Raw genomic sequence first — 220856 nt, forward strand, 5'->3', positions numbered from 1 at the left:
AAACGCGAGACCGGCATGAGCTTCGGCCGCTGGCGCCAGCAACTGCACATCCTCATTGCGCTGCAGCGCCTTGATCAGGGGGCGTCGGTCCAGACCGTGGCGCTCGATCTCGGCTATGAGGGCGCGAGCGCCTTCGTCACCATGTTCCGCAAGGCTTTGGGCAAGCCACCTGCCCGTTATCTGGCAGAACGCCGCGTCGGCGCGTGATCGTGGTTCGCCATCGCGCGAACGTCGAAGCCCAATTGACCGGAAATCGCAATATTTTGTCTCGTTTGCGGAATACGGTCAGCCGGGCGATTTCGTATCCTGGCGCCAACGCTGACACCCTCGCGTGTCCGCGGGCGAATTTCCAACGGAGACGGAAACGTGGACTCACTCAGCAGCGGCCCGGTCGCAGAAGTTCTCAGACGCCTCCATCAGGAAGCCGAAGCCGCCGACGCAGCGCTGATGCAATCCCTTGCGAGCGAGACGAGCAGTGTCGAGCAGGCGATGAGACAGGTTGTTGAAGCTGAGGCCAAGGATCTGACGGGGCTGTATCACGGTTACGCCGATAATTTTCTGAGCGTCTCCCCGACGTTTGGGCGCTTTCTCTACATGTGTGCTCGAAGCTGCAAGGCCAGGCGTATCGTCGAGTTCGGCTCTTCGATGGGAATTTCCGCCATCTATATGGCGGCGGCGCTGCGCGACATGGGTGGCGGCCGCCTGATCGGCACCGATCTCGAGCCCAGCAAGGCCGAACGCGCGCGTGCGAACGTGACGGCCGCCGGGTTGGGCGATCTCGTCGAGTTTCGGGTCGGCGACGCACGTCAGACCCTCCAATCCGACATGGGCGGTGACGTCGACATGGTGATGCTCGACGGCGCCTTCACTCTCTATCTTCCCATCCTCAAGCTGCTGGAGCCGTATCTGAAACCGGGTGCGATCATCATCGGCGAGAATGCGTTCGCGCAAGCCGGCGGTTACATCCAGTACGTCCGCGATTATCAGAACGGTTATCTCTCATTGCCGCTGTCGTTCGATCCGGAGCGCGGTAACGAACTCACCGTCAGGACGAAATGATCCGCGCCGCGGCGCTGGCGAAATTTAAGGTGAAGGAAGCGAAGTTTGACGGAAGCCGCCAACCGGCCACATGATTCTGCGCCGCCGTTCGCCCCGCCGGGCCGCATCATGCGGACGTTGCTGCAATGGCTGATGCGTCCCGCGCGCGTTGCCGCGGTCGAGACGCTCTCGCCGCACTTTCGGCTGGTCCACCTGGAAGGCGAAGCGCTCAGGAGCGTCGCCTGGACGGCTGGCCAAAAGGTCCAGGTATCGATGGGCTCGGGCCTGACTGCGCGAACCTACACGCCGCTGTCGTGGGACGCCGGCAGCGGCAGGACACGAATGCTCACCTTCGCACATGGCGACGGTCCTGGCAGCCGATGGGCAAGCGGCTTGCGCGAAGGCGACAGCTGCCAGTTCTTCGGTCCGCGCCGCTCCCTCGATCTATCCGGTCTCGAATCGCCGGTGGCGCTGTTCGGCGATGAGACTTCGTTTGCCCTGGCGGCGGCACTTCGCGATTCGCCGCAGATTGACGGCGCAATCCACGTGTTTGAGGTCTCCGATGTCGCGGAGTCCCGGCCGGTGCTGGAGGCGATCGGCGTGCGCGAGGCGACATTGGCCGAGCGCACCGCCGGCGACGCCCATCTCGCCGCGGCCGAAGCCGAACTGTTGCGCCTTGCCGACAGCGGCGCGCATTTCGTTCTGACAGGCAAGGCATCGTCGATCCAGCGCCTCAGCCGCGCCTTGAAAGCAGCCGGCGTCGCGTCTCGGCGTTTGCAGACCAAGGCCTATTGGGCCAAGGGCAAGACCGGGTTGGACTAGGTTGATTGACATGCCACGCAGCGGGATCATCGCGGCGGCAAAGTGAGCTGAGTGAAAGACGTCAAATCAAAAACCCGAAGCCGATTTCATCGGAACCGGCCATGCTAATCCCGCGGCGTTGCCGCCTCGATCGCGCGGGCAGCTGCCACCAGAACGTCCGCAACCTCGATCGCGCGACGCGGGCTCAGCCGGCTTCGGATGGCCGAGAGCGTGATCGCGGCGGCCGGCACACCGTCTGGCTTCCGGATCCAGGCCGAAAGCGACTTGGTTCCCTGCACCAGCCCGACATCGCGCAGATTGTAGCCACGGCGGCGCGCGAGCTGGACCTGGTCGAGCACCGTCGCCGTGTCGGTCCGATAGGCGCCAAACCGTGGTTCGTTGGCGAGCACGATCTTGCGCGCCTCCGCCGCCGGCATCGCGGCGAGTATCGCGACGCCGGCACTGCTGACGCCCAGCGGCCTTCGCACGCCGACCTCGATCGAGAGCACCTGGATCGGATAGAAGCCGATACGGCGGGCCACGCATAGGGTGTCGAGGCCGGTGCGCACCGTCAGGAACAGCGTATCGCCGAGTTGCGCCGACGCTGCCGCGAGATGCGGCTCGGCTGCAATCAGCAGCGGCGTTCGCGAGGGCCGCGCGAGCGCCAGTTCGGACACCTGGCGACCGACGACGTAGTTCCCCGTCCGCTCGCTGCGCTCGACGATTCCCTCCTCGATCAGCACGTGCACGATGCGGTGGACCGTAGGTCGCGCGAGTGACGTCGCCTGCACAACCTCGGCCAGCGGCACGCCTTTTTCTCCGCCGACCGCGAGCGTTCGCAGCACGGACAGGGCGCGGCGGATCGCCTGCCCGCCCTGCTGCGGACCTCGTCCTCGCGCCCTTAACCGACCGTTTGTCATCGCAGGGCTCCCTGTCCATAATGTGGACAGAAACACCACAATTTCGTCGACAGCGAAAGGGCAGCGCGCAAGATCGGGGCAGACAACAGACGCGCCTGCCGCCCGGGGACGGGGCTTGCGCATAAAAAATGCTGCGGCGGATCCGCCGCTTTTCGGGAGAATGCGATGAAATTTTTCGCGATCGCAGGCGTTGCTCTATCGACAATGCTGACGGTGGTTTCGAGCCTTCCGGCCGTTGCCCAGCAATGGCCAACGCGGCAGGTCAAGCTGATCGTGCCCTATCCGGCTGGCGGCAATGTCGACAGCGCGGCGCGCGTCATCGCCGACAGGCTGCAGGCCAAGCTGGGCCAGACGTTCATCGTCGAGAACAAGGCCGGCGCCGGCGGTCTCATCGCCGGCGAAGCATTCGCCAAGATGCCGCCCGACGGCTATGCGCTGTTCGTAGGCGCCAACGGCCCGGTGCTGTTCGCGCCCGAGATCGCCAAGCGCGACGCCTACAACTGGAAGCGGGATTTTGTCCCGATCAGCTCGATCACGATGACGCCGCTGGTGCTCGAAGTGCATCCATCGCTGCCGGCCAAAGATCTGAAGGAGTTCATCGAACTCGCCCGCAAGGATCCCGGCAAGCTGACCATGGCGTCCCCCGGCCAGGGCACCACCAACCACCTGCTCAGCGAGTTGATGCAATCGACGCTCGGCGTGGAATGGCTGACGGTGCATTACCGCGGTAACGCACCGGCGCTCAACGATTTGATCGGCGGTCAGGTGCAGTTCGCGCTCGACCAGATCTCGGTCGGGCTGCCTTCCATCAAGAGCGGCATGCTGCGCGCGCTTGCCGTCACCGGAACTCACCGCGCCTCCTGGCTGCCGGATGTCCCGACCTTCACCGAACTCGGCTACAAGGAATTCGACGGCCAGACCTTTACCGGCCTGTTCGCGCCGGCGCGCACGCCGGCCGAGGTCGTGACGAAACTGCACGAGACGCTGGCGGAAATCCTGAAGGATCCCGCCGTCATCGCGAAATTCAACGCGCTCGGCGCCGAGGCCGTATCGATGAAGCCACAGGAGTTCACGGGCTATCTCGAACGCGAGGACGCCAAGTGGATCCCGGTGGTCCGCAAGGCCAACATCAAGGCGGACTGATCCATGCAGATCGATCCCGGCGATCTCGGCGCGGAGCGGATTTACCGGCTGATGACCGGCATCGTGGTGCCGCGCCCGATCGCCTGGGTGACGAGCCTGTCGCGCACGGGCGTGCTCAACCTCGCCCCGTTCAGCGCCTTCACCTTCGTCTCGCAGAAGCCGCCGATGCTGGCCATCAGCGTCGGCCGCAAGGGGCCCGACTACAAGGATACGGCGCACAACATCCTCGACACCCAGGAGTACGTCATCCACATCGCCGACACGCCGTTGATGGGTGCGGTGCATGACAGTTCGGTCGAGCATCCGCCCGAAGTCAGCGAGGTCGAAGAGCTCAAGCTCGAAACGCTTCCCAGCGAGCGCATCAAGGTGCGCCGGCTTGCCGCTGCGCCGGTCGCGATGGAATGCGTGTTTCGGCAATGTCTCGAATTCGGCGAGGCGCGCAGCCGGCTCATCGTCGGCGAGGTCGTGATGTTCCACATCCGCGACGGCCTCGTGAACAACGGCAAGGTCGAGACCGCAGCGCTCGACCCGATCGCCCGCATCGGTGGGCCGCGCTACGCCCGGCTCGGCGAGATCGTGACGCTGGGCGCCGTCTTCCAAACCCCGAAATCGACCGATTAGTGGTGGCAGCCATCCGTAGCGAGCTTGCTGACGTCGGACGCAGATCGAAGCAGGATTCTCGAAGGGGACGACAATGCGACTTGTGAGCTATATGATGGAAGGAGAGCCGCGCTACGGCGCGGCCGTCGACGATGGCGTCGTCGATCTGACGAAGCGGATCGGCCCGAAATGTCCGGACCTTCGGAGCCTGATCGCCAGGGACGGCCTGGAAGTCGCGCGCCAGATGGTCGCCGGCCTCAAGCCGAGCCATGCACTCGACGATCTCGTGCTGCTGCCGCCGATTCCGAACCCGGAAAAACTCTGGTGCATCGGCGTCAACTACAAGGACCGCAACGCCGAGTACAAGGACAATTCGGACCTGCCGAAATATCCGAGCCTGTTCGTCCGCAATCCCTCCTCCGTGGTCGGCTCCGGTCAACCGATCGAAAAGCCGAAGATTTCCGAACAGCTCGACTATGAGGGCGAGCTTGTAATCGTGATCGGCAAGGAAGGCCGCCACATTCCCCGCGAGCGCGCCTTTGAGCACATCGTGGGCATGACGCTGTGCAACGAGGGCAGCGTGCGCGACTGGCTGCACCACGGCAAGTTCAACGTCACACAGGGCAAGAATTTCGATCGCTCCGGCAGCATCGGGCCGTGGATCGTCACCGCTGACGAATGCGATCCGCGCGGGCCGCACGACATCATCACCCGCGTCAATGGCGAGGTGCGCCAGAGCGACAGCACCGAACGGCTGATGTTTCCGTTCGATTTCCTGATCGCCTACCTCTCCACCTTTGCCACCCTGAAGCCCGGCGACATGATCGCCACCGGCACGCCGACCGGCGCCGGCGCAAGGTTCACCCCGCCGCGCTGGCTCAAGCCCGGCGACGTCGTCGAGGTGGAATCCGCTGGGATCGGTATCCTGCGCAACACCGTGGCGGAGGAGCAGTAAACCGATGCTCGACCAAGCAATCGTCGAACGGCTGGCGCAGCGCCTGGATGAAGCCGAACGCAGCAAGTCGCTGATCACGGCCTTCACGCGCGACTACCCGGATCTCACGATCGAGGATGCCTATGCCATCCAGCGCGCCTGGACAAAACTGCAACTCTCCCGGGGGCGCGTCGTCAAGGGCCACAAGATCGGCCTGACCTCGAAGGCGATGCAAAACGCCGTCGGCATTTCCGAGCCGGACTATGGTGTGCTGTTCGCCGACATGTTCTATCCCGACGCCTCGCCGATCCCGTTCGACCGCTTCCACGCGCCGCGCATCGAGGTCGAGCTGGCATTCGTGCTGAAGGCGCCCTTGAAGGGCCCCGGCTGCACGCTGTTCGACGTGCTCAACGCCACCGACTATGTCACGCCCGCACTCGAAATCCTGGAAACGCGGATGCACCGCGTCGACCCAGAGACCAAGGCCCCGCGCAAGGTGATGGACACGATATCGGACAACGCCGCCAATGCCGCGCTGGTGGTCGGCGGCCGTCCGATTCGTCCGCTGGACTTCGACCTGCGCTGGATCGGCGCGCTGCTGTTCCGCAACGGCCAGATCGAGGAGACCGGCATCGCCGCCGGCGTCCTCAACCATCCCGCCAACGGCGTGGCCTGGCTCGCCGACCGGCTGGCCGCCCAGGGTGAGACGCTCGAAGCCGGCGAAGTGGTGCTGGCCGGATCATTTACCCGGCCGGTCGACATATCAAAGGGCGATACGTTCCATGCCGACTACGGCCCGTTCGGATCGGTGTCCTGCCAGTTCGTCTGAACCACAAAACGTCCCAGGGAGAGCCGCGATGACAAGGCGCAAGAGCATCCACATCGGCGAGTTCAAACACGCCAATCCGATTCCGAACGCCTGCCGGATCGGCCATCTGCTGATGTCCGGCGTCATCCTCGGCCGCGACGCGGATGGCAGGATGCCGGAAAAGATCGAAGACCAGTGCGCCAACATGTTCGGCCACATGAAGGCGATCGTTGAAGCCGGCGGCGGCACGACCGACGACATCATCAAGATGACGGTGTGGCTGCAGGATCGCAGCCAGCGCGCGCCGGTCAATGTCGAATGGCTGAAAATGTTTCCCGACGAACATTCCCGCCCGGCCCGCCACGCGCTGCAGATGGACATGGAGAACGGCGCGCTCGTGCAATGCGACTTTACGGCCGTGATCGGCTGATGCGATCGAAGGAGTAACAGAACATGCCGACCTATCTCCCATTCGATCCGAACCCGCGCCGCCCTTCAAAATTGCCGCCGCCGAAGAGCATCGACAGCCAGTTTCACGTGCTGGGCCCGCTGGAAAAATATCCGGTGCGGCCCGGCGCCGCCTACCAGATGCCATCAGCGACCTGGGAAGCCGCGCTGCGCGTCCACAAGACGCTGGGCATCGAGCGCGGCATCATCGTGCAGACCACGACCTACGGCGCCGATCACGCCGTCGTGCTCGATGCGCTCGCGGCGATGGGCCCGAACTACCGCGCCTGCGCCAACGCGCTGGTGTTTGCCGAGGCCAGCGACGCGTATCTCGCCAAACTCAATGACGCCGGCGTGCGCGGCGCGCGTTTCAGCTTCCGCCAGGAACTCGGCGCGGTGCTCTCGGACAAGGATTTTGCGCGTGCGATCGCGCGGATGCGCGAACTCGGCTGGTACGCAAAGATCCAGCCGGAGAAGGACGGCATCGTCTCCAGCGTCGCCAAGTACGAAAACCTCGATTTGCCCGTGCTGATCGACCACATGGCCCGCCCCGATCCCGCGCGCGGCAAGGACGATCCCAATCTGCAGAAGATGCTGGAGCTGCTGTCAAAGGGAAACTTCTGGGTGATGCTGTCGCTCGGCGAAAAGACCTCCAAGAAGGGCAAGCCGTGGGACGACGTCATCCCGATCGCGCGTGCCTATCTCGAAGCCGCCCCCAACCGCTGCGTCTGGGCGAGCGACTGGCCGCATCCGGTCTCGGTGGTGCAGCCACCGAACGACGCCGACCTGCTCGAACTGCTCTACAGCTACGTCGCTGACGAGGCGGAATTGGAGAAAATACTCGTGACCAACCCGGCAAAGCTGTTCGGGTACGAGGATTAGGGCGTGCCGTTCATAAGCGCGTAGCCAGATACGAGACGGCTTCCGCTTTCGACGGACATGTCCTGCATCGCTGCTGGCTACCCGATCGCGAATGCCCCAAACCAGACGCCGAAGGATTCCGTCCACGCGTCCGTACCAAATTCAGAAGCTCCGCCGCACACCATAGACAGGTATGCGTTCGAACTCGTCGAGATCAACCCTTTTCGCGCCAGTCAGCGCGACGTCACCATGGGTGAAAAAGCTGATGCGGTCGTCCTTGTGAGAGGTCCCCACGCCTAATCTGAGGTCGGCTGGACAGTCTTCGGGAGTGTCGACGTTCAACGCGAATGGAATGGGGAGCGTCGTTATCGTATTGGGAACTGTGAAGGTCTGAAAGTCTTTCAGGTTCTCTCCTGCCTTCGCTTCGCTGCCCCGCACAATCTCCGAGAGTGTAAACCGCAGAAATTTGTCAGGAGAAGCGAGGGGGCGGCCTGGCGATTGCACCAGTTCTCCGCGCAGCATCTTCTTGCATGCGCCTGACGCGCTTGTCGGTGTCACTACCGCAAGCAACGTCACCACGGCCGCTATCATGTAACCCATGGCAAGTACCTCGAAATCGACATTAGCAACGCGAACACCGGAACGACGATCAGGACTGCGTTCATAGTGCCTCATCCACCCTCGATCGGGCCGCGCCGTCACGGTTGCGGAACGTAGCATTCGCCCCGCCGGTCCTGCTATCATGCGCGCATGACATCGCGCGATCCAGCCGCCTCCGAAATCACGCCCGAGGTGCTGCTGCGGGCCTATGCCTGCGGCATCTTCCCGATGGCCGAGAGCGCCGACGACCCGACGCTGTTCTGGGTCGAGCCGGAAATGCGCGGGGTGATTCCGCTGGACGGTTTTCGCATCGCCTCGCGGCTGGCCCGCACCGTACGATCGGACACCTTCAGCGTCACCGTCGATACCGCCTTCAAGGCGGTTATCGCCGGCTGCGCGGCGCCGCAGCCCGGCCGCGACGACACCTGGATCAACAAACGGATCCGCGATCTCTATCTGGGGCTCTACGAGCTCGGTCATTGCCACAGCGTCGAGGTCTGGCAGGACGGCGACCTCGTTGGGGGCCTCTACGGGGTCAGCCTCGGGCGGGCGTTCTTCGGCGAGAGCATGTTCCACCGCACCCGTGACGCGTCGAAGGTGGCGCTGGTGCATCTGGTGGCGCGGCTGATCGCCGGCGGCTTCGAACTGCTCGACACCCAATATGTCACCGAACATCTGCGCAGCTTCGGCGCGGTCGAAGTACCGCGGCGCCGCTACCGTGCCCTGCTCGACAAGGCGATCACTGGCGAACCTGCGGATTTCATGCGGGTGCGAGCCGGCATCAGCGGCGAGGAAGCGCTCGCGATTGTTTCGGAGCGCGGCTGAGTTGCTTGTCCCGGTTCTGCTGCGCACTTCGTGCGGCACTGCGCCCGGGACCCCAGTTCAATTCCCGAACAGCCCGCCGAACAATCCGCCGGGGCGCTGCTGCGGCGGAGGCGGTGGCGGCGGCGCCTGTTGCGGCTGCGGCTGGAACTGCGGCTGCGGCGGCTGTCCCGGCGGACGCGGCGCGGCCTGCTTTGGCTGTGGCGGACGTTTGGCGGCGGCCGCCGGCGGCGCGGCCGTCTTCGGATCGGGCTGCGCGCTGACGATGGTCTGGTCGGGACCTTTGCAGTCGGTCAGCCAGATGTCGTAGACCGGATGCTCGACACCATGCAGGCCGGGGCTTGCCGCGTACATCCAGCCGGAGAAAATCCGCTTCACCTCGCCCTGCAGCGTGATCTCGTCGACCTCGACAAAGGCGTCGGTGTTGGCGGCTTCCGTCGACGGCCGCGTATAGCAGGCGCTGGTCTTCACGCGCAGCGCGCCGAACTGCACGGTCTCGCCGATGTCCTCGTCGAAATTGATGATGCGGCCGGTGATCTTGTCGAGGCCGGAAAAGCTCGCCTTCTTGTTGGTGATCTTGGTGGCCGGCGGCTCGGACACGACCTCGTCACCCGGCTGCAGCGTGGCCGGCGATGCCGGCGCGCCTTTGGCTGGCGGTTGGCGCTGGCCCGGCGGGGCGGTGGCGACGCCCGGCTGGCCCGGCTGCGGTGGCTGGACGGCAACGCCCGGCTGGGTGCCCTGAGGCGCGACCGTCGTTCCCGGCGGCGGCGCCAGCGGCTGCGACTGGAAGCTGCCCGGCGGGGGGAGGCCCTGCCCCGGCGGCGGACGGTTCGGGGTTGGCAACAGGCGGCCGCGCGGCAGCTCCGGCACTTCCTCGTCGTCGTCAGGGTACGGCTGCGGCTGCTGGTTGCCGCGCGGAATCGCACCCGGCGGCCGCAGCGGCGGGTCGGAAAAGATATTGCCGATCTGCGCCTGCGCCGGCGGCACGAGCGACGTCATGGTGGCGGCGATCAGGGCCGCAAGACCGGTCAGGGCAATGGTTCGAAGCATCTCGCGGCTTTTACAGGCGAATCGGGCTCGCGACATAGTACAGACTTGTCCGCCGCTCGCGTCACTCCCGGTTAACACGCCGAATACGGCGCGGAAAGGGCGGCCTGCCCCCGTCCCGCCGTACTCGATCCCGGCCCGGACGGTGCGCCATGATCTAGCCACGCCCCGCTTCAGATGAAATAGTCGCTTTGGTTCGCGCCTGGCTGCCCACGCCCGGCGCGAAAACCACCAAAATCCGGAACAACCGGAGCAGCGAGAGGAACCCCCAGGACATGTCAGACCGCATGACCGATCGAATTCGACTCGATGGCCGGGTTGCCGTCGTCACCGGCGCGGCCGGCGTCATTGGAACCGCAACCATCCGCCTGCTGGCCGAACGCGGCGCCCGTATCGTCGCCGTCGACCGCCGGGAGGACGACCTCAAGGCCGCCATCAAGGGCCTGCCCGCCTCGGCCGAAGCGCTCGCGGTGACAGCCGATGTCACGCACGAGGACGAGGTCGCGGACTATGTCCGCGCCACGGTCGACAGGTTCGGCACGATCGACGCGTTCTACAACAACGCCGGCATCGAGGGCGACATCAAGCCGATCCCGGAATATTCGCTGGAGAGCTTTCGGCGCGTGCTCGACGTCAATGTCGTCGGCGTCTTTCTCGGCATGAAGCACGTGCTGCCGGTAATGCTGAAGCAGAACAAGGGCAGCATCATCAACACCGCCTCCATCGCCGGCCTGATGGGGTCGCCGATGATCGCGGTCTACAGCGCCAGCAAGCACGCGGTGATCGGGCTGACCAAGAGCGCGGCCTGGGAATGCACCGGCACCGGGGTGCGCGTGAATTGCGTGTGCCCCGGCCTGATCGACAGCCGCATGCTGAGCACGATTTTGCAGGGCCGCAATCCCGGCAACGAGCCGCCGCCGAACGACAAGATCGTCGACCGGATTCCGGCGCGCCGGCTTGGCCAGGCGTCCGAGGTCGCCTCCATCGTGGCGTTCCTCGCCTCCGACGAGGCGAGCTACGTTTCCGGCTCCGCCTACACCGTCGACGGCGGCCGCACCGCCGCCTGAGCTTTATTCACACAACGAGGTCTTTGTCAGTATGCCCGTCACTCTCGATCCCGATGCCGCCGCCATCTTCCAGGCTTTCCAGGATGCCGGCCGTCCCGCCTACGAGACGCTGCCGCCATCGGAAGCGCGCGAATATTACCGGATCGGCCGCGTGGTCATGAACCCCGAGCCGCCCGCGATCGAATCGAATGAGCCGCTGTCGATCCCCGCGCCGCACGGCGCGATCCCGGCGCGCATCTACACGCCGACGACGCTGCGCAGGCACAACGGCCTCGCGCCATGCCTGGTGTTCTTTCACGGCGGCGGCTGGGTGATCGGCGATCTCGATACCCATGAAGTGGTTTGCCAGCAGCTCGCTCATGAGGGCGAACTGATCGTGATCTCAGTCGACTACCGTCTCGCGCCGGAACACAAATTCCCCGCCGCCGCCGATGACGCCGTCACCGCCACCAAATGGGTGGCGGACAACGCCAGACAACTCGGCATTGACGCCGCGCAGCTTCTGGTCGGCGGCGACAGCGCCGGCGGCAATCTCGCCGCCGTGGTGGCACTGGCCGCGCGCGACAACGGCCCAAAGCTCGCCGGCCAGGTACTGGTCTATCCCGCCACCGATTTTGCGATGAAGCATCCCTCGCACAGCGAGCCCGAGACCAGCGTTCTGCTGACGCACTCCGTGATCAAATGGTTCAGCAACCACTATCTCAACAGCGCGGCCGACATCGATCACTGGAAGGCCTCGCCCGCGCGCGCCAAAACGCTGGCCGGCCTGCCGCCGGCCTATGTGCTGACCGCGGGCGCCGATCCCCTGCGCGACGAGGGCGCCGAATATGCCGCGCGGCTGAAGGAGGCCGGCGTGCCGGTGACCTACCGCCACTTCCCCGGCCAGTTCCACGGCTTCTTCACCATGGGCAAGCTGCTGCAGCAGGCCAATGTCGCCGTCAGCGAAATCGCGAGCTGGATGAAGGCGCTGAAATGAAAGGTTCAGGTTATACAAGTTCCGAGAAGCAGCTAGCTCTTGGGTACATTCACGGATGAAGTTCCTCGCCTCCATTGCCACCCACCCGGCGCGACATCCCGGCGGCCCCAAGCTTCGTCTTCTTGCTGTTCTGGCGGGAGCCGGACTTGCGGCGATCGTCCCGTCTGAAGCCATGGCGGCCGACCTGGACGGAACGAAGCTGGGCCTGACATGGTGTCTGCCGTTCGTCGGCATATTGCTCTCAATTGCACTCTTTCCTCTTTTCGCGCCGCATTTCTGGGAACATCATCACGGCAAGGTCGCCCTGTTCTGGGCGGTACTCATCTCCGTTCCCATGGCGCTATCGCTCGGTACTGCAACCACGGCGAATGCGCTCGTTCATACCGCCCTGCTGGAATACATTCCCTTCATTCTGCTCCTGCTGGCATTGTTCACAGTCGCCAGCGGCATCGTGGTTTCCGGCAATCTGCATGGGGCGCCGATGACCAATACGGTGCTTCTCGGCATCGGGACCATTCTCGCCAGCCTGATCGGTACCACAGGCGCATCCATGGTGATGATACGTCCCGTTCTTCGCGCCAACGACGACCGGAAGCACAATGTGCACGTCGTCGTGTTCTTTATTTTTCTGGTTTCAAACATCGGCGGCTCGCTCACGCCGCTCGGCGATCCACCCCTGTTTCTCGGTTTTCTCCGAGGGGTGGACTTCTTTTGGACCACGCGACACCTGTTCTCCGAAACGCTGTTCGTGTCCGCCGTGCTCCTGGCGGCTTTCTTTGTGATGGACACGATTATCTACCGACGCGAAGGCCACGTGCCGTCGGATCCGACACCTGATCAACCGATCCGGCTGCACGGCGGCCTCAACATGCTGCTGGGCGGCGTCATCATTATTGCCATCCTGCTCAGTGCCAAGCTGCAGCTCGGCACCCTTTCGATACTGGGGACGGAGGTATCGATTCAGAATCTGCTGCGCGACGCCGCCATGGTCGTCGTGACGCTGGTGTCGATTCTCATCACACCCAAGCGGAATCACGAGGCAAACGGTTTCTCGTGGTCGCCGATCGCGGAAGTAGCCGCGCTGTTCGCGGGCATCTTCGTGTCAATTGTTCCGGTGTTGGCAATGTTGCGGGCCGGAAGTGCCGGGGCCTTCGCGCCCCTCGTCGCCATGGTCACGAACGCGGACGGCAGCGCCAACGTCGCAGCCTATTTCTGGCTGACAGGCGCGCTCTCGTCCTTTCTGGACAACGCGCCGACCTATCTGGTTTTCTTCGAACTTGCGGGCGGCAACGCCGAGTGGTTGATGCGCCAGGGTGCCTTGACGCTCGCGGCAATCTCGTCGGGCGCGGTATTCATGGGGGCCAACACCTATATCGGGAATGCTCCGAACTTCATGGTCTACGCCATCGCCCGCCAGAAGGGCGTCAAGATGCCAAGCTTCTTCGGCTACATGCTTTGGTCCGGATGCGTGCTGCTGCCGGTCTTCGCATTAACAACCCTGATTTTTTTCCGAACCTAGCCGTGTCCCGGGCAGACGGCCCGGCGCGGACCGCGCCTCTACCTGAAACGGCACAATGAGCGGCGGCTCGAATCAGCGCTGCCTTGAGACGGGTGGCCGGCGCCTCTCCGCCATGATCCAACGGCCCTCGCTGTCCAACAGACTTAAGCCGCAATGTCATCCAAGTTTCAGGCTAGTTTTCGCATGCAGCGAATCGGCGGGATGATTCGGCGGATGATTTTGACGCGCGGGGGTATTGCCATGGCTTTTTTCAAGCGCGAACTCGGCCCGATCGAGCGTTTCGAGAACGCGCTGAAGGAGAAGCAGACGGCGCGGCAGAAGCTGGCGGACCGGCTGGCGGCGGCCGAATCGGAACTGGCGGAAAAGCGCACCGCCGCCGAAAAGCTGGCGGTGGCCGGCGCCGCCAATGCCCGGCTCGATCGCGCCGAAGCCGCCATGCGCGCGGTCGAGGACCGCGCCAAGACGTGGCGCGCCGAACTGGCAGAATTCGATGAGCAGGTCGCCTCGGCCGAACGCGCGCTGACGGACGCCAAGGCACAGCGCGACCGCGACACCATGGCGGACCAGATCGAAGCCATGGCTTCAGCGATCGAACGCGCCGTGCCGGGATTCGACGGCGGCGCCAACGCGCTGGTCGAAGCCGTGACCAAGGCCGCCATGTCGATCCCCGACGCGACGCGGTTCTCGGGCAACGTGGACGCGGTGCGCCGCGAGGTTCTCGCCGCCGCGGATCTGATCTGCTGGGAGCTGCGATCCGCCGCGGTGCGTACGCGCGCCGGCAACGCCAATCTCGCCAGTCTCGCACCGTCAGAAGCGGAAAATCCGCTATCGCCGGAGATTGACCGGCAGTTGATCTACACCCTCCATCCCCTGCGCTGGCGTGAGGGTGACGAGGTGCGCCGGGTTCCGGCCTTTGCGCTGGTCGGGTTGCCGAAAACGCTGCTGGCGGCGGCGCTGCAGCATCAGCACGTCGACCATCTCAACGCCCGCCGCGTGCAGACACTGATGCATCTCCATGGCAGCGCGGGGCTCGGCGAACCCGAGGCGGACGATCCGCAGTTGGTCGATCTCGACGCCTTGCTCATCGCGGAGGAAGCGCCGAGCCCGCAAGCCGACGTGGCCTGAGCGCGGCGAACCCCGCGCCTGCCCGATAAGTCCCTATCCCGCCCGCGCCGCGCGGCGCAGCGATTGCGGCGGCTGGCCGAAGGCGCGGATGAAGGCGCGGCGCATCCGTTCCGGATCGCGAAAGCCGGTGGACTGCGCGACGTGCTCGATCGCCTCGCTGGAAGACTGCACGCGCTGCCGCGCCACCTCGATGCGCAACCGCTCGACCGCCTTTGACGGCGTGGTGCCGGTTTCGGCCACGAAGGCGCGGGTGAAATGCCGCGCGCTCATGCCGGCCTGTTCAGCGAGATCTTCCACCGTGAGCGGCGCATCGAGATTTTCGCGCGCCCAGGCCAGCAGCGTCCCGAAGCGGCCGTTCGGCGCCTTCAATTCCAGCAGCGAGGAGAATTGTGACTGGCCGCCGCTGCGGCGGTGATAGAGCACCAGTTGCCTGGCGGTCTGCTGCGCGATCTCGTCGCCATAGTCCTCCGCGATCATCGCCAGCGACAGGTCGATGCCGGCCGATATCCCGGCCGAGGTCCAGACGTTGCCGTCGCGCACGAAGATGCGGTCGGGCTCCAGCTTCACCTGCGGATAGGCTTTGACAAAATGCGGCGTGCGCTGCCAGTGCGTGGTGGCGCGGCGGCCGTCGAGCAGGCCGGCCTCGGCGAGGACATAGGCGCCGGAGCAGACGCTGGCGATGCGGACGCCACGCCTGGCGCTCGCGCGCACGAAATGGAGCGTCTTCTCGCAGGCCGCCGCCTGCCGTACCCCTTCGCCGCCCGCGACGATCAGCGTCGTGATCGCGGATGCGGATTTCAATCGCCGCGCGACGATCTCGATGCCCGACGACGAACGCACCGGTCCCGGCGTCACCGCCAGCGTGCGGATCGCCGGCGCGCCTTCCGCAAAGCGTGCCGCGATCTCGAAGGCCGAAATCGGCCCGGCGGCGTCGAGCAACTGGAAATCCGGAAAGATGAGAACGCCGATCATGGTACCGCTCGCTTTTGATGCATGTCTTGAAACGAGGGAAAAATGCCATTTCGGACGTGAGGCCACCATGTCAGTATGCCGTCCGTCAAGCCCATTTTTCCGGAGGTCACGATGTCCGCGCCGTCCCCCACGCCTACCCCGCTGCAAATCGGTCTCGTGCTGTTCCCAAGAGTCACCCAGCTCGATTTCACCGGTCCGCTGCAGGTGTTCTCCAGCCTGCCCGACGCCAAGGTGCACCTGATCTGGAAGCGGATCGAACCGGTCACCAGCGATTCCGTGCTGCTGCTGACGCCGACCACGACCTTTGCGGACTGTCCGCAGCTCGACGTCATCTGCGTGCCCGGCGGCTTCGGCACAGACGACATGATCAATGACGAGGAGATGCTGGCCTTCCTGCGCAAGCAGGCGCCGGGCGCCAAATACATCACCTCGGTCTGCACGGGTTCATTGGTGCTCGGCGCCGCCGGCCTGCTGAAAGGTTATCGCGCGGCGACGCACTGGACGGCGATGGATTTCCTTTCGGCGTTCGGCGCGATTCCGACCAAAACGCGGGTCTGCGTCGACCGCAACCGCGTCACCGGCGGCGGCGTCACGGCGGGCATCGATTTCGCGCTGACGCTGGTCTCGCTGCTGCACGACCGCAAGACCGCGGAGACCATCCAGCTCCGTCTCGAATACAATCCCGCGCCGCCGTTCAATTCCGGTTCACCCGATACCGCGCCGCCGGAAGTGCTCGCCATCATGAAAGACCGGATCGCAGCGGGGCAAATCCGCCGCGGCGAGATGATCGAGCGCGCCGCCGCGCGGATGGGCTGAAGAGCGGTCGCGTCCGGGACGCGTCGCACGAGAAAAAGGCCGCCTGGTTTCCCAGACGGCCTTTCCTGTCCTACGGCAGCCACACATGAGCGGGGCGATTTCAGAATCTCTGCACCGGGGGCCTATTTCCCGGCCGTGTCCTGATCGGTGGCCGCTGCAAATCGGGGCAGTCGCGACTGGAGCCCGACACCGACGCGATGGTTTCCCATCTCCGTAAGATGTCCCCATTGAGCCGTACGTCCGCGCACAGCACAAGACGGCGCCAGCGGATGTCCCCGCTGATCCCGTAATTCACAGGGAATGGCTGTGGTCAGAAGTGCGTGCAGCCGCCATGCGATCGATGACGCATGGCGATGAGATGTCTCTCAGTTTCCTGGCGTCCACGCCTGATAGTCGCCGGTCGCCTTGGGACGGCGGCCAGAGGCCAGCGTCGAGCCGGAAGGACGATAGGCCGCGGGCGTGCCGGTCATGTTCGGGACATGCGGCTTTTCCCATTCCCGCGGCGTGTAATTCTCTTCGGTCGGCGCGACATCGACGGTGTGATGCAGCCAGCCATGCCAGGATGGCGGCACGCGGGTCGCCTCGGCATAGCCATTATAAATCACCCAGCGCCGCTCGAAGCCGAGCGTCGGATCGATCTTGCGGCCCTTGGTGCGATAGTAGCGGTTGCCCTGCTCGTCCTCGCCGACCAGCTCGCCGAATCGCCACGTCCACAATTGCGTCCCGAACGTCTGGCCGCTCCACCAGGTGAAAAATTTCAGCAGAAACAGCTTCATGAGGGCTCGGCCGGTTCGAGATGTCGTGCCGCTCTGATGCCACCGGCGGGCCGGATTGTCCAGCCAAAGGCTGATCTGCGGCCCTTCCGAGACGATGCTTTGCACGGACTTTGAACGCTCGCGTCCGGCCTCAGAGCGGGCGCAATCCGTTCATCCCGCGTACAGTTCCGACCTGACAGGCTGAGATTAAGCGCGATCCATGGCCGGGTTCGGGAACGTCCTCCTGTTGAACGGGTTAGGACCCATATCGCGCAAATGGAGCCAACAATGATCAATCTTAAAGTTTTGAGTACTGTGGCGGCAATCGCCCTGGTGGTGCCGATGCTCGGCGCCGCGCAGGCGCAGGAAGGCCGCGGCGGCGGGATGGGAAGTGGCGGCGGCGGTGGCGCGGCTATGGGCGGCGGCATGAGGGCCGGCGGCGGCGGCGGTGGCGGTGGCGGTGCAGCCATGGGCGGCGGCATGAGGGCCGGCGGCGGCGGTGGCGGTCCAGCCATGGGCGGCGGTATGAGGGCCGGCGGCGGCGGTGGCGGTCCAGCTATGGGCGGCGGCATGAGGGCCGGCGGTGGCGGGGCGGCTATGGCCCCAGGCGCGGGCGGCGGATTTAGAGGCGACCAGATGGGCGCTGCACCCGGCGGTGGCGGCTTCCGGGGTGGCGTTGCGGCTGGTGGCGGTGACCGAGGCTTCAGGGCTGAAGGCATTCGACCCGGCGTCGGTGGCGGTCGCTTTGCGGGTGGTGGCTACCAAGGTGGCGGCTGGCAAGGCGGCGGTCGACATGTCCATCGTCACGGCTACCGTCACGGCGGCTTCTGGCCGGGCGTAGGGATCGGGGTCGGCCTTGGGACGACCTACGGATATTACGGCAGCCCGTCGTATTACGACGACTCCTACGGCTATTATGACGATGGCGTAGTCGCGGTGGCCCCCCAGACCGGCGGCGATGATGTGGCGTACTGCATGCAGCGCTACAAATCGTACGATCCCGCGTCAGGGACTTATTTGGGCTATGACGGCCAGCGTCATCCCTGCCCGGCGCAGTAATACCCTGGTGTGAGTTGGAAGGGCGGTGCACCCCGGTGCGCCGCCCTTTCGTTTGAAGAATCACGCGCGCAACGCCACGGCCACGCCACCCAGCGTAATCACCAATGCCGCGATCTCGCGCAAGCCGAGCGGCTCATGCAGCATTGCTGCGGCCGACAGGACGCCGACGACGGGAACCAGCAAGGTACCAATCGAGGCTGTCGCCGCCGGTAGCCGTTCCAGCGCGGCGAACCAGCAGACGTAGCAAAAGCAGAACTGGATCAGCGTCATATAAAGCAGCGACAGCCAGCCGACATAAGACAGAGCGGCCAGATGCGGCTGTTCGATCGCAAGCCCGACGATCGCGATCGGCAGGCATCCGAGCCCGATCTGCCAGGCGGCCAACGACAATGGCGGCATCGCCAGCGGAAAATGCTTGGTCAGCACGGTGCCGAGGCCAACGCAAACCGCGCCGGCCAGCGCGCATGCCAGCCCCGGCCATTTCTCGACGCTGGCATCAATGCCGTTGCCGCCGATCAAAACGACGATACCGGCCAGCGCGACCGTCAGCGCGACGGCGCGCAGCGGCGACAGCCGCTCGCCGAGAATCGGCCACGCCAGAAACGCCACCCACACCGGAATCGAGATACCGAGCACCGCGGCCTCGCTGGCATTGAGCCACAACAACGCCAGTCCCATGAACGCGACCCACCCGCCGATGGTCAGCATCGACACCAGCAACAACCGCAGCCATATCGGCCGCGGCACGCTCAGTTTTTGCCGCCGCGCGAGCGCAACCAGCGCCAGGGCCGCGGCACCGGCAATGCCGCTCAGGCCGCGCGACGACAATGGCGGCCATTCCGTCAGCAGATGTTTCATGATCGGAAAGTTGAGGCCCCATCCGACCGACGTGACGGCGAGCAAGATGAGCCCGAGCGACGACAGCCGCCCCGCGCGATCGATCGGAGACATGGCGGGCTTAGATCCGGAATCGGAGGTACATGTGTTCTTGTTCTGGCACAGCGAAACGGAATTGCCTCAAGTAACTTTTATATGCACTGTAGCATACAGACGACTTGTCGGCGCTTCGACTTAATCGCCGCATGGGATGCGCGATTCACCCGATCGCCGCCCGAGGAAGAAGGAATCATCGTGCCGCGGATTCTCGTGGTCGATGACGACCCGATGGTGTGCGTCGCCATCGAGGTCTGTCTGGCGAGGAAGGGCTTCGAGGTCACCGTCGCCGACGGTGGTGAAGCGGGAATGCGCGCACTGGAAACCGCCGATTTCGACGTCATGCTGATCGACGTGTTCATGCCGCACATGCGCGGTTTCGAAGCGATCCGGATGTTCCACGAGCGCAGGCCGGACATACCCGTCGTCGCGATGTCCGGCTATGCCTTCGCCAATACCGAGCGCGCCCCCGATTTTCTGCGGATTACCATCGAACTCGGCGCGGTATGCTGCCTGCGCAAGCCCTTCACGCCGGATGCGCTGCTGGCCTCTGTCAACCAATGCATCGCCATGCCGAAGGCTTCCGTAAACCAACTGAAATCGTGAAGTAAGCAACGGTCAATGCCCTCGCAGCGCATCATCCTTGGAATCGGCCTTGCCATCCTTCTGATGACCGGCGCCGCCTCGATCGGATTAGACCTCACGTCGCGGTCCGACAGCGCATCGTCCGACCGCGCGTCCGGCATACTCGCGAAAATCTCGGACATGCGGCCGATGCTGCGCCGTGCGGAAAGCGCGGCGCGCGCGTTCGCGATCACCGGCGATCCGCAATTCGCCAGGGAATACCGCGACGCCAGCGATACGATCCTGCCGGCGTTCGCCGCACTGATCGAAGCCGTCAAGGACAATCCGACCGAAAGGCAGCTGATCGAGCAGGCCAATGCGCTCGTGGAGCGCCAGATCGCGCTCAACGGCGAACTGATCCGGTTCAAGATTGCGGGAGACGACGCCGCGGTCGCCGCGCTGGTCGGCCAGGAAGATCGCGCGATCACCGCCGCCATCGCCGGCAACCTGGAAAAGGCGGTCGCGGAAGAGCGCCGCCTGCTGGCCGCCGGGCGCGCCCGATCCGAAGCCGAAGCGAAGTTCCTGCTGGCGATCGACCTCGCCGGCGTCGCGCTGATCCTGTTGCTCGCCACCGCTCTGACGGTGTCGACGCGTCGCTCCCGCCAGGCGCTGCAGGATTCGCTGAGCGCCAGCCAGGCTACCAATGAGGCGCTGGAGGCGGCGGTCGCCGAGCGTACCGAACATCTGGTCGCCGCCCATAACGAACTCAGGCTTTCGGCCGCCGTTTTGCGCAGCACCTTTCAAAGCATGGCGGAGGCGGTCCTCGTCATAGACCCCACGGGCGAGGTCCTGCTCTCCAACCCCGCCGCCGAGAAAACGCTTCGCTTCCGACCGGGAATGACGGTGGAACTGATGCGGTCGCTCAGCACGGTTTTTCATGCCGACGGCGTTACCCCACTGCTGAGCCAGGATATGCCCGCGTCGCGCGCGCTCCGCGGCGAGGCGTTCGACGCCACCGAAATGGTGGTCCGACCTGTCAGCGGCAACCCGCCGCTCCATCTCATCGTCAGCGGCCGGCCGCTGCGTGACGCCGCTGGCGCCATCAGCGGTGCGGCGCTGGTCTATCACGACGCCACCGCCTCGCGCGAAACCGAACGCAAACTGCTGCAATCGCAGAAACTCGACGCCATCGGCAAGCTCACCGGCGGCGTCGCGCACGACTTCAACAACATGCTGACGGTGATCACAGGCACCACCGAAATGCTGGTGGAGGACCTGGCGCGTCAGCCGGAACTGCAGAAGACGGCCCAACTGATCGACCAGGCGGCGGAACGCTGCCGCGAGCTTGTCCAGCACCTGCTCGCCTTCGCCCGCCGCCAGCCGCTGCAGCCGCGCGATGTCGACGTCAACGCGACCGTGATGGACATGGCCAAACTGCTGCGCCCGACGCTTGGCGAACAGATCGAGATCGACTCGATTCTCGAGCAGGAAACCGCGAACGCCCATATCGACGCCTCGCAGCTCGCCAATTCCCTGCTCAACATGGCGATCAACGCCCGCGACGCGATGCCAAACGGCGGCAAGCTGCTGCTGGAGACGCGCAACGTCGTGCTCGACGAGGCCTATGCACAGGCCAATCCGGACGCCAGGCCCGGTCCCTATGTGATGCTCGCCGTCAGCGACACCGGCGGTGGCATGTCGCGGGAAGTGCTGGACAAGGTGTTCGAGCCGTTCTTCACCACCAAGGATGTCGGCAAGGGCTCGGGCCTCGGGCTGAGCATGGTCTACGGCTTCGTCAAGCAATCGGGAGGCCACATCCGGATCTACAGCGAGGTCGGCCACGGCACCACGATCAAGCTCTATTTGCCGCCGGGCCGGGGCCAGTTCGAGGCCGCGCCGGCCGCGGCGGCGGCGCTGCCGATGGGCCATGAAACCATCATGGTGGTGGAAGACGATGCAATGGTGCGCAATTTCGTCGTCACCCAATTGCAGAGTCTGGGATACCGCACGGTGGCGGCCGCCAACGGCCCGGCGGCGCTGAGCCTGGTCGAGGACGGACAGGCGTTCGATCTCCTGTTCACCGACGTCATCATGCCCGGCGGCATGTCCGGCCGCGACCTCGCCGAGAAAGTCCGCAAGCTGCGTCCCGGCATCAAGGTGCTCTACACGTCGGGCTATACCGACAATGCGATCGCACATCAGGGCCGCCTCGATCCCGGCGTGCTGCTGCTGACCAAGCCGTACCGCAAGTCCCAGCTCGCCACCATGATCCGCCGCGCGCTGACGGAGTGAGGCGCGCTCTATCGCGTTCTCACGGCTGATCTCCGCGCTTCCACGATGACAGATATTGAAGACCCGCTCTCCATCCGGGAATGGTGTGCGGACAGGTTTTCACCGGGCTATCATCTGGTCACCGCTGGCAAAAACTCGTTCTATGACGCCCCCGACCGCTCGCTGCGCGGCGGCTCGTTACTCTGCCACGAGGATGCAGAAGTTGACGTTTGCTATGCACGATAGCGTGCACTCCCGGTTGAAAAACGTAAAAAATGCACGCTTTGCCCAAATTGCGACGCGTGACGATGCGAAGAGGTATGCGCTCTCCGCCAAGCTTGGACGTCAACCGGAACCAAAGGATTCAAGAAAGCGGAAACGCGATCCGACGCGCCGCGTCGCGGGTATGCAATCAAATGTAGGAGTTGCCCGATGCAAAGATTGATCGGATCACGCCCCCTGCTTTCTCTCGCCGCATGGGGTGCGCTCTTCCTGGCCATTCAGCCGTCCCTGGTGGACGCACAAACGACAAATGCGCTCGGCCCAAACGCCCGCCCGCAGCGGACCAATCCGCCACCCAAACCGCAAGAAACCGCGAAGGCGAAGCCGAAGGAGTCCATCAACGCCTGGACGGTCGGCCTTGCCGGAGGCCTCCTGGAGGGGGCGCCGATCCGCTTTGCCTCAGAGATGGCCCGCGTGGTCGATGACGGCGACAATCTGCATGTTTTGCCGGTCGTGACACGGGGGCCGACGGAGAACGTCAATTCCCTGCTTTATCTGCGCGGTATTGATGCTGCGATCATCAATTCCGACTCGCTCGACGAGTACAAGAACCAGGTGCCGGATATTCAGCGCAAGATCACCTACGTGCTCAATCTGTTCCCGTCGGAATTGCATGTCTTCGTCCGGCCCGAGATCCAGAGCCTCAACGACCTCGCCGGCAAGAAGGTCAATTTCAACACGCAGGGCACAGCCGCGGCTTACTCGGGGCCGCTGATCTTCAGCCGTGTCGGTCTCGACGTCGAGAAGACGTTCATTCCGCATCAGGTCGCGCTGGAACAGATGCGCAAAGGCGAAGGCGGGATGGCCGCGGTGGTTTTCATCACATCGAAGCCGATCGATGCTTTTGTGCGCGGACGCTTTGAGCCGGGATTCAAGTTCGTGGCTGTCCCGTACAACAGAAAGCTGGAGGACTACTATCTTCCGTCGAACCTCACGGCGGCCGACTATCCCAACCTGATCAATCAGGGTGAGCGCGTGGAGACGATCGCGGTGCCCACCGCGCTGGTCGCCTTCAACTGGCCGACCACGTCGAACCGCTATGATCGCGTCGCGCGCTTTGTCGATCATCTTTTCTCGCGGCTGGATCGGTTGCAGGGGCCCGGCTTCGATCCGAAATGGAAATCGATCAATCTTGCCGCGTCGGTTCCGGGTCTCACCCGTTTCCCCGCGGCACAGGCCTGGCTCGATCGCCACCCGCGCGGCAGCCAGGCATCGAAATGAAAGCGGTCATCGCGAAGAAGGGCCTGGCCACTCCGTTGCCGGTTGTCCTTGCCGTCATGAGCGGGATTGCATCGGTGCGAGCTGCGAACGATCCGGCGGCTCAGCCTCGTGCTTGCTCCATGGTGGACAAAGCGGGTCAGTTGCAATGTCTCGACAGGCGATCGCGTGCCCCCGCGCCGCCGCTCCAACTCGCGCTCGCGGGTGATGGCTGGATCGTCAGCGAGACGACGTCACCTGTGGACTATTCGCCGATTGCCACGGCCACGACGTCATCGCGCAAGGTTGCGGACGCCTCGGAGATGCGGCTGACCATTCGCTGCCGCGGCGAACGTACCGAACTCGTGGTTGAGGGGCCCGCCATTACCGACCGCGGCGATAACTACTTCATTTCCTATCGCGTGAATGGCGGTCCGTCAGTGCAACTCGCAGGCGCCGCACCGGCATTTGGAGACGGCGTTGCGTTCAAAGGCGATGTTGTCGCGTTGCTGCAGTCGCTTCCGAACGATGGGGAACTCGTTGTGCGGCTGTTTCCGCTGTCGGGAAGCGCGCTTGACGGAATTTTCGCGCTCGAAGGGCTTGAAGCGTTACGGGGAAGGATCGGCGCGACATGCAAATGGCCACGCGCCATCGCCAAGCCCAACAACCGACAATCAAGGTGAAGCTTTCTTCAAGAGAGGTGGACGATGAGTATGCTTGGGTATATCGCGAGGGCCGCCATCGCGGGCGCGATCGCGCTGTTGGTCACCACGGTCTTGTCGGCGGCACAGGATGCCCAACGGCCGCTGACGCGGACACCAAAAGCCGATGCCGCCGCGCAGAAACGCATGGCGATCACTCCCGCAAAATCCTCGGCCAAGGCGCAGACGAAAAAGTCGTCTGCCTTTGCGCTCGCAGCCGAGGATCCCGCAGGGAAGAAGGAGCACCACCTGATCCTTCAGGTTAATAGCAACGATCCCGCAGCGATGAATCTCGCGCTCAACAACGCCACGAATGTCGTCGACTATTACAAGGAAACCGGCGAGACCGTAAAAATCGAAGTGGTCACCTTCGGACCGGGCCTTCACATGCTGCGCGACGACACCTCGCCCGTCAAAGCGCGGATCGAGACGATGTCGCTGAGCAACCCGGAGATTTCGTTCAAGGCCTGTGGCAACACGCAAGCGAACATGCACAAGGCCGAGAACAAGGACATACCGCTCATCCGCGCGGCGGAAGTGGTGAAGTCCGGCGTCATCCGCATCATGGAGCTGCAGGAGAAAGGCTGGGCCTATGTCAAGCCGTGAGCCATTTGCAGTTTGGCTCTTTCGTTCGACGCACCGGCTAGACCACCGACGCCGAACGCTACGGCTGGAGATTTGAGCGAAACCCGCGTTACGGGACCCCCGCCCCCACCGATCCTCTGCCACGAATCCTATTGCAATCGGCACCGTGTCCCTGCACGCAGCTCGAGGACATGGTATGGTTTGGCGAGTAATATGGGGTTTCGAGTGGCGCGCGAGGACTAGCTAGGATGCGGACTCATAAAGCGCAGCCGCTTTCGCGCTGGAGCGGACATTGACCTGCCGATAATCCCGGATCAAACCGCCGATGATGACCCGAAACAGACTCCAGGTCAGATTCCCGGCTCGCTACGTAGCGTGTGTATGATTTCCGTTGCGGCTGACTGGAGATCGCCCAGACAGTCCCTGACCATCTCTTCGACACTGCGGGCAGACTTTGGCCAGATCACGTTGATCGCGCCATGGACTCGCCCTCGATCGAGGAGCGGAACGGCCATGCCGGCCAACCCATCTGGCAATTGCGCGCCGTAAGGTCCGCCGACGAATGCCTGATCACGCAAGCCATAACCTCTCTTCCGGGTCTCGGATAAAATCTCACCGATACGCTTTGGATCGCGCGCCAGCCAATCTTCCGGCTTATCCGACTTGCGGAGCAAATTGATTATCTTCTGACGTTCGGCTTCGGGACAATGGGCCAGGTACGCCCGTCCAACTGCAGACAACAACCAGCTCACCGGCATGCCCACTCTGTCCTTGCTGTAGAAGGTCATGAAGGGACTTTGGGTCCGGCTCGACTCCCGGTTCTCCATGTGGTCGCCCGCGGGAACCATCAGGTCCGATGGCCACGACACCTTCTGGCACAATCGGTCGAGCACTGGCGCGGCCGCCTCGGCGACGCGATCGTAGCGGTCGCGCTTCCGCCCGAGGCGGGTCAGACTAGTGCTGATGCGATAGCGCCCGTCAGCTAGCCGGCGCGAAACCATGCCGGACTGTTCAAGCGTGTGCAGAATTCGCAGCAATGTCGGCTTCGGAATTCGGGTAAGGCGATAGACATCCTGCAGCGAGGAAATCGGCGTCGCGTTCAGCGCCTTGAGTACCTGAAGGCCGCGCTCAATGCTCCTGATCGTCTTCGTCATGAAGCGAACCCTCGCCACGCGCTGAAATGACGGCAGTGCAACCCGAAGTTATCTCGGATTTATCGTTCCACGTAGTGAAATCAATGGTTTCACCTAGTGAAATCAGCGCGTTTTTTGATTTGCGGAAGCACGATCCGGCCGCATTCTCCAGCGCGCGAAGTACCAGACGATGCGTAAGCGCTCGCCAAACTCGATACCGAACACGGAGAACGAGGACATGTTGGCCCCGGACACCGCAGACGCTATCAGCTTCGCCTTCGGATTATTCAACCTGCTTCGGCTGGTCTCTTACATTCCTCAGATCGCTGCGGTCGCGCGCGACCACCAGGGTGCCCATGCCATCTCGCTGACGTGCTGGATAGTGTGGATTGGTGCGAACGCAACGACTGCGCTCTATTGCTGGGTCAAACTCGCGGACTTCGCACTCGCATCCGTAAGCGCCCTCAACACAATGTGTTGCCTGCTTGCTTTCGTTGTCGCTGGCTACAAGCGCTTCATCTTTTCTCGGCCCCGGATCGTTCGGCGGCTGGTTCCCATGAAGAGGTTGCCGGCAGCCGTGAGTGTTTCCTGCAACTGAGCAAATTTCAACCCTACCTGAACAAGGAGGACGCAATGAACGTGGTTCGAAATTTTCGGGCAGTGATGTTCACGATGCTCCCGTTGACAGCAGCAACCTTTGCCAACATTGCGCAGGTCACCGCACAGCAATTTCCTTACAGGACCATCACCATCGTGGTGCCGGGTGCTCCGGCCACGCCGCCGGACGTCATCAGCCGGGTGATCGCAACCGAACTATCGGAAAGTGAAGGCTGGCGCGTCACCGTCGAGAACAAGGCCGGCGCCGTTCAGACGCTCGGCGGCGCCGAGGTTCTCAAACACCCAGCCGACGGACATACCATCTTCGCGATGGCGGTGCCGGTGAGCGCCGCGCCGGCGTTCCTGCCGAACATGCCATTCCGATTGGAAACCGACTTCGCGCCGGTGATCAAGCTATCGACATCGTACAACGTGCTGGTGGTGAATCCAGCGGTGCCGGCGAAGTCGGTTTCCGAACTGGTCGCACTCGTGAAGGGTCAACCCGACAAGCTCACCTTCTCATCCGGCGGGTTCGGGACACCCGCTCATCTGATTGGCGAGATGTTCAAGCTGCAGACCGGCACCCGCGCCACCCATGTCCCCTATAACCAGTTCCCGCAGGCGATCGGCGATCTGCTCAACGGCACCAATCATTTCATGTTCATCACGACGCTTCCGGTGGTCGACCTGATCGCGGCCGGCAAGCTGCGGGCGCTGGCGGTCACCGGGCCCAAACGCATCGCGGCACTCCCCGACGTTCCCACCATTGTGGAGCAAGGTTTTCCCAACCTGGTGGTGGAGGATTGGGTCGGGTTCGCCGTAAAGAGCGGGACACCGAACGACGTCATCGGCCGGCTGAACGAAGCGATCAACAAGGCGCTGGGCAAGCCGAAAGTCCGTGAGGCCTTCGCGCGGGTCGGAGCGGAACCGGCAGGCGGCACCTCGCTCGCATACGGCGAACTGATCAAATCGCAGATGGCCCATTGGGCAAAGGTCGTCAAGGATTCCGGCATCAAGATGGGGCAATAATGGGTGGGGATGATTTCAAGGTAACGCTGTTGGGCACCGGGACACCGATCCCGGTGCCCGACCGCTTCGGTCCAAGCACACTCGTCGAGGCAGGCGATCAAAAACTGCTGTTCGATGCCGGCCGCGGCGCATCGATCAGACTCAATCAACTCGGCGTGCCGCTCGGCCGCATCGATGCGCTTCTGCTCACGCATTTTCACTCCGATCACACCGTCGGTATTCCGGATCTGTGGTTGACCGGTTGGCTCCAATCGTACTTCGGAACGCGAAAGACGCCGCTGCGGGTTATTGGGCCGGAGGGCGCAAAGACCCTGATGACCCACCTTGAGCAGGCGTACGCGCTCGATATCAGTATTCGCATCGAGGATGAAAAGCTTCCGCCGCAAGGCGCTAGCATCGAGGTGAGTGAATTTATTGCGGATGGGGTGGTTTACGAAAAAAGTGGTGTGAAGGTCACCGCCTTTGAAGTCGACCACGGTGCGGCAATCAAACCGGCGTACGGATACCGCATCGAATATGCCGGTCGTAGCGTCTTGATCTCAGGCGATACGCGCTACAATCAGAACGTCATCAAATACGGGGCCAACACCGATCTGCTCATTCATGAGGTAGCGATTGTCAGACCTGAACTGCTCTCACAACCGTTCATCCAGCGCATCATGGCCCATCATACGACCGCGACCGAAGCCGGTAAGTTGTTCGCGATTACCCAACCAAAGCTTGCCGCCTACACACACCTGGTTTTTCTCGCGAGCGAAGCGGTACCGCCAGCCACCGTTGCCGACCTCATCGCGGAAACGCGACGAACTTTTGACGGTCCATTGGAAGTCGGAGAGGATTTGATGACGTTCAAGATCGGGACGTCAGTGTCAGTGCATCGATTTACGTCGTCGAAGTGAGGCTTAGTCGTTCCACCGGCGTGACCAGGCGAACCGCATGTGCGTTGTTGGCCCTTAGCCGACACGTCAAGCTCGACTACTGCGCCGGTCGGTTTGTGACCGTGAGCGGACTTCGGCGGCCGTCTGCGTTATTGGCCCGGCGGCTAAAGACCGATCGGTGCGCATATTGCTGCCTGATCAGTCGTTCACGCTAATATCCGTAAGCAGGAATCCCGCCGGCGTCTTGGTAAAGACGAATATGTCCTCGCCGCAGAAGACGTAGTAACTGTCAGTCTTGTCTTCCTCGCGCGCGTAGAGGGCCTTGCCGCGCTGGAGACACGCGCGATTTTTCGCCTTGAATGAGGTCGCATAGGTCTTGGCGCGAAATTGCGCGGCGTCGCGAATGTCACTGTCGTTCATGAACGGCAATCGCGCCATACCGGCGATGGCGGCGGAATCGTTTGCTTTCAGCGCCGCGCGAAATTTCTCGATGAAGCCATCAAATTCCTTCTGCAAGGCAGGCGACGCGACGGCTTCTTTCGGCGCCTTGGCGACGGCTGGCGCAAGGTTCACGAGTGCGGTCGCAAGCATAATTCTCAGCAAAAATTTCACGGGTCGGCCCAGTCCATCCACCAATCGAAGGTCTTCCAAATCCATAGTGTTTCGTCGCGTCAAAGCCCTTTCTGGTTCACCGGCGCAGCGTTGACTCCGGCCAATCGTGGACCGACGGCATTGGGCGGAGCATGCGCTGGCATGTTTCGCCGCGCCTGCTGCAAAGCAGAAATTGGCCCATCGCGACCTTGGCTGCGATTGCCCAAGGGCGGTCGGCACTGGAGGAACGCGAAATGCAGCAATGCCGATCCGAGCCGCTGATCGCAAGGCGTTCAGCTTAGCCGCATCGCAGCGCTCAGCGCTACCTCAAATCCCGAAATCGATCCCCTACTCCGACCCCGATCCCCCCGCCACGATCTTCTCGTTCAGTTTCTGATCGACCGTCTGCACCGTGCGGTCGATCTCGGCAGAGGGGGCGCCAAGCTGGTCGGACACCAGCTTCACCAGCAGGTCGACCCGCTCAATGAAAGGCGCGCCGCTGGCGACCGCCCTCGCCGCCGATGACGGCTTGAGCAGGCTTTCCGCCGCCTTGGCGTATTTTTCGAACGGCACCTGGTCCGCGGGGTCTGCGCCCAAACGCCGGGCGATGCTGTCGACATGATCATAGATCGACCGCGAGAGTTTCAGGTCGCCATGCACGGCGTCGCGGATCGACTGCGGCTCGTGCGGGGTGATGCAGCGGTAATTGCCGGTCAGCAGCATCGACCATTTTGCCAGCGGCACGAACAGCGAGTCGAACACTTTCAGCTTCACCGGCACGTCCTTGCCGTCGAGCGTCACCGCGTCGATGCCGGCTTCGAGCTCGCGCAGCAATTCGTTGTGCTTCGCATCCTCGAAGGCGGCGGCCTTGAAGTTGGTCGGCAGGCCGACATGAAGCACGTTGGCCGCCTCTTCCGGCGGGCGAAACGCCTGCGGATCGGGCGAGCACAGCGTCACCAGTCCCGGCTTGAAGCGCTCCCACACCGACGCATTGGTGTAGGCCTCCTCGAGGTCCATCTCCGCCAGCGCCGGGATGCGCTTGAGATAAGGCAGCGGCGGCATGTTCATGATCGACAGGCACGGTAGCCCTGCGGAAGCGATCTTGATCATCAGCACGCGGATGGTGTGGTTGGTATATTGCGGCTCTTGCATCGCCAGGCCGACCAGATCGTAGCGCGACAGATCCACGTCCTGCGGCGTGGTCGCATCCAGTTTGCCCGGCAGGTCGCGCGAAAAGATCGCGCGATGCACGGCCTCGTCGCGCAGCTTGATGCGCACTTCAGTGCCATCGCGGTTGATGAGGTCCGCCGTCTTGCGGCGGCAAACAAGGGTCACGTTGTGGCCGGCCATCAACAGCTTGGTCGCCAGCAGCGAGCCGTAAGAGGCCCCGAGGATCAGAATGTTGCGCGCCATGTTTCTCCCTCTCTGTTAATTATACCAAACACAGTATACCAGAATTGTTCCGCGCCGACGGCTACCGCAAACCGGCAGGCATTACAATCGGACAGGGAAATTTCCCTGGGCCAGGAGCTTGGCCACCAGAGACTTCACGATCTTGTCGCCAGCACGACCCCGCCCAGCGTGAACACCAGCGCCACGATCTGGATCAGCCCGAGCGGCTCTCCCAGCGCGATCGCCGACGCCACCACGCCGATGACCGGAACCGCCATGGTGCCGATCGCCGCCACCGAGGCCGGCAGCCGCGCCAGCGCGGCGAACCAGCTGACATAGGCGATGCAGAACTGGATCACGGTGGAATAGACCAGCAGCCACCAGCCGAGCGCCGTGACCTTTTCGATATGCGTGGTCTCGAAGGCGAGGCCGAGGATGACGATCGGAAAACATCCCAGCCCGATCTGCCACGCCGCAGCCGGGATCGGCGGCAGCGGCAGCGGCAGCCGTTTCGCCAGCACGGTGCCGAGCGCAAAACCCATCGCGCCGGTCAGCGCCATCAGGATGCCCGGCAGCTTTTCTGTCGCCGCCGAGATGCCATTGCCGCCCATGATCGTGGCCAGTCCCGCGAACGCCATCACCAGCGCCACCGTGCGCAGCCATGTCGGCCGCTCGCCGAGCACCGGCCAGGCGATCAGCGAGGCCCATACCGGCATGGTGTAGGCGATCAGCGCCGCCTCGCTCGCCGGCAGCCACAACAGCGCCAGCCCCATCAGCACCATCCAGCCGGTGACGTTGAGCAGCGCCGCCATCATCAGCCGCGGCCACAAATGCCGCTCGACCCGCAGGCTGTCCGACCGCGCCAGCGCCAGGCCGGCCAGCAGCGCCGCCCCGATCACGCCGGTGGCGCCGCGCAGGGTGAGCGGCGGCAGTTCGCTGAGCAGATATTTCGTGACCGGCCAGTTGAAGCCCCAGCCCACCGAGGTGATGGCGAGGAACATCAGGCCGGCGGGCGCGATCCGCCCCGGCGCGGCGGGTTTTGATTCTGTCATGGCGCCCGGCAAGGCAACGAGATGGGATGGAAAAGCGATGGAATCGGCCATCACCTTGCCGCTTATCGGCGGCGGCCACCACGGGGGCGCGGACATGCCAGACCTCCCGCACCGTAGCCTCACCTGAGTCTCTGCAGCGCAACCCTCGGGCTCGAAAAAATACCTGCCCTGTGAACAGCGGGACGAAGCCGATTTCCACACGCCCGAACAAATTTTTTGTGTTGGGAATCCCTGAGGACTCACCGATACTTGGCGGCATCACGGGGGCGAGACGCCCCCTGTTTTCCCAAGCTTTCCACCATATTTAGTGTTTGATTCAGGAACTCGTACTAGTCCTTGACGGGTCGGACGGGTTTGGCCTAGCGTTAGCTCTGGACGGCGCGAGTTGAGTTTTGGGTCCCGCCGGACGCTCCCAAACGGGTTCCAAACAAGCGCTGCGCCGGCCGGTCGAGGCACGGATCGCGGGCTTGTCTGTCTCGAAACGGAGGTGGCCGGCGCACCGGATAACGAGCCGAATGGCTCAGGTGCTGTGTTGCGTTTGAGGGATTGGTCCTGCCTCCCGGCGGGGCCTTGGGGTGGCGAAGACAGAAACAGGGCCGGATCCACCGGTCGAACTGGCTGACGGCAACGCCGGGGATTGGCGACAATCCCGGTGCAGGCCGTCGGCTCACTGATAACATCCGGGCCAACCGCAGTGGGCGGACCCGGGCAAAGACGGGGCACTACCAATGCGAATCGAGCGGCGCAACACCACTTCCGGCCAGTCTCCTTACACGGGGATTGATTTCAGGCTGACGACATCGGAGATCCGCAACCCCGATGGTTCGATCGTGTTCCGGCTCGAAAATGTCGAAGTGCCGCAGTTCTGGTCGCAGGTCGCCTCCGACGTGCTGGCGCAGAAGTATTTCCGCAAGGCCGGCGTCGCCGCGCGTCTGAAGAAGGTCGAGGAAGAGACCGTGCCGTCGTGGCTGTGGCGCTCGGTGCCCGACACCGAGGCGCTGGCCCTCCTCCCGGAATCCGAACGTTTCGTCAGCGAGCTCAGCGCAAAGCAGGTGTTCGACCGCCTCGCCGGCTGCTGGACCTATTGGGGCTGGAAGGGCAAGTATTTCTCGTCGGAAGAAGACGCGCAGGCGTTCTTCGACGAATTGCGCTTCATGCTCGCCAAGCAAATGGTCGCGCCGAACTCGCCGCAGTGGTTCAACACCGGCCTGCACTGGGCCTATGGCGTCGACGGCCCCGGCCAGGGCCATTATTACGTCGATCCCTTCAGCGGCAAGCTGACCAAATCGAAGTCGTCCTACGAGCATCCGCAGCCGCACGCCTGCTTCATCCAGGGCGTCGGTGACGACCTCGTCAACGAGGGCGGCATCATGGATTTGTGGGTGCGCGAGGCGCGCCTGTTCAAATACGGCTCCGGCACCGGCTCCAACTTCTCGCGTTTGCGCGGCGAAGGCGAAAAGCTGTCCGGCGGCGGCCGCTCCTCCGGCCTGATGTCCTTCCTCAAGATCGGCGACCGCGCGGCGGGCGCGATCAAGAGCGGCGGCACCACGCGCCGCGCGGCCAAGATGGTCGTGGTCGACGCCGACCACCCCGATATCGAGACCTATATCGACTGGAAGGTGAAGGAGGAGCAGAAGGTTGCCGCACTCGTCACCGGCTCCAAGATCAACCAGAAGCACCTGAAAGCCGTGCTGAAGGCCTGCGTGAACTGCGAAGGCTCCGGCGACGACTGTTTTGACCCGGAAAAGAACCCTGCCCTGCGCCGCGAGATCAAGCTCGCGCGCCGCGCGCTGGTGTCCGACAACGTCATCAAGCGCGTGATCCAGTTTGCAAAACAGGGCTACAAGGACATCGACTTCCCGACCTACGACACCGACTGGGATTCGGAAGCCTATCTCACCGTCTCCGGCCAGAACTCCAACAACTCGGTCTCGCTGAAGGACGATTTCCTCCGCGCCGTGGAAACCGACGGCGACTGGAACCTGATCGGCCGCACCAACAAGAAGGTGACCAAGACGCTGAAGGCCCGCGAGCTCTGGGAAAAGATCGGCCACGCCGCCTGGGCCTCGGCCGATCCCGGCCTGCACTTCAACACCACCATGAACGACTGGCACACCTGCAAGGCGTCCGGCGACATCCGCGCGTCGAACCCGTGCTCGGAATACATGTTCCTGGACGACACCGCGTGCAACCTCGCCTCGGCGAACCTGATCACGTTCTATTCGACCACGACCAAGCGGTTCGACATCGAATCCTACGAGCATCTCTGCCGCCTGTGGACCATCGTGCTGGAAATCTCCGTCATGATGGCGCAGTTCCCGTCAAAGGCGATCGCCGAACTCTCCTACGAGTTCCGCACGCTGGGCCTCGGCTTTGCCAACATCGGCGGCCTGCTGATGACCATGGGCCTGCCGTACGACTCCAAGGAAGGCCGCGCGCTGTGCGGCGCGCTGACCGCCGTGATGACCGGCGTCGCCTATGCCACCTCGGCCGAGATGGCCAAGGAGCTCGGCCCCTTCCCCGGCTACAAGAAGAACGCCGCGCACATGCTGCGCGTGATCCGCAACCATCGCCGCGCGGCGCACGGCGAATCCCGCGGCTATGAGGCGCTGGCGGTGAGCCCCGTGCCGCTCGATCACGCTTCCTGCCCGCAAGCCGACATCGTCGACCGCGCCAAGGCGGCCTGGGACCAGGCGCTCGAGCTCGGCGAACTCAACGGCTACCGCAACGCGCAGACCACGGTGGTGGCGCCGACCGGCACCATCGGCCTCGTCATGGATTGCGACACCACCGGCATCGAGCCAGACTTTGCGCTGGTGAAATTCAAGAAGCTCGCCGGCGGCGGCTACTGGAAGATCATCAACCAGGCGGTGCCGGTGGCGCTGCGGACGCTCGGCTACAGCGAGGCCGACATCGCGGAGATCGAGGCCTACGCCGTCGGCCACGGCTCGCTCTCCAACGCCCCCGGCATCAACGTCTCGACGCTGAAGGCCAAGGGCTTCACCGACGAAGCACTTGCAAAAGTCGAGAAGGCGCTGCCGACCGCGTTCGACATCAAGTTCGCCTTCAACAAGTGGACCTTTGGCGAGGATTTTCTGCGCGAGACGCTGAAGATCGCAGCCGAGACGATCGCGGCCCCCGGCTTCGACCTGCTCGCCGCCCTCGGCTTCACCAAGCGCGAGATCGAGGCCGCCAACGTCCACATCTGCGGCGCGATGACGGTCGAAGGCGCGCCGCATCTGAAGGCCGAGCACTATCCGGTGTTCGACTGCGCCAACCCGTGCGGCAAAATTGGAAAACGCTATCTGTCGGTCGAGAGCCACATCCGCATGATGGCGGCGTCGCAGCCGTTCATCTCGGGCGCGATCTCCAAGACGATCAACATGCCGAACGACGCCACCGTCGAGGATTGCAAGCAGGCTTACCTGCTGTCCTGGAAGCTCGCGCTGAAGGCCAACGCGCTCTACCGCGACGGCTCGAAGCTGAGCCAGCCCCTGAACTCGCAGCTCATCAGCGACGATGACGACGAGGATGACGGCATCGACACCTACTACGACAAGCCGATGGCGGCGCGCACCGCGCAGGTGTCGGAAAAGATCGTCGAAAAGCTGGTCGAGCGCATCGTGGTGATGCGCGAGCGCGAAAAGATGCCGGACCGCCGCAAGGGCTACACCCAGAAGGCGGTCGTCGGCGGCCACAAGGTCTATCTGCGGACCGGCGAATATGACGACGGCCGCATCGGCGAGATCTTCATCGACATGCACAAGGAAGGCGCGGCGCTGCGCTCCTTCATCAACAACTTCGCCATCGCGGTGTCGCTCGGCCTGCAATACGGCGTGCCGCTGGAGGAGTATGTCGACGCCTTCACCTTCACCCGCTTCGAGCCGGCCGGCCCCGTGCAGGGCAACGACTCGATCAAGTACGCGACCTCGATCCTCGACTATGTGTTCCGCGAACTCGCGGTCAGCTACATGTCGCGCTTCGATCTCGCGCACGTCGATCCGACCGAGTCGAATTTCGACGCGCTCGGCAAGGGCGTCGAGGAAGGCAAGGAGCCGCACGACGGCCACCAGGCCAACAAGTATCTGTCCAAGGGCCTGACCCGCTCGCGCACGGATAATCTGGTGGTGATGCGCGGCGTCGACGTCGACGCCCGCGGTTCCGGCAACGTCACCGCGATCGGCGGCCACGGCCCCAGCGCCCGCCTCGCCGACACAATGGAAGGCGCCGTCGCGCTGAAGCAGGAAGCGGCCCACGACCTGTCGCCGACGGAACGGCTGGAAGCCGTGCAGTGGAGCAAGGCCGGCAGTGCGGCGGTGGCGGTGGCGCCGAGCAAGGCCGAACGCCGGGCGGAAGCCAAGGCCAAGGGCTACGAGGGCGAGATGTGCTCGGAGTGCGGCAACTTCACGCTGGTGCGGAACGGGACGTGTATGAAGTGCGATACGTGTGGAAGTACCACGGGGTGTAGCTGAGTCAGTTTTAGAACTAACTGTAACTCGGAGATAATGTCATGTCGGGAGACGACGAAATCGAGTCGGCCGCGCGCAACCTGCGGATCAAGCTTGGAATCGACGACCAACTTCGCCCCGACATGCCGACGGTGGTATTCAAGCTAAAAGATCACGGAATGATCAGGGATTACGTTCGCGTCCCTGATCATGAAATGCCAGATGATGAGGCCAGATACGACTCGTTTCAAAAACTTCTCTACATTCGCGAAAGCACATTTTGCGCCGCGAACTCCATGTTTACGTATTCAGTGGTAGAGCGGCGAAGGGCCAGGTTTACTATTGCTCACGAAGTAGGTCACGTCGCTTTGGGCCACGATGGCGTTCGTTTTCGCGGAAGTACCGCAGCTCCAGCAGAACAGATCGTCCAAAAGATTCGACGGCAAGAAAACGAAGCTAATCGATTTGCAGCAGCCTTCCTTGCACCAGCACATCTAGCCTAGATGACATCACAAATGACACCAGAAGAAATTGCGGAGCGTTTCGATATCAGTATCAGTGCCGCAAAGATCCGCGGTCCGGAACTGGAGAGGCTTCGCCGAATATCAAAAGGCATTAAACGTCCGCTCCCAAAGAGCATCGTTGAGTTCTTACAAGACGCCAAGAAAAAGGGACACAGAGTAACAAGCCTAGACGATTAGCGATGTCCGATGACGGCCAAAGGTAGGCGCATTAGAACTCGTAGGTGGTTTACGCCCTTAGCTAATCCGGCCTAGACTTGATCGATTACGCGATTACGGCGATTACGGTGATAGTGCACTTAACTCTAAAGCCCAGCCTGGCAACCACCGCATAAGACCAAGCAATAGTTGAGTGCACTGTCACCGTAATTCCGAGGCTTGGCGAGAGCTCGCCATGAGAAATGCCGCCGATACATTGCTCAGGTTCCTATTGACGTTCACTGAAATGGATTTTCGCTAACGGCGTCGTCTGGTCTAGCTAACTCACCCTCCTCGCTCAAGTAACGTGAGAAACTGAGATTACGGTGCACTGTCACCGTAATTCCAACTACAAGGGCGATCACCCTCAGAGCGGTGATCTCGCTGCATGATCGGCAGCGGCGACAGAGAGATTGGCGGGCCGTAAAGCTCGCAGGTGGATAGCGGAGCGCAACCGCGCTGCGGATGGAATTTGAAAATTAAAGGGCCGCCAAAATGGCGGCCCTTTGTCACGGCTGCCGCTGGCTAAGCAGCCGACTTGCTGAACCTTACGCTATAGATCGCCGCCACGGTGCTCTCGGCAAACTCGTAGGCGCTAATGTTCTTGCCTACCTTTTGAGGGTCCCACAGGGCCATCTCGATCACGAGCCGGTAGTTCCTCATTACTTCAACAAGATGCTTGCTAAGAAAGGTTTGCGGATTTGTCTTCCATACCAGAAGACCGTCCTTGTCCACATCGAGCAATGCCCGCAAACCGTAGAGCAGCGGCACAATGAAGCCGTCTGGACATGTGTAATTTACCGGACGCTGAAAGAACGGCGTTGTCGGCTTGGCCCTGAGATATTTAGGGTTCTTGTCCGCAGCCTTTTCGGGATCGTAGATCCTCACCGCAGAGATCTTTCCGAAGCTGCCACCAGCCTTGTTATACGCCAGCGGAATCTCCTCGAAGAGAATATCGTACAAGTCAGGAAAGACTCCAGCGATCTTCATCGCACACTTCACAGCCTCGTTGTGAACCTGAACAGCATAACCGCCTTCCGTCGGGTTCGACACATCACTGTGCTCCAAGAGCTTGTTAAAGACTGAAACACAGACTGCTTTGTTGCGATAGATCTGGTTCGGATTAACGCGCAGGCCGCCGGGCAACTTCAGCTTTGACAAAGCCACCCAACTGAGCGCGATTACATCGCGAACCTTGATGCGGCCACCATCATTGGTCTTCCATTCCACTTCCGGCACCAACGACGTCGGGAGATGCTCTTTAAAAATGTCGTAGAAGCCTTTCTTGTTGGCCTTCGTTTCTTCGCTCAATTGGACGTTATTATTGCGAGCCGCTCCGATCTCAAGAAGCGAGCTACGGAACGTCTCAACAGTTTCTTCATCGTGCATGTCGGCCGGAACGAGAATTTCGATCGGCATCTCAAATTCAAGCGCTTCGACAATTTCTGAAATCGCCGTCCTGTTCTCGGCCCACGCTTTCCGGAACGCATCCCAATCTTTGATCCGATTGAGTTCACGATCGCTCATCCCAGCCTCACGCAGGATATGCCGTCCAGCCGCCAGCGCATTGTGGCCGCCGTCAAGGATGCCCTCCGTCTCCGGCTCGACAAAGCTAAGCTGATACCTATCGCGATCAAGAATCTTATAGGACGAAGACGCGAGCAGAATCCCCTTTGTCTTCGCCGGAAACAACTCTGCCGGCTGGCGAAGGCTGTCTTCGATGTCAGCCGTTACCGAGCCTTTCTTTGCCGATCGCGGATTTGCGGCAAGATCATCGGTATCCAACAACTGCACTACCGATTTGGGCGGTAGCAAGCCGTAAAACTTCCGAACAGGGCCGACGACCTGTTCAGTGCACTGGTTAATCTTGATAGTGAGAGATTTGTTCATTTTGGTCCTCTGCATAGGCTAGAGGACCGATCCCGGATGGATCGCGACGGCAACAAATGTGGCCGTTATAGCGTCAATTCCGAAACCAGTCCTGGTTTCCATTTCCGGCCCCTATCCAGGAGCCAGTTCCCAAATACAGATGTCGGCGCGCATCCGCAAGTGGTTATCAACGAAGTTTTCTCGTAATCCGCAGCTCTCGCGATTAAGTCGGTGGGAATTACGGTGCCAGCGCACTCAACTCCGGAAAGCCAGCAGCGCATGGCATTACCCATCGGCCAACTTCCAGCCTGACGTCTCCCGCCGCCTTCTTTGCTTGATTTACCCGGACATGACCCTACGGTGCTCGCCAACAGGGGAACGAGGTCGACGATGGACGACGCCATGAAATGCCCGGCATGCCAATCCGAGCATGCCTATCAGGATCGCGGCCTGTGGGTTTGTCCCGAATGCGCGCATGAATGGAGCGCCGAGGCGGCCGCTGCCGTGGAGGCCTCGCCCGAGCCGGGCGTCCGCGACAGCAACGGCAATGTGCTGGCCGATGGCGACAGCGTCATCGTCATCAAGGATCTCAAGGTCAAGGGATCGTCATCGGTCGTCAAGGGCGGCACCAAGGTCAGGAACATCCGCCTCACCGAGGCGAGCGATGGCCACAACATCGCCTGCAAGATCGACGGCATCGGCGCGATGAACCTGAAATCGGAGTTCGTGAAGAAGGCGTAGCCGGCGCGGCCGCAGAATTGTCGACGTAGCCCGGATGAGCGGAGCGATATCCGGGACACCTCCAACATCGCCCCCGGATATCGCTGCGCTCATCCGGGCTACGCTTAACTTTCCGGAAGCACCGCAATGAACGAAAATCGATCTTACGGGGTTCGCGTCGAGGGCGCGAAATACGGCGTCGGCTTCGGCTCGGCGCTGGCCATCGCGATCTCCTACACCAACAACCATTCGATCCTGTGGGCGATCATCCACGGCCTCCTGGGCTGGCTCTACGTGATCTATTTCGCGCTGTTCAAGTAAGCGAGTAGCCCGGACGAGCCCACGGGTCGCGCAAATGCGCGCCCGATGACAGGCTCCGCAATATCCGGGACAACTCTGACATCGCCCCGGATATCGCGCAGCTCATCCGGGCTACGCTCGCTGCGCGCTATTTGGTGCTTTTCCAACCCTCGTCAGTCCACTTCAACGTCGTCGCCGTCTTTCCCTCGACGACGTGAACGATGGCACCCTCCAGACGCCCCGCTTCAGACAATGCACGCTGAATGGACGGCAGGTCGTTGCGGGTCGGGAAGCCCGTAGAGCCCGAGGTCTTCGTGACCATCGCGCTCCCCTTGCCTCCCTCGATACCAAAGCGCCTTTCCCCGATTTGCACTCGGCCAAACTGGCCGTTCATCAAGTCCTGGTGAGAAGGGTATCCACCCGGGCGGGTACTCGTCGTCACATGAACGTCTCCGCTCTGCTTGATGGTGATGCCTCCGTAAGGTTCAGTGCCGGTACCTTTTGGCTGCGTGTACGTTACCCCCGGCGGCAACGACTTTTGCGGGCTGGCCGCCGCAGTAGCGCCGCCCGCTACCACCTGGAAGTCGGCACCCTGCCCGTCGCTCGCACCCGCGACCACCCGGGTCTTCGATGGATCCAGTCCGAGCGCCTTCGACATGCCCGCCTGGCCGGGCTCCACCATGTAGGCGCTGCGGTCGACGATCACCTTCGGCTCCGCGGGCGCGTGCGGCGCGGCATCCGGCAGTTTTCGATTGATGATCTCGCCCGAGACGGAAGAGTCTACTTGTGGACTCTTGCTCGGCGCGCCTGATTTTAACGCGTAGACGTCGGTTGCGACAGCAATGCCGGCGTGCGTCGCCGCGGCAAGACATTCCGTCGTGGGTCCGTTCTTGCAGGCATTGTAGGCGTCACCGACCGATTTGCCGGTTTGGATGCCGGCGTAGGCCGCAAACACGGGACCGCCAAGTGCCCCAAATGCAAGCGGCTGGAGGACGGCTGCCGGAGAACGAATCCGGTCGAACCCATTCTTCACCTGTGCGTCCCGCGCGATCTGAACGCGTGTCAGTTCTCTTTCGTTGGCTTCTTTTTGTTCCTGCTGGGCCCACTGCTGCTTGGATTTTTGATCTTCGTAGACGACCTTTTTTTCACCTTCGGTAAAAAACGGAAGTTCTCGCCCCTGGTCGTCCTTCCACGTATTGTTCCGGCCGTAGTTCCAGACCATATCGCCGGTCATCTTGGTGGCGTTGTACTTCGGGGTAGCCCAGGTATCCATACCATCAGACACACGGTTCCGAGCATGCTGAAGTCGCTTCTCATAAGGCTTCTTCGAGATCGCGCGGTCCTCCGCGATCTGCGCGTCGATCCTCTTCAAGGCCGCATCGGTCTCGCCATAGATTTGTTCGTCGGTAAACTGCGGGATCGTGACAAGAGACCCTGTTGTCGGCCAGCCCCCGATGGCTTTGCGCTGCGGCGCGTTTTCCGCCGGCGCGGCATCATCGTCGGGAGCCGCTTTGGCCTGATCGACTTCCCTGTTGAATTGTTTTGCCTGCTTCTTCTTGTCGGCATGATCATCGCCAAGCCTCATGCTCATCCTTGGCTCGCCGGTTGGTTCAACACCCATCTGCGTTTACCTTTCTGTTTCTTGTCTATCCCGATCGTATCGGGCGACTCTGCTGAGGCGTGCATAGCCTTCGACGCTTCCTCACGGAGCGATGAGCTGAAGACGTAATCCGCCAGTCCACGTGACCAAGTCGGCGGGTTACGCTTCGCTAACCCGCCCTACTCGCTCGACAGCCTGGCCGGAGCGACTCGTCGTCCCCCGGCCAGGTCGCCATGACGTTCGGCCCGATGCGGGCGCGCCATTCCGTCAGGCTCAGATCGGGATTTTAATCCCCCAGACGTGCGTCCCACTCGGTGTCGTGTCGTGGGTGGGGCGGATGTCTGGGAGCTTAATGTCGGGGGAGGAATCGGGCTTCTTGCGAATGGGCGTCGTGAGGTCAGGTCCGTCGGAGCGGGGGCCGCTCATGGGGCCCTTGCCAGCATCGCCGTGGGGAGTGAGGTCTGGTTTCTTCTCCGGCTGGCCCGGCGGACGCAGGTAATTGCAGCCCTCCTGCGGCCGGCGGCTCAGTCCTGGAGGGCACGATTCCTGGCTGAGCGCCTGGTCGAATTTGGCCTTGGTCGCCATGTCGTCAGCCAGATTGGTGCCGCTGCGATGGATCGGCTGATGGGCGGGGGCGTTCCCCGCGCCGCTTATTCCGTCTCCCATTATCGTCTCCTCTGCTGCGTGGTGCGTGTGTCGGATGCCCGCGCCGGCGGCATGCCGGTGCCCGGGCGCCTGTGACGGCGCGTGCATAAAGACACGAGCGCGCCCCGCCTTCTGTGATATGCCGCATGCCCCTGCTCGCTTCGCGCGAACAAGCCAACCGAAAGGCAAACCCGAGATGAGACGGCTTGTCCTTGCTTCGCTCGCCCTCCTCGCCTGGAGCCTGCTGCAGGCCGCGCCCGTCTCCGCCCAGCTCAAGGACAATCCCGACAACGCGTGCCGCAACGGATATTTTCCGCGCGAGAGCACGAACTACCGGCTGGCGAAAATCACAGGCACGGCCGGCGACAAAATCCATTTCCACGGCGATGACAGCGCGCGCTGCCCGGACGATGCGGCCTGCCGCCTGAAGACCTATGTCATCCCCGGCGATGAAGTCCTTGCCTCGCGGACGCTCGGCAAGTTCGCCTGCAGCTGGTTTCAACCGCGCAAGGGCACCGAGACGGTCGGCTGGATCGAGACCGACCGGCTGGCGTGGCAGGCGAACACACGACCGCCGGCGATGCGGGATTGGCGCGGCGAATGGCGCGCCTACGACAATGTCATCCGCATCACACCATCGAAAGCGCCCGGCACGCTCGCCATCAAGGGCGAGGCCATCTGGGGCTCGGGCGCCCGCACCCACAGCGGCGAACTCGATTACGACGCCAAGCCTGATGCCGACAAAATGAAATTCGGCGACGGCACCGACGAAAACGACTGCCAGGTCACCATGCAGCTCGTCGGCAAGCTGCTGGTCGTCGGCGACAACCTGCACTGCGGCGGCGCCAACGTGTCGTTTTCAGGGGTGTATCGACGGAAGCGATAGCGCAGGGACCGTAGCCCGGATGAGCGAAGCGACATCCGGGAGCCGCTCTATCGCTGGCTCCCGCATATCGCGTTGCTCATGCGGGCTACTACTCACGCCAATCCGCCCCGCAACGCTGCGGCGCCGACACAACTTCGATAGGCCGACATGTGAACGGCGCCACACGTCACGCGCGCATTGCGGTAGTAATGTCACCTGGCTTTGGCACGGCAGGCAACATAGGAGGCGACAATGCGATTGCTTCATGTGACGTTGGTCGGGGCGCTGGTGGCGGTACCCTTGGCAATCATCGGGAGTAAACCGGCGACCGCTGCGCAGCATTGCAAATGCACCCACTTCAATCCTTCCAGCGGGATTTGCACGGACTTCGGGTTCTGCGAGCAACTACTGCTAGGCGCCGACAGCTTCATGCCATTCCGCAACACCAAAGCTTGTCGCCGTACACAAGCGATCCTGTGCGAATTCAACTCGTGCAAGGTCGTCTGCGGCCCGAGAAAGGCGTAACGTCGGGACACATCGTGGAGCGCGCATTTGCGCGACCCCGTTGGCTGGAAGCGTAGCCCGCATGAGCAACGCGACATGCGGGACTGCTCTATCAACTTGCTCCCGCATATCGCGCTGCTCATGCGGGCTACTCGCTCGCTTTGGCGTGTCGGCGTCAGCACGTCTTCGCCGCAAGCGATGTGAGAAAGATCACTGAACCGATCTCGCCTTTCCTTCATGCCAGCGACCACCCCCGGGGCGTCGGCATGAAGGAAAGACCGCGATGGGACTGCTCGACAGCGTTGGTGGATTCGCCAGGGAAGCCAAAGACAGCATCGCGCACGCCGCGGAGAAAACCGCGCACGCGGCCGGCGATGCCTTCAGCACCGCGGTCGAGGAAGCCAAGGCGGGGGCCAACGCCGTCGCCACCGTGGTCCGCGACGTCGATGCGACCAAGCAGCAGGTCGGCGCGTGGATCGATGCGAAGGAGCAGCAGCTCGAGCAGAAGGTCGACGAAGGCCGCGCCTGGCTGCGCGACAAGGGTGGCGTCGCGGGGCAAGTGGCCTCCGCCCAGATCGGGCTCGTCGAAGGCGTCGCGACATCCGTCTACGGCGCCGGCAAGGGCATCGTGCAGCTCGCGGACGGCGCATCATCGCTGGCCAATCCGCTGGAATGGGCGGCCAATCCCGACGCCAATATCGCGCGCCTCAAATCCGCCGGTCAGACCGTCGAGACGCTGGGCAAGATCGCCGGCATGGTTCAGCCCACCAGCTGGCTCACCGATCCGAAAGGCAATGCGCAGCTGGCCGGCGCGCTGTGGGACAGCGCCGCCACCAGCTTCACCAAGGACCCGGCCAAGTTCGTCGGCAACGCCGTCGGCACCGTCGGCATGTTCTTCATCCCGGGCGGGCAAGGCGGCGCCGGCGCTGCTGCGGTCGCCGACACCGGCCGGGCCGCGACGGTCTTGAACGACGTCGGCAAGGTCGCCGAGATCGCCAAGCTCGCCGATGCCGGCAAGGCCGCCGAGACCGTCAACGCCGCGGGCAAGCTCGTCGGAGTGGCCGAGGATGCCGGCGCTCTCACCCGCGTCGCGGCGCGCGGCATCGACGACGTTGCCGGCGGCGCCATCGCGCGCGGCGAGCCGTTTGCGTTCGGGGTCGGCGATCGCAGCGTCCGGGCCACGGCCATCATCGACCGGTCGGCGCAGGCACTCGGCCGCAACGCGGCCAGCCTGGTCGACAATGTGGTTTATGATGCGGCTGCACAGTCACCCTATTTCACGGTCGATCGCGCCACCGGCCTGCGTTCGATCACGCTCGACGCCGCCACCTTCGGCAAGACCGAGGCCGGGCAATTGGTCGCCGGAACCCATGAGCTCGTCCATGCCGAGCAGTGGGAGGCGGTGCTGAGTTCACATGCCGGCAATCTCACCACGGCCCATTCGGCGATGTTCAGGACTTCGCGCCTGGACTATGCGATCCGTGAAGTCGTCACCGAGCGCCGCGCGCTGCAAGCCGTGGACAGCCTGTTGGGCGGCATCACGCCGCAACAGGTTGGACACTCGAGCCGATATATTGAATTCTGGCAGCAGCGCGTGATGGCGCTCGGCGGCAGCCGGGTTCCGTGAGGTGGAGACAACGTCATGACGATACGCGGTTACGGGAGGGCGACGCCCTTGCAGATGGACATGCTCGAGCTGGGCGGCGAGATCCTGTCATCGGGCGGCAGCGAGCCGGCGAGCGACGACGAGCGCCTCAGCGCCATGAAGGAGGCACGCCAGGCGCTGACCAACCAGACCGGACGCGATTTTGGATTCGATCTGGCGGCGTGGCATCAATTCCTGCTCAACGACGCCAGGCTCTCGGAAGAATACACCTTCGATTACGCCTGGAAGGCGGTCAAGAAACGGATCGACGAACTGCTCGACGATCCCGACCGATTGCGGCTTGAGAAGCTGCTCAACGGGCATTCGTAGGCTGACCGAAGTCCTCCCGAAAATTTCTATTGAACATTGTTCATTTTCAGGCTACCCATTCTTGAGCAACGCTCACAAATGAGGAGCCGACCATGCACCCCGCCCCCGGCATCGACCTCGCGATCGGCCAGCGCCGCCGCTCGGCTGCGTGGATCAGGCACGCGCCGACGGTCATCACCGTCGGCCTGATCGCGCTGCTGGCGCTGCACGGGCGCATCGCGCATCCGGCGCACTACCATGATTTTGCCGATCACTCGTCCGCCTTCGGCATTCCCCATGCGGGCGACGTGCTGTCCAACGCAGGCTTCGCGCTGGTCGCGATCTGGGGCTGGCTGAGCTTGCGGCCGCACCGCGCCAGCGCGCCATTGCGCGCGGGATGGCCGGGCTACCGGCTGTTCCTGATCGGACTGCTGCTGACCGCGTTCGGCTCCGCGTTCTATCATCTGGCCCCCGACAATATCAGCCTGATCTGGGACATGCTGGCGATCGCGCTGGTGTGCGCCGGCCTGATCGCCGGCGTCCGCGGCGACACCCTGGGATCGAACAGCGGGCCGGAGGTGATCGCGCTCGCCCTCTATGCCGTCGCCAGCGTCGCATGGTGGGCCATCACCGACGTGAACGGCGCAGCCGACCTGCGGCCGTATCTGCTGCTGCAAGGCCTCGCGCTGATCCTGATCCCGCTCTGGCAGGCCATCCATCGCGCGCCCCGCGCCGATCGCATCGCCTTCGGCACGGCCATGGCGCTGTACATCCTGGCCAAGCTCGCCGAAATGTTCGACCACGAGATCGCGGCCGCGCTCGGCGTCGTCACCGGCCACACCCTGAAGCACCTGATCGCGACGGCCGCGACGGCCGCGGTGGTCTGGGGATTGAACCGGCGATTGTCGCGGGACGCGCCCGCGCCGCGCCGGGAGGCGTAAGCCCGGATGCTATTGGTGCGTCCCGTCGATGCGCATCAGGTGCTCCCGTGAAAGTGGGCCAGGCTGCGCCTATGCACCCGGCTGCATGTAGCCGGTCTGGTGGACTTCCAAGATCGTGCCGTCCGGGTCCTGCAGAAAGATCTGGTACCAGCCGCCGATCGCCCAGACCCCATAGTCGGCGAACGGGATGTTCTTCGCCCGCAGCATGGCCTTGAACGCCTCGATATCGTGCGGAACGCGACGCCGAGATCCTGCGGGGCGATGTCAAACTCGGTGGTGCCGTCGGTCAGAAACGCGACCGTGCCGTCGTAGCCCTGCGACGTGATCCGCGCATCGTCGTAGCCCGGCGCCGGTTTCATGTTGAAGAGGGATTGGTAGAAATCCGCAACGGCGCCAACGTCCTTGGTGGAATAGTTCACATGGTGGAGCTTCAGTTCCATGGCCTTGCCTTTCGTTCGTTGACGCGCATCGGGCCGACCAGCGGAAGCGGTCCTCCGCCGCGCTCAAAAGCGACGGAGAACCAGCGGGTTACGCGGAATTTATCATCGCGCGAGATCGCCCTTGCCGCTACTTTGCATGGGGTTGTTTTCGCTGTTTTTGTTTCCGCCCCTCACTTCGCCAGCCCGAGCGACTTCAGCGCCTTGCCGTTGTCCTCGTCGTCCGCCTTCATGAACGCGCCATACTTCGCCGCGTCCAGATAGATCATGTCGAAGCCGCGGCGGGTCATGAATTCCTTGAACTCGTCGCTGTCCCAGGCCTTCTTGATCGCGGTCTCGTAGGTCTTCGCGATCTCCGGCGGCAGGCCCTTGGGCGCCGCGAAGCCGCGCCATACGCCCTTGTGCCATTTGTGGCCGGTCGCCTCCTCGGTGGTCGGCACGTCGGCAAAGTTCGGCGCGCGCTTCGGCGAGAAGAACACCAGGCTGCGGATGCGCCCGGCCTTGATCAGCGCCTCGGCCTCCGGCATCGAACATGCGACGAAGTCGACGCCGCCGGCGGCGAGATCGGTCAGCGCGGTCGCCGCCCCCGTGGACGGCACCCAGCGGATCGAGGTCGGCGAAAGGCCCTCGGCCTGCATCAGGCCGGCGAGCGCGACATGCCAGCTGCCGCCCTGCCCGGTGCCGGACGCGACCACCTTGTTCGGGTTCGCCTTGATGTGCGCGAACAGCTCCTTGACGTTCTTGTAAGGGCTGTCCGCCTTGACGTGGATCGCGGCAAAGTCCTGGTTGACCAGCCCGAGCGGCGTGAATTTTTCGAAGGTCAGATCGGTGAGCCCGGCCCAGTGCATCAGGGTGATCTCGAGCGTGATCAGCCCGAACGTGTAGCCGTCGGGTGCGGCGGTCGCGATCGCCTGGTGGCCGACCACGCCGGAGCCGCCGGTGCGGTTCACGACGTTCACCGGCTGCTTGAGATCGCGCTCCAGCATGATGGCGATCTGCCGCGCCACCGCATCGGTGCCGCCGCCGGCGGCCCACGGCACGATCAGCGTGATCGGCCGATCCGGGAACGCGGCCTGCGCGCTGCCGAAACTGAGGAGACTTGCGGCCGCAAGCACGGCAAGCGCAAGCCTTCTGGCATGGCGGATTATCTGGCGAAACATTCGCAACCCCTCCCCATTGTTTTTGATGCGCCTGGTGTGACGCCGCGCTTATTGCGCTGTCCGCATTCCGGCGGCGGGGCGCGGTATTGTCAAGGGGAGCAGGCAGGGCGGATCAGCGCAGCGGGTTCACCCGCAATTCCACACCGGGCCTATCGGCGTCCGCGTCCAGCACGGGCCAAAACCACCGCCATTGTAGCGGCCGCCGTAGAAGCCGGGCCGGCCGAAATAGCGCGGATTGCCGTTCCAGTCGTAATAGCCGGGCGTCGGGTCGATGTACCAGGGCCGCCGGTTCTGGCGCGCCAGACGGCGCAGCGCGTCCTTCTGCTTGTACAGCGGAGCGCTGTTGTTCAGCGGCTGCTGGTAGCCCGGCAGAAAACCATAGCCATGCCAGCGCGCCGTCGCCCGCTTCTTCGCCGGCTCGGCAGAAGCCACAGCCGATCCGAGCGCCAGCGCGACAGCAATGAACAGACATAAAAGCCGTGACATTCCCTCAGCATAGACAAACAACCGCTGCTGCGCCATTCAATTCCGGCTGCAAGGCGCGCATGAAAGATCGTCCACTCGCGCGACCGGCTCGATTACTCCCAACGACACGCCCCCAAGTTGCATGTTGTAGCCGGCGGCACACACTCCCAGCCTGATGCACCTTGTCACGCGCGAAAGCGCGGCCCTGATCACAGACTTGCCGCAAATGCGTGTGGAGCTTTCACGGGGCCCACATCAGCTGAGTATCATTCCATGCGTTTGTCAGTTCTTTCGACCGCCGCCGCGCGCGCCGGCGTCCTTTGTTGCGTCTTGTTGATGACGACCGGCGGGCAAGCGCTCGCGCAGACATCGGCGACCGATGCTCCGGCACCGGCCGCCGCGCAGCCAGCAGCACCTTCGGAAGAAAAGCCTGCAGCCGCCGCGGAAGAAAAACCGGTCGTCGCCCAGGACAAGCCGGCAGCCGCCGAGGAGAAGCCGGCCGTCGTCGAACAGAAGCCCGCACCGGCGGAAGAAAAGCCTGCGGTCGCCGAGCAGAAACCCGCAGCCACGGAGGAAAAACCCGCCGTCGTCGAGCAGAAGCCCGCAGCCGCGGAGGAAAAGCCCGCCGTCGTCGAACAAAAGCCCGCGCCCGTCGAGGAAAAACCCGCCGTCGCGCAGGACAAGCCGGCAGCCGTCGAAGTCAAGCCGGTCGCCGCCGAAACCAAGCCAGCCCCCGTCGAAGAAAAGCCGGCAGCCGCGATCGAAAAGCCAGCCGCCGTGGAGCGAACCTCGGCCATCCCGGCAAAGCCTGCGGTTGTCGAGCAGAAGCCGGCGCCTGCCGGCAAAGCAGCCGTCGCTTACGACAAGCCCGTCCTGAAGAAGAAGCCTGTCGCCAAGCCATCAAGAATAGCTGCCCGCAGCACGGGCGTGGAGCACGGCAAGCCGGCGTCCCCAGCCAGGGCAACCCACAAGCCGCGCAAGCGAACCATGGTGATGCTCTGCGCCCGCTTCCGCACCTACAATGCATCGTCGGGAACGTATCGCGGCTACGACGGCAAACTGCATTCGTGCCGGTGAGCGAAGGCGGATAACGACAGATCGGTCCGGCGCGTCGTTCTGATGAGCGGAGCATGATCCGCTCATCAGCTTTGTTCTATGTCCGACTCCATTTTGTTCTCAAAGAACGAATCGGAATCGTTCAAATCGACGCGAAGCGATTCTTAACAACGCGTTCACTTCGCAGGGCGTGATGTCTGCTTTACACAGCAGCATCATTATCTCTGCCGCTGCGCCAGATAGAATCCGAACAGCACCGTCGCGAGCCCCGCCGCCTGCAGCGCAGTTGGCGTCTCGCCGAGCAGCAACCATCCACTGAGAATCGTCAGCGCCGGCACGGTCGCGGGAAACACCGCGGCGCGGGCGACGCCAATCGTTTGAATCGAGAACGCGAACAGATAAAGCGCTGCAGGGCCGGCCAGGATTCCCTGCGCCAGTGCCTGCAGTCCATTTTCCCACCAGCCAAGCGCCGTCACGCGCGCGAAGCCGACAAACATCGCATACAGCGGCAGCAGTGCGAGCGACAGCACGCTGATCACGGTCGCCGCCGAGAATGCGTTGACACGCCAGTGCCGCAGCAGCGTGCCGAATACCGCGAACATCAACCCGGTTGCAACAAAGAGCAGATCACCGAGCACGCCATGCGCGCCGATATGGCCGATCGACTCCACGCCGATCACCACGAGCCCGCCGACGATGACGATCGCGCCCGCGACGCGCGAGGGCGGTACCCGCTCGCGCAAGAACAGCGCGGCCAGCAGCAATCCGCCGAGCGTCGCGCTCGACGGCTGGATCACGCTGCCATGGCCGAGCGGCACGAACAGAAAGCCGGTATAGCTGATGAGCGACATCACCGGCCCGCCCAGCACCATCAGCACCAGGCCGCGGCCCCAGCCGATGCCGCCGAGATCGCCGATGCCCGCGCGCAGCACCAGCGGCAGGAACGCAACGCCCGACCACAGAAATCGGTGCATCAGCAGATCGGGCGGCGTGAACCCGATCTTCAACCCGTGCCGCGTCGCCACAAAACCGAGCGCCCAGCACAATGCCGCGCCGGCGCCGCACGCCATCCCGACCAGCGCCGCCTTCGCTTGCAATTGTCGCGCCGAGATCTTACCGCCACCATCCGGCTCGTTCATCGCGGGCGGCTTAACGCGCCCCGCAGACGCGTTCAACCCACGCGGCTGCAGGTCTGGCGAGCGCGGTGGCCTGCCAACGCCATCACTGGCCCTTCATGGCCGGGACGAGCCCGGCCATGACGTAGGTGGCCCGTAGCTGGACTTAGCTCAGGCCGCCTTCGCGACCTTCTCCTCCGACGCGCTTTCCATCGCGCGCATGTAGAGATCGAGCAGGCTCTCATGCTCGTCGCGCTCGTCCTGGTCCTGCTTGCGCAGCTTGATGATCTCCTTGAGGATCTTCACATCAAACCCTTCGCCCTTGGCCTCCGCGAACACTTCCTTCTTCTGCTCGTTCAGCTCGGCCAGCTCGCCGTCGATGTTCTCGACCCGCTCGACGAAAGAACGGATCTTGCCGCCGGGAATGGTGACGTCAGACATGGTGCCTCCCTGTTGAATGAGGTTGTGAAAATGCCCGCAAACAAATAACCAATGTGTTAACCTCGGCGGGTTCCCGCTCCGGGAAAAATAGTTAATCCAAAAGTCTGATCATGAACGTGATTTCGATCCAGTCGCAGGTCGCCTTCGGCCATGTCGGCAACAGCGCCGCGGTGTTTCCGATGCAGATGCACGGCATCGACGTGGTCGCCGTGCCGACCACGCTGCTGAGCAACCGGCCGGGCTATCCGACGATCCGCGGCCGCGCGGTCGAGGCGGAACTGCTGGCCGATCTCCTGCTCGGGATCGAGGAGCGCGGCGCAATCGATGCCGCGCAGATGATCGTGACCGGCTATCTCGGCTCGGCCGCAAACGCCACGGTCGTCGCGGATTTCGTTGCGCGCGCCAAGGCGAGAAATTCGTCGCTACTGTACTGCTGCGATCCCGTGATCGGCGATCGCGATCGCGGCCTGTTCGTCCACGCCGATATTCCGCCGCTGGTGCGCGATCTGCTGTGTCCGCTTGCCGACATCGTCACGCCCAATCATTTCGAGTTCGAATGGCTCAGCGGCGCGAAGGCGGCCACGATCGATCAACTCATCAAGGCTGCGCGGGCGTTCATGGCACGCGGCACCGTCGTCGTCACCAGCGCCGAACTGGCCGATACGCCCGGCGGCGAGATCGAGAGCGTCGCCATCGAGCGCGCTAACGCCTGGCGCGTGCGCACCCCAAAGCTGCCGATCAGCCCGAACGGCACCGGCGATTTGTTCGCAGCACTGCTCGCCGCGGCACGTGTCGGCGGCTCGAGCACACCAGATGCGCTGAGCCACGCGGCCTCCGCGATCTTTGCCGTTCTGGAAAATACCGTGGCCCGTGGCACGGAAGAGATGCGTATCGTCGAAAGCGCGGCGCAGCTCGTCCACCCCGAGCGGACCTTCGAATGTATCGCCATTACCTTGTAGCCCGGACGAGCGCAGGAGAGACAAATGAGCCGCTTCTGGAGCCGCCTGACGCACGAACTCAAGCCTTATGTGCCGGGTGAACAGCCGCGCATCGCCGAGCTTGTGAAACTCAACACCAATGAAAGCCCGTTCGGACCCTCGCCGCGCGCGCTCGAAGCCATCAGCGCCGAGGCGGCCGATTCGCTGCGCCTCTATCCGGATCCGCAGGCGTCAGCCTTGCGCGCCGCCTTGGCCACCTATCACAGGGTGCGCCCCGAGCAGGTGTTCGTCGGCAACGGCTCGGACGAGGTGCTGGCGCACAGCTTCAACGCGCTGCTGAAGCATGACGCGCCGCTGCTGTTTCCCGATATCACCTATAGTTTCTACCCGGTCTATTGCCGCCTGTTCGGCATCGCGCATGAAGCCGTGCCGCTCGATCGGACCATGCGGATACAAGTCTCAGATTATCGCCGGTCGGCCGGCGCGATCATCATCCCCAATCCGAACGCGCCGACCGGCGTTGCGCTCTCACGGGCCGAAATCGCCAAGCTGCTCGAGGATCATCCCGATGCGCCAGTCGTGATCGACGAGGCTTATGTCGATTTCGGCGCCCAGACCGCGATCCCGCTGGTCGCCACCCACAAAAATCTTCTTGTGGTTCAGACCATGTCGAAGTCGCGCGCGCTGGCGGGCCTGCGGGTCGGCTACGCAATCGGCGATGCCGACCTGATCGAGGCTCTCACCCGCGTGAAAGACAGTTTCAACTCCTATCCGTTGGGCCGCCCCGCCCAGGCCGGCGCGATCGCCTCGATCGAGGACGAATCGTATTTCCAGCAAAGCCGGGCGCGCGTGATCGAAGCGCGAGAGGGACTGACGCGAGGTTTGAGCGGACTCGGCTTTGACGTGCTGCCCTCTTCCGCCAACTTCGTCTTCGCCCGACATGCCGCGCATGAGGGCGCGGCACTTGCCGCCGCGCTGCGCCAGCGTGCGGTGATCGTCCGTCATTTTGCCGTTCCGCGTATCGCCGATTACCTGCGGATCACGGTCGGCACCGATGCGCAGACCGAGCGGCTGTTGTCGGCGCTGTCGGAAATACTCGGTAGCAACACGTAGGAGAGAACCGATGCAAGTCGCAGTCATCGGCGCCGGGGCCGTCGGATGTTATTATGGGGGGCTGCTGCTGCGTGCCGGGCATGACGTGACGTTCGTCGGCCGGCCCGTGCATGTCGACGCGATTAACACCAACGGCCTGCTGCTGGATCTCAAGACGTTCAAAGGTCATCTCCCCGCCAGGGCCGCGATCGATACGACCTCGCTGGACTCTCCAGATCTGGTATTGGTGTGCGTGAAATCGGCCGACACCGAGCAAGCCGGCCGCGCGCTCGCTGGACGCCTGCGGCCGGATGCATCCGTGCTCAGCCTGCAGAACGGCGTCGACAATGCGCAGCGTCTTTCGGCCGTCATCGGCCAGGCCGTCATTCCCGCCGTCGTTTATGTCGGCAGCGAGATGGCCGGGCCCGGCCACATCCGGCATCATGGCGGCGGCGACCTCGCCATCGGCCGCTCTCTTGCGAGCGAAGCACTGGCGCAGGCGCTTGAAGCCGCCGGCGTCCACACCACGATATCGCACGATATCGAGGTGACGCTATGGAGCAAGCTCGTGATCAATTGCGCATTCAACGCGCTGTCCGCGGTTGCGGATATTTCCTACGGGCCGATGCTCGAAGTGGACGGCGCCAAGGATGTCGTTACGCGCGCCGTGCAGGAAGGGATCGCCGTTGCCCGCGCGAGCGGTGTATCGCTGCCCGACGATCTGCTCGCCAATATCCTGAACATCCCGAACATGATGCCGCGGCAGAAGTCGTCCACCGCGCAGGATCTCGCGCGCGGAAAACCCAGCGAGATCGACTTTCTCAACGGCCATGTGGTGCGCAAGGGCGCCGAGCTCGGCATTCCCACCCCCACCAATCACGCCCTGCAGGTGATGGTGAAACTGGCCGAACGGAGCAAGGCGCTGCCTGCGTGAACAGTCCAGTCGCTTAAGCGACCAGCCGCTTTTCGAGAATTTTCCGGAAATCGGTGGCCAAGCTGCCATAGTAGCCGGCCAGCACTTCGTAAAACGATTGCTCGGCCTTGTCGGTTGCTTCCCGCGCCTGCCGCTCGCAGCGCGAGGCCTTGGTTTCGTACTTTTCCACCTTGGTCTTGAGCTCAGCCACCACCATCTTCGTTACTCCCCGCCACGCACACGCCCAAGATGCTAGGCCGTGAAAGGTCGAAAAGATGGCAGGCTTGCGGAAATTTCGCAGCAAGCCAGTGGGCAAGCCGTGAGTGTTGCTTTAGCGCACCGGCACCGGCGCTGGCGGTCGCAACAGGCGCGACCGCGAAGCCCCTGTCTTGGCAGCGGATTTCGTCGAGACACGCTTTCCGCTGTCGACCGATTCCAGATAGGAGGTCAGCGCCCAGGACGAGCTCGAACCGCTGGAATAGTGTTGTTGCAGAAACAGATAGAGCGTGAGGTGAAAGCGTCCTTTCGAAAGCCCGCGCGGGCTGCGATGGCAGGACGCGCAGCTTTCGGCAAACAATTTTGTCGCCGGCTTGCCTCGATCAAGGTTCTGCGCCAGGGCCACCGATCCGCCGAGCGCGGCCGTGACCGCGAGAACCAGCAGACCGCATCGCATTTTCAAGGGCAACATTGATTTTTCCGTACGGACGGGCCGTTTGTGACAGCTGGAAAATGGCAAGTGCACGCAATCTGCTGTCGGGGCATGGCGAAAACTGGGAGTGCTTTTGCCATTATTGCGTTGCAAACGCGGCAACGAACCGTTCGCGGCGACGGTTCGTGCGTGCTCAATATGGCGGCTTCTTCCTCTCCCGCTGCGCGCTCGCCGCTTCCATCCACCATGAAAGATCGTCGGCAAAGCGCGGGAATGCATGCGACAATGCCTTGCCGCCCTCGCCCGTCGGCTTGCCGTCCTCGTTCAATGTCTGCGCGATCGGCCCGACGGCGATCGTGCTTGAGATCACCACCATGCCCATTTCCGAAAGCGTGCCGTGCCACGCGAGCGCTGCGCGCGCCCCCGAGAAGCGACCGGCGGAATAGCTCGCGATCGCGGCCGGGCGCCAGAACCATTCCTCCAGAAAATGATCCGTGAGATTTTTCAGCCCCGGCTGGATGCCCCAATTATATTCGCCGGTGACGAACACAAAGCCGTCGGCGCTACGGATCTTTTCGGCGAGTTGTTCGAGCGCGGCCGGCGCGCCGCCTTTCGGATGTTCCTTGTACATCCGGTCGAGCATCGGCAGGCCGATCGCCTTGGCGTCAATCAGTTCGGCGTCGTCGCCACGCGCGGCAAATCCCTCGATGATGAAGTTCGCGAGCCGGATGCCCATACGGTCGGAACGGTAGGAGCCGTAGAGAACGAGAATTCGATTTCCCATGAAGCCTTCCCCTCAAGATCCTGCCCCTTAAAATAGTGGAGGATGCAGTCGAACCACGCGGCCCCTCGCCGTGCAAGGCCCCATGCCTGCATGGAATGACCATCGAATGCCGCTCTCGCGCGCAACACGAAACGCCAACAAAAAAGCGGCCTTGCGGCCGCTTCCTCGCAGTTGCGCTTCCGGACCAATCAATAAGGCCCTTCGTAGTAGCCGTAGGAATCGTAATACGGCGCGCCGGCGATGGCAGCCGCCGTTCCCGCAACAATGCCCGCCGCGACGCCGGCAGCATTCGGCCCGTAATAGGCGCGCGGCCCGTAGCCGCCATGGTAGTAGCTGTGGTCATGGCGGCTCGGCGTACGCACGCCATACCCGCCACGCAGGTAGTTCGAGTTCGGGTAGTAGAACCCGATCATCCCGGGCTCCTGGGTAGCTTCCTGCGACGTCGCAGGCGTCGCCAGCGCTGTCGCGATAATCGCGGCCGCGCCAAGCAGGGTCCATTTCGTCATCGTCCGTCCTCCATGCAAATATGAGGACGAACGGACAAGATGAGTTGCTGGTTCCCGAACCCGATGTCACGGCGCCGTGAATTCCCAGCACTTGCGACAAGAGAAAAGGCCGGCGGGCATTACGCCGCCGGCCTCTCTTGCAACTGCCGGCTCAGAAGGTCCGGTTCCGCTGCGATTCCATGCCTAAAAGTTCACCATCGCACCCTTAAGAAAATCCTAACGATCGACTGTGAGATGCATCACGGAGAGGCAGAACCTTCTGCGATTAGCTTCGTACCCATAGGAGCAGCTCGCTTTGAGCGCAGGAGGCCGAAATGACCCAGGTTTATTTCCACTGCTCGAACTCCCGCGAAGTCCGCATCGATCGGTCCGGTGAATCGGTGAGCGATCTCGCAGAAGCGCGCGACCGCGCAGCCGGCCTCGTCCGGTCGCTGATCATGGGACGCGACGCGGAAGACTGGCGCGACTGGGTCGTTCATGTCAGCGACGATTTCGACGACGAGATCTTCGTTCTGCCGTTCGCCTTCGTCCTCGGCAAACCGCACTGAGAGAGACGTCCATGCTGCCGGTGCGCCCTTTCATGCTGCGGCTTCGTCGCCTCGATGCCATCCTGGCGCGCTTTCAGCGCCTGATCGAGCGTGCCTTCGACCCCTATCGTCCCGAGCGCCATTACATGCGCGGCCCCGGCCCGAAATGGCACGCCAGACATCGCGCCGGCGTCGCTGGCGTGGCCCTGTAGCGCCAATCACGCCTGCGCGGGCTCGCCCCACCCCACCGCAAAGAACGCGTTCCTGGCTCGCCATTCCCTTCGTAGGTTCCGCCGCCGGAACCCAGAGCCGCAACCTCTTCACGAGATCGCCTTGCTTTGGTCAAACCTCGCTGGCCGTGTGGCGGCTTGGACAAGGCTTTCGCGCCGAATTTGAAGCCGCGAAGCATGCTCGCCGCCCCGATGCGGGGTGACATTGGACTGAGCAAGGGACCGCCAATGCAATCGACGCCGATGAAAGATACCGATCGACCGGACGTGCTCGCGATCGAAACACTGCTCGCCGCGCATGCCGAGAAGTCCCCTCCGCCGGCGCACGATCCGCCCAGCACATCAGCCGCGCCGCATGTGCATGTCGCGCCGCCGATATCGGTAGCCGCATCCATTCCGCCAGTCGAACCGCCGCTCGGTGCGCCGGACACACGCGATATTCCGGTCGGGAATGGGCGATCGAGCGAGATCAAGATCGACGCTCTCAAGCCTCCCGCCGCGCAGCCGACATCGAAATGGGGCAAGCGCTTGGCGATAGCGGCGCTCGCGCTGTTCGGCGCCACGGCAGCCGCCGCCTACCAGCAATACAGCGATCAGGCGAAGGCCATGGCCGCCGAGTGGACCCCGCCCTTCGTACTGGCGGCCCTGCATTCGTCGGCCGCCCCCGCCGCAGAGCAGTCGAACGCTTCGGCCGTTCAGGCCAACGCTGCAGAAAGAGTACCCGCGCAACAGCCGGCGGCAGCCGCCGCCGCAGATCAATCCGCCCCCGCCGTCATCACCGCCACGACCCCAGCCGCGGAGCCGAACCAGTTGCAATCGATGGCGCAGGATCTCGCCGCGATGGGCCAGCAGGTCGAGGAATTGAAAGCCACCATCGCACAACTCAAGGCGAGCCAGACACAGATGGCGCGCGAACTTGCCAAGGCTTCGGATACAAAGGCTTCGGAGGCAAAGGCTTCGGAGGCAAAGGCGGCTGAAACCAGGCCCGTGGAGCCGACCGTTCGACCGAAAATTTCGGCGCTGACGGCGCCGCCTGCGCAGCGCCCCGCATCCCCGCCGCCCGTGCGCAAGCCCAAACCAGTCGTTTCCACCTATTCGCCGGCCTACGCGCCCGCGCCGGTGGCCGCCGCGCCTATCGCACCGCCACCGCCTCAGGCAGCAGCGGCATTGCCGCCGCCTCCGCCCGCACAAGCGATGGCCGATGACGGACAGCCGGTGGTGCGCCCGCCGATGCCGCTGCGTTAACGGCCGTCAAGACATAGCCGCCGGTCACGCATGCGCGTGACCGGCGCAGCTTCCGCAAAGCTCAGCTCTGATGCGGTCCCCGCATCATCTTCATGGCGTCCTCGACATGACGCCATTCTTTGGCTTCCTCGGTATTGCCCTTGCTCTCGCAGGCCTGCGCGTTGCGGGCCGCCTGCGCGATGGCGGTGAGGCCGTGCTGCTCCATCATCTGGCGTGCAATCGTGTGGATCTGCATTTCCGACATCATGTCGCTCTCCCAGGGTTCCACTGGTCCAGACCGCAGCATTTTGGATGCGGCGGCTTCGTAAAACGGCCGAACCGAAAGCCTCGTTCCTACCGTGGACAATGATAATTTTCGAAAAATTTGCCGGCGTGCGATTCCGCGCGGCTCAGGATGCAGTCCCGTAGAATTCCGTACGCAATCACCCCGAATATCGAGCCGACCCTGCGCCTGCTATTTCAGCGCGAATAGCAATCGAGGGAGTCGGACATGGCAAAGGTCTATTTCCATTACTCCAATTCTGACGGCGTATGCGTCGATCAACGCGGCACCGCCGTCGGCAGCCTCTCCGAGTTGCGTGACCACGCCGCCCGCGTCGTGACATCGCTGATCCTGGGGCAAGGCCCCGAAGACTGGCGCGATTGGACGCTGCATATCAGCGACGACCTCAACAATGAGATCCTGGTCGTGCCGTTTTCATCGATGCTCGGCAAGCTGCATTGAGAGGTCGCCATGCTGCTCATTCAGCTGATGCACCGGCCCGTCATGGGACTCTTGATTCACTGGCGTCGGTTCGTCGACCTCGCCCGTGATCCCTACCGACCCGAACTGCACTACATGCGCGGCCCGGGCCCGAAATGGCGCGCGAAACATCAGCGCATCCGGTAACCCGCCAGCTACACATCCCCCAATTCCGGCGGCGCGAACCAGTTCGTCAGCGACAGGCCGCCGTCGATCACGATCGCCGCACCGGTGACATAGGCCGAGATCCGGTTCGACAGCACCGCAAGCGCCAGCGGTGCAAGGTCGTTGGCCTCGCCGAGCCGGCCGAGCGGAATATGTTTGGCGAGCGCAGGGTCGGCGACGAAGCCGCCGGCGGCAATCGCGCCGGGCACCAGCGCGTTGACGCGGACGCCAAAACGACCGAACGTCTTCGCCAGTTCCTTCACCAGCATCGCAAGCCCCGCCTTCGATGTCGAATAATGCGGCAGATTGCGCGGAGTGCCGGCGTGCAACGAGGTCAGCAGCAGAAACGATCCAGGCAGCTTGGCGGCAATCAGTTTTCGCGCCAATTCGCGCGAGAGATGGAATCCAGCCTCGAGATTCACCGCATGCATCCGCGCCCATGTCTCCGTCGTGACACCAAGCGCATGATCGGCTTCACGGCGCGGCGGCGATGCGCTGTGCACGAAATGCGTTATTGTTCCGAGCGCGCCAGCGGCGTGCGCCAGCAACCGATCGCGCGCCGCGGCATCGGCGAGATCGCCGACCCAGGGCACTGCAAGGTCCGGCCGGGCTGAGGCCTTGATCGCTGCCGTCACCGTCTCCGGATTCATATCGGCAAACACCGTACGCACGCCCTCGCCGACCAGGGCCAGCGCGATCGCGCGGCCGATCCCGTTGCCGGCACCGGTGACGAGCGCCGTCTCGCGCGCGGGATCGAAGGGATTGTGGAGCAGACCCATGTTCACATCTCCTGGAAAGGATACGCAATTCTATCGGCGTCCATCGAATTGGCGAACCGTAATCCGCCGGCTTGTCCTGCTGCCCGGTAGCACCTCCCGCTCTACCCATCAGGTGCGCTGCCTGCATCTTCAGGTTGCTATCGCCTTGCCGGAAACAGTCCTAGTCTTCGCTCCTTCACCGGCGGGCAGCGCCCATGCAAACCCGTGTTCGAAAAGTCGCCCATATTCTGGAACGCCTTGGCCTTGCCATGGCGGGCGCTGCGGGCGGATTGTTTGTGGCGGCCCTGGTGGGAACGAGCCACGCCGCGCTCACCAATCAGGCCTTTCTGCTTGCCATGATGATCGGCGGCGCGGTCGGCTTCTATCTCGGCATCGATACGCCGCCACTTCCCTTCGACGCACCGGGCCGATCCGTCGACGGCACCTGGATCGGCAAGATCGACACGCCGGAACTGCTCAGCGCGATAGGCACCTTCCTCGCGGCCTTCTCGGCCTTCGCATGCGTCGGCGTGATCGTGCTGCGCCATGATCCGCATCTGGCCTGGGTATCGATGATCATGGTGGGATGGGTCGTCGGCGTCACCATGCAGATCGTCGCGGGCACGATCGCCCGTCTGCGCCGCTAGGTCAGCCGCGCTCGCGGGTCACCCGCCTCTTCCAGCGTCATTACAAGGCCCGTTCCGCCACGCCACGACGGAATTCGTCCTGCTGCCAGGGCGGCGGCGCCGCTCGTTTACGAAGCATTAAGCAAGCCTTGCTGACGCCTACCGTCATTTCCAACAATTTCCACAATCTCGCTTAGTAAAAAGAAAGCATACGCTATCGAGACAGGGAGAATTCTGATGCGGTTAGGACAAGCGATCTTCTTCGGTTCGGCGGCCGCACTGCTTACGTTGGCCGCACCGACACTCGCCAGGAATTCCGGCACGACACCGCATGTGGCAAGGGCAACCGAGGCGCCCGCGTCTTCCTGCCATGCCTACCAGCAGGCTGCCGACGAATCCTGGACGCAACTGTCCTGCCAGGAAATGGGTTCCAAGACGGCGGTTCACTCCCGCTCCGGTGCAGAGGGCACGGCCGAAGCAACGCGCTAGACGGCGGTCCGCAGCGGCCTACGCTGTCTTGTTGAGCCAACGGTCGAACCGCGTCGCATGATGCGCGCCGTTGGCGGGTATCTGCGAGCGAGACTCAAGCGGCGCGACGAAATACGGCACCTCGGCGCCCGCCACGGGCCGTCATCGCGGGAGCCAGTGGCCGACGAAGCCTGCTAGCGGCGCCCCCTCGGGGCCTGCGACGTCGCGGATGCCGTTGGCGGGTGCAGGGCCGCATCGGCGCCCGCCAAGGCGGCACGCCCCCCGTAAACCACGGATTAATTAGCACCACTTATACTGGTGGCCCGCATGCCCGCACCAGCGCAATGGTCAAACCACATGAAAATCGGCACTCTCCTCACGGCTTCGATCGTCTCGTTTTCCGCCGTCGGCGGCGGGCTCGCCATCTATGTGGCGGCTTCCAAATATCAGACCATGGAAAAGGTCTCGGTGGCGCAGAGCCGGCTGGAAGTGGTGCGGGCGGTCGGCGAAATTCCACGCTACCTGAATCCCGAGCGCGGCTTTGCCACCAACATCCTCTACGGGCCGCCCGCGGTGGACCCGAAAATGCGAACCGAGCTCCACGACAAGTATCGCAAGAACACCGACGGCGCGCGCGACAAGATGAACGCGGTCCGCAAGAACCTGTCCGGCGGTCTCGACGATGCCGCAGCCCTCGGCGCCGGCATCGACGCGCTGAACGTCAAGTTCGCCGCCCTTCGCGAGGCCATGGACAAGGCCATCGACGGCCCGGCCGAATCCCGCAAAGACGCAGCCAGGAAGATCGTCGCCGACAACGCGGCCTTCAATGTCGCCGTCACGACGCTGCTCGACGAACAGGTCCGGCGCATGGCGCAGCTCGACGGCGACGCCTACCGGCAAGCCGTCTATGCCAACATCGCCTGGACCCTGCGCGACGTCGGCGGCTACAACGCCAGCGTTCACAAGAACCTCGTCGGCAACAACCGCGTCGCCACCGAGGCCGAGAAGATGGAACATAGCCGCTCTCAGGGCCGCGCCGACCAAATCCTGATGTCGCTGCAGGAGTTGCGCGGCAATCCTGCCACGCCCGCCAATGTCGCGGCGGCGCTGGACAAGATGAACGAGGCCTACGTCAAGCGTTTCGGCAATGAATTGAAACTCGTCAAGGAAGGCGCAGCCTCCGGCAAATTTGCGACCGACGTCGATAAGTACTTCGCGGAATCCCAGCTCGGCCTCGGCTCCGTCGTCGATGTTCGTAACGCTTTCTACGACAACGCCGAGTACGTTCTCGGGCTTGCCTATTCGTCCGCACGCCTGAGCTTCCTGATCGCGCTCGCCGTTCTCATCGCAGTCACCGCCGCCAGCGCCGGCCTGATCGTGATGGTGCGCCGCCGCGTCTGCAGTCCGATCGTCGACCTCACTTCCACGATGACGCGGCTGGCCGGTGGTGACGTATCCGGCGAAATCGCGGGCACCGGCCGCGATGATGAGATCGGCGCGATGGCTGCCGCCGTCGGCGTCTTCAAGGACAGCATGATCCAGGCCGAACGGCTTGCCGCCGAAAAGGCCTCCGAGAGCGACGGCAAGATGCGCCGCGCGCAGGTGCTCGACGAACTGACCCGCGTGTTCGAAGCCAAGGTCACCGAACTCGTCGGCGGGCTGTCGTCGGCGTCGTCCGTCATGGAAGACACCGCCCAGTCGATGTCGTCGACGGCAACGCTCACCAATCGTCAGGCGGCCATCGTCGCCGCCGCCTCCGAACAGACCTCCGCCAACGTCCAGACGGTGGCGAGCGCCACTGAGGAACTCGCCTCCTCGATTTCGGAGATCGGCCGCCAGGTGGCACAGTCGACCGAGATCGCCGCCCGCGCCGTCGACAATGCGCGGCGCACCGGCGACACGGCCCGCTCGCTCGCCGAGGGGGCGCAGAAAATCGGCGACGTCGTGACGCTGATCCAGAGCATTGCCGCGCAGACCAACCTGCTGGCGCTGAACGCGACCATCGAAGCCGCGCGCGCCGGCGATGCCGGCCGCGGCTTTGCCGTGGTCGCTTCCGAAGTCAAATCGCTGGCCGGCCAGACCGCAAAGGCGACCACCGAAATCTCCGAACAGATCGCAGCCATCCAGGCGGCGAGCGACCAGACGGTGACGGCGATCCAGAACGTCGCCAACGTGATCGCCGAGATCGACCAGATCGGTACCGCGATTGCCGCCGCGATCGAGGAACAAGGCTCCGCGACCAAGGAAATCTCGCGCAGCGTGCAGGAAGCAGCGCGCGGCACCCAGGAGGTCAACTCCAACATCACGGGCGTCCAGAAGGCCGCCGACGACACCGGTTCCGCGGCCAGCCAGGTGCTCGGCGCGGCCGAACAACTGTCCTCGCAGTCCAAGGACCTTGCCGGCCAGGTCAACCGCTTCCTCACGGAGGTGCGGGCGGCATAGGCCGGTTCCACGGCATCGCGGCCGGGCTTTTGCCCGTGCCGACAAGCGTGCTAAAAGCGGGCACTTCCTGTTCCCGCTTAGCCTGATGTTGCCAGCGTGCTGAAATCATCCTCCAAACGACCGTCGTTTCGGCGGTTGCCCTCGGGCGGGTAACCGTGACGGTTGATATCGAACAGTTGCATCGCCGGATTACGGCACTCGAAACCGAGAACGCGCAGCTCAAGGCCCTCGCGGCCGCCGACAACAGCGAGCTGGTGCGCGCCGAGACCGCGCTGGCCGACAGCGAGCAGCGGTACCGCACCCTCTTCAATTCCATCGACGAAGGCTTTTGCATCATCGAATTCTTCGACGGCCCCCACGGCCCGTTGAGCGACTACGTTCATATCGAAGCCAACCCGGCCTACGAGCTGCATGCCGGCATTCCCAATGTCGTCGGCCAGAAGTTGCGCGAGATGGTGCCCGACGAGGCCGACGGCTGGGCCGAACTCTACGGCGGCGTGCTTCGGACCGGGGTACCGATCCGCTTCGAGCGTGAACTGGTCGCCACCGGACGCCATCTCGAACTGGCCGCGTTTCGCATCGAGCCCGCCAGCGCCGCCAGGTCGCGGTGCTGTTCCAGGACATCACGGCGCGCAAGCGCGCCGAAACCGCTATACAAAATCTCAACGAAACGCTGGAGATCCGCATTGCGGAGGCGATCGCCGAACGCAAGCAGGCCGAAGAGGCGTTGCGCCAGTCGCAGAAGATGGAGGCGGTCGGCCAGCTCACCGGCGGCATCGCGCATGACTTCAACAACCTGCTGACCGGCATCATCGGCTCGCTGGAATTGCTCGAGACGCGTCTGCAGCAGGGACGCACCTCCGAACTCAACCGTTATGTCGCCGTTGCCCAGGGAGCGTCGAAGCGCGCCGCCGCGCTCACCCACCGCCTGCTGGCGTTCTCGCGCCGGCAGACGCTGGATGCCAAGCCCACCGACGTGAACCGGCTCGTCATGGGCATCGAGGAACTGATCCGACGCACCGTCGGACCGCAGATCACGCTGGAGGTGGTGACGGCCGCCGGTTTATGGCCGACGCTGATCGATGCCTCCCAGCTCGAAAGCGCGCTGCTCAACCTCTGCATCAATGCGCGCGACGCGATGCCGGAGGGCGGCCGTATCACGATCGAGACCGCCAACAAATGGCTGGATGAGCGCACCGCCAAGGAACGCGATCTGCCGCCCGGGCAATATCTGTCGGTGTGCGTGACCGACACCGGCACCGGCATGACCCCCGACGTGATCGCACGTGCGTTCGATCCTTTCTTCACGACCAAGCCGCTCGGCCAGGGCACCGGCCTCGGGCTGTCGATGGTCTATGGCTTCGTCCGCCAGTCCGGCGGGCAGGTGCGGATCTATTCAGAAGTGGGAAGCGGCACCACGATGTGCCTGTATTTTCCGCGGCATTATGGCGATTCAGAAGAATCCGCCGCAAGCGCGACGACTGCCAAGCATGCCGGGGAACGTACCGGCAAGACGGTGCTGGTGGTGGATGACGAGCCGAGCGTCCGCATGCTGGTCACGGAAGTGCTGGAAGAGCACGGCTATTCCGGGATTGAGGCGTCGGACGGCCCGTCCGGGCTGCGGATCCTGGAGTCGGACACGCCGATCGACCTCTTGATCACGGATGTCGGCCTGCCCGGCGGCCTCAATGGCCGTCAGCTCGCCGACGCCGCGCGCGTGTCGCGTCCGGATCTCAAGGTGCTCTTCATCACCGGTTATGCCGAAAATGCCATTATCGGCAACGGCCAGCTGGCGCCCGGCATGCGGGTGCTGACAAAACCGTTCCTGATGACGACGCTGGCCGAGCGTATTGCCGAAATGACCGCCGGCGTCGCCAAAAAATAGGGCGCAGGCCGCCGTCTGCCTATCCCCGCAATCCCAGTACGCGGCGTGCGATCGCCTGCCGATGGACCTCGCTCGGCCCTTCATACATCCGCATCAGGCGCGCCTTCTGGGAGAGCGCGTTGAGCGGAATTTCCAGCGTCATGCCGAGCGCGCCGAGCGTTTGCATCGCGTGGTCACAGGCCTCATAGGCCATTTCGGTCGCGAACACCTTGATCATCGAGGCTTCGCGCTTGACGTCCTCGCCGCGGTCGGTCTTGTCGGCGGCATCGCGCACCATCAGACGGCAGGCATGGATGCGCGTCGAGATATCGGCGACCCACCACTGGATCGCCTGCCGCTCGGCCAGCTTGACGCCAAATGTTTCGCGTTGCGTGGCGTGTTCGCACAGCATGTCGAGCGCGCGCCGTGCGATGCCGATGCAGGTCGATCCCATTTCGAGCCGGCGCGTGCGCAGCCGCAGCTGCATCGGCGCATAGCCCTTGCCGACCTCGCCGAGCACGGAGTCCTTCGGGATGCGGCAATCCTCGAACACGATCTCGTAGGTCGACTCGCCGCCCAGCATCGGGATCTCGCGCTCGATGATGAAGCCCGGCGTGCCCTTCTCGACGATGAAGGAGGTGATGCCGCCCTGCCGGGCGTCGTTGCCGACGCGGGCCATGACGATAATGAAATCGGCGGCTCGCGCGTTGGTGATCCAGATCTTGCGGCCGTTGAGCATCCACTGGTCGCCCTCCAGCACCGCGCGGGTCTTCATGCCCGCGGGATCGCCGCCGGCGCCCGGCTCGGAGATCGCGATCGCCGAGACCATGCGTCCCTCGATATAGGGCTGCATGTATTTTCGCTTCTGTCCCTCGGTCCCGACCGCTTGCAGCATCCGCAGGTTGGGCGAGTCCGGCGGCAGGATGAACGGCACGCAGGTCCGGCCAAGCTCTTCGTGGACCGCGGCCATGGTGCGGGTCGGCAGGTCATGACCGCCGAGGTCCTCGGGTGCGTCGAGGCCCCAAAGACCCAGATCCTTCGACACGGTTCGCAGCCGCTCTTTTTGCTCGACGGTCAGGTGCGGGTGATCGGAGCCGGGCAGTTTGGACTTCAAATAATGCGGTTCGAGCGGGATTAGCTCGCGGTCGACGAATTTCGCGACCGTCTCGCGGATCATCGTGGTTTCTTCATCGGTACTCATCAATAAGCCTTTCAGTCGGCGAAGCCGACATAGCGAACGAAATCGCCGTTCGCCGCGCGATCGGAGCGAACGGCGTTGGCGGGAAAACTGTCGTCGGGATAGCCCATCGCGACGCAGGTCATGATCACTTCTTCTTCCGGGATTTTGGCAATCTCGCGCACGATATCCGAGCGCATGATGCCCTGCCCGTTGATGACGCTGCCGAGGCCGCGGTCCCACGCCGCCAGTACCAGTCCGTAGCACAGCGCGCCGAGGTCGAAGTGGCAGACCGCGCCGGGATCGAGCACCCGGTCGTAGGTCAGGACCAGCGAGATCGGCGCGTCGAACTGCCGAAAACCGCGCAGCACCCAGTCCTGCCGCATCGGCTTGTCATCGCGCGCAATGCCCATCACGGCGAATAGCTTTTTGGCGATGTCGACCTGCCGGCCGCGATGAACGCCCTGGTACTCGCCATGGCTGATGATGTCGCGCTTCACCTTGGCGCCGCTTGCCATCTCCTCCATGTTGCGCCGGCGCAGCTGCTCCAGCGGCTCGCCGGTCAGGACATGGATATGCCAGGGCTGCGTGTTCATCGACGACGGCGCGCGCTTGGCAACCTCGATGATGTCCTCAATCACGGCGCGGGGGACCGACTCCTTCTTGAACCCGCGCACGCTCTTGCGGGTCTGAACCAGCGTCTCGAAATCCATTCGTTGCATTCCCCCTGCCTCTCCCATCCCTATCTGCTACGCGGCAGCTTTGCGGCCCGCAGCCGAAGTCAGCACCATCTCGGCGCACTTCTCGCCGATCATGATCGCCGGGGCATTGGTGTTGCCGCTGGTCAGCGTCGGCATGATCGAGGCATCGGCCACGCGCACGCCCTCGATGCCGTGCACCCGCAGTTCGCGGTCGACCACGGCTAGCGGATCCGATCCCATCTTGCAGGTCCCGACCGGGTGATAGGTGGTCTCGGCGTTGTTGCGCACCCATTCGAGCAACTCCGCGTCGCTCTGCAGTTTGGCGCCGGGCGCAATCTCCTCGCCGGTGATCTCCTTCAAGGGCGACGTCGCCATCAGCTCGCGCCCCTTGCGGATGACAGCCACGATGCCGACGCGGTCATGCTCGGCGGACAGGAAATTGAAGCGGATCGCAGGCGCCACTTCGGGATCGGGTGACTTGATGTGGATCGACCCGGTACTTTCCGAACGTAATACGTTCGCGTTCATCGTGATGCCCTGCCGCTTGGCGACGCGGCGCTGGCGCCCGGCCATTTCGTAGAGGAAAGGCAGGATGGAGATGGTCGCGTCCGGCGTCTCCAACCCCTCGCGGGTGCGAAAATACATCCGGACCGGCACGGCGGTCGAAGCCAGGAATCCAGTGCCGAACAGCGCGTATTTCACCGCCTCGCGCGCCAGCCGCCAGCCCCGCGCATTGTCGTTAAAAGTCATGTTGCGGGCGGCAATCGCAAACTTCAGCCGCGGCGAGTAGTGATCGCGCAAATTCTCGCCGACGCCGCGCAGCTCATGCACCGGCGTGACGCCGACCGAGCGCAGCAACTCGGACTGGCCGATGCCGGAAAGCTCCAGCAGTTTTGGCGAATTTATCGATCCGCCGGACACGATCACCTCGCGCGATGCCCTCGCCTCGCGACGCATGCCACCAACCGAGTAGCGCACGCCGACGCAGCGCTTGCCTTCCAGGGTCAGCGCCTCCGCCATCGCGCCCTGCTCGATGACGAGGTTTTGCCGTCCCCGCGCCGGATCGAGATAACACACCGCGGTGCTCTGGCGCTTCCCACCGGCAATCGTCACCTGCGACATGCCGATGCCTTCCTGGGTCTCGCCGTTCTGGTCCGGGTTGAACGGAAGCCCTATTCGCTCGGCAGCCTCGATGATCTTTTCGAGCAGCGGCACCTTGTTGCGCGGCGTGTCGTTGACGCGCAGCAATCCGTCGCGGCCGCGAAACTTGTCGGAGCCGCCTTCATAGCGCTCCATGCGCTGGAAGATCGGCAGCACGTCCTGGTAGCTCCAGCCGCGATTGCCGAGCTGGGCCCAATGGTCGTAGTCCTGCGCCTGGCCGCGCATATAGACCATGCCGTTGATCGAACTCGAGCCGCCCATCATCTTGCCACGCGGCACATCGATGCGCCGCCCGCCCGAGCCTTCGTCGGGCTCGGACTTGTAGCACCAGTTCACCGTGGGATCGTCGATCATCTTGGAGGTTCCGACCGGCACGCGCGCCCAGAAATGGCTGGATCCCCTGGTGCCGGCCTCCAGCAGCAGCACGCGATAGAGACCGTTCTCGCTCAAGCGGCTCGCCACCACCGCGCCGGCCGAGCCGGCGCCGACGACGATGAAGTCATAGACGGTGCTGTCGGACATGTCAGCTAGTCCCGCTTGAACCGGTAATCAAACCGATCGCCGTCAGCCGTAATCAGGCCGACCGTCGGCGCCGGAAAATGCACCGGGAGGATCAGCGTGTCGGTGCCGGCCACGGACGCAAAGAATTTTCGCCGCGAGACCGCCGATTGCTTCGGGTCCCAGTCGGGCTTGGCCGACCATTCCGGCTCGCGGCACTGGATGGCGTGATGCATGAGATCGCCGGCCACCACTGCGCGCTTGCCCTTCGAGAAGATGTTGACGCAGCAGTGACAGGGCGAATGCCCCGGCGTAGGCGTCAGGGTCACGGTATCGTCGAGCGCATAATCATCGTCAACCAACACGGCCTGCCCGGCCTCGACGATCGGCAGGCAATTGTCGCGGAAGACTGTCCCTGGCGGGTTGGCGCCCTTGGCGTTCTCGGCTTCCCACGCGGCATATTCCCTCTTGTGAAATATGTATTTGGCGTTGGGAAACGTCGGCACCCATCGCCCGTCGCGCAGCGTGGTATTCCAGCCGGTATGGTCGATGTGCAGATGGGTGCAGAACACGTAGTCGACCTGCTCGTAGGCGATGCCGAGCGCGAACAGCTCGTTGCGCCAGCGCTCCTTGCCGGGGAAATCGAACGGCGGCGGATGGCCCTTGTCCTCCCCGGTGCAGGTGTCGACCAGGATGGTGTAGCGCGGCGTGCGGACCACAAAGGTCTGGTAGGTGATCACCATCATGCCGAGCGCGCTGTCATACACCTCGGGCTCCATGCCGGGCAGATGATGCTTGAACACGGCGTCGTCATAGGCCGGGAAGAAATCCTGCGGCCGGCGCCATGGCCCCTCCCGTTCGATGACCGCGTCGATGGTGATATCGCCGATCCTGAGCTGCTTCATGGCCGTTACGCTCCCCTTTTTCAAAGTAGCGTAAAGGGCGGACCCAGCGCCGACAAGCCGCGCTCATGTTGTGGCGCCATGCGTTTCGGCACGCGCTGCGCTCCGCCGCAAATCGACCAGAAAGGCCGACTAGCGAGGGCGTCCTTGACGCGGAGCCGGGCCTTGAAGAAAAAGTTCAAATACGCCGCGGTGGCCGCCGTCGTCCTCGCCGCCATCTATGCCAACAACACCAACCGTCTCGCCGCGCATCGCGAGGGCGCGCCCGTCCTGCTCGCGCATCGCGGCATCGCCCAGCGCTTCGACGAACGCGACCTGAAGAATGACACTTGCACGGCCGCGAGGATGCTGCCGTCCGGCCACGACTATCTGGAGAACACGATTGCGTCGATGCGAGCCGGCTTTGCCGCCGGCGCCGATATCGTCGAGCTCGATGTGCATCCGACCACCGACGGCGAATTCGCGGTGTTTCACGACTGGGCGCTGGATTGCCGCACCGATGGCCACGGCGTGACGCGCGAACACCCGATGGCCTATCTGAAGAAACTCGACATCGGCTACGGCTACACTTCCGATGGCGGCAAGACCTTCCCGTTTCGCGGCAAGGGTATCGGCCTGATGCCGACGCTCGTCGAGGTGCTGGAAGCTTTTCCAAGAGAGCGGCTCCTGATCAATGTAAAGAGCCGCGACGCGTCCGAGGGCGAGAAGCTCGCGTCCGTACTGACCAAGCTTCCCGCCGAACGCCGGGCGCAGATCATGGTGTATGGCGGCGATGAGCCGGTCGAGATCGTGCGCCGGCTCATGCCCGACGTCCGCACGATCTCGCGCGCGGCCATCAAGAGCTGCCTGCTCGGCTATATCGGCTATGGCTGGAGCGGCGTGGTTCCGAAAGCGTGCCGCAACGCCATGGTCATGCTGCCGGTCAACGTCGCCCCGTGGCTATGGGGTTGGCCGGACCGCTTCCTCAACCGCATGCAGACGGCCGGCAGCGAGGTCTTCGTGCTCGGCCCCTATCGCGGTGGCGGGTTCTCGACCGGCATCGATACATCGGAGCAACTGGCGCAGCTGCCGCCAAACTATTCCGGCGGTATCTGGACCAACGAGATCGAGACGATTGCTCCGCTGGTGCGGAAATAGTTGCCCAGTCCGCCACGGTATTCGACCCCTCATGGTTCGAGACGCTCGCTCCGCGAGTTCCTCAGGGTGAGGGTTAAAGAGTTGAGCTGCGAGCTAGCTCCGCAATCCCGGCGCTTCCTGTCCGGTGCGTGCGACATATTCGGTGTAACCCCCGCCAAACAGATGCGGGCCATCCGGCGTCAGCTCCAGCACGCGGTTGGAGAGCGCGGCCAGAAAATGCCGGTCGTGGGAAACGAACAGCATCGTGCCCTCGAACTCCGAGAGCGCGTTGATCAGCATTTCCTTGGTCGCGAGATCAAGATGGTTGGTCGGCTCGTCCAGCACCAAAAAATTCGGCGGGTCGAACAGCATATGCGCCATCACCAGCCGCGCCTTCTCGCCGCCGGAGAGCACCCGGCATTTCTTCTCGACGTCGTCGCCGGAGAATCCGAAGCAGCCGGCGAGCGCGCGCAGACTGCCCTGGCCTGCTTGCGGAAATGAATCTTCCAGCCACTGGAACACGGTCCGTTCGCCGTCGAGCAGGTCCATGGCGTGCTGGGCAAAATAGCCCATCTTGACGCTGCCGCCGATCGCCACTGTGCCGTCGTCGGGCTCGGTCGAGCCTGCCACCAGCTTCAACAGCGTCGACTTGCCGGCCCCGTTGATGCCCATCACGCACCACCGCTCCTTGCGGCGGATCATGAAATCGAGCCCCTGATAGATGGGGCGGCTGCCATAGCCCTTGTGAACGTTCTTCAGGCTGACGACGTCCTCGCCCGAGCGCGGCGCCGGCAGGAATTCGAACGCCACCGACTGGCGGCGTTTCGGCGGCTCGACGCGCTCGATCTTGTCAAGCTTCTTGACCCGGCTCTGCACCTGGGCGGCGTGCGAGGCGCGCGCCTTGAAGCGCTCGATGAACTTGATTTCCTTGGCCAGCATCGCCTGCTGGCGCTCGAATTGCGCCTGCTGCTGCTTTTCGTTCAGCGCCCGCTGCGCCTCGTAGAATTCGTAATTGCCGGAATAGGTGGTCAGGGTACCGCCGTCGATCTCGACCACCTTGTTGATGATGCGGTTGATGAACTCGCGGTCATGCGAGGTCATCAAGAGCGCGCCCTCGTATCCCCTCAAAAACTGCTCCAGCCAGATCAGGCTTTCCAGATCGAGATGGTTGCTCGGCTCGTCCAGCAGCATGACGTCGGGTCGCATCAGGAGGATGCGCGCCAGCGCCACCCGCATCTTCCAGCCGCCCGACAGCGCGCCGACATCGCCTTCCATCATTTCCTGGCTGAAGCCGAGGCCCGACAACGCCTCCCGCGCGCGGCCATCGAGCGCATAGCCATCAAGCTCCTCGAAACGATGCTGGACCTCGCCATAGCGCGCGATGATCTCATCCATGTCATCGGCACGATCCGGATCGGCCATCGCCGCCTCCAGTTCCCTCAACTCGGCCGCCACGACGCTGACGGGCCCCGCCCCGTCCATGACCTCGGCCACGGCGCTGCGGCCCGACATCTCGCCGACGTCCTGGCTGAAATAGCCGATGGTAATGCCGCGATCGAGCGAGACCTGGCCCTCGTCGGGCAGTTCCTGGCCCGAAATCATCCGGAACAATGTGGTCTTGCCGGCCCCGTTCGGCCCGACCAGGCCGATCTTTTCGCCCTTCTGCAGGGCGGCGGAGGCTTCGATGAAGAGGATCTGGTGACCGACTTGCTTGCTGACGTTATCGAGACGGATCATGGGGGCCTGACAGGAGGAAAACCGCTGCGCGCCGCTGCTTAGGACATCTGGTCCGCGGGTGGAAGCGGCCAGTTCATCAACCTGGACGGCATGCGATCGTCTCAAGACAACCAGGCCACGGCCCACTCGGACAGGTGAAGTCGCGCACCGAAAATAGCTCTATGCCGGCCGCATCCGTTTCAGCGTCGCCGACAGCCTCAGGCTGCGCTTGCCCGCCAGCGCGATGGCTTCGTATTCAGCGGCCTCCTCAGGTGGGCTCTGGTTAGCGAGCAGGATCACGGATCCAGCCCGCTCGCACGCAAGGTCGGCGCGACCGCGCCCGAGGCCAGAAATCGCAGCAGCCGGTCGGCTTCATCCGGCCTCGACGTCGTCGCCATGCGCCCGGCGGAAAACACCGCAGGCGTTTGCAATTCGTGCGGAATGGGGCCGACCACCTCGATGCCTTCGATCTGCTTCAACTCGCTGATCTGCTGGACCGCGAGATCGGCCTTGCCGGTCACGAGCTTTTCCGCGGTAAAACCCTGCTGGATGATCGTTGCCTTTGCATTGACGTCGGAGGCGATGCCGAGTTGCTCGATCAGCTTCGCGAACAGGATGCCGCTGGCGCCCAGCCGCGAATAGGTCACCGACCGTGCGCCGAGCAAGGCTGCGCGCAGCGCCGCTTCCGTCGCGATATCGGGATGTGGCGCGCCCGCTTTGACGGCGATGCCGACCCAGGAGCGCGCCAGGTCGACGCAACTGCTGGCAGCCACCCGCCCCTCGCGCGAGACCTCGTCCAGCCCCTCGCGGGTCAGGATCACGACGTCGGCTCCCTCGCCGGCGCGCAGCCGGTCCAGCAGCGCCAGGGTCGGCGCGAAATCGGCGTCGATATGCCCGCCGCCGCCGGCGCGATACTGGCCCGCCAATGCGAGGACGGCGTCCTTCAGCGCCAGCGTCGACAGCACGCGGATGGTGTGGCTCATGACAGCTAGACCCGGTGCATCAGCTTGAGTACGGCGGTCATGCGCAGGCTGCGCTTGCCGGCGAGCGCGGTCGCCTCCAGCAGCGCGCCTTCGGCGTCGCAGGTGCCGGAAAAGCCGATGCCGACTTCATGGCCGCCGAAGATCGGGTTCTCGCCCATGGCCGCCGTGTGCTCCTGATTCAGGATCTGCCCCTTCCAGCGGCCGTTCTCCGACGTGTAGGAGCCGACATAATAGAACGAGGCGTCGCCGCCGAGGATGCGGCCTTCATTGAGCAGCATGACGCCGGTCAGGCCGCCCTCGACGCCGTCAAGCAGACGGATGTGAATTGAATAGAGGCCATTGACGACGCCCCCCTCGCCCACGCCCCCGGCGATTGGAATGGCGTCCTGCTCGATCGGCGTCATCACGGAATGGAACGCTACGCCGGGCAGTTCCTTCAGGCCGCCTTCGAAACGGTAGAGAGCGCCGTCGGCCCTGCCCTTCGCCAGTAGCGTGGCATCGTCGGTGCCGGCCATCGCGCCGTAGTTCGGGTCGGGATTATGGCGGACGGTCCGGATCACGATATCGACGCTGTCGTCATGCTTCTCGTAGGTACCGATGTGGGCAAACGCCGAATTGCCGCCCAGCATCCTGCCGTCGCGCGCATACATGACGCTGCGGCCGACCGCAGCGCCAAGCTGAAACCTGACTTTGTAGAAACCCTCAAACAATGCCGCGTCCCCGGCAAGCCCGGAGCTTCGGTTCTGATCGAGAACCGAAGCTCTGGATTCTTGTTTCGACGCGTTTTCTTCACGCGAACCGGCAGCCAATTCGCTCGAAAACGCTGTGAAGGGCGTTGTCTAGCGCGGTTCACACCCCGTGGAAACGGCCTTGAACCCGCGCAATTGAATCAAACCGCAAGTAGCATCATCGGTTGTCATCAAAATACAATGATCCGCCAGGGTGGTTTCGCCCTGGCGGATCAATGGTGCAACCGGTGGAGGTCCTATCGCAGGTCGCTTAGGCCGCGGCCGCCTTGGCGGTCGGGACTTCCGCGATGGTCTTCAGGATCTGGGACGCGATCTGGTAGGGGTCGCCTTGCGAGTTCGGACGGCGGTCTTCCAGATAGCCCTTGTAGTCGTTCTTGATGAACGAGTGAGGCACGCGGATCGAGGCGCCGCGGTCCGCCACGCCATAGCTGAACTTGTTCCAGGGCGCGGTCTCGTGCTTGCCGGTCAGGCGCTTGTCGTTGTCAGGCCCGTAGACGGCAATGTGGTCCATCAGGTTCTTGTCGAAGGCCGCCATCAGCTTCTCGAAGTAATCCTTGCCGCCGACTTCGCGCATGAACTTGGTCGAGAAATTGGCGTGCATGCCGGAGCCGTTCCAGTCGGTGTCGCCGAGCGGCTTGCAGTGGAATTCGATGTCGATGCCGTAGGATTCGGTCAGGCGCAGCATCAAATAGCGGGCCATCCACATCTGGTCGGCCGCGGTCTTGGAGCCCTTGCCGAAGATCTGGAATTCCCACTGGCCCTTCGCCACTTCGGCATTGATGCCCTCGTGGTTGATGCCGGCGGCGAGACAGAGGTTGAGGTGCTCTTCGACGATCTTGCGGGCAACCGAACCGACATTCGAGTAGCCCACGCCGGTATAGTACGGGCCCTGCGGCGCCGGATAACCGTCGGCCGGGAAGCCGAGCGGGCGGCCGTCTTTGTAGAAGAAGTATTCCTGCTCGAAGCCGAACCAGGCGCCTTCATCGTCGAGAATCGTCGCGCGCTTGTTGGAAGCGTGCGGGGTCACGCCATCGGGCATCATGACTTCGCACATGACAAGCGCGCCGTTTTCGCGGGCGGCGTCGGGATAGACCGCAACCGGCTTCAGCACGCAATCGGAGCTGTGGCCTTCGGCCTGCATGGTGGACGAACCATCGAAGCCCCAGAGCGGGAGCTGTTCCAGCGTCGGGAACTTGTCGAATTCCTTGATCTGCGTTTTGCCGCGCAAACTCGGCGTCGGCGTATAGCCGTCGAGCCAAATATACTCGAGCTTGTACTTGGTCATTGAGCCTCTCTTAAGTTGCTAGTGGAATGCGGAAGACCCAAGCCCCAAAATCTGGAGCCCCTGAAATCTGGATTTTGACGCCCAGCCCCCTGGAAGTCTCCGCATACGTGTACCCGGCCACGTCAGGCCACCTCTTACTAAGCATTTAACGTGCCAGTCGCTGCACTGCGGGACAGGCTTTCCACACGGCGTCCGGACGTGGGACGAAAATAAAAGCTGCGACATAGGAGCGCGGCCGGCCTGCAAACCGGGCAACGCGGGGGTGGCCGCGCCGTCCGAATCCAGCCCATTTCTCCGGCATTTCTGCTTCAGGGGCGCACCCCGATTAAAGCAGCGGCATGCCTCCAGAGCGCCTTAGGTGCTCGCCTGCCCGCCCAAGCAACCATGTGGCCGGTTCGCGCGTTGCGCATGTTCCCGCTGCCTTGCAGGAAGCAAAGCCAAAAAATGCCTACGAACTAGACAGATGATGACGATCTCTTGGTCACCTTGCACCCACTCCGGGCACCGACAATATCGAGTTACGTAACCGCTAGAAAACGAGTCGGGCGCACCATGGGGTGCGGCTTTGGCAAAAGGAGAGACTGTGATGATGAATACGGGTGCAAATCAGGGATCCGCAAGGATCTATCAATTCCCCACCGGGGGCCGTGCGGCGCTCGGCGGACGCCGCTATGGCGAAGCCAAGACCGGGTTTGCGGCCGCGCCGGCCAACCTCGCCGCTTGCAGCGATAGCTGGTACCACGCCGCCGCCATCGAGGAAGAAAAGAGCGGACGGGACCACTAATGTCTCGGCGGTGTTTGACAGGGACGCGCCCAATCAGAAGGGCGCGAACGGCGAACTAAACAAGGGTCGAAACAACGCCGTTTCGGCCCTTTTTCATATCTGCTCGCACGTCGTGACAGGTCGCTTGGCGTGCTTGAGCATCGTGACCCCAGCCTTGGTGATCTTGAGGGTGACGCCCCCGCCCTGGTAGCGCGATCCCGACAGCGCCACGCGCTTGGGCAGTGTCAGCGACTTGCCGTCGAGTTGCAGATGGGCGCGGGAATCGTATTGGAAAAACCCGACGATGAATTGCGCCCCGTCGGCGCAGCGATAGTTCCGAAAGCCCGACTGCGCCGATGCGGCCAACGGTACCGCCGCCGTCACCACAAGGCACAGCGCGGCGCCAAAAATCGAGTTCCCAGCGCGATTCATGTTTGGTCCCCCATGGGGTACAGTATAGACGAAAGACGCCAACACACGATGGCCCGCTCCCATCAGCCACTCAAGATCACCGGAAGCAGCCGATGTCAGCCCCCCTCGACCGTCATCTCAACCTCTCCGGCGCCAGCAATTTCCGCGATCTCGGCGGCTATCCGACCGCCGACGGCCGGGCCGTGCGCTGGCGGCAGATCTTTCGCTCCAACCATCTCGGCCATCTCACCGAGGAAGACGCCGCCGTGCTGCGACAGCTCGGCGTCCGCAGCGCTTTCGACTTTCGCGGCACCGAGGAGCGGGCCGCGGCGGTGTGCGGCATGCCTGAAATAACCGTGCATTCGCTGCCGGTCGAACCGACGGTGGTGGCGGCGCTGCGGGCGATCGTGGCGTCCGGCACGCCGCTGTCGACGGACCATGCCATCGAGGTGATGCGCGATTCCTACAGCGGGTACGTACAGAAAAACACGCCGCACTTTCGCACGCTGTTTGCGCATCTATTGGAAGACCGGGCGCCGCTGGTGATCCACTGCACCGCTGGCAAGGACCGCACCGGTTTTGCCTGCGCACTGATCCTGCACACGCTGGGCGTTTCCCGGGACACCATTTCGGAAGATTATCTTTTGACCAACCGCTTCTACCGCAGGGATCCCAACCACAGCACCGACCTGCCCGACGAGATCAGAGAGGTGCTCGGTTCGGTGCGGGAAGCGTTTCTTGCCGCCGCGTTCGAGGCGATCGACGCCGATTACGGCGATCTCGAAACCTATCTTCGCGACGGTCTCGGTCTCGGCAAGGCCGAGCGTGCCCATCTCGAAGCGCGCTATCTTCAGGGCTGATCTGACTTCACTTGCCGCACCCGCCTTCGAAGGTTTGGCAGTCCGGCGAGGCTGCCGGCTCAGGCTGCCGCTTCCATCTCCATTTCGGCATCGAGATCGGCGATGACATCCTCAAACGCCGAGATCGCCTGCTGGATCGCCGCGATCTGCATCAATTCCCAGCTTGAAACCGGACCGCTGCGATTCTGCAACGCGACGACGAGATCGCGGCGCTGCTCCTTAAGCTGAACAAGCGGTAAACCATGATCCGGCAAACCCATAACAAATTCCCCTGCCTGTGATTGGTAGCCGGTTGTAGCGGGCGGATTCTGAAAACGGCTTACAAAACTCAGGCAAATTTTAGCGATTCTGACACTCCGTAGCCTCACGTGAAGCCCGCTGCCCGCACCATCTTCTTGATCTGGTTGAACAGCGCCTCCGTGACATTCCGCGTCGCCCAGTCGCTCAGATGCAGCACGTCCCTGTCGGCCGGATCGATAAATTCCCGCATCGGGATGGTCTTCAGCCAATGCTCCATCAGGGCGTAGCGAGAAAAGACATCGACCCCGGCAGCCTCCGCCAGTTCGGATATGCGTTTCACCATCTTGTCGGAGAGTTCTTTCTTCTCGGGCTTCTCGACGACGGCGGTGGTATATTGCGAATCCATCAGGATGACATCGGCCGGTATCTTGGCCAGCCGCTCCAGTCCATCCTCGATGGCGGTCACGACCTCTTCGAATACGAATTCGGTATTGCGGTAGACGGCGTTGGTGCCGACCTGCCAGATCACCAGCGCCGGCGCCTCGTCGATCACGTCGGACTTCATGCGTGGCAGTTGGGTCGTCGCCTCCTCGCCACCGACCCCCCGGTTGATCACGTTGATCATCCGCTTGCCGAATCCATCCATCATCTGGTTGCCAAACTCAGCTCTCAGCATAAGCTCGAGATAGGATGGATAGGGTACGATGGCGCCCGCGCCCGCCGTCGACGAGGAACCCAAGGCAACGATTTTGGTGTTTCGCTGCTTCAGGCACCGCGCCAGATTTGGCAGCGGGTATTTGAAGCCCGCGATATCGTGCTGCAACTCGCCAGGCGGGGAAGTTTCTGCCATATGCCCTCCCTGTTGTCGGAGCGATCAATGATCCGGCATAGTGGCACGGAATTTGACCGAGCAATGCAACTCGTTTTCACCAAAACTCGCCGTTTGCCGGGAGGTCCATCATGGACGGAAAAGTGATAGTCGTCACGGGCGCGCTCGGCGCGCTTGGCCGGGTGGTCGTCGCGGAAGCGCGATCGCGCGGCGCGCGCCTGGCGTGCGTCGACCATGCGCCGACGCAAGTCCCGGCAACGTCAGAACTTCTGGAACTCGGCGGCGTCGACCTCACCGATGCCGCCCAGGCCGGCAAGGCGGTCAACGCCGCCGCCTCGCATTTCGGCAGGCTCGATGCGCTGGTCAACATCGCCGGCGGTTTTGCCTTCGAGACGGTGGCGGATGGCGATCCCGGAACGTGGCAGCGGATGTACGCGCTCAACGTCATGACGGCGCTGAACGCATCGCGCGCGGCCATCCCGCATCTCGCCGCCTCGGGCACCGGGCGCATCGTCAATGTCGGGGCAATGGGCGCGCTTCAGGCGGGTAGCGGCATGGGCGCCTATGCCGCTTCGAAAGCCGGCGTGCACCGCCTCACCGAGGCGCTCGCAGCCGAACTCAAGGGCAGGATCACGGTCAACGCCGTGCTGCCCTCGATCATCGACACCGCGGCCAACCGCGACAGCATGCCGAAATCCGATTTTGCAAAATGGGTGCGCCCGAAGGAACTGGCCGACGTGATCCTGTTCCTGGCCAGCGACGCCGCCAGCGCCGTCACCGGCGTCTTGCTGCCGGTGAACGGGCGGGTTTAGTCCGGCATGTGGCTGCCCTGGTACGGCTTTTCGATGAGCTCGCAGCGTGTTATGTTACTTCAATGACCACAGAAGATATCGAAAAGGCCGTTGAGCAATTGCCGCCGCGAGAACTGGCCAGGTTTCGTGCCTGGTTTGAAGCATTTGACGCCGATCGCTTTGACGCGGCGATCGAACGTGATGCGCATGCGGGCAAGCTCGACGCATTTGCAGAGGAAGCCGTCGCAGCCTATCGCGCTGGCAAATCCACCGACTTGTGAGACATTCTGCATCGCCAGGTTTTGGGACGCCTACCGATCATTGCCTTCCTCGATCCAAAAGCTGGCTGATGCCAACTTTGCTTTACTGAAACGTGACCCGCGCCATCCCTCGCTTCGATTCAAACGAGTGGGTCGGTATTGGTCTGCCCGTGTTGGCCTGCGCTATCGTGCCTTGGCCATTGAAGTCGATGACGTCTGCGTTTGGTTCTGGATCGGTCTCACGCGGACTACGATCGATTGATCGATTAGTCCTCCACAGCTACCAGCTTTCGCAGCACGGCCTTGAAGCGGATGCTGCGCTTGCCGGCGAGCGCGGTGGCTTCGCCTTCCGCTCCCTCGCTGTCATAGGTGCCGGAAAAGCCGATGCCGACCTCATGGCCGCCGAACAGCAGCCGGTCGCCCTTCGACTGCGTGTGCTCGCGGTTGACGAGTTCGCCCTTCCACTTGCCGTTCGCCGCCGTATAGGCTCCGATGTAATCGAAGAACGCGTCGCCGCCCCGGATGCGTCCGTCATGCAGCAGCATGACGCCGCTGTTGCCGGCATCGATGCCGTCGAGCATGCGGATGTGGATGGAATAGAGCCCGTTGCCGATTCCGTCCGGGCCGACTGCGCCGGGCGGCGGCGCATCATCGTCGTTGATCGGCGTGAGCACGGTATTGAACCGCAAGCCCGGCAAGGCCGCGCTGCCGCCTTCGAAATGAATTTCGTCCCCGCGGCGCGCGCCGGTGTAGTTCAGCGCGATGTTATCGATATCGAACATCGGGACATAGCCGGGGTCGTAGTAATGGCGCGACATCAGGCATTCCGCGGAGATGACGCCATCGGCCTCCGTGAAATGGCCTACGAACGACGAGCCGGTATCGCCGCCATAGAGTCTGCCGCTTTCGGTGGCGAAAATCACGCCGGAACCTGCCCCGCTCTCCGCCGTGAAACGGAATTTGTACAATCCTCGCACGCTCTGCTCACTCCGGAACCGGCAACCACGACGGCCCCGCGACCGATCGGTCACGAGGTTTCCATGCTTGCCGTTGGCCTTGTCCCCGCGCCGACTTTACCTCCTGCCGCCATCCGATCAAACGCTTTGCCCGATTTCGGCTAAACTCTGTGCGATTGAGTCGCGGCCACACCGCCGCCGGAGCGAATTTTTGGAAACCGCGCTTTACCTTCCCGTCAAACGCTTCCTCGAAAAGCTTGGCTTCACCGTCAAGGGCGAGGTCGGCGGCTGCGATCTGGTGGCGCTGAGCGGCGACGATCCGCCGATCGTGGTGATCGGCGAACTGAAGCTCGCCTTCAACCTGGAACTGATCCTGCAGGCGGTGGATCGCGCCGGCGCCGCCGACGAGGTCTGGGTCGCGGCAAAACTATCCGCCCGCGGCAAGGGCCGCGAGGGCGACGCGCGCTACCGCAACCTTTGCCGCCGGCTCGGGTTCGGCATGCTGGCGGTGACCGGCTCAGGCGAAGTCGAAGTGATCGTGCAGCCAGCAACGACAGCCCCTCGCCGCAATCCGAAAAAGCGCTCGCGGCTGGTCGCCGAGCATCAAAAGCGCAGGGGCGATCCGGCGATGGGCGGATCGACCCGGGCGCCAATCATGACGGCCTATCGGCAGCAGGCGCTGGCCTGCGCCTCGGCGCTGTCAGGCGGGCCACGGCGCGTGAAGGATTTGCGAGCGGACATCCCGGATGCCGGAAAAATCCTGCTGCACAACGTCTACGGATGGTTCGACCGCGCCGAACGCGGCATTTATGGGCTCACCGATTCCGGGCATGCCGCGCTGAAACGATGGCCGCAGCAGCCGCTGGAGAGCGGCGCCGCCGGTAATTCGGCGCCATGATGCCGGTAAACGGGACAAAGACGTTAAGGCTGGAGCAATTGCAGGTGCATGGCTGTATTGCCGCACGAAATGCATATTGCAATGCAGCATAAGGACCCCTAGGTATCTCCGCAATCAGATACGAGGCCCCTATGAGCGAAGACTGGAACACGAAATACGGCACACGGCGCGTCCGGCGGGATCCGCCGACGCTGGAAGAGGCAATCTTCGCCGCGGTCGGGATCACCGATGATCAGCAGCAGCAGGCGGAAATCGCCGCCGCGCTGATGGGGTTGCCTTACGAGGACGTGCTGGTGGAAGTGAAAAAGACCGGCCGCGCGGTCGCGCGATCGGCCACCCGCATCATCGCGGGCGAGCAAGGCGCTCAGCGCGCGGTGGTGGTCGAGCGCCGAGTCATCAGGCGTTTTGGCAACGACAAGCGTACCGGCACCTGAAGCCGGTGCGCTCAATCGAATCGGACAGCGGTTCGCGGGGCGAAAATCGGAACACATCATACAAAAGGAGCCCGGTTCTGGTTCAGCCAGAACCGGGCTCTAGCATTTTCGGGGACCGGACGTCGGCCCTCATCGCGCCCGCAGCTCAGGCGGCCCGGCTCCAGCCGGACATCCGCAGCCACATCCGCCAATAGGCACGGTTGAGGTTCGCGACCGCGCGGGCGGCGTTCAGCGCGATGTCCGCCCAAGTGGGCGCAAGCTCGGTGTGATCCTGTTTGGTCAGGTCGATGGTGCCGGTAGATTCCCCGTGCCGGAACACGAGCTGCGCACCGAACTTGTTGGCGAGCGCGCGCATTGCCTGGTTCTGTGCGCCGGTCGTGATCCGCAAGTTGGTGTAGCCTTTGGCGCGCGCCTCGGTGATCACCTTGCGGAACAGGATGCTGCCGACGCCCCTTCGCCGCACTGAAGCTTCGACGCTGAACGCGATCTCGGGAAGCGAATCCGCGGACTGGTCCGGCGGATGCAGTTCCGCCGCGCCGCGAACCACGCCGTTCTCAAAAAAGGCGACGATGGTCGTGCCGTCATCGGCGCATTTTTGGGCGTAGCGCTCGATAAAGCTGTCATCCATGAAGCCATGGAAACGGTCGCGGCGGCTGTCGCGGTCGAGCCGCAACAGATGATCGCGCAACAGCGGCAATTCTTCCTGCTGGCTCAGCGTGCGCACGCTGCTGTTGGCAAGCGCAGCCGCGATAACGGTGAGGTACATTTTCTAACTCCTCTGAGAGAAGCCCTCGAGGAGGCGTCGAATCCCTAGGGCACTAATATTGTGCATCGCAACATTAAATTCAAGCCTCTGGAATGCCTCATAAAATGTCATATTCCGTTAACTAAATAGTAGGCAATGACGGTCGTATCACAGCACCATCTGTGTCTGCGTCACGACCGCCACCAGCTTGCCGTCTTCCGTCTCCAGCCGGGTCTGCCAGACCTGGGTGCGGCGGCCCCGATGAACCGGCGTGGCGGTGGCAATCACGGTCGCGCCCTCCTTGGCGCCGCCGATGAAATTGGTCTTGCTCTCGATCGTGGTGGTGCCTTTGGCATCCGCCGGCAGGTTGATGACGGTTGCCGCGGCGCCGACCGAATCCGCGAACGCCATCACCGCGCCACCGTGAATCGTGTTGCGTAGCGTGCACAGATCCGGCCGCACCAGCATCTTCGCCACCACCCGGTCCATTCCGGCTTCCGTGAAGGTCACGCCCTTCAGTTCGGCAAACGGCATCTTCATCGATTGGATTTTCTCGAGCGGCGTCATTTCTTCCTCCGGCTTCTGTAATCTGTCATACGCGGGCTTGACCCGCGTATCCATCCATCTTCCAACGAGATGTTTTTGAGAGGATGGATTGCCGGGTCAAGCCCGGCAATGACGTTGCAGGTAATGTCTGCCGTGACATGGCTTGCGGGATTCGGCATATGGTCACCATGCGCCAGTTCCCGCCCCGCCGGATCGTCTGCCTGACCGAAGAGACCGTCGAGACATTGTATCTGCTCGGCGAGCAGGACCGCATCGTCGGCGTCTCCGGCTACGCCGTGCGGCCGCCCGGCGTCCGCCGCGAGAAGCCCCGGGTTTCCGCCTTCATCTCCGCGGACATTCCGAAGATCCTCGCGCTGCAGCCTGACCTCGTGCTGGCCTTCTCCGACCTTCAGGCGGCCATCGTCGCCGATCTGGTCCGCGCCGGCGTCGCCGTCCACGTCTTCAACCACCGCGACATCGCCGGCATCTTTGCGATGATCCGCATGCTCGGTGCCCTCGTCGGGGCGGCGGAACGCGCCGACCAACTGGCGAGTGATCTTGCAGCGCGCCTCGCGCGCATCGCCGCAACGCCCCGTCCCTTGCCGAAACCAAAGGTCTATTTCGAGGAATGGGACGATCCCTTGATCTCCGGTATCGGCTGGGTATCCGAACTGATCGAGATCGCCGGCGGCGAGGACGCGCTGCCCGGGTTGCGGCTGCAGCAGGCCGCGAAGGACCGGATCATTTCGCCCGATGCGGTGCGCGACGCCGCGCCTGACGTGATCCTCGCGTCATGGTGCGGCAAGAGGGTTGTGCCGGAGCGGATTCGACAGCGCCCGGGCTGGAGCGAGATCCCGGCGGTGCGCAACAACCGCATCGTCGAGATCAAGTCGCCGATCATTTTGCAGCCTGGACCGGCGGCGCTGACCGACGGGCTGGATGCGATCGTGCAGGCGTTGTGGGGATAGGAAAAACTCGTAGGGTGGGCAAAGGAGCGCAGCGACGTGCCCACCCTTCTAGTGTTGAGCCAACAATGGTGGGCACGCTTCGCTCTGCCCACCCTACGGCAGCGTGGCTACCCTGCGTTCGCAGGGACGACGAGAGAGCGAACTACGCCTTCTCCACCCCGCACCATTCCGCGATGAACAGCGCGGTCGCCTTGGTCGACTTCCGCAGCGACTCTAACTCGACATATTCGTTGAAGCCGTGCATCGCCGCGCCCTTGGCGCCGAAGCAGAGGCTCGGGATGTCGTAGTTCAATCCATAGAACCGTGTGTCGGTCAGCGCGGTGAAGGCGCGATCCGGCACGGTGCCGCCAATGACGGCGCCGAACGCCTTGGCGAACGCGGCTTCCGGTTCGGCCGAATTCACCAGTTCATAGCCTTCCGACAGGAAACCCGACCATTCCACCTGCGGCGGGTTGTTGGAGAGAAAGCGGTGGTCACGCGCGGCGGCCGAGACGCAGGCCAGAATCTCCTTCTGGCATTCGGCGATCGACCAGCCCGGCAAGACCGCGATCCGGCAGTCGACGTCGCACCAGGCCGGCACGCTGGAGGCCCAGTCGCCGCCCTTGATGATCCCCGGGTTGAAATTGAGCGGTTGCGCGACCGCGTTGAAATGGCGATCCGCCTTGGCGCGCTCGTTCCAGTCGGCCTCGAGCTTCTGCAGCGCGTGGATCAGATCATACGCCGCCAGGATCGCGTTGGCGCCGGCGCCGGCCTCGAACACATGCACCGGAAAGCCGCGCACTTTCAGGCGGAACCAGATCACGCCGACCTGCGAGCGGATCATGGTCTCGCCGGTCGGCTCCGGGATGAAGCAGGCGTCCGCGCGGTAGCCGCGCTGCAGGGTCGAGAGCGCGCCGACGCCGGTGCTCTCTTCCTCGATCACGGACTGGAAGTGGATGCGCGCCGTTGGCTTCAGCCCCGCAGCCTTGATGGCATCGAGCGCATAGAGCGCGCCAATGGTGCCCGACTTCATGTCACAGGCGCCGCGGCCATACATTTTGCCGTCCTTGATGACCGGCGCGAACGGCGGCGTCTCCCACATGTCGAGGGGCCCGGTCGGAACGACATCGCAGTGGCCCTGCAGGATCAGCGATCGGCCGGCATTGTTCGCCGGCCGGTAGGTGCCGACCACGCTCCGCGCCTTCGAGAAATCATGCTCGATCGGACCAAACCCGCGCAGATCCTTCAGATCCCCGACATCGATATGCCAGTCGTCGACCTCATAGCCGCGCTGGCGCAGGAGATCGCCGATCATGTCCTGGCACGGCCCTTCGGCGCCACGGGTCGAGGGGATCGCAACGAAATCCCTGGTCGTCGCCAATTGGGCGTCGAAGCCCGCATCGACGGCGTCGAGGATTCTCTGTTGCGTATCGGCGTTCATGCGGCGACTCCAATGGCGTATTCGGGAGCGCGCACCCTAGCCCGATCTCAGCCGCCGGCGTAATATGCAATATGCGCATCCCGCAATGCATCTTCGAGCAGGCGGCCTTCCGAATAGCCACTTAACGTCGCCGGCCGCTTGACGCCATCCAGCAGCCGCGGGCACGGCTCGGGCGCACCCAGCACGGTGCGTACCGGAATGCGCTCGGCATAGATCGGCAACGCATAGTCCTCTTCGTCGTCGCCGACGCCCTTGGCGCGAACTTTGGCGGAAGCCTCTTCGATCTCCATCGCGATGACCGACGTCGCCTTGATCTCCTGTGCGGTGCTTTGCCTCAAGCCGGCGGTGCGATCGGGAAAGAAGCGGTCGACCATGGCGACCAGCGCGCGCTCCTTCTCGGCGGGATCGTCGACGAGACGGGCGGTGCCGAACGCCATCACGGCGCGATAGTCGGCCGAGTGATTGAAGCCGCATCGCGCCAGCACCAGGCTGTCGAGATGGGCGACGGTGAGACAGGCGCGCTGGCCGTCGGACTGGTTGCGCAGCATGCGGCTCGCGCTGCTGCCGTGCCAGTACAGCGTCTCCCCTTCCCGCCAGAAGAAGGTCGGCGTGCAGTAGGGCTGGCCGTCGATCACATAGGAAACGTGGCACAGCATCGAGGCGTCGAGCAGCGCGTGAATTTTGGCCCGGTCATAGGAGCCGCGCTCGTGCAGGCGCTTGACCCGGTTGCGCGGCGTTACGGGATAGGAACTGGTGGTCTCGCCTTCGATCGTCACGGTGGCCCCCTCGGAATTTGGTCCGGCCAGCCAAGTTGTAGCGGTCGATTTGGTCTGCGATAGTGCCAATTCCATGCGAAAAATTCCGACCAATTCTGCCGCCAAATCTGTTGCCACGTCGCGCAAGGCCGAGCTGACGCTCGACCTCGACGGGCCGCACGTCACCAAAAGCGCCTCCTCGCCCAACCGGCTGTATCAGGCGCTGTGCCACGCCATCACCGGCGGGATCGCAAAACCCGGCGAGCCGCTGCCGCCGCAGCGCGCGCTGGCGAAACAGACCGGATTTCGCCGCAACGCCGTCACCTCGGCCTATGAACGGCTGATCGCGGACGGCTTTGCGGTCGCCACGGTCGGCTCCGGCACCTTCGTGGCCGCGCGCATCCCCGCGCGCGCCAGCGATGCCGGCACGACAACCATCGCGGTCGAGCCGCCGCAGCAAGGCCCGCTGGCGCTCGGCTGCACCCATATCGATGCGCGGGCGCTGCAGCGCTTCCGCGCGTTCGCCGGCCGCCGCATGCGCGCCTTCGGCGCTGAGCACCTGCACTACGGCGACCCGCGCGGCAGCCGCGAACTGCGCGCCGCGATTGCCGATCACCTGCTGTCGGCGCGCGGGCTGCGCTGCGATCCCGACCAGATCATGCTGACATCCGGCACGCAGCACGCGCTGCGCATCGTGCTCGGCGCGATCCTGAAACCCGGCGATCACATCTGGTGCGAGGATCCCGGCTATCCCGCCGCACGACGCGCGATCGGACATTGCGGCCTGCGGCCCGTCTCGGTGCCGGTCGACGCCTCAGGCATGATCGTCGCCAAGGGCCGCGCGCTGGCGCCGACGGCGGGCGCGGCCTACGTCACGCCCTCGCACCAGTTTCCACTCGGCGTGCAGATGTCGATGACGCGGCGGCTGGAGCTGCTCGATTGGACGCGGAAGGCGAACGCCTTCGTCATCGAGGACGATTACGACAGCGAGTTTCGCTACGACGGCGCGCCGTTGCTGTCGCTCGCCGGGATCGATCACCTCTCGCGCGTCATCTACATGGGCACCTTTGCCAAGACGCTGTTTCCGGGATTGCGCATCGGCTATTGCGCCCTCCCCGAGCGGCTCGTAGGGCCAGTGACATCAGCCCGCGCCGCGTTCGATCGCTTTCCGGCCACGCTGATGGAAGGCGCGGTGGCAGACATGCTCAATTCCGGCGCGTTCGCGGCAAACCTGCGCAAGGTGCGCGGGATCTATCGCGAGGCGCGCGATATGCTGGCGTCGACGCTGTCGGCAGTCTCGGACGGGCGGTTATCGGTGCCGGTGCCATCGCAGGGCCTGCATCTGGTCGCACGGTTCGATCCCGCGACCGATCCACACGTCGCCGCCGCGGCGAAGGCCGAGGCCGGCGTCGGCGGCTGGCTGCTGGCTGAAACCTATTTTCGCGCCCGCCCGCTGCCGGGCTTCGTGCTTGGATTCGCCGGCCACCCGATGCCGCACCTGATCGCATCCGCCGAACGGCTGGCGAAATCATCGCTGGCCGCCTTGCGGACGCGCCGCAAGGCGAAGGGCGCGCCAAGATGAACCAAGCCAGTCAGCGCATCACGAACGGATTGGCCGGAACGTCCTTGGCGGTCGAAATCCATACGCTCTTGGTTTCCAGATATTCGCGCACCGCATCGATGCCGCTCTCGCGTCCGAGCCCGGAATGCTTCATGCCGCCGAACGGCATCATGTAGCTGATGGCGCGGTAGGTGTTGACCCACACTGTTCCGGCCCGCAGCAGTTTCGGCACCCGCACGGCGCGTCCGAGATCCCTGGTCCAGATCCCGGCGGCTAGACCGTAGATGGTGTCGTTGGCGATGCGGACGGCATCCTCCTCGGTATCGAAGCCGATGATGGAGAGCACCGGGCCGAACACTTCCTCGCGCGCGATCCGCATCGAATTGTCGACGTCGGTGAAGATGGTCGGCTCGACGAACTGGCCGCCCTTGATGCCGGCGCCGGAAGCCGGCTTGCCGCCGAGCAGGCAGCGCGCGCCTTCCGCCTTCGCGATGTCGATGTAGTCGAGAATCTTCTTGTACTGCGCCGGCGTGGTGACCGGCCCGATATTGGTGTCCGGTTGCATGGGATCGCCGATCTTGGCGGATTTTCCGAGTTCCAGCAGGCGCTCGACGAATTTGTCCTTGATCGAGTTCTGCACCAGCAGCCGCGATCCGGCGATACAGGTCTGGCCGGTCGCCGCGAAGATGCCCGAGATGACGCCTGAGGCGGCGGCGGAAAGATCGGCATCCTCGAAGACGATGTTGGGCGATTTGCCGCCGAGCTCCAGCGACACCCGCTTCAGGCTGCGCGCCGCGGTCTCGTAGACCTTTGCACCCGTCGTATCCGATCCGGTGAACGTGATTTTTGCGACGCCGGGGTGAGAGACCAGTTCGGTTCCGATCTCGGGGCCGAAGCCGGTCACCACGTTGAACATGCCATCGGGAATCCCGGCCTCCTTCGTCAGCGCTGCAAATTCCAGCGTGCTGGCGGACGTGAATTCCGACGGCTTGACGATGACAGCGCAGCCGGCCGCCAGCGCCGCGGCGCACTTCCAGGCAACAAACAGCAGCGGTGAATTCCAGGCCGTCAGCGCCGCAACGACGCCAACAGGCTCATGCGTGGTGTAGGCAAACGTGTCCGGCTTGTCGATCGGGACCAGCCCGCCCTCGAGCTTGTCGACGAGCCCGGCATAATACCACCACCATTCCGGATGGTAGCGCAGCTGCCCCAGCATCTCCGCCATCAGCTTGCCGTTGTCGCGCACCTCGATCTCGGCGAGCCGCTCGGCGTTCGCCGCGACGAGATCGCCGAGCTTGCGCATCACCTTGCCGCGCGCCGACGCCGTCATCTTCGACCACGGCCCCCGCCACATCGCCTCGTTGGCCGCCTTCACCGCCTTGTCGGCATCGGCTTTGGAACCGCGCGGGATTTTTGCCCATGCCTCGCCGCGATAGGGATCGATCGACTCGAACCACTCGTTGTTGGCGGGATCGACATAGGCGCCGTTGATATAGAGCTGGTAAGTCTTCACGATTTCCTCCGGGGCAGGTTTTGGTGCGATTTTAACGCCCGAACAGGATCGCTCAAGGCATTTCGGTCCCGGACACTGGCCGGCGCCCTATGAGAATCGCCGCCGCGTCACTAAGCTCGACGCTGGATTCAAAGCAGTGGAAACACCGAATGTCCGGCAATCGCAACGTTATGTATCTCGTGATCGGCGTGCTGATCGTCGCCGTCGGCGTGCTCAGCTACAATCTCTACAAGGCCAAGCAGGAACCCGAGGGCTTGCAGATCAACGTCGGCCCCGACGGGCTGAAGATCAAGACCAAGTGAGCGAGGCCGCAATGATCGCCAAAGCTATCCGATGCCTCGCCTTGCCCGCCGGCCTTGCGCTGTCGCTGATCGCAACGGCCGCGGCCGCGCAGACCTTCCCGCGCGAGCAGGACATCCCCGACCTCCGGCTCGGCCAACGGGTGATGGTCGACGACGGCTCCTGTCCGACGGGACAGATCAAGGAAGTGCTGGGGTCGCAGATGACCGCATCGGGCGTGCTGCGCACCCGCAAATGCATTCCAAGGCTGGGCACCAAGAAGCGATAGCGGCAGTCGCGGCCGGCTTTCGAGAGCAAGGTGGACACGCGGATCCGAACGGCCGCCGCATGCATTTGACGTCGATCAATGACGGAGCCGTTGGACATATTAAAAACAGGCGCATTATAACTGACGCGTTGATGTCCGGGCTGTGAGCATATTCGAGGCAATTTCAGCGGCAGCCATCATTGGTTTGAAAGGCGTTTAAAGTTCAGCAACGGGTTCGGGGCGCTTTGCGGATCAATTCCTCAAGCGCGGCGTCTGCTCTGATCATCAAGTCAGCTTGTTCTACTCGCTCGGGGGTGCGTGTCCGAATGCCAGTTCAAGTTCTTGAAGCGAAGGAAACGTCTAATCCGAAGCCCGCTCTCTGGCTCCGCATCGCGAAATTCCCGCTCACCCGGCTGGTCGTGCTCGGCGGTGGCCTGTTCTACATGATGGGCAGGAGCAATGGACTAATGGCTGAATTTTCGAAGACGCCGCTGATGTCCACCGCGGCGGCAGCTGCCATGGCGGCGCTTGCTCTGGCTGTGTATGCGGGCTTTGCGCGGTTCGTCGAACGGCGTCCGGTCAGTGAGCTATCGCTGCCCGGTATGGGCAGAGAACTGGGTGTCGGCCTGTTGATCGGCGCCGGCCTCTACAGCACCTGCGTGCTGATACTGATGATGCTCGGCATTTACCGGATTGATGGATTTAACCCCTGGTACTTCGTCCTTCCGGCGGTGGCGATGGCGCTGAGTTCCGGGATTTTCGAGGAACTGCTGTTTCGCGGCGTGTTGTTTCGTTCCGTCGAAGACATGTTCGGCAGCTGGATATCGTTGACGGTGTCGTCGCTCGTGTTCGGCTTCGTGCATCTGCTCAATCCGGCGGGCACGATCACCGGCGCCATTTTCATCAGCATCGAAGCCGGCTTGCTGCTTGCCGCCGCCTATATGCTCACCCGTCGCCTATGGCTCAGCATCGGCTTCCACATGTCCTGGAACTACACCCAGTCCGCTATATTTTCCGGCATTGTTTCCGGCGGCGTCACTGACCCGGGCCTGATCAGATCCAACATCAAGGGACCGGCCGCTCTCACCGGCGGTAGCTTCGGCCTGGAATCCTCAGTGATCGCGTTTTTGCTCTGCACCGCCACGGGCGTGGCGCTGCTGATCATGGCCGTCCGCCGCGGCAAGATCGTGCCGCCGTCCTGGCGGCGCGCCGGCTGACTGGTTCGGGCCGGTCGACGCCGATTGGCCCTTTGCTGATATCTATCCAAGCAAGGTCATGTCCGCTCTTGAGCGGATTGTGTTGCAACACGATCGGGGGCAAAGCGGACACGCAGCTCCGACCGCACGATGTCGCCTTGTGACCCAAAGCCACCTTGTCAGCTTGCTGCAACCATTCCAGCCGGGCGCAGTTAGCGCGTGCAGCATCCCGCTGTTTGGAGACAGCGAAATGTTTTTCTTTCCTTGGTATCCCGCTCTTATGCTCGCCGTCGAAAGCAATAACGTAATTGATATCCGCCTTCGCAAGATTGCGACCGGTGGTGTGAATGCAGCCGACGAAGCTCACCTGATGGTCAGGGAAAAAGTCAACGCCGCCATGGAAGCACGATCAATGCTTATGACGGGCGGAAATCCGGCCGACATAATTGCCTTCTATCGCAAGCAGGTAGCTGCGAATGCGTCTCGACTGTCCTAGCGACGAAAGTGGGATCGGATACTGACCCATATCGGACTTCCGAGAAGCGGTCCGCAAAGTTCCCGAATGGATCCGACATCACGCTGCGTTAACGATTGCGCGAGGGTGAGCCGTATTGACCATGTGTCGCCCCGCCGACATGCCACACTGCCGATTGTCGCCGAACACCGGCATCTATCTTTGATGAAAACGCACGCTTACGCTCCCGCCCTTCAACTGAACGGAGACTCGATGCAACAGCGACGGCGCATCAAGCAAACCATTTCGCTAGAGCAACGTCTTGCCGACGAAGCATGCCGTCTGCGGGAGCAAGCTGAATTGCTCCCGCACGGCGCAGTTCGAGAGGGCACAATCCGAAAGGCGCGGCAGGCCGAAACGGGGTCGCACCTGAGCGAATGGCTGCGATCTCCCGGCCTGAAGGCTCCGGTCTAAATGTACACATTCAGCGATAACGACACCCTGGGAAAGTTCATCTCTTGCTCTTACGCGAACTGGCTCGCTGAACTTCGCGCCCTGTTTCCTGTCCCGGATGAATTGCTTCTAGCGGAGGCGATCTTCAGTTTCTCTGACGCATTCAAGGAAGGAAAGACGCCGCGACAGGCTTACGAGGGGTTCGATAATTTCGTCAGCGCGGAGGCTTGAATTTGAACGACACGGGACCGGGGGCCGCCTGACTGACCGGAGCCTCTCTCAATTGCGTGGGCCGACGTGTCGAGCGTTCATCGCAGCGATTGCCGAGCAATGCGGGGGCTCTTTTCCGGTTTTGTCAGAGGCCCGGATACGAAGCCCCGAACCGGGCCTCGCCTTTCGCCTTCCGCACTTACAGGTTTTTCCTTGCGTGCCTGAAGGCCGTTTTCCAACACGTTCCGCCCGTTTGAGAGTGAGCAATATTGCTCACATTTGAGGAACGGCTTCCAACCCGAAGTGTTGGATCTGTATCACCACCTCTTTTTGGCACCGGTGACAGAGAGTCCGAAATGCTCCCGCCCGAACATTGCGGTGAGCCATGTGCAACAAATGCGACGAGATCGACGTCAAGATGATGCGTTACAAGCGCATCGCGTCCCAGATCGATGACCAAGTGCTTCAGGCCGGGCTTGCGGAACTGCTTGAGAAGATGCTGGCGGAGAAGGCCTCGTTTCACGCGGAACAGAGCAGGAAGTAAGCCGCCGTGGTTGGCAGCCCGGCGCGTTCGAGCACAAGCCATAATGTCCCAAGAAAGATGACGACAGGGCGGAATTGGAACGACGGCTGGAACAGGTCGCCTATAGCTCGCTCCATCGGCGACCCTGTCACTCAACAGCGGCTCGACGCGTTGGCTTTGGAAATTTGGAGCAACTAACGAAGGCAGATCAGTAAGGTCGCCTCAGTCCGGCGGCCTTCTTAAATCAAGTCGCCGGTACCACCCTCAAGCTGCGAATTGTTAAATTTTCACGAATGAGCAATTTTGACCATAAACTCGCGCTGCGCTGCGACATGATGGTTCCATCACCGGCGCTAGGCTTGGCAATTATCGGTGACGGGGAGTTGTGGACTCCCGCCGGACTCCGAGGAGTGCATCATGGCGAAATTTACGCGAGCTCCATTCAAGTGCCGCTTTGAAATTGCCTCTGCTGATTTGACTTTGCGGGGGCTCCAGGGCGAATTCTGTGTTTTCGATTTCCCCGGCTGTCGAGACTGCAAATTCTCGCTGCACTCGATCAAAACAGTACAGGCCACAGAGGATCCGATGACGTCGCTTGCCTGGCGGAACCTGGTCAGTCTCCCAATTGGCGACAGGAGGTAGCATGGAAAACTTCATACACGAGCAGAGCATGGCGATCTTTAAAAGGCTTCTAACCGAAGCGCCCGACATGGACCAAGAGCGCCGAAAGTTAATTTTGAGGTTGCTGGCGGAGGCGGAGGCAAACGAGCACCGGTGCACTCAACTTAGACCAGCTCGCGCCCAAACCCATCGTGTCCAGCTCAGCCGCGGGACTTAAAGGCAAAATGCGCTTTGAGAGATCAGTCATGGACATGCCCGCCCATCCAATTGAAGATACCGGACCGCAGCCGCAATCGTTCGACATCGAGCACGCGACCAAGGTCAATACAAACTACAGGTCGGTCGCTTGGAGTGGGCGCTATCTGCAGGTCACGCTGATGTCGATCCCCGTCGGCGGCGACATTGGCCTTGAAGCGCATCCGGAAACCGATCAGTTCCTGCGCCTCGATGCGGGCAGCGGCCGAGTGCAGATGGGATCCGCGAAGGACAAGCTGACTTTTGAAAAAACTGTCTCCAATGGTTGGTGCGTGCTCGTTCCGGCCGGGACCTGGCACAACATCACCAATATCGGCGCAACACCGATGCAGGTCTATGCGATCTATTCGCCCGCCCATCACAAGCCCGGCAAGGTGCAGGCGACGGCCGCGGCGGCTGAAGCAGATAAGGATGACGAAGCCGCGACTTGGTCAGTACAGCCAAAGCATGCGGTCGATAAACACGGGTGATGGTCCATCCTCCCGGCGTCGAAGGAATCTTGCTTGGCCCTTCGCTGAGGTCATCGTTACCCATTGGGGTTTAGGAAATGTCATAGGCTTTCCGCCGCTGTTAAGCATTCTGGACAAAGAAAACGTCAAATAGATTTGCGTAGACTCCGGCCAATTACAGGAATCCAATAATTTCTCATCGCCCCAAGCTCGGCATCGAGCGGTGACTGAGAGTGTTGTGCTCCCCGCCCTATTTAGGGAGTCGATCGTGGAAAAGCACCTCCATGAGCAGAACCTCAAGCTCTATCGCACCGGAGCTACAACGAATGATGCCGACTGGGCGCAGATGCCGCTTTGCGGGATTTGCATGCCCAAAAGCTCCTCCCGCTTGATCTGCCCGAAGTGCGGCAAGGCGATGCACTTTGTCATCGTCAAAACAGGGGGACGAAAGTTTCGGTGTATCAAGTGCGATGACGTCGACCCGATGCAGGTCCCGGACTTTCAAGCATGGGCCAAGAGCGAACTGCGACCGCCGACAACATAATGAAGGCCGTTGAGTCGGGGCCTTATTGAATGCCGCCTTTTGGAGGGGTCACACCTTGGAACGCTTCATCCACAACGAGAACATCCGCCGATACCGAAAGCTCTTGGAACAGGAGCGGGACGAAGAAAAGCGGAACATCATCCGTAAGCTGTTGGCTGAGGAAGAGGCTAAGGACGTTCCGGCGAGTCCCGGAAGGCCGGACCATCCGAAGCATCCAAAAAGATAGCTCTCTCCCAAACGGTTCTGCCACCTCATTTGATGGCCTTTTTGATTTTGACATTACCCATGTCGCCTGTCGGCCCTCAGCGAACATGTACGTACGTCAATCGATGTCCGCGCTTGAGCGCAATACGGACTCGCCAACTCGCACGCGCGTGCTGGACGATTAGCTAGCGCGCCCTAGAACATCCCGTTGCCGTTCGCGGCCTTTTCCGGAATCTCCTGCACGACGTCCCAGTGCTCGACGATCTTGCCGTTCTCGAGCCTGAAGATGTCGACGATGGCGCGGCCGCGCGTGTCCTTTTCGCGCACGCTGTGGACGTGCAGGATCACGTAGTCGCCGTCGGCGAAGGCGCGCTTGATCTCGCTGCGCGAGTCCGGGAATTTTTCCTTGAGGAAGCCGATGAAGGCCTTGAAGCCCTCGATGCCGTCAGGCGCCGTCGGATTGTGCTGGATGTAGCGCGGGCCGAAGAATTTCGATGCCGCCTCGAAATCCTTCCTGTTGAGGCCGGCCTCGTAGAATTCGAGCACGGTCTTCTTGTTGGCCTCCTGCGTCGCCGCATCTGCGGCGAGAGCCGGCGAAGCCAGCAACGAAACTGCTCCGACGAAGGCGACGAGGATGTTTCGCATGTTTCCCCCAGTGCAATCTTGTTGACGTTTACGCCGGAAGCCTACCAGCTTCCGAATCTGCCGACGACCCCGCGCCATAGCGCGTCACGTTCACGGCCGAGGCTTTCCTTTCCGACGCTGGCGTTCTTCGCCACCGCGGTAACCACCATCACCAGCTTGAGTTCGGGATCGACGAAGATCGACTGCCCGTAGACGCCGAGCAGCGCGAACCGCCGCTTCTCGCCGGGGAACAGCCAGAACTGGTAGCCATAGCCGAAATACGGCGTTGCCTTGCGCGGCGCGAACGCCTCGGGTTGGCGGTGCCAGTCGGTGGCGTCGCGCAGATAGTCTTTCGGTAGGATCTGCCGGCCGTCGAGTGCGCCGTCATTCGCCAGCAGCATGCCGAGACGGCCATAGTCGCGCAGCACCGCGTTGAAACTCCCCGCGCCCACTTCGGTGCCGTCCCGCATCCTGATCCAGGTCGCATCGGCCTCCGCGCCCATGGGTTGCCACAGCCGGGTCGTGAGATATTCGCTCATGGAGGAGCCGGTGACCGCGCGTAGCAACAGCGTCAGCGCCACCGTCTGGTTGGACGCATAGTGAAAGCGCGCCCCCTGCTCGACCTCGCGGGTCGTGAACATGCGCAGCGCCACGACCGAGTCATGTGCGATGCGGGCCCGGGTGAACTTCGCCAGATCGTCGTCGCCGTCGTAGCTTTCCTGAAACGGTACCCCTGACGCCATCCGCAGCATGTTGCGGATCGTCGTCTCGCCATAGGGATTGCCGGCCAGTTGAGGCACATATTTGGCAATAGCATCGTCGAGCGAGGCAATCTTCTTCTCGGCCAGCGCCAGCCCCACCGCGATACTGACGATGGATTTCGCGATCGAGTGCGACACGAAACGGTTGTCCGGTTTGCGGTCGTATTGATAGCGCTCGGCCAGCACCTGGCCGTCCTTGATCAGGAGGAAGCCGGTCACACGCTGGCGATTGAGGAAGTCGTCGAGCGAAAGCCCCTGCTGTTCAAACCGGTATTCGATCTTCGGCGCGCTGGAAATTTTCGGCAGCGGACGCGGCGCGGCCGCCTTCTTCAGCGTGTAGTGCGGCAGGATGCCGTCGAGGTGGCTGAACGATCCGACCCGGACGCGTTCGTCATAGAACCAGTTGGCAGGCGAGCCTAACGGATAGCCGGCCGCCTTCCCCAACAGTTCCTCATCGGGCGCCGCACGGGCCGGCAGGACCAGCGCGAAAAACACCGCGCATGAGATCAGGATTCGTCCCGGCTGCATTGGCTGGCTCACGCAGATCGTTGACCAGCGACTGCCTTACAATGACCGTTGGCGGCGTGTCGAGCCTGCGGGGATGCTGAAGAGAGCTTGACTTACTGGTTCGTCGCCGGCTCAAACATGCATTGCAGCGTCGGCTTGGCGATCTTGGTGAAGGTCGGGCCGATTTCAGCCTGCTTCGACGCCGGCACCCACGCGGTCTCGATCGTCGGCACACCGGTCTCGCTGATGCCGCGCAGCAGCGCTTCGCGCAAATCGGCATCTTCCACGGTTGCCGCCGCGTAATCGTGCAGGCAACGGCACACGCTTTCGGGATGCGCCCAGCGGCCGACCATGCGAGGCGCGCAAAGCCGCACGAACTCGCCGCGCGGATCGGGCATCTTGAACAGCGAACGGAAAGAAGTCTGTGGCGTCTGGAACTGGACCTGCGCCTGCGCTGCGCCGCTGAGAAGGAGGATCGACAGGAATACTGCGGAACAGATGCGTACCGACATGAAGACCCTTTACCGGCGATCTCTTGACGAAGCCCTCGCCACGCTCACTTGGCCGCCACGAACATAGGCTGGAGCGCGGAGGTTGCAACCGGTGAGCCATAATAGGCAAACGTGCCGACGCCGGGAAGGTTCTGATCGGAAAAGCCAGCCATCGAGGGTCCGGCGAGCGTGAAGACGAAAGCGAGGATGAAGCTGGCCGTCCGCATCTGACTGTCTCCGCTTGTCCCGTGGCCGGCAGCGCCCGCCGCCTCGTTGTCCGCGTGATAGCCGCCGGCTGTTTCCGGACATCTGCGCCAAAATGGAAAATGGTTTCTTGGCGCAGGAGAATTGTTTCGTCGGCGCCGCCGGATGAAACACTGCCCGGAAAAACCCAATGACTTCAGAGCAGACGCGGCCCGTCGAAAGATCAAGCTGAATGCGGGCCGGCCGGTCACCGGGCCTTTCCGGCGCCTTTGGCTCGGGGAAAGCCTTTCGTCCACCCGGTGACCGGATGAGCCCTGCCGCCGTCCAGAAGACTCGGTCGAACGCCGTGCAACTTTGCGCATGTCGGCGCGTTATCGACCAAGCCTCGACAAAGGATAGACGTCGTGGGTAGTGGCAACATCCGCGTTGGCAGTGCGACCCCGCCCCCCAACCGGGCCAGCCGGCGGAGCGTCAGGCGGAAGCCCCAGAGCATCCCGTGCCCCCTTGTGGTGCAATGTTACAGCAAGGCGACGAATTCTGCGGCATCGTCTCCTCGCCGCAGAAATTTCTGCATCTGGTCGGGTGCCGCGAACGCAAGCCCGACCCCGGCCGGAAGGCCCGTCCGTATCCAAATCCGGTCAAGGAGTAGGCCTCATCAGCCCCGATCGGAATCCGACTACTGGATGAACTCACCGCATTTCTGAATCGCGGCGTCACCCGCCCCCCAGGGCATGATCGGCACCGAGGACGTCGAGTTCTTCGGCGAGCCCTCGATCAGCCTGTCTGAATACACCATGTAGACCAGCACGTTGCGCTTGGCATCGCAGCCGCGAACGATCTGCATCTTCTTGAAGAACAGCGAGCGGCGCTGGCGGAACATATCGTCGCCCTGCTCCAGCTTGTGCTTGAACTTGATCGGACCGATCTGGCGGCATGCCAGGGAAATATCGGAGACTTCCTCCGCGAGGCCAAGCCACCCCTTGTAGCCGCCCTTTTCCGGCACCGTGAAGTGACAGGCCACCCCTTCGATTTCGGGATCGTCGAGCGCATAGGTGGCGAGCTTGTCGTTCGGGCTCAGCCATTTGAATACCGTCGAGCGGCGGAAAATGAGGTCGGGTTCTTCGGCAGCCCACGCGGGCGTCACCTGCCAGAGCATGAGCGCCAACGCCGCCAAGGCCAGCATTCTCCACTTCCTGTCGCACTTGATGATGGCCTTGGATGTCATTGATTTCTCCGCTGAAGGGCTCGCCGTCTATGTAGTGGTGGAAAGCCGCACAGGAAGGCCGCCGCCCCTGCACCGGCCTGGGTCCTGGAATGGGCCGCGCTTTAACAGATTGTGAGGCTTTTTTGCTACGATTGAGCCGAAAAGCGCTGGAATCTGAAGGCTTACGCTGGTGAACGCTTTTCGCCTTTGCGACAACAAACAATTATTGGAAGCGTAGATTCGAGTAATCTTATTTGAGGATCAAGCGCGTGAGCGGGCATCGGTTTTTGAGTACGGGTATTGCGGGCGTAACGGGTTCCAGACAGCGTTCTTGGCAGATCGCGCTGCTCACCGCGGCCGGTACCCTGGTCGCGATCCCCCAGGCGGATGCCGCCACCCTGTTCTACTGGCAGGACTCCGATCCCGGCTATTACCGCCCGGCGCCGACGGTGCAGCCGCGCAAGCCGGTGGCCCGCAAGCCTTCCGCCAGAAAAGACGCGGCCATCAGGGAAACCAACGCCAAGCCGCAGGGCCCACTGATCATCGCCGTCTCGATCGATCAGCAGAAGGTCCGCGTCTACGACGCCAATGGCCTGTTCGCCGAGAGCCCGGTGTCGACGGGCATGAAGGGGCACACGACCCCGATGGGCGTGTTCAGTGTCATCCAGAAGAACAAGATGCACCGCTCCAACATCTACAGCGGCGCACCGATGCCCTACATGCAACGTATCACCTGGTCGGGCATCGCCCTGCACGCCGGAGTATTGCCCGGCTACCCGGCCTCGCACGGCTGCATCCGCATGCCGATGGCGTTTGCCGTCAAGATGTGGAACTGGACCCGGATGGGCGCGCGCGTGATCATCACGCCCGGCCTGGTCACGCCGGCCCAGTTCGCCCATCCGTTGCTGGTGGCGCAGAAAGTCGTGCCGCAGCCGCTTATCGCGAACGATCCGGCGACCGACGCGCCCGCGGTCAAGGGTGACAAGGGCGCGGATGCGGGACCAGCGATCAAGCCCGCCAAAAATCTTGCCGATGCGGAGACGAGCCTCGATCTCCGGCCGACCGTGGGGCACGCCACGCTGCGGCGGGAACGAACCCACACCGCGGATGCCGGCAGCGCGCTGTCGGCAGCCAATGCCGTCGTCACCATGTCCGACGCAACGCCGGCCGCCGCCACGGCTCCGCCTGCCAACGATGCGCCGACCGCTGACGCCAAGCCGGATACGACGCCGGCTGCAGAGGCCGCAGCCGCTGCGCCGTCCGCCGAGACGAAAGCCGAAGCCAGCGCAGAAGCAAAACCCGACGCGGCCAACGTCGAGGCTCCGACGGCAGCGATCGTCAAGGCTGAGGAATTGAAGCCTGCTGAAGCCAAGCCCGCTGAACCCGCCAAGGCGGCCGAGGCTCCGTCCGTCGCACCGGATGCCAAGAAAGATACGGCGCGTCTGCCAGGCGGTGAGAAGATTGCCAAGGCCGACCCGCCGAAGCGCCCGGGCCAGATCGCGGTGTTCGTGAGCCGCAAGGATTCAAAACTGTACGTCCGCGAGAGTTTCAAGCCGCAGTTCGACGTGCCGATCACCATCGCGCCGAGCGACAGGCCGCTGGGCACGCATGTCTTCACCGCCGAAGCCGACAAGAAGGATCCCAATCTGTTGCGCTGGTCGGTGGTCTCGATGCCGGTCACCGCGCGAAACGCCGCGCGGACCGACGATGAGGCTCGCCCTGCACGGAGCCGCAAGGTCTCTGGCAGTGCGCCGATCGAAGCAAAACCGCTTCCGCTCGCCAACGGCCCGGCCGAGGCGCTCGACCGTATATCTATCGCGCCCGAGGCGATGGCGCGGATCGCGGAAGTCCTGACCACCGGCGGCTCGATCGTGGTGTCCGATCACGGCATCAACCAGGGCGGCGAAACCGGCGAAGGCACCGACTTCATCGTTCCGCTGCGGTAGCGCCATAACGGCTTGTTGAAGGCTGCGTCCCGCGCGTTGCGATATGCTTTGCGCAACGTGAACCGCAGCCCAAAACATTTCGTCGAGGTTTCCCATGATGGACCGCAGGAGCGTGGTATCGGCGGCGCTGGCAGCGATCGCGGCCGCTGCCGCGAGCAGGCAAGCCCTGGCGCAGTCCGGCATGAGCCGGATCACGGCTTACGGTTTTTCATTTCCCGGATTGGCCGGCGGCGATATCCGGCTTTCCGAGTTCGCCGGAAAGCCGATCATGATCGTCAACACCGCGTCGCTCTGTGGCTTCACCCCGCAATATGCCGGACTGCAGGAATTGTGGACCGAATTTCACGACCGCGGCCTGATGATCATCGGCGTCCCCTCCAACGATTTCGGCGGCCAGGAGCCGGGTGGCGCAGCCGAAATTGCCGCGACGGCGCAGCACCACCACGTCGCCTTTCCGATCGCTGCGAAGGCCGCAGTCAAGGGACCGAACGCGCATCCGTTCTACAAATGGGCGGCGGAAGCGCGACCGAAGGATGTTCCGCGCTGGAACTTCCACAAATACCTGATCGGTCGCGACGGATATATCGCCGACGTTTTCCCGCAGTCCGTCGAACCCGTAGATACACGGGTGAAAACCGCCATTGCGCGGGCTCTGAGTCAAAGCGTTTCCGAACGGGCCGGGTAACGATTCGCGCCAGGAAAACGCGTCAAAAAGACCACAAGAGTCCTGAATTGACTGCAGCATTACAAATCGGCTGGGCGCAACCGCGGACGTTGCGTTGGCGCGGCTGGTCCGACTAGATTACTGTGAATCGGGCATGGGACGCCGGGCGGCGGCAGGATTCGAATCTAAGGAAAACAAGATGCGTATTGCGGCAGGGCTGATCATTGCGGGTGCGGTTTCGCTGTTGGCATCGAGCGCGGCCTGGTCACAGGCGCTGCCCCCCGCCAGAGCCCCGGCACCCGCCCCCCAGGCGGTGCCCGCCCCTGCCCCGCCGCCCACGCCGGTTTCGACGCGCCCGCCCTGCAACAATCCGAATGCGCTCGGCATCGGCCGCACTGTCGAGATCGACACGACGGGCGGTCCCGGCTTCGGCTTCGAGCATTTCAAGGAGCTCGACTTCCTGCGCGACAAGGAAGTGGTGCTGACCTTCGACGACGGTCCGTGGCCGGTGAACACGCCTTCGGTCCTCAAGACGCTGGCGGATGAATGCACCACCGGCATCTTCTTCCCGATCGGCAAGCACGCCACCTATTATCCCGAAATCCTGCGGCAGGTGATGGCGGCCGGCCATTCGGTCGGCTCGCACACCTGGTCGCATGCCGCCCTCGTCAACAAGAAGCTGACCGAGCAGCAGCGCAAGGATGAAATCGAAAAAGGATTCAGCGCCGTGAAATGGGCGCTGGGCGGCAAGGCGCCGGCGCCGTTCTTCCGTTTCCCGGCACTGCAGCACCCGCCGGAAATGGTGACCTATCTCGGCAGCCGCGACGTCGGCATCTTCTCCTGCGATCTCGATTCCTTCGACTTCAAGGCGAGCAAGGCGCAGACCATCATCGACACCGTGATGCGCAAGGTCGAAAAGAACGGCAAGGGCATCATCCTGATGCACGACTTCCAGAAGCATACCGCCGAAGCCCTGCCCGAGCTTTTGAAGAAGCTCAAGGAAGGCGGCTACAAGGTGGTCGCGATGCGCGCCAAGGCGCCGATCCAAACGCTCGCGCAATATGACGAGGACATCGTCAAGGATTTGAAGCTGCCGACCGTGAGCTCTCGTCCGGTTTCCAGCGTCGTGCAGACGATCTCGGAATAGCGCGGCGCAACTGTGGCGCTGCGCATCGAGGGCTACGTCATCGTTTCCGCGGACGGCATGCTGGCCGACGCGCGCAACGTCATGCCGGACGAATTGAAGTTCGAGGGCGACAAGGCGTTCTTCACAAATGCCCTCGACTGCGCCGACCTGATCGTGCATGGCCGCAATTCCTACGAGGACCAGCCGAACTCGCCGCGGCGTAAGCGGATCTTTCTAACGCGCAAGGTCGCGTCGACCGCACCCGATCCGGCCAATCCGAAATCGACCCTGTGGAATCCCGACGGCGCGTCGTTTGAGGCCGCTTGCCACCATGCGGGAGTCAATGCCGGCACGGTTGCCGTGATCGGCGGCCCCGGCGTGTTCGACATGTTCATGGACCGCTACGATGTGTTCTGGCTCTCCGTGGCGCCGAATGTCTACCTGCCCGGCGGCGAGCCCTGCTTTCCCGGCGTCCCTGCCCGTTCGCCGCAGCAGATCCTCGCGGCGCACGGCCTGCGCGCCGGCGAGCCGCAGATGCTCGATCCGGCCGAAGACGTCAGCGTCACGCCGTGGCGGCGCGACGCTTGAACGCACTGGACTACACGTCCCCGTAAGCCGCCTCGGCGGGCCGCGGACCGCGGCCGTAGCCTGCGATCATGAACAGCGCGCCGATGAGCGAGAGGTTCTTCAGGGCGTCGATCAGCGTCCTGGCGTTTTCAGGCGCCGGCTGGTTCCAGAAATCGTGGAAGTAGAAGGTCGCGGCGATCACGAAGACGATCAGCAGCATCGCAAAGAACCGCGCGCCGAAATTCACCGCGATCATCAGGCCGGCGAGGATCTCGAAACCGCCGGCGGCATACGCCAGGATTTGCGGCATCGGCAAGCCCGCCATGGTTTCGAGCTGCGAGGTATAGGGCGCGAGCTGCGCCGGAATGATCACCTTGGACGCGATGTAGTCTGCCGTCTGCTGGATCGCGAAAAGCTTGGTCGCTCCCGTGTACATGAAGAGAACGGCGAACAGAACTCGCCCGAAGGTTACTAACGCTGGCATGGGATCGGCCTCACTGGATGGCATGCAAAAAGAGCAGGCGGCAAGAAACGATTATGGGCGTTTCATCTCGACTTTTCAAACGCTTAAATCGAAACCACCCGCGCAGGGGCCTGCGCGGACTCACGGTCTAACCTGACCTTCCGATCGAAGCAGAACCAAGGCGCTTTTTTGATCATAGCGTTTTCAGGAGACGCTACCAGCGCCCCCGGGGAAGAAATGCTCCAGGGCGACCGACCGAATCGCCGGTCCTGAAACCCGCCCTACCCGAACAGCGTCGGCTGCGCGCGGCCGGCGCGCTCCTGGGCTTCGACGGCGGCGACCGCCGTCATGTTGAGCACGCCGCGCGCCGTCACCCCGGGGGTGAGGATATGCGCCGGACGCGCCGGCCCGATCAGGATCGGCCCCACCGGCAACGCATCCGCCAGCGTCTTGATCATCTGGTAGGCGACGTTGGCGGTGTCGAGGTTCGGCATGATCAGGATATTGGCGTCGCCTTCAAGGTTGGAATGCGGCAGCACCAGTTTTCGCGCCGCAGCCAGCAGCGCGGTATCGCCCTGCATCTCGCCGTCGGCCTCGATCTCCGGGTGCTTCTCCTTCAACAGCGCGGTGGCGCGGCCCATCTTGCGCGAGGAATCGGTGTCGTAGCTGCCGAAGTCGGAATGCGAGACGAAAGCAACGCGCGGCTTCATGTTGAAGCGCTGCACATGATTGGCCGCCAGCGAGGCCATCTCGCAGAGTTCCTCGGCGCTCGGGTTCGGCCGCACCTGCGTGTCGGCGATGAAGTACGAACCCTTGCTGGTGATCATCATCGACAGCGCTGCGAAATCGCTGACGCCCGGCAAAAAGCCGACGATTTCCCGGACATGCCGCAGGTGGCTCATGTAGCGGCCTTCGACGCCGCACAGCATCGCATCGGCCTCGCCGCGGACCACCGCAAGTGCTGCGATCACCGTGTTGTTGGTGCGAACGACGGTGCGCGCGGCTTCCGGCGTCACGCCGCGCCGGCCGGCGACGTCGATATAGGTCTGCACGTAGGAGCGGTAGCGCGGATCGTCCTCGGGATTGACGAGATCGAAATCCTGCCCGGCCTTGATCGAGAGGCCGAAGCGCTTGAGCCTGGCCTCGACGACGGAGGGACGCCCGACCAGGATCGGCCGGGCCAGTTTTTCCTCCAGCACCACCTGCGTGGCGCGCAGCACGCGCTCGTCCTCGCCCTCGGCATAGATCACGCGCACCGGCTGGGTCTTGGCCTTGGCGAACACGGGTTTCATCACGAGGCCGGAGCGGAACGCAAAGCGTTCCAGCAGCGCGGTGTATTCGTCGAAATTCGTGATCGGCCGCGTCGCCACGCCGGACTCCATCGCAGCCTTCGCCACCGCCGGCGCGATGCGCAGGATCAGCCGCGGATCGAACGGACTGGGGATCAGCGAGCCCGTGCCAAACCCCTGGGTCTCGGCACCGTCGAAGCCGCGGGCAACCGCATCCGACGGCGGATCGCGCGCGAGCTGCGCGATGGCGTCGACGGCGGCGTGCTTCATTTCCTCATTAATGCTGGTGGCGCCGACATCGAGCGCGCCGCGAAAGATGAACGGGAAGCACAGCACGTTGTTGACCTGGTTCGGGAAGTCGGAGCGGCCGGTGCAGATCATCGCGTCGGGGCGGGCTTTCCGCGCCTCTTCCGGCATGATTTCCGGATTCGGATTGGCCAGCGCCATCACCAGCGGCTTGTCGGCCATCGTCTTGACCATCTCCGGTTTCAGCACGTCGGGCGCGGATAATCCCAGGAAGATATCCGCGCCGCCGATCACGTCGGCCAGCACGCGGGCGCTGGTCTTCTGCGCATAGACCGCCTTCCAGCGGTCCATCAGCGTGTTGCGGCCCTCATGCACCACGCCGTCGATGTCGCAGACCCAGATGTTCTTGCGTTGCGCGCCGAGCGACACCAGAAGATTCAGGCACGCGATCGCGGCCGCGCCGGCGCCCGAGCAGACGATCTTCACATCGGAGAGCTTCTTGCCGTTCAGCAGCAGCGCGTTGGTGATCGCGGCGCCGACGATGATGGCGGTGCCATGCTGGTCGTCGTGGAACACCGGGATCTTCATCCGCTCCTTGAGCTGCGCTTCGATCTCGAAGCACTCCGGTCCCTTGATGTCTTCGAGGTTGATGCCACCGAACGTCGGCTCCAGCGCGGCCACCGTCTCGACCACGCGTTCGATGGTGTCGGCGGCGATTTCGATGTCGAAGACGTCGATGCCGGCGAATTTCTTGAACAGGACCGCCTTGCCTTCCATGACCGGCTTGGAGGCCAGCGGGCCGATATTGCCCAATCCCAATACGGCGGTGCCGTTGGAGACAACGGCAACCAGATTGGCGCGGGCCGTCAGCGACGCCGCTTCGGCCGGATTGTTGGCGATTTCGGTACACGCGGCGGCAACGCCGGGGGAATAGGCCAGCGCAAGGTCGCGCTGGTTGGCGAGCGGCTTGGTCGCCTGGATCTCGAGTTTACCCGGCCGGGGCAGCCTGTGATACGCCAGCGCCGCGGCGCGAAGGTCCTCAGAATACGACGACATGCATTTCCCCCACGGGCTTTCACGGCCTCGAATCACGCGCGAGGCCGGTCTTTATTCGAACCATCAGTTTTGCGGCAGATTCAGTTGGATGTGAAGCACGGGCAACCGCTTGGATGCAACATCGGAGGGCGTTCTCTCAACAAGGAGGCATCGACGCAGTGCACCAAAGCCGGTAGCATATTATCCTTCCTACACCATCCCCTTGACCGACATGTGGCAATTTTGCCTCCGCCATGCCGGCGTCCGGAGCACAACCAATGGTAAAGATCGTGATGGGCCTGGTCGCCGCGGTGGCGATCGCGGTGGGCGGCTTCTTCGGCTTCGAGTTTTATGCGCAACACCGGGTCGCCAGCGAAATAGCGACCGCGTTCGAACAAATCAGAGCCGGCGGCGGCAAGGCAAGCCACGGCAAGGTGTCGTTCGACGCGCGCAGCCGCACGGTCAGGATCGCCGATATCGCGACCGAAACGGCCTCGCAGCCGCCGGTCAGCGTAAAGATCGCCAGCCTCACGGCTACCGGGGTCCATCAGCCGGATACGGGGAAATTCTCCGCCGACAGCATCGAAGCGTCGGATGTCGAAATCGGCGGCAGCATTGGCGGTGCGGCCGGGGGGCGCATTTCCTACAAGATGCCACGGCTCGACATGAAGGACTACAACGGCCCCGCGGGCCTGCCGACGCAGCCCGCTTCTGCCTCCATGATCGGGGCCTATCGATCCGCGCTGGCGCAGTTTGCCGCGGTCTCCGCGTCTTCGATCACCGTGCCCTCGATCGTCGGAACCATGACCAATTTCGGCGCGGTAACTTCGGCTGACTTCACCTATAGCGGCGTCGCATTGCGCGACATCAAGAGCGGCAAAATCGCGTCGGCGCAGATCGAGCGCAACGCGTTCACGGCCAGCACCCAGCAAGCGGGCAAATCCGACAAATTGACCGGCGAAATCCTCAATTTCGTTTCGCGCGATATCGACGCCGCGGCGGTCGCCGCCATTCTCGATCCGCAAATGGCGAACGAGGACAAATACCAACGCTTCTACGGTCAAACGACCGCCGGCCCCTACACCATTAAGTCCGCGCAGGGCATGCGCATGCGCATCGAGGAAATGAGCCTCGACGACATCAGCGGGCGGCCGTCACGGCTGCAGATTCCGTCGCTGCTCACGCTGATGCCACCGGCCGGCGCCACGCCGACGCCGGCCCAGGCGCGAGAAATCATGGAGAGGATGGCTAACATCTATGAGGGCATCCGGATCGGAAAAGCCGAAATGCGCGGCATGTCGGTGGAAACGCCGGAGGGCCCGGTCAAGCTCGCCGCGATCCGGTTCAGTCTGGAGAACGGCAAGGTCGGCGAATTCGCGATCGAGGGCGTCGACGGACGCACATCCAAGGGCCCCGTCAAGGTCGGGCGCTTCGCGCTCAAATCCCTTGATGTCGCCGGCTTGTTGCGCATGGCAGCGGAGTTCTCGAGCACGGGGCAGCCGCCGTCACCCGACAAAGCGCTGGCGCTCATCCCGCTGATCGAGGGCGTCGAACTGAAGGGCTTCACAGCGCCGTACAAGGACATGGGCAAGCCGCTCAGCATCGACGCGTTCGCCTTGGACTGGAGCCAGTTCGTCGGCCCGATCCCGAGCAAGACACGGCTGGCGATGAAAATGTCGGCTCCCCTCGATGCGCGAGATGCCGGGCAGAAAGCGCTGGTCATGGGCGGCCTGGACCGGGCGGCGATCAATCTCGATTTCGGAACCGCCTGGACGGAAAACTCCGGCGAATTCGTGTTCGAGCCGGTGGCGCTCGAAATCGGCGGCCTCATGAAAGCCTCGGCGCGGGTATCGCTTGCCAACGTACCGAAGGCGATGTTCTCGGCCGACCCGGCCAGGGCGATGGTCGCGGCGGTGCAGCTCCAAGCCGGCACGATCGAACTTAATTTGCGCGACACCGGCGGCGTCGATCTTGGAGTCGCTCAATACGCCCGCACCCGAAACGTCAGCCGCGAGGACGCAAGGAAAGCGATCGCTCAGAGCATCAGGGACACCAGCACAACCGAGACCCTTTCAGCCACAATGGAGGCGCTCAGGGGCGCGCTGATCAGCTTTGTCGAGACCCCCGGGCAAGCGCTGATCGTCAAGCTGACGCCGCGCGCAAAAGTGCCGGCGTTGCAGCTTTTTCAACTGCTGAAGACCGACCCGCTGCTCGCGCTGGCGCAATTCCGGATCGAGGCTTCGACGGGGCTGTGAGCTGCCCCGAGTCCTAGCCCTTTTCCGGCAAGTTCAGCCGGATGTGCAACTCGCGAAGCTGCTTGATCGCGACCTCCGACGGCGCGCCCATCAGCAGGTCGACGGCCTGCTGGTTCATCGGGAACAGCGATATCTCGCGCAGATTCGTGGTGCCGCAAAGCAGCATCACGATGCGGTCGACACCCGCCGCCATGCCGCCATGCGGCGGCGCGCCGTACTGGAACGCGCGGTACATGCCGCCAAACCGTTCGACCACGTCGTTCTCGCCATAGCCCGCGATCTCGAACGCTTTCACCATGGCTTCCGGCTTGTGGTTTCGGATGCCGCCGGAGGCGATCTCGTAGCCGTTGCAGACGATGTCGTACTGGAACGCCTTGATGGTCAGCGGGTCCTTGGTCTGCAGCGCTTCGAGGCCGCCCTGCGGCATCGAGAACGGGTTGTGCGAGAAGTCGATCTTCTTCTCGGTCTCGTCATATTCGTACATCGGGAAGTCGACAATCCAGGCGAGTTCGAACCGGTCCTTGTCGACCTGGTTCAGATCCTCGCCGACCTTGGTGCGCGCGAGCCCCGAAAACTTCCAGAACTTGTCGGGGTCGCCAGCCACGAAGAACGCGGCGTCGCCGTCCTTCAATCCGAGCTGGCTGCGGATCGCCGCGGTCCGTTCCGCGCCGATGTTGTTGGCAAGTGGACCCGCGCCCTCGCCGCCCTCACGCCACATAATGTAGCCGAGGCCGGGCTGGCCTTCGCCTTGCGCCCACGAGTTCATGCGGTCGCAGAACGCGCGCGATCCACCGCCGGGTCCGGGGATCGCCCAGACCTGGTTCTTTGGATCTTCCAGCATCCGCGCGAACACCTTGAAGCCGGAGCCGCGGAAATGCTCGGAGACATCCTGCATCTCGAGCGGGTTACGCAAATCGGGCTTGTCGCTGCCGTATTTCTTCAAGGCTTCGGCAAACGGAATCTTCCGCCAGCCTTTTGTCACCGGCTTGCCCTTGGCGAATTCCTCGAACACGCCCGTGATCACCGGCTCCATCGCCGTGAACACGTCCTCCTGCTCGACAAAGCTCATCTCGACGTCGAGCTGATAAAACTCGCCCGGCAGGCGATCGGCGCGCGGATCCTCGTCGCGGAAACACGGCGCGATCTGGAAGTAGCGGTCGAAGCCCGACATCATCAGCAGCTGCTTGTATTGCTGCGGCGCCTGCGGCAGCGCGTAGAATTTGCCGGGATGAATGCGCGACGGCACCAGGAAATCCCGCGCGCCTTCCGGCGATGACGCCGTCAGGATCGGGGTCTGGAACTCAAAGAAGCCCTGCTCCTTCATCCGCTTGCGCATCGAGTCGACGATGGCGCCGCGGGTCATGATGTTTTGGTGCAGCTTTTCGCGGCGCAAGTCGAGGAAGCGGTATTTCAGCCGGATATCCTCGGGGTATTCCTGCTCGCCGAACACTGGCAGCGGCAGCTCGGCCGCGGGCCCAAGCACCTCGATCTCGCTGACATACACCTCGACCATGCCGGTCGGCAGTTCCGGATTGTCGGTGCCCTCGGGGCGGCGGCGCACCTTGCCGTCGATCCGTACCACCCATTCCGAGCGGAACTTTTCCACTTCCTTGAACGCCGGCGAGTCCGGGTCAGCCACGCATTGGGTGATGCCGTAATGGTCGCGCAAATCGATGAACAGCACGCCGCCATGGTCGCGGATACGATGGCACCAGCCGGAAAGACGGGCGGTCTGGCCGATGTCGCTGTCGCGGAGCGCGCCGCATGTATGTGACCGGTAGCGATGCATGGTATTCCCAAAAAACAGATGTCGGAGGTCAGAATCGGGGGCAAAAGCCCGCGCGAATTGCCGGAGGGTTTACCCGACGCGGAACGGGGCGGCAACCAATGGCGAGGCCTGTTTCGGGCCCGGGAAGCGAGATTTACGCTCTCATCCGCCCGAACCGTTTGCCTATTCCGTGCCCGCGCCTATCTTTGGGTCATGACCGTCCATTTCCCGTTCCAGAACACCTATTCGGCCCTGCCGGCGAGCTTTTTCGCCCGCGTGGCCCCGACCCCCGTGGCTGCGCCCCGGCTGATCAAGCTGAACCGGCCGCTCGCCCTCCAGCTCGGGCTCGATCCCGACCTGCTGGAGAGCCCGGAAGGCGCCGAAATCCTCGCCGGAAAGCGCCTGCCCGACGGGGCCGACCCGATCGCGATGGCCTATGCCGGCCACCAGTTCGGCCATTTCGTGCCCCAACTGGGCGACGGAAGGGCGATCCTGCTCGGCGAGGTCATCGACAAGGATGGCATCCGCCGCGACATCCAGCTCAAGGGATCCGGCCCGACGCCGTTCTCGCGCCGGGGCGACGGCCGCGCCGCGCTCGGGCCGGTGTTGAGGGAATACATCGTCAGCGAGGCGATGTGTGCGTTGGGCATTCCGACTACGCGTTCGCTCGCCGCGGTAACGTCAGGCGAGCGCGTGCAGCGTGAAACCATGCTGCCCGGCGCGGTGCTGACGCGCGTGGCGTCGAGCCATATCCGCGTCGGCACATTCCAGTTCTTCGCCGCGCGCGGCGACACCGACGGCGTGCGGAAACTCGCCGACCATGTCATCGCGCGCCACTACCCCGACATCGGGATGGCCGAGCGCCCCTATCACGCGCTGCTCGAACGCGTCGTCGCGCGTCAGGCCGATCTGGTCGCGCGCTGGCTGCTGGTCGGCTTCATCCACGGCGTCATGAACACCGACAATACATCCGTCTCGGGCGAGACCATCGATTACGGCCCCTGCGCCTTCATGGACGACTACAACCCCGCACAGGTGTTTTCGTCGATCGACGAGATGGGCCGCTACGCCTATGCCAACCAGCCGCAGATCGCGCTGTGGAATCTGACGCGGCTGGCCGAATGCCTGCTGCCGCTGTTGGCCGACGACAAGGACAAGGCGATCGAACAGGCGCAAATGATCCTCGGCGAGTTCGCCGAAAAATTCACCACAGCCTACCAGTCGGGCCTGCGCAAAAAGATCGGCCTGTTCATCGCGCGCGACGGCGACGAAGCGCTGGTGCAGGACCTGCTCGACGCCATGGCAAAGAATGCCGCCGACTTCACCCTTACCTTCCGTGGCTTGGCAAATGCCGCAGCGGATTCCGACGACAGCGTTCGCGCGCAATTCACCGATCCCGCAGCCTTCGACGAATGGGCCGTGCGCTGGCGAACACGCATCGCCGACGAACCGCAATCACCGGCCGAACGGCAGGCCGCGATGCGTGCGGTCAATCCGGCCTTCATCCCGCGCAACCACCGCGTCGAGGCCGTGATCCAGGCGGCCCTGAACGACGATTACGCGCCGTTCGAGGAATTGCTGGCGGTGCTGTCGAAGCCGTATGAGGATCAGCCGCAATTCGCGGCCTACACCGAGCCGCCGCTGCCCGAGCAGCGCGTCACGCAGACGTTCTGCGGGACGTGAGGCGCCAGTCTCGCTGCGTCATTGCGAGCGCCGCGAAGCAATCCATCGTTCAACAAGCGGACAGATGGATTGCTTCGCGGCGCTCGCAGTGACGTAGTAAGAGCAGCCATTAACCCAATTCCTTAAGCTCCCGTCCACCATCCGCACGCACGCGTCCTCACCTGGTTCCACAAATTAAGAAGCCCTCAACGCGCGCCCCACAATCTATCGATATATTGGGGGAGAATTGCCGTGGACGCGTTTGCTTTCGAAATCATAGGAATGGCGATGATCGGGCTCTGCCTCATCGTGCTCGCGATCCCGTCGGGCCGCCGTCGGTCCCGGCACATCCGGTACGAGTAATCCCGACCATAAGCCAAGCTCAAAGGGCCTGCCCGGTACGTTCCTGCCGTCTACAACACCCAGCCCCCATTGAGTCGCAAAAAAGCCGTGCTCAGGCTCAAATGAACGGCTCAAATCTCCCGCGACACCCTTGACATATCAGCGTTTTCGGCAGAACGCCTGTCGGAAGCGTCATGGATTGTTCATGGATCTGATCACCACCACTTCCGACCTCGCCGCCGCCTGCTCCCGGCTCGCCCAGCACAAGGTCATCACCGTCGACACCGAGTTCCTGCGGGAGACGACCTACTATCCCCTGCTCTGCGTCGTGCAGATGGCGAGCGCGGACGAAGCCGTCGTGGTCGACACGCTGGCGCCCGGCATCGACCTGAAACCGTTCTTCGAATTGATGGGCAACGAGGCGGTGCTGAAGGTGTTTCACGCCGCGCGCCAGGACATCGAGATCGTCTGGCACCTGTCGAACACCATTCCGCACCCGATCTTCGACACCCAGGTCGCGGCCATGGTGCTCGGCTATGGCGACAGCATCGCCTACGACCAGCTCGTCGAGCGCGTCACCGGCCACCGGCCCGACAAGACGCATCGTTTCACCGACTGGTCGCGCCGCCCGCTGACCCCCGAACAGATGCATTACGCGGTCTCCGACGTCACCCATTTGCGGGATGTCTTTGCGGCGCTGGACGCAGACCTGAAGAAGCGCAGCCGCAGCGACTGGGTCAGCGAGGAAATGGAAGTTCTGACCTCGCCGAAGACCTACGATTTCCATCCCGAGCGCGCCTGGGAGCGGCTGAAGACGCGCGTGCGCAAGCCGAAGGAACTCGCGGTGCTGATGGAGGTCGCGGCCTGGCGCGAGCAGGAAGCGCAGAGCCGCGACGTGCCGCGCTCGCGCGTCTTGAAGGACGACGCGGTCGGCGATATCGCCACCCACGCGCCGACCTCGCTGGAGCGTCTCGCCAATCTGCGCTCGCTACCGAAGGGTTTTGACCGCTCCAAATGGGGCACCGACATCGTCGCCGCCGTGCAGCGCGGCCTGGCCCGCGATCCGCAAACGCTGCCGAAGATCGAAAAGCCGCGCGGCAATTCGAACGGCGCGGCCACCGTCGAGCTGTTGAAGGTGCTGCTGCGGATGACGTCAGAGCGCCACGCCGTCGCCAGCAAGGTGATCGCCACCGTCGACGACCTCGACCAGATCGCCGCCGACGACAACGCCGACGTCGCCGCTTTGCACGGCTGGCGCCGCGAATTGTTCGGCGACGCCGCCCTGGCGCTGAAGCACGGCCGGCTGGCGCTCGCGATCGAAAAAGGCCGCGTCGTCAGGGTCGATCGGGTGTAGCAATCTTTCCCTTCTCCCCTTGTGGGAGAAGGTGGCGCGAAGCGCCGGATGAGGGGTTCTAGCCGCACGATAGACAGGTGGTTGCGGAAACAGACCCCTCACCCGTCTCGAATGAGCTACAGCTCATTCGATCCACCCTCTCCCACAAGGGGAGAGGGTAGCAGCGCCCCTACCACTTCAATTCCAGCCCCAGCGTGCCCTGATGCGATTGCATCGCCGCGCGCAGCTTGGCGTCGTAATTCACGTAGAGCCGCGCCGCATTCGTCAGGCTGAGCGAGGCCGACGCCCCGGCATCGGCGCCGTAGCGGCTTTCGCCGATACCCTGGAACGTGATGCTCTGCGCGCCCTGGCTCACGGTGATGTCGGAGAAATTCTGCACGAGGTTGTCGACGAACTTGCCGTAGCCGGAGATGTCGAAAATCTTGCCGTCAAGAATCCAGTAGCGGCCGACCTCCGCGCCGATCAACAGCCGCCCGCGCTGCACGGTGGCGCCCGTCGCCGTCGCCGGATCAAGGCCGCCGATCTCCTGCAACGACCCCGTCCGCGCCTGGACGTATTCGAACGCCGCCTTGGGCACGATACGGCCCTGGTCGCGGGTCCAGTAGTAGCTGACCTCGCTGAGCATGCCGTCGAGCCGCGCATTGTAGCCGGCGGTCGCAATGCCGAACCCGGTGTCGCGGCGCGAGTTGATATTGCCGAAGCCATGAACCACCGCGCTGGCCCAGGTCCACGGCCCGCTGTCGACCGAGGCGGTGAACCCGATCTGGGTCAGGTCGATCGTCGCCGATTGCAGCGCCAGCGGGATATCGATCGCAGAACGGCTCTGGTCGACCGACAATCCGATATTGATGCCCGGTGCGACCCGCGCGCCGATCCCGGCGACCCCGCCCCAGGTCTTCCTGGTGTCACCGACGAAATCGCCGACCGCGCCGTTCTTCGTATAATTGCCGTAGCCTTCGAACCAGGTCCGATAGCGCGGCGCTTCCGTGTTTTCGGAAGCACCGCCGCCGCCCGGGTTGGTGCGCTGCAGGCGGTTGAACCCGTTGGATTGGTTGCCGAGCCGCTCCAGGAAACTGCTGCCGAGATTGGCTAGCGCCGCGTTGGACGACACCATCGAATTGACGGTCATCGGCGTCATTTCGGGCGCCGGTTGCGTTGGAGGCGTCGGCGGTGTTTGCGCGTGCGCAGCGGACGTGATGCCGATCAAAACGGACGCCATCGCGACCAGCCGCGCCGGCGCGTCACCGATCCGGATTTTCCATGCTCGCGATCGCTGCAGTGAGCCGCGCATGTAATCCATTCCCAAGAGCAAAACCATCGGCTCGAAAAACGCGCAAATCCCGATCAATCGGGCTGATTTGCGCTCAGTTCGTCCGATGGGTCAATCGGTTAGCCGTCGGACTGGCCCATGAATAAAGGTATTGTTGTTTGGCTGCCACAGCCCGCGCAAGACAGGAATCCGATTTCCGGCTCGCTCGCTTGATGCCTCGTCGAAGGGTCACCCTGCCTTTGCGTTCACGCCGCGGCCTGGCAGCCCGCAATCTCGTCGAGTTCCGGATAGAATCGCGCGGTCATCCGGCTGACATAGCGCCGTAAATTGTCATGGCTGGCGGCCGCCCGCTGCAGGTCGGATTCGAACAGCGGACAAATCGCACTGACCGCGAAGGCGAACATCGTGGCGTCGATGCCGGCCGGTGCGCTGCCCATGAAAAACGTCTTGTCGCCGAGATAGGCCGCCATCGCGTCGATCGAGCGGATTCCGATGGCCGTGATCTCATCCGCCGAGTGCCGGCCGATCCCCTGCCCGTGCAAGGTCTTGCGCAGCCGGCGGCGGATCAGCGAGACGACGACAGGGCGGACCGGCGCGGGCACGCCCTTGAAGAAATTGACCGGCCCTTTGCGGAAATTGGCATCGATCATCCAGCGGAAGTAGACGCTGGCCCAGTACAGACTGTCCTCGGCCATTTTCTCGAACGCCCATGAAATCGCGAGCTGCTCGGCGGTGAGGCCCTGGTCGAAATCGATGCCGTATTTCTTTTCCAGGTGCCAGCGGATCAATGTGGAATCGCCCAGCAACAGGCCGTCGTCGTCGATGTACGGAATCTTGCCCTTCGGCGCTTTCGAAAAGCTCATCAGCGCCTTCTTGAAGGGAAGCTTCGACATCCGCAACAAGGTCTCGGCCTTGGTCACGAACGGGCTTGCGTCTGGCAGGCCGAAATTGGGCCCGGAACCGTAGAGCGTGATCATGGAAACCTCGACGATTTTGCCGCACGCTTCTATCGCGCCCGTGCGTCCACATGGGCAGATAATATCAGACCGTCAGCGGCGAGATAAGCGTGCCGTCGCGATCGGTGCCGCCGGCGACCTGGCAGACGTTGCCCTCAAGCCGAAGCTTGCCGCTCGCCAGCAGCCGCAGCGCCTCCGGGTAGATCCGGTGCTCGATGCCGAGGATACGCTGCGACAGCGTCTCGGGGGTATCGTCATCGCCGACCATGACCGCGCCCTGCATGACGATCGGTCCGGCGTCGGTTTCGGGGATCACGAAATGGACCGTCGCGCCGGAGAGCTTCACCCCGGCCTGCAGCGCCTGGCCGTGCGGATCGAGGCCGGGAAAGGATGGCAGCAGCGAGGGATGAATGTTGAGCATCTTGCCGTACCAGCGCTGCACGAATTCGGCGGTGAACAGCCGCATGAACCCGCCCAGGCAGATCAGGTCGACCTTGTGCTGCTCCAGCGACCGCTGCAGCACGGCTTCAAAACCGGCGCGATCCTTGCCGAACGGCTTGCTCTCGATGACGACGGTTGCGATCCCGCTGGCGGCGGCCTTCTGCAGCCCGGCGGCATCCGCGCGGTTGGAAATCACGGCGACGATCTCGGCCGGAAAGTCCGCAGCTTTCGCCGCATCGATCAGCGCAGCCATGTTGGACCCGCGTCCCGAAATCAGGATGGCGACGCGGCGCTTCATTGCGTGAGATCGAGGTGACCGTTGTAGACCACGCGATGCTCGCCCGCCGCCGGGATCACCTCGCCGAGCAGGGCGACGGTCTCGCCGCTTTCGGTCAAGACGTCCGTCACCTGCGCGATCGCGTCCGCTTTCACGATCGCGATCATGCCGATGCCGCAGTTGAAGGTGCGCAGCAATTCGAGTTCGGCGATGCCGCCCTCGGCCGCCAGCCACTTGAACACCGGCAGCACCGGCAGCCGCGCCAGGTCGATGCCGACCCCGAGATGCTTGGGAAGCACGCGCGGAATGTTGTCGGTGAAACCGCCGCCGGTGATGTGGGCGAGGCCCTTGATGGCCCCGGTCTCGCGGATCGCGCGCAGGCAGGATTTCACATAGAGCCGCGTCGGCGTCAGCAGCGCGCCGCCGAGCGTCATCACCGGCGAGAACGGCGCCGGGGCATCGAAGCCGAGCCCGGACTGTTCGACGATCTTGCGGACCAGCGAAAAGCCGTTGGAGTGAACGCCCGACGAGGCGAGGCCGATCACCGCGTCGCCCGCCCCGATATCCTTGCTCGGCAACAGCGTGCCGCGCTCGGCGGCGCCAACTGCAAAGCCCGCGAGGTCGTAATCGCCGTCCTTGTAGAGCCCCGGCATTTCGGCGGTCTCGCCGCCGATCAGGGCGCAGCCGGATTCCCGGCAGCCCTCGGCGACGCCGGCCACGATGGTGGCCGCAGCTTCCGGATCGAGCTTGCCGCAGGCAAAATAGTCCAGGAAGAACAGCGGTTCCGCGCCCTGCACCACGAGGTCGTTGACCGACATCGCCACTAGGTCGATGCCGATGCCGCCATGCAGCCCGGTCTCGATCGCAATCTTGACCTTGGTGCCGACTCCGTCAGTCGCGGCCACCAGCACGGGGTCCTTGAACCCGGCCGCCTTGAGGTCGAACAGGCCGCCGAACCCGCCGATTTCGGCGTCGGCGCCCGCCCGGGCCGTGGCGCGGACCATCGGCTTGATCAGGTCGACCAGACGGTTGCCTGCGTCGATATCGACCCCCGAATCGGCGTAAGTGAGCCCGTTTTTGCGGTCGTTCATGCCCAAATTCCAGTATGATGACCGCTGGTTACGAGGATTTCCGCGATCCTGCAATGGCTCGCGGGCGTCTGACACATATACTATGTAGATAAGAGCCGGCAGAACCCGCCAGGGGCCGGATTTAGGCCGGGAGCCGGGGAAGCGACCGAGTTGAGTATTCCGAATATCATTACGCTGGGCCGCATCATCCTGGTACCGGTCATCGTCTGGGCGATCGTCTCCAGCCAGATGGAGATCGCCTTCGCGATCTTCGTCATCGCCGGCGTCAGCGACGCCGTCGACGGCTTTCTCGCCAAGCGTTTCAACATGGCGAGCGAGCTGGGCGCCCTGCTCGACCCGCTTGCCGACAAGGCGCTGCTGGTGTCGATCTTCGTGGCGCTCGGCATCTGGGGCGCGGTACCGCGCTGGATCGTGATACTCGTGGTGTCCCGCGACATCATGATCGTCATGGCCGTGATCGTTTCTTGGCTGTTCGACAAGCCGATTCCGATGAAACCGCTGATGGTGTCGAAACTCAACACCGTGGCGCAGGTGGCGTTCGCGGCGCTGGTGCTGGCGTCGCTCGGCTTCAATTTCACGCCGGCGCCCTATGACGTGATCCTGATGGGTCTTGTTACGGTCTTTACTTTGGTTTCGATCTCGCTCTATCTCGTCGAGTGGGTGCGGCACATGAGCACGATCGACGGGCACTAACCATTTCGCTTGTTTTGACGCGTTCCTTTACACGGACCGGTGCCCCCTTCGCCTGAAAACGCTATGAAGGCTGCCGGATTCCGGCCTGGAGATTTGCGTGGCAGTTCGCGTTCACCCCCGTCAGCTGGCCTTTACATTGCCGCATGCGGAGAGCCTGACCCGCGACAATTTCCTGGAAGGGCCGTCCAATGAAGCAGCGCTTGCGCTGATCGAAAGCTGGCCGGACTGGCCGAACCGCATCATGCTGCTGGTCGGCCCCGAAGGCTCCGGCAAGAGCCACCTCGCCTCGATCTGGGCCGAGCAGGCCGGCGCGCGCTCGATCTCGGCGCACGCGCTCGGCCCCACATCCGTTCCGGGCGCGCTCGCGACCGGCGCGCTGGTGGTTGAGGATCTGAGGCCTGCCGACTTCGACGAACGCGCGCTGTTTCACCTGTTCAATCTCGCGCGTGAGGACGAAGCCTATGTGCTGATCACCGGCCGCGTTCCGCCGGCCGCGTTCGAGGTCGAACTGCGCGATCTTCGCTCCCGGCTGCGCGCCGCGCCCGTGGTGTCGCTGCTGCCGCCGGATGACCTGCTGTTTCGCGGTTTGATCGTGAAATTCTGCGCGGACCGCCAGCTGAGCATCGACGAGAGCGTCGTGAGCTACCTCGTCACCCGGATCGAGCGTTCCTACGCCGCCGCCCGCCAGGCGGTCGAACGGCTCGATACCGAGGCCCTGCGGCTCGGCCGGCCAGTGACCCGGGCGCTGGCGGCGGAACTGTTGCGCGAAGCCTGACTGTTGAAGCGTCTGCTGCTTCCTGCCGCCTTGACGGCGGCCTCTGGCGGAACATCAATGTCATTGAAACGTCATCGGCATATCACATGCTGCCGGCTGGATTTCCCCTATTGTCCGCCATGCCTCTCGCGATATGGATAAAAGCCTTATGGAATCGTCGCAAGCCATTGAAATAAAAGAAAAAGAGGCGACTTCCGAAGCTCCACATTCTATCGCCGCGAGCCCCGAGCGATTCATCAACCGGGAACTCTCCTGGCTGCATTTCAACCGCCGGGTGCTCGAGGAGTCGGTCAATCCGGGCCATCCGGTGCTGGAGCGGGTCCGGTTCCTGTCGATATCCGCCAATAACCTTGATGAGTTCTTCATGGTCCGCGTCGCCGGCATCAAGGCGCAGGTTCGCGAGGGCATCGCCGAACGCAGCCCCGATGGCCTGACGCCGGCCGAGCAACTGGTCCTCATCAACAAGACGGTTTCGGAACTCGCCTCCGACCAGCAAGCGATCTGGCGCGATCTGCGCGCCATCCTGTCCGAAACCCGCATCATGCTGGTCGATGGCCACGACTTCACCAAGGCCGAGCGCAGCTGGCTCGAGGATTATTTCCTCCGCAGCATCTTCCCCTTGCTGACGCCGCTGGCAATCGACCCGGCACACCCGTTTCCGTTCATCCCGAGTCTCGGCTTCACCATCGCGCTGCAGCTGGCGCGGGTGTCCGACGGCAAGGCGATGAACGCGCTGATCCGCATGCCGGGCAAGATCGACCGCTTCATCCGCATGCCTGCCGGCAAGGACGGCGCGGTGAACCTGATCCCGCTGGAGCAAGCCACCGGCCTGTTCATCGGCCGTCTGTTTCCCGGCTATACCGTCAACGGCCAGGGCGCTTTCCGCATCATCCGCGACTCCGAACTCGAAATCGAGGAAGAGGCGGAGGATCTGGTCCGGCTGTTCGAGAGCGCACTGAAGCGACGTCGGCGTGGTTCGGTGATCCGCCTCGAGATGGAAGCCAAGATGCCGGAGGCGCTGCGCGGATTCGTGCAGCAGGCGCTTTCCGCCGCCGACGATGAAGTATTTCTGGTCGACGGCGTGCTGGCGATGAACGAGCTTTCGCAGCTCACCCGGCTCGACCGGCCCGACCTCGAATTTGCGCCTTATGTGCCGCGGCATCCCGAACGGGTGCGCGACCATGGCGGCGACATTTTCGCGGCGATCCGCCAGAAGGACCTGATCGTCCATCACCCCTACGAATCCTTCGACGTGGTCGTGCAGTTCCTGCAGCAGGCGGCGCGCGACCCCGATGTGGTCGCCATCAAGCAGACGCTCTATCGCACCTCGAATAATTCGCCGATCGTGCGCGCACTCGCCGAGGCCGCCGAGGCCGGCAAGTCCGTGACAGCCTTGATCGAACTGAAGGCGCGGTTCGACGAGGAGGCCAACATCCGCTGGGCGCGCGATCTCGAACGCGCCGGCGTGCAGGTGGTGTACGGCTTTCTCGAACTGAAAACCCACGCCAAGCTGTCGATGGTGGTGCGGCGCGAGGGCGGCAATCTCACGACCTATGTTCATACCGGTACCGGCAACTACCATCCGGTGACGGCGCGAATCTATACCGATCTGTCCTACTTCACCTCGGACCCGATCATCGGCCGCGACGCGGCACGGGTATTCAACTACATCACTGGCTATGCCGAACCGAGCGATATCGAGCGAATGGCGGTGTCGCCGCTGACGCTGCGCACGCGCATCATCGAACACATCAAGGGCGAGGCCAGTCATGCCCGGCACGGCAAGCCGGGTGTCATCTGGATGAAGATGAACTCACTGGTCGACCCCGACGTGATCGACGCGCTTTACGAGGCCTCGCAGGCCGGCGTGACGGTCGAACTGGTGGTCCGCGGCATCTGCTGCCTGCGGCCGGGCATTCCCGGGCTATCCGACAACATCCGGGTCAAGTCGATCATTGGCCGATTCCTGGAGCACACCCGAATCTACTGCTTTGGTATGGGGCAAGGCCTGCCGGGCGCCAAAGCGGCTGTGTATATCTCGTCCGCCGACATGATGCCGCGGAACCTCGACCGCCGCGTCGAGGTGCTCTGTCCGTTGCAAAATCCCACGGTACATCAACAGGTTCTCGAACAGATCATGGTCGCCAACCTGAAGGATACCGAGCAGAGCTGGCAGTTGTTGCCGGATGGGTCGTCTACGCGTATGAAGGCCGCAAAAGGCGAAGAGCCGTTCAACCTGCACAACTATTTCATGACGAATCCGAGTCTGTCTGGCCGTGGAAAGTCTCTCAAGGAATCTTCGCCGCGCCGGCTCACGCGGCGTAACGAGCGCCAGCAATCCTCATAGCGGACCGCGGCCGTGAAGCGGCCGCGCAAGCGCGCTTCCAGCGTTGCCGTCATCGACATCGGTTCGAACTCGGTTCGTCTCGTTGTCTATGAGACGATGGCGCGCAGCCTCGTCACCGTCTTCAACGAGAAGGCGCTGTGCGGACTCGGCCGCGAGGTGCAGAGTACCGGCCTGCTGGCCGAGGATGCGGTTGCCAAAGCGCTGGCGGCGCTGCGGCGCTTCCGCGCGTTGTGCAAAATCCAGCAGGTCGGGCGCGTCTTCGCCATCGCCACCGCTGCCTGCCGCGACGCCAAGAACGGTCCCGATTTCATCGTCAAGGCCGAGCGCATCTGCGGCGCCGAAATTCAAATTCTCTCCGGACCGCGCGAAGCAAAACTTTCCGCGCTCGGCGTCGTCTCCGGCATCCATAATCCCGATGGCATCGTCGGCGATCTCGGCGGCGGCTCACTCGAACTGATCGACGTGCATCGTGGCCGTGTCAGCAGCGGCGTCACGCTGCCGCTAGGCAGCCTGGCGCTGCAGGACCTGTCGCAGAAATCGCTGAAGCGCGCCGAGGGCATCGTCAGCAACGGCCTGTCCGGCGTGGCCCAGCTCAAGGCCGGAAGCGGCCGAACCTTCTACGCGGTCGGCGGCACCTGGCGCGCGCTGGCGCGGATCCACATTGTGCAGAGCGGCTATCCGCTGCGGGTGATGCACGGCTATGAGCTGCCAGCCGCAGACGCGCTGGACTTCGCCCGGCGCCTGCGCCGGCTGGCCGCCGCCAACATGCTGGCCGACATCGAAGTGGTCGCCGCCGCACGGCGTCCGCTGCTGACTTACGCCGCGCTGGTGCTCGAATACATCATCCGCGTCGGCCGGCCGAAGACCATCGTGTTCTCGACGTTTGGCGTCCGCGAAGGCCTGTTTTACGAGATGCTGCCACCGCAGGAGCGCGCCAAGGACGGCTTCATCTGCGCCGCGCAGACCCTGAACGGGCTGCTGTCACGCTCGGCGCGCCATGCCGAGGAACTGGTCGCATGGACCGATCGGCTGGTGCGCGTCGTGAAGCTGCGCGAGACCGCAGAAGACCGCCGCCTGCGCCACGCCGCCTGCCTGCTCTCCGATGTCGGCTGGCGCGTGCATCCCGACCATCGCGGCGAAGAAACGCTGAGCCTGATCACCAACGGCAATTTCGGTTCGATCAGCCATCAGGGCCGCGCCTTCGTCGCGCTGTCGGTGTTTTATCGCTACGCCGGCCTCAGCGAGGAAAACGAACCGCCGACGCGGATCCGCGAGCTGGTGCCACCGGCGATGGATGAACGCGCCCGGCTTCTCGGCGCCGCGTTCCGCGTCGCGCATCTGATTTCGGCGGCACGCACCGGCGTACTGCCCGCGACGCACTTTCGCTCGCAGGGCCGCAAGCTGATGCTGGTGTTCGAGCATCGCATGGTCGACCTCGTCGCGGACCGTGTCGGCAGCCGCTTCAAGCAACTGGCGCGGCTGGTCGGGCGCACCGGATCGATCGTGCGGAAGTAAGACGGCCGAACCGCCGGGAGTCAGGAACAGCGTCGGCATCGTCGACGAAATAGTCGGCGATACGTAGCATCCCGAACTGCAAGGCCGGTGCGCCGATTGGCACGCGCAAGCGGCGCGACCTAGCCCTCGCGCCTGAATACGCTGAACTGGGAGAAGCAAGCCGCCTGGGTGGGCCTGCTGGTGTTGCTGCTCCGCGGTCTGTACCTGTTCGCGATGCCCTATGCCGCCGAACGGCGCGGGGCACGCGGCATCAGCGGACAGGTGTGACGCCATGGCCGGCAAGACGTCTGCGAAATCGGAAGGCCGCAAGGAAGGCAGCCACCAAGCGGCCCGCCGCAACGCCCGCACTCCTCTCAGGCGGCAATCCTCAGATCGCAAAGAGCGACGGCGATGCTCCCGTGCAGGCCTCCATCGCGGCCATGCCGGGCTGGAAACGCGACATCGGACGGCACCTCGACGCCCTCATCGAGCGCACCGTCCCCGGCGTGCGCAAGGCCGTGAAATGGAATTCGCCGTTTTATGGCGTCGAGGATCAAGGCGGCTGGTTCCTCAGCTTTCCCTGCATCACAAAATACGTCAAAGTGACGTTCTTCCGCGGCACCTCGTTTCGCCCTCTTACATCAGGCGAATCCAGGCACGAGGAAGTGCGCTACCTCGATATCCATGAAGACGAACGGTTCGACAAAGCTCAGCTTGCGGCATAGGTGAAGCAAGCCAGCCAATTGCCCGGCGAACGACTGTGATCCGAAAGACGACAGCCATGACGAAGGCACCGGCAAGCGTGAAGCGCGGCACAAAGGACGCCAAAGGCGGCAACACTCCAGCCCAACACATCGACGCACGAATCCAGGAGCTGGACGACTGGCGCGGCGAGATGCTTGCGCGCATCCGCGGCATCATCAAGCAAGCCGTCCCCGACGTCGTCGAGGAGTGGAAATGGCGCGGCGTGCCGGTATGGGAGCGCGACGGCATTATCTGCACCGGCGAGACCTACAAGGCCGTCGTGAAGATGACCTTTGCCAAAGGTGCCGCGCTGGACGATCCGACGGACCTTTTCAACTCGAGCCTCGAAGGCAACACCCGACGCGCTATCGATTTCCATCAGGGCGACAAGATCGATGAGAAGGCGCTGAAAGCGCTGATCCGCGAGGCGGCGGCATTGAACGCTTCGGCGCGCGCGGCCCGAAAGAAACCGAAGAGCGCTTGACGAGCGGCCGATCGGCGAGTGTGCAACCCGCGCCTGACGGTTACGGCATTTAGCCCGGTTTCTCGGCGCGACTCTTTATGTCCGACAGTGTGTTGCCGATCATGGGCATCGGCTGCGCATCCTTGGCCACTTCATCAGCGAGCAGCCGCAACAGCATTTGATAACGCGCCTCGTCGCGAGTCGGATCGCTTTCGGCGATCGCAATAAGCTTGCGATATCGAATGATATTTTCGTCGTGGATGAAGTCTTGCATTGCGCCCTCCGGGCGTTGTGCAACGCGGCGCTGGTGGCGACATAATGTGCTGCTCCCGACACAACGCAAGAGTTTAGTAACGCGGCATACAATTTTATGCTGTCAAGCGCGCTTGTCGTAAAGCAAAGGGACGGAACTCTGATTGGGGCAGCTTGCACCCGCTGACGAATGCCAACGCGTCGGCGGGCCGAGCAGGCGCACCGCCACGCCAAGGTAGCTTCAGTCAGATGTTTGCGATCCAGCCGCCCGGATCGCCTGCCAGATTCGGGCGGACGTTGCAGGCATGTCGAGACGCTTCACGCCGAGCGGTGCCAGCGCGTTGACTACGGCGTTCATGATGGTGGCGGGGGCGGCGATGGCGCCGGCCTGGCCGCTTCCCTTCACGCCGAGACGGTTGGCGCGGCTGGGAAAGTCGTCGGTCAAATCGCCCTCGAAAAAGGGAATATCGTCGGCGCGCGGCAACGCGTAATCCATCAGCGAGCCCGACAGGTTCTGTCCGGTTTCCGGATCGAACAGCGCGTGCTCGAACAGCGCCTGCCCGATGCCCTGCACCACGCCGCCATGAACCTGACCGAGCGTCTGCCGCGGATCGAGCAGCCGGCCGTAGTCATCAAAGATGACGTAGCGGTCCAGCCTGACCTTGCCGGTCTCAGGATCGATCTCGACTTCGGCGACGTGGCAGCCATTGGGAAAGGTGTAGCGGTCGCACAGATGGGTTGCCCGGTGCGCCAGCCCGGGCGCGACGTCATCGCCAGGCGTCTGACGAGAGGCGCGCGCCACTTCCTCGAGGCTGATCTCCTGCCCGGTCGCCGCCACGCGCAACATCCCTGCCTCGTAGCGAACCGCTTCCACACTTGCCTGCAGCAGGCGGGCAGCCAGCCGCCGCGCGTTCTCGATGACGCCTTCGGCGGCCATCAACAGCGCGGTGCCGCCCTGATGCATCGAGCGAGCCCCGCCGTGCCCGCCGCCGGAGTCCAGATCGTCCGTATCACCCTGCCGGAATCGAAAACGCTCCGCCGGCAGGCCGAACGCATCGGCAGCGATCTGTGCGTACGTGGTCTCATGTCCTTGGCCGTTGGAATGCGTGCCAACCATCAGATCAATCCGGCCGTCGTCACCGACACGCACCTCCGCCACCTCGTTGGGCGTGCCGCGCGCGGTTTCGAGGAAACACGCATAGCCGAGGCCACGGAGCCTGCCCTGCTTGCGGGAGGCGCGGCGGCGCGCCTCGAAGCCCGCAGCGGCCTTGGCTGCGTGATCGATCGCATGGGCAAAACGGCCCTGCTCGACCGTAAGCCCCATCGCGCTGGCATAGGGAAAGCGTCGAAAGATGTTCTTGCGCCGCAGTTTCAGGGGATCCAGGCCGAGCTGCGCGGCTGCGATATCGATGCAGCGCTCGATCAGGTAGTTCGCCTCGGGCTTGCCGGCGCCGCGATAGGCATCGACCGGGGTCGTGTGGGTGAACACGCCGCTCGACTGAAAGGCGATCAGCGGAATGGCGTAGACCCCGCCCATCGCGCTCGCCATCGCCATCGTTGGCACGACCGGCGCCACCGTCGAGACGTAGGCGCCGAGATTGGCGAGAACCTTGGTTTCGAGCGCGAGGAAGCGGCCATCGCCATCAAGCGCGAGGCGCGCGCGGATCAGGCTGTCGCGGCCATGGACGGAGCCGGTAAAGTCCTCGCTGCGATCGCCGATCCACGCGACCTGCCGGCCGAGCCGGCGCGCCGCCCACAGCACCAGCACCCATTCCGGGTAGAGCACGTTCTTCATTCCGAAACCGCCGCCGACGTCGGGAATGCTGACACGAAGCTTATCCCTGCCGATGCGGAACACGCCGTCGGCCAGCAGGTCGCGGATCGCGTGCGCGCCGGCGGCCGAGGCGGTCAGGTGCAGACGGCTGCTCGCCGCATCGAACTCCCCCAGCGCGCCGCGCGTCTCCATCGGCGCGGCGACGACGCGGTTATTGACGAGCTCGCATTCGACCACGTGGGCGGCGTCGCGGATCGCGGCTTCCACCGGGCCGATCTCGCCACGGTTGAACCGGAAGCCGATGTTGCCCCGCGCTTCCGGCCAGACCGCAGGGGTATTCGGTTGAACGGCATCCGCGATCGCCACCACCGGCGGCAGCGGCGCATAGTCGACGACAACGGCCTCTGCAGCATCGCGCGCGGCCCCTTCAGTTTCGGCAACGACGAAAGCAACGGGTTCACCGACATAGCGAACGGTATCGCGCGCCAGCGCGTAACAGGGCGGCACCACCAGCGGCGTCGTCATCGGTACTGTTGTCACCGCGCAGGGTAGCGGGCCAAGATCGTCGGCGGCCAAATCCTGCCCGGTGAGCACGGCCGCGACGCCGGGCATTTGGCGCGCCGCATCGGCATCGATCGCGACGATCCGCGCATGCGCGTGCGGCGATCGAACCACCACGCCATGCAGGGCCTCCGGCGCCATGAGGTCGGCGACATAGCGCCCGCGCCCCCGCACGAAGCGCTCGTCTTCGAGCCGGTTGACGCTGCGTCCCAATAACGGTTCGGTCATGGCAAACTGTATGGAATCCCGCGGCGGCAAAATCAATCGGCGCCGCGGCGGCGGGCGCTGCCGATCGTGGAGCTGTCAGCGCCGCGCCAGTTGCAATTCCATCAGTGGCAGTCGTTGCAGGACGACGGGATTGCGCTCGCCGCGATGGGCTTCGCGCAAAATCGCTTCGGCGATGGCTTGAACGTGGCTGGAATGGACCGGTTCGGGGAGCGAGGCCACTGCGGCGTCAAGTGCGGCCTCCATTACCGAGATCACCTCGGGCGGAAACGACGCATGGGAAAAGTCCTTCATGACGGCCGTGACCAAAAGCTGCGGCTGCCAACACGTTCCCGCATCGGGATGCAGCGGCAGCCCCGCTTTGAAGCATGATGTGCCTATCCCTGGAACACCCTGAACAAGTCTTGCTGGTGCCAGATCGTTCCTCGCTCGCAAACAAATCGCCGTGCATCGGCTCGCGCTCTAAACCGACGGATCCTGGTGGAGATAGCGGTCGTCGAATTGCGCGAGTTCCGCAAGTTTCGCCTCGTCGAGCACGGTCACGCGCCCGCGGCTGATGTCGACGATGCCGTCGTCGCGAAGTTGCCGGATGATGCGATTGGCGTGCACCGGCGTGATACCCAGCGCCTCGCTGATCTGTTCTTGCGTCAGCGGCATGTCGAACGTGTCGCCCGCCTCGCGGCCGATCACTGCAAGGCGTTGGCGAAGTTCGACAACGGTGTGGGCCAGTCGGCTGGCGGCCGGCCGCTGACCGACATTGACGATCCACTCGCGAAATATCGCAGCATCGATCAGCGTGTCGCGCCAGAACACCTCGGCGAGGTTTGGATTTGCCCGCGTCATGGCGCGCAGCGACGTGTGCGCGATGAAGCCCAGCGTCGAGGGAACCATCGCGACCAGATCGTGGTCCATCCGGTGCAGATGCAGGCTCTGCAGGTCGGGTATCTCGCCGGGAATATGGATCGAGAGAATTTGACGCTGCCCGGTGACGGTCGTTTTGGCGCGAACGCAAAACCCCTCGATGACGAGGACGCATTCCGAGGGTCGGCTTCCGTCGGCCGCGATCGTCCGTCCCGGCTCCCAATGGCGCACGTTGATCGGAAGCGCACGGATCGCGGCGATATCCGCTTCGTCCAGCCCTGTGACGGTTTTGAGTCGCCGAAACAGGGCTGTCAAAACCAGCTCCCGGTCCAAGCCCGCATCTCCTCAAGTTACGATCTACCTGAACGGAACGACGCGGACCGAAGCCGGTTCCAACAAAGGTTAAGGAAGGCCCACGCCCGGCATGCGAGGATCATCACCAACACGGAGTTTTACCATGAAGAAAAAGCGCAACCGCAGCCGCCCGCCGGAGCCGCTCCAGGAGCGGCTCAAGCAAATTGCCGTTGATGCCCGCGAAAAGGCCGCCGGCCTGCCGCCGGGGGATGAACGTGATCGTCTGCTGGAAACGGCGGTCTCAACCGAGTCCGCGGCGGCCATCGACCGCTGGTTGTCGTCGCCCGGCTTGCAGAGCCCCAAATAGGCTCTGCCGAGAGTTGCCGATTACCGCTTGCCGCGTTGATCGCTACGCCGGCGCGGAGTGCTCGGCGCCCTGCAACTTGCGCCGGCGCCAGATCGACCCGGCGACGAGCACGACCGCGATGCCGATCAGTCCAAGCACCACCTCGCCGCCATGCCCGTTATTGGTGAACTGCGGCGCCATGCCGATCGACTTGAGGACGCCATCGAGGCCGGTACCGACCGGACCGTTGAAGAACGCATGCAGCGTCGGCTGCAGCGCCGGATCCGTCGCCATCACCTCGCCGGCGATCCAGCCGAGCAGGCCCGCGCCGGCCCACACCAATGCCGGCAGGCGCGTCAGCAACGCCATGATCAGCGCGGCGCCGGCAACGATCAGCGGAACACTGATGGCAAGGCCGATGACCAGCAGCGGGATGCTGCCATTGGCCGCCGCGGCCACCGCGATGACGTTGTCGAGGCTCATGACGATGTCGGCAATCGCCACGATCTGAACGGCGGCCCACAGATGCGCGGCCGCATCGACGCCGCCTTCATCCTCATGTTCGGGCACCAGCAGTTTTGCCGCGATCACCAGCAGCGCCAATCCGCCGACCAGCTTGAGGAAGGGCAACCCCATCAGGGTCACGACGATGCCGGTGAAGATGATGCGCAGGAAGACGGCGACGCCGGCGCCGAGCACCATGCCCCAGAACCGCTGCCGCGGCGGCAAGCCACGGCACGCCATCGCGATGACGAGTGCGTTGTCGCCCGACAGCAGGATGTTGATCCACATGATCTTGCCGAGCGCGACCCAGAAGGCGGGCTGCTGCATCTCGGCCTGGAATTGGGTGAAGAACGCCGAAATGTTTGCAGGATCAAGAATATTCAACAGCCAGTCCACAGCGTTCCTCCCCCACGGCCGTCCGGCCGTTGCGCGGCCAGGCGCGCCGCGTCTACGATCAACCGACGATTTCGTTTCCTGAGAAGAACTGCGCAATCTCGATCGCGGCGGTCTCCGGTGCGTCCGAACCGTGCACCGAGTTCTCGCCGATCGACTTCGCATGGACCTTGCGGATCGTGCCGTCTGCGGCCTTCGACGGATCGGTCGCGCCCATCACGTCGCGATATTTCAGCACGGCCCCCTCGCCTTGCAGCACCTGCACCACGACCGGACCCGAGGTCATGAAGTCGACCAGTTCGCCGAAGAACGGACGGGCCTTGTGCACGGCGTAGAACGTTTCAGCCTGTTCGCGGGTCATGCGAATGCGCTTCTGGGCCACGATACGGAGCCCCGCCTTCTCGATCAGCGCGTTGACGGCGCCGGTCAGATTGCGCTCGGTCGCGTCCGGTTTGATGATCGAGAAAGTGCGTTCAATCGCCATTTGTTCTTCCTTGCAAAACGCTGATTGGAGAGTTGCGGGGCTTATATCGGCGCCACCCCGGAACGGCAAGCGATCGTGTGACGCGCTGACAGCCCTTTTTGGGGTGTTTTGGTGCAGCGGAGGCATGCGGTAAACCGAAGATTACCGCGATTTTACCGACGTGAACGCTTCCTGAAGACGCCGTGCCGGCTGTGTTCAGCTTTGCACCCGTAGACTTACGGCCGATCGAACGCAGGGCATGGGCATCCGCCGGCCCCAGGCGTCCGGGACCCGATCTCACGGATGGCGCCATTGGGCGCCGAAACTATCAGGAGACGATCATGTTGCGTAAACTCTCGCTCGTTGCAGTGGCCGCGGCTGCGCTGGGTGCGGCGGCGCTGGCGCCGACGCAGGCGTCCGCCGGGGGCGGCTGGCACCATGGCGGGTGGCATCATCACCATCATCATCATCATCGCTATCACGGCTGGGGTGGCCCCCGCGTCTTCATCGGCGGCCCGGCCTATTACGGCGGCGGATATGGCGGCTGCTATGCGCGGCGGCTGGTTCCCACCCCCTGGGGTCCGCGCTGGCGGCTGGTGAACCGCTGCTACTGACCTGATCCGAACCTCCCCCCAGACTGATGCCCCGGCGACCCACGCCGGGGCTTTTTTGTGTCCATGGAACCGGACTTTCCAAATCCGCATACACGATCGCGTTCGACTACCTGCGGATGAAGCCATGTCGTCGTGCCCGGAAACCAATGTCGCCGTTGTGACTTGACTTGGTGAATTGTCACTCAAGCCTTGCCCGTGCTGCGAGGCGGAATTGGTACATAAACCATGGAATCCCGCATCGAACCCGATACCGAACACATTGATCACAAGACCTGCGTGTCGATCTGCGGCGCGATCGGCGAACGGCTGCAGCAGCGCTTTCGACCCGAGACCGAGCTGTCGCCGCGCCTGCGCGAATTGATCGACGAACTCCGCCGCCGCGACGGTGAAATGCATTGAGCCCTGCCAGAACGCCGATTTGACCGATTAATGGGTTGCGTTTGGCGGCGGGTCCGGTGACAAGGCCGGATGCTTTCCATCACGGATATTTCGGTCCGCATTGCCGGGCGGCTTCTGATCGACGACAGCACGGTGCAGATCGTGCCGGGCGCCCGCGTCGGCTTCGTCGGCCGCAACGGCGTCGGCAAATCGACGCTGTTTCATGCCATCCGCGGCGACCTGCCGATCGAATCCGGCAGCATCACGCTGCCGCCGCGCTGGCGCATCGGCAGCCTTGCCCAGGAGGCGCCGGACGGGCCGGAAAGCCTGATCAATGTCGTGCTGAAGGCCGATCTCGAGCGCGACGCGCTGCTCGAAGAAGCCGATACGGCCGAGGATCCGCACCGGATCGCGGAGATCCAGACCCGGCTGGTCGATATCGATGCGCATTCGGCGCCAGCCCGGGCGGCGGCGATCCTGAGCGGGCTTGGATTCTCCACCGCCGACCAGGCGCGGCCGTGCTCGGAATTCTCCGGCGGCTGGCGCATGCGGGTGGCGCTGGCGGCGACGCTGTTCTCGGCACCGGACTTGCTGCTGCTCGACGAGCCCACCAACTATCTCGACCTCGAAGGCACGCTGTGGCTGGAGGACCATCTGGCCAACTACCCGCGCACCGTGATCGTGATCAGCCACGACCGCGACCTGCTCGAGACGTCGGTCGACCAGATCCTGCACCTCGATCGCGGCAAGCTGACGCTCTACAAGGGCAGCTATTCCTCGTTCGAGGAACAGCGCGCCACCCGCGAGATGCTCGACGCCAAGCATGCCAAGCGCCAGGCCGACGAACGCAAGCGGCTGCAGGCCTTTGTCGACCGCTTCAAGGCCAAGGCCTCGAAGGCCCGCCAGGCGCAATCCCGCGTCAAGATGCTGGAACGGATGAAACCGGTCACCGCGCTGGTGACGCAGGACGTGCGTGAGATCAGCTTCCCGACGCCGGAGAAAACGCTATCCCCGCCGATCATCGCCGTCGACGACGTCTCGGTCGGCTATGATCCGAAAAAGCCGGTGCTCAACCGCGTCACGCTGCGGATCGACACCGAGGACCGCATCGCCCTGCTCGGCTCCAACGGCAACGGCAAGTCGACGCTGGTCAAGCTGTTGGCCAACAAGCTGGCGCCGTTCTCGGGGCGGGTCACGCGGGCGGACAAGCTCTCGGTCGGCTATTTCGCGCAGCATCAGGTCGACGAGCTCAACCTCGACGGCTCGCCCTACGATCACGTGCGCAAACTGATGCCCGATGCGCCGGAGTCGAAGGTGCGCGGCCGCGTCGGCGCGATCGGGTTTTCCGGCAAGGCCGGCGACACCCTGGTCAAGAGCCTGTCGGGCGGCGAGAAGGCGCGGCTGCTGCTCGGGCTTGCCACCTTCTACGGCCCGAACATGATCATCCTCGACGAGCCGACCAACCATCTGGACATCGACAGCCGCGCGGCGCTGGCGGAAGCGATCAACGAGTTTCCCGGGGCCGTCATCATGGTCTCGCATGACCGCTACCTGATCGAAGCCTGCGCCGATCAATTGTGGGTGGTCGCCAACCACACCGTGACCGCCTATGACGGCGACCTCGACGACTACCGCAGGATGGTGCTGTCGATCGGCGACACCCGCAGCTCGCGCGAGCGGCCGAAAGAGGCCGTCAAGCCGGAGCGTGTGAAGGGCGAAAAGCGAACGTCGCCGAAACAGCGGGTCGCGGAAGCCGAGGCCGAGATCGAGCGCATCAACGGCATCATCGCCAAGATCGACACCGCGCTCGCCCTGCCCGACCTGTTCAAGCGCGACCCCAAGCAGGCCGCACAGCTCAGCAAGGCGCGCGCCGGCGCCGAAAGCGCGCTGCGGCGGGCCGAGGAAGCCTGGCTAGAAGCGAGTTCGGAATTCGACGAAGCGGCCGGTTAGACTGACTGCGCCGCTCGGTTCCGGGGCCGGACACAAAACATCGAAAACAACCCCATGCAAAGTAGCAAGGACATGGCCTCAGAAGGCCTTACCTATGACAATAAATAATTGATCTCTATGCACTTTATTGATGAATCTTGATTCACCCGAAAGTACGTCCGCGGCCAGGCGCCGAAGATGGATGACCGCTACGAGACTACCCGGCCGACTTCTTCTTCGGCTTGCCGCCTTTGGCAGGCCCAGCGGCCTCGGGCGCGCGCTCGATCGAGGTCAGGCGGCCCGCGGTAAACGTGTAGATTCCGGCCCGCTGGCCGCGCGAATAATTGACGACCGCCACGCGATCGCCGCGCGCATTGTTGGACAGGCTGACATTGTCGGGCGCACCGATGCCACGCACGACATCGCATTCGGTGTGGCCCAGCGCCACCGTCCCGCTCGTCGACGGTGGGCTTCCGGCGGCGCCGTCCGCCAGCGCGTTGGCGCCGCCACCGGGCGGCGCCATGCCGGGACAGCCGCCATCGGCGGCGACGAGTTGGTCCGGCGTCACGGCCTTTTCCGGGCTGAGCGGCGGCGTCTCGATCGAAACGTTGCGGATGAACACGCGCCCGGTGCGCGAGAACCAGTCGGCATCCTTCGACATCAGCTCGGACGCGCCCGAACAGCCCGCGAGCGCGGGTCCGAGCAGCAACAACGTCAGCAATGACTTTCGATCGGTGATTCCGCGCCGCACGCTAGATCCTGGCTCCGCTTTCAACTGCAAGCATTTGTCCGACCATCACTTTGCGGCACGACCATGGCTGCCCGCAAGGTCCGGTGCTGGAACCGAAGATTATCATTAATTCGCGGGAGTCGCTAATTTTCGGGATAGCAGACTGTCAGCAGAGCATCTCGGCGGCGGATGCGACAACGTCAATCCGCTCCGCCCGTGTAGCAACCGAGTTCGCGCGGCGGCGCAACATATCGCGATGGGTCAAAGCGCGACTTCAGGCGGCAACCAAGCTACATCAGCTTGTCTCCCAGCAACCGACATCGGCCGGGCCGCTCAGGAGTTCTGTTGAGGGCCAACTGCGGAAGTCCATGTTGTTGACAGGCCGCCACTTGGGCAAGAGGGATCGACCGCCCCGGTACGGCAATGACTGGGTGACACTGACTCGCGCTTAGGAGAGCGCACGAAAGCCGAGGTGCCAGATGTCGTTGCGTGGAGTGATCCGCAAACCGGACCGGACTGCACTGGGCAGTGTGGCTGAAGTTCAGCTGCAGCTTAGCCGGGTTTTTCCTGGAGTGCGGTTTGTCTATCTAGCTGAGGAACCGCTAGGTGCGATCGAGGCTCGAAAACACATGTCGCTTACGCTGCGGCTCTGGCTCACCTTGTTCGGAGTAGACGGACGCTACCCCTGTTGCAACGGCTCTTGGGAGCGTGCGGAGAATTTGGGCGGCGGCGCGATTGAATTCTATTTCGAGACGAGTGGGCCCGTTCGATATGTCAGCGCGACTGGCTATGGCAGAACGGGGGGCTTCGACGCTCTATACGAAGAACTGGAAAAGAGCACTGGTTGGAAGATCAACTACGGCTTCTTTGCTTGAAGGACGGATCGCCATTCGTAAATCGGTAGTCGAGGCCGCTGCGAGCCGCTTCCGGTCTTCCCTCGACTGCCGACGCGTGGGCAAGCATTGAGCTAGACAGCCTCGGGCCAGCGGCAGTTGTCAACGGTTGGGAGCGGTTGTCCGCCCGATGGCTCGTCGTAGGCTCATCCTTATTTCTTCAGTCGACCGCACGTCGCGTTGAGGACGTTGTGGAGTTGCGAGCCAGCGGCAACTCCACCGCCTGCGTATCGTGTCCCGGCATAACGTCCGTTCTGCCATTGCTACCGAGCACAACCTCGTTCCGATAACGAACGGCCCACTCCCGTCGTCTCGCCGCACGTAGGCGGAGCAATCAATGTCGATCAACGGATCTGATTCGCTGAGCGCTGCTTGGGCCGATCGTTACGGCGATCACAGACGCCGAGAAATAATTCTGTTCCATACCTTCATGAAGTCATCACGTCCCAGCTCACGCTCCAGCGGCTTTCGCATGTCTTCTACGCGATAGCATGTCATTTCAGACGGTCGGCCGTCGAGATCGATCGCGGATCCGCCTCGCTTCCCTCGTTGTCACGCGTTGATGAGCACCGTATTTATACTGTTGGATAAACGGCGTTTTTCGTTTGCCGAGATGTGCAAATTGCGCGACGACTACCGCGCGTTGTGCGCTGGGGAGCTACCATGTCCGAAGCTGAGAAGACGAAACCAGAGAAGCCAGAAACCAATCCGACGGATGAAGGGCGTTTGTCGGCTCCGCCTCGGAAGGAAAAAAGCGTCGAGCCGTTTGTGTCGCGAGCGGCACACTACAGCTAGGCTTGAAAGCCGGACATTATCCCAGCCCTTTAACTGCTAGTTCTGCGACGCTCTATCAGGGCACCGTGCTCAACGGTCCGCTGCGAGTTGGCGCAGGCTTGGGAGATCGGCTACCATTTTTGCGCGGCCACCGCGCCGGGCCTGTCCGCCTTGAGTCGCAAGCGACGGTGGAGAGGAGCACGGACCCGCGTCCGCTCTGCCTCCATTAACGGACATACCGCCGTCGCTGGTGCATGTCCGCATTAACCCTCCTGAGCAATGCTACTTTGGCATGTCCATGGCCTTATGCGGGTCATCCGACTTCATGCCCTCCATCATTGCCATGTTCTTGCAGCAGCCGCACATGCCTATGCTGGACTGTTTTTGCGATTCCTGAGACTTGGGCGCTTCCGGCCATTCCGACATTTGCTTTGATGCGGCCGGCGCTCCGCACATGCCTCCGGAGTTGGCTTGCTGGCCGCCCCCACACATGGCGGACGCTGGCGATAGGGCAAGCATGAGAGCGACGGCAGTTGATGCGAGTAGCAAGCGCATGGGGATCCCCTCCGATTAACCTGACGAACATAGGCTAGATGGCGAAAGTCCGGGAATCACGATTGGGTCAGCATCACGCGGGTAGCGACAGACGAGGAAGTCGGCTGAAGACTCTAGGCGGATGGACCAAGCCGGGTTTGATACCGCCAAGAGCTGAGGTCTCCTCTTACTCGGCCGCCTGGCGGACTTCCTCCAGCCCTTCATGCACGATCACGCCGGAGAGCGGGTCGAATTCACCGACCCACGGCTTCCGTTGCAGGACGGCGCGTGTATGGGCATGGCCGGCGTCCCAGCGCTGCTTGATACCCGAAGGTGAGAAATCGATGTCCTTGGTGTGGGTCTCGCATTCCAGTTGCGGCGCAAGCAGGCGCACAACGTGCATGCGGGTCGGACAGCCGTAGCTGGCGAGTTCCCGCACCGCGTCTGTCCTGCGCTCGTCTTGCGGCAGCCTTGCGACGAGCTGGTTGATGACATGGCGCAGGCGGTGCGCCTGCTGCTGCCGGGCGACGTGGCTGGCAATGCGGCTCGAATACTGCACGTCCTTGTGGCGGTTGAGCACATCTTTCATCGTCGTCGGCTCTTCACCCGACGGATTCCACAAGTGAACGGCGAAGATCAGCGAATTCTTCCGCGGGTTGTCGTCGAACACGGCTTCCGTCGGCGTGTTGGACAGGATGCCGCCGTCCCAGTAGAGGTCGCCGTCAATGCGGATCGCAGGGAAGGCCGGCGGCAACGCGCCCGACGCCATGATATGGCGGACGTCGAGCCGCCCCTCCCGGCTGTCGAAATAGCGCATCTGGCTCGTGCGCACATGCGCGGCGCCGACGGTGAGCCGAGGCTTGCAATCGTTCAGCAGATCGAAGTCGACGAGATCGCTCAGCGTCCGCTCCAGCGGAGCCGTCGAATAGTAGCCGGCATTGTCGGCGCCGAGCGGATAGGAATCGCCGGCATGTGCCAGCGGATTGGGCCGGAAGAAGCCGGGAATGCCGTGGGTGACGGTCGCCCAGTAGGAGAGCTTCTCGTTGAAGCCCGGGATGATGCCGCGAAAATTCCAGGGCGGTTGCTGCTCCATCTTCTTCCAGAACTCGCGCAGCCGCGACAGGCGGTTCTGTGGCGAATTGCCTGCGATGAGGCTTGCGTTGATCGCTCCGATCGACGTGCCGATGATCCAGTCCGGCTCCATGCCGGCTTCGTGCAGCGCCTGGTAGACGCCGGCCTGATAGGAGCCGAGCGCCCCGCCGCCCTGCAGCACCAGAACGACCTGGCCGGGGTCGGACTTTTGGATTCGTGCGATGCTCGAAGCATTGATGTCGATGGAATGCATGTCCCGCTCCCGTTCAGTGCGCCGTCCAGCCGCCGTCGACCGGCAGCGCGATGCCGGTGATCGAAGCTGCCGCGTCGCTGGCAAGAAACACCGTGAGTGCGCCGAGTTCGCCAACGTCGGCGAACCGCTTGTTGGGTTGCTGCGCCAGCAGAACCTCGCGAATGACCTGATCGCGCGAGATACCGTGCGCCTTCGCCTGACCCTCTATCTGCGCCTCGACCAGCGGCGTATAGACGTAGCCGGGGCAGATCGCGTTGCAGGTGATACCGTCTTCAGCCGTCTCCAGCGCGGTGACCTTGCTGAGGCCGACGAGACCGTGCTTGGCCGAGACATAGGCGGCCTTGAAGGGCGAGGCGACGAGGCCGTGGGCGGAGGCGATATTGATGACGCGGCCGAATCCATTTTCTCGCATCGCCGGCAGCGCGGCCCGCGTGGCGTGAAAGGCCGACGACAGATTGATCGCGAGGATCGCATCCCACTTGTCGACCGGAAACTGGTCGAGCGGCGCGACGTGTTGAATGCCGGCATTGTTGACGAGAATGTCAAGCCGGCCATGTTCGGCGAGGATCGCGGCCACCATCTCCGCGATGGCGTCGGGCCGTGTCATGTCGGCCGGCGAATAGCCGACCTTGACGCCGAACTCGCCGGCGAGCTTTTCGCGCGTCTCGGCGATCTCGGCGGCCACGCCGAGGCCGTTCAGCACCACCGCGGATCCGGCGGCGGCCAGCGATCGTGCGATGCCGAGGCCGATGCCGCTGGTCGAGCCGGTGACAAGCGAAACCTTGCCGGCTAGCGGTCGCGCCGTCGAGGCGCCTTGCGTCGTTACCTGGATGTTCATGGCTGGCCCTCTGGCGGTGATTTCAAGGCAATCTGCCCGGGGGCCCCATCAAAGAAAAATGCCCTTTACCTCCCGTAACGATAGTCAATTGCTATCGTACTTTTCCTGACAGCTCAGCGGGTTGCGGGGTATCTTCCCGCCTATCTGGAGAATGGGGCAAACGATCATGGAAATGCACCAGGTCCGATATTTCCTTGCGGTGGCTCGCACGCTGAATTTCACCAAGGCGGCCGATGACTGCAACGTGGCGCAGCCGTCGCTGACGCGCGCCATCAAGCAGCTCGAGGCCGAACTCGGCGGCGACCTGTTTCGCCGCGAGCGCCCCGTGCAGCTCACCGAGCTCGGGCAACGCATGCATCCGCTGTTGCAGCAATGTTTCGAGGCGGCAAGCGGCGCGCGTTCGCTGGCGGCTTCGCTGAAGAGCGGCGACGTCGGCGCGCTTCGCATTGCGCTCACGCACGCGATCGATCTGTCGCTGCTCATTCCCTATCTCGATCAGATCAGGCGGCAATTCAACCGGCTGGAATTTCGCTTCCTGCGCGGCGACAGCCGCCAGGTCGGCGAACACCTCAAGAGCGGCGAAGCCGAACTCGGCATCGCCGCCGAACTCGGCAGCGACTGGGAAAGGCTCGACGTCTGGCCGCTGTTCACCGAAGGATTCGAACTCGTCGTCAACGGTCAACATGCACTGGCGAAGCGCGGTAACGTCGAGTTCGAGGATTTGCGAAGCGAGCAACTGCTATCGCGCCACTACTGCGAACACGCCGCTCGAATCAATGATGCGCTGCGGGAGCACGGCCTCGATGTCGAACGAAAGCACGAAGTCGCCAGCGAACGCGACCTGATCGAGCTGCTGGAGGCAGACATTGGCGTCGCTGTGATTCCGCACACCGCCACGACGCCGGCGACGTTGAAGCGCGCGGCTGTCGATGGCCTGGATGCGCGCCGCACCGTTCATCTCTACGGCGTCGCGGGACGCGAGCGGACCGCGGTGGCGGCTGCGGTGATGCGGATGCTGCGCGGCGCGGACTGGCAGCAGTTTCTGAGCAAGGGTGCGGGGGCCTGATGCCCCTCACCCCGCGCTTTGCAGCGCAGCCAGCAGATCGTCGATTTCCATCCGCTTGCGGAAGTCCGGATCGACGAAGCGGGCCTTGACCAGGCCGTCTTGTCCGACCACGAACGTGGCGGGAATCGGCAGTACCCAACCATCGTTGCCGTGAAAGCTGGCCATGTCGTAGTACGACAATAGCCGCTGGATCTCGGGGCCTAGCCAGATCGCAAGATTGAGCGAGAGCGCGTAGCCGTTGTCGAGATCGGTCAACACCGGGAACGGCGCGGCGGATTCGGTCTTGAACCGCCCGGCGTATTCCTGCGTCTCCGGCATGATCGCGACAACCTGCGCGCCCATCGCCTCGACGCGATTCATTGCCTGGGTCACCGCGCGGACATTGAGCCGGCAATATGGACACCAATGGCCGCGGAAGAACATCACGGCGACCGGTCCGTTGGCGATCAGGGCGTCCAAAGTGACCAGCCTGCCTTGGTGGTCCGGCAGCACGAACGGCGGCATCGGATCTCCCGGACGAGGCGCGTTTTCACCGCCGCCGTTGGCGAGAAGCCGCTCCACCAGCCGGTCGACCGCCTCGCCATAGGCCGGAAAGATCTCGCGCCCAGCGGCTGCATAGGCTTCGAGTTGCTCCCGCAAGCTGCCTTCCATGTCGCGGCACTGCAGAAAGGCGTTTCGCAGACGCTCGGCGTTGGCAGGCGTCAACTGCGTCATGTCGGGCTCCGGTGCATTCATTGTCGCATCATATTTTCCGGCGCCGGCCGTCCGCAAGGGGCGGCCTGGCGCGCGCCTTGCGATCTCAAGGACGATAGAAATTGCCGGTCGGATCGAGCGTGCCCGACACCGAGTAGAGTTCATTGTTGTGCATGAAGAAGGTGGTGTTGGCCGGCACCTTGGTGGCGTGCTTCATCATCGCGGCATGGCTCTTTTCGCTCGAAGCCATCGCCATGGCGCTCATTTTGCCGGGGCCGGCATACATGTACGCCATGCCCGGGTTGAATTCCCAGATGACCTGCGAGAATGCGGCGGTGGCGATCGAGGCGAAGGCCGCAGCGGCGACCAGAGTCTTGGACAAGGGGCTCATGGAAGTTCCTCAAGGGGTTGGACGCCCGCCGTTCGGGCGCCCTCGCATCAAAAGCCGGCGCCGCGCAGATGAAAAATACCGTTGCCCGATCGGTTCGATAGCCCGGAGGCATCGAACGCAGTTGATAGCGGCGAGCTATCGCAACCAGAGCGCATCCGCATTTCCTATTCCCTGATCGCGCCGCCATCCTGACCGCCATGCATTCCCGCCAACGGACAGGAGCCACTCATGATCCGCCGCCTCCTCACTCTCCTCGCATCACTGGCGTTCTGCGCCTTTCTTGCGCTGACCGCCTCGCACGCCCGGGCCGACAGCGACGACGGCATCGTCCGCGTCAAGAGCGCGGTGCCGATGCAGGAAGCGATCGCCAGGATCAAGGCGGACATTGCCGCCAAGGGCATCCAGTTCTTCTCGGAAATCGACCAGTCGAAACTGGCGAGCGATGCCGGCATCAGGCTGCGTCCCTCCACGCTGCTGGTGTTCGGCAATCCGCCGCTCGGCACCCAGTTCATCACCTCGAACCCGAATGCCGGGCTCGACTGGCCGGTGCGGCTGTTGCTGACCCAGGACGACGATGGCGCCGTCTGGGCGGTATGGACTGATTTCGAATGGATCGCGAAGCGTCACAACATCCGCGACCGCGTCGCCCAGTTCGAGATGGCGACGGCCGTCGTCCGTTCCATCACGTCGACGATCGCCTCCAAATGACGGCCGCTGCGGAGCCGTTCGACGTCGTGATCCTGGGCGGCGGCAATGCCGGGATCGGCGTCACCGGACCGGTGCGGCGCGCCGGCATGTCGGTCGCGATGATCGAGGCCCGCGATCTCGGCGGCACCTGCCCGAACCGCGGATGCACGCCCAAGAAGGTCCTGGTCGCAGCCGGCCATGCCCTGCACGAGATCGAGCAGGCTTCGGTGCACCGCATTGCCGTCGGCAAGCCGAGACTCGACTGGGCGGCGCTGATCGATCGCGAGAAAGACATGATCAAGGACATTCCGGAAAACCTCGCCCGGGCCATGGCGCGCCGCAACGTCGAGGTGATCAAGGGCCAGGCGGCGTTTGCCAGCCCCACCACCATCCGCGTCGGCGACCGCACGCTGGAAGCCAAACACATCGTGATCGCGACCGGCTCGAAGCCGCGGCCACTGCCGATTTCGGGCGCGGAGCACATGATCACGTCGGACGAGATGCTGAGCGAACGCGAACTGCCGGGCTCCGTGATTTTCGTCGGCGGCGGCGTGATCTCGCTCGAATTCGGCCATGTCTACGCCCGCGTCGGGAGCGCCGTTACCATTCTCGAAGCGCTGCCGCAGCTTCTCCCGGCCATGGACGCCGATGCGGTCGCACAATTACAGGCGCAGAGCGAGCGGATCGGCATCCGCATCAAAACTGCCGTTACCGTCAGCAGCATACAGCCCGCCAATGGCCGGTTGCGGGTCACCTTCATTCACGACGGGACTGAGCAGGTGCTCGAGGCCGACCGTGTCGTCAACGGCGCCGGGCGCATCGCCAATGTCGATACGCTGCGGCTCGAGGCCGGCAACGTCGCACAGACGAATGGCCGCGTTTCCGTCGACGCGTACTTGCGTTCGACATCCAACCCGATCGTTCATGTCTGCGGCGACGCCGTGCCGACCTCGCCACAGCTGTCGCCGATCGCGACCTATGAGGGCGACATCGTCGGGCGCAACATCGTCGAGGGTCCGAGATACCGTCCCGATTATTCCAGCATGGCAACGTCGGTCTACACCACGCCGCCGCTCGCCGCTGTCGGGCTCACCGAACGCGCCGCGCGGCAGCAGGGTCTCGCCATCGACGTTCACGTCAACGACATGCTCGGCTGGTTCTCCGCCCGCACCTATGCGGAAACGGTAGCCTGGTCGAAGGTCATCGTCGAACGGACAAGCGACCGAATTCTCGGCGCCCATTTCGTCGGTCATGCCGGGCAGGAGCTGATCAACGTCTTCGGCCTGGCGATGCGCTTCGGCATCACCGCAACGCAGATCCGCGAGAACGTCTACGCCTATCCGACGTTCGCGTCCGACATCAAGCACATGCTCGGACACGGCTGAGCGCGAATAGCGCGGCGCTATCGAACCCAGAGCGACCAGGCATTTCCTTGTTGAAGAACGATCGACGAAATTATTGCCGTAGCCGGCCGGATCGATCGGGCCGGGCCAACCGGCCGAGATGGCCAGAGGAGAACAGCCATGTTCAAGCCCACCAAGATTTCTCACCCGTTGCTCGCCGTAACGACGATCGCAGGCCTGTTCGCGGCGACCCCCGCGTTCGCCGGCGAGTGTCCCGCCGACAAGATGAAGCCGAACGCGCGCGAAAAGGTCGACTACAAGGCGGTCGGCGTCAGCGACGTCACCCTCGGCGCAATCAACCTGGAAAAACAGCCGGCCCATATCAAAGACCGCGAACTGCGCTTCCGCAAGCTGACCATCGAGCCAGGCGGGATCGTGCCCTGGCACAGCCATGACGATCGCCCGGCGCTGATCTTCGTGCAGCAGGGCGAAATCGTGGAGTACGCCTCGAACTGCATCGATCCGATCGTGCACAAGGCCGGCGATATCCGCCCCGAGGTGTCCGGCACGTCGCACTGGTGGAAGAACCTCGGCAAGGAGACCGTCATCCTCTACGTCGGCGACGTCCGCAAGGACCCGCACGACCACAACATGTAACGAGCCACTGCCCCTGCCTCGTTGCACGATGTGATGCCCGGGATCGCCGTGTTGCCCCGCACGCACCCGGGCGTCGCATCCCTTCCCGTCCGGGAGAGGAACATGACCGAACTCGCCGCGCCGTTGAGAGAAGCCGACATGCAGGGCGAGCCGTCGGGCACTGCCCTGCGCAGCCTCGTCATCGGGCTCACCGCTTTTCTTACCGTCGTCGATCTGTTTGCGACCCAAGCCATTCTGCCGTCACTGACGAAGCACTACGGCGTCACACCGGCCGCCATGGGCTTTGCGGTCAACGCCACGACGATGGGCATGGCGATCGCCAGTCTCGTGATCGGCTTCCTCAGTCCGCGCATCGATCGCAGGCGCGGCATCCTGATCAGCCTGGTGTTGCTCGCGATACCGACCACGCTTCTCGCAACGGCGCCCGGTCTGACGACGTTTACGATCCTGCGCATCATGCAGGGGCTGTGCATGGCCTCTGCCTTCGCGCTCACCCTCGCCTATCTCGGCGAGCAGTGCGGCGCCATGGACGCCGGCGGAGCGTTCGCGGCCTATATCGCCGGCAATGTCGCCAGCAATCTGGTCGGTCGCCTGATGTCGGCGGCCATAGCCGACACGTTCGGGCTCGCTTCGAACTTCTACTTCTTCGCGGCCCTGAACCTGGCCGGCGCCGCGCTGGTGTATTTCACGATCCGGCAGGTCCCGCCAATGCACGCGACCCAGGTGCTGCAGCGGCCGTTCGCCGCGATGGCCGCTCATTGGCGGGCGCCGCGGCTGAGAGCGGCATTCATCATCGGCTTCTGCATCCTGTTCGCCTTCATCGGCACGTTCACCTTTGTCAATTTCGTGCTGGTACGGCCGCCTCTGGCGCTGGGCATGATGGACATCGGCCTCGTCTACTTCGTCTTCGCGCCATCGGTGGCCACGACATTGCTCGCCGGCAAAGCCGTGAAGCGGTTTGGCGCGCGGTCCTCGATCCGCGCGGCGCTCGGCGTTGCTGCCGCTGGGCTGCCATTGATGCTGCTCCCAAACCTCGCGGCCGTTCTGGCGGGCATGGTGCTGGTCGGCGTCGGCACGTTCTTCGCACAGGCCTGCGCCACCGGGTTCGTCGGCCAGGCAGCGCAGGAGGCGCGCGGCATCGCCAGCGGGTCCTATCTCGCGAGCTATTTTCTCGGCGGCTTGACCGGCAGCGCCGTGCTGGGCCGCCTGTTCGATCAGTTCGGGTGGCCGGCCTGTCTTGCGGGCATCGCAGCGTCCCTACTCGTAGCGTGGCTGCTTTCAGTGAAACTAACCGACGCCGAGCGCTAGCCTATGCCATCGATGCGCGGTCATTGCTTGCGCTGCCAGCGGCCGCGCTCGTCGGTCTGCCAATAGGTCAGGTCGAACCCGCGCGTCTTGCAATCGGCCCAGGCGCCGCGCGCCGCCGCCAAGGCCTCGTCATCGTCGCCGTTGAAGACCAGCACGATCCGCTCGTAGGTCTCGCAATCGGCCGGCAACGCCGCGTTGTCGATCAGGAAGCGGACATTGGCCTTGTTGGGATTGCCCTCCTCGACCGACAGAATGATCGGCTGGTCCTGCGCATCCGCGGCGCGCCATGTGGCGTGCGGCAGGAACGAATCGTCGCTGTAGGTCCATAGATGCGCATCGAGCGCCTCGGTGCGCTCCGGCGACGTCGACTGCACGACCACGCGCCAGCCGCGCTCCAGCGATTTCTCCAGGAGCGGCGGCAACACGCCTTCGAGCGACATGCCCTGCAAATGATAGAACAGGATTTCCGTCATCGCCCCGCGACCAACCTATTTGCCGGCTTCGTAATATTCCGCGACCAGGCGATCCAGCAGGCGAACGCCGTAACCGGAACCCCAGGAGTGGTTGATGTCGGTTTTCGGCGCGCCCATCGCGGTGCCCGCGATGTCGAGATGCGCCCACGGCGTGTTGTCGACGAATCGCTGCAGGAATTGCGCGGCCGTGATCGAACCGCCATTGCGCGCCCCGGTGTTCTTCATGTCGGCGAACTGCGAATCGATCTGCTTGTCGTATTCGGGGCCGAGCGGCATGCGCCAGACGCGCTCGCCGGTCTCGTTGCCGATCTTGCTCAACCGTTCCGCCAGTTCGTCGTTGTTGGAGAACATGCCGGCATATTCGGTGCCGAGTGCCACCATGATCGCGCCGGTGAGTGTCGCCAGATCGACCATGAATTTCGGCTTGTACTTCTTGGTCACGTACCAGAGCACGTCGGCCAGCACGAGCCGGCCTTCGGCATCGGTGTTGATGATCTCGATGGTCTGCCCCGACATCGAGGTGACGATGTCGCCGGGACGCTGGGCATTGCCGTCGGGCATGTTCTCGACCAGGCCAATGGCGCCGATCGCATTGACCTTGGCCTTGCGGCCGGCCAGCGCATGCATCAGTCCGACCACGCAGGCCGCGCCGCCCATGTCGCCCTTCATGTCCTCCATGCTGCCAGCGCCCTTGATGGAAATGCCGCCGGTATCGAAGCAGACCCCCTTGCCGATGAACGCAACGGGCTGGCCGCCCTTCTTGCCGCCGTTCCAGCGCATGACGACCATGCGGCCCGGCTGCGTCGAGCCCTGCGCAACACCGAGCAGCGCGCCCATGCCGAGTTTCGTCATCGCCTTGACGTCGAGCACCTCGACCTGGACGCCGAGTTTCCTGAGCTGGCTGGCGCGGCGGGCGAATTCGACCGGGTACAGCACGTTCGGCGGCTCGTTGACGAGTTCGCGCGCGATCACCACGCCATCCACGACGTGGGATGTCGGCGCAAACGCCTTGCGTGCGGCGGCGACATCCTCCACCGCAATCGAAACACTGGCGCGCAACTCGCCGTTCTCATTATCCTTTTTCTTGGTCTTGTAGCGGTCGAACTTGTAGGCGCGCAGCCGGATGCCCGCGCCGATCGAAGCCGCCGCCGCCGGTGACATGGCCCCCTCGGGCAGTTCGGCGATCACCGTGACCTGCTCGCTGGCGGCGTTGAGCCGGCCCGCGGTCACGCCACCGAATTTGAGGAAATCCTTTTCCTTGATATCGGCCGCCTTGCCGACGCCGACCACGATCAAACGGTCCGTCTTGAGTCCCTCCGGCGCCGGAATGTCGAGCACAGAGCCGCTCTTGCCCTTGAACTGGTTGGCCGCGGCCGCCCGCTTCACGGTGTCGGTGGCCTTGCCCAGCGCCTTCCGGGTCGTCTCGCCGAACTTCAATTGATCGTCACTGAACGCCACGAGAACGCCACGCGGGGCTGTGGAAAAAGCGACAAAGCCGACCTTGACGGCGTCGGACATGGGTAACCCTCCAGAATTGAGGCTGCTGACGGGTCCGGAATTAGGCCCGTTTGGATGGAATATCTCGCTTCGCAACGGCCCAAATCGTTCGGGATCCGTGTTTTCCGCACTATGGCCCGCCAGCCGCCTGACTGCCAAGCGCCGCCGTGGCCGGAAGGCCACAAGAAATGAATTATTAACCACATATAGGCCGCGCCATGGCTCGGCCATTTTGTTGACGGATCAAAGGGATGGTAATGAGAGTGTAGACGGCTGGCGGTTAGCGGCCCGACCAAGGGGACCCCTTGAAAAAGGGATTGGTCGGAAGCCGGCGTTCGGGCGCGCAAGGTGGGAACGTACGGTAGCGATGGGGTCGATCGACAGGTACATCTTCAAAACGACGCTCGCGTCGTTTGCGCTTGTGCTGGTCAGCCTCACCGGCGTGATCTGGATTACCCAGGCGTTGCGCGGCATCGACCTGATGACGAGCCAAGGCCAGACCATCGTCACCTTTCTCGGCATCACCAGCCTGGTGATTCCGGCGCTGATATTGGTCATCGCGCCGATCGCGCTGATGATTGCGATCTCGCACACGCTGAACAAGCTCGCCACCGATTCCGAAATCATCGTGATGAATGCCGCGGGCTTCTCCCCGTTCCGGCTGTTCCGCCCGTTTTTCTTCGCCACCTGCGTGGTCGCGGCCATGGTCATCTTCATCGCCGCTTTTCTCGCGCCCGACGGCCTGCGCCGGATCAAGCAATGGGACGCCGAGATCACCGCCGATGTGCTGACCAACATCCTGCAACCCGGGCGTTTCGCCCAGCTCGACCAGAATCTGACGATTCGCATCCGCGAACGCCGGCCCGGCGGTGAGCTCGGCGGCATCTTCGTCGACGACCGCCGCGATCCCAAGGAGCGCGTCACCATCATTGCCGACCGCGGCACGGTGCTGAAGAATGAAAACGGCTCCTATTTGGTGCTCGAGGACGGCAACCTCGAACGTTTCGAGACCGGAAAACGCGATCCGGCGCTGGTGGCTTTCGCCCGCTACGCCTTCGACATGTCAAAGTTCTCCAACCGCGGCCGCGACGTCGCGTTGGGCATTCGCGAGCGCTATCTGTGGGAGCTGGTGTCGCCCCCGGAGAACGATCCGGTCTTCAAGCAACTGTCCGGCCAGTTTTACGCCGAGCTGCATGACCGCTTCCTGGCACCGGTCTATCCGTTCGCATTCGCCGTCCTGACCTTTGCCTTTCTGGGTTCACCGCGCACCACGCGCCAGAGCCGCAATTTCTCGATCGGCGGATCGATCCTGGCGGTGTTCGGCCTGCGCATGGCGGGATTCGCCTGCTCGGTGATGACGGTGAAGACGCCCTCCATGGCGGCCGTGCAATATCTGATGCTGTTCGGCTCGATCGGCATCGGGCTGTGGATGATCGTCGGCGGCGTCGTGGTGGAGCCGCCGGCGGCGCTGATGGAGGCCATCAACCGGTCGAACGCCCGACTGGCGCGACTCTTTGGGCGGCCGGCCACCGCATGAGCATGATGACCAACACCCTCGGGCGATACTTTGCCGGCCGCTTCCTGGTCTCGGCGGTGGGCGTGTTCGCGAGCATTTTCGTGCTGCTGGTGCTGGTCGACTACATCGAAATGGTCCGCAAGACCTCCGGGCTGGCGTCGGCCTCTGCGATCACGGTGGCGCAGACCTCGCTCTACCGGGTGCCGCAACTGCTCGAAAAGCTGATGCCGTTCTGCGTCCTGATCGGCGCCATGACCTGCTACCTGGCGCTGTCGCGACGGCTCGAACTGGTGGTCGCGCGCGCCGCCGGCGTCTCCGCCTGGCAGTTCATCTTTCCGGCGTTGGCCAGTTCCATCATCCTCGGTACCCTCGCTACCGTGGCCTATAATCCGATGTCGGCGAACCTGCGCGAGCTCTCCAAGCGGATGGAAGCCGAACTGTTCGGTTCGGCGCCGGGCGGCGGCATCCAGGACGCCTCCGGCTTCTGGCTCAACCAGATCACCAACGACGGACAGTCGATCATCAATGCGGCGCGCAGCGAGCAGCAGGGCGTCCGCCTGACCGGGCTGACCTTGTTCCGATTCGGTCCCGGCCCGAAGCTCGAGTTCGAGGAGCGAATCGAAGCGCGCGAAGCCACCCTGGAAGAGGGGCGCTGGGCCTTCAAATCGGTACGTCGGTACTCCCTAGACAAACCTCCGGTTGATCAGGACACATACTACCTCCCGACCACCCTGACCCCGGCCCAGGTTCGCAACAGCTTCTCGACCCCGGAAACCGTGTCCTTTTGGCAACTGCCGGGCTATATCCGCTCATCCGAAAGCTCCGGCTTTGCAACCGCGGGCTACCGTTTGCAGTACCAGAAGCTCATTGCACAGCCGTTTTTGCTGGCTGCAATGGTCATGTTGGCGGCCTCCGTGAGCCTTGGCTTCTTCCGGATGGGCGGCGTTCAAAAGATGGTTTTAAGTGGCGTGGGCGCAGGGTTTCTGCTCTACGTTCTATCGAAAGTTACTGAAGATTTGAGCAAGGCTGAGTTGATGCATCCGATCGCTGCGGCGTGGTTGCCCGTCTGTGTGGGTGGCCTCACCGGCTTTTTGGCCTTGCTGTACCAGGAGGACGGGTAGTGGCCGTTGTCGCCGCCCGCCAGTTTAGGTCGCCTGCGTTGAGGCGGAGCACCCCCGTGCGCCGCTATCGAGCCCGCTTGGCCGCCGTTGGCGTCGCTATGTTTACCGTTCTCGCCGGGATCGTCCTGGCGGGCTCGCTCGAGCTTGCGCTGACCGCGCCGGCCGCAGCGCAAAGCTTCACCTACAATCCACGTCCGCCGAAACCGCCGCCACGCCCCGTCACCAACGACGGCAGGATGACCGTGCAAGCGGTCGAGGTGGATTACGACTACAACAATCAGCGCGTGTCGGCCGTCGGCAACGTGCAGATGTTCTACAACGGCACCAGCGTGGAGGCCGACAAGGTCATCTACGACCAGAAGACCAAGCGGCTGCATGCGGAGGGCAACATCCGCCTGACCGATGCGGAAGGCAAAGTCACCTACGCCAACGTCATGGACCTGAGCGACGACTATCGCGACGGGTTCGTCGATTCGCTGCGCGTCGACACCGAGGACGCGACGCGGATGGCGGCGACGCGCGCCGACCGTTCCGCCGGCAATTACACCGTGTTCGAAAACGGCGTGTACACCGCCTGCGCGCCCTGCAAGGACAATCCGAAGAAGCCGCCGCTGTGGCAGGTCAAGGGTGCGCGCATCATCCACGACCAGACCGACAAGATGCTGTACTTCGAAAACGCGCAGCTCGAGTTCTTCGGCGTGCCGATGGCCTACCTGCCGTATTTCTCGACGCCCGATCCGACCGTCAAGCGCAAGACCGGCTTCCTGATGCCGGCCTACTCGACGGTCACCGGCTACGGCTACGGCGTGGAAACCCCGTTCTACTGGGCGATCGCGCCGGACTATGACGCGACCTTCAATCCGCGCTTCACCACCAAGCAAGGCGTGCTGTTGCAGGGCGAATTCCGCCAGCGCCTGATCAACGGCTCCTACCAGATCCGCGCCTACGGCATCGATCAGCTCGACAAGGGCGCCTATGCCGGCCAGCCCGGCGACCGCCAGTTCCGCGGCGGATTCGACACCAAGGGTCAGTTCGCGCTCAACGACAAATGGGTCTGGGGCTGGGACGGCGTCCTGCTGTCGGATTACTATTTCTTCTCGGACTATCGGCTGGCCCAGTACAAGGACCCGCTGGGCTCGTTCCTGAGCCTTCCGACGGAAGCCATCTCGCAGCTCTATCTGACCGGCGTCGGCAACCGCAGCTTCTTCGATGCGCGCACGATCTACTACCTGTCGTTCTCCGGCAGCCAGGACAAGGTGCCGGTGATCCATCCGGTGATCGACTACAGCAACGTCCTCAACCACCCGGTCCTCGGCGGCGAGGTCAGCTACAAGACCAATTTCACCAGCCTGTCGCGCACCACCGCGGCGTTCGACCCGATCACGACGTTGGCCAACACCAACGGCCTGTGCCTCACCGCATCGGCCGACCCGCTGGCCCGCCTGCCCTCGCAGTGCCTGCTGCGCGGCATGCCCGGCACCTACACGCGGCTGACCGCCGAAGCGCAGTGGCGCAAGTCGTATACCGATCCGATCGGCCAGATCTGGACGCCGTTCGCGATCATGCGCGCCGACGCCATCAACGCCTCGATCTCGAACCAGCCCGGCGTTTCGAACTTCCTGCCGGTCGGCGACACCCAGGCGGTCCGCCTGATGCCGACGGTCGGTCTCGAATACCGCTATCCCTTCATCAACGTTCAGCCCTGGGGCACCACGACGATCGAGCCGATCGCGCAGATCATCGCCCGTCCGAACGAGACCTTCGCCGGCAGGCTGCCGAACGAGGACGCGCAGAGCATGGTGTTCGACGCCAGCAACCTGTTCGCGGTCGACAAGTTCTCCGGCTACGACCGCGTCGAAGGCGGCGGCCGCGCCAATGTCGGCGTGCAGGCGACCACGCAGTTCGACCGCGGCGGCAGCGTCAACGTGCTGTTCGGCCAGTCCTACCAGCTGTTCGGGATGAACTCGTTCGCGGTGGTGGACGCGACCAATACCGCGCTGAATTCCGGCCTGCAGAACCCGCGCTCCGATTACGTCGCCCGCATCAACTATTCGCCAAACCGGACCTACACGTTCAGCGTCCGCTCGCGCATGGACGAGGCGACGCAGAACATCAACCGCTTCGAGGCCGAGGGCCGCGCCGCCTTCGACCGCTGGTCGGTGAGCATGATCTACGGCAATTACGCCGCGCAGCCGGAACTCGGCTATCTGACCAAGCGTGAGGGCCTGCTCGGCAGCGCCTCGGTCAAGGTGGCGTCGAACTGGGTGGTGTCGGGCTCGGCGCGCTGGGATCTTGAAGCCAACAAGCTGAACCAGTACATCGTCGGCGCCGGCTATGTGGACGACTGCTTCGTGCTGGCGGCCAACTACGTCACCTCCTACAACTACGCCGCGGCGGGGACGACGCCGCCGGTGCTCAGCCACGCTTTCATGCTGCAGATCGGCTTGCGGACCCTGGCGAATTCGTCTTCGACAGCCGGCAGCAACGGCGTCCAGTAACGTGAGGCCTTACACCGTGCCGGACGGTACCCAGCGTAGCGCGGTACGAATGTGTTGATACGGCTGATATGACCATGACGACCATCAAGCTCCTTTCGCGCCGGCACCGGTCCAGTATTCGGTCCCTCGGCGCCGGCTGCGCCGTGGCGATCGCCGTGCTCGCCGGCGGGATTTCGCCGCTGCCGGCGCAGACCATCGCCTGCATGATCAACGGCGAGCCGATCACCAACATGGACATCGAGCAGCGCACCAAGCTCAACTTCCTGACCACGCGCAAACAGATGCCGCGGCAGGAGGTGCTCGACGAGCTGACCAACGAGAAGGTGAAGCTCAAGGAGGCCAAGCGATTTGGCGTCGATCCCTCCGCCAGCGACGTCGATCAGGCCTTTGCGAGCATGAGCCAGAGGATGCGGCTGTCGCCCGAGCAACTGACCAAGACGCTGGAGGGCCAGGGTGTGCGGCCGGAAACGCTGAAGGCCCGCCTCAAGGCCGAGATGGTCTGGGGCAGCCTGGTGCGCGGCCGCTTCAAGGAGAGCCTGCAGGTCGGCGAGAAGGAAGTCGCCGCCGCCGCCGGCGATTCGGCCCAGGTCGATGCGTTCGAATACAAGCTGCGGCCGATCGTGCTGATCGTGCCGCGCGGCTCGGCGTCCGTCACGGTCGACCAGCGGCGCAAGGAAGCCGAAAGCCTGCGCGAGCGGGTCAAGAGCTGCGACGAGGCGAACGCCTACTTCAAGTCGATGCAGAACGCCGCGATCCGCGACACCGTCACCAAGACCTCGGCCGACATTCCGGGGCCACTTCGTGAACTGCTGGACAAGACGCCGGTCGGTCATTTGACCCCGCCGGAGATCACCAAGCAGGGCGTCGAGATGGTGGCGCTGTGCGAGCGGAAGCCGACCAAGGTCGATACGCCGAAGAAGCGGGAAATCCGCGAGAAGATGTTCACCGAGAAGTACGAGGCGAAACAGAAGGCCTACCTCGCCGACATCCGCAAAGCCGCGATGATCGAGTGTCGCTGATGGCCGGGCTCTGATGGCCGAGGTTCAAAAGAGCGGGCCTCAGGAGACCAGGCCTCTCGCCCTGACATCCGGCGAACCGGCGGGCATCGGCCCCGATATCGCCCTGGCCGCGTGGATGCGGCGCGGCGAACTCGACCTTCCGCCGTTCTATCTGCTCGGCGATCGCGCCTTCTTCGCCGAGCGTGCGAAAATCCTCGGACTGCGCGTCGCGTTTGCCGATGCGACCCCTGAGGAAGCGGTCGCGGCCTTTGCAAAAGCCCTGCCCGTGGCGGCGACGGGCGAAATCGCCACCGCCCGCCCCGGACAGCCCGACGACACCAGCGCGACCGCAGCACTCGCCTCCATCCGCCAGGCCGTCGACCATGTGAAGCGCGGCCGGGCCGGCGCCGTCGTCACCAACCCGATCGCCAAGAGCGTGCTGTACCGCGCCGGCTTCCGTCATCCCGGCCACACCGAGTTTCTCGCCGAGCTCGCCGCCGATGGCGGCGCCGTGCCGCGGCCGGTGATGATGTTGTGGTCGCCGGCGCTCGCCGTCGTTCCCGTCACCATCCATTTGTCGCTGCGCGATGCGCTGGCGACGCTCTCGAGCGACCTGATCGTCGCGACCGCGCAGATCGCGGTGGCGGACATGAAAGCGCATTTCGGCCTCGTCCGGCCGCGACTTGCGATATCGGGCCTCAATCCGCATGCCGGCGAAGACGGCTCGCTCGGCCGCGAGGACATCGAGATCGTGACGCCCGCCATCGAGACGCTGCGCGCCGAGGGCATCGACGCCCGCGGTCCGTTGCCGGCGGATACCATGTTCCACGCGGCCGCGCGCAAGACCTATGACTGCGCCATCTGCATGTACCACGACCAGGCGCTGATCCCGATCAAGACCATCGCGTTCGAGGACGCCGTCAACGTCACGCTGGGACTGCCGTTCATTCGCACCTCGCCGGATCACGGCACAGCGTTCGACATTGCCGGCACCGGCAAGGCCAACCCGTCGAGCCTCGCCGCCGCCCTGCGGCTTGCCGCGCGGATGGCGACCACCAAACCTTCATGAGCGCGATCGACGATCTGCCGCCGCTGCGCGACGTCATTCGCGAACATTCCCTGTCGGCGCGAAAGTCCCTCGGCCAGAATTTTCTGCTCGACCTCAACCTCACCGCGCGGATCGCGCGTGCCGCGGGCCCGCTCGAAGGCGCGACCATCATCGAGGTCGGGCCCGGCCCCGGCGGGCTGACACGGGCGCTGCTGGCCTTGGGCGCCAGGCGCGTCATCGCGGTCGAGCGCGACGAGCGCGCGCTGGCGCCGCTCGACTATATTTCGAAGCGCTACCCCGGACGGCTCGAGATCGTGCACGCGGACGCGCAGCGCTTCGATCCGCGGGCGATGCTGGGCGGCGAGCGCGCCAAGATCGTCGCCAACCTGCCCTACAATATCGCCACGACGCTGTTGGTGGACTGGCTTTCGATCGAACCGTGGCCGCCCTGGTACGACATGATGGTGCTGATGTTTCAGCGCGAGGTCGCCGAGCGCATCGTCGCAGCGGAGAATGACGAGGCCTATGGGCGGCTCGCGGTGCTCGCCAACTGGCGCGCCGAGACCAAGATCCTGTTCGACATTTCGCCGGCCGCGTTCGTGCCGCAGCCCAAGGTGACTTCCTCGGTGGTGCGGCTGGTGCCGCGCCCCTCACCCGAACCATGCGACCGCCGCGCGCTCGAACAGGTGGCCGCTGCGGCGTTCGGCCAGCGCCGCAAGATGCTGCGGCAGAGTCTCAAGTCGCTGTCGGTTGATCCGGCGCGGCTGGCCGCAGCCGCCGGCGTCGACGCCACCAGGCGGGCGGAGACCATTCCGGTGTCCGGCTTTGTTGCCATGGCCCGCGAATTGACGGATATACGAGGCACAAAAACTCAACCGCTCTGAAGAAACGTCTGTTCAAGGGAGATATTGCCATGGCGCTGATGCGTCGCCAGTCGCTGGTCAAGTTCGATGCGCCGTTGTGCGAAACCATCGTCGACACGCCGAAGCCGCAGGGCCGTGAAGTCCTGGTGCGGATCGAGCGCTGTGGGCTCTGCCATTCCGACCTGCATATCCAGGACGGCTATGCCGATCTGGGCGGCGGCAAGAAGCTCGACACCACGCGCGGCATGACGCTGCCGTTCACGCTCGGCCACGAGATCGCCGGCGTCGTCGACGAGGTCGGTCCCGATGCGCCGAACGAGCTGATCGGCAAGAAGCAGGCGGTATTCCCCTGGATCGGCTGCGGCCAGTGCCGCGACTGCGCCAATGGCGACGAGAACCTCTGCGTCAAACAGCGTTTCCTCGGCGTCTCGATCGACGGCGGCTTTGCTACCCACGTGCTGGTGCCCGACGCAAAATATCTGCTGGATTACGATCCGCTGCCGGTGAACCAGGCGGCGACGCTGATGTGCTCGGGCGTTACCGCCTATGGCGCCCTGAAGCGGCTGGTCGATCGTCCGCGGCAGCGCAATCTCTTGCTGATCGGGCTCGGCGGCGTCGGCATGATGGGGCTTGCGTTCGCGCAGGCGATGTTCAAGCAGAACATCACCGTCGCCGATCTGTCGCCGGCCGCGCGCGAGACTGCGCTGAAGAACGGCGCGGCGAACGCCTACGATCCGTCCGAACCCGAAATCGTCAGACGCATCCTGAAAGAGACCGAGGGCGGGTTTGACGGCGTGGTCGATTTCGCAGGCAACGAGAAGTCGATGCAGTTTGCCGTGTCGACGGTGGCGCGCGGCGGCAAGGTCGTGGTGTCGGGCCTGATGGGCGGCAATTTCAGCCTGCCGATGGTGCAATGGGTCTACAAGCGCATGACCATCGAAGGCTTCATGGTCGGCACGTTGGCGGAAGCGAAGGAACTGATGGCGCTGGCCCGCGCCGGCAAGATCAAGCCGACGCCGATGAAGGAGGAGCCGATGGCCGATGTCCAGAAATGGATCGACGAATTGCGGGCCGGCAAGGTGGTTGGGCGCATCGTGCTGAAGAACTGAGAGCGCATCGTCGTGACGACTATCATGCGCGCCACCCATGCGGCGGCGCGCATGCGATCCTTGGCCCGAGACGTATCGTCCAGGGTGGATCGCCTAAGACAGGAACAGCAGGCTTGCCACCTGATAGAGCGCAAACGCGAGCTGGCCCATCATGAGGACAAGCGCAATCGCGAAGAGATAGAGGCCATAGTACATCGCCGCGTCACCCAGATTCGAAGAGGTCTACGCGGAAGCAACCCGACACGTGCAACGATGATTCGCTAACATGAGTCAGAGCTGAATCTTCGTCAACGAGATTTCGGCTTTTCTTCGACCGACGGGAAAAAGTGAGTCTTTTTCATCACGCCTGATGAAGCGGCGCACAACAGGGCTCGGCAAGAAAATAAATCGTCAGCGCCGATCGTCAGCCGGCTTTCGGCCCGCCGGATCCACTCTTCTGATTGCGTCCGGCGCTGCCGCCGGCGTCAGGCCGACAATATCTTGATGCCCCACCACACAACGGCGATGGCAGCGACGACGCAGGCAGCCGTGAGCGCGCGCTCCAGGACATGGATCTTCATGGTTTCCATCCCGATATCTTCGCTACCCCGCATGGACGCTATGTGATTCCAGGACATCTCGGCAATGTCGGCAGTTGCCAAACCACCTATCATCGATAACGGCGCGGGAATCGCGCCGGCATTTCCGCCTGACGAGGTATCCTGTTGCAGGAGCCGACGCCGATGAAGGAAGAGCCGATGGCCGATGGAAATGGACCGACAGGCTGCGAGCCGGCAAGGTCGCCTGACGCATCGTGCAGAGGAAGTGAGACGCGGCACGCGCGCATCCGCCGCCATGTTAGAGTGGCAGGCTGATCTCAAATGTGAATCTCACCAGCAGGACGGGTCCGGCATCATCCCGGACCTCGATCGACATCGCGTGGGAGGGCGTGCTGGTGGCGGCATGAACTGCGTCCCGCGCCATATCGGCCAGCGAACGAGCGGCCTCCATCTGAACGACTTGCATATCGCGGCATTCGAGCCCGTCGTCATCGACGAAGAGGCCATTGTCATCCCGCAAGTCGAAATAGTATCTGCGCATCGCCTTCCGGGTCCGTGAATTGGTTCACGAACTAGAAGCCCGCATCCATGCGATCCGTTCCTAAGACGTGTGACTCTTGTCACCCGATCGCCCGGACGGCGATCGCCGTCATCGCGGTGACGCGACCAACCCTCGTCGGAACAGGAACAATCGGCCACGTCGGAGATTGAGGAAACGTCGCATTCCCCGTGCGACGACGGCCGCAAAGGGTCTCGGCGCCGCCGAGGCCCTTTTGCGTCGATAGATAATGGAGGCATCGATGAGCAAGGAAACGCCGAAAGAAGATCCCAGGGAGCAAACCGACTCTGGCTCGCACGCGCAGACGAACAAGCCCTGGAAAGGCAACCCTGAAAAAGAGCAGCGATCCGGCACGAAGAAATCCGATCCGGACAAATGGCAGGAAACCAACACGCATTGAACGGCGCGGCAGGTGACTGCCCGCAAAAGCAACGAAAGCAGCGGGATCAGGCTGATGGAGATCGTGTATTTTGTTGGAGCATTGCTGCTGCTGGCCGCGCTGTTTTACGGCGCCCTGCAGTACCACTATCGGAACCGCGCCGCCGTTCGGGCCGGCCACGACGTCGTCAAGGAGCGCTACAGACAGGATGAAGCGTAGTTCTCGCTGGCGACACGGTCACGCGGCAACTCTTCCCCGCCTACGCAGGAACAAACCGCCCGCTGCCATGTTGTTCAACCTGAACGGGAGAACGTCCATGGATCGCGTAACGCGTTGCCTGCACTGCGGGAAGAGAATGGTGCCGGCGCCGAGCCTGACCGGTCGAACCAAGTTGATCTGCGTCTACTGCGACAAGACCGACCCGATGGAGAACGCGGAGACCGCCAAATGGACGGAGAGCCCGCTGGCTCAGGCTATCACCGGGACATCACCGTAAAAAGAACTTCGGATCGTCTCGCACACCGCGCCGGCCCGCGCGGCGGCGGGCTACGTCGAAAAATGAGACGTCTCAGCCTTACCGCAATCGACCGGAACAATATGATCCCATCTGCCCCGGCCTGCCGTCGATCTCATCGTCGATCGCGATAATCACCGTGGCGGCGCAGCGCTGCAGGCCGACGTTGGCGGGTTCGAGATCCATTGCCTTCATCAAATCGGGAAGCGCCGCTTTCAGATTTTTCTGCCCGATCTTGGTCTGCGCGCTGGCGATCAGTGACGAAGCGGACGGACGCGCTTCATTCGCGGTTTTGGATACGACCTCCGCGAACGCCGGCGCCGACAGGTTGACGGCAAGAACCGCCGCACAAGCCGCAATGAATGTGACTGGATTTTTCATTCTTCCCGCTCCTTTGAGTAAAACTTGGCGGGAGTAAATTCACTTCACCCGGCACCGGGTATCTCCAACCATTTCGACCAACGGACGAACCGTACAGACGTCGATGGGGAACGACTGTGAGTGGTGTCACCGTGTCGGATGTCCCCGAAAGCGAGATCCATCGAAGACATCCGCGCGTATCTGAGCACCGGCATTACCCGGGCCCACACTTTTCGCCACCCGCGCCGGCTGGTAACCTGCCGTCATTTGATGACGAGGTCTTATTTGATCATGCGCCGGCTGTTGAGCGGGAATATCCGAAAAATCGCAACCTTGGCGTCCTGGCTCGCCCTCACCCTCACAGCGCCGGCCGCCGCCGAAAAGCGCGTCGCGCTGGTGGTCGGCAATTCCGCCTATCAGAACGTCACCCGGCTGGACAATCCGCGCAACGACGCCGGCTTGATGGCGGAGACGCTCGCCAGCCTCGGCTTCACGCTGATCGGCGGCCGCGCCCAGCTCGATCTCGACAAGCCCGCGATGGACATTGCCGTGCAGAACTTCGGACGCCAGGTGCAGGGCGCCGACGTTGCGCTGTTCTATTATGCCGGCCATGGCGTGCAGGTCTCCGGCGCGAATTATCTCGTGCCGGTCACCGCCAATCCGACGCGCGAGGCCGATGTCGATTTCCAGATGGTCGACGTCAACCTCGTGCTGCGCCAGATGCAAGGCTCCGGCACGCGGCTCAACATGGTGATCCTCGACGCCTGCCGGAACAATCCGTTCGGCGCCCGCGGCTTGCGCGCCTCCGACGGCGGCCTGGCGCAGATGCGCGCGCCGGAGGGCACGCTGATCTCCTATGCGACGCAGCCGGGCAACGTCGCGCTCGACGGCACCGACGGCCACAGCCCCTATACCAGAGCGCTGGCCGGGACCATCAAGCAGGCCGGGCTCGACATCTTCCAGACTTTCAACCAGGTCGGCCTCGCCGTGAAACGCCAGACCGGCGGATCGCAGCAGCCCTGGGTGTCGTCGTCGCCGATCGACGGCAATTTCTATTTCGTGGCCCCGGCCGCGCCGTCGCAGCAGCTCGCGGTCGCGGCGCAGCCCGAGCCGCTGGCTTCGACGCTGCGTCCCGATCCCGACCGCATTCCGATCAGGGATCCGGTGCTGCTGCGCGAACTGAGCGACCGCCTGTTCGAGCTGAACTACGACCCGGAGCCTGTGGACGGCAAGAACGGCATGCGGCTGGCGATCTCCAAGTTTCAGGACAAGGTGCGGATGACGCCGAATGGCGAGGCCACCGAAGGCGTGCTGACGCGGCTGCGCAAGATGGAGGATCTGAAACCGTGGGCCTCGATCGTCTACGGCCCGGACAATGACAAATGGGGGATGTCCTGGAACCACGTGTCGCGCCGGGCCGCGATCGACGACGCGCGCGGAAAGTGCGGCGCCAGCAAATGTCCGATGGAGTTGAGTTTCTACGGCTCGCGCTGCGGCGCATTCGCGATCTCGGATGCGTCGTGGTCGCTGGTTCAGCGCGAAACCGTCCAGCAGGCCAGGAAGGCTGCGCTTGACGAGTGCGGCAAGGCTGGCAAGTCTTGCCGCATTATCGGCGCGGTCTGTGCCGACGGCTCCGGCCGCTGATTTTCAATCGAGCTATTTGGAAGCACCTGCTCATGAGAAACGCCCTGCGGGGTTCGATCCCCTTCCTTGCCTTGTCGATCTTGTTGCTGTGCGGCGGCTCGCTGGCCCACGCACAATCCGGCAGTGCGGGCGGCAGCATCGGCAATGACGAAAAATCGCTGTCCGGCTCGCGCGCGAACGAATCCGCAAAGCCGGCGCGACGCAGCCCATCCGAGGCGGACGAACCGCGCCGCGCGTCGCGAAAGAGCGGCGGTGGCGGCAACAGTTTCGACGGGGCATGGATCGTCAGCGCGGTCGGGGTCACCTGCCAGGGCTCCAGCAGCAATGCGGTCGTGGTCACCAGCGGCAAGATCATCGGCCAGAAAGCCAAGGGTACCGTCAGTCCGGACGGGACGGTGTACGGCACCTCCACCGACCAGGGCGTCACGATCATCACCACCGGCCGCCTGTCCGGCCGCAGCGGAGGCGGGACGTTCCGGCAATCGGATGGCTGCACCGGACGATGGACGGCGGCGAAGCAGTAGACGCCGCGCAGCGCGGGATTGGAAACAAGTCATCATGCAGAACAGAATTCGATCGGCGATGCGAATTGCGCTCCTGCCCTTGCTGATCTCGGCCGTGTTTCCGGCCGGTGCGGCACGGGCACAATCCGGCAGCGCCGGCGGCAGCATCGGCAACGACGAGAAATCGCTGTCCGGATCACGCGAAAAGCCGCGCGAGGTCGAATCTTCCCGGCCGGCACGCCGCGCCAGGCCCGAATCCGACGAGCCGCGGCGGACGCCGCGCGCAAGCGCGAGTGGTGGCGGCAGCGCTGGCAATTTCGACGGGACGTGGGTTGCCGTTGCCGCGGGTTCGCCGTGCGGCAGCAGCACCGAGCGGTTTGTGATTTCGGGCGGCAGGCTGTCCGGCGAGCTGAGTTCCGGGTCGGTCAGCCCCAATGGCGCGACCCGGACCGCCGGCTCGGTACAAGGTCTGAGCTGGACCAGCACCGGCCGTTTTTCCGGCCGCAGCGGCTCGGGTTCCTTCGTCCGGTCGGACGGCTGCACGGGACGCTGGACAGCTTCTAAACAGTAGCCGGAAAGCACCACCAGACCCGATGTTTTTCGCTGGTTTTCCGGCCACTTACAGCCGCCCGAATTGAGGCAGCCGACTGGCCTAAATTTTACCCCATATGATCCGGAATTGCGGCTCATTGCGACCCAAGTCTCTGACCAGATTGGCGAGGTGTAGAGTCGTGTTGCGTTAGTCGCGTTGCGTAGCGTTGCGTCCGGGGATGCGTATGTCGATCCGTTCCGTGAAGTTCGTGCCGGCTGTATTCGCCGGTGTGGTGGCCGGCATCAGCCTGGCCACCACGACGGATCTCCAAGCCCAGTTGCTGACGACTTCCGCGGAAGCCGCCATCCAGGCGCCGCAGGTCGCCGCCGACAGCTGCCTGTCCGCGCCGAAGGGCGCGACCCCGCCCGGCAGCCATTGGTATTACCGGCTCGACCGCGTCACCAAACGCCAGTGCTGGTATCTGCGCGAGGAAAGCGACTCGGCCGACGACAAGTTCGCACGCGCTGCGCCGCCCGCTTCAGCCCCGGCGACCGCTTCAGCAGCGGACGAGCCCACGCCCCAGCAGCGAACCGCCAGCCGCAAGTCCACCTCCGATAAATCGCTCTCCGATGCGCGCGCCGAATGGCAACCCCGCATCGAGGCGAATCCGCCGGCCCGAATCGAACGGACGGCTGCAACAGCCGCCCCCGCTCCGATCGTATCGAGCAGCCCGCGCGCAGCCACGCCGAACGTGCTGGCCCCGGCGCCGCTGTCGTCGATGCGATGGAATGAGGCGACCCCGACGACGCGCGCTTCGGTCAATCCAACCGATATCCAGCTCGCCGCAGCCAACGCGCCCGCAGCCCAGCTACAGCAAGCCGAGGAAGTTCAGCAGCCCGCGGTAGAACAGTATGTCCCCGCGGACGCAGCCCCGGCAAAGCCGACCGCGTCGCTGCAGAAATTGCTAGGCGTGATGGCCGCAGCCCTGGCGCTCGCCGGCCTCACGGTCAGCGCGATCGTGCGGATCGGCCGCATCCGGGCACGCCGCGCCATGCGGCGCAAGCGCCGCGCGATGTGGGATGCCGCCAAGCCGGCGAACAACAACGCGAAGGCCAAGCGGCGCGCTCCGCAGCCGCAAGCACAGCCGCAACCGGTGTTCCGTGACGAAAATGCCGTGCTGCGACGCGCGGCTGCCGCTGACGCACCCCAGCCGCGCATGGCCTCGCCCACCCGCCCGCCGCGCGAGCGGCCGCAGCAGGAGCGGCCCTACGCGCCCCAGGAACGGCGGCACGCGCCGCAGGACCGCATGCCCCAGGAGCGTATGCCGCAAGCCCGCCAGCCGCAGGATCGCGTGCCGCAGGATCGGGACAGGGAACGGCAGGTGACGGAAATGCTGTCCCGCCTCGCCCGCACCGCGCATAGCTAGATAGAAGTGAAGAACGCGCCGGTTATTTTTCCAGCTGTCGCTGCAGGTTGCGAACGAACTCGGTCAACCCGGTGCGGCGCTCGCGCTTGAGCCGCTCGGCCTTGAGGATCGACTGCACCTCGGCGAAGGCGTCATCGACGGTGTGGTTGACGACGATGTAGTCATATTCCGCCCAGTGGCTGAGTTCGTGGCTGGCGCGACTCATGCGGCCGCGAATGACCTCGTCGGAATCCTGCGCCCGGGTGTGCAGCCGCTTTTCCAGATCGGCGGCCGAGGGCGGCAGGATGAACACCCGCACCACATCGGCACTCGCCTTCTGGTGCAATTGCTGGGTGCCCTGCCAGTCGATATCGAACAGGACGTCCCGTCCTTTCGACAATGCCGCTTCGACCGGCGCGCGCGGCGTGCCGTAGAGATTGTCGAACACGGTTGCCCATTCGAGCAGTTCGCCCTGCTCGACCATCCCCTCGAACTTCGCCTTGTCGACGAAGAAGTAATCGCGTCCCTCGACCTCGCCCGGCCGCATCGGGCGCGTCGTCGCCGAGACCGACATCTTCAGGCCCGGCTCGCTTTCGAGCAGCATGCGCGACAGCGTCGTTTTGCCGGCGCCCGAAGGCGACGACAGCACGAACATCAGCCCGCGTCGCTCAACCCCGTCGAAACCAGAAGCCGCCATTCGTCACTCCAGGTTCTGGACCTGCTCGCGGAACTGCTCGACCACGTTCTTCATCTCGAGCCCGGTCTGGGTCAATTCGAGGTCGTTGGATTTGGAACAGCAGGTGTTGACCTCGCGGTTGAATTCCTGGGCGAGGAAGTCGAGCCGCCGGCCGACCGGGCCGCCCTTGCCGATCATCTCGCGGGCCTGGGCGACGTGCGAGGCGATGCGGTCGAGCTCTTCTCGGATGTCGGCCTTGGCCGCGATCAGCAGCGCTTCCTGATTGAGACGGTCGGGATCGAAACGGTCGGACGTTTCCAGCAACGCCGCGACCTGCTCGGCCAGCCGCGCCCTGATCGCTTCCGGCTTCCGGCCCGGCGCAGCCTCCGCCCTCTTCGCCAGCTTCTCGATTTCATCCATGCGCTGGATCAGAATTTGCCCAAGCGTCACGCCTTCGCGCCGGCGCATCTCGACGAGCTGGCCGAGCGCTTCTTCGAAGGCCTTTGCTGCCGCATCCCGCGCCGCCTTGTCTTCCGCCTCGTCGCTTTCGGGTTCGACGACCTCGATGACGCCCTTGATGCCGAGCAGCCCGTCGATGCTGGGCGCCACCGCGTCGATCCTGCCGGCGAGCTCGCCCGCGACCTTCACGATCGATGCCAGCACGTCTTCATTGATGCGCACGGTGGAGACCGCGTTGGCGCGCTTGATGCTGAGATTGGCGTAGACCGTGCCGCGCGACAGCACCTCGCTGGCGCGTTTCTTGGCGAGCGCCTCCAGTTCGTCCCAACCGGGCGGCAGGCGCAGGCGCACGTCCAGACCCTTGGCGTTGACGGATTTCAGCTCCCACTCGAAGGTGTATGGGCCGCTGGCGCCGTGGCTCCGGGCAAAACCGGTCATGCTCGATAGCGCCATCGCGTAACACTTTCCAAAAGACAGGGATTTCAAGACTCGAAAGGATCGCCGCGACCTTAGGCCGATTTCCGCCAAAGTGGAATTGCGTTCCCGTCGTAGCGGAAATGCCGGCTTAACGAGGGCTCAGCGCTGCACCACCGGCGACGTCGTGGTCGACTGCGCGGCGCCCTGGCGGCCCGGCGCCGTGGCCGGCGCAGCCGGACGGGCGGGCGGCTTTTTCGCCGCTCCCGTCCGCGGCGTGGCAGCGGTCGGATTGGTGTCGGCCGGACCGCCGGCCGCAGTCGGCGGCGGCGCGTCTTCCGACGGTTCGACGGTGTCGTTCTGGATCTGCTTTTCGAGCGCCCGCAGCTTGGCGACGCCCTTCTGATGCTGGTCGTAGGTCTCGGTGAAGGTGTGCCCGCCGGTGCCGTCGGCGACGAAGAACAGGTCGCGCGTGCGCGCCGGATTGGCGGCGGCTTCGAGCGAGGCGCGACCGGGATTGGCGATCGGCCCGGGCGGCAGGCCTTCGATGACGTAGGTATTGTACGGCGAAGGCTGCGTGATCTCGCTGCGCTTGATCGGCCGGCCCAGCGTTCCCTTGCCACCGACCAGGCCGTAGATGATCGTCGGGTCGGACTGCAGCTTGATTCGCTGCCGCAGGCGATTGGTGAACACGGCGGCGACGCGGCTGCGCTCATCGGCGCGGCCGGTTTCCTTCTCGATGATCGATGCCAGCGTGATGAGCTGTTCCGGTGACTTGACCAGCACGTCGGGATTGCGGCGTTCCCAGATCTCCGCGAGCACGCGCTTCTGGGTCTGCTGCATGCGCTGAATCACTTGCTCGCGCGTGGTTCCCCGCGGGAACTTGTAGGTTTCCGGCAGCAGCGTGCCCTCGCGCGGCATTTCCCGAACGCTGCCCGCGAAGATATCGTTGTCGGTCAATCGCGCCACGATCTGTTCCGACGTCAGGCCTTCCGGAATGGTGACGGCGTGCTGCACCACCTTGCCCTCGACGATGGTGGCGATGACGTCGCGCAGGCTGGCCTTCTTCTGGAAGGAATATTCGCCCGGCTTGAGGTCGGAGCTTGCCTTGAGCGCAAACACGCCGCCGATGAAGACCCAGGGATTGACGTTGATCACGCCTTCGCGGAGCAGCGCATCGGCGATGTCGCGCTTGCCGGCGCGCGAGGGGATATTGACGATCTTGTCGTCCTGCAGCGGGCCCGGGGTTTCCAACATTTGCCGGCCGTAATAATAGACCGTGCCCGCGCCGATCATCAGAATGATCAGGATGGTGATGATGGCGTTGCCGACCACGACGAAGGGATTGCGGGCACGCTCCGACCGCCGCGGCGGCGGCGGCAACTGTTCGGGCTCCAGCGCGGCGCGCGGACTACGCGGTGAAATGGGCGGCCTCTCACTCATCGATGCAACCTGAATCCTGTCGGTTCAATCGCGGCCCGGCAATCCACTGCCCGGCCGGATAGCATACGCCCGTGTGTAGAAGTCATCGCCGAATGCGGCAAAACGGTGGAGTAGTTCTAAACACCTTAGTCGCGCACGCGCTGAAGGATGACGGAGGCGTTCGTGCCCCCGAAACCGAAGGAATTCGACAGCGCGACGTTGATATCGCGCTTGCGCGCCGTTTGCGGGACCAGATCGATCGCCGTTTCCACCGACGGGTTTTCCAGATTGATGGTGGGCGGAACTACATTATCGCGAATCGCAAGGATGCTGAAAATCGCCTCGATCGCGCCGGCGGCACCGAGCAGGTGGCCGGTGGACGATTTGGTCGACGACATCGACACCCTGGAAGCGGCGTTGCCGAGCAGCCGCTCCACCGCGCCGAGCTCGATCTCGTCGCCGATCTGCGTCGAAGTGCCGTGGGCGTTGATGTAGTCGATATCGGATACCGTGATACCGGCCCGCTTGATCGCCGCACTCATGCTGCGGAAGCCGCCGTCACCGTCCGGCGAAGGCGACGTAATGTGGTAGGCGTCGCCTGACAGGCCATAGCCCACCACCTCGGCATAAATTCTGGCACCGCGCTTTTTGGCGTGCTCATATTCCTCGAGCACCACGATGCCGGCGCCCTCGCCCATCACGAAGCCATCGCGATCCTTGTCGTAGGGCCGTGAAGCCTTTTGCGGGGTCTCATTGTAGCCGGTCGAAAGCGCGCGCGCGGCGCAAAAGCCGGCCATTCCAATCCGGCAGATCGGGGACTCCGTTCCGCCCGCAACCATCACGTCGGCGTCGCCGAGCGCGATCAGGCGGGCGCCGTCGCCGATCGCATGCGCGCCGGTCGAACAGGCGGTGACCACGGAATGATTGGGGCCCTTGAGGCCGTGCTCGATCGAGACATAACCGGAGGCAAGATTGATCAGTCGCCCCGGAATGAAGAACGGCGATACCCGGCGAGGTCCGCGCTCCTTCAGCAGCAACGCCGTGTCGGCGATGCCTGAAAGACCGCCGATGCCGGAGCCGATCAGCGTGCCGGTGGCGCATTTGTCTTCTTCGGTCTGGGGATGCCAGTTGGCGTCGTCGAGCGCCTGGCGCGCAGCGGCCATTGCGAAGATGATAAAGTCGTCGACCTTGCGCTGTTCCTTTGGCTCCATCCACTGGTCGGGATTGAACGTGCCATTGCTGCCGTCGCCACGCGGAATCACGCAGGCGATCTGGCTGGTGAGATCGGCGACCTCGAACGTGTCGATCTTCTTGGCGCCGCTCTCGCCGTTGAGGATGCGCGCCCACGTTGCGTCAACGCCGCAGGCGAGCGGTGTGACCATGCCCAGCCCCGTGACGACAACCCGCCTCATATCAGAAACTCCAACCCGAAAGCGGCGGCCAAAAACAAGAAACCGGGGGACCGCTGAGAACGGCCCGTCCGGTTCTGTCGCTACCCGCCCGGGACGTCAGCTTTTCGCGTTCTTCTCGAGAAACTTCGTGGCGTCGCCGACGGTCAAAATCGTCTCGGCGGCGTCATCGGGGATTTCGCAGCCGAACTCTTCTTCAAATGCCATCACGAGCTCGACGGTGTCGAGACTGTCGGCGCCGAGGTCGTCGATGAAACTTGCGTTGTCGACAACCTTGTCGGGTTCAACACCGAGGTGCTCGACCACAATCTTCTTAACCCGCTCGCCAATCTCACTCATCGTTCAACCTCGTCCTTGTTCCATTGGACCCGACCCCAAGACGCATCAAGACGCTACGAGCTATCGTGGTCGTTAAACTTCCTTCGCTATCGCGCATAGTCTTGGATCGGCCCGGTGGAGTAGCCGACAAAGCCCCGGCGAACGGCAGGCGTCGCCACGCCAATATACAGGGTTTCAAATTCCTGCAATGGCCTTGTTTGCCCATCCGTCGGGGGTTCGGTTACCATACTTCCCAAGCCTTGACTACAAGCCTCAACCACCCCGGGAACGGCCTTTGGCCACATCGATCGGGGCGGCAAGTGGCTCAAAACATGGCCATTCCGCCGTTGACGTGAATCGTCTGACCGGTGACATAGGCCGCCTCGTTGGAGGCGAGATAGACGGCTGCCGCGGCGATGTCCTCGGGCGTACCCAGCCGCGCCGCAGGAACCTTCGCCAGGATGGTTTCGCGCTGCTTGTCGTTGAGCGCGTCCGTCATCGCCGTCTTGATAAAGCCCGGCGCGATGCAATTGGCGGTCACGTTGCGCTTGGCATATTCCGCGCCCAGCGTCTTGATCAGGCCGATGATGCCGGCCTTCGAGGCGGTGTAGTTGGCCTGGCCGGGGTTGCCGGTGACGCCGACGATCGAGGTGATGGCGATGATGCGGCCGAAGCGCTTGCGCATCATCAGCTTGGTGGCGGCGCGGGCGAGACGGAAGGTCGCGGTCAGGTTGACCTGAATGACGTCGTCCCAGTCCTCGTCGCGCAACTGCACAAAGAGATTGTCTCGCGTGATGCCGGCATTGGCGATCAGGATATCGACCTGCCCCATGGCGGCTTCGGCGGCCGGCACCAGCGCCTCGACTTGCGCGCTGTCGGAAAGGTTGCACGGCAGCACGTGGACGCGTTCGCCCAGCTTGGCCGCGAACGAATCCAGTACTTCACGGCGCGTTCCTGAGATCGCCACCGTCGCGCCCTGCCCGTGCAGCGCCTGCGCGATCGCCGCGCCAATGCCTCCGGTCGCGCCGGTCACCAGCGCCGTCCTGCCCGTCAAATCGAACATCTCATGTCTCCTTCCGGGCGCTTCAGGCCGAAGCCGCCAAGGCGTCCTTTAAGGCTTCCTTGGCCGCCGCAATATCGTTGGGTCCACCGACCGGGACGCCGACCGCGCCGTCGGCGATACGCTTGACCAGCCCGCTCAGTACCTTGCCGGCGCCGATCTCGAAGAATCGCGTCACGCCCTGCGACGCCATCCAGGCCACCGATTCGCGCCAGCGCACGGTGCCGGTGACCTGCTCGATCAGGCGGCGGCGAATCTCGTCGGGATCGGTGATCGGGGCCGCCAGTACGTTCGATACCAGCGGCGAGGCCGGCGGCTTGATGGTCACGCCGGAAAGCGCCTGCGCCATCGCGTCGGCGGCGGGCTGCATCAGCGTGCAATGGAACGGCGCTGACACCGGCAGCAGCATCGCGCGCTTGGCGCCCTTGGTCTTGGCGATTTCGATCGCGCGCTCGACGGCGGCCTTGTCGCCGGACACGACGACCTGCCCGCCGCCATTGTCGTTGGCGGCCTGGCAAACCTGGCCCTGCGCGGCTTCAGCGGCGACCGCCATCGCGGCCTCATGATCCAGCCCGAGCAGCGCGGCCATGGCGCCGGCGCCGACCGGGACGGCTTTTTGCATCGCAAGGCCGCGGGTGCGCAGCAGACGCGCGGTATCGCTGAGGCTGAGGCTGCCGGCGGCCGCCAGCGCGGAATATTCGCCGAGCGAATGGCCGGCGACAAAGGCGGCATCCCGCCCCACGGAAAAGCCCGCCTCGGTTTCCAGCACCCGCAGCGTGGCGATCGAGACCGCCATCAGGGCGGGCTGGGCATTTTCGGTGAGTTGCAGGGTTTCGGCCGGGCCGTCCCAGATGATCGCGGTCAGCTTCTCGCCGAGCGCCGAATCGACCTCGTCGAACACCGCGCGCGCGGCTGGAAAGGCTTCCGCCAGGGCCTTGCCCATGCCGACCGCCTGCGAACCCTGTCCCGGAAACGTAAATGCAGCCGTCATCGGCGCTCCCTTTACTCGATGGGGGCCGTAAGACACTGACCAAGGCGGGGATGTCAAGCCGCGGTGCGGAATCGCCGGGAACACCTCCCGGCCACAATTTCTGGAAGCCGCAGATTTAGAACCCGCCCGCCTGCTGGTCGCCTCCGACCTCCTTGCCGGCGCGGGCGCGCCGTGCGGCGCTCGCGACATCGCCCGGACGGTCCTGATGGTTTGGCCTGGCGGTGGCGAGCCGCATCACCGACGCGTAGTTGGGCTGCACCTCCATGCGGTCGGCATAGCGGCTTTCACTGAGGATGCGATGCACGCGCGGAAGATTGTAGCAGGGCACGTAGAACAGCAGATGATGCTCGAGGTGGTAGTTGACGTAATAGGGCGCGATAAACAGCCGCTCGAAAAAATTGGCGCGCGTGGTGCGGGTGTTGCGCAGCGGATCGCCGGAATCGGGAACGACCGCATGTTCGGCGATGTTGCGGATTCGGGTGATGACCATCTGCCAGGTCATGAGCGGCAACAGCCATAGCAACGGATAAGCCCACCACACCCCGGCGGCGGCAAGGCCCGCGAACAGCACGGCGTTGGCGGCAAGCTGCGGGCCGAGCTTTTCCCGGAAGTGCGCGGCGCGGCGCGCAAGCGGCCACTCTTTCGGCCCGAGCGCGTTGAGGAATTGCGCCTTGCGCTGCTGGTAGCCGGTCTGCCCGGTGATATCGCGGAGGAATTTGCGGCGATAGCTCACGCCGGTGATCGGAAACGGCGCCGACAGAACGAGATCCGGATCGTTGTCCTGCTGCGTGTGCGCGTGATGCTTGAGATGATAGCGGCGATAGGCACGGGTCTCGGCGAAGATCGGATAGGCGCAGAACCACTGGCTCAGCGTCAGGTTGGTTTTCTCATCCGCCGACAGGCAACCATGCGCGCCGTCATGCATCAGGATGGCGAGCCCAAGCTGGCGCGAGCCGATGATGCCGACCGCGAGCAGAAAAGTCAGCGGGTTGGGCCACCACGCGACCAGCGCGATCGAACCCAGGATCAACGCCCAGGCATGCGCGATCAGGGCGATGCCCTTCCACGTCACGCGCTCGCGCACGGCGATCAGTTGGTCCTCGTTGAGGAAATCGCGGGCACGGATGCGAAGCGCAGTCATGACGATTTCTCCCCATCGGATGAAGTGGAATCGGACGTCTCGCGGTCGCCGACGAGACGCAGGCGCGTGTCGCCGGTCCTTGTCGTCGCCTGGTCGCCCAGCACGCGCAGCATCTCGGCGCCCATGTCCTCGGCCGAGCGGCCCATGGCGTGACCTTCCACCGTGACGCCGATGGCGAGCGCCCAGAAGCGCCGCGAACTGGCGTCGGGATCGCGCAGGCTCTTCCAGCCGTGCCGTTCGATCTGGCCGGCGTAGGCGCGCATGCCCTCGCCGTGCAGCCGCTCGATGGTGCGCTCGACCAGCGGCGCCAGATCCGGGCGGCGGCGGGTCAGCGTCAGCGCCTCGGCGAAGAATGCGACCGAATCCGTGGCGGTGACCGTGTCGACGAGCGCGCGCGTGTATTCGCCGGGCGTGGCGGCCTGCAGCGCGGCCTGCTCGGCGGCGCGGGCGACATACAGCACGTCGCGGCAGGCGGCTTCAACGAACAAAGCTTCCTTGGTGCGGAAGTAATAGGTGATCTGGCTCGGAAAGGCGTCGGCGGCGGCGGCAATATCAGAGATCGAGGTTCCGGCGAGGCCCCGCTCCTTGAACAGCCGGCTCGCGCCATCCAGCAGCCGCGAGCGCATCTGGCGGCCGGCCGAACGGGTCGCGCGGGCGGCGTGTTTGGGGTCCCCGGCCGGCGGTTCTGAAGCTGTCTGCGCGGAATTGGGAGCCATTTTGCCCTCTTGGCATTGTTTGTATGCCATACAAACAAACTGGTCAAGGTGCGAGGTGCTCTGGTCCGGGGCTCCAGCGGGCGAAGAGCCCGGCCAATTCCGCCCAAAAGCCTTGTCAGCCGGCCGAAAATCCTTATAACCCGCGCATCCGTGGATCCCGGCCGGGAGCTGAACGGACGGTCTCAGCAATCACTTCTGGATTGATGTGGCAGGGCCAGTCGGCCCGTCGTCCCGTGCTTCCGCCTTCTGAGCTTATCCCGAGTCCTTTCCGAAGGTCTCGAAGGGCTTGCCGCCGGGAACCGCGCCAACACAGGAAAGGACACCCATGCCTCTTTACGAGCATGTATTTCTCGCGCGCCAGGATGCGAGCACCCAGCAGGTTGAAGAGCTGACCACCCAGATGACCGGCATCGTCGAGAGCGCCGGCGGCAAGGTCACGAAGACCGAGAACTGGGGCGTGCGCTCCCTCACCTATCGCATGAACAAGAACCGCAAGGCTCACTTCGTGCTGATGAACATCGATGCGCCCTCCGCTGCGGTCTCCGAGATCGAGCGTCAGGAGCGAATCTCCGAAGACGTCATCCGTTACCTCACCGTCCGCGTCGAAGAGCATGAGGAAGGTCCTTCCGCGATGATGCGCAAGGCCGATCGTGACCGCGAGCGCGACGATCGCGGCGGCGGTTTCCGCGGTGACCGCGAAGGCGGCTTCCGTGGCGATCGTGAAGGCGGTGGCTTCCGCGGCGACCGCGGCCCGCGCCGGCCGCGTGAAGAAGACGCAGCAGCAGCGGTAGAGGAGTAAGAATCATGGCTGAAGCTGGTGCACGCCGTCCGTTTTTCCGCCGCCGCAAGACCTGCCCGTTCACGGGTCCGAATGCGCCGAAGATCGACTACAAGGATTCCAAGCTGTTGATGCGTTACGTCTCCGAGCGCGGCAAGATCGTGCCGAGCCGCATCACGGCCGTGTCCGCCAAGAAGCAGCGTGAACTCGCCCGCGCCATCAAGCGCTCGCGTTTCCTCGGCCTGCTGCCCTACGTCATTCGCTAACGAGCATCATCCGGAAAAGTGGACACCGGTTTTCCGAATAAGATCATGCTCAATTAAAAGACGCTTCGATCGGCGGCGTCAGCGCCGCCGGTCGCACTACTTATACATAAGGCTTCCGGGTCGTCCGGTCGCCGATGGTTGGGGTCGAGACGACCTCTAACCGCTCGAAAGGAGCGGGACAGCTGATGATCGCCAATATCGCCATCGCCATTGCCGCTGGATGCGCTTCCGCACTGATGTACGCATCGGTGATTTCGCGCGTGCGGGTGTCGCTGGCGCTGCTGTATCTGGCGCCGCTGCCGCTGATGGTCGCTTCGATCGGCTGGGGCCCGCTCGCGGGCGCGATCGGCGGCATTGCCGCCGCATGCGGCATCGCCCTGCTGTTCGGCCTGCCCTACGCGATTTCCTATGTACTGATGGCGGCGCTGCCGGCGTGGTGGCTCGGCCATCTGATCATGCTCGGCCGTCCGGTCGCGAATGCGGCCCCTGCCGGCAATGGCGCGACGCCGGCGCCGCCCGCGATGGAATGGTATCCGACCGGCCGCCTGCTGCTCTGGATCGCCGGATTCGGCTTTGTCACCACCCTGGCCGCGCTGCTTCCGCTCGGCACCGATGCGGCGGAAGTCGCGGCGTCGATGCGCGAAGGCCTGCTCGCTGCGCTCAAGGCGCGCGGCCTCGAGGCGTCGGCCGACATGGCGCGCGTGGTCAATTTGCTGGTCGCGGCCGTTCCGGCATTCATGGTGATGGGCATCATGAAGATGCTCACGGTCAATCTGTGGCTCGCCGGCAAGATCGCCAAAACCTCCGGCCGGCTGAACCGTTCCTGGCCCGACATCCGGGGCACCACGCTGCCGCCGATGACGATGGTGGCCTTGTGCGTCGCGCTTGCCTTCAGCTTCTCCGGCGGCACGCTCTCGCTGGTGGCGCAGGTCGCAAGCAGCGCGTTGCTGATGGCCTATGCGCTGACCGGCTTTGCCGTGCTGCACACGCTGACGCTGGCGGCGCCGGGCCGCGCGGTATGGCTCGGCATCACCTACGTGGTCATGCTGACGCTGATCTGGCCGGTGCTTGTCATGGTCGTTCTCGGCCTCGCCGACGCCATGTTCGGATTTCGCGAACGCTTCATGCGCGGCCGGCCGCCGCCGCTGCCTGCATCCTGAACTTCACCCCATCCATTCAACCTGATCATCATACTCAAAAAGGAGAACGAAAATGGAAGTCATTCTGCTGGAACGCGTCGCCAAGCTCGGCCAGATGGGCGAAGTCGTCCGCGTCAAGGACGGGTTTGCCCGCAACTTTCTGCTCAAGCGCGGCAAGGCGCTGCGCGCCACCTCCGACAACCGCGCCAAGTTCGACGGCATGAAGGCCGAACTCGAGGCCAACAACCTCAAGGCCAAGGGCGAAGCCACCAAGGTCGCCGAGAAGATCGACGGCCGCAACGTGGTCGTGCTGCGCCAGGCCTCCGAGACCGGCCAGCTGTTCGGCTCGGTCAGCGTGCGCGACATCATCGCGTCCTTTGAAGCCGACGGCGTCATCATCAGCCGCAGCCAGGTGCTGCTCGATGCGCCGATCAAGACCATCGGCAAGCACGCGATCGCCATCGCGGTGCATCCGGAAGTCGAGGTCAGCGTCAGCGTCACCGTGGCGCGCAGCGCCGATGAAGCCGAGCGCATCAACCGCGGCGAGGACATCTCGACCCGTCAGGAAGACCAGGACGCCGCCGCCGAAGCGCTCGCCGCCGCCGGCGAGTTTTTCGATCCGGATGCCCAGCACGACGACGAGCCGGCGCCGGCGAACGAGAAGTAACGCGCCATCGATCCTCATCCTGAAGGAGCGGCGTCTTAGTCGCATCTCGAAGGATGTAGGCCACAGACGGGGCCACATGGTTCAAGACGGCGCAAAGCGCCTCCTTACCATGAGGGGCCAACATGGCACCCAAAGCCCGGCCGCTCAGGCCGGGCTTTGGATTCGGGCCACGGCCTTCTCGTCGAGCATGGCGATCGACGCCAGCGCGGTCGCCGTATGCTTCTCGACCCCATCGGTGACACAGAACACGTCGGCTGCGACCACGGCAACCTGACGTCCGGGCTTGATCACGCGCGCGCGGCAGATCAGTCGCTCGCCCACCGCCGGCGACAGCAGATTCAGTTTGTATTCCGCCGTCAACGCCGGCTGGCCGCGCGACGCCGCGGCCGCGATGGTGGTCGCGTTGTCGACCAGGAACGCGGTGACGCCGCCGTGAAACAGGCCGTGCTGCTGCAACAGTTCCGGCCGGCGGTCGACCGCCAGCGTGCAGGCGCCGCGCGTCAGTTCGGACAGTTCGGCTCCGACATGGCTCATGAAGCCCTGGCGGCCCACATTGTCGCGGATGCGGGTCGCGATCGGTGCAAAATCAGGATCGTGGTTGGCACTCATACGGTTTCTCCCACCTTGTCGATCGCATTGGGCGCTACCACCGCGCGGATGGCGCAGGCGATCAGGATATCGGCCTGCTCTCTCGGGTCGGAGCGGTCGCGGCCGGACAGCCAGGCGCGGCAGAAAATCTGCGCCGGGCCGATGATCTGGCTGAAGAACACCGCAGACGACATCGGCAGCAATTCACCGCGCTCGACCAGCGGCGCGCGCCATCGCTGCACGGCTTCGGCAAGCCGGGTGTTTTGCGCGCGCTGCGCGCCACGGACCGCCTCGGTCCATTCGCTGCGGGAGATCTCGAACAGATAGCGCGCCTCGCGCCGGGAGGTGACGACCCAATCGAGATGCGCCCGGATCAGCCGCGCCACTCCCTCTGCCGCCGTGCAGGGTTCATCGAGCGCGGCTATGACGGCCGAGTGGTAGCGGGCGAGAATTTCCAGGAACAGCGTGCCGGCCAATTCCTTCTTCGAACCGAAGAAATGGAAGAAGCTGCCGTTGGATGCCCGCGCGCGGGTTCTGATGGCGGCGACGGTCGCGCCCTCGAAACCGTCGCGGTCGAACACCGCCAATCCCGCCGCCAGCAGATCCTCGCGCGCCGTCGTCATCGGCCAGTTTCCCAAAGGACAACCAGATCACCACTCTAGAGTAACACTCTAAAGGCGGTCAAGCGACGGCGTCGGGCATTTGGAAATCTTGAAATGTCAGCGGGAGATCGGCGGTGCGGGCGGGCCAGCGGGCCCCGCCGTCACCGGGGCCGCGGATGTCGTGGCCGGCGCACCCGGTGGATCGGCCGCCACGGAAGTGACAGGATCGGGCCGCAGCGGGTTGGGCTCGCTGATGTCTTTGATCGCTTCGACCTTGGAGCTCTCCGGCCTCATTTCGCGGATACCGCTGCCGATCGCGTCGGTGCTGGACGGATCGGATCTGACGGAATCAGAATCCGACTTTGCCGCGGCGGGCTTGGCGGACTCGGTCGCAGCGGATTCGGACCTCGAGACATCCCGCGAGGTCTCGTCTTCCTTCGTGGTATTGCCCGGGGCAACCTGCTCTGTCCGCGGCGGCTCGTCGGGCACGGCCGCGGGCCGGCCGCGCCGGCCCTGCTTCTGCCGGCCGGGCGGCTTGCTGTCAGTGGCAGCCTGTACCGGGGCCTGCCCATCGGCGGCATCAGGCGCGACGCGCGGACGTCCGTACCGCTTCGCGTCGCGGCCGGGTCGCGCGCGCTCGCTTTGCGGCCGGGCCGCATCGGCATCCTGCGCAGCAGCCGGCCGCCGGCGACTGTACCGTTCGGACTGCTCCGGCCTTGCGTCCTGGCGCGGGTCTTGTCGCGCGTCTTCTCTGGGATCCTGCCGGGCGTTTCGCCTTGCATCCCTTTTGGATTGATCCTTGCTCTGATACCGCGGGTCGGCCGCGCCGTTGGAGATCAGGTAGGACGAGAGCACCGAGGCCATATCGGTGCCGGTGGTATAGTGTTGACGCAGGAAGCCCGGCAATGACGAGGCTGGCGTGTTCTTCAACAGGCCGCGCGGGCTCTTGTGGCAGGCGCTGCAGGTGCTCGAGAAAATCTGCGACGGGCTCTTGCCGGCGTCGAGATTTTGAGCCCGTACTGCGCCTGCCGGGAGGCAGGCGATCAGGAGCGTTACCGTCGCTATACTGAGCGCTCGGCTCAACATTCCCTTGCTTCTCCAGACGTGGAATCACCACCAGCATCACATGATGGCCCGGCGGCGGGGTCACCTTTTAGCCGATTGTGAGGCGAATGGAAGCGCGCTCATTGCGCATCTGCGTGATCGCGATGGCCGATATCCGCTTTTAATCCAACGCTGTAGCGAAACAGCATCATGCGCTACATCTCACGGGGAGACGCAAGCAGCAAAGGCCGCAATGGCGGGCTGCAATGGGAGGGTTGCTAACGGCCATCACGCCGGCCGACGAGTGGCGGTCAGTTCCGATTGCGGTAGGACGAGGCATAAGGCGCACGAACCGACGCCGGACGGGCGAGTTGGGCGCGAACCGTAGCCAGCAACCGGTCATCACAGGGAACGCGCAGTTCAGGGCGGGAAATCGCTTCCATCGTCTCGATCAGTCGCGACAGCCACGAACGTTGGCTGCTCGCCGATCGCCATCCCTGGATTTGCTGACCCATCGCCTGCCCTTCCGGTCCGTTATGCTTGGCAACTCGATAGTCGCCAGCCCGTTCCCGATTTCTTAACCACTTCATTCTGCGGCGAAGAAACCACCCTCGATGTGATCTACTTCACAGAGGCTCCCGGCGGCCTACCGTAGAAATACCGCCATGAACCAGCAGACTTACCCAGCGCCTTTCGATTCCGACATCAGGATCGATTATGCCCTGATCGGCATCGGGATCGGCGCGACCTTGTTTGCGTTCGTCTACCTGATCCTGGTTTGACCAACGCTTAAGACGCTGCCGGAAAGTTCCCCGGACATTCGAGTAGGTCTGCCGAAGTCGCGGTAAGGTTCAGGCCTTGCTAAGATTTCAGGTGGCATTTTGCGCAAAAGCGCGCGGATATCGCCGCGTTTTGGCCGAAAGCCCGTCAAGCGCGGCGCCGCTGGCCCGCTGCAGTCATCCACATTTTAGAAGAACGGTGCATAGCGCAGAGCTTTCGCTTCCGCTTTGCCCGCGACAGGCGCTTTATCGCCGCCCCTCTTCGGAATTGCTGGCAACACCAAAAATCACGAGCATAACCTGACACCATGGCTCTGACTGATTCGAACGTCCTGAAACTCGCTCCCGATCCAGGAACTCCGGTTTACCGGAGCGCGCCACACAACATCGAGGCGGAGCAGAGCCTGCTGGGCGCGATTCTCGTCAACAACGACGCGTTCTACCGGGTTTCCGACTTTCTGGAATCGAAGCACTTCTTCGAGCCGCTGCACCAGACCATTTTCGATACCGCCAGCAGCCTGATCCGGATGGGCAAGGTGGCGACCCCCGTCACGCTGAAAACCTTCCTGCCGGCCGACACCGATATCGGCGGCATGACGGTCGGGCAATATCTGGCACGCCTCGCAGCCGAGGCCACCACGATCATCAATGCGCAGGACTACGGCCGCACCGTCTACGATATGTCGCTGCGCCGCGACCTGATCCGGATCGGCGAGGACATGGTCAACGTCGCCTTCGACGCGCCGGTGGATTTTACCCCGCGCACGCAGATCGAAGACGCCGAACGCCAGCTCTACGAACTCGCCGAATCCGGCCGCTATGACGGCGGCTTCCAGCGCTTCTCGCAGGCGCTCACGACCGCGGTCGACATGGCCGCCAAGGCGTTCCAGCGCGACGGCAGCCTGTCAGGCATCGCAACCGGCCTGCGCGACCTCGACACCAAGATGGGCGGACTGCAGGCCTCCGACCTGATCGTCCTCGCCGGCCGCCCGGGCATGGGAAAGACGTCGCTGGCCACCAACATCGCCTACAACATCGCCAAGGCACACCGCTCCGAGGTCCAGACCGACGGCACGATGAAGTCCGTCAATGGCGGCATCGTCGGCTTCTTCTCCTGCGAAATGTCCGGCGAGCAGCTCGCCACCCGTATTCTCGCCGAACAGACCAGCATCTCCTCCAGCATGATCCGCCGCGGCGGCATCAGCGAGGCCGATTTCGAAAAGATCCGCGACTACTCGATCGAACTGCAGTCGCTGCCGCTCTATGTCGACGAAACCGGCGGCCTGTCGATCTCGCAGCTCACGGCGCGGGCGCGGCGGCTGAAGCGCCAGAAGGGCCTCGACCTCATCATCATCGACTACATCCAGCTGCTGCAGGGCTCGGGCAGGAAGTCCGACAACCGCGTGCAGGAAGTCACCGAGATCACCACCGGGCTCAAGGCGCTCGCAAAGGAGCTCAACGTTCCGATCATCGCGCTGTCGCAGCTGTCGCGCCAGGTCGAAAGCCGCGACGACAAGCGGCCGCAATTGTCGGACCTGCGCGAATCCGGCTCGATCGAGCAGGACGCCGACGTCGTCATCTTCGTGTACCGCGAGGAATACTACCTGCAGAACAAGGAGCCGCGGATCGGCACCCCGGAATACGAGAAGTGGCAGCTCGACATGTCGCTGGTGCACGGCAAGGCCGAAGTCATCATCGCCAAGCAGCGTCACGGCCCTACCGGCACCGTGGACCTGCAGTTCGAAGGCCAGTTCACGCGCTTCAGCGATCTCGCGCAGGACGGTCACATACCCGACCGAAGCTATTGAGGCGAGCGGCGGTCGAACCGCCGCGTTCCGCCGCCTGGAGCCTTTTGCGTTCCGATTGAATCGGACGGGGCTGCGGATTGTTGTTTTGATGCGTTTTCTTGGCGCGAACCGCTTTCCACTTCGCTGGAAAACAATCTAAAATGTGGCGATGAACATCGCCCCCGACCCCAAATCCGTTCCGCACGCCACCCCGCTCTCGTCCGAGGCCAACCAGGCGCCGCCCGCCACCGCCACCGGCGTGCTGACGGTCGATCTCGACGCCATCGTCGCCAACTGGCGCAAGCTCGAGAAAACGGCGGTGCCCGCCGAATGCGCCGGGGTCGTCAAGGCCAACGCCTATGGCTGCGGCGCCGCGCAGGTCGCCGGCGCGCTTTCCCGCGCAGGCTGCAAGACGTTTTTCGTCGCCACGACCGATGAGGCCCGCGTGGTTCGCGCGGCAGTGCCGGCACAGGCCGCAATCTACGTGCTCAGCGGCTTCTTCCAGAATACCGGCGAGGCCTACGCCGAAATCGACTGCAAGCCCGTGATCGGCGACCTCAACCAGCTCGCCGAATGGGACGTGTTCTGCCGCCGCTCGGGCTGGTCGGGCGGCGCGGCCATCCATATCGACACCGGCATGAACCGGCTGGGCATGACCATCACCGAGGCGGAGGGGCTCATCCCGCGCATCAATGCCGGCGACCACGGCATCACGCTGGTCATGAGCCACCTCGCCTCCGCCGAGCTGCTCAACAGTCCCGCCAACGCCCGCCAGCTCGCCGCCTTCCGCGAGATCGCGAGTGCGTTTTCCGGCGTGCCGGCGTCGCTGGCGAATTCGTCCGGTATTTTCTTGGGATCGCAATTCGTATTCGACCTGGTACGGCCAGGCTGCGCGCTGTACGGCATCAACCCGACGCCCGAATCCGACAACCCGATGCAGCCGGTCGTCGAACTGAAGGCGCGCATCGTGCAGATCCGCAACATCGAACGCGGCGATACCGTCGGCTATGGCGGCACCTGGACGGCGCGGCGTTCGACCCGGATCGCGATCGTTTCCGCAGGTTACGCCGACGGCTATTTCCGCGCCGCCAGCTCCAATGACGGCACCCGCGGCGCCGAAGTGGTGGTGGCCGGCCGGCGCTGCCCGATCGCGGGGCGGATTTCGATGGATCTGATCGCCGTCGACGTCACCGATCTCGACAAGAGTCTCGTGCGGCGCGGCCACATGGTGACGCTGATCGGCGAAGGCATCACCGTCGACGAACTCGCCCACCATTTCGGCACTATCGGTTACGAAGTGATGACCAGCCTCGGCCGGCGTTACGCGCGGATCTACAAAGGCGGTGATGCCACGGTGGAGCCTCCGGCTCCGGTTGAGCCGGCTGCCGAGCCGACCTGATCCGGTGCATGCTTGCGGCGGCTCCATGCCGGGGCGCGCCCTACTTCGCCTTCCGGCTGGCCAATACTTTCTTGCAGGGGTCGCTGAGCTGGTTCTGCTGCTTGTTCAGGCATGCGACGACGCGGCCGCCGCCGGGCGACGTGCCGGCGCAAAATTTGGCATAGTCCGACGCGCATGCGCCACGCCCGTCGCCGCTTTGGGCAAACGCGGATCCGGAGCATCCGATGGCGAGCACGAGAACGGCGAAGCGCAGTTTCGACATGGAGACTCCAGATTTCAGCACGCATGATGATGACGGATCATGATACGATTTGGCGGAATCGCATCATGATCCGATCTTTTGTTTGAGCATGATCTTTTCGGAAAACCGGTGTCCACTTTTCCGGACCATGCCCTAGCTCTACATGAAGATCGCGACCTTCAACATTAATAATATCAACCGCCGGCTGCCGAACCTGTTGCGCTGGATGCGCGCGGCCAAGCCCGATGTCGTCTGCCTGCAGGAACTGAAATCGACCGATGCCGAGTTCCCGATGGCGGCGATCGAGAAGGCCGGCTTCGGTGCGGTGTGGCACGGACAAAAGACCTGGAACGGCGTTGCGATTCTGGCGCGCAAGACCGAGCCGGTGCTGACGCGAACTGCGCTACCCGGCGACCGCGAGGATCACGAGGCGCGCTACATCGAAGCCGCCGTCAACGGCGTCCTCATCACCAGTCTTTATCTGCCGAACGGCAATCCGCAGCCCGGACCGAAATTCGACTACAAGCTCGCCTGGTTCAAGCGGCTGCGGTCGCACGCCGCCAAACTGCTCAAGCAGGATCTCCCGGTGGTGCTGGCCGGCGACTACAATGTCGCGCCGACCGCGTCGGATATCTATCCGACAAAATCGTGGGACAAGGATGCGCTGATCCAGCCGAAGAGCCGCGCCGCGTTCAAGGCGTTGCTCGACCAGGGCTGGACCGACGCGATCCGCACGCTGCATCCGTCAAAACCGATGTTCACGTTCTGGGATTACAAGCGCAACCGCTGGCCGCGCGACGCGGGCCTACGGCTCGATCACCTGTTGCTGAGCCCACAGCTCACGCCGCGCCTGCTGAAAGCCGGCGTCGATCGCAAGGTGCGCGGCGAGGAAGGCGCCAGCGATCACGCGCCGGCGTGGATCGTGCTGAAGTAACCGCTCACGCGGCCCTACCAGCCGAATTTCATGCGCAGCATGATGCCGAGAATGTTGGAATAATCGTCCGTCCACAACGAACTCTTGGGATCCGGAAACAGCGGCCTCCATTGTTCCGCGACGCGTCCCGTATCATCGGCCGAGCGCGCCATTGCCACGACCCGGGCGTTTGACGCGAATGTCGTCATGAATTCACCCGCCTGGTCGTCTTCACGGAGGAAGCTGACCAGCCCCAGGGATTGCGCGACGTTGGCGACCACGGGCGCGAGATCGAGGTGGCGGTTGGAAATGTGCGCGACAATGACCCCGCCGGGCGAGAGTCTGGCGAGGTATCCCGCCATCGCCTCGCGGGTCAGCAGATGCGCCGGAATACTATCGGACGAAAACGCATCCAGCACGATCAGGTCATAACGGTCGGGCGAGGCTTCCAGCGTCAATCGCGCATCGCCGGCGACGACCGTTGCATCCGCTGCGCAGTTCGACAGGAAGGTAAACAGGCGCGGATCCCGCGCAATGCGGATCACCTCGGGATCGATCTCGAAAAACGTCCATTGCTCGCCGGCCTTGCGATGGCAGGCCAGCGATCCCGTGCCGAGCCCGACGACGGCGACCCGCCCGAGGGCGCCATGGGTCATGCGTGCGACATCGATCGCCTCGGCCAGCGGACCTTGCGCGTAATAGTAGGTTAACGGGCTCGGCGAACCGACGACAGCCGTACCGTCGTCATTGCGCAGGCGCTGGGCGCCATGGATCGTGGTGCCGTGATAGAGAATGCGCGCTTTGCCTCCGGAAACGTCGGCCACCCGGTGGACACCGAAGAAGCTGCGGGCCGTCTCGATCGGCGCCATCCCGGGTCGCCAAAGGCCGGTGAAGACAAAGCTCAGAACCACGAGGGCGAAGAAGCGCGTCATCTTCTGCCGCTGAAACAACATCGCAGCCGCCAGCAGCGCGAGCCCCGCTTGAAATGGCAGCTCCAGCGCCGCGGATAGTTGCGGCCGGATCATGCACCAGGCAAGTACAAGGACCGCACTGGGCAGAAGCCACGGCCAGAGTTCCGTCGCCGCCTTGCGGATGCCCCCGGCAAAGAACCCCGGCATGCACAGCACCGCCAGCGCGACGAGGATGGGATATTCGTAATTGTCGTTGAACAGCTGCGGCGCCAGCAGGCCCGCAAACGCACCGCCGAGCACGCCGCCTAGCGAAGTGCAGAGGTAGAATTCCGTCAGTCGCCGCGGGCTTGGACGACGCCGGTAGAGTTCGCCATGGCACATCAGCGTCAGCAGCGCGAACGCAACGAGGTTGAGGGCAATCACGGTCAGCCAGAACACCTTGTCGCCGCCGATCAGGCTCACCGCGAGCGGCGCCACGACGAAAGGAACCAATCGGACCACGTTGGCATGTGCGATCCATGGCCGCTCCCGAAACACGGCGACGAAAGTAAGCAGGTATATCGCGAGCGGCAGCACCCAGAGGAACGGCGCGGCGGCGATATCGGTCGTCAGATGCGCCGTAACCGCGATCACGAGGCCGGAGGGCACCGCGGCCAGCCCGATCCAGCGCATTCGCTGCACGGCGCCTGCCCCCGCTTCGTCCTGCGCCGAAGCCGGCGCAGCGGCCGGCACTGCGCCGGAGGTGAACAGGCTGGCGATGGCCAGCAGCAGGACAAAGCCCGCAAATCCGAACGACCAGCCGGCCGCTTGCGCCTTCAGCGTCAGCAGCGGCTCGATCGCGATCGGGTAAGCGAACAAAGCGGCAAACGAACCGAGATTGGACGCGGCGTAGAGCACGTAGGGGTTACCCGCCTGCCGGTGCCCGCTGGCGGCAAACCAGCTTTGCAGCAGCGGCGCGCTCGCCGACAGCGTGAAGAACGGAAGGCCGATCGAGCAGGCGAACAGTCCGAACAGCCAGAGCGCCGTTCCTTCGGATGGCGGCGCAGACCATCCCGGAGCGATCGAGATCGGCAACGCCATCGCCGTCAGCCCGACCAGCGCCATATGGAACATCGCGGCCCGGCGCGATTGCAACAGGCGGTTCAGCAAATGCGCGTAGGCATACCCGGCCAGCAGGACCGTTTGAAAGAATACCATCGCGACCGACCAGACGGCCGGCGCACCGCCGAGTTTCGGCAGCACCATCTTTGCGAACATGGGCTGGATCGAAAACAGAAGCAGCGCCGAGACGAACAGCGTCAGCCCGTATAGAAACGGCAAGAGCCGGATGCCGGCCGCCTGCCGATCGAGGCCAGGCGGAATCCGGTCCGAAGCATGGAAAAGCGACATCGATATCCCCGGCACCACCAAATCGCGGCACGGTACCGGCCCGCCCCTAAACAAGGCTTAACCGGCAGATCAGGGGACGGCGGATACCGGAGCAAGCGCCGCCTTGATCCGGGTGGAGGATAGCGGCAGTCAACCTTTTCGGGTGTGGCCCCAAGCCGCGTCCCAATCCTCGCCGGCGGCGTCGATGACGCGGCCGTCGGCCTCGAAGAATTTGTTCGGCACCTGGAAGATCGCGAGCATCAGCCCGCCTTGCGGACACCAGGCGACGTGGCGGCTGCCCTCCTCGCGCCAGATGAATTCGCCGGCTTTGCATTCGATGCCCTGCGCCGGGCCTTCCTTGTCGACCAGCGAGCCTTCGAGCACATAGGTCTGCTCGATATTGACATGCTCGTGGTCGGGTAGCACCGCGCCCGGCGCAAACTTCATCAGCGCGGTCATCAGGCCGGTCTTGCGGTCGAACAGCAGCGTCTTGGCCTCGCAGCCGGGAAAGCGCGTCTTCTGCCACTCCATGCTGGCGGGGCGCACGAGATGGGAATGGGTGTCAGCGGTCTGCGCGCCCTGCGGGGTCACGGCATCCATGGCGGTCCTCCGGTCTGCTATTTTGACGCGATCCTAGCAGCTTTGACCGCCGCCGCCAGCCGGCAGGTGTGCGCTGCGGTGGCCTGGGTCGCGCGCGAACGCCAGAGGTTTCTTGCCGTCGGTAGCCGTCACCGGCGCCGAGCATCAGGTATCCCGCGGACGCCAGACCTCCTGCAGGACGATCGAGCGCTCGGGACGTCCCTCGCTCAGCGTGGCGTCGCCGCCGCACGTCGGCAGGTGAACCGTCAGCGTTCTCCAATCCGGCGTGTCGTCACGCGGGGTGACGTTGCGCAACACGATCTTCGCATAGGTGCGATTGATCTCCATGAACTCGTAGCGAGGGGAGGCACTCCCGGCGGGGTATTCCCGCCAGACGCTGCCCTCCTTTTTGAAATCGCTCTGCGTGCCGAGATAGACGTCGGAAGTGCGGCAACCGGCGAGATTGAGGGTCTTGAGAATCACCGGAACGGCGGTATTCGCCTGGGTGATCATGGCGAACACCGCGGTCGCGGTGGTCACGCCGCCGACGATCAGGGCGGCCAGGTTCGGCTTGAACCCACTCAGATAAGTCGAGAAGAAGGTCGCGTGTGCTTTCTCCATGACAGCGGTCTCCCCTTTTTGCGGCGACCGGCACTGGCGAAATTTGCGCTGCCGATCACTCCATCAGCCAAGATTCCGTCCGGCGACAAACCTCGCAGAAATCGGCGGCAAAAAATGTGAGCAAAGTCACAATTGGCAATGACATTTGTAGGACCGCACCGATGTCGCGACGCGCGATTCCCGCTACCATCGCGGCCCGATTCCGCTGTTGTGATCTCCTTGGGTTTCCTCTTCGTCCTCATCATCGGCCTGCTCGCCGGCACCATCTCCGGCATCGTCGGCACCGGCTCGTCGATCATGCTGATGCCGGTGCTCGTCTATCAGTACGGGCCGAAGGAGGCCGTGCCGATCATGGCGGTCGCGGCCGTGATGGCAAATTTTTCGCGTATTCTCGCCTGGTGGCGCGAGGTCGACTGGCGGGCGTGCCTCGCCTATTCCGCCACGGGAATTCCGGCGGCGGCGCTCGGCGCGCGGACGCTTCTGGTGCTGCCGTCGCACACGGTCGATATCGCGATCGGGCTGTTCCTGATCGTGATGGTGCCGGTGCGGCACTGGCTGGCGCGGCATCAACTCAAGGCGCAGCTCTGGCACCTGGCGGTGGGCGGCGCCGTGATCGGCTATCTCACCGGCATCGTGGTGTCCACCGGTCCGCTCAGCGTGCCGCTGTTTCTGTTCTACGGGCTGAACAAGGGCGCATTTCTCGCCACCGAAGCGGCGAGTTCTCTCGGACTCTATCTGAGCAAATCCGTGACGTTCGAACGCTTCGGCGCGCTAACGGCGGACATCGCGGTGAAGGGCCTGATCGCGGGCTCCACGCTGATGTTCGGCGCGTTCATCGCCAGGCGTTTCGTGCTGAAGCTCGAGCCCGACATCTTCCGGTTGCTGATGGACGGCATCATGATTGCCGCCGGCATCTTCCTGCTGTGGACGGCGTCTTCCTGAACGCAGGTCCTGATCGTGTTCGGTACGGCCTGACCCTCGCCGCACCAATCCGATATAACCCCGGTGCACGTTTGCATGGTCCGGTTCTCGGGGAGGATATGTCTTGAGCGCGATGACGGAAACAACTGACATCCCCTACGCCGGCGACCGGCCGTCCGGGCGAACCGACGCCCGGCAGGATGCGCTGAAATTCGCTGAAGCGGCCCTTGTCGACAGCAAGCGCGAGGGCCTGCTGCTCGCCGTCAGGGCGCGCTGGGCGGCGCTGGCTGTCACCGCCGTCACCCTGCCGATCATCAATCCGAATTGGGACGTAATCTACTACATCCTGATGCTGGGCTTTTTTGCCCTGATCGGCTGGGCCCAGCTCAAGGTCGGCAAAGTCGGCCGTTCGCCGCTCGAGGTGTTCCTGATCATTTGCGATCTGGCGCTGCTGACCTTTCTCGCCGTGGTGCCCAATCCCTGGAGCGACGTAAACTGGCCGATCGGGATGCAATTCCGGTTCGACAGCTTCATCTATTTCTTTATTTTCCTGGCGACCGCGACGCTGGCCTATTCGTGGCGAACGGTGCTCGCGATGGGCGGATGGACCGCCGTCCTGTGGGCGGCGGCCGTCGGCTGGGCCTGGCTGCAGCCCGCCAGCCATGCGGCACTCTCGGCGCGGGTCAGGGAGGCGGTCGGCGCGGATGTACGGCTGTTCGCGATCATCGATCCGTCGTCGATCGGCTTCGGCACCCGCTTTCAGCAGGTCACGGTGTTCATCATCGTCGCCGCGATCCTGGCGCTGGCGGTGCGCCGCTCCAATGCGCTGCTGATCAGCCACGCCGGGATCGAACGCGAGCGCGCCAATCTCGCGCGCTATTTCTCGCCCAACGTCGTCGAGCAATTGTCCGTCAACGACGAGCCGCTGACACGCGTTCACACCCAGGACGTCGCGGTGCTGTTTGCCGATATCGTCGGGTTCACCACCTATGCCGACGGTCGAGACCCGTCGGAGGTCATCGGCACGCTGCGGCAATTCCATGAGCGGATGGAGCGCGAAGTGTTCCGGCACGGCGGCACGCTCGACAAATATCTCGGCGACGGCCTGATGGCGACGTTCGGCACGCCGTTCACCGGCGATAACGACGCGCTGAACGCCCTGCGTTGCGCGAGAGGCATGATCGCCTCGATTGACGAACTGAACCGGGAGCGCCGCCGCCGCAACGAGCCGCCGATCCAGGCCAGCGTCGGACTGCATTACGGCGAGGTGGTGCTCGGCGACATCGGTCTCAACCGGCTCGAATTCGCCGTGATCGGCACCACCGTGAACGCGGCGAGCCGGCTCGAAGCACTGACCCGCGAACTCGGTTGCGCCATCATCGCCAGCGACGCGCTGGTGCAACGGGCGCGGACGGAGACCGGTCATTCGAACGAAGATTTTGCGGTGCTCGTCGAACGGCCGGCGCAGAGCATTCGCGGGCTGGAGCAGCCGGTCGGGATTTGGACGTGCGGAGGTGTTGCGTCCTGATACGTTGCTTCTTTTCGTGCTATGAGTCCGACCCGTTTCACCGAGACTCACTCCCTCCATGGCCAAATCCACCCTCTCCTTTGTCTGCCAGAACTGCGGCGCGGCGTATAATCGCTGGCAGGGCAAGTGCGAGTCCTGCGGCGAGTGGAACACGCTGACGGAGGAGGACACCAGCGGCAGCGTGCCGGTGTCGATCCGCTCGAAACGCCGCGGGCGGACGTTTGCGCTGGAATCGCTGACCGGGAAAAGCAACGACGCGCCGCGGCTGTCGTCGGGAATGGCCGAGCTCGATCGCGTCACCGGCGGCGGGTTCGTGCGCGGCTCGGTGCTCTTGGTCGGCGGCGATCCCGGCATCGGCAAGTCGACGCTGTTGACGCAGGCCACCAGCATGATGGCGCGCGCCGGGCATCGCGCGGTCTATATCTCCGGCGAAGAGGCGGTGGCGCAGGTGCGGCTGCGCGCGGAGCGGCTGGGGCTCGCGGACGCGCCGGTGCAGCTTGCCGCCGAGACCTCGGTGGAGGATATCGTCTCGACGCTGTCGGAGGGCGCGGTGCCGCGCCTGATCGTGATCGATTCGATCCAGACCATGTGGACCGACACGGTGGAATCGGCGCCGGGAACGGTGACGCAGGTCCGCGCCTCGGCGCAGGCATTGATTCGATTCGCCAAGAAATCAGGTGCTGCGATCATCCTGGTCGGGCATGTCACCAAGGACGGCCAGATCGCCGGTCCCCGCGTGGTCGAGCACATGGTCGACGCGGTGCTGTCGTTCGAGGGCGAAGGCTCGCAGCATTTTCGCATCCTGCGCGCGATGAAGAATCGCTTCGGGCCGACCGATGAAATCGGCGTGTTCGAGATGACGGGCCTCGGCCTGCGCGAGGTCACCAACCCCTCCGAATTGTTCCTGTCCGAACGCGACCTAGGCAGCCCAGGCACCGCGGTGTTCGCCGGCATGGAAGGCAGCCGCCCGGTGCTGGTGGAACTGCAGGCGCTGGTGGCGCCGACCACGCTCGGCACGCCGCGGCGGGCCGTGGTGGGCTGGGATACGAGCCGGCTGGCGATGGTGCTGGCGGTGCTCGAGGCCCATTGCGGGGTCAAGCTGTCCGGCTACGACGTCTATCTGAATGTCGCGGGCGGCCTGCGCATTCAGGAGCCCGCGGCCGATCTGGCGGCCGCCGCCGCACTGGTTTCATCCTTGGTGAACGCGCCGTTACCGACGGATGCGGTTTATTTCGGTGAAATTTCACTATCCGGCGCGGTCCGCCCGGTGGCGCAGACGTCCGCCCGGCTGAAGGAGGCCGCGAAACTCGGATTTGGCCGCGCCGTTCTGCCCGAATCGGCCCGTGGCGAGATCGGCGGCGACGGTGGGCTGATACTGAACAGCATCGGCGGCCTGACCAGCCTGGTTGCCGATATCGCGGCACGCGGCACGCCCCGAAACGCAGGCGCCGGCGAGCGGAACGCCAATCGCGAGGGGATGACGGAGAAAAATGCCACACCGTCGCGATTCCGTCGTGAAACCAGCTAAAGCGGCGTGACGCGCCCCGCCCTCGCCGCTATACAACCCGCGCGAAAGGCGGGTGGAATGGCGCGATATCCGGCCTTGCGGGATACGCCGTCAGCCCCTCACTTGGGGTGATCCCGAGCCGCCGATTCGCTGCTTGAAGGATTTACGAGCGGACCTGACCAGCCGATGCCGATAACGATACTCGATCTCGTCCTGCTCGGAGTGATGCTGATTTCGGGGCTGCTCGCGATGGTGCGCGGCTTCATGCGCGAGATCCTGTCGATCGCGGCATGGGGCGCGGCGGCGCTGGTGACGCTGTACGCCTTCGCAAAACTGTTGCCGACCGCAAAAGCCTATATCGGCAACGATACGGCCGCAGCCGTGGCAGTCGTCGCAGGCACGTTCATCGGTACGCTGATCGTGGTGTCGGTCATCACGGTCCGAATCTCCGACATGATCCTGGATTCGCGGATCGGCGCGCTCGATCGCACGCTCGGATTCCTCTTTGGGTTGGGCCGCGGCCTTTTGATCGTCGTGGTCGCATTTCTGTTCTTCAGCTGGCTGGTGCCGGACAAGCAGCGCCCGGACTGGATCACCGGTGCAAAATCCCGTGTGGTCCTGCAGGGAACCGGGGATTGGTTAATGTCGCTCTTGCCGGACGACCCCGAGAACACCATCTTAAAGCGATTCAAGAAGAATAAACCTGAAGACGACCAAACTGACGCCGACCAGGCAGCCCCTGCGTCCGGCGATGGCTATAGCAAGCCTGCCCGCGACGGCCTTAAAAAGCTGATCGAGAAACCTGCAGGCCGCTAATTTAAGGCCACGATAGAGAGGCGATGGACGCGATGCAAAACCCTTCCGATCCCGCCGGCCAACTCGATCCGAATCCTGATTTGAATCTTGATTTAAATCTCGGCATCGAGTTGCAGGACGATCTCGAAGGCGACACGCTACGCGAGGAATGCGGCGTGTTCGGTATTTTCGGCCACCCCGAAGCCGCCGCCGTCACCGCGCTCGGGCTGCACGCTCTGCAGCACCGCGGCCAGGAGGCCGCCGGCATCGTCTCCTTCGACGGCTCGCGGTTTCACTCGGAGAAGCGGCTCGGCCTGGTCGGCGACGCCTTCTCCCGCCGCGAGGTGATCGAGCGCCTTCCCGGCAACCTCGCGATCGGCCATGTGCGCTATTCCACGACCGGCGGCAACATCCTGCGCAACGTGCAGCCGCTGTTCGCCGAACTCAATGCCGGCGGTTTCGCGGTCGGCCATAACGGCAACCTCACCAACGGTCTGACGCTGCGCCGCGAACTGGTGCGCAACGGCGCCTTGATGCAATCCACCAACGACACCGAAGTGATCCTGCATTTGGTGGCGCAGTCGAAGCGCGGCCGCTTCATCGATCGCTTCATCGAAGCGCTGCGCGCGATCGAGGGCGCCTATGCGCTGGTGTCGATGACCAACAAGAAGCTTGTCGGCGCCCGCGATCCCCTCGGCATCCGCCCGCTGGTGCTCGGCGACCTCGACGGCCGCCCGATCCTGACGTCGGAAACCTGCGCGCTCGACATGATCGGCGCCAAATATGTCCGCGACATCGAGCCCGGCGAGATCATCGTGTTCGACGAAGCCGGCGCGCACAGCCACAAGCCGTTCCCGCCCAAGCCGTCGCGGCCCTGTATCTTCGAATACATCTATTTTGCGCGGCCGGATTCCATCGTCGGTGGCCGCGCGGTCTATGACGTCCGCAAGGCGTTTGGCGCCCAGCTGGCGCGCGAAAGCCATGTCGAGGTCGACGTCGTGGTGCCGGTGCCGGATTCCGGCGTGCCGGCCGCGGTCGGCTACAGCCAGCATTCCGGCGTGCCGTTCGAACTCGGCATCATCCGCAACCACTATGTCGGCCGCACCTTCATCCAGCCGACCCAGAGCGTGCGCGAACTCGGCGTGCGCATGAAGCATGCGGCCAACCGCGCCGCGATCGAAGGCAAGCGCATCATCCTGATCGACGACAGCCTCGTGCGCGGCACCACGTCGAAGAAAATCGTACGCATGATGCGCGACGCCGGCGCCCGCGAAGTGCATTTCCGCCTCGCCTCGCCGCCGATCCTGTATCCCGACTATTACGGCATCGACCTGCCGGACCGCGGCGGACTTCTCGCGGCCACCCATTCGCTCGAAGAGATGCGCGAGATCATCGGCGCGGACTCGCTGGCGTTCCTGTCGATCGACGGCATGTACCGCGCCATGGGCGAACCCGGCCGCGATCCGGCCAATCCGAAGTTCTCGGATCATTGCTTTACCGGCGTTTATCCGACGCACCTCACCGACCAGACCCAGGTGGAGCCGCAGCCCCGGCAATTGTCGCTGCTGGCGGAGGCGAGCTGACGGCGCATTGCGGCGATTAATCTAGTCATTTTCCGTTGTGGCCGGGCTTGTCCCGGCCATCCACGTCTGTAAAACCCGCCGCAAAGACGTGGATGCCCGGCACGAGGCCGGGCATGACGAAGGCCTAGATCATGACCAAACCCCTCGCCTCCCGCATCGCGCTCATCACCGGCGCCTCGCGCGGCATCGGCTATGCCGCCGCGCGCGCACTAGCAAAAGCCGGCGCGCACATCGTTGCGGTCGCGCGCACGCAAGGCGGGCTGGAAGAGCTCGACGACGAGATCCGCAAAGACGGCGGCAGCGCCACGCTGGTGCCGCTCAACCTCACCGATTTCGACGGCATCGCACGTCTCGGCGCGGCGCTGCACGAGCGCCACGGAAAGCTCGACATCCTCGTCGGCAATGCCGGCATCGCCGGCCCGTCCTCGCCGCTCGGGCATATCGAGTTGAAGCCGTGGAACGACGTGATGGCGATCAACGTCACCGCGAACTTCCAGCTCATCCGCTGCATGGACCCGCTGCTGAGGGTCTCGGACGCCGGACGCGCCGTGTTTGTCACCTCGGGAGCCGCCAGCAAGGCGAACGCCTATCAAGGGCCCTATGCCGCGTCAAAGGCCGCACTCGACACGCTGGCGCGCTCCTGGGCCAACGAGACCGTGAGCACGAAACTGCGCGTCAATCTGTTCAGCCCCGGCCCGATCCGCACCCGCATGCGTGCCAGCGTCTTTCCCGGCGAAGACCCGACCACGCTGGATACGCCGGAACAAGCAGCGGAATTCATCGTGCCGATGTGTGCGCCGGAATGGACCGAGACGGGTAAGTTGTACGACTACAGGACACGCACGCTGATGAGCTTTCATCCGCCGGCGTGATTGACCATTTATCGTTGTAGGACCGGTCCGGCGACCCGGGCGGCGCCGAGTTCCTTGGGCCAACACGAACGGTGCCAAAACGGGACAATGGTACCGTGACTGGCCAATTTTCAGGCAGAACTCCGACGCGCCACGATGACGCGCTACGTTAGGCGGATTGCCCCCGCAGGCTAGAAATACTATCGCAGGGGCAGCTGGCAGGTTCCAAAAAGAGAGCCGGCGAACAACATTCTGGAGGGAATACCATGACTAAACGATTTGCGCGGCGCTTCGCCACTTCTGTGGCACTTGCCGCGCTCGGCCTCGCTGCGCCGGCGATGGCCCAGGAAAAGACCATCAAGATCGGCGTGCTCAACGATATGTCGAGCCTGTATGCCGACATCGGCGGCCCCAACTCGGTCGTTGCGATCAAGATGGCGATCGAGGATTCCGGCCTCACCAAGAAGGGTTGGAAGATCGACGTCGTCTCCGGCGATCACCAGAACAAGCCGGATGTGGGCGTCAACATCGCAAGGCAATGGCTCGACAATGACAAGGTCGACGCCATCGCGGATACGCCGAATTCGGGCGTGGCGCTGGCCGTCAACAACCTCGTCAAGGAGAAGAACAAGGTTCTGCTCAACTCGGGTGCTGCGACCGCCGACCTCACCGGCAAGGCCTGCACCCCGAACACGATCTCCTTCACCTACGACACCTACATGCTGGCGAACGGCACCGGCAAGGCGCTGACCAAGGCCGGCGGCGACAGCTGGTTCTTCCTGACCGCAGACTATGCGTTCGGCCATGCGCTGGAACGCGACACCTCGGCCGTCGTCACCGCCAATGGCGGCAAGGTGCTCGGCGGCGTCAAGGCCCCGATCAACACCGCCGATTTCTCCTCGTTCCTGCTGCAGGCGCAGGCTTCCAAGGCCAAGGTCATCGGGCTGGCCAATGCCGGCGGCGACACCACGAACTCGATCAAACAGGCGGCGGAATTCGGCGTCGTCGCGGGCGGCCAAAAGCTCGCCGCGCTGCTGCTGTTCATCAACGACGTGCATTCGCTGGGCCTGAAGACCGCGCAGGGCCTGACGTTCACCGAATCCTTCTACTGGGACATGAACGACGCGACGCGCGCCTGGTCGAAGCGCTTTGCTTCGCTTACCAGCAAGAACGCGATGCCCTCGATGACGCAGGCCGGCAACTACGCCATGGTGCTGCATTATCTGAAGGCCATGGAAGCGCTCGGCGGCAATCCCAATGACGGCGCCAAGGTCGTCGCCAAGATGAAGGAATTGCCGACGGATGACACGCTGTTCGGCAAGGGCCCGTTGCGCGCCGACGGCCGTCGCCTGATCCCGGCCTATCTGTTCGAGGTGAAGAAGCCCGAGGAGTCGAAGGGACCGTGGGATTACTACAAGCAGATCGCCACGATCGCGCCGGAAGATGCGGCCAAGCCGCTTGAAACCAGCGACTGCCCGCTGCTGAAGAAGTAAGAAAAGCAGGGTGGGTTAGCCGCAGGCGTAACCCACCCTACTTTTTAAGCGTGCGCCACGCGATCAACAGGCCCAATCCCAATAATCCCGCCGCCAGCAGGAACGGTGCGCCCGGCATCTTGAAGGGCGCCTGATCGCTGATGAAATACGCAAAGGTCAGCGTAAACAGAAACGGCCCCAGCATCTGGGCGATGCTGTTGACGCTGTTGGTCGCGCCCTGCAACTGGCCCTGCTGATCGGGCGCCACGAGTTGCGTCGTCAGCGCCTGGATCGCGGCACCCGCCACGCCCCACAACGCCATCACGGGAATGCCGAGCCAGAACAGCGGCCCGGTCGGGGCCGCGCCATAGATGAAGAATCCCAACGCACCGCTGGCAAGCCCCAGCAGCAGCGCGCGCCGCTCACCGAACCGTTTGACGATCGGGCCGACGCCCGCGCCCTGCACCACCATGGCGCAGACGCCGACCAGGGCCAGCGTGAGCCCGACCGTCGTGGTGTCCCAGCCATAGCGGTAGGTCGCGTAGAGCACGAAGGTGGACGGCAGCACCACATGCGCGACCTGGCCGAAGAAATTCGCCAGCGACAGCCCGGCGAGAATCCGGTTCGAGCGCAACAGATGCAGCGCGCCAAGCGGATTGGCGCTTTTCCAGCGAAACGGCGCGCGGCGTTCCGGCGGCAACGACTCGGGCAGGATCAGCCAGCCATAGAGCGTATTCGCAAAGCTCAAGCCCGCCGCGATCCAGAACGGCAGCCGCGGATCCATGCCGCCGAGCAGCCCACCGACGGCAGGGCCGAGAATGAATCCGGCACCGAACGCGGCGCCGATCTTGCCGAACACGGCCGCGCGCCGCTCCGGCGGCGTCACGTCGGCGATATAGGCAAACGCCGTGGAGATGCTCGCGGACGTGATGCCCGAGATCACCCGGCCGATGAACAGCCACAGCAGCGACGGCGCCAGCGCCATCAGCACATAATCCAGCGCCAGTCCGAAGTTCGACAGCAGCACCACCGGCCGCCGGCCGAACCGGTCCGACAGCGCGCCGAGGATCGGCGAAAACAGGAACTGCATGAGCGCCCAGGCGGTGCCGAACAGCCCAAAAATCCGCGCTGCCGTCGCCGTATCGTTATCGACAAAACCTTCGACCAGCTTCGGCAGGATCGGCAGGATCAGGCCGAGCGCGAGCATATCGAGCAGGATGGTGACGAAGATGAAGGCCGCCGCGCCGCTGCGCGCCGGCGGCGTCTCGCCAGCCTGCGCGGACGCCGCCTCGCTCATGACGGCCGCTTGCGCTTGTGGGCGAACGGATTGGCTTTTTCGCGCAGCGTGATCCGGATCGGCGTGCCCGGCAGGTCGAACGCCTCGCGCATCGAGTTGGTGAGATAGCGCAAATAGGATTGCGGCACGGCGTCCGCGCGCGAGCAGAACAGAATGAAGCTCGGCGGCCGGGCCTTGGCCTGGGTAATGTAATTCAGCTTCAGCCGCCGGCCAGAGACCGCGGGCGGCGGGTTGGCGTCGACCGCCTGCTCGAACCAGCGATTGAGGGTGGCCGTCGGCACGCGCTTGTTCCATACCGCATAGGCGTCCTGGATCGCGGTCATCAGGCGATCGATGCCCTCGCCCATCAGGCCGGATACCGCGACAATCGGAACGCCCTTCATCTGCGGCAGCCAGTGATCGGCATCGCTGCGCAGCGCGGAGATCAGATGGGTCTTGCGTTCCATCAGGTCCCATTTGTTGACCGCCAGCACGATCGCCCGCCCCTCGCGCTCGATCAGGTCGGCGATGCGCAGATCCTGTTCCTCGAACCGGTTCTGCGCATCCATCATCATCACGACGACTTCGGCAAAGCGCACCGCGCGCAGAGCATCCGCCACCGACAGCTTTTCCAGCTTCTCCTCGATCCGCGAGCGCCGCCTTAAGCCTGCGGTATCGAACACGCGAAACTCGCGGCCCTGCCAGGTGATCTCGACCGAAATGGAATCGCGGGTGGTGCCGGCCTCGGCGCTGGTCAGCAGCCGCTCCTCGCCGAGCAGGTGATTGATCAGCGTGGATTTTCCGGCATTGGGACGGCCGACGATGGCGACGCGGATTGGACGCTGCGCGAGTTCTTCATCGGAAAAGATGATGTCATCGTCGTCGAACTCCTCGCTCTCCTCGACCGGCTCCGGCATCAGCACGCGCAGGGCATCGTAGAGATCGCTCATGCCCTCGCCGTGTTCGGCGGAAATCTGGATGGGATCACCTAGTCCCAGCGCGTAGGATTCCATCGCGCCAATCTCGCCATGCCTGCCCTCGCTCTTGTTGGCGACCAGCACCACCGGCTTGTTGGCGCGGCGCGCGAAATCGGCAAAGGTACGATCGTTCGGCGTCAGGCCGGCGCGCGCGTCGATCACGAACATCAAAGCGTCCGCGAGGCCGATCGCAGTCTCGGTCTGCTCCTGCATCCGTGCGGTGAGCGACCCCTTGGCGCCCTCGTCGAGGCCGGCGGTGTCGATCACGGTGAAGTCGAGGTCGCCGAGACGCGCGTTGCCCTCGCGGCGGTCGCGGGTGACGCCGGGCGCATCGTCGACCAGCGCAAGCTTTTGCCCAACCAGCCGGTTGAACAGCGTCGACTTGCCCACATTCGGGCGGCCGATGATGGCGATCGTAAAGGACATAAATAATCCAGACGCCCTTTTCGCAGGGCGTGTCAACCGAACGATAAAAATGAATCAGCGCGTGAACGTACCGCTCGGCATTGGGGCCGGGAATGCGGATTGCTGCGGCGACTGCGCGGGCGCGGACGACTGGTCCGGCGGCGGTGCGGTGGTGCGCTTGCGCACGATCTTGGCGGGCTTGGGCGCCGGCGGCGCGGCGGCGGTGCTGCCTTCCTCATCGGGCGCCGCGTCGGCCGGTGCCGCCGCCTGCTTGCCCTTGGATTTCGCACCGCGCTTGGCTTTAGGCTCTTCCACCGGCGGAGGCGCGGCGGCGGCCTGCGCGTTCGGGTCGTCCTGCTGGCGGGCGCCCCGGTAGAGATCCTTCGGCACGCCCTGTTCCAGGCCCGGGACGCCTTCGGGGAACACCGGCTTGCGGTCGCCGGGCAGCTTCTTCTTGGTGTCGAGGAAGTCGAGCAGGTCGGACGGGTCGAAACCGGCCGTGCTGCCACAACCCGCCAGCGCGCCCGACAGCGCGATGAGGACGGCGGTTGCGATCAAACGTTGCGGGCGGCGCATACTGGGTTTCCCACTCAAATCCGTTGGCACGCGTCAGCTCTTGGCGACCGGCGGCAGCAGGGCCTGCAGCGCTTCGGCGCGCGAACGCAGGCTCGGCGGCGTTTCTCCGTCATTGGCGATCGCATCCAGCCATTGCCGCGTCGCCGCGGCGTCATTGGCGCGCCATGCCGACAGCGCCAGCAATTCGCGCGCGGTGTGGCGGAAGGTCGACCCCGGCGCAGCGGCGGCTTCGAGGCGCGATTTCATGTCGGCATAGCCGGCGCTTTCCAGCAGCAGCTGCGCGGCGCGAATCCGCGCCAGATCCTGCTCGGCGGTGCCGACGCTGCGATCGGCGGCGATCTCATCAAACAGCTTGGCCGCGGCCTGCGGATCGCGGCTCGCCACTTCGGTCGCCATCCGCAACCGAGCCAGTACGCGATAGCCGGATGGCGCCTTGGCGGCGAGATCGGCGAAGGCGGCTTCAGCTTCGGCGTGCTTGTTGGCTTCAGAAAGCTCGACGGCCTTGTCGAACGCAGCGCCCGCCTCGGTCGCCTTCTTGGCCTCCAGATATTTGTAGCTTTGCCAGCCGCCCAAGGCGGCGACGATCAGAATCATCGCGGCAATGATATAAAGCCAGTATCGGTCCCACAGCTCCTTGAGCTGATCGCGGCGGACCTCCTCGTCTACTTCGTCAAATAATTCAGACACTTAAGGACATCCCATGGCCGGGGAACCGTAGCCGGGCGGCAGCATGCTGCGCCCGCCCCCCGCATCGCCGCGACGTAGCCTATCGGTATGGCGGTGGCAAGGCAAAGCGAGGTGGATCAAAGCGTTAACAGCGTACCTTATCCGCCTGTCAAACCGGCCGGCCATGTTGACATCGCGGTTCAAAGTTTGGCGTAATCCCGTTCGCTTCCGTACTGGTTCGTTTCCGATTTTCCGGGTGTTTCATGCCTCGCCATGCGCTGGTTTCAATGCTTGCCATGGGCCTCGGGGTGGCCTGCCTGCCCGCGGCGTCGCTGGCCGACGAGATCAAGCCCAGGACGCCAGAGACGGCATTTTCCGGTAAACTCCGCCCCGACATTCTGGGGATATCGAACGAATCGACCGCTGAATCCGCACGCGCCGTGTTTGATTCCCTGTTCAGGGGCCGCACCGATACCAAGACCGACATCCAGCAGCAAAAAATCGGCGGCGCCAGCTATGTCGCCGCACTGAGTTTCAGCCTACTCGCCGGTCCGAAGCAGAACGGCGAGATGCTCTCCACCAGCTTCTCCTCGCCGGCCAGCGCCAACCGCGCCTACTTCGTCGCGCGCAACCTGACCTTCGCGCAGGACCAGCAGCCGTCGAAGGCTGACATGATCAAGGAAGTCATGGGCAAATACGGGGTGCCCACCATCGTCGGCGATCAGCATCTGTACTACATTTACCGTAAGGGCTCGATCATGTCGGTCGGCGGCAAATACAAGGAAGCGACTGCGCTGGAAGCGATCGACAAGCCGCTGGACCCGAAGGCCGCCGTCAAGCTCAACGGCGACACGGTTCGCGGCAGTTGCGTGGCGGTGGTCAAACGCGCGCAGACCAAGGCCAAGGATCCGAGTGCCCTTCTCGCTGACGCCAAGGGCGCGAACTGTGACGGCGTGTTGAGCGTCCAGCTCGTGCCCGGCACGCCAGCGAACCGCGTCGGCATCGCACAATTCACCCTGCTCGACCTCAAGCAATTGCTTAGCGCCGCGGCAATCGACGGCGCGGCGATCGCCGCGGGTCCGGGCGACGGCTCCAGCCCCAAGGGTAGCGCGCCAAAACTTTAGCGCTTTCATGATGAACCGGCGATTGGTGACGCTGGCCACAACCACATGCATACTTTCTCGCGCATTGGTCCGTCATGGGAACTTTTGACCTGCGTATCAATTGATTCTCCATTCAACGGAGATCGGGCAATGCGCGGATTTCCTCAAGCAGTGCCGTACGGCGCCGACCGGACGATCTATCTGGTCGTGGAAGGTTCAGGGCCGCAGGGCGTTGTCCGGCAGACCGAGCATGCCGACATCGAAACCGTGATCACCGATCTTCTGGCAGGACGATTCAGCGACCCGGTCGAGGTGGTCGCCTTCAACACGCTGGAACACTGGAGCGACGATTTGTCCAAGGCGATCGCGACAGAAATTCGCTGCCGATGCGACATTGAAGGATACGATGTGCCTGTCTACCTAGATGAGTTCGTGGGCAGAGCTTCTGCCTGATCTGCGGCTAAATTGTTGGGCGGGCAGGAAAATGAACTGGGTCTACTGGAATACGTTTTGGTCGCTGGCTGTCAGCCTGGTCTGGTTCATGACGATCGTGTCGCATCCCGACGCGGTCGTCGTTGACCGCCACTATCCCAAACCTAAACAGCCTCGGTAGCAGGCGCCGGGTATTCTCTTACAGCCGCGATGCCGCCGATATCTGCGCCAAGAGCGCGTCGCGGAGCTGGCGCTTCATCACCTTGCCGTTGGCGTTGCGCGGCAGCGGCTCCAGCCTGATATCCATGGTTTCCGGCACCTTGTAATCGGACAGCCGTTTCGCGCACCAAACACGAATCGTCTCGGCCTGCACCTCGTTTCGGGTCACCACGACGGCATGGACGCGCTCGCCCAGCACCGGGCACGCTTTGGCAATGATCGCGCTCTCGATCACATCGGGATGACCGGCAAGGACCGACTCGACCTCCGCCGAATAGATCTTCAAGCCGCCGCGATTGATCATGTCCTTCTGGCGATCGAAGACGCGGACGAAGTTCTCGGCATCGACTGAGCCGAGGTCGCCGGAACGCCAGAAGCCGGCCGTGAAACTTTCGGCGGTCGCTTTCGGATTGTTCCAGTAGCCCTTGATGACCGAGGCGCTGTGGATCCAGATTTCGCCGATCTCGCCGCGCGGCAGTTCGCGCCCATTGGCGTCCATCACCACGATCTGCGCGCCCGGACACGGCAGGCCGACGCTGTCGATATGGCTGGCGGTCAATTCGCCGGGCATCATGGTCGAGGGCGACGTCGTCTCGGTCGCGCCGTAGCAGTTCGCCAGCTTCAGTCCGGGAATCTTCTGGTCGAGCTTTTCGATGGTGGCGACCGGCATCGGCGCGCCGCCGAAACCGCCGATCCGCCAGCTCGACAAATCGTAGCTGTCGAAATCCGGCTGCAGCAGGCAGAGATTATACATCGCCGGCACCATCACGGTGTAGGTGACGCGCTCGCACGCCGCCAGCTTCAGATATTCGGCCGCCTTGAACTCCGGCATGACGATCAGCGCGCCGGCGCAGCGGACCATGGTCATGATGTTGGCGACCACGCCGGTGACGTGGCCGAGCGGCACCGCGGCGATCGAGCGATCGGCTTCGGTCAGCTTCAGGCACGACACGAACACCATCGCCGAATGGATGATGTTGCAATGGGCGAGCATGGCGCCCTTGGGCTTGCCCGTGGTGCCGGACGTATAGAGGATCATCGCGGTGTCTTCTTCGCCGACCTCGACCGGCGCCGTCATCGGCGCGTTGTCGGCGAGTTCAGAGAAGCGTGAGCGATTGGGATCGTCGTCGACCGCGATCCGGTGCGCCACCTCGGGAATGTCGACCGCATCCGGCACGCGGTCGGCGAGTGCTGCCTCGTGGACCAGCAGCCGCGCCCCGCAATCGGTGAGCACATAGGCGATCTCGGGCCTTTGCTGGCGCGTCGACAGCAGCACCGTCACCAGCCCGGCATGCGCCGCGCCCAGCATCGTCAGCACGAACTCGGTCCGGTTGCCGAGCAGCACCGCGACGCGATCGCCGCGCCTGAGCCCGAGCTTGGCAAAACCCGCCGCGATCTGCGCCGAGCGCTGCGCGAGTTCGCGCCACGTCAGCCGCGCGTCGCCGCAGACCAGGGCCTCGCCATCGCCGTTCCGCGCCACCGCGTCCGCCACCATCGCGGGAATACTGTTGGGCCGCTCACAAAAGGCCGGAACAACACGGTCGCCGAAGCGGGGCTCGAGCCGCATCGCCGGAATGGAGTGCTGCGACCAGTCCATGGCGCGCCCCTTAGTTCTTTTTCATCTCGTAGACGTGCTCGGGCCCCGGGAAAGCGCGCGAGCGCACGTCGCTGGCATAGCCCTGTACCGCGGCTTCGATCGCGGGGCCGAGCTCGCCGTAGCGGCAGACGAATTTCGGCGTCCGCGGCGACAGGCCGAGCATGTCCTCCAGCACCAGCACCTGCCCGTCGCAGGCGACGCTGGCGCCGATGCCGATGGTGGGGATAGCAATGGTCTCAGTGATCCTGCGCGCCAGCGGCTCGGCGACCGCCTCGACCACGACCGAAAACGCCCCGGCATCCGAGATCGCCTGGGCATCATTCAGGATCGGGTCCCAGCTGCCCTCGTCACGCCCTTGCGCGCGGAACGAACCGAGCGTGTTGATCGATTGCGGCGTCAGTCCGATATGGCCCATCACGGGCACCCCGCGCTCGGACAGGAAGGCGACGGTTTCCGCCATTCGCACCCCGCCTTCGAGCTTCACCGCGCCGCAATGGGTCTCCTTCAATATCCGCACCGCGGAATGAAACGCCTGCTCCTTCGAGGCCTCGTAGGAACCGAACGGCATGTCCACCACGACCAGGGCATGCTGCGAGCCGCGCATCACTGCATGTCCCTGCAGAATCATCATATCGAGGGTGACAGGCACGGTGGTCTCGAAACCGTGCATGACGTTGCCAAGGGAATCGCCGACCAGGATGACGTCGCAGTGCCGGTCGACCAGCGCTGCGGTATGCGCGTGGTAGGAGGTCAGCATCACGATCGGGTCGCCGTTCTTGCGCGCGCGGATGTCCGGCGCGGTCTTGCGCTTGATGGCCGACTGAACAGACATGCTAGGCTCCAACCACGGGGACGCCGATCACGACCGGATGGAACGCGAATGCGAGCGCCAGATAGGCGACGAGGCCGACCGCGATCGCGATCAGGTCGTTGCCGGGGCCACCGACGGGAATCGGCGGAGCGCCGGCGTCGGTACGGGATTTCAGCGAGATGCGGTCAAAAACCGCCCAGGCGAGGAACGAGCCGAACAGGATGATCGAGCCGAGATCGCCGTTGGCGAGCAGATGCGTCGCGGCCCACAGCTTGATGCCCGTCAGCATCGGATGCTTGAGCGTCGTATAGATCCGGCCGCGGATATAGGACGCAACCACCATGATGACGGCGGGCAGCATCAGGGCGACCGCGATGTGCCTGAACGCCGTCGGCGGGGTCCAGACGTCGATCCAGCCGGTCGCGCGATATTTGGAAAAACCCCAGATGATCAGCGCCAGGCCGACGAGCGAGGCCACCGAATAGCCGATCTTGTAGCCGCCCTCGCCGGTCGCGGCGATCACCTGTGCGCGGAGCTTTCGCTGGGTGGTGAGCGTGTGGACACCGAAGAACAGGAGCAAACCCAGGATCATCACCAGCAGTCCCATGATGTCGCTCCCGTTGCTCGGCTGATTTCCTCGTCTATTCGCGTATCATTTTACGGGCTTGGTGCGCAATGCGCCAAGAGGCGCCTCACGGTTTGCCGGCCTGACGACCGAGGTCGCGATTGTCGACGTAGCGGATGGCGATCGGCCGGCCTGCCAGCGCGCCGCCCAATCCGCCGGTGAATTTGAGAGGCATGCAGGCCGAAAGCGAGGCGTTGATCGCTTTCAGATAGGTGTCACGGGTGTCGCTGGGGATGCCGGCCGTGGCGTAGGTCACGCGGGGGGCGGCGATGATTTCGCCTGTCCGTTTGAAGCTGAAGCGGACCGACATCTGCATGCCTTCGCGCGCCATATCGGGTGGCGGCGGCGACCAGCACGAGCGCAACGCCGCAAACAGGTCCCCGATCGTATCGAGATCGTGGTCGGGCTTGCGGTATTTCGCGGCCTGGTCCGGTGGCGGCACGCTTTCGATCGTGAGTTGCAGGTTCTGTCCGGTGGGATAATCGATCTCGGGAATGCACGGACCATCATTGAACACGCTGCAGAACGACGGCGTGCACGGCTGGCCATCGAGCACGCTGCAGGGCGCGTGCGCAAACGGCGTGGCGTCGATCTGCCGCCGCGACTGGGCGGTGGCGGCGCTTGTGCCGACGAACAGGGCGATCAGGCAGGCGATGATGCACCGAAACATGCGGCAATCCCTGGACACGGTCTAACAAACGTGATGCCGGCTTTGGCCGGTATCAAGGCAGGCGCGTTCACTTCCCCGCGTTCGGGGCGGCCCCACTATCGTCCGGCTTGACCGGACGATCCAGTATTCCAGAGACGGGAGTGGTCAACCGAGAGGCCGCAGCGTACTGGGTCCCCCGCTTTCGCGGAGGACGACAGCGGAGGGGCGCGGGGCACCGCGGGCCGCCTCACGCCTTTTTCTTCACGTCCTTGACGTTGGAAAAATTGATGCCCTCGGCCCGCTCACGGGTGTAGCCGAGATAGAATTCGTTCTTGGCCATGAACACCGGATCGCCGTCGACGTCGTCGGCGATGCCGGAGCCGTTGGCGGCGATGAAGGTGTCGAGTTTCTTGCGGTCGTCGGAAGAGACCCAGCGCGCCAATTGAAATTCCGAGACCTCGAATTCCACCGGCAGCGAGTATTCCGCATCGAGGCGTGCCTTGAGCACGTCAAGCTGCAGCGGGCCGACGACGCCGACCAGCGCCGGCGCGCCGTCGCGCGGCCGGAACACCTGCACGACGCCCTCTTCCGACATCTGCTGCAGGGCTTCCTTCAGCTTCTTGGCCTTCATCGCATCCGTCAGGCGCACGCGGCGGACGATTTCCGGCGCAAAGCTGGGAACGCCGACAAAGGTGATGTCCTCACCTTCCGTCAGCGTATCGCCGATCCGCAAGGTGCCGTGGTTCGGGATGCCGACAACATCGCCGGCATACGCCTCGTCGGCCACTGAACGGTCCTGCGCGAAGAAGAATTGCGGGCTCGACAGGCTCATGTTCTTGCCGGTCCGCACCAGCTTGGCCTTCATGCCGCGACTGAGCTTGCCCGAGCACAGCCGCGCAAAGGCGATACGGTCGCGGTGGTTGGGATCCATGTTGGCCTGGATCTTGAACACGAACGCGCTCATGCGCGGCTCGGCCGCCTCGACCTTGCGCAGATTGGATTCCTGCGCGCGCGGCGGCGGTGCGAACTTGCCGAGGCCTTCCAGCAGGTCGCCGACGCCGAAATTGCGCAGCGCGCTGCCGAAATAGACCGGCGTCAGATGGCCCTCGCGAAACGCCTCCAGCTCGAACGGCTTGCAGGCTTCGGAGACCAGCGCGAGTTCGTCCTTGATTTCGCCAACGTCGAGGTTGGCGTTGCGCCCGGCGAGATCGGCGATGTCGATCTGCTCGGTCGCGCCGGTCTTGGCGCCGCCGCCTTCGAGCAGTCGCACGCCGCCATTGACGACATCGTAGGTGCCGAGGAAATCGCGGCCGCGACCGACCGGCCAGGTCATCGGCGTGGTGTCGAGCGCCAGCGTCTTCTCGATCTCGTCCAGCAGGTCGAACGTATCGCGGCTCTCGCGGTCCATCTTGTTGATGAAGGTGATGATCGGAATGTCGCGCAGCCGGCACACTTCGAACAGTTTTCGGGTGCGTGCCTCGATGCCCTTGGCCGCGTCGATCACCATCACCGCGGAATCGACCGCCGTCAGCGTGCGATAAGTGTCCTCGGAAAAGTCCTCGTGACCTGGCGTATCCAGCAGGTTGAAGACGAGGTCCTGGAACTCGAACGTCATCACCGAGGTCACGACCGAGATGCCGCGCTCGCGCTCGATCTTCATCCAGTCGGAGCGGGTGTTGCGACGCTCGCCCTTGGCCTTGACCTGCCCCGCCAGATTGATCGCGCCGCCGAACAGCAGCAGCTTTTCGGTCAGCGTGGTCTTGCCGGCGTCCGGATGGGAAATGATCGCAAACGTGCGCCGCCGCGCCACTTCATCGGCAAGCGGCGAGCGGGACGGCGATTCGGCATTGATGACGATGTCGGACATGAGGCACGAGCGTTTGGCAGGGAAATTTGGGCTAATCAAGCCTCATTTGGTGATTGTGGAACCCGCTCACCAGCCCCATATCGCCGTGTGGAAGGACGACCTTCCTTTTCACGGCATTTTGGCGGGGACGGCCCTGCCCGGTTTGGAGGGTCGTGATGGCGTGGGCTGTGTTGTTTGCCGCAGGTCTGCTCGAAATCGGTTGGGCCATCGGTCTCAAATACACCGAAGGTTTTACGCGTCTGATACCGTCGGTGCTCACGCTGGCGGCGATGACCGGGAGCATCGTCCTGCTCGGCCTCGCCCTGAAAACGCTGCCGATCGGAACGGCTTACGCGGTCTGGACCGGTATTGGTGCGGTCGGGACGGCGATCCTCGGCATCGCCCTGTTCGGCGAGCCTGCCACGCTTGCCCGCCTCGCCTGCATCGGACTGATCGTGGCAGGCATCCTCGGGCTCAAACTCGTCAGCGGATCAGCGTAGCAACTGCACCGCCCAGTAGGTCAGCGCCGCCACGATGGCGGACGCCGGAATGGTGATCACCCAGGCGTAGACGATCGAACTCGCCACGTTCCAGCGGACCGCCGAAACCCGCCGCGCTGCGCCGACGCCGACGATGGCGCCGGTAATGGTATGGGTCGTGGAGACGGGAATCCCCAGATAGGTCGCCATGAACAGCGTCGCCGCCCCGCCGGTCTCGGCGCAAAAACCCTGCATCGGCGTCAGCTTGGTGATCCGCAGCCCCATGGTGCGGACGATCCGCCAGCCGCCCATCAGCGTGCCCAGCCCCATCGCGGCCTGGCAGGAGATCACGACCCAGAACGGAATGCTGAATTCGCTGCCGAGATGCCCTTGCGAGTACAGCAGGACGGCGATGATGCCCATGGTCTTCTGCGCGTCGTTGCCGCCATGGCCGAGCGAATAGAGTGAGGCCGAGACGAATTGCAGGATACGAAACGCGCGGTCGACCGCAAACGGCGTCGAGCGCACCGACAGCCAGGACACGATCGCCACCAGCACCAGCGCCAGCAGGAACCCCACCAGCGGCGACAACACGATCGCCAGCAGCGTCTTGGTCAGGCCGGTCCAGACTGCGGCTGAAATTCCGGCTTTAGCGATCCCCGCTCCCACCAACCCGCCGATCAGCGCATGCGAACTGGACGAGGGAATCCCGAGCGCCCAGGTGATCAGATTCCAGACGATGGCGCCGACCAGCGCGGCAAAGATCACGCTGGCATCGACCACACTCGGCTCGATGATGCCGGTGCCGATGGTATTGGCGACGTGGAGCCCGAACACCAGGAAGGCGATGAAATTGAAAAACGCGGCCCACAACACCGCATATTGCGGGCGCAGCACCCGCGTCGACACGATCGTCGCGATCGAATTGGCGGCGTCGTGCAGCCCGTTGAGGAAGTCGAACAGCAGCGCGACCGCGATCAGGAAGACCAGAACCGGCAGGGCGAGGGTGGCATCCACGTGATGGCCCTGCCCTATACCTGTTCGATTACGATGGAGTTGATCTCATTGGCGACGTCATCGAAGCGGTCGGACACTTTCTCGAGATGCTTGTAGATTTCGGCGCCCACGATGAAATCCATCGAGCTGCCGCTGCGGTGCTTGAGATACAGTTCCTTCAGTCCGATGTCGTGGAGATCGTCGATGCGGCCTTCGAGCTTACCGATCTCTTCGGTGATGGCGCTCAGCATTGCGACGTTGTTGCCGATCGACTGCATCAGCGGCAGCGCGCGGCCGACGAGATTGGCGCATTCGACCAGCAGGGTCCCGATCTCGCGCATCGGCGGTTCGAACGTGCGGACCTCGAACAGCACCACTGCCTTCGCAGTCTGCTGCATCTGGTCGATCGCGTCGTCCATCGCCGTGATCAGGTTCTTGATATCGCCGCGGTCAAACGGGGTGATGAAGGTGCGCCGCACCGCCGTCAGCACCTCGCGGGTGATGCCGTCCGCGTCATTTTCGAACTGGTTGACGCGCTGGCAGAACACCGGCGTTTCCGCGCCGCCGCGCAGCATGTCCTGAAGCGCCAGCGCCCCCTGTACGACCGTCTGGGCGTGCCGGTCAAACAGGTCGAAAAACCGTTCCTCCTTGGGCAGAAAGGCGCGAAACCAGCGCATCAGCATTGGTCAAAATCCATCGTTCTGGGGGGCGCCGGACGGCTGTCACAATACTGTCATAGACTATCGGAGTGAAAAGCGCGCCGCGGGATGACCCGGGAACCGGGTCATCCACCGCTTTATAAGGCCGAAAATGCCGTCAAACTCGACCGTTTTACAGGGAACGGCGCAAATAATGCGCGATTTCGCCGATGACGCCGCGCCGGAAGGTCAGCACGCAGGCCACAAAGATAACACCCTGGATCACCGTCACCCACTGTCCGAACCCGGCCAGATATTGCTGCATGGCGATGATGACAAAAGCGCCGACGACGGGGCCGAAGACGGTGCCGAGACCGCCGACCAGCGTCATCAGCACGATTTCGCCGGACATCGTCCAGTGCACGTCGGTGAGCGAGGCGTTCTGCGCCACGAACACTTTCAGCGAACCGGCGAATCCGGCCAGCGTGCCGGACAGGATGAAGGCCAGCAACTTGTACTGGTCGGTCTTGTAGCCCAGCGAGATCGCCCGCGGCTCGTTCTCGCGGATCGCCTTCAGGACCTCGCCGAACGGCGAGTTGATGGTGCGATAGATCAGGAGAAATCCGGCGAGGAATCCGACCAGCACGACATAATAGAGCACCGTCGGCTTGGCGAGATTGAAGATGCCGAACAGGTAGCCCTGCGGAATGCCCTGAATGCCGTCTTCACCGTGGGTGAACGGCGCCTGCAGGTAGATGAAGTAGAGCAATTGCGACAGCGCCAGCGTGATCATCGAGAAGTAGATGCCCTGGCGTCGGATCGAGATGAAGCCGGTGACGACGGACAGCGCCGCGGAGGCTGCGACGCCGACCAGGATACCGAGTTCCGGCGACAGCCCCCACTCCTTGAGCGCATGGGCCGTGCAATAGCCCGCGGTGCCCAGAAACATCGCGTGGCCGAACGACAGCAGGCCGCCATAGCCGATCAGGAGGTTGAAGGCGCAGGCGAGCAGCGCGAAGCACAAGGCCTGCATCACGAAGAACGGATAAATGCCGGTCAGCGGCACCAACCCCAGGAGCACGGCCATCGCCGCAAACACGATCATCTCGTCGCGCACGGCACGCGGCGTTACCGGCAGGGTGTCGTCAGTCAATGCGCTCATGTCAGGCCGCCCGTCCGGTCAGTCCCGCCGGCTTGATCAGCAACACCAGGACCATCAGAACGAAAACCACGGTGTTGGAAGCCTCGGGATAAAAATACTTGGTCAGTCCCTCGATCACGCCGAGGGCAAAGCCGGTGATGATCGATCCCATGATCGATCCCATGCCGCCGATCACCACCACCGCGAACACGACGATGATGAGGTCGGCGCCCATCAGCGGCCGCACCTGGTTGATCGGCGCAGACAGCACGCCGGCGAGCGCCGCGAGGCCGACGCCGAGCCCGTAGGTCAGCGTGATCATCCGCGGCACGTTGATGCCGAACGCGCGCACCAGGGTCGGGTTTTCGGTGGCGGCGCGCAGATTGGCGCCGAGCCGGGTCTTTTCGATCAGATACCAGGTGGCGATGCAGACCACGAGCGAGAAGATGACCACCCAGCCGCGATAGACCGGCAGGAACATGAAGCCGAGATTCATGCCGCCCTGCAGGCCGCGCCAGTCGCCGATCTGCGGGTAGTCCGGGATCGCATAAGGCAGTCCGGATGAACCGAAATAGTTCTGGAACACGCCCTGCACGATCAGCGCGATGCCGAAGGTCAGGAGCAATCCGTAGAGATGATCGAGGCCGGTCAGCCATTGCAGCATGGTCCGCTCCAGGATCATGCCGAAGATGCCGACCACGATGGGCGCGATCAAAAGCGCCCACCAGTAACCGATGCCGGTCAGTTGCAGCAGGAAATACGCACAGAACGCGCCCATCATGTAGAGCGCGCCGTGCGCGAAATTGATGATGTTGAGCATACCGAAGATCACGGCGAGCCCAAGGCTGAGCAGCGCGTAGAACGATCCGTTGATCAACCCCACCAGGAGCTGGGCGTATAGAGCTTGCATCTGTTCGCACTCAATCCCGTTTAAGACGCGATGGTCCGCCGGCACGACGCCGGCAGGCCATCATCATTGTTATTTCTTTACCAGCGCGCAGGCGCTTTCCGAAAGCGGCCGGAAGGCCTGGTCAGCCGGGGTGGTCCCGATCAGCTTGTAATAGTCCCATGGCCCTTTGGATTCGGCCGGCTTTTTGACCTCGAACAGGTAGGCCGGATGAATCTTGCGGCCGTCGGCGCGGATCGTGCCCTTTCCGAACAGCTTGTCGTCGGTCGGCAGTTCCTTCATTTTGGCGACGACCTTGGCGCCGTCATGCGGATTGCCGCCCATCGCCTCCAGCGACTTGAAATAATGGATCAGGCCCGAATAGACGCCGGCCTGCACCATCGACGGCATCGCCTTGTTCTTCATGCGCTCGGAGAAACGCTTGGAAAACGCGCGGGTGTCGTCATTCAGATCCCAGTAGAAGGTTTCGGTGAAGCTCAGGCCCTGTGCCACCTTCAGGCCGAGCGAATGCACGTCGGTGATGAACAGCAGAAGGCCGGCGAGCTTCTGGCCGCCGGCGACGATGCCGAATTCGGACGCCTGCTTGATGGTATTGGTGGTGTCGCCGCCCGCGTTCGCCATGCCGACGATCTTGGCCTTGGACGCCTGCGCCTGCAGCAGGAACGAGGAGAAGTCGGACGAATTCAGCGGATGCTTGACGGTGCCGATCACCTTGCCGCCCGACTTCACCACGACCGCCGTCGTATCACGCTCGAGCGCATGGCCGAACGCGTAGTCCGCGGTCAGGAAGTACCAGGTGTCGCCGCCGGCCTTCACCAGCGCCTGCCCGGTCGAGTTGGCGAGCATGTAGGTGTCGTAGACCCAGTGAACCGTGTTCGGCGAGCACTGGGCGTTGGTGAGGTCCGACGTCGCCGCGCCGGTGTTGATCATGATGGCGTTCTTTTCCTTCACCAGATTGTTGACCGCCAGCGCAACGCCGGAGTTCAACACGTCCATGAAGATGTCGACCTTCTCGACGTCGACCCATTGGCGGGCGATGGTGGTGGCGATGTCGGGCTTGTTCTGGTGGTCGGCTGAGATCAAGTCGATCTTCCAGCCCTTGGCTGCCAGCCCGGAATCCTCGATCGCCATCTGGGCGGCCAGCGTGGAGCCAGCGCCGCCGAGGTCGGAGTAGAGTCCGGAATTGTCGGTGAGCACGCCGATCTTGACGGTCTTGTCCTGCGCCAGGGCGCTGCCTGCGGCAACCGTCAGAGCGGCGCCGAGAAAAAGAGCTGAAATCCGATGCTTCATAGTATCTCCATAAATCCAGAGTGCAGCCGCAACTACCGATTAAACACCGAGATAGGTATGGAGCTTGTCCATGTTGGCCGATAGCTCCGAATTTGAAAAACCATCGATGACCTTGCCGTGCTCGACGATGTAGTAACGGTCGGCCACGGTGGAGGCGAAACGGAAATTCTGTTCAACCAGCAGGATGGTAAATCCCTCCGACTTCAGCCGCGCAATGGTCTGGCCGATCTGCTGGATGATGACGGGCGCCAGCCCTTCGGTTGGCTCGTCCAGCATCAGAAAACGGGCGCCGGTGCGCAGGATTCGCGCGATCGCCAGCATCTGCTGCTCGCCGCCGGAAAGCTTGGTGCCCTGGCTGTTGAGCCGCTCCTTCAGGTTCGGAAACAGTTCGAAAATCTGGTCGAGCGACAGGCCGCCGGGACGCACGATCGGCGGCAGCAGCAGGTTTTCGCGCACGTCGAGGCTGGCGAAGATACCCCGCTCCTCGGGACAGAATGCGATGCCCATCCGCGCAATCCTGTCCGAGGAGGCGCGCGTGATGTCTTGATTGTCGAAGCGGATCGTCCCGGTGCGCTTGCCGATGATTCCCATCACCGACTTGAGCGTCGTGGTCTTGCCGGCGCCGTTGCGGCCGAGCAGCGTAACGACCTCGCCGGCCCTCACATTGAAATTAATGCCGTGAAGGATGTGGGATTCACCGTACCAGGCCTGCAGGTCGGAGACGGAAAGAACTTCCGCGCCCGAAGGCTGTGCGGCGGTTTGGGCCATTTTCACCTCAGTCATGACCGGCCCCTAGATAGGCTTCCTTGACGCGCTCGTCCTTCGACAGTTCGGTATAATTGCCTTCCGCCAGCACCTGGCCGCGCGTCAGCACCGTGATGATGTCGGACAGGTTGGCGACCACGGAAAGGTTATGTTCGACCATCAGGATGGTATATTTCGACGAGATGCGCTTGATGAGGGCCGCGATCTTGTCGATGTCTTCGTGGCCCATGCCGGCCATCGGCTCGTCGAGCAGCATCATCTCGGGGTCGAGCGCCAGCGTCGTTGCAATCTCGAGTGCGCGCTTGCGGCCATAGGGCATCTCGACCGCTGGCGTGTCGGCGAATTCACTCAAGCCCACATCGTTGAGAAGCTCGTGCGCGCGGCCGTTGAAACGATCGAGCACGGTCTTGGACCGCCAGAAATCGAACGACGAGCCATGCTGTCGCTGCAGGGCAACGCGGACGTTTTCCAGCGCCGTGAGATGCGGAAACACAGCCGAAATCTGGAACGAACGCACCAGCCCGAGGCGGGCCACATCGGCCGGCGCCATCGCGGTGATGTCCTGCCCCTTGTACAGTATCTGGCCCGCGGACGGGCTCAAGAACTTGGTCAGGAGATTGAAGCAAGTCGTCTTGCCGGCGCCGTTGGGCCCGATCAACGCATGAATACTGCCGCGTCGTACCTTGAGGGCGACATCACGAACGGCGAAGAAACCCGCAAATTCCTTGGTCAGTCCGCGGGTTTCTAGAATGAACTCATCAGCCAAACAAATTTCCCCCGTTAGCCGTCTGCGCGGTTTCGCCCGCGCGCGGCCAATTTTCCCTGATCGGGCAAGCTCTGCGGAACGTCCTTGGAAACCGCCCCCGAGCCCACCGCCTCCGGGCCGGAATATGCCGTCAACAGTATGGGTTAGGCAAGGTGGAAAGCTGCCCCGGGGAAGCAAGTCAAAGGAAAGCCGAGCCAAGGCCGAACGATCTGGTTCCGGATGCTCCATAAGTCGAATTATACAGGATCACGGCCCTGCCCACGCGCCATGATCGTCCTCGAGTCGGCCAACCGGCATTGAAGGTGTTTTGCTGCAATCACGCACTTTTCACGTTAAATTCCTGCCCCCGGCAGATCATCGCACCGGTTGGAGGTCTGGACTCGGTCGCAAAGTTTGCGTCCTGGAATTTCAAAGTGCCGGACCGTCGGTCCTCCAATCGGTCAAGCCGCGCGACGTGCTGAACACCGGGCTGCGGCTATTCGCCCGCACCGGGTCGATCCCGCGCGCACGGCAGAATACCAGCCGGAGCGGATCGAAGACGAAATGCCAGACGTGGTATTCTAAGCCATGGATTGCGGCGCGCGCAGCGGCGGATTTCGGCCAACCGCCGCGGATCCGGAATAGAAGCCGGTTCGCCGCAGGAAAATGCGTCGACCAATCAAGCGCCTTTCTTGCGCAATTTCGACGGCACTTCCTTGCCGTAGATATCGGGCTTGAATCCGACCAGCAATTTGCCGCCGAGATCGAGCACCGGGCGCTTGATCATCGAGGGCTGCGCCAGCATCAGGGCCAGCGCCTTGCGCTCGTTGAGGCCTTCCTTGTCACTGTCCGGCAGCTTCTTGAAGGTGGTACCCGCGCGGTTGAGCAGCGTCTCCCAGCCCACCTCGTCCGACCATTGTTTGAGCTTGTCCTTGCCGATGCCGGCCGCCTTGTAGTCGTGGAAGTCATGCGCCACGCCGTGGTCATCCAGCCAGGCGCGCGCCTTCTTCATGGTGTCGCAATTCTTGATGCCGTAGATGGTGATGGTCACGTCTAAAATGCCCTCGGTTCAAGGCCGTTTCGGAATGTCGAGCCCGCGCTGCACTGCCGGCCGGGCAAGCCCGCGCTCCAGCCATGCCGGCACCTGCTTCAACGTATCGAAGGCGACAAGATCGCGCGCGCCGTAAAAGCCGATCAAGTTGCGGACCCAGCCGAGCATGGAGATGTCAGCGATGGTGTATTCATCGTCCATGATCCACTGCCGTCCGGCAAGCCGCGTCTCCATCACGCCGAGTAGGCGTTTCGACTCGGCGACATAGCGTTCCAGTGGCCGCTTGTCGGCAAACTCCTTGCCGGCGAATTTGTGGAAGAAGCCGAGCTGGCCGAACATCGGGCCGATGCCGCCCATCTGAAAATGCAGCCACTGGATGGCCTGGTATCGCCGCGCCGGATCGGCGGGCAAAAACTTACCGGTCTTGTCGGCGAGATATTGCAGGATCGCGCCGGATTCGAACAGCGGCAGCGGCTTGCCGCCCGGCCCGTCCGGATCGAGGATCGCCGGAATCTTGCCGTTCGGATTGAGCGAGAGGAATTCCGGCGTCTTCTGGTCGTCCTTGTTGAAGTCGACCAGATGCACCTCGTAGGGCAGTCCGGTCTCTTCCAGCATGATCGAGACCTTGACACCGTTCGGCGTCGGCAGCGAGTAGAGCTGAAGGCGGTCGGGATGTTTTGCGGGCCAGCGCTGTGTGACCGGAAAGACGGAAAGATCGGACATCGAAACCCGTTTTGCGTGGTTGTTGCTACGCGGCTAATGTACGGGTCACGCTGCACATGACAAGGGCCCGCGCCGCTCATGACCGACCAACCGTCTCCGACGAAGCTCGGCCTCACCGATGAACAACTTGCGGCTCATCCGACCATGTTCGCGTCAGGTTCGCTGGAGGATCAGGTCGTGGTCATCACGGGCGGCGCCGGCGGCATCGGGCGGGCGATCGCCTGGCTGTTCGCGCGGCTGGGGTCACATGTCGCACTGGTCGGGCGCGATCGCGGCAAGCTCGATGCGCTGGTGGGCCAACTCACAGAGCGCGGCCACAAAGCCTCCGCGCATGCCGCTGACATCAGGGAGCCCGATGCGGTCAACGCACTGTTCGACACGGTGTGGGCCGCGCATGGCCGGCTCGACAGCCTCGTCAACAGTGCCGGCGGGCAGTTTCCGCAGGCTGCGATCGATTTCTCCGTCAAAGGCTGGAACGCCGTCATCAACACCAATTTGAACGGCACCTGGTACATGATGCAGTCGGCCGCGCAGCGCTGGCGCGACCACGCGCATCCCGGCAGCATCGTCAACATCGTGGTGGTGACGACGCGCGGGCTGTACGGCATCGCTCACAGCATCGCTGCCCGCAGCGGCGTGATCGGGCTGTCGCGCGCGGTTGCGGTGGAATGGGCGCCTTTGAACATCCGGGTGAACTGCATCGCGCCCGGCGCGGTCGAAACCGAAGGCTGGAACGTCTATTCGCCCGAGGCGCGCGCAACCTACCCGCGCTCGAACCCGATGATGCGCACCGGCTCGCCCTGGGACGTCGCGGAGGCCGCGGTTTTCCTCGCCGGACCATCGGCAAAATTCATAACCGGCGAGACGTTGACGGTGGACGGCGGCAGCCAGCTCTGGGGCGAAACCTGGACCACGGGCAAGCCGGCGTATTTTCGCGACGAGAACGATTGAGCCGCTGAAGTTCATGCCCCCTTATGGCCTCGTCATTTTCGACTTCGACGGCACGCTGGCGGATTCCCTGCCGTGGTTTCGTGCTTCCTTCCAGGACATGATCGCGCGGTTCGGCCTTGCGCCCGTCCGCGACGACGAGGTGGAAGGGCTGCGCGGCCTGTCCGCCCGCGAGATCATGGCGCGGCTCAACGTATCCATGTGGCAGCTGCCGGCCATCGTCAGCGATATGCGGATGCGCAAGCTGGCCGCCGCCGGCGAGATATCGCTGTTCACGGGCGTCCCGGCGATGCTGGAAGAACTGCGGCGCCAGGGCATCAGGACCGCCATCGTCAGTTCGGACAGCGAGGCCTCCGTGCGACAGGTACTCGGACCCATGGCCAGCCGGATCGACCGTTTCGACTGCGGCGCCGCGATGTTCGGCAAGCACTGGAAATTCCGGCGCGTGGCACGAAAGCTTGGCACAAAACCATCGGAGACGATCTGCATCGGCGATGAGCTTCGCGACATCGACGCGGCGACAGCAGCCGGCATGGATTCAGGCGCGGTGGCCTGGGGCTATGCGCTTCCGGGCGCACTGCAGGCCGCCGGACCAACGCATCTGTTCCATTCGATCGAAGAGATGACGCAGCGCCTCATCGGGAAGGAGTGACGCCCCCGTCAAACCCACAGCGGCCACCGCACCAAGTGTTCGTGGCCGTTCGAACTGCGGATCAGCACAAACTCCTTGACCGTCCATCCGATCGGTTCGACCGGATACTCCCCCACCTCGCGCGCGTCATACAGCAGCGTAACATGCGGCGTGAAATTCGTGGTCGCCAGCCGCCTCATCCCCCTGCGCGCCAACGCGGCGCAAAACGTCTCCCGAAACGATTGCAGCGCACGCAATCCCTTCTCGCCGACCAGGACGAAGGGGTGATGGCCCGGCCGCCCCCGAAAGCTTGCCGTGCGATCGAACGCGACCTCGAACGGCGCGGTTCGCACCTCCATGGCCGCCTCCCATGCCGCACAATGCTGGACCTCCGGAAGGCCGCCAAGCGCGAACAGCGAAATGTGCAGCCGCTCGGGCGCAACCAGCCTGCCGTCGAACCGATGCGCGCGCTTGAGCGCCGACGCCAACAGATGAATTCGCGCGGCCGTGCCTGCATCGGGCACGGCAGCGAGAAATAAGCGGGCACTACATCGGCTTCCAAAACCGTCCATGGCGAAACAGAACAAACCATGAACAATCGGTTGTGGCAATACTATTCTACAACCCGCGACGTGAATTCAGACCGCCTCACAACACACAGCCATAATGCGCCGAGGATACCAGCCGGATGTACTTGTCGTGCAGCGATCCCGGCCGCACCGCGGCGACGGAGGCCGGGGCGCGCCAGTCGGCCATGCGGCGGGCGATCTCTTCCGCGGGGACTTCCAGATTCACGGTGCGTGCGCCGGGGTCGATCACGATGACGTCGCCGTCGCGCACGGCTGCGATCGGGCCGCCGCGGGCGGCTTCCGGCGAGATGTGGCCGATCAGGATGCCGTGGGAGACGCCAGAGAAGCGGCCATCGGTGATCAACGCGACGTCTTCGCCAAGGCCCCGGCCCTGCAACTGGATCGTCAGCATCACCATTTCGGGCATGCCGGGTCCGCCGACCGGGCCGACATTGCGCACCACGATGACGTTGCCCGCCACGATCTCACCGGCGCGGATCGCGGCCATCGTTTCGGCCTCGGATTCGAAGACGCGCGCGGTGCCACGGAATTGTCCCTTCTCGAGCGTCTTGCCCGACAGCTTGAGCAGGCAGCTCTCGGGGGCAATGTTGCCCTTCAGAACGCTGATGTGGTTATTCGGCGGCGCGATCGGTTTCGACACCGGGAGAACGATCTCCTGCGGCGCCATCTGCTCCAGCGTCGGAACGTCGGCAAGGTTTTCCGCCAGCGTCTTGCCGGTCACCGTCATGACGTCGCCATGCAGCAGGCCCGCGCGCAAGAGCTCCTTCATCACGACGGGCACGCCGCCAATCGCGTGCAGGCTGCCCATCGCAAACGGGCCGTGCGGCTGCAGATTGGCCAGCAGCGGGACGCGCTCTCCGATCTGCTGGATGCGTTCGATGGTGATCGGCACCTGCGCCTCTCGCGCGACCGCCAGCAGATGCAGGTACATGTTGGTCGAGCCGCCCATTGCGTAGACGGTGGTGATGGCGTTCTCGAAGGCGCGCTCGGTCATGATGTCGCGCGGCCTTATGCCGGCCTGCATAAGCCGGTACAACGCGTCGACCGATGCGCGGGCCTGCGCGCGGACGTCGGCGTGAATGTCGCTGGCGGCGTCGTAATCGGCCGGATGCGAGGCGCCGCGCGGCAGCATCATGCCGATCGATTCCGCGATCGTGCTCATGGTGTTGGCGGTGAACATCGCACCGCAGGTGCCGCTGCCCGGCATCACGTTGCGCTCGACTTCCAGAAGCTCCTCACCGGACAAGCGGCCTGACTCGTTGGCGGCGCGGGCCTCGGCATAATCGAGGATCGTGATGTTGTTGCCCTTGGCGGCCCACGCGCCGAACGAGACGCGGCCCGGCGTGCTGGTGCCGGGATAGAGCACGAGGCCGAACGCGTTGGTGCGCGCCAACGGCATCAGCGCGGCCGCTCCCGTTTTGTCGCAGCCGGAAATCACGATCATGGCGTCGCCATGGTGCGCATAGTGACCGATCTCGAAGCAGTCGGCGACGGTATCGCGCGAGGCGAGGCTGTAGCCGGCCGTCGGCGTGCCCTGCGTCAGCGCGTCCGACACCGCCGGCGCGCCGACGACGAGCCCCTGACCGCCGCGTTCCGCCAGGATCTCCACCAGAAGATCGGCAATCGTACGCACGCGGTTGTTGCAGCGATGCGCATTGGTCCAGGCGCTGGCGATCGTCACCACCGCGCTGGTCTGCGCGGCGCGATCCGGATCAAACCCGGCGGCCCGCAGTTCGACCCGCGCGCGCTTCCAATAGGTGCTGCTGTCCTTCGTCGTCATGGGATCTCCGAATCTTTCTGAAGGCGAGTATCTTCTGAAGGCAGGTCTTCTCGTTCAGGCGGTCTTATCGTCAGCCTGTCTTGCCGTCATCAAAACTGACGATCACGGCGGCATTCGCAATCAGGATGGGGTCGTTGCCGGTGTCGGACGGAATCTCCAGCCCGCCGGCAATCGCCGTCACCTTGACGGTGCCATACGGAAGCTCCTTGGCGACAACAGCGGTGTCCACCGCTTCCGGATTCGGCACGGCGATCGTGACGTCGACGAACATGTCGTGGGCAGTCTTGCCCAGCATGCGGAAGAAGCCGAGGCTGGAATGGCGGATGGCATCGGAGACGGCGCGTTTGGCGGCCTTGGTGGCATCGCGTCCATGTACGTCGACGCCCATGCCCATCTCGGTGATACAGCGCACGCGTGCCATCGGGCTTCCTCTGGTGTTGGATTGAATGTCGTTGTCGCGAAGGCCTGCATTTCATTCGTCGCCTGCGGCGACGTCAAGTCACGGCAGACCTGCAAACGCATCGTGCGTGGCCGCATGCACCGGTCGCACGCGTGGCGGCGCGCTGCGATTTGCCGTTTTCTCGATCGGTCGGGTTGACAATCCAAAAATACGGGCGTATCTCCCGCGCCCTCGCGAACGTCGGGTTCGCGACTGAACATGAGCCGAGTGATGAACCACATTTGCGAAATGCGCGTCAGACGTTCGAATGGCTATCGGCCACTCGATGACGCACGTCAGGCTCATGGGAACGATCTCGCGTAAACGAGATCGACCGTCCGCTCTATGTGGACCCTCCCGAGCCCGCCGCTCCGGAGGGTTTTTTGTTGTCCGAAGCAGGCTCATCAAGACATCCCGGCGCAAGCCGGAACGGGAGACCCGGATCCCGGGGCTCGCGCCGGAGGGCGCGTGCCCAAAAGCGCGGGGCCTGTCGGAGGGAACGAGGCGCAAGCCGGATACCAATGACAGAGCGAACCCCAGGGGGTTCGCGGTAGCGGCGCCGTTCAGAGCGCCGCGAATGAAATTTGTTTTCAATTTCGTTTGCCGCCTTGCGCGGCTAAACCGACGCTGGTGGTGAAGATTTCGGATACTTCGCGCCATGGAAAAAGCGGGTTCGAATCCCGCCTTTGACACACGCACCGGGATGCGGCCCCGCGAGGGCTTGCACGCGGCCCGGCGCAGTTTTTCTTTCGTGAGGGAGCGGAGCTGTGTTGTCGTCACTGGGACCGATATCGCCTGTTCCCCAGCGTGCCCTTCAACTGACGATGCGCAAACATCGTCAGGGCGGTGGTGAAGATGCCTGTTACTTCGGACCGGTCGGTCTCGACCCCCGGTGGCCCGCAAGGGCAGCAACAGCATCGCTCGTTCCCCGCCAACCCTACCCACGATCCGTGGTGAAGATCGCTGTTACATCGTCTGTGAAACGAGAGGTCGCGGGTTCGAATCCCGCCCGGCGTCATGTGCGCCGGTAGCTCAGTGGCAGAGCGCTTCCCGGCCCGCAGGGTAAGCTGCAGGCTGGGGTCTCAGCATCGCCTGTTCCCGGATCGTGGTTTCCAAACCGCCGGTGGTGAAGAGTTCTGTTACTTCGCACTCACAAGGTCGAAGGTTCGATTCCTTCCGGACGAGACGTCCGTAGCTCAATGGCAGAGCGTGTGACAACGCCCGCAAGGGCAGTCCAGACTCGCCTGTTCCCCGGCACCCGTTTTCCGATCCACCATCAACCCAAGAGGAGGCCGTCATGGTCCGACTGAACAAGATCGTTCGCGCTCTCACCTTCGAGGGCGCAAAGGCAAAGCGCTTCACGCCGGAAATGGCGCTGAAGCGCGCGCTGATGAACTGCCTCCTGTGGGAGAACCAGTTCTACGAGGACGGCGTCGCGATCGCCGAGCGCATCAAGGCGCTGGTGCCGCAGGTCGATCCCGCGCGTGTCGCCGCACTCGCCATCGAGGCCCGCGAGGTGATGAAGCTGCGGCATGCGCCGCTGCTGCTGGTGCGCGAGATGGCGCGGCACGAAAAGCATCGCCTGCTGGTGGCCGATACGCTGGCCCGCGTGATCCAGCGTCCGGACGAGATGACGGAGCTGCTTGCGATCTACTGGGCGGATGCGCTCGGCCCGATGCAGCAGCGCAAGCGTCAGCCCGTCTCTGCGCAGGTCAAGAAGGGCCTTGCGCGCGCGGTGACGAAGTTCGACGCCTATCAGCTCGCGAAGTACGACCGTGACGGCGCGGTGCGGATCAGGGACGTGCTGTTCCTGACCCACGCCAAGCCAAAGGATGCGGACCAGGCCAAGGTGTGGAAGCACCTCGTCGACGGCGAACTGGCTTCTCCCGACACCTGGGAGGTTTCGCTCTCGTCCGGCAAGGACAAGCGCGCGACCTTCGAGCGGCTGATCGCCGAGAAGCGGCTGGGCGGGCTGGCGCTGCTGCGCAACCTGCGCCTGATGCAGAAGGCAGAGGTGCCGCGCCGTACCATCGCCGAGGCCATCGAGGCGATGCGGACGGACCGCATCCTTCCCTACCGCTTCATCACGGCGGCGCGCTATGCGCCGGATTTCGAGTCCGAACTCGAATCCGGGATGCTGAAGTCGATCAAGGGTTACGCGCGGCTCCCCGGCCGCACGCGGCTCCTGATCGACGTGTCGGGGTCGATGTTCTACCCGCTGTCGGCACAGTCGGAAATGACTCGCGCCGAAGCGGCTTGTGGTCTGGCGATCCTCGCCCGCGAGGTTTGCGACGAGGTGGAGATCTTCACGTTCAGCAATGAAGTCGTGAAGGTGCCGCCGCGCCGCGGTTTCGCGCTGCGCGACAAGATCGTCGGCTCACAGCCGCATGGCGGGACCTATCTCGGCAAGGCGATCGGCGAGATCGACCGCAAGGGCGATCGGTTGATCGTCTTCACCGACGAGCAGAGCCACGACGCGGTGCCCGACCCCAAGGGCCGCGGCACCATGGTGAACGTGGCGTCGTACCAGCATGGTGTCGGCTACGATGCGTGGACACGTGTGCACGGCTTCTCGGAAGCCGTGATCGCGTGGATCGCGGCTTCGGAAGAGACGGTGCATTGACCGGCATCGATCGCAACAACTAGCCCGGGCGCGCCAACACGCGCCCGGGTGTCGTGCCTGCGGCAATTGACGCCAGAGCAGAGCAGAACAAGAGTGCCTTCAGGCCTGGCCATCCGTCGCATCGCCGCGCGGCTTGCGACGGAAAAAATTGAACACACCGGCACCCAGGACCCCGAGGCCGATAAGGATGACCTTGGCGAATTTGAGCACAAAGGCGGTCACAACCGCAAACAAGCCGAGCTTCTTGGCCGCAACGCCACCGACCAGCGCCATCAGGCCATATTCCGCGATGCGATCGGTGGATGCGCTAAAATCCTCGTAGCGCTTGCCGGCATTGTAGGCGAGATCGCCGAGCAGCCCATGGGCCACCGTCTTGTCGCCGGCAATGCGTTCCGAATTCGACAGCAGATTGAGGCTGAAATAGCCCTCCCGCCCCAACGCGTAGGTGTTGTAGTTGATGCTCTTGGCAGCGCTGGCCGGCTCGTCCTTGTCCTTGGCGAGCAGCGACCAGACCAGGCGATGGGTCGCGGCATCGTAATTCGGCGGCTGAACCCACCCGATCACCTGCATCTCGGGAAATCCACGGGCGACGCGGTCCTTGTTGGATTCAAGGACCCCCTCCTTCAGACTCGTCAGGAGGTCGTCCGCATTCCAGTTCTTGGCATCATCATCCTTGATGTAGCCCTCCTTGATATATCGGATCACCACGATCCATCCGTCGTTCGGCCCCGTGCCGACGACAAGGCCGACGAAGCTCGCGTCGTTGACGAGGTTGCCAAGCGCCCGCAGCACGCGGGCGCCTTCGGCTTTCGGCACGAAGAAATGACCGGCCGGGATCTTCAGCATGGCCTGATCGATCAGGGAAACATCCGTCGGCCCCGGTGAGCCTGCCGTGCTTGCCGCCTGCCAGGCCGCCGACAGTTCGGCCTTTCGGGCGGCTTCGCTCGGCGGAGAGGCCTCCGCAAATGCCGGCAGCGATCCAAGCACGACAAGCAACGCCACGACGGCGGAAATCACTTTTTGCACCGAACTCTCCTGAAATGTTACTTTTGACGGGATCGGACGACACCAACAACTGCAAATAGCAATACTGGACAACGTATCGCCCGGCCACCCCTGAAAGGTGGTCGTAACCAGATGAAGCTTCGCGTAATCTCTATGAAAGGCAAATTTGCGGAGGCGCAGACTGCCGCGCCATCGCATAGCGCCGCTCATCTCGGCAGGATGTTGTCGAAAGTCCGGCGCGGCCTTGTCAGGACTGGCGAGTACGGCCTCGCCGGCCAGGGATCAAATTCAGCCAGGGCGGCAGATGAAAGGCACTCATCAGCAAGTACATTGGGACCATTCCCCCGACGGGCGACGCCGCAGCAGAACACAGGCTTTCCAACGGACCGCTGCCTGTAACCGCTGCAATCAGCGCCATGACCGCGAAGGTCGGCGCAGCTGCGAGCGACAGCCATTTTATGATGCCGCGGACAACCGCGGCACCCTCGCCGTCATACCTCACAGCGCCGGTCGCGTTGCTGTGACCGGACCAGTTCACGGCTTCGCGCTCTCGGACTGCTTCCGGAACGCAGCCTCGCCGGCGTCCGACACCTCGACCCAACGTTTGTCAGGAGCGGCGCCTTCGACGTAGCTGTCGTGCCAATTCCACCACTTGTAGGTCGGGGTTTGCGGGTAGCCCTCGGGCGAGTCCTCCCACACCTCCTGGCGGCCGAGCGGCGTGATGTCGAGATAATTCCAGGTGCTGCCCATTTGCTCATCGCCACGGCTCTTGACGAAGTAGGTGCGGTAAATCTTGCTGCTATCGCGGATGAAAACATTGGTGCCATGCCATTCGCCGACATCGAAATCGGCGTCGAAACTGTCGGTCACGGTGACCCACGGAATGTCCCACTCCATCCGCGCCTTCAGCCTCGAAATGTCAGCCTGCGGCGCGCGCGAGGCGAACACCAGCGTGGTGTCTCGCGCGTTCAAATGCGACAGATGCGCGACCTGATCGGCCACCATCGAGCAGCCACGGCAGGCTTGGTCGGGCCAGCCATGTACGCCGGGCTCGAAAAATGCGCGGTAGACGATGAGCTGGCGACGTCCGTCGAACAGATCGGCGAGGCTG

225 protein-coding genes and 2 pseudogenes (2 of these 227 cut by a window edge) are annotated in these 220856 nt (G+C 63.7%); 119 read left to right on the top strand and 108 right to left on the bottom strand.

Translation table 11 applies throughout. The features are described 5' to 3' along the window. The 3 genes from QUH67_RS19285 to QUH67_RS19295 all read left to right on the top strand — a co-directional run. Nucleotides 1-207: the end of an AraC family transcriptional regulator gene (locus tag QUH67_RS19285; RefSeq protein ID WP_300940404.1), read on the top strand. The gene continues 609 nt to the left of window position 1, outside the view; only the last 207 of its 816 coding nucleotides appear in the window; its start codon lies beyond the left edge, outside the window; it ends in the stop codon at nt 205-207. A gap of 159 nt (nt 208-366) precedes the next feature. Beyond that, nucleotides 367-1059, top strand: a complete 693-nt coding sequence (locus QUH67_RS19290; protein WP_300940406.1) for an O-methyltransferase — start codon at nt 367-369, stop codon at nt 1057-1059. 45 nt (nt 1060-1104) lie between these two features. Continuing rightward, on the top strand, nt 1105-1860 hold the full coding sequence (locus tag QUH67_RS19295; RefSeq protein ID WP_300940407.1) for a siderophore-interacting protein: 756 nt from the start codon (nt 1105-1107) through the stop codon (nt 1858-1860). Between the two features lie 104 nt (nt 1861-1964). Here the strand turns inward: QUH67_RS19295 and QUH67_RS19300 are convergent, their stop codons facing one another. Then, complete coding sequence (locus QUH67_RS19300; protein WP_300940408.1) at nt 1965-2759, bottom strand: IclR family transcriptional regulator; 795 nt, start codon at nt 2757-2759, stop codon at nt 1965-1967. Nucleotides 2760-2924: 165 nt separating this feature from the next. Between QUH67_RS19300 and QUH67_RS19305 the strand changes: the two genes are divergently transcribed. The 6 genes from QUH67_RS19305 (at nt 2925) to QUH67_RS19330 (ending at nt 7573) form a co-directional block, all read left to right on the top strand. Continuing rightward, nucleotides 2925-3902 carry a Bug family tripartite tricarboxylate transporter substrate binding protein gene (locus tag QUH67_RS19305; protein WP_300940410.1) on the top strand — a complete coding sequence of 326 codons (978 nt, stop codon included), beginning with the start codon at nt 2925-2927 and terminating at the stop codon, nt 3900-3902. Nucleotides 3903-3905: 3 nt separating this feature from the next. Further along, on the top strand, nt 3906-4523 hold the full coding sequence (locus tag QUH67_RS19310) for a flavin reductase family protein (RefSeq protein ID WP_300940413.1): 618 nt from the start codon (nt 3906-3908) through the stop codon (nt 4521-4523). A 73-nt stretch (nt 4524-4596) separates the two neighbouring features. Continuing rightward, nucleotides 4597-5457 carry a fumarylacetoacetate hydrolase family protein gene (locus tag QUH67_RS19315; RefSeq protein ID WP_300940414.1) on the top strand — a complete coding sequence of 287 codons (861 nt, stop codon included), beginning with the start codon at nt 4597-4599 and terminating at the stop codon, nt 5455-5457. A gap of 4 nt (nt 5458-5461) precedes the next feature. Beyond that, entirely contained in the window at nt 5462-6265 is an 804-nt protein-coding gene (hpaH, locus tag QUH67_RS19320; RefSeq protein ID WP_300940416.1) for a 2-oxo-hept-4-ene-1,7-dioate hydratase, read from the top strand. Nucleotides 6266-6293: 28 nt separating this feature from the next. Further along, entirely contained in the window at nt 6294-6674 is a 381-nt protein-coding gene (locus QUH67_RS19325; RefSeq protein WP_300940418.1) for a RidA family protein, read from the top strand. A gap of 23 nt (nt 6675-6697) precedes the next feature. Beyond that, a complete protein-coding gene (locus tag QUH67_RS19330) occupies nt 6698-7573 on the top strand; it encodes an amidohydrolase family protein (RefSeq protein WP_300940420.1) in 876 nt (291 codons plus the stop codon). A gap of 141 nt (nt 7574-7714) precedes the next feature. On the opposite strand, the gene QUH67_RS19335 is transcribed toward QUH67_RS19330, so the two are convergent. Beyond that, on the bottom strand, nt 7715-8227 hold the full coding sequence (locus QUH67_RS19335; RefSeq protein ID WP_300940422.1) for a hypothetical protein: 513 nt from the start codon (nt 8225-8227) through the stop codon (nt 7715-7717). Nucleotides 8228-8302: 75 nt separating this feature from the next. Between QUH67_RS19335 and aat the strand changes: the two genes are divergently transcribed. After that, entirely contained in the window at nt 8303-8977 is a 675-nt protein-coding gene (gene aat, locus QUH67_RS19340) for a leucyl/phenylalanyl-tRNA--protein transferase (RefSeq protein WP_300940424.1), read from the top strand. Nucleotides 8978-9034: 57 nt separating this feature from the next. On the opposite strand, the gene QUH67_RS19345 is transcribed toward aat, so the two are convergent. Then, nucleotides 9035-10024 carry a DUF2155 domain-containing protein gene (locus QUH67_RS19345; protein WP_300940425.1) on the bottom strand — a complete coding sequence of 330 codons (990 nt, stop codon included), beginning with the start codon at nt 10022-10024 and terminating at the stop codon, nt 9035-9037. A 284-nt stretch (nt 10025-10308) separates the two neighbouring features. On the opposite strand from QUH67_RS19345, the gene QUH67_RS19350 reads away from it, so the two are divergent. From QUH67_RS19350 to QUH67_RS19365, 4 genes are all read left to right on the top strand, one after another. Beyond that, entirely contained in the window at nt 10309-11088 is a 780-nt protein-coding gene (locus QUH67_RS19350) for an SDR family NAD(P)-dependent oxidoreductase (protein ID WP_300940427.1), read from the top strand. 31 nt (nt 11089-11119) lie between these two features. Further along, the gene (locus QUH67_RS19355) at nt 11120-12064 is read left to right on the top strand and encodes an alpha/beta hydrolase (RefSeq protein WP_300940428.1); all 945 of its coding nucleotides are present in this window, start codon (nt 11120-11122) and stop codon (nt 12062-12064) included. 172 nt (nt 12065-12236) lie between these two features. Next, complete coding sequence (locus QUH67_RS19360) at nt 12237-13583, top strand: sodium:proton antiporter (RefSeq protein ID WP_300948097.1); 1347 nt, start codon at nt 12237-12239, stop codon at nt 13581-13583. A 240-nt stretch (nt 13584-13823) separates the two neighbouring features. Then, nucleotides 13824-14708: a coiled-coil domain-containing protein gene (locus QUH67_RS19365; RefSeq protein ID WP_300940430.1), complete on the top strand. Its 885-nt coding sequence runs from the start codon at nt 13824-13826 to the stop codon at nt 14706-14708. Nucleotides 14709-14741: 33 nt separating this feature from the next. Here QUH67_RS19365 and QUH67_RS19370 read toward each other — a convergent pair whose 3' ends face one another. Beyond that, complete coding sequence (locus QUH67_RS19370; protein ID WP_300940431.1) at nt 14742-15680, bottom strand: GlxA family transcriptional regulator; 939 nt, start codon at nt 15678-15680, stop codon at nt 14742-14744. A gap of 111 nt (nt 15681-15791) precedes the next feature. Here QUH67_RS19370 and QUH67_RS19375 point away from each other — a divergent pair, with 111 nt between their 5' ends. Beyond that, entirely contained in the window at nt 15792-16496 is a 705-nt protein-coding gene (locus tag QUH67_RS19375) for a DJ-1/PfpI family protein (protein ID WP_300940433.1), read from the top strand. A gap of 365 nt (nt 16497-16861) precedes the next feature. Here QUH67_RS19375 and QUH67_RS19380 read toward each other — a convergent pair whose 3' ends face one another. Continuing rightward, nucleotides 16862-17272, bottom strand: a complete 411-nt coding sequence (locus QUH67_RS19380; RefSeq protein WP_300940434.1) for an NADH:ubiquinone oxidoreductase subunit NDUFA12 — start codon at nt 17270-17272, stop codon at nt 16862-16864. Between the two features lie 267 nt (nt 17273-17539). Between QUH67_RS19380 and QUH67_RS19385 the strand changes: the two genes are divergently transcribed. Then, the gene (locus QUH67_RS19385; protein WP_300940436.1) at nt 17540-18310 is read left to right on the top strand and encodes a BA14K family protein; all 771 of its coding nucleotides are present in this window, start codon (nt 17540-17542) and stop codon (nt 18308-18310) included. A gap of 60 nt (nt 18311-18370) precedes the next feature. Here the strand turns inward: QUH67_RS19385 and QUH67_RS19390 are convergent, their stop codons facing one another. Further along, nucleotides 18371-19261 (bottom strand): DMT family transporter, encoded by an 891-nt coding sequence (locus tag QUH67_RS19390; RefSeq protein WP_300940437.1) that lies wholly within the window; start codon nt 19259-19261, stop codon nt 18371-18373. Between the two features lie 180 nt (nt 19262-19441). Here QUH67_RS19390 and QUH67_RS19395 point away from each other — a divergent pair, with 180 nt between their 5' ends. The 5 genes from QUH67_RS19395 to QUH67_RS19415 all read left to right on the top strand — a co-directional run bounded on the left by QUH67_RS19395 (nt 19442) and on the right by QUH67_RS19415 (nt 24864). Continuing rightward, nucleotides 19442-19849, top strand: a complete 408-nt coding sequence (locus tag QUH67_RS19395) for a response regulator (protein WP_300940439.1) — start codon at nt 19442-19444, stop codon at nt 19847-19849. 15 nt (nt 19850-19864) lie between these two features. Beyond that, nucleotides 19865-22099, top strand: coding sequence for a CHASE3 domain-containing protein (locus QUH67_RS19400; RefSeq protein ID WP_300940441.1), 2235 nt, complete (start codon nt 19865-19867; stop codon nt 22097-22099). Between the two features lie 411 nt (nt 22100-22510). Next, a complete protein-coding gene (locus QUH67_RS19405; protein WP_300940442.1) occupies nt 22511-23581 on the top strand; it encodes a TAXI family TRAP transporter solute-binding subunit in 1071 nt (356 codons plus the stop codon). After that, on the top strand, nt 23578-24240 hold the full coding sequence (locus QUH67_RS19410) for a hypothetical protein (protein ID WP_300940443.1): 663 nt from the start codon (nt 23578-23580) through the stop codon (nt 24238-24240). Before QUH67_RS19405 ends, QUH67_RS19410 begins: the two co-directional genes overlap by 4 nt. A 24-nt stretch (nt 24241-24264) precedes the next feature. Continuing rightward, entirely contained in the window at nt 24265-24864 is a 600-nt protein-coding gene (locus QUH67_RS19415; RefSeq protein ID WP_300940444.1) for a DsrE family protein, read from the top strand. Nucleotides 24865-25193: 329 nt separating this feature from the next. On the opposite strand, the gene QUH67_RS19420 is transcribed toward QUH67_RS19415, so the two are convergent. After that, nucleotides 25194-25997, bottom strand: a complete 804-nt coding sequence (locus tag QUH67_RS19420) for a helix-turn-helix domain-containing protein (RefSeq protein WP_300940445.1) — start codon at nt 25995-25997, stop codon at nt 25194-25196. A gap of 351 nt (nt 25998-26348) precedes the next feature. Here QUH67_RS19420 and QUH67_RS19425 point away from each other — a divergent pair, with 351 nt between their 5' ends. After that, complete coding sequence (locus QUH67_RS19425; protein ID WP_300940447.1) at nt 26349-27602, top strand: Bug family tripartite tricarboxylate transporter substrate binding protein; 1254 nt, start codon at nt 26349-26351, stop codon at nt 27600-27602. Next, on the top strand, nt 27602-28501 hold the full coding sequence (locus QUH67_RS19430; protein ID WP_300940448.1) for an MBL fold metallo-hydrolase: 900 nt from the start codon (nt 27602-27604) through the stop codon (nt 28499-28501). The genes QUH67_RS19425 and QUH67_RS19430 overlap by 1 nt, the downstream gene beginning before the upstream one ends. Nucleotides 28502-28678: 177 nt before the next feature. Here QUH67_RS19430 and QUH67_RS19435 read toward each other — a convergent pair whose 3' ends face one another. The 3 genes from QUH67_RS19435 to QUH67_RS19445 all read right to left on the bottom strand — a co-directional run bounded on the left by QUH67_RS19435 (nt 28679) and on the right by QUH67_RS19445 (nt 31515). Further along, nucleotides 28679-29137: a hypothetical protein gene (locus tag QUH67_RS19435; RefSeq protein ID WP_300940450.1), complete on the bottom strand. Its 459-nt coding sequence runs from the start codon at nt 29135-29137 to the stop codon at nt 28679-28681. A 282-nt stretch (nt 29138-29419) separates the two neighbouring features. Continuing rightward, nucleotides 29420-30484 (bottom strand): ketopantoate reductase family protein, encoded by a 1065-nt coding sequence (locus QUH67_RS19440; RefSeq protein ID WP_300940451.1) that lies wholly within the window; start codon nt 30482-30484, stop codon nt 29420-29422. A gap of 134 nt (nt 30485-30618) precedes the next feature. After that, nucleotides 30619-31515 (bottom strand): DMT family transporter, encoded by an 897-nt coding sequence (locus QUH67_RS19445; RefSeq protein WP_300948098.1) that lies wholly within the window; start codon nt 31513-31515, stop codon nt 30619-30621. Between the two features lie 728 nt (nt 31516-32243). On the opposite strand from QUH67_RS19445, the gene QUH67_RS19450 reads away from it, so the two are divergent. Together QUH67_RS19450 and QUH67_RS19455 are read left to right on the top strand one after the other, a co-directional pair. Next, the gene (locus tag QUH67_RS19450) at nt 32244-35987 is read left to right on the top strand and encodes a vitamin B12-dependent ribonucleotide reductase (RefSeq protein ID WP_300940452.1); all 3744 of its coding nucleotides are present in this window, start codon (nt 32244-32246) and stop codon (nt 35985-35987) included. Nucleotides 35988-36025: 38 nt separating this feature from the next. Next, nucleotides 36026-36466, top strand: a complete 441-nt coding sequence (locus QUH67_RS19455) for an ImmA/IrrE family metallo-endopeptidase (RefSeq protein ID WP_300940453.1) — start codon at nt 36026-36028, stop codon at nt 36464-36466. 741 nt (nt 36467-37207) lie between these two features. On the opposite strand, the gene QUH67_RS19460 is transcribed toward QUH67_RS19455, so the two are convergent. Then, entirely contained in the window at nt 37208-38572 is a 1365-nt protein-coding gene (locus QUH67_RS19460) for a hypothetical protein (RefSeq protein ID WP_300940454.1), read from the bottom strand. A gap of 369 nt (nt 38573-38941) precedes the next feature. On the opposite strand from QUH67_RS19460, the gene QUH67_RS19465 reads away from it, so the two are divergent. Next, nucleotides 38942-39292, top strand: coding sequence for a zinc ribbon domain-containing protein YjdM (locus QUH67_RS19465; RefSeq protein WP_300940456.1), 351 nt, complete (start codon nt 38942-38944; stop codon nt 39290-39292). A 126-nt stretch (nt 39293-39418) separates the two neighbouring features. Continuing rightward, nucleotides 39419-39592, top strand: a complete 174-nt coding sequence (locus QUH67_RS19470; protein WP_300940458.1) for a hypothetical protein — start codon at nt 39419-39421, stop codon at nt 39590-39592. 127 nt (nt 39593-39719) lie between these two features. Here QUH67_RS19470 and QUH67_RS19475 read toward each other — a convergent pair whose 3' ends face one another. Then, nucleotides 39720-41192: a hypothetical protein gene (locus QUH67_RS19475; RefSeq protein WP_300940459.1), complete on the bottom strand. Its 1473-nt coding sequence runs from the start codon at nt 41190-41192 to the stop codon at nt 39720-39722. A 252-nt stretch (nt 41193-41444) separates the two neighbouring features. Continuing rightward, complete coding sequence (locus QUH67_RS19480) at nt 41445-41837, bottom strand: hypothetical protein (RefSeq protein WP_300940460.1); 393 nt, start codon at nt 41835-41837, stop codon at nt 41445-41447. A 175-nt stretch (nt 41838-42012) separates the two neighbouring features. Here QUH67_RS19480 and QUH67_RS19485 point away from each other — a divergent pair, with 175 nt between their 5' ends. The 4 genes from QUH67_RS19485 to QUH67_RS19500 all read left to right on the top strand — a co-directional run bounded on the left by QUH67_RS19485 (nt 42013) and on the right by QUH67_RS19500 (nt 46080). Then, entirely contained in the window at nt 42013-42702 is a 690-nt protein-coding gene (locus tag QUH67_RS19485) for a hypothetical protein (protein ID WP_300940462.1), read from the top strand. A 766-nt stretch (nt 42703-43468) separates the two neighbouring features. Next, entirely contained in the window at nt 43469-44812 is a 1344-nt protein-coding gene (locus QUH67_RS19490; protein ID WP_300940463.1) for a hypothetical protein, read from the top strand. 15 nt (nt 44813-44827) lie between these two features. Continuing rightward, entirely contained in the window at nt 44828-45160 is a 333-nt protein-coding gene (locus QUH67_RS19495; RefSeq protein WP_300940464.1) for a hypothetical protein, read from the top strand. A gap of 92 nt (nt 45161-45252) precedes the next feature. Next, nucleotides 45253-46080: a hypothetical protein gene (locus QUH67_RS19500; RefSeq protein WP_300940465.1), complete on the top strand. Its 828-nt coding sequence runs from the start codon at nt 45253-45255 to the stop codon at nt 46078-46080. A gap of 69 nt (nt 46081-46149) precedes the next feature. Here the strand turns inward: QUH67_RS19500 and QUH67_RS19505 are convergent, their stop codons facing one another. From QUH67_RS19505 to QUH67_RS19515, 4 genes and pseudogenes are all read right to left on the bottom strand, one after another. Beyond that, the gene (locus QUH67_RS19505) at nt 46150-46287 is read right to left on the bottom strand and encodes a VOC family protein (RefSeq protein ID WP_300940466.1); all 138 of its coding nucleotides are present in this window, start codon (nt 46285-46287) and stop codon (nt 46150-46152) included. A gap of 62 nt (nt 46288-46349) precedes the next feature. Next, nucleotides 46350-46520, bottom strand: a pseudogene (locus QUH67_RS34980) (VOC family protein); the annotation flags it as partial. 170 nt (nt 46521-46690) lie between these two features. Beyond that, nucleotides 46691-47677, bottom strand: coding sequence for a tripartite tricarboxylate transporter substrate binding protein (locus QUH67_RS19510; RefSeq protein ID WP_300940468.1), 987 nt, complete (start codon nt 47675-47677; stop codon nt 46691-46693). A gap of 126 nt (nt 47678-47803) precedes the next feature. After that, nucleotides 47804-48163, bottom strand: a complete 360-nt coding sequence (locus tag QUH67_RS19515) for a hypothetical protein (RefSeq protein ID WP_300940470.1) — start codon at nt 48161-48163, stop codon at nt 47804-47806. 252 nt (nt 48164-48415) lie between these two features. On the opposite strand from QUH67_RS19515, the gene QUH67_RS19520 reads away from it, so the two are divergent. After that, on the top strand, nt 48416-49219 hold the full coding sequence (locus tag QUH67_RS19520) for a BA14K family protein (RefSeq protein ID WP_300940472.1): 804 nt from the start codon (nt 48416-48418) through the stop codon (nt 49217-49219). 197 nt (nt 49220-49416) lie between these two features. On the opposite strand, the gene QUH67_RS19525 is transcribed toward QUH67_RS19520, so the two are convergent. Next, entirely contained in the window at nt 49417-50337 is a 921-nt protein-coding gene (locus QUH67_RS19525; protein ID WP_300940473.1) for a DMT family transporter, read from the bottom strand. A 147-nt stretch (nt 50338-50484) separates the two neighbouring features. Further along, nucleotides 50485-50754: a DUF2312 domain-containing protein gene (locus QUH67_RS19530; protein WP_300940474.1), complete on the bottom strand. Its 270-nt coding sequence runs from the start codon at nt 50752-50754 to the stop codon at nt 50485-50487. 110 nt (nt 50755-50864) lie between these two features. Between QUH67_RS19530 and pdxY the strand changes: the two genes are divergently transcribed. Genes pdxY through QUH67_RS19545 form a run of 3 tightly spaced genes read left to right on the top strand, consistent with a single transcriptional unit; the run spans nt 50865 to nt 53718 of the window. Further along, nucleotides 50865-51713, top strand: a complete 849-nt coding sequence (gene pdxY / locus QUH67_RS19535) for a pyridoxal kinase PdxY (protein ID WP_300940476.1) — start codon at nt 50865-50867, stop codon at nt 51711-51713. 24 nt (nt 51714-51737) lie between these two features. After that, entirely contained in the window at nt 51738-52805 is a 1068-nt protein-coding gene (gene hisC, locus QUH67_RS19540) for a histidinol-phosphate transaminase (RefSeq protein ID WP_300940477.1), read from the top strand. Between the two features lie 10 nt (nt 52806-52815). After that, nucleotides 52816-53718, top strand: coding sequence for a ketopantoate reductase family protein (locus tag QUH67_RS19545; protein ID WP_300940478.1), 903 nt, complete (start codon nt 52816-52818; stop codon nt 53716-53718). A gap of 13 nt (nt 53719-53731) precedes the next feature. On the opposite strand, the gene QUH67_RS19550 is transcribed toward QUH67_RS19545, so the two are convergent. From QUH67_RS19550 to QUH67_RS19565, 4 genes are all read right to left on the bottom strand, one after another. Further along, on the bottom strand, nt 53732-53908 hold the full coding sequence (locus tag QUH67_RS19550; RefSeq protein WP_300940479.1) for a hypothetical protein: 177 nt from the start codon (nt 53906-53908) through the stop codon (nt 53732-53734). Between the two features lie 120 nt (nt 53909-54028). After that, complete coding sequence (locus QUH67_RS19555) at nt 54029-54385, bottom strand: hypothetical protein (protein ID WP_407080336.1); 357 nt, start codon at nt 54383-54385, stop codon at nt 54029-54031. Between the two features lie 154 nt (nt 54386-54539). Continuing rightward, complete coding sequence (locus QUH67_RS19560; RefSeq protein WP_300940480.1) at nt 54540-55130, bottom strand: NADPH-dependent FMN reductase; 591 nt, start codon at nt 55128-55130, stop codon at nt 54540-54542. 188 nt (nt 55131-55318) lie between these two features. After that, nucleotides 55319-55636 (bottom strand): hypothetical protein, encoded by a 318-nt coding sequence (locus QUH67_RS19565; RefSeq protein ID WP_300940481.1) that lies wholly within the window; start codon nt 55634-55636, stop codon nt 55319-55321. A gap of 314 nt (nt 55637-55950) precedes the next feature. On the opposite strand from QUH67_RS19565, the gene QUH67_RS19570 reads away from it, so the two are divergent. The 3 genes from QUH67_RS19570 (at nt 55951) to QUH67_RS19580 (ending at nt 57638) form a co-directional block, all read left to right on the top strand. Further along, on the top strand, nt 55951-56184 hold the full coding sequence (locus QUH67_RS19570; protein ID WP_300940483.1) for a DUF6894 family protein: 234 nt from the start codon (nt 55951-55953) through the stop codon (nt 56182-56184). Nucleotides 56185-56195: 11 nt separating this feature from the next. Further along, nucleotides 56196-56375: a hypothetical protein gene (locus QUH67_RS19575; RefSeq protein WP_300940484.1), complete on the top strand. Its 180-nt coding sequence runs from the start codon at nt 56196-56198 to the stop codon at nt 56373-56375. 261 nt (nt 56376-56636) lie between these two features. Then, complete coding sequence (locus QUH67_RS19580; protein WP_300940486.1) at nt 56637-57638, top strand: hypothetical protein; 1002 nt, start codon at nt 56637-56639, stop codon at nt 57636-57638. A gap of 61 nt (nt 57639-57699) precedes the next feature. Here QUH67_RS19580 and QUH67_RS19585 read toward each other — a convergent pair whose 3' ends face one another. Next, nucleotides 57700-57885: a hypothetical protein gene (locus tag QUH67_RS19585; protein ID WP_300940487.1), complete on the bottom strand. Its 186-nt coding sequence runs from the start codon at nt 57883-57885 to the stop codon at nt 57700-57702. 243 nt (nt 57886-58128) lie between these two features. Here QUH67_RS19585 and QUH67_RS19590 point away from each other — a divergent pair, with 243 nt between their 5' ends. Both QUH67_RS19590 and QUH67_RS19595 read left to right on the top strand, forming a co-directional pair. Next, a complete protein-coding gene (locus QUH67_RS19590) occupies nt 58129-58362 on the top strand; it encodes a DUF6894 family protein (protein ID WP_300940488.1) in 234 nt (77 codons plus the stop codon). Nucleotides 58363-58371: 9 nt separating this feature from the next. Beyond that, the gene (locus QUH67_RS19595) at nt 58372-58527 is read left to right on the top strand and encodes a hypothetical protein (RefSeq protein WP_300940490.1); all 156 of its coding nucleotides are present in this window, start codon (nt 58372-58374) and stop codon (nt 58525-58527) included. A gap of 8 nt (nt 58528-58535) precedes the next feature. Here QUH67_RS19595 and QUH67_RS19600 read toward each other — a convergent pair whose 3' ends face one another. Continuing rightward, nucleotides 58536-59324, bottom strand: coding sequence for an SDR family NAD(P)-dependent oxidoreductase (locus tag QUH67_RS19600; RefSeq protein WP_300940492.1), 789 nt, complete (start codon nt 59322-59324; stop codon nt 58536-58538). A 194-nt stretch (nt 59325-59518) separates the two neighbouring features. Between QUH67_RS19600 and QUH67_RS19605 the strand changes: the two genes are divergently transcribed. The 4 genes and pseudogenes from QUH67_RS19605 to QUH67_RS19625 all read left to right on the top strand — a co-directional run bounded on the left by QUH67_RS19605 (nt 59519) and on the right by QUH67_RS19625 (nt 64724). Continuing rightward, entirely contained in the window at nt 59519-59950 is a 432-nt protein-coding gene (locus tag QUH67_RS19605; RefSeq protein WP_300940493.1) for a hypothetical protein, read from the top strand. A gap of 216 nt (nt 59951-60166) precedes the next feature. Then, nucleotides 60167-60418, top strand: a complete 252-nt coding sequence (locus QUH67_RS19610; RefSeq protein ID WP_300940495.1) for a hypothetical protein — start codon at nt 60167-60169, stop codon at nt 60416-60418. A gap of 336 nt (nt 60419-60754) precedes the next feature. Further along, complete coding sequence (locus tag QUH67_RS19615; RefSeq protein ID WP_300940496.1) at nt 60755-62839, top strand: methyl-accepting chemotaxis protein; 2085 nt, start codon at nt 60755-60757, stop codon at nt 62837-62839. A gap of 155 nt (nt 62840-62994) precedes the next feature. Continuing rightward, nucleotides 62995-64724, top strand: a pseudogene (locus QUH67_RS19625) (ATP-binding protein). 19 nt (nt 64725-64743) lie between these two features. Here QUH67_RS19625 and QUH67_RS19630 read toward each other — a convergent pair. From QUH67_RS19630 to QUH67_RS19645, 4 genes are read right to left on the bottom strand one after another with little or no spacing between them, the layout of a single operon-like run. After that, nucleotides 64744-65904, bottom strand: coding sequence for an acyl-CoA dehydrogenase family protein (locus QUH67_RS19630; RefSeq protein ID WP_300940500.1), 1161 nt, complete (start codon nt 65902-65904; stop codon nt 64744-64746). Nucleotides 65905-65915: 11 nt separating this feature from the next. After that, nucleotides 65916-66593, bottom strand: coding sequence for a nitroreductase (locus QUH67_RS19635; RefSeq protein WP_300948100.1), 678 nt, complete (start codon nt 66591-66593; stop codon nt 65916-65918). 36 nt (nt 66594-66629) lie between these two features. Beyond that, nucleotides 66630-68264, bottom strand: coding sequence for a GMC family oxidoreductase (locus tag QUH67_RS19640; protein ID WP_300940502.1), 1635 nt, complete (start codon nt 68262-68264; stop codon nt 66630-66632). Between the two features lie 5 nt (nt 68265-68269). Continuing rightward, complete coding sequence (locus QUH67_RS19645) at nt 68270-69145, bottom strand: MBL fold metallo-hydrolase (RefSeq protein ID WP_300940504.1); 876 nt, start codon at nt 69143-69145, stop codon at nt 68270-68272. 162 nt (nt 69146-69307) lie between these two features. Between QUH67_RS19645 and QUH67_RS19650 the strand changes: the two genes are divergently transcribed. Then, nucleotides 69308-70279 carry a glycerophosphodiester phosphodiesterase family protein gene (locus QUH67_RS19650; RefSeq protein WP_300940505.1) on the top strand — a complete coding sequence of 324 codons (972 nt, stop codon included), beginning with the start codon at nt 69308-69310 and terminating at the stop codon, nt 70277-70279. A 93-nt stretch (nt 70280-70372) separates the two neighbouring features. Here the strand turns inward: QUH67_RS19650 and QUH67_RS19655 are convergent, their stop codons facing one another. From QUH67_RS19655 to QUH67_RS19670, 4 genes are all read right to left on the bottom strand, one after another. Then, entirely contained in the window at nt 70373-71995 is a 1623-nt protein-coding gene (locus tag QUH67_RS19655; RefSeq protein ID WP_300940506.1) for an ABC-F family ATP-binding cassette domain-containing protein, read from the bottom strand. 275 nt (nt 71996-72270) lie between these two features. Continuing rightward, on the bottom strand, nt 72271-72957 hold the full coding sequence (locus QUH67_RS19660) for a substrate-binding domain-containing protein (RefSeq protein WP_300940507.1): 687 nt from the start codon (nt 72955-72957) through the stop codon (nt 72271-72273). A 5-nt stretch (nt 72958-72962) separates the two neighbouring features. Beyond that, the gene (locus QUH67_RS19665; RefSeq protein ID WP_300940509.1) at nt 72963-73667 is read right to left on the bottom strand and encodes a hypothetical protein; all 705 of its coding nucleotides are present in this window, start codon (nt 73665-73667) and stop codon (nt 72963-72965) included. Between the two features lie 289 nt (nt 73668-73956). Then, nucleotides 73957-74991, bottom strand: a complete 1035-nt coding sequence (locus tag QUH67_RS19670; RefSeq protein WP_300940510.1) for a glutamine synthetase beta-grasp domain-containing protein — start codon at nt 74989-74991, stop codon at nt 73957-73959. A gap of 586 nt (nt 74992-75577) precedes the next feature. Between QUH67_RS19670 and QUH67_RS19675 the strand changes: the two genes are divergently transcribed. Continuing rightward, a complete protein-coding gene (locus QUH67_RS19675) occupies nt 75578-75775 on the top strand; it encodes a DUF2735 domain-containing protein (protein WP_300940512.1) in 198 nt (65 codons plus the stop codon). 93 nt (nt 75776-75868) lie between these two features. On the opposite strand, the gene QUH67_RS19680 is transcribed toward QUH67_RS19675, so the two are convergent. Further along, nucleotides 75869-76186 (bottom strand): MliC family protein, encoded by a 318-nt coding sequence (locus QUH67_RS19680; RefSeq protein WP_300940514.1) that lies wholly within the window; start codon nt 76184-76186, stop codon nt 75869-75871. 92 nt (nt 76187-76278) lie between these two features. Between QUH67_RS19680 and QUH67_RS19685 the strand changes: the two genes are divergently transcribed. Beyond that, the gene (locus tag QUH67_RS19685; RefSeq protein WP_300940516.1) at nt 76279-77025 is read left to right on the top strand and encodes a tyrosine-protein phosphatase; all 747 of its coding nucleotides are present in this window, start codon (nt 76279-76281) and stop codon (nt 77023-77025) included. A gap of 59 nt (nt 77026-77084) precedes the next feature. On the opposite strand, the gene QUH67_RS19690 is transcribed toward QUH67_RS19685, so the two are convergent. Beyond that, nucleotides 77085-77285: a hypothetical protein gene (locus QUH67_RS19690; RefSeq protein WP_057839937.1), complete on the bottom strand. Its 201-nt coding sequence runs from the start codon at nt 77283-77285 to the stop codon at nt 77085-77087. Nucleotides 77286-77389: 104 nt separating this feature from the next. Further along, nucleotides 77390-78115: an SGNH/GDSL hydrolase family protein gene (locus tag QUH67_RS19695; protein WP_300940520.1), complete on the bottom strand. Its 726-nt coding sequence runs from the start codon at nt 78113-78115 to the stop codon at nt 77390-77392. 110 nt (nt 78116-78225) lie between these two features. On the opposite strand from QUH67_RS19695, the gene fabG (QUH67_RS19700) reads away from it, so the two are divergent. Together fabG (QUH67_RS19700) and QUH67_RS19705 are read left to right on the top strand one after the other, a co-directional pair. Further along, the gene (gene fabG / locus QUH67_RS19700; RefSeq protein ID WP_300940522.1) at nt 78226-78906 is read left to right on the top strand and encodes a 3-oxoacyl-ACP reductase FabG; all 681 of its coding nucleotides are present in this window, start codon (nt 78226-78228) and stop codon (nt 78904-78906) included. Between the two features lie 62 nt (nt 78907-78968). Beyond that, the gene (locus QUH67_RS19705) at nt 78969-79166 is read left to right on the top strand and encodes a hypothetical protein (RefSeq protein WP_300940524.1); all 198 of its coding nucleotides are present in this window, start codon (nt 78969-78971) and stop codon (nt 79164-79166) included. 245 nt (nt 79167-79411) lie between these two features. On the opposite strand, the gene QUH67_RS19715 is transcribed toward QUH67_RS19705, so the two are convergent. Then, a complete protein-coding gene (locus QUH67_RS19715; RefSeq protein ID WP_300940525.1) occupies nt 79412-80122 on the bottom strand; it encodes a hypothetical protein in 711 nt (236 codons plus the stop codon). Between the two features lie 190 nt (nt 80123-80312). Between QUH67_RS19715 and QUH67_RS19720 the strand changes: the two genes are divergently transcribed. Both QUH67_RS19720 and QUH67_RS19725 read left to right on the top strand, forming a co-directional pair. Beyond that, on the top strand, nt 80313-80999 hold the full coding sequence (locus QUH67_RS19720) for a DUF2161 domain-containing phosphodiesterase (RefSeq protein ID WP_300940526.1): 687 nt from the start codon (nt 80313-80315) through the stop codon (nt 80997-80999). A gap of 131 nt (nt 81000-81130) precedes the next feature. Further along, the gene (locus QUH67_RS19725; RefSeq protein WP_300940528.1) at nt 81131-81433 is read left to right on the top strand and encodes a hypothetical protein; all 303 of its coding nucleotides are present in this window, start codon (nt 81131-81133) and stop codon (nt 81431-81433) included. A 145-nt stretch (nt 81434-81578) separates the two neighbouring features. Here QUH67_RS19725 and QUH67_RS19730 read toward each other — a convergent pair whose 3' ends face one another. Both QUH67_RS19730 and QUH67_RS19735 read right to left on the bottom strand, forming a co-directional pair. Next, nucleotides 81579-82199 carry a GNAT family N-acetyltransferase gene (locus QUH67_RS19730; RefSeq protein ID WP_300940529.1) on the bottom strand — a complete coding sequence of 207 codons (621 nt, stop codon included), beginning with the start codon at nt 82197-82199 and terminating at the stop codon, nt 81579-81581. A gap of 147 nt (nt 82200-82346) precedes the next feature. Beyond that, on the bottom strand, nt 82347-82745 hold the full coding sequence (locus QUH67_RS19735; RefSeq protein ID WP_300948101.1) for a PaaI family thioesterase: 399 nt from the start codon (nt 82743-82745) through the stop codon (nt 82347-82349). Between the two features lie 167 nt (nt 82746-82912). Between QUH67_RS19735 and QUH67_RS19740 the strand changes: the two genes are divergently transcribed. Beyond that, nucleotides 82913-83692, top strand: a complete 780-nt coding sequence (locus tag QUH67_RS19740; protein WP_300948102.1) for a cobalamin-binding protein — start codon at nt 82913-82915, stop codon at nt 83690-83692. Between the two features lie 142 nt (nt 83693-83834). On the opposite strand, the gene QUH67_RS19745 is transcribed toward QUH67_RS19740, so the two are convergent. Continuing rightward, on the bottom strand, nt 83835-85112 hold the full coding sequence (locus QUH67_RS19745) for an ArgE/DapE family deacylase (protein WP_300940531.1): 1278 nt from the start codon (nt 85110-85112) through the stop codon (nt 83835-83837). Between the two features lie 47 nt (nt 85113-85159). Further along, nucleotides 85160-85963 (bottom strand): pyridoxamine 5'-phosphate oxidase family protein, encoded by an 804-nt coding sequence (locus QUH67_RS19750; RefSeq protein ID WP_300940532.1) that lies wholly within the window; start codon nt 85961-85963, stop codon nt 85160-85162. Between QUH67_RS19750 and pdxR the strand changes: the two genes are divergently transcribed. Then, nucleotides 85962-87449 (top strand): MocR-like pyridoxine biosynthesis transcription factor PdxR, encoded by a 1488-nt coding sequence (gene pdxR / locus QUH67_RS19755; protein ID WP_300940533.1) that lies wholly within the window; start codon nt 85962-85964, stop codon nt 87447-87449. The genes QUH67_RS19750 and pdxR overlap by 2 nt on opposite strands. A gap of 10 nt (nt 87450-87459) precedes the next feature. Here the strand turns inward: pdxR and QUH67_RS19760 are convergent, their stop codons facing one another. After that, entirely contained in the window at nt 87460-88941 is a 1482-nt protein-coding gene (locus QUH67_RS19760; protein ID WP_300940534.1) for an aldehyde dehydrogenase, read from the bottom strand. A gap of 149 nt (nt 88942-89090) precedes the next feature. On the opposite strand from QUH67_RS19760, the gene QUH67_RS19765 reads away from it, so the two are divergent. The 8 genes from QUH67_RS19765 (at nt 89091) to QUH67_RS19805 (ending at nt 94193) form a co-directional block, all read left to right on the top strand. Next, nucleotides 89091-89243, top strand: coding sequence for a hypothetical protein (locus QUH67_RS19765; protein ID WP_300940535.1), 153 nt, complete (start codon nt 89091-89093; stop codon nt 89241-89243). Between the two features lie 11 nt (nt 89244-89254). Continuing rightward, nucleotides 89255-89509: a DUF6719 family protein gene (locus QUH67_RS19770; protein WP_300940537.1), complete on the top strand. Its 255-nt coding sequence runs from the start codon at nt 89255-89257 to the stop codon at nt 89507-89509. Between the two features lie 224 nt (nt 89510-89733). Next, nucleotides 89734-90705, top strand: a complete 972-nt coding sequence (locus tag QUH67_RS19775) for a CPBP family intramembrane glutamic endopeptidase (protein WP_300940538.1) — start codon at nt 89734-89736, stop codon at nt 90703-90705. Nucleotides 90706-90844: 139 nt separating this feature from the next. Then, the gene (locus QUH67_RS19780; RefSeq protein WP_300940539.1) at nt 90845-91180 is read left to right on the top strand and encodes a hypothetical protein; all 336 of its coding nucleotides are present in this window, start codon (nt 90845-90847) and stop codon (nt 91178-91180) included. Between the two features lie 432 nt (nt 91181-91612). Next, nucleotides 91613-91822, top strand: coding sequence for a hypothetical protein (locus QUH67_RS19790; protein ID WP_300940540.1), 210 nt, complete (start codon nt 91613-91615; stop codon nt 91820-91822). A gap of 364 nt (nt 91823-92186) precedes the next feature. Continuing rightward, complete coding sequence (locus tag QUH67_RS19795) at nt 92187-92345, top strand: hypothetical protein (RefSeq protein ID WP_300940541.1); 159 nt, start codon at nt 92187-92189, stop codon at nt 92343-92345. A gap of 845 nt (nt 92346-93190) precedes the next feature. Then, a complete protein-coding gene (locus QUH67_RS19800; protein ID WP_300940542.1) occupies nt 93191-93670 on the top strand; it encodes a cupin domain-containing protein in 480 nt (159 codons plus the stop codon). 247 nt (nt 93671-93917) lie between these two features. Then, a complete protein-coding gene (locus QUH67_RS19805; protein WP_300940543.1) occupies nt 93918-94193 on the top strand; it encodes a hypothetical protein in 276 nt (91 codons plus the stop codon). A gap of 399 nt (nt 94194-94592) precedes the next feature. On the opposite strand, the gene QUH67_RS19810 is transcribed toward QUH67_RS19805, so the two are convergent. The 5 genes from QUH67_RS19810 to QUH67_RS19830 all read right to left on the bottom strand — a co-directional run bounded on the left by QUH67_RS19810 (nt 94593) and on the right by QUH67_RS19830 (nt 98167). Then, a complete protein-coding gene (locus QUH67_RS19810; protein WP_300940545.1) occupies nt 94593-95042 on the bottom strand; it encodes a nuclear transport factor 2 family protein in 450 nt (149 codons plus the stop codon). Between the two features lie 41 nt (nt 95043-95083). Next, nucleotides 95084-96310 carry a serine hydrolase domain-containing protein gene (locus tag QUH67_RS19815; protein WP_300940547.1) on the bottom strand — a complete coding sequence of 409 codons (1227 nt, stop codon included), beginning with the start codon at nt 96308-96310 and terminating at the stop codon, nt 95084-95086. A 92-nt stretch (nt 96311-96402) separates the two neighbouring features. Further along, a complete protein-coding gene (locus tag QUH67_RS19820) occupies nt 96403-96801 on the bottom strand; it encodes a hypothetical protein (protein ID WP_300940549.1) in 399 nt (132 codons plus the stop codon). Nucleotides 96802-96845: 44 nt separating this feature from the next. Further along, on the bottom strand, nt 96846-97007 hold the full coding sequence (locus QUH67_RS19825; protein ID WP_300940550.1) for a hypothetical protein: 162 nt from the start codon (nt 97005-97007) through the stop codon (nt 96846-96848). Nucleotides 97008-97660: 653 nt separating this feature from the next. Beyond that, nucleotides 97661-98167 carry a CreA family protein gene (locus QUH67_RS19830; protein WP_300948104.1) on the bottom strand — a complete coding sequence of 169 codons (507 nt, stop codon included), beginning with the start codon at nt 98165-98167 and terminating at the stop codon, nt 97661-97663. Nucleotides 98168-98475: 308 nt separating this feature from the next. Between QUH67_RS19830 and QUH67_RS19835 the strand changes: the two genes are divergently transcribed. The 4 genes from QUH67_RS19835 to QUH67_RS19850 all read left to right on the top strand — a co-directional run bounded on the left by QUH67_RS19835 (nt 98476) and on the right by QUH67_RS19850 (nt 102512). After that, a complete protein-coding gene (locus QUH67_RS19835) occupies nt 98476-100134 on the top strand; it encodes a L,D-transpeptidase (protein ID WP_300940551.1) in 1659 nt (552 codons plus the stop codon). Between the two features lie 94 nt (nt 100135-100228). Next, nucleotides 100229-100819, top strand: coding sequence for a glutathione peroxidase (locus QUH67_RS19840; RefSeq protein ID WP_300940553.1), 591 nt, complete (start codon nt 100229-100231; stop codon nt 100817-100819). A gap of 178 nt (nt 100820-100997) precedes the next feature. Further along, complete coding sequence (locus QUH67_RS19845; RefSeq protein ID WP_300940554.1) at nt 100998-101945, top strand: polysaccharide deacetylase family protein; 948 nt, start codon at nt 100998-101000, stop codon at nt 101943-101945. Between the two features lie 57 nt (nt 101946-102002). Then, nucleotides 102003-102512, top strand: a complete 510-nt coding sequence (locus QUH67_RS19850) for a dihydrofolate reductase (RefSeq protein ID WP_300948105.1) — start codon at nt 102003-102005, stop codon at nt 102510-102512. Nucleotides 102513-102522: 10 nt separating this feature from the next. Here QUH67_RS19850 and QUH67_RS19855 read toward each other — a convergent pair whose 3' ends face one another. Continuing rightward, on the bottom strand, nt 102523-102975 hold the full coding sequence (locus QUH67_RS19855; protein ID WP_300940556.1) for a DoxX family protein: 453 nt from the start codon (nt 102973-102975) through the stop codon (nt 102523-102525). Nucleotides 102976-103235: 260 nt separating this feature from the next. Next, nucleotides 103236-105545, bottom strand: coding sequence for an NADP-dependent malic enzyme (locus tag QUH67_RS19860; protein WP_300940557.1), 2310 nt, complete (start codon nt 105543-105545; stop codon nt 103236-103238). Between the two features lie 257 nt (nt 105546-105802). On the opposite strand from QUH67_RS19860, the gene QUH67_RS19865 reads away from it, so the two are divergent. After that, nucleotides 105803-107779, top strand: coding sequence for a hypothetical protein (locus QUH67_RS19865; protein WP_300940558.1), 1977 nt, complete (start codon nt 105803-105805; stop codon nt 107777-107779). A gap of 13 nt (nt 107780-107792) precedes the next feature. Here QUH67_RS19865 and aspS read toward each other — a convergent pair whose 3' ends face one another. After that, the gene (aspS, locus tag QUH67_RS19870; protein WP_300940559.1) at nt 107793-109568 is read right to left on the bottom strand and encodes an aspartate--tRNA ligase; all 1776 of its coding nucleotides are present in this window, start codon (nt 109566-109568) and stop codon (nt 107793-107795) included. A 192-nt stretch (nt 109569-109760) separates the two neighbouring features. On the opposite strand from aspS, the gene QUH67_RS19875 reads away from it, so the two are divergent. Together QUH67_RS19875 and rnd are read left to right on the top strand one after the other, a co-directional pair. Next, nucleotides 109761-111230 carry a protein adenylyltransferase SelO gene (locus QUH67_RS19875; protein WP_300940560.1) on the top strand — a complete coding sequence of 490 codons (1470 nt, stop codon included), beginning with the start codon at nt 109761-109763 and terminating at the stop codon, nt 111228-111230. Nucleotides 111231-111756: 526 nt separating this feature from the next. Beyond that, a complete protein-coding gene (gene rnd / locus QUH67_RS19880; protein ID WP_300940562.1) occupies nt 111757-112905 on the top strand; it encodes a ribonuclease D in 1149 nt (382 codons plus the stop codon). Between the two features lie 169 nt (nt 112906-113074). Here the strand turns inward: rnd and QUH67_RS19885 are convergent, their stop codons facing one another. From QUH67_RS19885 to purM, 4 genes are all read right to left on the bottom strand, one after another. Continuing rightward, entirely contained in the window at nt 113075-114196 is a 1122-nt protein-coding gene (locus tag QUH67_RS19885) for an autotransporter outer membrane beta-barrel domain-containing protein (RefSeq protein ID WP_300940563.1), read from the bottom strand. Nucleotides 114197-114420: 224 nt separating this feature from the next. Then, nucleotides 114421-115152: a glutathione S-transferase family protein gene (locus QUH67_RS19890; protein WP_300940564.1), complete on the bottom strand. Its 732-nt coding sequence runs from the start codon at nt 115150-115152 to the stop codon at nt 114421-114423. A gap of 64 nt (nt 115153-115216) precedes the next feature. Continuing rightward, nucleotides 115217-115870, bottom strand: a complete 654-nt coding sequence (gene purN / locus QUH67_RS19895) for a phosphoribosylglycinamide formyltransferase (protein WP_300940565.1) — start codon at nt 115868-115870, stop codon at nt 115217-115219. Continuing rightward, nucleotides 115867-116940: a phosphoribosylformylglycinamidine cyclo-ligase gene (gene purM, locus QUH67_RS19900; protein WP_300940567.1), complete on the bottom strand. Its 1074-nt coding sequence runs from the start codon at nt 116938-116940 to the stop codon at nt 115867-115869. Before purM ends, purN begins: the two co-directional genes overlap by 4 nt. 150 nt (nt 116941-117090) lie before the next feature. Here purM and QUH67_RS19905 point away from each other — a divergent pair, with 150 nt between their 5' ends. The 6 genes from QUH67_RS19905 (at nt 117091) to QUH67_RS19930 (ending at nt 123477) form a co-directional block, all read left to right on the top strand. Beyond that, nucleotides 117091-117633 (top strand): CDP-alcohol phosphatidyltransferase family protein, encoded by a 543-nt coding sequence (locus tag QUH67_RS19905; RefSeq protein ID WP_300940568.1) that lies wholly within the window; start codon nt 117091-117093, stop codon nt 117631-117633. 97 nt (nt 117634-117730) lie between these two features. Beyond that, complete coding sequence (locus QUH67_RS19910; protein ID WP_300940570.1) at nt 117731-118408, top strand: P-loop NTPase family protein; 678 nt, start codon at nt 117731-117733, stop codon at nt 118406-118408. Nucleotides 118409-118556: 148 nt separating this feature from the next. Next, nucleotides 118557-120755, top strand: coding sequence for an RNA degradosome polyphosphate kinase (locus QUH67_RS19915; RefSeq protein WP_300940571.1), 2199 nt, complete (start codon nt 118557-118559; stop codon nt 120753-120755). A 12-nt stretch (nt 120756-120767) separates the two neighbouring features. Next, entirely contained in the window at nt 120768-122270 is a 1503-nt protein-coding gene (gene ppx, locus QUH67_RS19920; RefSeq protein ID WP_300940572.1) for an exopolyphosphatase, read from the top strand. Between the two features lie 398 nt (nt 122271-122668). Continuing rightward, nucleotides 122669-122974 carry a DUF1801 domain-containing protein gene (locus tag QUH67_RS19925; protein WP_320416083.1) on the top strand — a complete coding sequence of 102 codons (306 nt, stop codon included), beginning with the start codon at nt 122669-122671 and terminating at the stop codon, nt 122972-122974. 56 nt (nt 122975-123030) lie between these two features. Further along, a complete protein-coding gene (locus QUH67_RS19930) occupies nt 123031-123477 on the top strand; it encodes a DUF1801 domain-containing protein (protein WP_300940573.1) in 447 nt (148 codons plus the stop codon). 49 nt (nt 123478-123526) lie between these two features. On the opposite strand, the gene QUH67_RS19935 is transcribed toward QUH67_RS19930, so the two are convergent. The 4 genes from QUH67_RS19935 to QUH67_RS19950 form a co-directional block, all read right to left on the bottom strand. Then, entirely contained in the window at nt 123527-123730 is a 204-nt protein-coding gene (locus QUH67_RS19935; RefSeq protein WP_300940575.1) for a hypothetical protein, read from the bottom strand. A gap of 219 nt (nt 123731-123949) precedes the next feature. Further along, the gene (locus tag QUH67_RS19940; protein ID WP_300940576.1) at nt 123950-126271 is read right to left on the bottom strand and encodes a xanthine dehydrogenase family protein molybdopterin-binding subunit; all 2322 of its coding nucleotides are present in this window, start codon (nt 126269-126271) and stop codon (nt 123950-123952) included. Between the two features lie 75 nt (nt 126272-126346). Continuing rightward, on the bottom strand, nt 126347-126562 hold the full coding sequence (locus QUH67_RS19945) for a hypothetical protein (RefSeq protein ID WP_300948107.1): 216 nt from the start codon (nt 126560-126562) through the stop codon (nt 126347-126349). A 168-nt stretch (nt 126563-126730) separates the two neighbouring features. After that, a complete protein-coding gene (locus QUH67_RS19950; RefSeq protein WP_300940577.1) occupies nt 126731-127444 on the bottom strand; it encodes a Crp/Fnr family transcriptional regulator in 714 nt (237 codons plus the stop codon). 142 nt (nt 127445-127586) lie between these two features. Here QUH67_RS19950 and QUH67_RS19955 point away from each other — a divergent pair, with 142 nt between their 5' ends. Further along, a complete protein-coding gene (locus QUH67_RS19955) occupies nt 127587-127790 on the top strand; it encodes a hypothetical protein (RefSeq protein WP_300940579.1) in 204 nt (67 codons plus the stop codon). Between the two features lie 42 nt (nt 127791-127832). On the opposite strand, the gene QUH67_RS19960 is transcribed toward QUH67_RS19955, so the two are convergent. Both QUH67_RS19960 and ndk read right to left on the bottom strand, forming a co-directional pair. After that, complete coding sequence (locus QUH67_RS19960) at nt 127833-128669, bottom strand: TerC family protein (protein ID WP_300940580.1); 837 nt, start codon at nt 128667-128669, stop codon at nt 127833-127835. 58 nt (nt 128670-128727) lie between these two features. Continuing rightward, the gene (gene ndk, locus QUH67_RS19965; RefSeq protein WP_300940581.1) at nt 128728-129150 is read right to left on the bottom strand and encodes a nucleoside-diphosphate kinase; all 423 of its coding nucleotides are present in this window, start codon (nt 129148-129150) and stop codon (nt 128728-128730) included. 320 nt (nt 129151-129470) lie between these two features. On the opposite strand from ndk, the gene QUH67_RS19970 reads away from it, so the two are divergent. The 3 genes from QUH67_RS19970 (at nt 129471) to QUH67_RS19980 (ending at nt 132071) form a co-directional block, all read left to right on the top strand. Further along, the gene (locus QUH67_RS19970) at nt 129471-129743 is read left to right on the top strand and encodes a sulfur globule protein precursor (protein WP_300940582.1); all 273 of its coding nucleotides are present in this window, start codon (nt 129471-129473) and stop codon (nt 129741-129743) included. 225 nt (nt 129744-129968) lie between these two features. After that, complete coding sequence (locus tag QUH67_RS19975; RefSeq protein WP_300940583.1) at nt 129969-130142, top strand: hypothetical protein; 174 nt, start codon at nt 129969-129971, stop codon at nt 130140-130142. Nucleotides 130143-130211: 69 nt separating this feature from the next. Then, nucleotides 130212-132071 (top strand): ABC-F family ATP-binding cassette domain-containing protein, encoded by a 1860-nt coding sequence (locus QUH67_RS19980; protein WP_300940585.1) that lies wholly within the window; start codon nt 130212-130214, stop codon nt 132069-132071. A 196-nt stretch (nt 132072-132267) separates the two neighbouring features. Here QUH67_RS19980 and QUH67_RS19985 read toward each other — a convergent pair whose 3' ends face one another. Further along, complete coding sequence (locus QUH67_RS19985) at nt 132268-132801, bottom strand: hypothetical protein (RefSeq protein WP_300940586.1); 534 nt, start codon at nt 132799-132801, stop codon at nt 132268-132270. Between the two features lie 458 nt (nt 132802-133259). Here QUH67_RS19985 and QUH67_RS19990 point away from each other — a divergent pair, with 458 nt between their 5' ends. Beyond that, a complete protein-coding gene (locus QUH67_RS19990) occupies nt 133260-133655 on the top strand; it encodes a hypothetical protein (RefSeq protein ID WP_300940588.1) in 396 nt (131 codons plus the stop codon). A gap of 1513 nt (nt 133656-135168) precedes the next feature. Here QUH67_RS19990 and QUH67_RS19995 read toward each other — a convergent pair. Further along, nucleotides 135169-136326 (bottom strand): patatin-like phospholipase family protein, encoded by a 1158-nt coding sequence (locus tag QUH67_RS19995; protein ID WP_300940589.1) that lies wholly within the window; start codon nt 136324-136326, stop codon nt 135169-135171. Between the two features lie 13 nt (nt 136327-136339). Further along, the gene (locus QUH67_RS20000; RefSeq protein WP_300940590.1) at nt 136340-137164 is read right to left on the bottom strand and encodes a 3-hydroxybutyrate dehydrogenase; all 825 of its coding nucleotides are present in this window, start codon (nt 137162-137164) and stop codon (nt 136340-136342) included. 166 nt (nt 137165-137330) lie between these two features. Between QUH67_RS20000 and QUH67_RS20005 the strand changes: the two genes are divergently transcribed. Then, complete coding sequence (locus QUH67_RS20005; protein WP_300940592.1) at nt 137331-138230, top strand: LysR family transcriptional regulator; 900 nt, start codon at nt 137331-137333, stop codon at nt 138228-138230. Nucleotides 138231-138236: 6 nt separating this feature from the next. On the opposite strand, the gene QUH67_RS20010 is transcribed toward QUH67_RS20005, so the two are convergent. Beyond that, nucleotides 138237-138944: a peroxiredoxin-like family protein gene (locus tag QUH67_RS20010; protein WP_300940594.1), complete on the bottom strand. Its 708-nt coding sequence runs from the start codon at nt 138942-138944 to the stop codon at nt 138237-138239. Between the two features lie 85 nt (nt 138945-139029). Further along, entirely contained in the window at nt 139030-139314 is a 285-nt protein-coding gene (locus tag QUH67_RS20015; RefSeq protein ID WP_300940595.1) for a hypothetical protein, read from the bottom strand. 228 nt (nt 139315-139542) lie between these two features. Between QUH67_RS20015 and QUH67_RS20020 the strand changes: the two genes are divergently transcribed. The 4 genes from QUH67_RS20020 (at nt 139543) to QUH67_RS20035 (ending at nt 143309) form a co-directional block, all read left to right on the top strand. After that, nucleotides 139543-140022: a DUF302 domain-containing protein gene (locus QUH67_RS20020; RefSeq protein WP_300940597.1), complete on the top strand. Its 480-nt coding sequence runs from the start codon at nt 139543-139545 to the stop codon at nt 140020-140022. Continuing rightward, nucleotides 140019-141386, top strand: a complete 1368-nt coding sequence (locus tag QUH67_RS20025; protein ID WP_300940598.1) for a dihydrolipoyl dehydrogenase family protein — start codon at nt 140019-140021, stop codon at nt 141384-141386. The genes QUH67_RS20020 and QUH67_RS20025 overlap by 4 nt, the downstream gene beginning before the upstream one ends. A 138-nt stretch (nt 141387-141524) precedes the next feature. After that, a complete protein-coding gene (locus tag QUH67_RS20030) occupies nt 141525-142001 on the top strand; it encodes a cupin domain-containing protein (protein ID WP_300940600.1) in 477 nt (158 codons plus the stop codon). Nucleotides 142002-142103: 102 nt separating this feature from the next. Continuing rightward, nucleotides 142104-143309, top strand: a complete 1206-nt coding sequence (locus QUH67_RS20035; RefSeq protein ID WP_300940602.1) for an MFS transporter — start codon at nt 142104-142106, stop codon at nt 143307-143309. Between the two features lie 20 nt (nt 143310-143329). Here the strand turns inward: QUH67_RS20035 and QUH67_RS20040 are convergent, their stop codons facing one another. Further along, nucleotides 143330-143782, bottom strand: a complete 453-nt coding sequence (locus QUH67_RS20040) for a DNA polymerase III subunit chi (protein ID WP_300940603.1) — start codon at nt 143780-143782, stop codon at nt 143330-143332. A 15-nt stretch (nt 143783-143797) separates the two neighbouring features. Continuing rightward, the gene (locus tag QUH67_RS20045; protein WP_300940605.1) at nt 143798-145300 is read right to left on the bottom strand and encodes a leucyl aminopeptidase; all 1503 of its coding nucleotides are present in this window, start codon (nt 145298-145300) and stop codon (nt 143798-143800) included. Between the two features lie 346 nt (nt 145301-145646). On the opposite strand from QUH67_RS20045, the gene lptF reads away from it, so the two are divergent. From lptF to QUH67_RS20080, 7 genes are all read left to right on the top strand, one after another. Further along, on the top strand, nt 145647-146816 hold the full coding sequence (gene lptF / locus QUH67_RS20050; RefSeq protein ID WP_300940607.1) for an LPS export ABC transporter permease LptF: 1170 nt from the start codon (nt 145647-145649) through the stop codon (nt 146814-146816). Then, nucleotides 146813-147916, top strand: a complete 1104-nt coding sequence (gene lptG / locus QUH67_RS20055; protein WP_300940609.1) for an LPS export ABC transporter permease LptG — start codon at nt 146813-146815, stop codon at nt 147914-147916. The genes lptF and lptG overlap by 4 nt, the downstream gene beginning before the upstream one ends. After that, nucleotides 147916-150414 (top strand): LPS-assembly protein LptD, encoded by a 2499-nt coding sequence (locus tag QUH67_RS20060; protein WP_407080337.1) that lies wholly within the window; start codon nt 147916-147918, stop codon nt 150412-150414. The genes lptG and QUH67_RS20060 overlap by 1 nt, the downstream gene beginning before the upstream one ends. 74 nt (nt 150415-150488) lie before the next feature. Continuing rightward, nucleotides 150489-151433, top strand: a complete 945-nt coding sequence (locus QUH67_RS20065; RefSeq protein ID WP_300940612.1) for a peptidylprolyl isomerase — start codon at nt 150489-150491, stop codon at nt 151431-151433. Nucleotides 151434-151446: 13 nt separating this feature from the next. After that, the gene (gene pdxA, locus QUH67_RS20070) at nt 151447-152481 is read left to right on the top strand and encodes a 4-hydroxythreonine-4-phosphate dehydrogenase PdxA (RefSeq protein ID WP_300940613.1); all 1035 of its coding nucleotides are present in this window, start codon (nt 151447-151449) and stop codon (nt 152479-152481) included. Further along, nucleotides 152478-153344, top strand: a complete 867-nt coding sequence (gene rsmA, locus QUH67_RS20075) for a 16S rRNA (adenine(1518)-N(6)/adenine(1519)-N(6))-dimethyltransferase RsmA (protein ID WP_300940614.1) — start codon at nt 152478-152480, stop codon at nt 153342-153344. Before pdxA ends, rsmA begins: the two co-directional genes overlap by 4 nt. 29 nt (nt 153345-153373) lie before the next feature. Beyond that, nucleotides 153374-154432, top strand: a complete 1059-nt coding sequence (locus QUH67_RS20080; RefSeq protein WP_300940616.1) for an alcohol dehydrogenase — start codon at nt 153374-153376, stop codon at nt 154430-154432. An 837-nt stretch (nt 154433-155269) separates the two neighbouring features. On the opposite strand, the gene QUH67_RS20085 is transcribed toward QUH67_RS20080, so the two are convergent. After that, nucleotides 155270-155512, bottom strand: coding sequence for a DUF6894 family protein (locus QUH67_RS20085; protein ID WP_300940618.1), 243 nt, complete (start codon nt 155510-155512; stop codon nt 155270-155272). 259 nt (nt 155513-155771) lie between these two features. Here QUH67_RS20085 and QUH67_RS20090 point away from each other — a divergent pair, with 259 nt between their 5' ends. From QUH67_RS20090 to QUH67_RS20100, 3 genes are all read left to right on the top strand, one after another. Next, nucleotides 155772-155930, top strand: coding sequence for a hypothetical protein (locus QUH67_RS20090; protein WP_300940620.1), 159 nt, complete (start codon nt 155772-155774; stop codon nt 155928-155930). A gap of 54 nt (nt 155931-155984) precedes the next feature. After that, complete coding sequence (locus QUH67_RS20095; RefSeq protein ID WP_300940621.1) at nt 155985-156128, top strand: hypothetical protein; 144 nt, start codon at nt 155985-155987, stop codon at nt 156126-156128. A 97-nt stretch (nt 156129-156225) separates the two neighbouring features. After that, nucleotides 156226-156405 (top strand): hypothetical protein, encoded by a 180-nt coding sequence (locus tag QUH67_RS20100; protein ID WP_300940623.1) that lies wholly within the window; start codon nt 156226-156228, stop codon nt 156403-156405. A gap of 78 nt (nt 156406-156483) precedes the next feature. Here the strand turns inward: QUH67_RS20100 and QUH67_RS20105 are convergent, their stop codons facing one another. After that, nucleotides 156484-156804, bottom strand: coding sequence for a hypothetical protein (locus QUH67_RS20105; RefSeq protein WP_300940624.1), 321 nt, complete (start codon nt 156802-156804; stop codon nt 156484-156486). A gap of 270 nt (nt 156805-157074) precedes the next feature. Here QUH67_RS20105 and QUH67_RS20110 point away from each other — a divergent pair, with 270 nt between their 5' ends. The 4 genes from QUH67_RS20110 to QUH67_RS20125 all read left to right on the top strand — a co-directional run bounded on the left by QUH67_RS20110 (nt 157075) and on the right by QUH67_RS20125 (nt 160888). After that, nucleotides 157075-158427 (top strand): caspase family protein, encoded by a 1353-nt coding sequence (locus QUH67_RS20110; RefSeq protein WP_300940625.1) that lies wholly within the window; start codon nt 157075-157077, stop codon nt 158425-158427. A 32-nt stretch (nt 158428-158459) separates the two neighbouring features. After that, nucleotides 158460-158951 (top strand): hypothetical protein, encoded by a 492-nt coding sequence (locus QUH67_RS20115; protein ID WP_300940626.1) that lies wholly within the window; start codon nt 158460-158462, stop codon nt 158949-158951. Between the two features lie 34 nt (nt 158952-158985). Then, nucleotides 158986-159501 carry a hypothetical protein gene (locus QUH67_RS20120; protein ID WP_300940628.1) on the top strand — a complete coding sequence of 172 codons (516 nt, stop codon included), beginning with the start codon at nt 158986-158988 and terminating at the stop codon, nt 159499-159501. A 205-nt stretch (nt 159502-159706) separates the two neighbouring features. After that, the gene (locus tag QUH67_RS20125; protein WP_300940629.1) at nt 159707-160888 is read left to right on the top strand and encodes a hypothetical protein; all 1182 of its coding nucleotides are present in this window, start codon (nt 159707-159709) and stop codon (nt 160886-160888) included. Between the two features lie 22 nt (nt 160889-160910). Here the strand turns inward: QUH67_RS20125 and gmk are convergent, their stop codons facing one another. From gmk to QUH67_RS20170, 9 genes are all read right to left on the bottom strand, one after another. Next, a complete protein-coding gene (gmk, locus tag QUH67_RS20130; RefSeq protein ID WP_300940630.1) occupies nt 160911-161564 on the bottom strand; it encodes a guanylate kinase in 654 nt (217 codons plus the stop codon). A 3-nt stretch (nt 161565-161567) separates the two neighbouring features. Next, the gene (locus QUH67_RS20135; protein ID WP_300940631.1) at nt 161568-162455 is read right to left on the bottom strand and encodes a YicC/YloC family endoribonuclease; all 888 of its coding nucleotides are present in this window, start codon (nt 162453-162455) and stop codon (nt 161568-161570) included. A 123-nt stretch (nt 162456-162578) separates the two neighbouring features. After that, entirely contained in the window at nt 162579-163859 is a 1281-nt protein-coding gene (gene mltG / locus QUH67_RS20140) for an endolytic transglycosylase MltG (RefSeq protein ID WP_300940632.1), read from the bottom strand. Between the two features lie 125 nt (nt 163860-163984). Beyond that, nucleotides 163985-165250 (bottom strand): beta-ketoacyl-ACP synthase II, encoded by a 1266-nt coding sequence (gene fabF, locus QUH67_RS20145; protein ID WP_300940633.1) that lies wholly within the window; start codon nt 165248-165250, stop codon nt 163985-163987. Nucleotides 165251-165346: 96 nt separating this feature from the next. Further along, on the bottom strand, nt 165347-165586 hold the full coding sequence (locus tag QUH67_RS20150) for an acyl carrier protein (RefSeq protein ID WP_008969609.1): 240 nt from the start codon (nt 165584-165586) through the stop codon (nt 165347-165349). 304 nt (nt 165587-165890) lie between these two features. Further along, nucleotides 165891-166628, bottom strand: a complete 738-nt coding sequence (gene fabG / locus QUH67_RS20155) for a 3-oxoacyl-[acyl-carrier-protein] reductase (RefSeq protein WP_300940636.1) — start codon at nt 166626-166628, stop codon at nt 165891-165893. Between the two features lie 22 nt (nt 166629-166650). Continuing rightward, entirely contained in the window at nt 166651-167616 is a 966-nt protein-coding gene (gene fabD / locus QUH67_RS20160) for an ACP S-malonyltransferase (protein ID WP_300940638.1), read from the bottom strand. Nucleotides 167617-167731: 115 nt separating this feature from the next. Further along, a complete protein-coding gene (locus QUH67_RS20165; RefSeq protein WP_300940640.1) occupies nt 167732-168757 on the bottom strand; it encodes a fatty acid desaturase family protein in 1026 nt (341 codons plus the stop codon). Continuing rightward, the gene (locus tag QUH67_RS20170) at nt 168754-169473 is read right to left on the bottom strand and encodes a TetR/AcrR family transcriptional regulator C-terminal domain-containing protein (RefSeq protein ID WP_300940641.1); all 720 of its coding nucleotides are present in this window, start codon (nt 169471-169473) and stop codon (nt 168754-168756) included. The genes QUH67_RS20165 and QUH67_RS20170 overlap by 4 nt, the downstream gene beginning before the upstream one ends. Nucleotides 169474-169798: 325 nt before the next feature. Here QUH67_RS20170 and rpsF point away from each other — a divergent pair, with 325 nt between their 5' ends. From rpsF to rplI, 4 genes are all read left to right on the top strand, one after another. Next, the gene (gene rpsF / locus QUH67_RS20175; protein ID WP_300940642.1) at nt 169799-170272 is read left to right on the top strand and encodes a 30S ribosomal protein S6; all 474 of its coding nucleotides are present in this window, start codon (nt 169799-169801) and stop codon (nt 170270-170272) included. Nucleotides 170273-170277: 5 nt separating this feature from the next. Next, nucleotides 170278-170517 carry a 30S ribosomal protein S18 gene (gene rpsR / locus QUH67_RS20180; RefSeq protein ID WP_002711478.1) on the top strand — a complete coding sequence of 80 codons (240 nt, stop codon included), beginning with the start codon at nt 170278-170280 and terminating at the stop codon, nt 170515-170517. A 185-nt stretch (nt 170518-170702) separates the two neighbouring features. Beyond that, nucleotides 170703-171677, top strand: coding sequence for a DUF2232 domain-containing protein (locus QUH67_RS20185; RefSeq protein ID WP_300940644.1), 975 nt, complete (start codon nt 170703-170705; stop codon nt 171675-171677). Nucleotides 171678-171729: 52 nt separating this feature from the next. Continuing rightward, a complete protein-coding gene (gene rplI / locus QUH67_RS20190; protein WP_300940645.1) occupies nt 171730-172323 on the top strand; it encodes a 50S ribosomal protein L9 in 594 nt (197 codons plus the stop codon). 144 nt (nt 172324-172467) lie between these two features. On the opposite strand, the gene QUH67_RS20195 is transcribed toward rplI, so the two are convergent. The 3 genes from QUH67_RS20195 to QUH67_RS20205 form a co-directional block, all read right to left on the bottom strand. After that, nucleotides 172468-172932, bottom strand: a complete 465-nt coding sequence (locus tag QUH67_RS20195) for a PaaI family thioesterase (RefSeq protein ID WP_300940646.1) — start codon at nt 172930-172932, stop codon at nt 172468-172470. After that, nucleotides 172929-173534: a TetR/AcrR family transcriptional regulator gene (locus tag QUH67_RS20200; protein ID WP_300940647.1), complete on the bottom strand. Its 606-nt coding sequence runs from the start codon at nt 173532-173534 to the stop codon at nt 172929-172931. The genes QUH67_RS20195 and QUH67_RS20200 overlap by 4 nt, the downstream gene beginning before the upstream one ends. Before the next feature lie 96 nt (nt 173535-173630). Further along, nucleotides 173631-174599 (bottom strand): hypothetical protein, encoded by a 969-nt coding sequence (locus QUH67_RS20205; protein ID WP_300940649.1) that lies wholly within the window; start codon nt 174597-174599, stop codon nt 173631-173633. Between the two features lie 1045 nt (nt 174600-175644). Here QUH67_RS20205 and QUH67_RS20210 point away from each other — a divergent pair. Then, on the top strand, nt 175645-177144 hold the full coding sequence (locus QUH67_RS20210) for a replicative DNA helicase (RefSeq protein ID WP_300940650.1): 1500 nt from the start codon (nt 175645-175647) through the stop codon (nt 177142-177144). Nucleotides 177145-177292: 148 nt separating this feature from the next. Next, nucleotides 177293-178522 carry an alanine racemase gene (alr, locus tag QUH67_RS20215; protein WP_407080338.1) on the top strand — a complete coding sequence of 410 codons (1230 nt, stop codon included), beginning with the start codon at nt 177293-177295 and terminating at the stop codon, nt 178520-178522. Between the two features lie 40 nt (nt 178523-178562). Here alr and QUH67_RS20220 read toward each other — a convergent pair whose 3' ends face one another. Further along, nucleotides 178563-178784: a cysteine rich repeat-containing protein gene (locus QUH67_RS20220; protein WP_300940651.1), complete on the bottom strand. Its 222-nt coding sequence runs from the start codon at nt 178782-178784 to the stop codon at nt 178563-178565. A gap of 142 nt (nt 178785-178926) precedes the next feature. On the opposite strand from QUH67_RS20220, the gene xth reads away from it, so the two are divergent. Next, nucleotides 178927-179697: an exodeoxyribonuclease III gene (xth, locus tag QUH67_RS20225; RefSeq protein ID WP_300940652.1), complete on the top strand. Its 771-nt coding sequence runs from the start codon at nt 178927-178929 to the stop codon at nt 179695-179697. A 14-nt stretch (nt 179698-179711) separates the two neighbouring features. Here xth and QUH67_RS20230 read toward each other — a convergent pair whose 3' ends face one another. The 3 genes from QUH67_RS20230 to QUH67_RS20240 all read right to left on the bottom strand — a co-directional run bounded on the left by QUH67_RS20230 (nt 179712) and on the right by QUH67_RS20240 (nt 183155). Then, complete coding sequence (locus QUH67_RS20230; RefSeq protein WP_300940653.1) at nt 179712-181976, bottom strand: spermidine synthase; 2265 nt, start codon at nt 181974-181976, stop codon at nt 179712-179714. A 129-nt stretch (nt 181977-182105) separates the two neighbouring features. Next, the gene (locus QUH67_RS20235; protein ID WP_300940654.1) at nt 182106-182555 is read right to left on the bottom strand and encodes a cupin domain-containing protein; all 450 of its coding nucleotides are present in this window, start codon (nt 182553-182555) and stop codon (nt 182106-182108) included. A 144-nt stretch (nt 182556-182699) separates the two neighbouring features. Then, entirely contained in the window at nt 182700-183155 is a 456-nt protein-coding gene (locus QUH67_RS20240) for a hypothetical protein (RefSeq protein ID WP_300940656.1), read from the bottom strand. 219 nt (nt 183156-183374) lie between these two features. Between QUH67_RS20240 and QUH67_RS20245 the strand changes: the two genes are divergently transcribed. From QUH67_RS20245 to QUH67_RS20275, 7 genes are all read left to right on the top strand, one after another. Continuing rightward, complete coding sequence (locus tag QUH67_RS20245; protein ID WP_300940658.1) at nt 183375-184097, top strand: sulfite exporter TauE/SafE family protein; 723 nt, start codon at nt 183375-183377, stop codon at nt 184095-184097. A 112-nt stretch (nt 184098-184209) separates the two neighbouring features. Next, nucleotides 184210-185604, top strand: coding sequence for an adenylate/guanylate cyclase domain-containing protein (locus QUH67_RS20250; protein WP_300940659.1), 1395 nt, complete (start codon nt 184210-184212; stop codon nt 185602-185604). Nucleotides 185605-185662: 58 nt separating this feature from the next. After that, nucleotides 185663-187132 carry a DNA repair protein RadA gene (gene radA, locus QUH67_RS20255; RefSeq protein WP_300940661.1) on the top strand — a complete coding sequence of 490 codons (1470 nt, stop codon included), beginning with the start codon at nt 185663-185665 and terminating at the stop codon, nt 187130-187132. 165 nt (nt 187133-187297) lie between these two features. After that, nucleotides 187298-187927 (top strand): CvpA family protein, encoded by a 630-nt coding sequence (locus tag QUH67_RS20260; RefSeq protein WP_300940662.1) that lies wholly within the window; start codon nt 187298-187300, stop codon nt 187925-187927. 23 nt (nt 187928-187950) lie between these two features. Further along, a complete protein-coding gene (gene purF / locus QUH67_RS20265) occupies nt 187951-189489 on the top strand; it encodes an amidophosphoribosyltransferase (RefSeq protein ID WP_300940664.1) in 1539 nt (512 codons plus the stop codon). A 131-nt stretch (nt 189490-189620) separates the two neighbouring features. Next, nucleotides 189621-190361, top strand: coding sequence for an SDR family NAD(P)-dependent oxidoreductase (locus QUH67_RS20270; RefSeq protein ID WP_300940665.1), 741 nt, complete (start codon nt 189621-189623; stop codon nt 190359-190361). A 245-nt stretch (nt 190362-190606) separates the two neighbouring features. Beyond that, nucleotides 190607-191833, top strand: a complete 1227-nt coding sequence (locus QUH67_RS20275) for an ABC transporter substrate-binding protein (RefSeq protein WP_300940666.1) — start codon at nt 190607-190609, stop codon at nt 191831-191833. Between the two features lie 37 nt (nt 191834-191870). Here QUH67_RS20275 and QUH67_RS20280 read toward each other — a convergent pair whose 3' ends face one another. From QUH67_RS20280 to QUH67_RS20295, 4 genes are read right to left on the bottom strand one after another with little or no spacing between them, the layout of a single operon-like run. After that, nucleotides 191871-193109 carry a TCR/Tet family MFS transporter gene (locus QUH67_RS20280; protein WP_300940668.1) on the bottom strand — a complete coding sequence of 413 codons (1239 nt, stop codon included), beginning with the start codon at nt 193107-193109 and terminating at the stop codon, nt 191871-191873. After that, nucleotides 193106-194491 carry a ribosome biogenesis GTPase Der gene (gene der, locus QUH67_RS20285; RefSeq protein WP_300940669.1) on the bottom strand — a complete coding sequence of 462 codons (1386 nt, stop codon included), beginning with the start codon at nt 194489-194491 and terminating at the stop codon, nt 193106-193108. Before der ends, QUH67_RS20280 begins: the two co-directional genes overlap by 4 nt. A gap of 54 nt (nt 194492-194545) precedes the next feature. After that, the gene (locus QUH67_RS20290; protein WP_300940671.1) at nt 194546-195046 is read right to left on the bottom strand and encodes a hypothetical protein; all 501 of its coding nucleotides are present in this window, start codon (nt 195044-195046) and stop codon (nt 194546-194548) included. 33 nt (nt 195047-195079) lie between these two features. Beyond that, the gene (locus tag QUH67_RS20295) at nt 195080-195733 is read right to left on the bottom strand and encodes a tetratricopeptide repeat protein (protein WP_300940672.1); all 654 of its coding nucleotides are present in this window, start codon (nt 195731-195733) and stop codon (nt 195080-195082) included. Between the two features lie 242 nt (nt 195734-195975). Between QUH67_RS20295 and QUH67_RS20300 the strand changes: the two genes are divergently transcribed. From QUH67_RS20300 to QUH67_RS20310, 3 genes are all read left to right on the top strand, one after another. Continuing rightward, nucleotides 195976-196836, top strand: a complete 861-nt coding sequence (locus QUH67_RS20300) for a hypothetical protein (RefSeq protein ID WP_300940674.1) — start codon at nt 195976-195978, stop codon at nt 196834-196836. Between the two features lie 129 nt (nt 196837-196965). Beyond that, the gene (locus tag QUH67_RS20305; protein ID WP_300940675.1) at nt 196966-197268 is read left to right on the top strand and encodes a hypothetical protein; all 303 of its coding nucleotides are present in this window, start codon (nt 196966-196968) and stop codon (nt 197266-197268) included. A 31-nt stretch (nt 197269-197299) separates the two neighbouring features. Further along, a complete protein-coding gene (locus QUH67_RS20310; RefSeq protein WP_300940677.1) occupies nt 197300-197428 on the top strand; it encodes a hypothetical protein in 129 nt (42 codons plus the stop codon). A gap of 18 nt (nt 197429-197446) precedes the next feature. Here the strand turns inward: QUH67_RS20310 and QUH67_RS20315 are convergent, their stop codons facing one another. The 5 genes from QUH67_RS20315 to QUH67_RS20335 form a co-directional block, all read right to left on the bottom strand. Further along, nucleotides 197447-199063, bottom strand: coding sequence for a class I adenylate-forming enzyme family protein (locus tag QUH67_RS20315; protein WP_300940678.1), 1617 nt, complete (start codon nt 199061-199063; stop codon nt 197447-197449). Nucleotides 199064-199073: 10 nt separating this feature from the next. After that, on the bottom strand, nt 199074-199895 hold the full coding sequence (gene panB / locus QUH67_RS20320; RefSeq protein WP_300940679.1) for a 3-methyl-2-oxobutanoate hydroxymethyltransferase: 822 nt from the start codon (nt 199893-199895) through the stop codon (nt 199074-199076). Between the two features lies 1 nt (nt 199896). After that, entirely contained in the window at nt 199897-200481 is a 585-nt protein-coding gene (locus QUH67_RS20325; RefSeq protein ID WP_300940680.1) for an NnrU family protein, read from the bottom strand. A gap of 85 nt (nt 200482-200566) precedes the next feature. Further along, the gene (locus QUH67_RS20330; protein WP_300940682.1) at nt 200567-201169 is read right to left on the bottom strand and encodes a hypothetical protein; all 603 of its coding nucleotides are present in this window, start codon (nt 201167-201169) and stop codon (nt 200567-200569) included. Nucleotides 201170-201395: 226 nt separating this feature from the next. Then, complete coding sequence (locus QUH67_RS20335; protein WP_300940683.1) at nt 201396-203015, bottom strand: peptide chain release factor 3; 1620 nt, start codon at nt 203013-203015, stop codon at nt 201396-201398. 155 nt (nt 203016-203170) lie between these two features. Between QUH67_RS20335 and sugE the strand changes: the two genes are divergently transcribed. Further along, on the top strand, nt 203171-203494 hold the full coding sequence (sugE, locus tag QUH67_RS20340) for a quaternary ammonium compound efflux SMR transporter SugE (RefSeq protein WP_300940685.1): 324 nt from the start codon (nt 203171-203173) through the stop codon (nt 203492-203494). Here the strand turns inward: sugE and QUH67_RS20345 are convergent. From QUH67_RS20345 to QUH67_RS20385, 9 genes are all read right to left on the bottom strand, one after another. After that, nucleotides 203486-204490 carry an inorganic phosphate transporter gene (locus QUH67_RS20345; protein WP_300940687.1) on the bottom strand — a complete coding sequence of 335 codons (1005 nt, stop codon included), beginning with the start codon at nt 204488-204490 and terminating at the stop codon, nt 203486-203488. The genes sugE and QUH67_RS20345 overlap by 9 nt on opposite strands. A gap of 14 nt (nt 204491-204504) precedes the next feature. After that, nucleotides 204505-205149: a DUF47 domain-containing protein gene (locus tag QUH67_RS20350; protein ID WP_300948109.1), complete on the bottom strand. Its 645-nt coding sequence runs from the start codon at nt 205147-205149 to the stop codon at nt 204505-204507. A 151-nt stretch (nt 205150-205300) separates the two neighbouring features. Further along, nucleotides 205301-206269, bottom strand: coding sequence for a branched-chain amino acid ABC transporter permease (locus QUH67_RS20355; protein WP_300940689.1), 969 nt, complete (start codon nt 206267-206269; stop codon nt 205301-205303). Between the two features lies 1 nt (nt 206270). Next, a complete protein-coding gene (locus tag QUH67_RS20360; protein ID WP_300940691.1) occupies nt 206271-207158 on the bottom strand; it encodes a branched-chain amino acid ABC transporter permease in 888 nt (295 codons plus the stop codon). A gap of 69 nt (nt 207159-207227) precedes the next feature. Next, nucleotides 207228-208445: an ABC transporter substrate-binding protein gene (locus QUH67_RS20365; protein WP_300940692.1), complete on the bottom strand. Its 1218-nt coding sequence runs from the start codon at nt 208443-208445 to the stop codon at nt 207228-207230. A 39-nt stretch (nt 208446-208484) separates the two neighbouring features. Then, nucleotides 208485-209213, bottom strand: coding sequence for an ABC transporter ATP-binding protein (locus tag QUH67_RS20370; protein ID WP_300948110.1), 729 nt, complete (start codon nt 209211-209213; stop codon nt 208485-208487). A gap of 7 nt (nt 209214-209220) precedes the next feature. Beyond that, nucleotides 209221-209976 (bottom strand): ABC transporter ATP-binding protein, encoded by a 756-nt coding sequence (locus QUH67_RS20375; RefSeq protein ID WP_300940694.1) that lies wholly within the window; start codon nt 209974-209976, stop codon nt 209221-209223. 658 nt (nt 209977-210634) lie between these two features. Further along, complete coding sequence (locus tag QUH67_RS20380; protein ID WP_300940696.1) at nt 210635-211006, bottom strand: ArsC family reductase; 372 nt, start codon at nt 211004-211006, stop codon at nt 210635-210637. 18 nt (nt 211007-211024) lie between these two features. Then, entirely contained in the window at nt 211025-211729 is a 705-nt protein-coding gene (locus tag QUH67_RS20385) for a glutathione S-transferase family protein (RefSeq protein WP_300940697.1), read from the bottom strand. 78 nt (nt 211730-211807) lie between these two features. On the opposite strand from QUH67_RS20385, the gene QUH67_RS20390 reads away from it, so the two are divergent. Both QUH67_RS20390 and QUH67_RS20395 read left to right on the top strand, forming a co-directional pair. Then, a complete protein-coding gene (locus tag QUH67_RS20390) occupies nt 211808-212680 on the top strand; it encodes an SDR family oxidoreductase (protein ID WP_300940700.1) in 873 nt (290 codons plus the stop codon). Nucleotides 212681-212693: 13 nt separating this feature from the next. Continuing rightward, nucleotides 212694-213329: an HAD hydrolase-like protein gene (locus tag QUH67_RS20395; RefSeq protein ID WP_300940701.1), complete on the top strand. Its 636-nt coding sequence runs from the start codon at nt 212694-212696 to the stop codon at nt 213327-213329. Between the two features lie 8 nt (nt 213330-213337). Here QUH67_RS20395 and QUH67_RS20400 read toward each other — a convergent pair whose 3' ends face one another. The 3 genes from QUH67_RS20400 to QUH67_RS20410 form a co-directional block, all read right to left on the bottom strand. Then, nucleotides 213338-213919: a 2'-5' RNA ligase family protein gene (locus tag QUH67_RS20400; RefSeq protein WP_300940703.1), complete on the bottom strand. Its 582-nt coding sequence runs from the start codon at nt 213917-213919 to the stop codon at nt 213338-213340. Between the two features lie 37 nt (nt 213920-213956). Next, complete coding sequence (gene ilvD / locus QUH67_RS20405; RefSeq protein WP_300940705.1) at nt 213957-215678, bottom strand: dihydroxy-acid dehydratase; 1722 nt, start codon at nt 215676-215678, stop codon at nt 213957-213959. Between the two features lie 70 nt (nt 215679-215748). Further along, nucleotides 215749-216099, bottom strand: a complete 351-nt coding sequence (locus QUH67_RS20410; protein WP_300940706.1) for a Lin0512 family protein — start codon at nt 216097-216099, stop codon at nt 215749-215751. 1315 nt (nt 216100-217414) lie between these two features. Between QUH67_RS20410 and QUH67_RS20415 the strand changes: the two genes are divergently transcribed. Continuing rightward, nucleotides 217415-218740 carry a TROVE domain-containing protein gene (locus QUH67_RS20415; RefSeq protein WP_300940708.1) on the top strand — a complete coding sequence of 442 codons (1326 nt, stop codon included), beginning with the start codon at nt 217415-217417 and terminating at the stop codon, nt 218738-218740. Nucleotides 218741-218839: 99 nt separating this feature from the next. On the opposite strand, the gene QUH67_RS20420 is transcribed toward QUH67_RS20415, so the two are convergent. Then, nucleotides 218840-219766 carry a DUF2167 domain-containing protein gene (locus QUH67_RS20420; RefSeq protein WP_300940709.1) on the bottom strand — a complete coding sequence of 309 codons (927 nt, stop codon included), beginning with the start codon at nt 219764-219766 and terminating at the stop codon, nt 218840-218842. Between the two features lie 513 nt (nt 219767-220279). Next, on the bottom strand, nt 220280-220856 hold the 3' portion of the coding sequence (locus tag QUH67_RS20430; protein WP_300940711.1) for a DUF899 domain-containing protein. 170 nt of this gene lie beyond the right edge of the window; only the last 577 of its 747 coding nucleotides appear in the window; its start codon lies off the right edge, out of view; its stop codon occupies nt 220280-220282.

Origin of the sequence: Bradyrhizobium roseum, from assembly GCF_030413175.1 — a bacterium.
GTDB lineage: Bacteria > Pseudomonadota > Alphaproteobacteria > Rhizobiales > Xanthobacteraceae > Bradyrhizobium > Bradyrhizobium roseum.

What these genes read in the sequence shown, in the direction of transcription:
- QUH67_RS19300 (WP_300940408.1), bottom strand. Translation starts at nt 2,759, where the DNA reads ATGACAAACGGTCGGTTAAGGGCGCGAGGACGAGGTCCGCAGCAGGGC.
- QUH67_RS19305 (WP_300940410.1), top strand. Translation starts at nt 2,925, where the DNA reads ATGAAATTTTTCGCGATCGCAGGCGTTGCTCTATCGACAATGCTGACG.
- QUH67_RS19310 (WP_300940413.1), top strand. Translation starts at nt 3,906, where the DNA reads ATGCAGATCGATCCCGGCGATCTCGGCGCGGAGCGGATTTACCGGCTG.
- QUH67_RS19315 (WP_300940414.1), top strand. Translation starts at nt 4,597, where the DNA reads ATGCGACTTGTGAGCTATATGATGGAAGGAGAGCCGCGCTACGGCGCG.
- hpaH (WP_300940416.1), top strand. Translation starts at nt 5,462, where the DNA reads ATGCTCGACCAAGCAATCGTCGAACGGCTGGCGCAGCGCCTGGATGAA.
- QUH67_RS19325 (WP_300940418.1), top strand. Translation starts at nt 6,294, where the DNA reads ATGACAAGGCGCAAGAGCATCCACATCGGCGAGTTCAAACACGCCAAT.
- QUH67_RS19330 (WP_300940420.1), top strand. Translation starts at nt 6,698, where the DNA reads ATGCCGACCTATCTCCCATTCGATCCGAACCCGCGCCGCCCTTCAAAA.
- QUH67_RS19335 (WP_300940422.1), bottom strand. Translation starts at nt 8,227, where the DNA reads ATGAGGCACTATGAACGCAGTCCTGATCGTCGTTCCGGTGTTCGCGTT.
- aat (WP_300940424.1), top strand. Translation starts at nt 8,303, where the DNA reads ATGACATCGCGCGATCCAGCCGCCTCCGAAATCACGCCCGAGGTGCTG.
- QUH67_RS19345 (WP_300940425.1), bottom strand. Translation starts at nt 10,024, where the DNA reads ATGCTTCGAACCATTGCCCTGACCGGTCTTGCGGCCCTGATCGCCGCC.
- QUH67_RS19350 (WP_300940427.1), top strand. Translation starts at nt 10,309, where the DNA reads ATGACCGATCGAATTCGACTCGATGGCCGGGTTGCCGTCGTCACCGGC.
- QUH67_RS19355 (WP_300940428.1), top strand. Translation starts at nt 11,120, where the DNA reads ATGCCCGTCACTCTCGATCCCGATGCCGCCGCCATCTTCCAGGCTTTC.
- QUH67_RS19360 (WP_300948097.1), top strand. Translation starts at nt 12,237, where the DNA reads ATGGCGGCCGACCTGGACGGAACGAAGCTGGGCCTGACATGGTGTCTG.
- QUH67_RS19365 (WP_300940430.1), top strand. Translation starts at nt 13,824, where the DNA reads ATGGCTTTTTTCAAGCGCGAACTCGGCCCGATCGAGCGTTTCGAGAAC.
- QUH67_RS19370 (WP_300940431.1), bottom strand. Translation starts at nt 15,680, where the DNA reads ATGATCGGCGTTCTCATCTTTCCGGATTTCCAGTTGCTCGACGCCGCC.
- QUH67_RS19375 (WP_300940433.1), top strand. Translation starts at nt 15,792, where the DNA reads ATGTCCGCGCCGTCCCCCACGCCTACCCCGCTGCAAATCGGTCTCGTG.
- QUH67_RS19380 (WP_300940434.1), bottom strand. Translation starts at nt 17,272, where the DNA reads ATGAAGCTGTTTCTGCTGAAATTTTTCACCTGGTGGAGCGGCCAGACG.
- QUH67_RS19385 (WP_300940436.1), top strand. Translation starts at nt 17,540, where the DNA reads ATGATCAATCTTAAAGTTTTGAGTACTGTGGCGGCAATCGCCCTGGTG.
- QUH67_RS19390 (WP_300940437.1), bottom strand. Translation starts at nt 19,261, where the DNA reads ATGTCTCCGATCGATCGCGCGGGGCGGCTGTCGTCGCTCGGGCTCATC.
- QUH67_RS19400 (WP_300940441.1), top strand. Translation starts at nt 19,865, where the DNA reads ATGCCCTCGCAGCGCATCATCCTTGGAATCGGCCTTGCCATCCTTCTG.
- QUH67_RS19405 (WP_300940442.1), top strand. Translation starts at nt 22,511, where the DNA reads ATGCAAAGATTGATCGGATCACGCCCCCTGCTTTCTCTCGCCGCATGG.
- QUH67_RS19410 (WP_300940443.1), top strand. Translation starts at nt 23,578, where the DNA reads ATGAAAGCGGTCATCGCGAAGAAGGGCCTGGCCACTCCGTTGCCGGTT.
- QUH67_RS19415 (WP_300940444.1), top strand. Translation starts at nt 24,265, where the DNA reads ATGAGTATGCTTGGGTATATCGCGAGGGCCGCCATCGCGGGCGCGATC.
- QUH67_RS19420 (WP_300940445.1), bottom strand. Translation starts at nt 25,997, where the DNA reads ATGACGAAGACGATCAGGAGCATTGAGCGCGGCCTTCAGGTACTCAAG.
- QUH67_RS19430 (WP_300940448.1), top strand. Translation starts at nt 27,602, where the DNA reads ATGGGTGGGGATGATTTCAAGGTAACGCTGTTGGGCACCGGGACACCG.
- QUH67_RS19435 (WP_300940450.1), bottom strand. Translation starts at nt 29,137, where the DNA reads ATGGATTTGGAAGACCTTCGATTGGTGGATGGACTGGGCCGACCCGTG.
- QUH67_RS19440 (WP_300940451.1), bottom strand. Translation starts at nt 30,484, where the DNA reads ATGGCGCGCAACATTCTGATCCTCGGGGCCTCTTACGGCTCGCTGCTG.
- QUH67_RS19445 (WP_300948098.1), bottom strand. Translation starts at nt 31,515, where the DNA reads ATGACAGAATCAAAACCCGCCGCGCCGGGGCGGATCGCGCCCGCCGGC.
- QUH67_RS19450 (WP_300940452.1), top strand. Translation starts at nt 32,244, where the DNA reads ATGCGAATCGAGCGGCGCAACACCACTTCCGGCCAGTCTCCTTACACG.
- QUH67_RS19455 (WP_300940453.1), top strand. Translation starts at nt 36,026, where the DNA reads ATGTCGGGAGACGACGAAATCGAGTCGGCCGCGCGCAACCTGCGGATC.
- QUH67_RS19460 (WP_300940454.1), bottom strand. Translation starts at nt 38,572, where the DNA reads ATGAACAAATCTCTCACTATCAAGATTAACCAGTGCACTGAACAGGTC.
- QUH67_RS19465 (WP_300940456.1), top strand. Translation starts at nt 38,942, where the DNA reads ATGGACGACGCCATGAAATGCCCGGCATGCCAATCCGAGCATGCCTAT.
- QUH67_RS19470 (WP_300940458.1), top strand. Translation starts at nt 39,419, where the DNA reads ATGAACGAAAATCGATCTTACGGGGTTCGCGTCGAGGGCGCGAAATAC.
- QUH67_RS19475 (WP_300940459.1), bottom strand. Translation starts at nt 41,192, where the DNA reads ATGGGTGTTGAACCAACCGGCGAGCCAAGGATGAGCATGAGGCTTGGC.
- QUH67_RS19480 (WP_300940460.1), bottom strand. Translation starts at nt 41,837, where the DNA reads ATGGGAGACGGAATAAGCGGCGCGGGGAACGCCCCCGCCCATCAGCCG.
- QUH67_RS19485 (WP_300940462.1), top strand. Translation starts at nt 42,013, where the DNA reads ATGAGACGGCTTGTCCTTGCTTCGCTCGCCCTCCTCGCCTGGAGCCTG.
- QUH67_RS19490 (WP_300940463.1), top strand. Translation starts at nt 43,469, where the DNA reads ATGGGACTGCTCGACAGCGTTGGTGGATTCGCCAGGGAAGCCAAAGAC.
- QUH67_RS19495 (WP_300940464.1), top strand. Translation starts at nt 44,828, where the DNA reads ATGACGATACGCGGTTACGGGAGGGCGACGCCCTTGCAGATGGACATG.
- QUH67_RS19500 (WP_300940465.1), top strand. Translation starts at nt 45,253, where the DNA reads ATGCACCCCGCCCCCGGCATCGACCTCGCGATCGGCCAGCGCCGCCGC.
- QUH67_RS19505 (WP_300940466.1), bottom strand. Translation starts at nt 46,287, where the DNA reads ATGCTGCGGGCGAAGAACATCCCGTTCGCCGACTATGGGGTCTGGGCG.
- QUH67_RS19510 (WP_300940468.1), bottom strand. Translation starts at nt 47,677, where the DNA reads ATGTTTCGCCAGATAATCCGCCATGCCAGAAGGCTTGCGCTTGCCGTG.
- QUH67_RS19515 (WP_300940470.1), bottom strand. Translation starts at nt 48,163, where the DNA reads ATGTCACGGCTTTTATGTCTGTTCATTGCTGTCGCGCTGGCGCTCGGA.
- QUH67_RS19520 (WP_300940472.1), top strand. Translation starts at nt 48,416, where the DNA reads ATGCGTTTGTCAGTTCTTTCGACCGCCGCCGCGCGCGCCGGCGTCCTT.
- QUH67_RS19525 (WP_300940473.1), bottom strand. Translation starts at nt 50,337, where the DNA reads ATGAACGAGCCGGATGGTGGCGGTAAGATCTCGGCGCGACAATTGCAA.
- QUH67_RS19530 (WP_300940474.1), bottom strand. Translation starts at nt 50,754, where the DNA reads ATGTCTGACGTCACCATTCCCGGCGGCAAGATCCGTTCTTTCGTCGAG.
- pdxY (WP_300940476.1), top strand. Translation starts at nt 50,865, where the DNA reads ATGAACGTGATTTCGATCCAGTCGCAGGTCGCCTTCGGCCATGTCGGC.
- hisC (WP_300940477.1), top strand. Translation starts at nt 51,738, where the DNA reads ATGAGCCGCTTCTGGAGCCGCCTGACGCACGAACTCAAGCCTTATGTG.
- QUH67_RS19545 (WP_300940478.1), top strand. Translation starts at nt 52,816, where the DNA reads ATGCAAGTCGCAGTCATCGGCGCCGGGGCCGTCGGATGTTATTATGGG.
- QUH67_RS19555 (WP_407080336.1), bottom strand. Translation starts at nt 54,385, where the DNA reads ATGTTGCCCTTGAAAATGCGATGCGGTCTGCTGGTTCTCGCGGTCACG.
- QUH67_RS19560 (WP_300940480.1), bottom strand. Translation starts at nt 55,130, where the DNA reads ATGGGAAATCGAATTCTCGTTCTCTACGGCTCCTACCGTTCCGACCGT.
- QUH67_RS19565 (WP_300940481.1), bottom strand. Translation starts at nt 55,636, where the DNA reads ATGACGAAATGGACCCTGCTTGGCGCGGCCGCGATTATCGCGACAGCG.
- QUH67_RS19570 (WP_300940483.1), top strand. Translation starts at nt 55,951, where the DNA reads ATGACCCAGGTTTATTTCCACTGCTCGAACTCCCGCGAAGTCCGCATC.
- QUH67_RS19575 (WP_300940484.1), top strand. Translation starts at nt 56,196, where the DNA reads ATGCTGCCGGTGCGCCCTTTCATGCTGCGGCTTCGTCGCCTCGATGCC.
- QUH67_RS19580 (WP_300940486.1), top strand. Translation starts at nt 56,637, where the DNA reads ATGAAAGATACCGATCGACCGGACGTGCTCGCGATCGAAACACTGCTC.
- QUH67_RS19585 (WP_300940487.1), bottom strand. Translation starts at nt 57,885, where the DNA reads ATGATGTCGGAAATGCAGATCCACACGATTGCACGCCAGATGATGGAG.
- QUH67_RS19590 (WP_300940488.1), top strand. Translation starts at nt 58,129, where the DNA reads ATGGCAAAGGTCTATTTCCATTACTCCAATTCTGACGGCGTATGCGTC.
- QUH67_RS19595 (WP_300940490.1), top strand. Translation starts at nt 58,372, where the DNA reads ATGCTGCTCATTCAGCTGATGCACCGGCCCGTCATGGGACTCTTGATT.
- QUH67_RS19600 (WP_300940492.1), bottom strand. Translation starts at nt 59,324, where the DNA reads ATGGGTCTGCTCCACAATCCCTTCGATCCCGCGCGCGAGACGGCGCTC.
- QUH67_RS19605 (WP_300940493.1), top strand. Translation starts at nt 59,519, where the DNA reads ATGCAAACCCGTGTTCGAAAAGTCGCCCATATTCTGGAACGCCTTGGC.
- QUH67_RS19610 (WP_300940495.1), top strand. Translation starts at nt 60,167, where the DNA reads ATGCGGTTAGGACAAGCGATCTTCTTCGGTTCGGCGGCCGCACTGCTT.
- QUH67_RS19615 (WP_300940496.1), top strand. Translation starts at nt 60,755, where the DNA reads ATGAAAATCGGCACTCTCCTCACGGCTTCGATCGTCTCGTTTTCCGCC.
- QUH67_RS19630 (WP_300940500.1), bottom strand. Translation starts at nt 65,904, where the DNA reads ATGAGTACCGATGAAGAAACCACGATGATCCGCGAGACGGTCGCGAAA.
- QUH67_RS19635 (WP_300948100.1), bottom strand. Translation starts at nt 66,593, where the DNA reads ATGGATTTCGAGACGCTGGTTCAGACCCGCAAGAGCGTGCGCGGGTTC.
- QUH67_RS19640 (WP_300940502.1), bottom strand. Translation starts at nt 68,264, where the DNA reads ATGTCCGACAGCACCGTCTATGACTTCATCGTCGTCGGCGCCGGCTCG.
- QUH67_RS19645 (WP_300940504.1), bottom strand. Translation starts at nt 69,145, where the DNA reads ATGAAGCAGCTCAGGATCGGCGATATCACCATCGACGCGGTCATCGAA.
- QUH67_RS19655 (WP_300940506.1), bottom strand. Translation starts at nt 71,995, where the DNA reads ATGATCCGTCTCGATAACGTCAGCAAGCAAGTCGGTCACCAGATCCTC.
- QUH67_RS19660 (WP_300940507.1), bottom strand. Translation starts at nt 72,957, where the DNA reads ATGAGCCACACCATCCGCGTGCTGTCGACGCTGGCGCTGAAGGACGCC.
- QUH67_RS19670 (WP_300940510.1), bottom strand. Translation starts at nt 74,991, where the DNA reads ATGACCAAGTACAAGCTCGAGTATATTTGGCTCGACGGCTATACGCCG.
- QUH67_RS19675 (WP_300940512.1), top strand. Translation starts at nt 75,578, where the DNA reads ATGATGAATACGGGTGCAAATCAGGGATCCGCAAGGATCTATCAATTC.
- QUH67_RS19680 (WP_300940514.1), bottom strand. Translation starts at nt 76,186, where the DNA reads ATGAATCGCGCTGGGAACTCGATTTTTGGCGCCGCGCTGTGCCTTGTG.
- QUH67_RS19685 (WP_300940516.1), top strand. Translation starts at nt 76,279, where the DNA reads ATGTCAGCCCCCCTCGACCGTCATCTCAACCTCTCCGGCGCCAGCAAT.
- QUH67_RS19690 (WP_057839937.1), bottom strand. Translation starts at nt 77,285, where the DNA reads ATGGGTTTGCCGGATCATGGTTTACCGCTTGTTCAGCTTAAGGAGCAG.
- QUH67_RS19695 (WP_300940520.1), bottom strand. Translation starts at nt 78,115, where the DNA reads ATGGCAGAAACTTCCCCGCCTGGCGAGTTGCAGCACGATATCGCGGGC.
- fabG (WP_300940522.1), top strand. Translation starts at nt 78,226, where the DNA reads ATGGACGGAAAAGTGATAGTCGTCACGGGCGCGCTCGGCGCGCTTGGC.
- QUH67_RS19705 (WP_300940524.1), top strand. Translation starts at nt 78,969, where the DNA reads ATGACCACAGAAGATATCGAAAAGGCCGTTGAGCAATTGCCGCCGCGA.
- QUH67_RS19725 (WP_300940528.1), top strand. Translation starts at nt 81,131, where the DNA reads ATGAGCGAAGACTGGAACACGAAATACGGCACACGGCGCGTCCGGCGG.
- QUH67_RS19730 (WP_300940529.1), bottom strand. Translation starts at nt 82,199, where the DNA reads ATGTACCTCACCGTTATCGCGGCTGCGCTTGCCAACAGCAGCGTGCGC.
- QUH67_RS19735 (WP_300948101.1), bottom strand. Translation starts at nt 82,745, where the DNA reads ATGACGCCGCTCGAGAAAATCCAATCGATGAAGATGCCGTTTGCCGAA.
- QUH67_RS19740 (WP_300948102.1), top strand. Translation starts at nt 82,913, where the DNA reads ATGCGCCAGTTCCCGCCCCGCCGGATCGTCTGCCTGACCGAAGAGACC.
- QUH67_RS19745 (WP_300940531.1), bottom strand. Translation starts at nt 85,112, where the DNA reads ATGAACGCCGATACGCAACAGAGAATCCTCGACGCCGTCGATGCGGGC.
- pdxR (WP_300940533.1), top strand. Translation starts at nt 85,962, where the DNA reads ATGCGAAAAATTCCGACCAATTCTGCCGCCAAATCTGTTGCCACGTCG.
- QUH67_RS19750 (WP_300940532.1), bottom strand. Translation starts at nt 85,963, where the DNA reads ATGGAATTGGCACTATCGCAGACCAAATCGACCGCTACAACTTGGCTG.
- QUH67_RS19765 (WP_300940535.1), top strand. Translation starts at nt 89,091, where the DNA reads ATGTCCGGCAATCGCAACGTTATGTATCTCGTGATCGGCGTGCTGATC.
- QUH67_RS19770 (WP_300940537.1), top strand. Translation starts at nt 89,255, where the DNA reads ATGATCGCCAAAGCTATCCGATGCCTCGCCTTGCCCGCCGGCCTTGCG.
- QUH67_RS19790 (WP_300940540.1), top strand. Translation starts at nt 91,613, where the DNA reads ATGTACACATTCAGCGATAACGACACCCTGGGAAAGTTCATCTCTTGC.
- QUH67_RS19795 (WP_300940541.1), top strand. Translation starts at nt 92,187, where the DNA reads ATGTGCAACAAATGCGACGAGATCGACGTCAAGATGATGCGTTACAAG.
- QUH67_RS19800 (WP_300940542.1), top strand. Translation starts at nt 93,191, where the DNA reads ATGGACATGCCCGCCCATCCAATTGAAGATACCGGACCGCAGCCGCAA.
- QUH67_RS19810 (WP_300940545.1), bottom strand. Translation starts at nt 95,042, where the DNA reads ATGCGAAACATCCTCGTCGCCTTCGTCGGAGCAGTTTCGTTGCTGGCT.
- QUH67_RS19815 (WP_300940547.1), bottom strand. Translation starts at nt 96,310, where the DNA reads ATGCAGCCGGGACGAATCCTGATCTCATGCGCGGTGTTTTTCGCGCTG.
- QUH67_RS19820 (WP_300940549.1), bottom strand. Translation starts at nt 96,801, where the DNA reads ATGTCGGTACGCATCTGTTCCGCAGTATTCCTGTCGATCCTCCTTCTC.
- QUH67_RS19825 (WP_300940550.1), bottom strand. Translation starts at nt 97,007, where the DNA reads ATGCGGACGGCCAGCTTCATCCTCGCTTTCGTCTTCACGCTCGCCGGA.
- QUH67_RS19830 (WP_300948104.1), bottom strand. Translation starts at nt 98,167, where the DNA reads ATGCTGGCCTTGGCGGCGTTGGCGCTCATGCTCTGGCAGGTGACGCCC.
- QUH67_RS19840 (WP_300940553.1), top strand. Translation starts at nt 100,229, where the DNA reads ATGATGGACCGCAGGAGCGTGGTATCGGCGGCGCTGGCAGCGATCGCG.
- QUH67_RS19845 (WP_300940554.1), top strand. Translation starts at nt 100,998, where the DNA reads ATGCGTATTGCGGCAGGGCTGATCATTGCGGGTGCGGTTTCGCTGTTG.
- QUH67_RS19850 (WP_300948105.1), top strand. Translation starts at nt 102,003, where the DNA reads ATGCTGGCCGACGCGCGCAACGTCATGCCGGACGAATTGAAGTTCGAG.
- QUH67_RS19855 (WP_300940556.1), bottom strand. Translation starts at nt 102,975, where the DNA reads ATGCCAGCGTTAGTAACCTTCGGGCGAGTTCTGTTCGCCGTTCTCTTC.
- QUH67_RS19860 (WP_300940557.1), bottom strand. Translation starts at nt 105,545, where the DNA reads ATGTCGTCGTATTCTGAGGACCTTCGCGCCGCGGCGCTGGCGTATCAC.
- QUH67_RS19865 (WP_300940558.1), top strand. Translation starts at nt 105,803, where the DNA reads ATGGTAAAGATCGTGATGGGCCTGGTCGCCGCGGTGGCGATCGCGGTG.
- aspS (WP_300940559.1), bottom strand. Translation starts at nt 109,568, where the DNA reads ATGCATCGCTACCGGTCACATACATGCGGCGCGCTCCGCGACAGCGAC.
- QUH67_RS19875 (WP_300940560.1), top strand. Translation starts at nt 109,761, where the DNA reads ATGACCGTCCATTTCCCGTTCCAGAACACCTATTCGGCCCTGCCGGCG.
- rnd (WP_300940562.1), top strand. Translation starts at nt 111,757, where the DNA reads ATGGATCTGATCACCACCACTTCCGACCTCGCCGCCGCCTGCTCCCGG.
- QUH67_RS19885 (WP_300940563.1), bottom strand. Translation starts at nt 114,196, where the DNA reads ATGCGCGGCTCACTGCAGCGATCGCGAGCATGGAAAATCCGGATCGGT.
- QUH67_RS19890 (WP_300940564.1), bottom strand. Translation starts at nt 115,152, where the DNA reads ATGATCACGCTCTACGGTTCCGGGCCCAATTTCGGCCTGCCAGACGCA.
- purN (WP_300940565.1), bottom strand. Translation starts at nt 115,870, where the DNA reads ATGAAGCGCCGCGTCGCCATCCTGATTTCGGGACGCGGGTCCAACATG.
- purM (WP_300940567.1), bottom strand. Translation starts at nt 116,940, where the DNA reads ATGAACGACCGCAAAAACGGGCTCACTTACGCCGATTCGGGGGTCGAT.
- QUH67_RS19915 (WP_300940571.1), top strand. Translation starts at nt 118,557, where the DNA reads ATGGAATCGTCGCAAGCCATTGAAATAAAAGAAAAAGAGGCGACTTCC.
- QUH67_RS19930 (WP_300940573.1), top strand. Translation starts at nt 123,031, where the DNA reads ATGACGAAGGCACCGGCAAGCGTGAAGCGCGGCACAAAGGACGCCAAA.
- QUH67_RS19935 (WP_300940575.1), bottom strand. Translation starts at nt 123,730, where the DNA reads ATGCAAGACTTCATCCACGACGAAAATATCATTCGATATCGCAAGCTT.
- QUH67_RS19940 (WP_300940576.1), bottom strand. Translation starts at nt 126,271, where the DNA reads ATGACCGAACCGTTATTGGGACGCAGCGTCAACCGGCTCGAAGACGAG.
- QUH67_RS19945 (WP_300948107.1), bottom strand. Translation starts at nt 126,562, where the DNA reads ATGAAGGACTTTTCCCATGCGTCGTTTCCGCCCGAGGTGATCTCGGTA.
- QUH67_RS19955 (WP_300940579.1), top strand. Translation starts at nt 127,587, where the DNA reads ATGAAGAAAAAGCGCAACCGCAGCCGCCCGCCGGAGCCGCTCCAGGAG.
- ndk (WP_300940581.1), bottom strand. Translation starts at nt 129,150, where the DNA reads ATGGCGATTGAACGCACTTTCTCGATCATCAAACCGGACGCGACCGAG.
- QUH67_RS19970 (WP_300940582.1), top strand. Translation starts at nt 129,471, where the DNA reads ATGTTGCGTAAACTCTCGCTCGTTGCAGTGGCCGCGGCTGCGCTGGGT.
- QUH67_RS19975 (WP_300940583.1), top strand. Translation starts at nt 129,969, where the DNA reads ATGGAATCCCGCATCGAACCCGATACCGAACACATTGATCACAAGACC.
- QUH67_RS19980 (WP_300940585.1), top strand. Translation starts at nt 130,212, where the DNA reads ATGCTTTCCATCACGGATATTTCGGTCCGCATTGCCGGGCGGCTTCTG.
- QUH67_RS19990 (WP_300940588.1), top strand. Translation starts at nt 133,260, where the DNA reads ATGTCGTTGCGTGGAGTGATCCGCAAACCGGACCGGACTGCACTGGGC.
- QUH67_RS19995 (WP_300940589.1), bottom strand. Translation starts at nt 136,326, where the DNA reads ATGCATTCCATCGACATCAATGCTTCGAGCATCGCACGAATCCAAAAG.
- QUH67_RS20000 (WP_300940590.1), bottom strand. Translation starts at nt 137,164, where the DNA reads ATGAACATCCAGGTAACGACGCAAGGCGCCTCGACGGCGCGACCGCTA.
- QUH67_RS20005 (WP_300940592.1), top strand. Translation starts at nt 137,331, where the DNA reads ATGGAAATGCACCAGGTCCGATATTTCCTTGCGGTGGCTCGCACGCTG.
- QUH67_RS20010 (WP_300940594.1), bottom strand. Translation starts at nt 138,944, where the DNA reads ATGACGCAGTTGACGCCTGCCAACGCCGAGCGTCTGCGAAACGCCTTT.
- QUH67_RS20015 (WP_300940595.1), bottom strand. Translation starts at nt 139,314, where the DNA reads ATGAGCCCCTTGTCCAAGACTCTGGTCGCCGCTGCGGCCTTCGCCTCG.
- QUH67_RS20020 (WP_300940597.1), top strand. Translation starts at nt 139,543, where the DNA reads ATGATCCGCCGCCTCCTCACTCTCCTCGCATCACTGGCGTTCTGCGCC.
- QUH67_RS20025 (WP_300940598.1), top strand. Translation starts at nt 140,019, where the DNA reads ATGACGGCCGCTGCGGAGCCGTTCGACGTCGTGATCCTGGGCGGCGGC.
- QUH67_RS20030 (WP_300940600.1), top strand. Translation starts at nt 141,525, where the DNA reads ATGTTCAAGCCCACCAAGATTTCTCACCCGTTGCTCGCCGTAACGACG.
- QUH67_RS20035 (WP_300940602.1), top strand. Translation starts at nt 142,104, where the DNA reads ATGACCGAACTCGCCGCGCCGTTGAGAGAAGCCGACATGCAGGGCGAG.
- QUH67_RS20040 (WP_300940603.1), bottom strand. Translation starts at nt 143,782, where the DNA reads ATGACGGAAATCCTGTTCTATCATTTGCAGGGCATGTCGCTCGAAGGC.
- QUH67_RS20045 (WP_300940605.1), bottom strand. Translation starts at nt 145,300, where the DNA reads ATGTCCGACGCCGTCAAGGTCGGCTTTGTCGCTTTTTCCACAGCCCCG.
- lptF (WP_300940607.1), top strand. Translation starts at nt 145,647, where the DNA reads ATGGGGTCGATCGACAGGTACATCTTCAAAACGACGCTCGCGTCGTTT.
- lptG (WP_300940609.1), top strand. Translation starts at nt 146,813, where the DNA reads ATGAGCATGATGACCAACACCCTCGGGCGATACTTTGCCGGCCGCTTC.
- QUH67_RS20065 (WP_300940612.1), top strand. Translation starts at nt 150,489, where the DNA reads ATGACGACCATCAAGCTCCTTTCGCGCCGGCACCGGTCCAGTATTCGG.
- pdxA (WP_300940613.1), top strand. Translation starts at nt 151,447, where the DNA reads ATGGCCGAGGTTCAAAAGAGCGGGCCTCAGGAGACCAGGCCTCTCGCC.
- rsmA (WP_300940614.1), top strand. Translation starts at nt 152,478, where the DNA reads ATGAGCGCGATCGACGATCTGCCGCCGCTGCGCGACGTCATTCGCGAA.
- QUH67_RS20080 (WP_300940616.1), top strand. Translation starts at nt 153,374, where the DNA reads ATGGCGCTGATGCGTCGCCAGTCGCTGGTCAAGTTCGATGCGCCGTTG.
- QUH67_RS20085 (WP_300940618.1), bottom strand. Translation starts at nt 155,512, where the DNA reads ATGCGCAGATACTATTTCGACTTGCGGGATGACAATGGCCTCTTCGTC.
- QUH67_RS20090 (WP_300940620.1), top strand. Translation starts at nt 155,772, where the DNA reads ATGAGCAAGGAAACGCCGAAAGAAGATCCCAGGGAGCAAACCGACTCT.
- QUH67_RS20095 (WP_300940621.1), top strand. Translation starts at nt 155,985, where the DNA reads ATGGAGATCGTGTATTTTGTTGGAGCATTGCTGCTGCTGGCCGCGCTG.
- QUH67_RS20100 (WP_300940623.1), top strand. Translation starts at nt 156,226, where the DNA reads ATGGATCGCGTAACGCGTTGCCTGCACTGCGGGAAGAGAATGGTGCCG.
- QUH67_RS20105 (WP_300940624.1), bottom strand. Translation starts at nt 156,804, where the DNA reads ATGAAAAATCCAGTCACATTCATTGCGGCTTGTGCGGCGGTTCTTGCC.
- QUH67_RS20110 (WP_300940625.1), top strand. Translation starts at nt 157,075, where the DNA reads ATGCGCCGGCTGTTGAGCGGGAATATCCGAAAAATCGCAACCTTGGCG.
- QUH67_RS20115 (WP_300940626.1), top strand. Translation starts at nt 158,460, where the DNA reads ATGAGAAACGCCCTGCGGGGTTCGATCCCCTTCCTTGCCTTGTCGATC.
- QUH67_RS20120 (WP_300940628.1), top strand. Translation starts at nt 158,986, where the DNA reads ATGCAGAACAGAATTCGATCGGCGATGCGAATTGCGCTCCTGCCCTTG.
- QUH67_RS20125 (WP_300940629.1), top strand. Translation starts at nt 159,707, where the DNA reads ATGTCGATCCGTTCCGTGAAGTTCGTGCCGGCTGTATTCGCCGGTGTG.
- gmk (WP_300940630.1), bottom strand. Translation starts at nt 161,564, where the DNA reads ATGGCGGCTTCTGGTTTCGACGGGGTTGAGCGACGCGGGCTGATGTTC.
- QUH67_RS20135 (WP_300940631.1), bottom strand. Translation starts at nt 162,455, where the DNA reads ATGGCGCTATCGAGCATGACCGGTTTTGCCCGGAGCCACGGCGCCAGC.
- mltG (WP_300940632.1), bottom strand. Translation starts at nt 163,859, where the DNA reads ATGAGTGAGAGGCCGCCCATTTCACCGCGTAGTCCGCGCGCCGCGCTG.
- fabF (WP_300940633.1), bottom strand. Translation starts at nt 165,250, where the DNA reads ATGAGGCGGGTTGTCGTCACGGGGCTGGGCATGGTCACACCGCTCGCC.
- QUH67_RS20150 (WP_008969609.1), bottom strand. Translation starts at nt 165,586, where the DNA reads ATGAGTGAGATTGGCGAGCGGGTTAAGAAGATTGTGGTCGAGCACCTC.
- fabG (WP_300940636.1), bottom strand. Translation starts at nt 166,628, where the DNA reads ATGTTCGATTTGACGGGCAGGACGGCGCTGGTGACCGGCGCGACCGGA.
- fabD (WP_300940638.1), bottom strand. Translation starts at nt 167,616, where the DNA reads ATGACGGCTGCATTTACGTTTCCGGGACAGGGTTCGCAGGCGGTCGGC.
- QUH67_RS20165 (WP_300940640.1), bottom strand. Translation starts at nt 168,757, where the DNA reads ATGACTGCGCTTCGCATCCGTGCCCGCGATTTCCTCAACGAGGACCAA.
- QUH67_RS20170 (WP_300940641.1), bottom strand. Translation starts at nt 169,473, where the DNA reads ATGGCTCCCAATTCCGCGCAGACAGCTTCAGAACCGCCGGCCGGGGAC.
- rpsF (WP_300940642.1), top strand. Translation starts at nt 169,799, where the DNA reads ATGCCTCTTTACGAGCATGTATTTCTCGCGCGCCAGGATGCGAGCACC.
- rpsR (WP_002711478.1), top strand. Translation starts at nt 170,278, where the DNA reads ATGGCTGAAGCTGGTGCACGCCGTCCGTTTTTCCGCCGCCGCAAGACC.
- QUH67_RS20185 (WP_300940644.1), top strand. Translation starts at nt 170,703, where the DNA reads ATGATCGCCAATATCGCCATCGCCATTGCCGCTGGATGCGCTTCCGCA.
- rplI (WP_300940645.1), top strand. Translation starts at nt 171,730, where the DNA reads ATGGAAGTCATTCTGCTGGAACGCGTCGCCAAGCTCGGCCAGATGGGC.
- QUH67_RS20195 (WP_300940646.1), bottom strand. Translation starts at nt 172,932, where the DNA reads ATGAGTGCCAACCACGATCCTGATTTTGCACCGATCGCGACCCGCATC.
- QUH67_RS20200 (WP_300940647.1), bottom strand. Translation starts at nt 173,534, where the DNA reads ATGACGACGGCGCGCGAGGATCTGCTGGCGGCGGGATTGGCGGTGTTC.
- QUH67_RS20205 (WP_300940649.1), bottom strand. Translation starts at nt 174,599, where the DNA reads ATGTTGAGCCGAGCGCTCAGTATAGCGACGGTAACGCTCCTGATCGCC.
- QUH67_RS20210 (WP_300940650.1), top strand. Translation starts at nt 175,645, where the DNA reads ATGGCTCTGACTGATTCGAACGTCCTGAAACTCGCTCCCGATCCAGGA.
- alr (WP_407080338.1), top strand. Translation starts at nt 177,293, where the DNA reads ATGAACATCGCCCCCGACCCCAAATCCGTTCCGCACGCCACCCCGCTC.
- QUH67_RS20220 (WP_300940651.1), bottom strand. Translation starts at nt 178,784, where the DNA reads ATGTCGAAACTGCGCTTCGCCGTTCTCGTGCTCGCCATCGGATGCTCC.
- xth (WP_300940652.1), top strand. Translation starts at nt 178,927, where the DNA reads ATGAAGATCGCGACCTTCAACATTAATAATATCAACCGCCGGCTGCCG.
- QUH67_RS20230 (WP_300940653.1), bottom strand. Translation starts at nt 181,976, where the DNA reads ATGTCGCTTTTCCATGCTTCGGACCGGATTCCGCCTGGCCTCGATCGG.
- QUH67_RS20235 (WP_300940654.1), bottom strand. Translation starts at nt 182,555, where the DNA reads ATGGATGCCGTGACCCCGCAGGGCGCGCAGACCGCTGACACCCATTCC.
- QUH67_RS20240 (WP_300940656.1), bottom strand. Translation starts at nt 183,155, where the DNA reads ATGGAGAAAGCACACGCGACCTTCTTCTCGACTTATCTGAGTGGGTTC.
- QUH67_RS20250 (WP_300940659.1), top strand. Translation starts at nt 184,210, where the DNA reads ATGACGGAAACAACTGACATCCCCTACGCCGGCGACCGGCCGTCCGGG.
- radA (WP_300940661.1), top strand. Translation starts at nt 185,663, where the DNA reads ATGGCCAAATCCACCCTCTCCTTTGTCTGCCAGAACTGCGGCGCGGCG.
- QUH67_RS20260 (WP_300940662.1), top strand. Translation starts at nt 187,298, where the DNA reads ATGCCGATAACGATACTCGATCTCGTCCTGCTCGGAGTGATGCTGATT.
- purF (WP_300940664.1), top strand. Translation starts at nt 187,951, where the DNA reads ATGGACGCGATGCAAAACCCTTCCGATCCCGCCGGCCAACTCGATCCG.
- QUH67_RS20270 (WP_300940665.1), top strand. Translation starts at nt 189,621, where the DNA reads ATGACCAAACCCCTCGCCTCCCGCATCGCGCTCATCACCGGCGCCTCG.
- QUH67_RS20275 (WP_300940666.1), top strand. Translation starts at nt 190,607, where the DNA reads ATGACTAAACGATTTGCGCGGCGCTTCGCCACTTCTGTGGCACTTGCC.
- QUH67_RS20280 (WP_300940668.1), bottom strand. Translation starts at nt 193,109, where the DNA reads ATGAGCGAGGCGGCGTCCGCGCAGGCTGGCGAGACGCCGCCGGCGCGC.
- der (WP_300940669.1), bottom strand. Translation starts at nt 194,491, where the DNA reads ATGTCCTTTACGATCGCCATCATCGGCCGCCCGAATGTGGGCAAGTCG.
- QUH67_RS20290 (WP_300940671.1), bottom strand. Translation starts at nt 195,046, where the DNA reads ATGCGCCGCCCGCAACGTTTGATCGCAACCGCCGTCCTCATCGCGCTG.
- QUH67_RS20300 (WP_300940674.1), top strand. Translation starts at nt 195,976, where the DNA reads ATGCCTCGCCATGCGCTGGTTTCAATGCTTGCCATGGGCCTCGGGGTG.
- QUH67_RS20305 (WP_300940675.1), top strand. Translation starts at nt 196,966, where the DNA reads ATGCGCGGATTTCCTCAAGCAGTGCCGTACGGCGCCGACCGGACGATC.
- QUH67_RS20310 (WP_300940677.1), top strand. Translation starts at nt 197,300, where the DNA reads ATGAACTGGGTCTACTGGAATACGTTTTGGTCGCTGGCTGTCAGCCTG.
- QUH67_RS20315 (WP_300940678.1), bottom strand. Translation starts at nt 199,063, where the DNA reads ATGGACTGGTCGCAGCACTCCATTCCGGCGATGCGGCTCGAGCCCCGC.
- panB (WP_300940679.1), bottom strand. Translation starts at nt 199,895, where the DNA reads ATGTCTGTTCAGTCGGCCATCAAGCGCAAGACCGCGCCGGACATCCGC.
- QUH67_RS20325 (WP_300940680.1), bottom strand. Translation starts at nt 200,481, where the DNA reads ATGGGACTGCTGGTGATGATCCTGGGTTTGCTCCTGTTCTTCGGTGTC.
- QUH67_RS20330 (WP_300940682.1), bottom strand. Translation starts at nt 201,169, where the DNA reads ATGTTTCGGTGCATCATCGCCTGCCTGATCGCCCTGTTCGTCGGCACA.
- QUH67_RS20335 (WP_300940683.1), bottom strand. Translation starts at nt 203,015, where the DNA reads ATGTCCGACATCGTCATCAATGCCGAATCGCCGTCCCGCTCGCCGCTT.
- sugE (WP_300940685.1), top strand. Translation starts at nt 203,171, where the DNA reads ATGGCGTGGGCTGTGTTGTTTGCCGCAGGTCTGCTCGAAATCGGTTGG.
- QUH67_RS20355 (WP_300940689.1), bottom strand. Translation starts at nt 206,269, where the DNA reads ATGAGCGCATTGACTGACGACACCCTGCCGGTAACGCCGCGTGCCGTG.
- QUH67_RS20360 (WP_300940691.1), bottom strand. Translation starts at nt 207,158, where the DNA reads ATGCAAGCTCTATACGCCCAGCTCCTGGTGGGGTTGATCAACGGATCG.
- QUH67_RS20365 (WP_300940692.1), bottom strand. Translation starts at nt 208,445, where the DNA reads ATGAAGCATCGGATTTCAGCTCTTTTTCTCGGCGCCGCTCTGACGGTT.
- QUH67_RS20370 (WP_300948110.1), bottom strand. Translation starts at nt 209,213, where the DNA reads ATGGCCCAAACCGCCGCACAGCCTTCGGGCGCGGAAGTTCTTTCCGTC.
- QUH67_RS20385 (WP_300940697.1), bottom strand. Translation starts at nt 211,729, where the DNA reads ATGTCCGATCTTTCCGTCTTTCCGGTCACACAGCGCTGGCCCGCAAAA.
- QUH67_RS20390 (WP_300940700.1), top strand. Translation starts at nt 211,808, where the DNA reads ATGACCGACCAACCGTCTCCGACGAAGCTCGGCCTCACCGATGAACAA.
- QUH67_RS20395 (WP_300940701.1), top strand. Translation starts at nt 212,694, where the DNA reads ATGCCCCCTTATGGCCTCGTCATTTTCGACTTCGACGGCACGCTGGCG.
- ilvD (WP_300940705.1), bottom strand. Translation starts at nt 215,678, where the DNA reads ATGACGACGAAGGACAGCAGCACCTATTGGAAGCGCGCGCGGGTCGAA.
- QUH67_RS20410 (WP_300940706.1), bottom strand. Translation starts at nt 216,099, where the DNA reads ATGGCACGCGTGCGCTGTATCACCGAGATGGGCATGGGCGTCGACGTA.
- QUH67_RS20415 (WP_300940708.1), top strand. Translation starts at nt 217,415, where the DNA reads ATGGTCCGACTGAACAAGATCGTTCGCGCTCTCACCTTCGAGGGCGCA.